155 protein-coding genes, 1 tRNA gene and 4 pseudogenes (1 of these 160 only partly in view) are annotated in these 184,980 nt (G+C 57.7%); 66 read left to right on the top strand and 94 right to left on the bottom strand.

The window, feature by feature from the left end; translation table 11 throughout:
- On the top strand, nt 1-879 hold an 879-nt coding region (locus tag KT71_RS06825), incomplete at its 5' end, for a rhomboid family intramembrane serine protease (protein ID WP_023660456.1).
- Between the two features lie 68 nt (nt 880-947).
- Here KT71_RS06825 and KT71_RS21330 read toward each other — a convergent pair.
- Nucleotides 948-1,097 (bottom strand): annotated as a pseudogene (locus tag KT71_RS21330) (hypothetical protein); the annotation flags it as partial.
- A gap of 145 nt (nt 1,098-1,242) precedes the next feature.
- Here KT71_RS21330 and KT71_RS06815 point away from each other — a divergent pair.
- On the top strand, nt 1,243-2,406 hold the full coding sequence (locus tag KT71_RS06815; RefSeq protein ID WP_023660454.1) for a helix-turn-helix domain-containing protein: 1,164 nt from the start codon (nt 1,243-1,245) through the stop codon (nt 2,404-2,406).
- A 405-nt stretch (nt 2,407-2,811) separates the two neighbouring features.
- On the opposite strand, the pseudogene KT71_RS20035 reads toward KT71_RS06815, so the two are convergent.
- A pseudogene (locus KT71_RS20035) lies at nt 2,812-2,988 on the bottom strand (IS3 family transposase); the annotation flags it as partial.
- A 60-nt stretch (nt 2,989-3,048) separates the two neighbouring features.
- Between KT71_RS20035 and KT71_RS06805 the strand changes: the two are divergent.
- A protein-coding gene (locus KT71_RS06805) for an IS3-like element ISGpr2 family transposase (RefSeq protein ID WP_169729177.1) occupies nt 3,049-4,196 on the top strand; the annotation gives its coding sequence in 2 pieces (ribosomal slippage) (nt 3,049-3,286 and nt 3,286-4,196; 1,149 coding nt in all).
- A gap of 15 nt (nt 4,197-4,211) precedes the next feature.
- On the opposite strand, the pseudogene KT71_RS06800 reads toward KT71_RS06805, so the two are convergent.
- The 10 genes and pseudogenes from KT71_RS06800 to KT71_RS21320 form a co-directional block, all read right to left on the bottom strand.
- Nucleotides 4,212-4,820: pseudogene (locus KT71_RS06800) on the bottom strand (IS3 family transposase); the annotation flags it as partial.
- Between the two features lie 105 nt (nt 4,821-4,925).
- Complete coding sequence (locus KT71_RS20030) at nt 4,926-5,072, bottom strand: transposase (protein ID WP_008296182.1); 147 nt, start codon at nt 5,070-5,072, stop codon at nt 4,926-4,928.
- A 327-nt stretch (nt 5,073-5,399) separates the two neighbouring features.
- On the bottom strand, nt 5,400-5,636 hold the full coding sequence (locus tag KT71_RS06790) for a hypothetical protein (RefSeq protein ID WP_023660452.1): 237 nt from the start codon (nt 5,634-5,636) through the stop codon (nt 5,400-5,402).
- Nucleotides 5,630-6,640: an RHS repeat domain-containing protein gene (locus KT71_RS19665; protein WP_008296183.1), complete on the bottom strand. Its 1,011-nt coding sequence runs from the start codon at nt 6,638-6,640 to the stop codon at nt 5,630-5,632. Before KT71_RS19665 ends, KT71_RS06790 begins: the two co-directional genes overlap by 7 nt.
- 14 nt (nt 6,641-6,654) lie before the next feature.
- Nucleotides 6,655-6,915, bottom strand: a complete 261-nt coding sequence (locus KT71_RS06780) for a hypothetical protein (RefSeq protein WP_008296184.1) — start codon at nt 6,913-6,915, stop codon at nt 6,655-6,657.
- A gap of 535 nt (nt 6,916-7,450) precedes the next feature.
- Nucleotides 7,451-8,401, bottom strand: coding sequence for an RHS repeat-associated core domain-containing protein (locus KT71_RS19660; protein ID WP_008296186.1), 951 nt, complete (start codon nt 8,399-8,401; stop codon nt 7,451-7,453).
- Between the two features lie 14 nt (nt 8,402-8,415).
- A complete protein-coding gene (locus KT71_RS06765; RefSeq protein WP_008296188.1) occupies nt 8,416-18,819 on the bottom strand; it encodes an Ig-like domain-containing protein in 10,404 nt (3,467 codons plus the stop codon).
- A gap of 273 nt (nt 18,820-19,092) precedes the next feature.
- The gene (locus KT71_RS21325) at nt 19,093-19,401 is read right to left on the bottom strand and encodes an IS3 family transposase (RefSeq protein WP_152025182.1); all 309 of its coding nucleotides are present in this window, start codon (nt 19,399-19,401) and stop codon (nt 19,093-19,095) included.
- A 153-nt stretch (nt 19,402-19,554) separates the two neighbouring features.
- Nucleotides 19,555-20,525, bottom strand: a pseudogene (locus KT71_RS06760) (IS5 family transposase).
- Nucleotides 20,526-20,558: 33 nt separating this feature from the next.
- Nucleotides 20,559-20,846, bottom strand: coding sequence for a DDE-type integrase/transposase/recombinase (locus KT71_RS21320; RefSeq protein WP_353511632.1), 288 nt, complete (start codon nt 20,844-20,846; stop codon nt 20,559-20,561).
- A gap of 751 nt (nt 20,847-21,597) precedes the next feature.
- Here KT71_RS21320 and KT71_RS20825 point away from each other — a divergent pair.
- Nucleotides 21,598-22,422 (top strand): hypothetical protein, encoded by an 825-nt coding sequence (locus KT71_RS20825; protein ID WP_154662954.1) that lies wholly within the window; start codon nt 21,598-21,600, stop codon nt 22,420-22,422.
- A 771-nt stretch (nt 22,423-23,193) separates the two neighbouring features.
- Here the strand turns inward: KT71_RS20825 and KT71_RS20425 are convergent.
- Complete coding sequence (locus tag KT71_RS20425) at nt 23,194-23,466, bottom strand: hypothetical protein (RefSeq protein WP_152025181.1); 273 nt, start codon at nt 23,464-23,466, stop codon at nt 23,194-23,196.
- A 567-nt stretch (nt 23,467-24,033) separates the two neighbouring features.
- Here KT71_RS20425 and KT71_RS06745 point away from each other — a divergent pair.
- The 6 genes from KT71_RS06745 to terL all read left to right on the top strand — a co-directional run bounded on the left by KT71_RS06745 (nt 24,034) and on the right by terL (nt 30,574).
- The gene (locus KT71_RS06745; protein WP_008296195.1) at nt 24,034-24,537 is read left to right on the top strand and encodes a hypothetical protein; all 504 of its coding nucleotides are present in this window, start codon (nt 24,034-24,036) and stop codon (nt 24,535-24,537) included.
- A gap of 261 nt (nt 24,538-24,798) precedes the next feature.
- On the top strand, nt 24,799-25,242 hold the full coding sequence (locus KT71_RS19650) for a DUF2924 domain-containing protein (protein ID WP_169729143.1): 444 nt from the start codon (nt 24,799-24,801) through the stop codon (nt 25,240-25,242).
- Entirely contained in the window at nt 25,229-26,956 is a 1,728-nt protein-coding gene (locus KT71_RS06735) for a recombinase family protein (RefSeq protein WP_008296197.1), read from the top strand. Before KT71_RS19650 ends, KT71_RS06735 begins: the two co-directional genes overlap by 14 nt.
- Nucleotides 26,957-27,321: 365 nt before the next feature.
- Nucleotides 27,322-28,638 (top strand): site-specific DNA-methyltransferase, encoded by a 1,317-nt coding sequence (locus tag KT71_RS06730; RefSeq protein ID WP_008296198.1) that lies wholly within the window; start codon nt 27,322-27,324, stop codon nt 28,636-28,638.
- Entirely contained in the window at nt 28,635-29,030 is a 396-nt protein-coding gene (locus tag KT71_RS06725; protein WP_008296199.1) for a DUF5681 domain-containing protein, read from the top strand. The genes KT71_RS06730 and KT71_RS06725 overlap by 4 nt, the downstream gene beginning before the upstream one ends.
- Nucleotides 29,030-30,574 (top strand): phage terminase large subunit, encoded by a 1,545-nt coding sequence (gene terL / locus KT71_RS06720; protein ID WP_008296200.1) that lies wholly within the window; start codon nt 29,030-29,032, stop codon nt 30,572-30,574. Before KT71_RS06725 ends, terL begins: the two co-directional genes overlap by 1 nt.
- A gap of 22 nt (nt 30,575-30,596) precedes the next feature.
- Here terL and KT71_RS06715 read toward each other — a convergent pair whose 3' ends face one another.
- Nucleotides 30,597-31,463 carry a hypothetical protein gene (locus KT71_RS06715; RefSeq protein WP_008296201.1) on the bottom strand — a complete coding sequence of 289 codons (867 nt, stop codon included), beginning with the start codon at nt 31,461-31,463 and terminating at the stop codon, nt 30,597-30,599.
- A 553-nt stretch (nt 31,464-32,016) separates the two neighbouring features.
- Between KT71_RS06715 and KT71_RS21315 the strand changes: the two genes are divergently transcribed.
- From KT71_RS21315 to KT71_RS20420, 4 genes are all read left to right on the top strand, one after another.
- Nucleotides 32,017-32,274 (top strand): helix-turn-helix domain-containing protein, encoded by a 258-nt coding sequence (locus KT71_RS21315; RefSeq protein WP_023660447.1) that lies wholly within the window; start codon nt 32,017-32,019, stop codon nt 32,272-32,274.
- A 450-nt stretch (nt 32,275-32,724) separates the two neighbouring features.
- Complete coding sequence (locus KT71_RS06710) at nt 32,725-33,534, top strand: hypothetical protein (protein ID WP_152025180.1); 810 nt, start codon at nt 32,725-32,727, stop codon at nt 33,532-33,534.
- A gap of 252 nt (nt 33,535-33,786) precedes the next feature.
- Nucleotides 33,787-34,686 (top strand): phosphoribosyltransferase-like protein, encoded by a 900-nt coding sequence (locus KT71_RS06705; RefSeq protein ID WP_023660445.1) that lies wholly within the window; start codon nt 33,787-33,789, stop codon nt 34,684-34,686.
- Nucleotides 34,687-34,688: 2 nt separating this feature from the next.
- Entirely contained in the window at nt 34,689-36,782 is a 2,094-nt protein-coding gene (locus tag KT71_RS20420) for an ATP-binding protein (protein WP_023660444.1), read from the top strand.
- Here KT71_RS20420 and KT71_RS20015 read toward each other — a convergent pair.
- A protein-coding gene (locus tag KT71_RS20015; protein WP_152025179.1) for an IS3 family transposase occupies nt 36,664-37,820 on the bottom strand; the annotation gives its coding sequence in 2 pieces (ribosomal slippage) (nt 36,664-37,580 and nt 37,580-37,820; 1,158 coding nt in all). The genes KT71_RS20420 and KT71_RS20015 overlap by 119 nt on opposite strands.
- 105 nt (nt 37,821-37,925) lie before the next feature.
- On the opposite strand from KT71_RS20015, the gene KT71_RS06685 reads away from it, so the two are divergent.
- The gene (locus tag KT71_RS06685) at nt 37,926-38,846 is read left to right on the top strand and encodes a hypothetical protein (RefSeq protein WP_152025178.1); all 921 of its coding nucleotides are present in this window, start codon (nt 37,926-37,928) and stop codon (nt 38,844-38,846) included.
- Here the strand turns inward: KT71_RS06685 and KT71_RS06680 are convergent.
- A complete protein-coding gene (locus KT71_RS06680) occupies nt 38,843-40,051 on the bottom strand; it encodes an N-6 DNA methylase (RefSeq protein ID WP_008296209.1) in 1,209 nt (402 codons plus the stop codon). The two genes, KT71_RS06685 and KT71_RS06680, sit on opposite strands and share 4 nt — an antisense overlap.
- A gap of 227 nt (nt 40,052-40,278) precedes the next feature.
- On the opposite strand from KT71_RS06680, the gene KT71_RS06675 reads away from it, so the two are divergent.
- The gene (locus KT71_RS06675) at nt 40,279-41,469 is read left to right on the top strand and encodes an ISL3 family transposase (protein ID WP_023660006.1); all 1,191 of its coding nucleotides are present in this window, start codon (nt 40,279-40,281) and stop codon (nt 41,467-41,469) included.
- A gap of 88 nt (nt 41,470-41,557) precedes the next feature.
- Here KT71_RS06675 and KT71_RS06670 read toward each other — a convergent pair.
- From KT71_RS06670 to KT71_RS06640, 7 genes are all read right to left on the bottom strand, one after another.
- A tRNA-Ser gene (locus KT71_RS06670) sits at nt 41,558-41,648 on the bottom strand.
- Nucleotides 41,649-41,722: 74 nt separating this feature from the next.
- Nucleotides 41,723-42,415: a nitroreductase family protein gene (locus KT71_RS06665; RefSeq protein WP_008296210.1), complete on the bottom strand. Its 693-nt coding sequence runs from the start codon at nt 42,413-42,415 to the stop codon at nt 41,723-41,725.
- Between the two features lie 23 nt (nt 42,416-42,438).
- Nucleotides 42,439-42,630 (bottom strand): carbon storage regulator CsrA, encoded by a 192-nt coding sequence (gene csrA / locus KT71_RS06660; protein WP_008296211.1) that lies wholly within the window; start codon nt 42,628-42,630, stop codon nt 42,439-42,441.
- A 47-nt stretch (nt 42,631-42,677) separates the two neighbouring features.
- On the bottom strand, nt 42,678-43,922 hold the full coding sequence (locus KT71_RS06655) for an aspartate kinase (RefSeq protein ID WP_008296212.1): 1,245 nt from the start codon (nt 43,920-43,922) through the stop codon (nt 42,678-42,680).
- A 1-nt stretch (nt 43,923) separates the two neighbouring features.
- Nucleotides 43,924-46,527, bottom strand: coding sequence for an alanine--tRNA ligase (gene alaS, locus KT71_RS06650; protein WP_008296213.1), 2,604 nt, complete (start codon nt 46,525-46,527; stop codon nt 43,924-43,926).
- A 104-nt stretch (nt 46,528-46,631) separates the two neighbouring features.
- A complete protein-coding gene (locus KT71_RS06645; protein ID WP_008296214.1) occupies nt 46,632-46,979 on the bottom strand; it encodes a histidine triad nucleotide-binding protein in 348 nt (115 codons plus the stop codon).
- Between the two features lie 100 nt (nt 46,980-47,079).
- A complete protein-coding gene (locus KT71_RS06640) occupies nt 47,080-47,265 on the bottom strand; it encodes a Trm112 family protein (RefSeq protein WP_008296215.1) in 186 nt (61 codons plus the stop codon).
- 149 nt (nt 47,266-47,414) lie between these two features.
- Between KT71_RS06640 and KT71_RS06635 the strand changes: the two genes are divergently transcribed.
- Complete coding sequence (locus tag KT71_RS06635) at nt 47,415-48,008, top strand: hypothetical protein (protein ID WP_008296216.1); 594 nt, start codon at nt 47,415-47,417, stop codon at nt 48,006-48,008.
- Nucleotides 48,009-48,134: 126 nt separating this feature from the next.
- On the opposite strand, the gene KT71_RS06630 is transcribed toward KT71_RS06635, so the two are convergent.
- Entirely contained in the window at nt 48,135-49,007 is an 873-nt protein-coding gene (locus KT71_RS06630) for a M23 family metallopeptidase (RefSeq protein ID WP_008296217.1), read from the bottom strand.
- Between the two features lie 182 nt (nt 49,008-49,189).
- Here KT71_RS06630 and greB point away from each other — a divergent pair, with 182 nt between their 5' ends.
- Nucleotides 49,190-49,747 carry a transcription elongation factor GreB gene (greB, locus tag KT71_RS06625; RefSeq protein ID WP_008296218.1) on the top strand — a complete coding sequence of 186 codons (558 nt, stop codon included), beginning with the start codon at nt 49,190-49,192 and terminating at the stop codon, nt 49,745-49,747.
- Here the strand turns inward: greB and KT71_RS06620 are convergent.
- Entirely contained in the window at nt 49,744-50,967 is a 1,224-nt protein-coding gene (locus KT71_RS06620) for a serine hydrolase domain-containing protein (protein ID WP_023660441.1), read from the bottom strand. The two genes, greB and KT71_RS06620, sit on opposite strands and share 4 nt — an antisense overlap.
- 161 nt (nt 50,968-51,128) lie before the next feature.
- Between KT71_RS06620 and gcvP the strand changes: the two genes are divergently transcribed.
- Together gcvP and KT71_RS06610 are read left to right on the top strand one after the other, a co-directional pair.
- Complete coding sequence (gene gcvP, locus KT71_RS06615) at nt 51,129-54,026, top strand: aminomethyl-transferring glycine dehydrogenase (protein ID WP_008296220.1); 2,898 nt, start codon at nt 51,129-51,131, stop codon at nt 54,024-54,026.
- Between the two features lie 143 nt (nt 54,027-54,169).
- Nucleotides 54,170-56,569 carry a bifunctional diguanylate cyclase/phosphodiesterase gene (locus KT71_RS06610; RefSeq protein WP_023660440.1) on the top strand — a complete coding sequence of 800 codons (2,400 nt, stop codon included), beginning with the start codon at nt 54,170-54,172 and terminating at the stop codon, nt 56,567-56,569.
- A gap of 115 nt (nt 56,570-56,684) precedes the next feature.
- On the opposite strand, the gene KT71_RS06605 is transcribed toward KT71_RS06610, so the two are convergent.
- The 7 genes from KT71_RS06605 to KT71_RS06575 form a co-directional block, all read right to left on the bottom strand.
- Nucleotides 56,685-59,207 (bottom strand): TonB-dependent receptor, encoded by a 2,523-nt coding sequence (locus KT71_RS06605; protein ID WP_023660438.1) that lies wholly within the window; start codon nt 59,205-59,207, stop codon nt 56,685-56,687.
- Between the two features lie 10 nt (nt 59,208-59,217).
- Nucleotides 59,218-60,819, bottom strand: coding sequence for a sigma-54-dependent Fis family transcriptional regulator (locus KT71_RS06600; RefSeq protein ID WP_008296223.1), 1,602 nt, complete (start codon nt 60,817-60,819; stop codon nt 59,218-59,220).
- Nucleotides 60,820-60,838: 19 nt separating this feature from the next.
- Nucleotides 60,839-61,438, bottom strand: coding sequence for an isochorismatase family protein (locus KT71_RS06595; RefSeq protein ID WP_008296224.1), 600 nt, complete (start codon nt 61,436-61,438; stop codon nt 60,839-60,841).
- Between the two features lie 3 nt (nt 61,439-61,441).
- Nucleotides 61,442-63,331: a hydantoinase B/oxoprolinase family protein gene (locus KT71_RS06590; protein ID WP_023660437.1), complete on the bottom strand. Its 1,890-nt coding sequence runs from the start codon at nt 63,329-63,331 to the stop codon at nt 61,442-61,444.
- A 1-nt stretch (nt 63,332) separates the two neighbouring features.
- A complete protein-coding gene (locus tag KT71_RS06585) occupies nt 63,333-65,432 on the bottom strand; it encodes a hydantoinase/oxoprolinase family protein (RefSeq protein WP_008296226.1) in 2,100 nt (699 codons plus the stop codon).
- 98 nt (nt 65,433-65,530) lie between these two features.
- Nucleotides 65,531-66,430, bottom strand: a complete 900-nt coding sequence (locus KT71_RS06580; protein ID WP_008296227.1) for a hydroxymethylglutaryl-CoA lyase — start codon at nt 66,428-66,430, stop codon at nt 65,531-65,533.
- Nucleotides 66,427-67,626 (bottom strand): CaiB/BaiF CoA transferase family protein, encoded by a 1,200-nt coding sequence (locus KT71_RS06575; protein WP_008296228.1) that lies wholly within the window; start codon nt 67,624-67,626, stop codon nt 66,427-66,429. The genes KT71_RS06580 and KT71_RS06575 overlap by 4 nt, the downstream gene beginning before the upstream one ends.
- Before the next feature lie 423 nt (nt 67,627-68,049).
- Here KT71_RS06575 and KT71_RS06570 point away from each other — a divergent pair, with 423 nt between their 5' ends.
- On the top strand, nt 68,050-69,228 hold the full coding sequence (locus KT71_RS06570; RefSeq protein ID WP_008296230.1) for an efflux RND transporter periplasmic adaptor subunit: 1,179 nt from the start codon (nt 68,050-68,052) through the stop codon (nt 69,226-69,228).
- Between the two features lie 2 nt (nt 69,229-69,230).
- Entirely contained in the window at nt 69,231-72,362 is a 3,132-nt protein-coding gene (locus tag KT71_RS06565; protein WP_008296231.1) for an efflux RND transporter permease subunit, read from the top strand.
- A gap of 58 nt (nt 72,363-72,420) precedes the next feature.
- Here KT71_RS06565 and KT71_RS06560 read toward each other — a convergent pair whose 3' ends face one another.
- From KT71_RS06560 to rpsB, 18 genes are all read right to left on the bottom strand, one after another.
- Nucleotides 72,421-73,977 carry an arylsulfatase gene (locus KT71_RS06560; RefSeq protein WP_008296232.1) on the bottom strand — a complete coding sequence of 519 codons (1,557 nt, stop codon included), beginning with the start codon at nt 73,975-73,977 and terminating at the stop codon, nt 72,421-72,423.
- An 80-nt stretch (nt 73,978-74,057) separates the two neighbouring features.
- The gene (locus KT71_RS06555) at nt 74,058-74,378 is read right to left on the bottom strand and encodes a DUF1244 domain-containing protein (RefSeq protein WP_008296233.1); all 321 of its coding nucleotides are present in this window, start codon (nt 74,376-74,378) and stop codon (nt 74,058-74,060) included.
- Complete coding sequence (gene dnaE / locus KT71_RS06550) at nt 74,375-77,881, bottom strand: DNA polymerase III subunit alpha (RefSeq protein ID WP_008296234.1); 3,507 nt, start codon at nt 77,879-77,881, stop codon at nt 74,375-74,377. The genes KT71_RS06555 and dnaE overlap by 4 nt, the downstream gene beginning before the upstream one ends.
- A 3-nt stretch (nt 77,882-77,884) precedes the next feature.
- Nucleotides 77,885-78,499, bottom strand: a complete 615-nt coding sequence (rnhB, locus tag KT71_RS06545) for a ribonuclease HII (protein ID WP_008296235.1) — start codon at nt 78,497-78,499, stop codon at nt 77,885-77,887.
- Entirely contained in the window at nt 78,499-79,662 is a 1,164-nt protein-coding gene (gene lpxB, locus KT71_RS06540) for a lipid-A-disaccharide synthase (protein ID WP_274518443.1), read from the bottom strand. The genes rnhB and lpxB overlap by 1 nt, the downstream gene beginning before the upstream one ends.
- Nucleotides 79,663-79,717: 55 nt before the next feature.
- Entirely contained in the window at nt 79,718-80,488 is a 771-nt protein-coding gene (gene lpxA, locus KT71_RS06535) for an acyl-ACP--UDP-N-acetylglucosamine O-acyltransferase (RefSeq protein WP_008296237.1), read from the bottom strand.
- Nucleotides 80,485-80,922: a 3-hydroxyacyl-ACP dehydratase FabZ gene (gene fabZ / locus KT71_RS06530; RefSeq protein ID WP_152025343.1), complete on the bottom strand. Its 438-nt coding sequence runs from the start codon at nt 80,920-80,922 to the stop codon at nt 80,485-80,487. Before fabZ ends, lpxA begins: the two co-directional genes overlap by 4 nt.
- Nucleotides 80,923-80,965: 43 nt before the next feature.
- Nucleotides 80,966-82,009, bottom strand: coding sequence for a UDP-3-O-(3-hydroxymyristoyl)glucosamine N-acyltransferase (gene lpxD, locus KT71_RS06525; protein WP_008296239.1), 1,044 nt, complete (start codon nt 82,007-82,009; stop codon nt 80,966-80,968).
- A gap of 9 nt (nt 82,010-82,018) precedes the next feature.
- Nucleotides 82,019-82,537: an OmpH/Skp family outer membrane protein gene (locus KT71_RS06520; protein ID WP_040362202.1), complete on the bottom strand. Its 519-nt coding sequence runs from the start codon at nt 82,535-82,537 to the stop codon at nt 82,019-82,021.
- A 46-nt stretch (nt 82,538-82,583) separates the two neighbouring features.
- Complete coding sequence (gene bamA / locus KT71_RS06515; RefSeq protein ID WP_040362921.1) at nt 82,584-85,166, bottom strand: outer membrane protein assembly factor BamA; 2,583 nt, start codon at nt 85,164-85,166, stop codon at nt 82,584-82,586.
- Nucleotides 85,167-85,366: 200 nt separating this feature from the next.
- Complete coding sequence (gene rseP, locus KT71_RS06510; protein WP_040362920.1) at nt 85,367-86,725, bottom strand: RIP metalloprotease RseP; 1,359 nt, start codon at nt 86,723-86,725, stop codon at nt 85,367-85,369.
- Nucleotides 86,726-86,733: 8 nt separating this feature from the next.
- Nucleotides 86,734-87,996: a 1-deoxy-D-xylulose-5-phosphate reductoisomerase gene (ispC, locus tag KT71_RS06505; RefSeq protein WP_023660433.1), complete on the bottom strand. Its 1,263-nt coding sequence runs from the start codon at nt 87,994-87,996 to the stop codon at nt 86,734-86,736.
- A complete protein-coding gene (locus KT71_RS06500; protein WP_008296245.1) occupies nt 87,996-88,832 on the bottom strand; it encodes a phosphatidate cytidylyltransferase in 837 nt (278 codons plus the stop codon). Before KT71_RS06500 ends, ispC begins: the two co-directional genes overlap by 1 nt.
- Nucleotides 88,825-89,574 carry a polyprenyl diphosphate synthase gene (uppS, locus tag KT71_RS06495; RefSeq protein ID WP_274518435.1) on the bottom strand — a complete coding sequence of 250 codons (750 nt, stop codon included), beginning with the start codon at nt 89,572-89,574 and terminating at the stop codon, nt 88,825-88,827. The genes KT71_RS06500 and uppS overlap by 8 nt, the downstream gene beginning before the upstream one ends.
- A gap of 45 nt (nt 89,575-89,619) precedes the next feature.
- Nucleotides 89,620-90,177, bottom strand: a complete 558-nt coding sequence (gene frr, locus KT71_RS06490) for a ribosome recycling factor (RefSeq protein WP_008296247.1) — start codon at nt 90,175-90,177, stop codon at nt 89,620-89,622.
- Nucleotides 90,178-90,203: 26 nt separating this feature from the next.
- Nucleotides 90,204-90,929, bottom strand: a complete 726-nt coding sequence (gene pyrH, locus KT71_RS06485; protein ID WP_008296248.1) for a UMP kinase — start codon at nt 90,927-90,929, stop codon at nt 90,204-90,206.
- A gap of 115 nt (nt 90,930-91,044) precedes the next feature.
- Nucleotides 91,045-91,902, bottom strand: a complete 858-nt coding sequence (tsf, locus tag KT71_RS06480; RefSeq protein WP_008296249.1) for a translation elongation factor Ts — start codon at nt 91,900-91,902, stop codon at nt 91,045-91,047.
- 100 nt (nt 91,903-92,002) lie between these two features.
- A complete protein-coding gene (rpsB, locus tag KT71_RS06475) occupies nt 92,003-92,815 on the bottom strand; it encodes a 30S ribosomal protein S2 (protein ID WP_023660431.1) in 813 nt (270 codons plus the stop codon).
- Nucleotides 92,816-93,248: 433 nt separating this feature from the next.
- On the opposite strand from rpsB, the gene map reads away from it, so the two are divergent.
- The 7 genes from map to dapE all read left to right on the top strand — a co-directional run bounded on the left by map (nt 93,249) and on the right by dapE (nt 101,326).
- Nucleotides 93,249-94,022, top strand: a complete 774-nt coding sequence (map, locus tag KT71_RS06470) for a type I methionyl aminopeptidase (RefSeq protein ID WP_008296251.1) — start codon at nt 93,249-93,251, stop codon at nt 94,020-94,022.
- Between the two features lie 6 nt (nt 94,023-94,028).
- Complete coding sequence (gene glnD, locus KT71_RS06465; protein ID WP_008296252.1) at nt 94,029-96,707, top strand: [protein-PII] uridylyltransferase; 2,679 nt, start codon at nt 94,029-94,031, stop codon at nt 96,705-96,707.
- A gap of 1 nt (nt 96,708) precedes the next feature.
- Nucleotides 96,709-97,899, top strand: coding sequence for a succinyldiaminopimelate transaminase (dapC, locus tag KT71_RS06460; protein ID WP_008296253.1), 1,191 nt, complete (start codon nt 96,709-96,711; stop codon nt 97,897-97,899).
- A gap of 49 nt (nt 97,900-97,948) precedes the next feature.
- A complete protein-coding gene (gene nth, locus KT71_RS06455; RefSeq protein ID WP_008296254.1) occupies nt 97,949-98,602 on the top strand; it encodes an endonuclease III in 654 nt (217 codons plus the stop codon).
- Between the two features lie 43 nt (nt 98,603-98,645).
- A complete protein-coding gene (locus tag KT71_RS06450; protein WP_008296255.1) occupies nt 98,646-98,993 on the top strand; it encodes an ArsC family reductase in 348 nt (115 codons plus the stop codon).
- Nucleotides 98,994-99,125: 132 nt separating this feature from the next.
- A complete protein-coding gene (dapD, locus tag KT71_RS06445) occupies nt 99,126-100,139 on the top strand; it encodes a 2,3,4,5-tetrahydropyridine-2,6-dicarboxylate N-succinyltransferase (RefSeq protein WP_023660430.1) in 1,014 nt (337 codons plus the stop codon).
- A gap of 14 nt (nt 100,140-100,153) precedes the next feature.
- Nucleotides 100,154-101,326 (top strand): succinyl-diaminopimelate desuccinylase, encoded by a 1,173-nt coding sequence (gene dapE, locus KT71_RS06440; protein ID WP_008296257.1) that lies wholly within the window; start codon nt 100,154-100,156, stop codon nt 101,324-101,326.
- An 18-nt stretch (nt 101,327-101,344) separates the two neighbouring features.
- On the opposite strand, the gene KT71_RS06435 is transcribed toward dapE, so the two are convergent.
- From KT71_RS06435 to dapA, 6 genes are read right to left on the bottom strand one after another with little or no spacing between them, the layout of a single operon-like run.
- Nucleotides 101,345-102,112 carry an SDR family NAD(P)-dependent oxidoreductase gene (locus KT71_RS06435; protein WP_008296258.1) on the bottom strand — a complete coding sequence of 256 codons (768 nt, stop codon included), beginning with the start codon at nt 102,110-102,112 and terminating at the stop codon, nt 101,345-101,347.
- Between the two features lie 25 nt (nt 102,113-102,137).
- Nucleotides 102,138-103,013 (bottom strand): class I SAM-dependent methyltransferase, encoded by an 876-nt coding sequence (locus KT71_RS06430; RefSeq protein ID WP_008296259.1) that lies wholly within the window; start codon nt 103,011-103,013, stop codon nt 102,138-102,140.
- Nucleotides 103,004-104,173: a hypothetical protein gene (locus KT71_RS06425; RefSeq protein WP_008296260.1), complete on the bottom strand. Its 1,170-nt coding sequence runs from the start codon at nt 104,171-104,173 to the stop codon at nt 103,004-103,006. The genes KT71_RS06430 and KT71_RS06425 overlap by 10 nt, the downstream gene beginning before the upstream one ends.
- 59 nt (nt 104,174-104,232) lie before the next feature.
- Complete coding sequence (locus KT71_RS06420) at nt 104,233-105,036, bottom strand: MBL fold metallo-hydrolase (protein WP_008296261.1); 804 nt, start codon at nt 105,034-105,036, stop codon at nt 104,233-104,235.
- 5 nt (nt 105,037-105,041) lie between these two features.
- Nucleotides 105,042-106,079, bottom strand: coding sequence for an NlpB/DapX family lipoprotein (gene bamC / locus KT71_RS06415; protein WP_023660429.1), 1,038 nt, complete (start codon nt 106,077-106,079; stop codon nt 105,042-105,044).
- Nucleotides 106,076-106,948, bottom strand: coding sequence for a 4-hydroxy-tetrahydrodipicolinate synthase (gene dapA, locus KT71_RS06410; protein ID WP_008296263.1), 873 nt, complete (start codon nt 106,946-106,948; stop codon nt 106,076-106,078). The genes bamC and dapA overlap by 4 nt, the downstream gene beginning before the upstream one ends.
- Before the next feature lie 238 nt (nt 106,949-107,186).
- Between dapA and KT71_RS06405 the strand changes: the two genes are divergently transcribed.
- Genes KT71_RS06405 through KT71_RS06380 form a run of 6 tightly spaced genes read left to right on the top strand, consistent with a single transcriptional unit; the run spans nt 107,187 to nt 112,066 of the window.
- Nucleotides 107,187-107,654 carry a DUF3806 domain-containing protein gene (locus KT71_RS06405; RefSeq protein WP_008296264.1) on the top strand — a complete coding sequence of 156 codons (468 nt, stop codon included), beginning with the start codon at nt 107,187-107,189 and terminating at the stop codon, nt 107,652-107,654.
- A 47-nt stretch (nt 107,655-107,701) separates the two neighbouring features.
- Nucleotides 107,702-108,814, top strand: coding sequence for an ABC transporter permease (locus KT71_RS06400; protein WP_008296265.1), 1,113 nt, complete (start codon nt 107,702-107,704; stop codon nt 108,812-108,814).
- A 1-nt stretch (nt 108,815) separates the two neighbouring features.
- Nucleotides 108,816-109,592: an ABC transporter ATP-binding protein gene (locus KT71_RS06395; protein ID WP_008296266.1), complete on the top strand. Its 777-nt coding sequence runs from the start codon at nt 108,816-108,818 to the stop codon at nt 109,590-109,592.
- Nucleotides 109,585-110,553 carry an MlaD family protein gene (locus tag KT71_RS06390; RefSeq protein WP_008296267.1) on the top strand — a complete coding sequence of 323 codons (969 nt, stop codon included), beginning with the start codon at nt 109,585-109,587 and terminating at the stop codon, nt 110,551-110,553. Before KT71_RS06395 ends, KT71_RS06390 begins: the two co-directional genes overlap by 8 nt.
- The gene (locus tag KT71_RS06385; RefSeq protein WP_008296268.1) at nt 110,553-111,209 is read left to right on the top strand and encodes a PqiC family protein; all 657 of its coding nucleotides are present in this window, start codon (nt 110,553-110,555) and stop codon (nt 111,207-111,209) included. The genes KT71_RS06390 and KT71_RS06385 overlap by 1 nt, the downstream gene beginning before the upstream one ends.
- Before the next feature lie 11 nt (nt 111,210-111,220).
- Entirely contained in the window at nt 111,221-112,066 is an 846-nt protein-coding gene (locus tag KT71_RS06380) for a mechanosensitive ion channel family protein (protein WP_023660428.1), read from the top strand.
- 73 nt (nt 112,067-112,139) lie between these two features.
- Here the strand turns inward: KT71_RS06380 and sppA are convergent, their stop codons facing one another.
- From sppA to wrbA, 3 genes are read right to left on the bottom strand one after another with little or no spacing between them, the layout of a single operon-like run.
- Nucleotides 112,140-113,960 carry a signal peptide peptidase SppA gene (sppA, locus tag KT71_RS06375; RefSeq protein WP_023660427.1) on the bottom strand — a complete coding sequence of 607 codons (1,821 nt, stop codon included), beginning with the start codon at nt 113,958-113,960 and terminating at the stop codon, nt 112,140-112,142.
- 6 nt (nt 113,961-113,966) lie between these two features.
- Nucleotides 113,967-114,359: a DUF2069 domain-containing protein gene (locus KT71_RS06370; RefSeq protein ID WP_008296271.1), complete on the bottom strand. Its 393-nt coding sequence runs from the start codon at nt 114,357-114,359 to the stop codon at nt 113,967-113,969.
- On the bottom strand, nt 114,356-114,955 hold the full coding sequence (wrbA, locus tag KT71_RS06365) for an NAD(P)H:quinone oxidoreductase (RefSeq protein ID WP_008296272.1): 600 nt from the start codon (nt 114,953-114,955) through the stop codon (nt 114,356-114,358). The genes KT71_RS06370 and wrbA overlap by 4 nt, the downstream gene beginning before the upstream one ends.
- A 115-nt stretch (nt 114,956-115,070) precedes the next feature.
- Between wrbA and KT71_RS06360 the strand changes: the two genes are divergently transcribed.
- Nucleotides 115,071-116,279 carry a YihY family inner membrane protein gene (locus KT71_RS06360; protein WP_238549459.1) on the top strand — a complete coding sequence of 403 codons (1,209 nt, stop codon included), beginning with the start codon at nt 115,071-115,073 and terminating at the stop codon, nt 116,277-116,279.
- A 4-nt stretch (nt 116,280-116,283) separates the two neighbouring features.
- The gene (locus KT71_RS06355) at nt 116,284-116,778 is read left to right on the top strand and encodes a TlpA family protein disulfide reductase (protein ID WP_023660425.1); all 495 of its coding nucleotides are present in this window, start codon (nt 116,284-116,286) and stop codon (nt 116,776-116,778) included.
- On the opposite strand, the gene KT71_RS06350 is transcribed toward KT71_RS06355, so the two are convergent.
- Nucleotides 116,764-117,732 carry a quinone oxidoreductase family protein gene (locus tag KT71_RS06350; protein ID WP_008296275.1) on the bottom strand — a complete coding sequence of 323 codons (969 nt, stop codon included), beginning with the start codon at nt 117,730-117,732 and terminating at the stop codon, nt 116,764-116,766. The genes KT71_RS06355 and KT71_RS06350 overlap by 15 nt on opposite strands.
- A 31-nt stretch (nt 117,733-117,763) precedes the next feature.
- On the bottom strand, nt 117,764-118,261 hold the full coding sequence (locus tag KT71_RS06345; RefSeq protein ID WP_008296276.1) for a 6-pyruvoyl trahydropterin synthase family protein: 498 nt from the start codon (nt 118,259-118,261) through the stop codon (nt 117,764-117,766).
- Between the two features lie 85 nt (nt 118,262-118,346).
- Here KT71_RS06345 and KT71_RS06340 point away from each other — a divergent pair, with 85 nt between their 5' ends.
- On the top strand, nt 118,347-119,048 hold the full coding sequence (locus KT71_RS06340) for an SDR family NAD(P)-dependent oxidoreductase (protein WP_008296277.1): 702 nt from the start codon (nt 118,347-118,349) through the stop codon (nt 119,046-119,048).
- Nucleotides 119,048-119,842 (top strand): queuosine precursor transporter, encoded by a 795-nt coding sequence (locus KT71_RS06335; protein WP_008296278.1) that lies wholly within the window; start codon nt 119,048-119,050, stop codon nt 119,840-119,842. Before KT71_RS06340 ends, KT71_RS06335 begins: the two co-directional genes overlap by 1 nt.
- A gap of 9 nt (nt 119,843-119,851) precedes the next feature.
- Here the strand turns inward: KT71_RS06335 and KT71_RS06330 are convergent, their stop codons facing one another.
- Entirely contained in the window at nt 119,852-120,922 is a 1,071-nt protein-coding gene (locus KT71_RS06330; protein WP_008296279.1) for a Glu/Leu/Phe/Val family dehydrogenase, read from the bottom strand.
- Nucleotides 120,923-120,969: 47 nt separating this feature from the next.
- A complete protein-coding gene (locus KT71_RS06325; protein WP_008296280.1) occupies nt 120,970-124,482 on the bottom strand; it encodes an indolepyruvate ferredoxin oxidoreductase family protein in 3,513 nt (1,170 codons plus the stop codon).
- A gap of 126 nt (nt 124,483-124,608) precedes the next feature.
- Between KT71_RS06325 and KT71_RS06320 the strand changes: the two genes are divergently transcribed.
- Nucleotides 124,609-125,085, top strand: coding sequence for an Lrp/AsnC family transcriptional regulator (locus KT71_RS06320; protein ID WP_008296281.1), 477 nt, complete (start codon nt 124,609-124,611; stop codon nt 125,083-125,085).
- Nucleotides 125,086-125,098: 13 nt separating this feature from the next.
- Here the strand turns inward: KT71_RS06320 and hda are convergent, their stop codons facing one another.
- From hda to KT71_RS06305, 3 genes are read right to left on the bottom strand one after another with little or no spacing between them, the layout of a single operon-like run.
- On the bottom strand, nt 125,099-125,803 hold the full coding sequence (gene hda / locus KT71_RS06315) for a DnaA regulatory inactivator Hda (RefSeq protein ID WP_008296282.1): 705 nt from the start codon (nt 125,801-125,803) through the stop codon (nt 125,099-125,101).
- Nucleotides 125,796-126,947 (bottom strand): AI-2E family transporter, encoded by a 1,152-nt coding sequence (locus tag KT71_RS06310; RefSeq protein WP_008296283.1) that lies wholly within the window; start codon nt 126,945-126,947, stop codon nt 125,796-125,798. The genes hda and KT71_RS06310 overlap by 8 nt, the downstream gene beginning before the upstream one ends.
- Nucleotides 126,944-128,023, bottom strand: a complete 1,080-nt coding sequence (locus KT71_RS06305; RefSeq protein ID WP_008296284.1) for a DUF2066 domain-containing protein — start codon at nt 128,021-128,023, stop codon at nt 126,944-126,946. The genes KT71_RS06310 and KT71_RS06305 overlap by 4 nt, the downstream gene beginning before the upstream one ends.
- A gap of 95 nt (nt 128,024-128,118) precedes the next feature.
- On the opposite strand from KT71_RS06305, the gene purM reads away from it, so the two are divergent.
- From purM to KT71_RS06290, 3 genes are read left to right on the top strand one after another with little or no spacing between them, the layout of a single operon-like run.
- A complete protein-coding gene (gene purM, locus KT71_RS06300; RefSeq protein WP_008296285.1) occupies nt 128,119-129,165 on the top strand; it encodes a phosphoribosylformylglycinamidine cyclo-ligase in 1,047 nt (348 codons plus the stop codon).
- The gene (gene purN, locus KT71_RS06295; RefSeq protein WP_008296286.1) at nt 129,162-129,803 is read left to right on the top strand and encodes a phosphoribosylglycinamide formyltransferase; all 642 of its coding nucleotides are present in this window, start codon (nt 129,162-129,164) and stop codon (nt 129,801-129,803) included. Before purM ends, purN begins: the two co-directional genes overlap by 4 nt.
- A complete protein-coding gene (locus KT71_RS06290; RefSeq protein ID WP_023660424.1) occupies nt 129,800-130,642 on the top strand; it encodes a DUF3108 domain-containing protein in 843 nt (280 codons plus the stop codon). Before purN ends, KT71_RS06290 begins: the two co-directional genes overlap by 4 nt.
- On the opposite strand, the gene dcd is transcribed toward KT71_RS06290, so the two are convergent.
- The gene (dcd, locus tag KT71_RS06285; RefSeq protein WP_008296288.1) at nt 130,643-131,212 is read right to left on the bottom strand and encodes a dCTP deaminase; all 570 of its coding nucleotides are present in this window, start codon (nt 131,210-131,212) and stop codon (nt 130,643-130,645) included.
- A gap of 11 nt (nt 131,213-131,223) precedes the next feature.
- Nucleotides 131,224-132,033, bottom strand: coding sequence for an iron-sulfur cluster carrier protein ApbC (apbC, locus tag KT71_RS06280; RefSeq protein ID WP_008296289.1), 810 nt, complete (start codon nt 132,031-132,033; stop codon nt 131,224-131,226).
- A 129-nt stretch (nt 132,034-132,162) separates the two neighbouring features.
- On the opposite strand from apbC, the gene metG reads away from it, so the two are divergent.
- The 7 genes from metG (at nt 132,163) to KT71_RS06245 (ending at nt 139,852) form a co-directional block, all read left to right on the top strand.
- The gene (gene metG, locus KT71_RS06275; protein WP_040362902.1) at nt 132,163-134,238 is read left to right on the top strand and encodes a methionine--tRNA ligase; all 2,076 of its coding nucleotides are present in this window, start codon (nt 132,163-132,165) and stop codon (nt 134,236-134,238) included.
- A gap of 220 nt (nt 134,239-134,458) precedes the next feature.
- Complete coding sequence (gene rsxA, locus KT71_RS06270) at nt 134,459-135,037, top strand: electron transport complex subunit RsxA (protein WP_023660422.1); 579 nt, start codon at nt 134,459-134,461, stop codon at nt 135,035-135,037.
- Nucleotides 135,038-135,041: 4 nt separating this feature from the next.
- Entirely contained in the window at nt 135,042-135,650 is a 609-nt protein-coding gene (gene rsxB / locus KT71_RS06265) for an electron transport complex subunit RsxB (RefSeq protein ID WP_008296293.1), read from the top strand.
- Nucleotides 135,647-137,410: an electron transport complex subunit RsxC gene (gene rsxC, locus KT71_RS06260; protein ID WP_008296294.1), complete on the top strand. Its 1,764-nt coding sequence runs from the start codon at nt 135,647-135,649 to the stop codon at nt 137,408-137,410. The genes rsxB and rsxC overlap by 4 nt, the downstream gene beginning before the upstream one ends.
- On the top strand, nt 137,407-138,453 hold the full coding sequence (gene rsxD / locus KT71_RS06255; RefSeq protein WP_008296295.1) for an electron transport complex subunit RsxD: 1,047 nt from the start codon (nt 137,407-137,409) through the stop codon (nt 138,451-138,453). The genes rsxC and rsxD overlap by 4 nt, the downstream gene beginning before the upstream one ends.
- Nucleotides 138,450-139,100: an electron transport complex subunit RsxG gene (gene rsxG / locus KT71_RS06250; RefSeq protein WP_008296296.1), complete on the top strand. Its 651-nt coding sequence runs from the start codon at nt 138,450-138,452 to the stop codon at nt 139,098-139,100. The genes rsxD and rsxG overlap by 4 nt, the downstream gene beginning before the upstream one ends.
- Entirely contained in the window at nt 139,097-139,852 is a 756-nt protein-coding gene (locus KT71_RS06245; RefSeq protein WP_008296297.1) for an electron transport complex subunit E, read from the top strand. The genes rsxG and KT71_RS06245 overlap by 4 nt, the downstream gene beginning before the upstream one ends.
- 104 nt (nt 139,853-139,956) lie before the next feature.
- On the opposite strand, the gene KT71_RS06240 is transcribed toward KT71_RS06245, so the two are convergent.
- The 4 genes from KT71_RS06240 to KT71_RS06225 are packed head-to-tail and all read right to left on the bottom strand — an operon-like array spanning nt 139,957 to nt 142,439.
- Nucleotides 139,957-140,343, bottom strand: coding sequence for a hypothetical protein (locus tag KT71_RS06240; protein WP_008296298.1), 387 nt, complete (start codon nt 140,341-140,343; stop codon nt 139,957-139,959).
- Nucleotides 140,330-140,824 carry a GNAT family N-acetyltransferase gene (locus tag KT71_RS06235; RefSeq protein ID WP_008296299.1) on the bottom strand — a complete coding sequence of 165 codons (495 nt, stop codon included), beginning with the start codon at nt 140,822-140,824 and terminating at the stop codon, nt 140,330-140,332. The genes KT71_RS06240 and KT71_RS06235 overlap by 14 nt, the downstream gene beginning before the upstream one ends.
- The gene (locus KT71_RS06230) at nt 140,821-141,561 is read right to left on the bottom strand and encodes a hypothetical protein (protein ID WP_008296300.1); all 741 of its coding nucleotides are present in this window, start codon (nt 141,559-141,561) and stop codon (nt 140,821-140,823) included. Before KT71_RS06230 ends, KT71_RS06235 begins: the two co-directional genes overlap by 4 nt.
- A 29-nt stretch (nt 141,562-141,590) precedes the next feature.
- Nucleotides 141,591-142,439 carry a glycosyltransferase family 2 protein gene (locus KT71_RS06225; protein ID WP_008296301.1) on the bottom strand — a complete coding sequence of 283 codons (849 nt, stop codon included), beginning with the start codon at nt 142,437-142,439 and terminating at the stop codon, nt 141,591-141,593.
- 77 nt (nt 142,440-142,516) lie between these two features.
- On the opposite strand from KT71_RS06225, the gene KT71_RS06220 reads away from it, so the two are divergent.
- Complete coding sequence (locus KT71_RS06220) at nt 142,517-143,746, top strand: Nramp family divalent metal transporter (protein ID WP_008296302.1); 1,230 nt, start codon at nt 142,517-142,519, stop codon at nt 143,744-143,746.
- A 278-nt stretch (nt 143,747-144,024) separates the two neighbouring features.
- Nucleotides 144,025-146,508, top strand: coding sequence for a hypothetical protein (locus KT71_RS06215; RefSeq protein ID WP_008296303.1), 2,484 nt, complete (start codon nt 144,025-144,027; stop codon nt 146,506-146,508).
- 125 nt (nt 146,509-146,633) lie between these two features.
- Here the strand turns inward: KT71_RS06215 and KT71_RS06210 are convergent, their stop codons facing one another.
- Entirely contained in the window at nt 146,634-147,119 is a 486-nt protein-coding gene (locus KT71_RS06210) for a BLUF domain-containing protein (protein WP_023660419.1), read from the bottom strand.
- A 201-nt stretch (nt 147,120-147,320) separates the two neighbouring features.
- On the opposite strand from KT71_RS06210, the gene acsF reads away from it, so the two are divergent.
- Nucleotides 147,321-148,385: a magnesium-protoporphyrin IX monomethyl ester (oxidative) cyclase gene (acsF, locus tag KT71_RS06205; RefSeq protein ID WP_008296305.1), complete on the top strand. Its 1,065-nt coding sequence runs from the start codon at nt 147,321-147,323 to the stop codon at nt 148,383-148,385.
- A 95-nt stretch (nt 148,386-148,480) separates the two neighbouring features.
- Here acsF and KT71_RS06200 read toward each other — a convergent pair whose 3' ends face one another.
- The 5 genes from KT71_RS06200 to ppsR all read right to left on the bottom strand — a co-directional run bounded on the left by KT71_RS06200 (nt 148,481) and on the right by ppsR (nt 153,780).
- Entirely contained in the window at nt 148,481-148,756 is a 276-nt protein-coding gene (locus KT71_RS06200; protein WP_008296306.1) for a hypothetical protein, read from the bottom strand.
- A gap of 54 nt (nt 148,757-148,810) precedes the next feature.
- On the bottom strand, nt 148,811-150,007 hold the full coding sequence (locus KT71_RS06195) for a geranylgeranyl diphosphate reductase (RefSeq protein ID WP_040362893.1): 1,197 nt from the start codon (nt 150,005-150,007) through the stop codon (nt 148,811-148,813).
- 7 nt (nt 150,008-150,014) lie between these two features.
- Nucleotides 150,015-151,373, bottom strand: coding sequence for a BCD family MFS transporter (locus KT71_RS06190; RefSeq protein ID WP_008296308.1), 1,359 nt, complete (start codon nt 151,371-151,373; stop codon nt 150,015-150,017).
- Nucleotides 151,370-152,284, bottom strand: coding sequence for a chlorophyll synthase ChlG (gene chlG, locus KT71_RS06185; protein WP_008296309.1), 915 nt, complete (start codon nt 152,282-152,284; stop codon nt 151,370-151,372). Before chlG ends, KT71_RS06190 begins: the two co-directional genes overlap by 4 nt.
- Nucleotides 152,285-152,415: 131 nt before the next feature.
- On the bottom strand, nt 152,416-153,780 hold the full coding sequence (gene ppsR, locus KT71_RS06180; RefSeq protein ID WP_008296310.1) for a transcriptional regulator PpsR: 1,365 nt from the start codon (nt 153,778-153,780) through the stop codon (nt 152,416-152,418).
- 281 nt (nt 153,781-154,061) lie between these two features.
- On the opposite strand from ppsR, the gene bchF reads away from it, so the two are divergent.
- The 12 genes from bchF (at nt 154,062) to KT71_RS06120 (ending at nt 168,616) form a co-directional block, all read left to right on the top strand.
- Nucleotides 154,062-154,580 (top strand): 2-vinyl bacteriochlorophyllide hydratase, encoded by a 519-nt coding sequence (gene bchF / locus KT71_RS06175; protein ID WP_023660417.1) that lies wholly within the window; start codon nt 154,062-154,064, stop codon nt 154,578-154,580.
- Nucleotides 154,577-155,872: a ferredoxin:protochlorophyllide reductase (ATP-dependent) subunit N gene (locus KT71_RS06170; RefSeq protein ID WP_008296312.1), complete on the top strand. Its 1,296-nt coding sequence runs from the start codon at nt 154,577-154,579 to the stop codon at nt 155,870-155,872. The genes bchF and KT71_RS06170 overlap by 4 nt, the downstream gene beginning before the upstream one ends.
- 3 nt (nt 155,873-155,875) lie before the next feature.
- On the top strand, nt 155,876-157,450 hold the full coding sequence (gene bchB, locus KT71_RS06165; RefSeq protein WP_008296313.1) for a ferredoxin:protochlorophyllide reductase (ATP-dependent) subunit B: 1,575 nt from the start codon (nt 155,876-155,878) through the stop codon (nt 157,448-157,450).
- The gene (locus KT71_RS06160) at nt 157,422-161,180 is read left to right on the top strand and encodes a magnesium chelatase subunit H (RefSeq protein ID WP_008296314.1); all 3,759 of its coding nucleotides are present in this window, start codon (nt 157,422-157,424) and stop codon (nt 161,178-161,180) included. Before bchB ends, KT71_RS06160 begins: the two co-directional genes overlap by 29 nt.
- Nucleotides 161,177-162,094, top strand: a complete 918-nt coding sequence (gene bchL / locus KT71_RS06155) for a ferredoxin:protochlorophyllide reductase (ATP-dependent) iron-sulfur ATP-binding protein (RefSeq protein ID WP_008296315.1) — start codon at nt 161,177-161,179, stop codon at nt 162,092-162,094. The genes KT71_RS06160 and bchL overlap by 4 nt, the downstream gene beginning before the upstream one ends.
- Nucleotides 162,094-162,795 carry a magnesium protoporphyrin IX methyltransferase gene (bchM, locus tag KT71_RS06150; RefSeq protein ID WP_008296316.1) on the top strand — a complete coding sequence of 234 codons (702 nt, stop codon included), beginning with the start codon at nt 162,094-162,096 and terminating at the stop codon, nt 162,793-162,795. The genes bchL and bchM overlap by 1 nt, the downstream gene beginning before the upstream one ends.
- Nucleotides 162,792-164,219 (top strand): BCD family MFS transporter, encoded by a 1,428-nt coding sequence (locus KT71_RS06145; RefSeq protein WP_008296317.1) that lies wholly within the window; start codon nt 162,792-162,794, stop codon nt 164,217-164,219. Before bchM ends, KT71_RS06145 begins: the two co-directional genes overlap by 4 nt.
- A gap of 27 nt (nt 164,220-164,246) precedes the next feature.
- Nucleotides 164,247-165,014, top strand: a complete 768-nt coding sequence (gene puhA, locus KT71_RS06140) for a photosynthetic reaction center subunit H (protein ID WP_023660416.1) — start codon at nt 164,247-164,249, stop codon at nt 165,012-165,014.
- On the top strand, nt 165,011-165,670 hold the full coding sequence (gene puhB, locus KT71_RS06135; RefSeq protein WP_008296319.1) for a photosynthetic complex putative assembly protein PuhB: 660 nt from the start codon (nt 165,011-165,013) through the stop codon (nt 165,668-165,670). Before puhA ends, puhB begins: the two co-directional genes overlap by 4 nt.
- A gap of 21 nt (nt 165,671-165,691) precedes the next feature.
- Nucleotides 165,692-166,201 (top strand): photosynthetic complex assembly protein PuhC, encoded by a 510-nt coding sequence (gene puhC, locus KT71_RS06130; RefSeq protein WP_023660415.1) that lies wholly within the window; start codon nt 165,692-165,694, stop codon nt 166,199-166,201.
- A complete protein-coding gene (puhE, locus tag KT71_RS06125) occupies nt 166,198-167,025 on the top strand; it encodes a putative photosynthetic complex assembly protein PuhE (RefSeq protein WP_008296321.1) in 828 nt (275 codons plus the stop codon). Before puhC ends, puhE begins: the two co-directional genes overlap by 4 nt.
- Nucleotides 167,026-167,272: 247 nt before the next feature.
- A complete protein-coding gene (locus KT71_RS06120) occupies nt 167,273-168,616 on the top strand; it encodes a radical SAM protein (protein ID WP_008296322.1) in 1,344 nt (447 codons plus the stop codon).
- 106 nt (nt 168,617-168,722) lie between these two features.
- On the opposite strand, the gene idi is transcribed toward KT71_RS06120, so the two are convergent.
- The 13 genes from idi to KT71_RS06060 form a co-directional block, all read right to left on the bottom strand.
- Nucleotides 168,723-169,373 (bottom strand): isopentenyl-diphosphate Delta-isomerase, encoded by a 651-nt coding sequence (idi, locus tag KT71_RS06115; RefSeq protein ID WP_008296323.1) that lies wholly within the window; start codon nt 169,371-169,373, stop codon nt 168,723-168,725.
- 159 nt (nt 169,374-169,532) lie between these two features.
- Entirely contained in the window at nt 169,533-169,724 is a 192-nt protein-coding gene (gene pufA, locus KT71_RS06110; protein WP_023660414.1) for a light-harvesting antenna LH1, alpha subunit, read from the bottom strand.
- A gap of 70 nt (nt 169,725-169,794) precedes the next feature.
- Complete coding sequence (gene pufB / locus KT71_RS20010; protein ID WP_008296325.1) at nt 169,795-169,938, bottom strand: light-harvesting antenna LH1, beta subunit; 144 nt, start codon at nt 169,936-169,938, stop codon at nt 169,795-169,797.
- 146 nt (nt 169,939-170,084) lie between these two features.
- Nucleotides 170,085-171,176 (bottom strand): photosynthetic reaction center cytochrome PufC, encoded by a 1,092-nt coding sequence (gene pufC / locus KT71_RS06105; protein WP_238549457.1) that lies wholly within the window; start codon nt 171,174-171,176, stop codon nt 170,085-170,087.
- Entirely contained in the window at nt 171,173-172,150 is a 978-nt protein-coding gene (pufM, locus tag KT71_RS06100) for a photosynthetic reaction center subunit M (protein WP_008296327.1), read from the bottom strand. Before pufM ends, pufC begins: the two co-directional genes overlap by 4 nt.
- Nucleotides 172,151-172,163: 13 nt before the next feature.
- Complete coding sequence (pufL, locus tag KT71_RS06095; protein ID WP_023660413.1) at nt 172,164-172,991, bottom strand: photosynthetic reaction center subunit L; 828 nt, start codon at nt 172,989-172,991, stop codon at nt 172,164-172,166.
- Nucleotides 172,992-173,078: 87 nt separating this feature from the next.
- On the bottom strand, nt 173,079-173,315 hold the full coding sequence (locus KT71_RS06090) for a hypothetical protein (RefSeq protein ID WP_023660412.1): 237 nt from the start codon (nt 173,313-173,315) through the stop codon (nt 173,079-173,081).
- Between the two features lie 55 nt (nt 173,316-173,370).
- Complete coding sequence (bchZ, locus tag KT71_RS06085; RefSeq protein ID WP_008296330.1) at nt 173,371-174,846, bottom strand: chlorophyllide a reductase subunit Z; 1,476 nt, start codon at nt 174,844-174,846, stop codon at nt 173,371-173,373.
- The gene (bchY, locus tag KT71_RS06080) at nt 174,846-176,315 is read right to left on the bottom strand and encodes a chlorophyllide a reductase subunit Y (protein WP_008296331.1); all 1,470 of its coding nucleotides are present in this window, start codon (nt 176,313-176,315) and stop codon (nt 174,846-174,848) included. Before bchY ends, bchZ begins: the two co-directional genes overlap by 1 nt.
- On the bottom strand, nt 176,308-177,288 hold the full coding sequence (locus KT71_RS06075; protein WP_008296332.1) for a chlorophyllide a reductase iron protein subunit X: 981 nt from the start codon (nt 177,286-177,288) through the stop codon (nt 176,308-176,310). The genes bchY and KT71_RS06075 overlap by 8 nt, the downstream gene beginning before the upstream one ends.
- Nucleotides 177,288-178,241, bottom strand: coding sequence for a chlorophyll synthesis pathway protein BchC (bchC, locus tag KT71_RS06070; protein ID WP_008296333.1), 954 nt, complete (start codon nt 178,239-178,241; stop codon nt 177,288-177,290). Before bchC ends, KT71_RS06075 begins: the two co-directional genes overlap by 1 nt.
- Nucleotides 178,242-178,354: 113 nt before the next feature.
- Nucleotides 178,355-179,464, bottom strand: coding sequence for a methyltransferase (locus tag KT71_RS06065; protein WP_008296334.1), 1,110 nt, complete (start codon nt 179,462-179,464; stop codon nt 178,355-178,357).
- Nucleotides 179,465-179,520: 56 nt separating this feature from the next.
- Nucleotides 179,521-180,393 (bottom strand): polyprenyl synthetase family protein, encoded by an 873-nt coding sequence (locus KT71_RS06060; protein ID WP_008296335.1) that lies wholly within the window; start codon nt 180,391-180,393, stop codon nt 179,521-179,523.
- Nucleotides 180,394-180,496: 103 nt separating this feature from the next.
- Between KT71_RS06060 and KT71_RS06055 the strand changes: the two genes are divergently transcribed.
- A complete protein-coding gene (locus tag KT71_RS06055; protein WP_008296336.1) occupies nt 180,497-181,519 on the top strand; it encodes a carotenoid 1,2-hydratase in 1,023 nt (340 codons plus the stop codon).
- On the opposite strand, the gene KT71_RS06050 is transcribed toward KT71_RS06055, so the two are convergent.
- The 3 genes from KT71_RS06050 to bchO form a co-directional block, all read right to left on the bottom strand.
- Nucleotides 181,497-182,624, bottom strand: a complete 1,128-nt coding sequence (locus KT71_RS06050) for a phytoene/squalene synthase family protein (RefSeq protein ID WP_023660411.1) — start codon at nt 182,622-182,624, stop codon at nt 181,497-181,499. The genes KT71_RS06055 and KT71_RS06050 overlap by 23 nt on opposite strands.
- The gene (locus KT71_RS06045; RefSeq protein ID WP_008296338.1) at nt 182,605-184,131 is read right to left on the bottom strand and encodes a phytoene desaturase; all 1,527 of its coding nucleotides are present in this window, start codon (nt 184,129-184,131) and stop codon (nt 182,605-182,607) included. The genes KT71_RS06050 and KT71_RS06045 overlap by 20 nt, the downstream gene beginning before the upstream one ends.
- A gap of 89 nt (nt 184,132-184,220) precedes the next feature.
- A protein-coding gene (gene bchO / locus KT71_RS06040; RefSeq protein WP_008296339.1) for an alpha/beta fold hydrolase BchO crosses the window boundary here: on the bottom strand, nt 184,221-184,980 show its 3' portion. The gene runs 101 nt beyond the window's last position; 760 of the gene's 861 nt are visible here — the last part of the coding sequence; its start codon lies beyond the right edge, outside the window; its stop codon occupies nt 184,221-184,223.

The following is a 184,980-nucleotide window of genomic DNA, read 5'->3' as shown; positions in this document are numbered from 1 at the left end:
TGCGCCCCAAACACTGACAAATTTGTCTCGGTAATGGATAGCCCGCTTACGCGTGATCTCGCGATACTCTCTGACCGTCGATCCCGTAAAATCATGATTTGGTATTTCACAATCGTTGGCTTTTTCTTTACGTCTATCGCGGGATTTGTGAGCTTAAAATTGCTTATCCCGGTCCTGATCATGTATCTCACCGTGATCGGCTACCTTGTGTTCTCCGACATTCTGGCGCAAAGGCAAGAAAATTGGTTAACCAATAGAGCCAGATTCGTGAACTGGATTTCGATAGAGGCTACCCGTTTTTTATTAGAGAGCGCGCTCTTGATCACTCTCCTCGTATTGTTCCAAGGATGGGCGTCGGCACATTTTGGATCTATTGATGACGCTGTTTTGAACATTGGTTTGGTCTTTGCCTCCATCGACTTGAGCTTTGAAGGTCTATTCCGTTTGCTCATTGGTCCGTTTTTGCACAGTGGGCCTGCACACTCGATTGGCAATTTTATAGGGATCATCCTGGTCTTACCTATAGCCATGGTCTATTCGAGCGGTTGGGCTCTTTGTGTTTTTGTGGCGGGGACTTTGGTTGGCGGCGTGGTTTCTTACTACTTCTGGTCCATAGGGTCAATCGATCTGGACGGGTTTGTTGGCGTATCCGGGGGCATCTTTGCGTTGCTGGGATGGTTAGGCGCAATCCTGCATAAAAACGTCAGATTGGCGCCACTCGATATCTCTCCAGCGTTAGTCTCTATGGCTTTTTTCCTGATTTTAGTTTCCGAAGTGATCAATCCGAGTGCAGGTCTAGCGGCACACCTAGGCACGCTTATTTTTGGTGGTTTTTTGGGCGCGATTGCCCGCTCAGTACGCCCATTTAGACAGACTTGAATAAATGGAGGTTGGAGCAACGCCATCGTTGCCCCACTGTCGAGGTGATGCGCCATATGCTGCACGAAGGTAAAATCGGCTTTGGTCTTCGGCGCGAGTTTGCCGTAAGCGCTGAAGCGATCGTCGTTTTCATGAATAGCGCTGGCAGTGAACGCGGAGAACTTAAACAGGAGTTCGGTAGTATAAGTATTGTTTTTCCCGACCCGAACTTTGAGCAATGGGTGGACACGCCAGTCTGTCTAACTGAGATAAGAGATCTACAGGAAATAGGAGCACGATCCGCAATTGATCAAACTCAGGCAAGTCACCAACAAGTAGAGCCAACCCTGAAGCCAGGAGTAAAACAGGCGCGTCGGCTAGAAGATGCCAGCTAAAGGCGTCGACAACTTTGTTGGACAGAGGCTCGTCCAAGCAAAGAACGTACGAGGCCTATCTTCGCTAGCGCTGTCAGAGCTAATCGAGGTTTCGCAGAGCTCCATTTCGCTCTATGAGTCAGGAAAACAGAAACCTCGCCAAGAAGTCGTTGAGTCCCTTGCAACCGCTTTGCGTGTCCCAGTCAGTTATTTCTTCAAGCCAGCATCCGATTCCGAAACTAAAACACTTTTCTATCGATCAATGGCTGCAGCTACTAAAGCTTCTCGTGTTTTAGTAGAGGCTAAGTACTCTTGGGCGAGAGACCTGACTGAGTATGTCTTGGAATTCATTGATTTCCCCCCTGTAAACCTCCCTAGCTTCGACATTCCTGCCGATTTTAGGCAACTGGAGGTAAACCAAATTGAGTCGATCGCAAACGAGTTGAGAACCCACTGGAATTTGGGCAGCGCTCCCATTGCGGACGTGATTCGAACCCTTGAATCGAACGGAGTAATTGTCTGGAGAACATGCTTCGAATCCGAGAAGCTAGACGCTTTCTCAGAGAGCTGGAAGCCTCATCCTTTCGTGGTTCTCTCCACCGACAAAGACAACTATTTCCGATCGAGGTTTGATGCCGCTCATGAGTTGGGGCACCTCGTTTTGCATCAACAGGTCCAGAGGAAGCACCTAACTGATGCGTCTGACTACAAGCTACTCGAGAGCCAAGCTCATCGTTTTGCCGGGGCATTTCTGACGCCAGCGATAGCATATAGCAATGACCTGTACGACCTTAGCGTGGACGTTTTCCGTGCTCTAAAACCACGTTGGAATGTGACTATCGCGATGCAAATTATGCGTGCTCATCAGCTGGGACTGATAGATGAGGAGCAGAAACGCCGCCTTTATGTTGGCCTTTCGCGGCGGAAATGGAGAAAAAGAGAGCCTCTTGACGACACTGTCGAACCTGAGAAACCTAGCTTGTTAAAGAAGAGTGTCAAACTGCTTCTTGACGAAGAAGTCAAAACCAAGGAGCAGCTTATGGCAGAGATCAGCCTAAGCGGCGTCGATCTGGACATCCTCATCGATGAACCTGGTCTTTTCAGTGTTCAGGACGGACCAAGCCCAAAACTCCGCAACATTCAATCCAATATCATTCCTTTTCGCCGACAATGACTATCCTTGCCTTCTATGCCCGCAATACAAATATGGGCCTAGAGATGACTTACGTCTCCGATAAGTCTCGACAATGCGCCGCCGCTAACTCGATTTTCGACGCTCTTCGCCACCGATACAGGGATTCATACTAAATTAGTAGCTTGGCCGAAACACGATAGTCACCTTGGGCCCATTCCCATTTAGTACTAATTGATTCGTGGAACCCAGCGGTTCCGCTGCTAGAAGAGAAAACGCTCAGGAGTACGGTGGAAATCATGCATCAAAGCCGCCGGCCTTAGCGCCCTGTGCCGAGCAGAAGACAAATGGAGGCCCAACGGAGGTAAGCCTTTGTATATTAGACGGAAAATTGATCTGTACATATTGTCGCTGGGGCTACTCTTCCTATTCTTCTTCATCCTAACGGTCTTCTCGCGTCCGGTATCTCTTTCGGCGGATCTTTTCCTTTTTTAGGTTAGCAAAGAAGCTCTCAGCCACCGCATTGTCATGACAGTTACCCCGGCGACTCATACTCGGCTCGATGTTCAACGTCTTCAATAATCGTTGGCAGCGATGACCCGTATACTGGGACCCTTGGTCTGAATCGCCACCAGTTTGCTAGACACCTTTCAGCCATACAAAATGGCTATCAGAGAGGTGTTTATGAGCAACAAGCGTTACCCCGAAGAATTCAAGAGAGAAGCCGTTCGCCAGATCACGGATCGCGGCTACAGCGTGGCGGACGTGGCCAGTCGGCTGGGCGTGACGACGCACAGTCTGTATGCCTGGGTGAAGAAGTACGGGCCGGCTGCTGAGCAACATCGAGTGGAGGCTGATGATCAGGCCGAGATTCGTCGGCTACAAAAAGAGCTTAAGCGTGTCACGGAGGAGCGTGACATTCTAAAAAAAGCCGCGGCGTACTTCGCGAGCCAATCCGAGTGAGGTACGCTTTTATTCAATCCCATCGCCACCAGTTGCCGGTGCGGCATCTGTGTTCTTTGCTTAACGTTCACCCCAGCGGTTTCTATGCGTGGCGTCGACAGCCGCTATCGGCTCGCGGTTGTGAGGACAAGCGGCTCTCTGGCCTGATCAAGCAGTTCTGGCTCGAGTCCGGTGCTGTGTATGGCTATCGGAAGATCCATCGTGATTTGCATGAAATAGGCGAGTGTTGCGGCCCCAACCGTGTCCACCGTCTCATGAAAGACGCTGGAATCAGGGCGCAGGTTGGATATCGCAAGCCACGGCATAAGGTTGGCAAAGCGCATGATGTGACGCCTAACGTACTGCAGAGACAGTTTAATCCGGCTGCGCCGAACGAGCGATGGGCGACCGACATCACCCATATTCGGACCCACGAAGGCTGGTTGTACCTGGCCGTGGTCATCGACTTATTCTCGCGCCGGGTGATTGGCTGGTCGATGCAATCACGGATCACGAGCGATCTGGTTCTAGATGCCTTGTTGATGTCGGTGTGGCGTCGCAAGCCGGTGAGCAAGGTACTTGTTCATTCGGACCAGGGCAGTCAATACACAAGCTATGACTGGAGCGCGTTTCTACGCGCAAACGGCCTTGAGGGCAGTATGAGCAGACGCGGCAACTGCCATGACAACGCAGTCGCTGAAAGCTTCTTCCAGCTACTGAAACGCGAGCGCGTGAAGCGCAAGATATATCCGACCCGGCAGGATGCCCGGGCCGATATCTTTGACTATATCGAGATGTTCTACAACGTCAGACGCCGGCATGGCTCGAACAGCCTGCTGTCACCTGTAGACTACGAACAGCATCACGAAAAACAGCTGGAAAGTGTCTAGAGAACTGGTGGCGATTCAGTCTGAATGCAAACTCACCTTATCGCTTGGCCGTCGGCGCCAGTAGGCCATCGTTAACGCGTCAAGCACTAAGTCGTCAGTGATTCGGTTGGCCATCGACCAACCGACAATATTGCGTGCGAATAGCTCTATGACTACGGCTAGAAACAAAAAGCCCTCGTGCGTATGGATGTAGGTGATGTCGCTGACCCACCATTGATTGGGCCGCTCCACGTTGAATTGCCGATCGAGCGTATTCGGCGCGAGCGTGCTTGGCGTTCCGCTGTAGTAGCCTCTAGGCCGCTTGTATCCTCGCTCTGACCGTAAGCCTGCAGCGCGCATAAGGCGCAAAACACGGTCGCGGCCACAGATGATTTGAGCTTCTGTCATATCCAAGTGAGTATTGCGGTAACCCGAGTGACCACCGCTCTCCAGCCAGAACTGCTTGATATGACCGGTTAGGCTTCGATCTGTTTCAGCGCGCTCACTCACCGGTGCTGCCAGCCAACTGTAATAGCTGCTGGGATGCACTTCCAAAGCTCGACACAGTACCCGCACGGGATACGTCTCACTACGAGATTTTATGGACGTGTAGTTTTCTTTGACTCGCCGGCAAAGAACACGGCAGCTTCCTTTAAAATGTTTCTCTCTTGTTCGGCGCGTCGTAGATCACGTTTGAGACGAGCAACTTCTGCACGTAGGTCCGCTTCTTCTTCACGCTGAGCGGTGGGTTTACTGAACCTTTTTTATCCAGTCGTAAAGACTCTTGTTCGAGATACCCAGCCACTGGCTGACATCGAGCACTGTGTAGCCGTGCACGACGACCTGGTTTACGGCTTCTTGCTTGAACTCATCCGTGTATCGAATCCCTTTAGACATTGTCTACCTCTTGTGATCATCTATGATTTTTACCACAAAAAGTGTCGGGAAAACTCAGGCCGTATCAGATCAATGAGATCGGGGTATCGAGGATGTTGGCCACGATTAACCGATAATGACCAAGTGAATTTGTGTCGAAAAGAAAAAACCCAGCTGAATCCAACCGGGTTTTTTGTTTGAGCTCTACGGCGTAGTTTTTACACACCCTCAATCGTCGCCCTTTCATGTCTTTGAGACAAAAAGCGATAGAAATTGACGCACTTCAGAACGACATATCCGGATGATAAAACGGGCGGCGAAAAACCAAGACCATCACTTTGTCTCAAGCTAAGAATCCCCTCGACCTCTCTTCCAGAAAAACACTACCACGTTCCATGTGAGTAATATGCAGAACAATCCCAAACCTGCGCCCAAGCTAAAGAATTCCATACCACCTGAAAGCAAATCGAAACGCACGAATATTCGATACACGCCCTCCATCAGAGCACCAAGCAACAGTGCAGCCAAGCTCTCTGGCGCGACCAATAGTACAAAGAACATCAGGCCTTTTAGACGTATCAGCACGAATCTACTCCTGATTTGCAAGCTGCAGCTTGCGCTGCTCCTCCTGCGCCACTCACTGCGTTTCCGATCGCCTCACCTATGCCCACGGCTTTCGGTGCGGCCGAAGAGGTGTGTGCCGGACGAGTGGCTTCGTCTATGTGTTGGTAGAGGTTCTTGGTGCTTATAGGGATCTTACTCAGAGCTCTTGAGCGAGCAAGACTAATCGAAGCATCAAGGCCATCGCCGATAAGCGAACCTCCAAACCCACCGATAGCCCCCGTGGCAGCACCAATGCCAACACCAGCCGTCATCTCTCGACCATCGACGGCATTGTTTGCAGCCGTTACGGATGCCCCTAGAACGGCTCCCGCGGATGCATTGGCTCCCGCTCTTACCAGAACGTTACCAGTCAGGTTTGCGACTCCTCTTCCCAGACCAACACCCGTTGTGCCAGAAACACCAGAGATGGAAATTTTTCCCGCGCTCGACCAAGACAAAGATAGCTCACCGGTAATCGCCTGTCTTGCCGCCTCCAAACCAGCACCGACGAGGAACCCGAAGAGCGCAAAACGACCATCGGGATCGACGTACAAGTAAGGATTATTATTCGCATACGAATACCGATTAAATGAGAAGACACTACCTTCCTGAAACTCAACCGGATCAACGCTCAGAAATCGCCCCAAACTTGGGTCGTACCACCGCGCTCCAAAGTATGTAAGACCAGTATCAGCCTCATCGTACTTACCCGTGTAGAACTGCCGATTCTCCCAAGGTGAATTCGTCGACTCACAGGGGTTCACCGAGCAGTCCTGCTCACGACTTTCTTCTAATAAGCGTCCGCCGTAGGGCGCATAGGCCTCACGCCACTTCACCGCTCCCGTCTCATCCGTAGCCACCACCGGAGAACCGAGGGCGTCGTAGTGGTAATACGTGACCTCCTCTTGCTGAGCGGTGACCGCACCCGTCACAAAGAAAAGAGCTGGTCCCAGAACATGCAGGAGCGATTGGCTAAGAAGTCTCATCAAATTACTCCTATCTAGTCGGCCAGCGTGTAGTTGATGGTGAAGACCGGATGCCTCGACGCATTACCGTTGTTGCTGGAATAGTAGCCCAGGTAATCGTTAACGGCGTTGATTAGCTTTTGATCGTAGATCCAATTGATTCGGATTAGAGCTGTTGTGATCGCATTCCGCGCCAGCGGGAATTCTTCTTCCTCCCCGCTAGTGCTGGTTCGATCAAAAGCATCATTACCGAACTTTTTCTCTATGTTGGCGCGGAGTTGCGGATCGCTGGACATAGCATCGTGCAACTTGTTTCCAGCATTTCGATGGCCGGACCTAGACTTAGCGGCAGACTTCGTAAGGTCAGCAGAAAATCCGCCATCGAGGCCAGCAATTCTCTTTGTAACATCAGAGCACTCTGACGCTTACATTCCACTAACCCGCCGATTTCCTCAATATATTCAATACGTACACTTGCCATCTTCTCTGGTGTCCATTCATTCTACCGACCAAAACGCCTAGAGGCACGTTACACTACTTTAAGCTATCGATTAGTTTTCCTAACCCAGGAATCGCAGAGTCGATAACCGCTTTCGTTATCTCATCGGGCCTTTCGAGTTCTTTGTCAATAAGGTATGAATTTGCCGACTCTAAATCTGTGAGTTTGTCAGTGAACTTGCGATCCCATTCATCAGAGCATGACTCGAGCGAGTTTCTTAAAAATATAAGGTCTTCGATCAACTCACCCAACTCAAGACTGCCATTGAGGTATGACTTCAGTTGCCTTTGCATTTTTGCAATCTGCCTTGAGTCATATTTGCTACAGGCCATCTACCTCTTGCCCCTCATAACGGTAACGACTTTTTTAGCTTGAGAGACAACAGTTACATTGTTATCGGAATCAAAATGTCTGGTTCGGCCTGGTATCGGATCTGGAGATGACTTTCCTTGCTTGATAGCATTCTCTACCGACGATGGCATCACGCCTCGATTTTGCATTTGATCGAAGGCATGGCCCGAGTACTGTCGCCCAGCAACTTCTCCATCGGCGTTTCGTACTTTTTGGTAAGGCGCATTTTTGAGCTCGTAACCTTTACTGCCCTTGAAGCCTGTCGCAAGTCGCTCTCCGCCCTTTGTCACGTCACGTGCGCCGCGGATGGCTGAGCTTGCTCCAGCTGGCACAAACGGAAAAGCAGCCGCCACGCCGTCAACTAATACTCCGACGCCATCGAGCGCTGCTGCTCCGTAGTTCCCCGCCACTAAATTCGATGCGAGCGACCGCACGCCCAAAGCGACATTGAAAATATCCCAGGCTGTTTCTACAGCGCGGCCATCAGGGTCTACATACTTATACGGATTTCCGTTCGCGTAGGCATACCGGTTAAACGAGAAGACGCTGCTCTCCTGAAACTCAACCGGATCAACACTCAGAAATCGACCCAGACTCGGGTCGTACCAGCGCGCTCCAAAGTATGTAAGACCAGTATCAGCCTCATCGTACTTACCTGTGTAGAACTGCCGATTCTCCCAAGGTGAATTGGTCGACTCACAGGGGTTTACGGAGCAGTCCTGCTCACGACTTTCTTCCAATAAACGTCCGCCGTAGGGCGCATAGGCCTCACGCCACTTCACCGCTCCCGTCTCATCCGTAGCCAGCACCGGGGAACCGAGGGCGTCGTAGTGGTAATACGTGACCTCCTCTTGCTGAGCGGTGACCGCACCCGTCACAAAGAGAAGAGCTGACCCCAAAACATGCAGGAGCGATTGGCCAATAAATCTCATCAAATTACTCCTGCCTAGTCAGCTAGCGTGTAGTTGATAGTGAGGACCGGATGCCGGGACGCATCACCGTTGTTGCTGGAGTAGTAGCCCAGGTAATCGTTAGCGGCGTTGTCGTTGTCATCTTCGGCAAAAGCAAACCGCACTTGCAGTCGAGTCGCGCTCGACACGACGGCGCTTTCAATGACGCTTACACCGGTGGGCGTCAGCGTGACCACCGCAGGGTTGCCTTCCACAAAGGCGCCGGCGTCGACCACCGTTGCCGAGGATTGAAAGTCCTCACTCTCAAGTGCAGCACTACTGCCAAACACACCGCTGGTGACATCGACTTCGACAGTGCCGAGGGTACTCACATCTCCAATGTTCGAAGAGCCTGTGCGCACTAGCTGAAGCACCGCGTCTGAGATCAATACATCCACCGGAATCGATGAGGGATCGAAGCTAAGGAGCATTTTTAGCTGTCGGTCGCTGGAGTCGTCCCCAAAGCGCAAGGAGCGCTGGCCAGAGGCGCCGGCTGTGACCGCACCACCGACGTTCGACGTCTCGTTAGTTTCCCGCACATAACCATCCTCGGCAGCAATGCTGGTCAGCACAAGCTGCTCGATATCGCAGACGTTTCCAACACCATCGTTGTCGATATCAGTCTGGTTCGGATTGGGTATGCTCGGGCAGTTATCGGTGGCGTCGGTAATCCCATCGCTGTCTGTGTCAGCAACACTTTCGATGGTGATACTTGCGGTGTCGCTAGCGGCGTTGCTACCTGAGTCAGTGACCGAAGCCGTGAGGGTATGATTACCCACAGTCAGCGAACTGATGGACAAAGACGGTCCGCTGCCTAGCGGTCCATCAATATCTGAGCTCCAGCTAACACTGGAAGAAAGGTCTCCGTCTTCGGTATCCGTGGCTGATGCGACCAACGATACAGAAGACCCAAAGCTGACGGTGGGCGATCCAGCAGGGCTAGAAACAGACACAACCGGCGGCAGATCAGCTGGGGAGGTATCGTCAAGAATATACCGAACCGTCATCGTCGGTCGAAGCGAGGCATTACCCACATTACTGGCGTAAAAGCCCAATGAGTCTTGCGTGCTGTTGTCGTTGTCATCGACCGTGAAACCGAGCCTGACTTGCACCCGGCTCTCGCTGTTCAACAACGCAGCAACGACTGAACTGATCCCAGCAGTGTCAATCGAAACCGACGCAGGGTTGGCTGCGACAAATACGCCCACATCGGACGAGCTTGCGACCGCCTCGAAGTCTGAGATCTCGAGCGCCTCAGAGCCACCGAAAGATCCAGATTGCACATCGACTTGAACTATGCCGAGCGCACTCACGTCACCTCGATTAGAAGATGGATCGTCGCTGCCAATCAATTCAAGGCTCACCTCATTGATGATCGCATCGACAGGTATTGTCGCTATATCGAAGCTTAGGATGCTCTTGAACTGACGGTCAGAACCATCGTCGCCAATTCGAAGCGACTGACGCCCTGAACTCGTCGCCCATACACGGCCGCCCGTATTGGAACTTTCATTCTGCTCGCGAATGTACCCGTCGTCGGCTGCTACGCTCGTGAGAGTGATTTCCTCAATATCGCAGACGTTACCGACTCCGTCGGTGTCGCTATCGATCTGGTTGGGATTGGCAACCGCTGGGCAATTATCGACTCCATCTTCGATACCATCAGCGTCAGCGTCGGAACTGCCTGAATCAGGGACATTGGGATTGGTGCCACCTGCATACTCTTGGGCATTTGTCAGTCCGTCACTATCTGGATCGTCATTCCCGCCATAGCTGGCAATTCCTCCAAAGTTGTCGTACTCCCAGCCGTCTGGAAGGCCATCGGAATCGTCGTCGTCGGAATACAAGTAGATCGTGATAGAAACAACGTCGTTGCCCGACAAGCCGCCGCCATCAATCACGGCGCCGGTAATCGTGTGCACCCCGGTTGAAAGAGTGGAGGTTGCCAAGCTAGCCGCTGCTCCCAGGAATCCATCTCGGTTTGACGTCCAGCTGATGGAGGCCGAAAGATCACCTTCTTCGGAGTCAGTCGCCGTTCCTGTCAAGATCACAGAAGTACCGGCAAGCGCGGCATCTCCGTTAGCCGGTGATGTAACTAGAAGGCTGGGTGCGGTGTTGGGCACCCCTTCAATGTCAATCAGGATCGACTCCACGACCACGTTAGTGCCACTGTCAGTAACAGATGCCGTAATCGTGTGGACACCTTCGCCTAAAGACGACAAGCTCAAGGGACTGCCAGAGCCCAGTTCGCCGTCGACACTTGAAGACCAAGCGATCGATCCACTGAGCGGTCCATCCTCCGGATCTGACGCCGTGCCGGTGAAGGCGATGCTCGTCCCAACAATGAATGATGCGTCATTAAGCGGAGAGTCAATGCTGACACTTGGTGGCTGATCGGCAGCCGCGACGGTAAAGCTCACCGTGTCAGACTCAATGTTCGAACCGGAATCGGTCACTGACGCCGTAAGCGTATGATCACCCTCCGTGAGTGAACTCACAGAAAGCGAGCCGCCCACACCAATCACCCCATTGATAGACGACGTCCACTCAACGTCGGAAGCCAAGTCCCCGTCCTCAGGATCCGTAGCAATAACCGCCAGACCTATAGCTATTCCTGCGACAAAGGGTTCTCCCTCTACTGGCGAAGTGATTTGGATCGTCGGCGGTTGGTCTACGGCAGGGTCAATCGTGATGGAAACATTAGCCAACGCGCTATTACTTCCACTGTCTGTCACCGTAGCGGTGATGCCGTGCGCTCCCTCACTCATCGAAGAAACAGTGACCGAACCGCCAGCACCCAAGGGGCCGTCGAGACTCGATGACCATGTCACGCCACTCGACAGGTCTCCATCCTCAGGGTCGGTTGCGCTGGCCGTCAACGTGACGTCGTTGCCAGCAGTAAAGGTGGCCCCATCGACGGGAGATGAGATGCTAACTTGAGGACTTGCATCAACCGTGTTCATCACCTGAACGTGGGAGACAGTCGCTACGCGATTCGAATTGCTGTCGATTGACTCTGCATAAATCACGTGCGATCCGAGGCTCAAACTCGGCACTACGATTGACGAGCCCTGACCGAAATAGCCGTCGATGTTGGAGGACCAGTAGACAGTTGAGGAAATGTCACCATCCTCAGCATCAATCGACGTAGCTGCCAGCGTGACTGGAGTACCCGCTGCCACGGAGGACCCACTCGCCGGAGAAGTTATCGAAACCACTGGTAGAGACTGGTTTGCGCCCATAACAGTCACACGAACCGTTCGACTGTCTGTATTTCCGTCGCTGTCCGTAATCGTTGCCACCAGCGTATACAACGCAGGGAACGCGGTTGAAGTGTCGAAGATCACTTCTGACCCGGTTCCGAAAGACTGACCAAATGTGGACGTCCACACGATGTCGGACGAGATGTCACCGTCCTCTAGATCGGTCGCGGTACCGACCAGTGAGAGGGAGGAACCCAGGGTGACCCGGAAATTGTTCAGCGGGAAGTTGATTACAACGTCAGGGGCTTCATTCGTCGCATTGACCGTGAGCTGCACCAACTCGTCTACGGTGTTCGTGTCAGAATCTGTCACGCTCGCAGCGAGGGTATGAACACCGGCGGAGAGACTGGTCACTGACAAGCTAGCGCCTGTACCGAGCGGTCCATCAAGATCAGAAGACCAACTCAACCCGCCAGAAATGTCGCCATCCTCAGCGTCTGTGGCAGAAGCCGCTAACGTCGCTTGTGAACCAAACTGAATGGAAGAACCGTCCACGGGGCTTGAGATTGCGACCACCGGCAATTCGTTTGTGCCGGGGCTTACCGTCACGGTGACCGTTTGCATCGCTTCGTTGGCAGCACTATCTACTACGGTGGCGACGATCACGTGACTGCCTTCGGTCAGCGTCGAAACGCTAAGCGATGAGCCGACGCCTAAATCGCCATCCAGACTGGATATCCAAGCAACATTGCTCGAAACATCGCCATCCTCAGTATCTGTCGCAGTCGCCGCGAGCGTGATGGGGGAGCCTAGTATGGTGGTGCTGCTCTCCAGCGGCGAAGTAATGCTGAGAGTCAGTGACCCATCACTAATCGGGGAGTCCACAGCAATCGTCAGAAGACGTGAAGTGCTTTTGCCAGAGTCGTCCGTAGCCGCAAGCACAAACTGAAGGTCGGTTGGCGTATCAGGCGCCAGGAAGCTGGTCTGGGCGCTCAGCGGATCATCGACGTTTACTTCAACAGTAAAGTCTGGCCCATAAAGCAGTTGAGTCCATTCATGGCTGACGATACTCCCTGAAAGCGCATATGATGACGCGCCATCAAGACTAACCGTTGTGTATGGGAGTACACGTGAAGGGCTGCTGATAACAGGCACCGGTCCATCTCTCGTCGTCCTAGACTCGACGATATCGCCCGTGTCGAGAGCCCAGAATACGGTTGTCTCTCCTGCGAGCGAAGAAAACACTGACGTCGGCGCTTTACTGGTAGACCCACTTTGTGCATCGACTAGTACGCGACGCCAAGCGCCATCGTGGGGATCGAGGCGAGAGTCTGTTCTTACCATGAGCGGCGCATCTGCGGAATCTGCGGGTACACTGAAGGCCGCACCGGCTAACGAGATGCCTGCAATCTCACCATTGATAGCGGCAGCGCTAGAAAATGGCAGCTGCTGAGACACAGACCAATTCGCATCACCTGAGTTACGAGTGACATAGTCATCACCCCACGACATGAGCCACCGCCCGTCATAGGAAACGCTAATTTGCGCACCATCGCCAAGATCATCAAAATTCTTATCTGCTGCGTACCACCAGATGGGCCCGGTTAACAGCTGTGATGCACCTGATCCAAAATTGTAGGACAAGCTCTGCAACGACGTGCTATCTCCGTCCAGCCACAGCACAACCACTTCACCATCGTTATCGATCGCAACACCTCGGGCTGCTGTATAGTGATCGTTTCCGCCTGTGTCATGGCTCCCGTATTTAATTTCTTCAACGGTCGTCGCCGCAGACCATCCTGAGACTGGGTCCCAGAATGCTAGCCATGTGTCAAAAGTGTCTGTCGCGCTGTCGTATCCGGGCGCGTGATTCTGCTTGCGCGTCCATGCCACAGCGAGTTGGCCGGCGTCGTTAACGGCGCAAAACTGCCCCAAAACCTCGCCGTACGCTTCGTTGGGATCAAGCTCTTCCTGCTCGAAGAGCCATCCTGAGGAGGATTCAAATACGTTGTACCGTGCTTGGGGCACCGCACTCAGCGGAGAACTTGGCGTCAACCTGAGGTTGGAGTCTTGCATGGAACACAGGTGCGCTCTTCCTTGGCCGTCAAACATCACGTCCGTAATCGAATCAAAGCCAAAGTTACCGTTTGCCTGGTTGGCCTCCGGTGAAACCGTAAGCCGTGGACCAAAGGACCCGCCAGCTGATCTGAACCTAGAGAAAGCCGGTTCAAAGCCACCCAAAAGCGCATTTGTGCTATCAATCCATGTAACAATCACATCGCCCGCGCCAGAGATAGCCGCATTGAGGTCGGGATAGTAGTTGCTACTGGTATCGATGACTTCACCCGCGTCCCAACCAGTACTAGGCGCATATTGGTGGACCACGATGTTGTAGCTACCGGCACCCCCGGTGACGGTGGCGAGCACTTTCTCGCCAGCCGCATTCGCTTTGATGGTGGTGCGGCCGAGCTGAAAAATGCTTCTTGGAATCGGAAGGGGAGAAGGGAGGCCGAAAGCCGTGTCCGCCGGTGCAAGCACCAATTCACCGGAACTATCCAACAAGCCCGATGCGCCATGCTGCTCCACCCGGTAACCGTAGTCCGTTTGGTTCGCCAGCCCATCGTGGAGGAAAAATGTCGTCGTGACGTCGTCGATCAGCGGCCACGTTGTTGAGCTGGAGGACGTATCCGTAGAACCGAAGATGCGGAAAGACGTAGCGTCAATATGAGGCTGCCATGTCAGTCCAATTCGCCCGTCACCGGGATGAGCACTGTACTCAAGTGGTGGATTCGCGACATTAGGGTCGGTGCCCGCACGAAGCTCATCAGCGTTACTGACCCCATCAGAGTCTGGGTCGCCAGCGGGAGACGCAGCGGTGTTTGAGGAAAAGTTGGAAAACTCCCAAGCATCGCTCAGCCCATCACCGTCTTCATCATCTCGGAACGAGTACCAAGTTACAGAAACAGTATCAGACGCAGACAAGCCGCCCTCATCGGTAACCGTCAGTGTGAAGACCCTGGCTTCAGTGTCGTTGTCGCCGGCGATGGGGCTGTTATTCCATGGCGTGTGCGCCGTGAGCACAGAACTATCAGCGCTCGGAGTTGCGCCAGACAATGCATCCCAAGAGTAGGAGACAGATCCTTCTGCATCCGACGAGCCCGTGCCATCAGCTAAGAGATCCTCACCGAATACGCCGAAAAGATCGGGGCCTGCGTTTGCGACGGGCGGCGAGTTCGCAGCAACAATTTGAACCGTTAGCTCACCGACAGTTGATGTACCTCGGTCATCCGTTGCCGTGATCCTAAAGACGACACTCGCGCCGCCTGAGCTCGCCGGTGCAGTAAAAGAAATGGTTCCGGCAGAATCATCGTCTATGATGCCCACTGGGCCGCTAATCTGCTCCCAGTCCCAGTTCACCAACTCTCCGTCTGAGTCGCTCAATGGGGCCGTGATAGCCAACGAGGTGCCCTCAAGGATCGAAAGGTTCGTTGAAGTATCAAACACAGGGGGTGCATTCAACTTAGACGAGGCGATCATCTGCCGCCCGACATAGAAATACTCGTGACCGTAGTCTGGGCCGTCCTGTGAGTATTCGCCAATCAGCAATCCCTGCTGCGAATAAGCAAAGTCGACGTAGTCAGTTGGATCATTGATCGCGCTTCTTCTGGCGCGATGACCTGCACCGTCATAATCAGCGGTGAAGCTCCCGGGGCCAACAAGGCCTGTTGCACCGCCAGTATTGCTACGACCAATCGTCGCAGTGATCAATTGGTTCGCATCGTTGAACGTATACCGGTCGTCTTTGAAAACGTTGAGCGGCTGACCTTGGGTATCGAATGTCGCCTCAGTGAGCCCCGATAGATTACCCAGAGTATCGTACGAATAGATTTGCTTCTTCGCATCTACGCTGTTAACCGTCTCAAACAGCCGCTGCGCCGAGTTCGTGTGCGTGAGTGAGCGGCCGTTCTTCGGGTCAGCCTTACTAACAAGATTGTTTAAGGCGTCGTAGCTATATGAGGCTCCACCCCAAGACCCGCTCGTAAAAAGAAGCCGGTTGAGCCCGTCATACGTCATTACACGATCATTGGCAGACGAGACAAGGTCGGAAATTGCCGTAACATTGCCTGCGTTGTCATAAACATAGTTAAGCGACGACAACGCCCCCGTGATTATGGAGTCCACGCGAAGCCGGTTGTCGAGCGTGAAGACAGTTTCTAAGCCGTTCTGGTAGGTGAGGCGCTCAGGCGCACCACTCGGAAAGTAATCCACGGCCGTCACATAAGGGGTGGCTTCAGAAGGGCGACCTAGAGCATCGGGAGAATAGGTGACGGTGCGACCCGATGGATAGTCGGTCCGGAGTAAGTGATCCAGACTGTTATGCACATAGTCAATCGGGTAGGCCGTTGAACCGACCGTCACAGTCTCTGAGGTTAGATTCCCATTGGCGTCGTACCCGTAAGATCGCGTCGTCAACGCATTGGTAACACTGGTTACGTTCCCGTCGGCGTCGTACAGGTAACCAACGTCTATTGTGTCATCGACATAGTCGACATTGGAGAGACGATTCAGCTCGTCGTATGAGTACCCAACCGCGATGCCACCCACTGTTTTAGAAGTCATGTTCCCGATTGCGTCACGACCGTAAGTCGTCAGGCCAACGCCGAACGGCCGATCAATGCTGACGAGGAATTCGCGAGAATCGTAGCTGTAGATTTCGGAAAAACCGGAGATAGGGCCATAGTTCACGGAGCTACCCTGCGAAACGGAAATGATTTTTCCGTTGACATCTCGTCTAACCTGAACCGCGACTTCCTCGGGGTAATAGATCTCGAGCGGGTAGCTTATGCTGTTGCCCAAGTACATCATCCGCGTCAGCGTCAGCTTGTTGTTTTCATCCCTCGTTTCCACGGAGTGGCCACCGTCCGGGGTGAAAGCTTGGTAGCTATATGACGTAGAGGTGCTATCAGCATTGACCTGTGAGGTCACGCGACCGAGCGTGTCGAAAGCCCATGTGGTCCCCGCTACTGAGTTAGGGTTAGATTGAGACACTTGGCGGCCAAACACGTCATACCCGCTTGTGACATCAATCTGGTCACCACTAACGGTGTCCTCTCGACGAACCAAGGTCTGCTGACCAAAACCATCCCAGGTCACCCTTTCTCGGAACGCACCACGCGAAAGCGTTTTGCTTGTTGCGGTGTACGTAACGGTGACATCGTCGCCGATAGGGAAGTCGATCCCCGTCACCCGGTTCAGGTCGTCATAAAAAAAGGACGTCGTGTAGCCGCGCGCGGAGGTTTCAGAGGCAGTCGTACCTGTGGGATTGACCACTCGAGTCATAGACGTGAGATCTGGGTAGGCCTCCGCTTGGGGCGAGCCACGATAGTAGTTCGCCAGCGTCGTCGTGTGATTACGGGCATTCGTGATCGTTGCGACATCACCTGACCCTGTGTAGCTATAAGACGTCGCCACCCCGTAGCGCGTCTCGGTCAAAACGCGTCCTTGTGGATTGTAGCTCCAGCTAAGCGTGCCCCGATTATTTGCCCCCTCAACAGATGATTCCTGCGTCGGCAGCCCGATCAGCCAATTTGTCGTGTCGTTAAGGTACGAGTGTGTCGTGACCTTATGATCGTCATCCGTATTTTCTACACCCAGGGTGCGAAATAGCATCGTCTGTCCAACATTTCCATAAATGTCGTAACCGGTGAATGTCTCCGTAGACTGAACTCCGTCCGTAAGCACTTGCACCTCCGAAGTCACAGGCACTCGAACCTCGGAGTCGGACAGTGCGGTGAGCAGCCCAGACTTGAAGACCTGATCAGAGATAACACGCCAGCTCAGACCATATTCAACTGCCCTCATCGCCGACAAATCGGATCCGTTGAAGAATTCATGTTTCAAGCGGTGTCCAATTTGATAAAGGACGTCATTTAGGCCCACTACGGACCAATAACCATAGTGATAGGCCTTCTCCGAGCCGTCCGGCGTCACAATGACAGTCTCATCGACCATTCGTCCAGCATTGCCAGACCACCGCGGACCTAAGGATGATGCATCGACCGAACCGTAGTTGAATTGATAACTCCAAGTTCCCGTCGCTCCGCCAGGAGTCGACTTTGTTTTTGAGTCGATTGCAACGACGCGAAAATCAGGGTTCGGCTGATAGGGCTGAACCTCTTGGTAGGTGTATGTGGTTTCGCCGCCTGCTGGCGTAGTCGCTTTTGTGAGTCTGTCGGCGCTCGCATTGCCCGATGCACCGTACTCATAGACCCAATCTTCGCCGTCGGGTCTAACCACACTCGTCAACAAGTAATTCTGGGCGAATCCCCACCCCGTTTCGGGTGCGCTACCGACGAGCTGATGGTTGTATTGCCAAACCTGGCCGTTGGCAGTGATTAGTGCCAGACGAGCACTTACGTCAGCACTTGATACGGGTGCATCCGATGGGTTTTCGTATGAGTAAACAACCTGCCTGCCATCTGACGCATCGATTTGAGTCAGTAGCTTCATCCCGTTTTGGATTTCGAGATAGGTGAAATCCAAAGTGTTGCCATAGGTGTCCTCAATGCGATCCGTAAAGAACGTCTCTACAAACGGTGCAGGCTCACCCTGAGGGCCGTCCTCGCCCTGTATGTAGGCCCGTTCTCGCATGTAGTACTGCGTGCCATCTGGTGCCGTGGCAACAAACCCCAGCAAATAGTTGTTCGGATCAACGCAGTCGACCCGCCAGTTGGATTTGGTAATGAATGTCCCATCAGCCAACGCTTTGCTGTGTACCAAGAGTTCACGACCTCCTGTCGCGAATTCGATTGCCGGATTGTTAGAAGTGTTACCGGTAGGTATAGGGCCCGCTGTACACAGCATGCTGGCGCCTGATGAAGCGGTGATGCGACCAAAGTGCATAGTCCATCCGTATCCATACGGGTTTTGATAGGACGGCGCACTTTGCGGGAGGTTATAAAAGCGGGTGATGTCGATGTTGAGACCACCATTTCCAGGAATCGAGATGTCAACATATTGACGCTGCACATTCCCGCTGAACAGATTGATACTCTCATTGGGTTCAGGCGATGGGGACAGGTTTGTTCGGTCGAGCCCAGACTCCTTGTAAAAATCTCTAAACCCCTCTTCGCCAATCACCTGTTGAGCGAAAACCAAAAAAGCAAGTGCTGTAAGTGCGACGCGTGCTGTAAGCATTGCGGATGACCCCAGGTAACGGTATCAATAAGCGACAGCGATAAGGGTCGCTTACCCAGGGTGTAAGAGCGGTGGAAATTACTCCAACATCACCTAACGTTTAGCCGTCTATCGTTCGTTTGTTTCGCTCAATCCTAGCAGGGACTGGTCACACTAAAGCAAATTTTTTGTTATTTTTTTTAATTTTTTAATGCCCGCTGCAAAGAGCCGAGCGACGCTACCTTGCCTCAGCGTAGCTCTGCATGAACTGCCGACAACATGGTGAATACGGCCTCAGGTTTGTAGGAGGCCTTTCAGGCTAAGTAATGCTGCATGACCTGGCTGGTTTAGTTGGTCATAAATTCCCACCTTGAGCTTGACAGGCGGAACATATTGGCTTGTGGTACGCGAGCGTTGGTTGTTGTACCAATAGAGCCAAAAAAGCGTTGCATTTTCGAGAGTTTTACAGATTTTGCAGTGACAATAGTGGTTGACAACCTCTATTTTGAAAAGGCGGAAGACGCTTTTCGGCCATGGCGTGTTAGCGCGAATCGCCCTCAATTCCACGGAAGGCGCAAAGCCCGCCTCAGCAGGTGGCCCCATAATATCGAATTGCTAGGGACCATCTGATTTGAAGGGAGAAGCAGACAGCGGCAGACGCGCCGAGCGATCGGGAGGCCGGCAAGTCGAGTCCGTTTGTCGTCCGATGGCTGTTATCAACGCCGTTTCCGGCGTTTTCCCAAATTCCACGCGCACCTATCCTGCGGCTACCAGCAATTGCCGGCGCGCCATCCAAAGATTCGACAGCGCGAACAAGACATGCAGGCGAGCCGTGTTCTTGGCCAGGCCGCGATACCGCACCTTGGTGAAGCCGAACTGCCGCTTCACGACGCGGAAGGGATGTTCAACCTTGGCGCGCAGGCTGGCGAGCTCGCGGTTGAGCTCGCGCTCTTCCTCGGTCCGCGGCCGGTGCTTCGTGTTGCGGTACGGCGTAACGATGTATGGGCCTGATTCGGGCTCTGGCGAATCCAGTGTCCGATTTTTCTTGTGGTACCCGGCATCGCCGAGAACAACCTGTTCATCACCATGCAGCAAGTTGTCGAGCTGCGTGATGTCGGCGACCTTCGCGGCGGTGCCGATTACCGTATGAACCAGGCCGCTCGAACCGTCGACACCGATATGGGCCTTCATGCCGAAGTACCACTGGTTGCCCTTTCTGGTTTGGCTCATCTCGGGATCGCGCTAGCCTTTCTTGTTCTTCGTGGAGCTCGGCGCGTGAATGATCGTGGCATCAACCAGCGTGCCTTGCCGCAGCAGCAGACCCCGGTCTGTCAGGTATTGATTGATGGTCTCAAATAGGGCCGCCGTGAGGTTGTGGCGCTCCAGAAGACGCCGAAACTGCAGGATCGTACTCTCGTCCGGGACGGCGTCTTCGCCCAGTTCAATGCCGGCGAAGCGGCGCATCGACTCCGATCGTAGAGAGCTTCTTCAGCACCGGGATCCGACAGATCGTAGAACTGTTGCAGGCAGTAGATGCGAAGCTTGGTCATCAGGGGCAGCGGCACGCGCCCCCCACGGGTCTTCGTCGGCTTGGGGTAATGCGGCTCAATCAGCGCGCAAAGATCGTCCCAGGGAATCACCTGGTTCATCTCTGTCAGGAACTTCTCGCGACGGGTCTGCTTCTTCTTCTGCGAGTACGCGAGGCCGGCGAACGTTGTCTGTTTCATTGGCGGCAACCACTCATCCCATGCTCGGTAGTACTATCGCCGATCACGGTTTCCAAATCTGAGTTTCCCTACGTAATGACTACCCATTTCTTCACCATGCACCACGCCGTTCGGTGCTCCTCTGGCACAGATCGCCCGATCCAAAGTCGTGAGCACCAACCCTGTTCGCATGTTCGTCGAGACGCGCAAGCCGATCAGGTGGCGTGCACAAGTATCGAGAATGAAACCAACGAAGCCCATGCCTCTCCAATTCGGCACATAGCTGAAATCTGCAACCCAACGCTCGCTTGGTCGAATCAGCCGCAAACTATTTGGACACACGATCCTGCGGCGTGACAGCTGTCAAATAAGGCTCCGTCGCTTTCCAAGACCCACCACGGCGCACGCCATTCACCCCTAGCTCACATATGAAACATTGTAAAGCCACAACCGGGTGCATGATGCCCTTCACGACCCGACCGCCTCCAGATCTTGTGCACATCGTAGACTTCATCGCTCTGAGCGAAGATGCGCTCCAGCTCGCCCTTGAGTTGCCGATTGCGTAACTCACGACGCGGTCGACGCTAAGGCTTACGGACGGGACGTAACTGGCTAAGAGCCAGTTGTGCTCATTCCTCGAACGCGCAGTAATGCATGGGTTTTTACGAACCCGCTTGTTCCAATCGTTCAAAGTCCCATCGCGAAATACACTGATTCCACAGTGCCGAGGCAAGCGGATTGGGACACCACCTGAGGCGCTAGACCGATGTTGCGTCAGAAACGCCCCGCGATAGCAAGCTTGCGACTTTACTGGCAGTATTTGTGCATAGTTGAAATCAATATGCACATCAGGAGCTAAAGCGTGAACAGAATCCTAATAATTGTACTCTTAGCAACCACATCTGCCTGCTCAAATGTCACAAGTCGGACACCTAACGAAACGACGATTTCGGGCGCAGGAGGCTTGGTAAAAGAAACTAGAGCATTCAACCCTATGCTTACGGGCTCATCTGCTTCGTTCTCCACGATCGACATGTGCGGCCTTTTAAGCGCACACGACCTAGTCACATCCTCGACCAAAGACTCTTGCACCTTGAACACAACAAATTTCAAAGCCGCGACAAAGCGCACCAGGAACGAAATACAAGACACATTGATCGCAGCTTCGAACCAAAAATGTGGAGAGTACTTTGGGCTTCTCTACTCGATGAAAGCTGATGCAGATGTTTTTTGGGGTAGCCTCGCTACATTGTTTTCCGGCGCAGCGGCAGTGGTTACTCACGGGCAAACAGCATCTGCTCTCGCCGCAGCTGGTGCGGTGAGCTCAGGTATAGGCGCCGAGGTACAGCAAGCGTATTTTGCAAATTTAGCGATTGAGGTAATCACGGCGGGCATAAACAGTCGACGTAACGAACAACTCGCTGCAATTGATGAAAAACGAACGCAACTCTTACAGACCTACACAATAAATCGGGCAATTTCTGATTCACTTCAGTATCACGCATCATGCACGGCGATTACCGGTTTTGAAGTTGCAGCGGAGTCCATTTCGAGAGCTGACAACCCTGGAGCACGAGAACTTGAGCGCTTTCTTACCGACCTTAAGGGTATCGGAGTAAGCATCCCGGTGAACGATACAGCACAGGACCCATCTACGACTGGTGACGGCGCAGGTGACGGTGACGGTGATGCCGACGGCGCGGGCGATGGTGATGGCAACGGTGTAGGCGACAGCTCAGGCGACGGTGGTGGCGACGGAGCAGGTGAAGGTGAAGGTGAAGGTGAAGGTGAAGGTGAAGGTGAAGGTGAAGGTGATGATGACGTCGCTGGTGACGGTGTTGAAGTGGGCCGCGCCACCCGATCGTTTCCCTCTCGAGAAATTATCTTTTCGATACCCACTGGCACTGATAGCTATTAGCGTTGCTACCGAACCGCAGATTGTCTAGAGATTTGCGAACAAGTTTCAGTTCCCGGGAAAAGCTAGGCATGCCAGGCTCTAACGGGCGTCTAGCGATACTGGTTGAGAATGGTGACCTTCTAGCGAGTCAAATTCAAATACATAGCCGCAGTATTTGAACCTGCTGAGGTGGGATTTCAAGGGAATCCATCAGGCTCAGGGGGCATAGCCTTGAGAGTTAGGGCTAGAGAGTAGCCCGCTAGTGCAAGTATTGGGATAAAACTGGGGAGATTTGAGGTCTAAATGTCTTGGTTGTTTAGTACCGTCTGTCAAATGCGATCATGCTTGATGACAGAATCAAAGTTGATGCCAAGATCTAGCCAGGTCGCACCACCACTACGTTACGGGTAGATCCCTTTGTGGCTACCCAAGGTCGCCGTAGCGGGAACTTCTGACGCAGAGACCGTTGATGATGTGTCATCGTTCACGTGGCAGTTGCAGATGTAATCGAAGTTCGTCCCACTGTAAGCAGGTGCCGGGAAGAACACGGAGAGCACAAGAACGGTCTTGGTGTTGTCGTAAGAGACAGTTGTGGAGACGCTTCCTCCGCTTACGGCGCCCGCAAACGTGACTTCTCCCTCCGAATGATTTAAGGACACTCCGACCCGTGGGTGTTTAGATCGCGATGGCTTTCGCTTGGACTGAAAGCAAAGTCCCAGTCCTGACTGATATTGATCGTATAGGCATGATCTGATTCAAAATGTTGTAGCGGGCGCTGCTGGCACGTGGACCTCAGTCGCTCGCACCGACCATTTTGAATGTGTCGACGAAAACGGTAGAAAAACCGTCAGTCAGCGGCCATCCGTTAAAGACGCGGGAAAGATAGACATCACAAACGAAAGCGTTGGCTTGTCCGTTGGGCCGCCACGCGACTTCTCTTGAATGCGGGGCGGCAATGCTGCTCGAAAAATGGCTCGCCGAATTGAAAATTTTCGATCCGAAGTAAAGCGGCTTCAGAGGGCGCGTGCCGCCGAAATGAGCCGACTGAAAAAACAGAAGACTCACTCAATGAATGATTTAGCGGCGACCACATGACCGATCAATTCGCCAGTCAACGCGACATCACTGGCAATGTATGCCTTCTTCAAAAGGCTGCTAGAGACAATCTAGTACCAATCGCCGTAGACCTTCAAGTTCTTCGCAATTTGCGAGATATTTTCTGCGGATATGGGACCGCTGGACCTGTGATTTGGCTCAGTGAGCATTGCTGCACACCATCCGAATGTGCGGGCCGCTCTGTGATTGGCAAAGAATACAGGCCGCTGGACGCAAGTAATACCGTAACGGCGATGATGATCGCAACAGTTCGAAAGGCCAATACTAAGTCGACATGACTTTTAAGCGTTCGACTAACATAATCAAAAAGTCCACGGTACGCGGAAGAGTCGAATGATTGCGCTAGAAAAGCTCAGCATCCCTATAGATTTTTCAGTAGCCTTGTGGGTTTAAACGAGGCGAGGTCAATGCCAAGAAATAGTAAAGAGAATTCTGCGATCGCGGGCGTAGCTGGTGCCTGATTGGGCAAAGCAATTAGTTGTGGGCTGCACCGGAGCCGTAGCTGGGGCTCTGTTGATGAGTTTTATTGACAGTCGCGTGCGGGGTGAATTGTTTGCTGAGATGGTCTCCGATGTCTCTGATGTATCTACCGATATGGAGCAGTTTCAAGCGCAGATGGGTGAGATTCTATCGGCCCAGGTAGAGTTAAGGACTGCTATTCGTATTCTACATCCAGGCACCGTCAACATTAATCCTTTTCCCGGCAACGACCTTGACTTGCAAGGACCATCGATGGGCCCGATGATGAGTTTAGGAGACAAGGGTACAAACAGTGCGAACGAGACCGATGGGTTGATTTGGTTTGGTCGTGCGGGGAACACAAGCGTACCTTTTGAAGACATCCTTTTGCTCAACGGTCTCCACATCGATGTCGCCGATCCGAACCAGCCAGCTCTGCGATTCCTCGCCGACCCGCAAAAGTGCGATGAGTACTCTGGATACCCATTACTCGGTTGCCCTAGTGGCGATTTAACAGCTGGCGAGTTGCCAACGGAAAGACAAGAAGGCGGTGGAAGTTAAGCAGCAGCGCTTTTAAGGATTGAAATCCTACCGTTACGTGTTTGAGCGTCCCAGTCTTTGGGGCTATCGATTGCTAGCTTTGAGCCTTGCGGCCTTATCACAAAGATACTCCATCGGACTGCCAGGCGCAGCAGTTAGTGGCGATTCCAACCAGTTCGCGTAGTGACCCTCAATGATCGCTTCTGGTGTGTCTAAAAAGCGCCGGACAACGGCCTGTATCCTAGAGTTGATTCGGTGCCCAGAGCATGGATCAATAGCACCGTGGCAGCAATAAACAAACAGGATACTCCGAAGCCTACTTTGAGAACCGATAGACGCGAAGTTTTAAGCGCGTACGCAACTCTCTACAAAAATTCGCCTACTAAGCGCATGAGCTTAGAGTTAGCCCTCCAAAACGTCACCTGGGCGGAACAGGCCACAAAGGCAGGGCACGATCACCATAAGCTTCGGGCAAAATTGATCAAGAAACTAAAGGTCGTCGCCCAAGACTCGACCAACAAGAGCGCCAAATCCATACAATCGGGCACGCGCTTCGTGCGAGAATGGCGGGGTAAAACCTACGACGTGATCTTTATAGATGGACAATACGCGTACGATGGAAAACATTATCGAAGCTTAACGGAAGTCGCGACATTGATTACCGGTACCCGCTGGTCCGGCCCGCGGTTTTTTGGGCTGACCCAGAAGAATCGTGACAAGCAGTAATGCCAAACAAGTCCGCTGCGCAATCTACACCCGAAAAAGCTCTGAAGAAGGCCTCGATCAAAGCTTCAATTCTTTAGACGCCCAACGCGAGGCCTGCGAGGCTTACGTCGCCAGTCAGGCGCATGAAGGGTGGAAGGCGCTCTCACAGCCCTTCGATGACGGCGGCTTCTCTGGGGGCAACGTCACCCGCCCTGCCCTCACCCAATTGCTCGAGTTGGTCCGCGAACGAAAGATCGATGTAATCGTTGTATATAAGCTTGATCGGCTGTCACGCTCACTCGCGGACTTTGTCAGGCTGGTTGAGCTTTTCGATGAGCACGACGTCTCGTTCGTCTCGATTACGCAGCATTTCAATACGTCCACGTCTATGGGGCGCCTTACGCTTAATGTGCTGCTCTCTTTCGCGCAATTTGAGCGCGAAGTAACGGGCGAGCGTATACGCGACAAAATCGCAGCCTCCAAGAAAAGAGGTATGTGGATGGGAGGCCGTGTGCCTTTGGGATACGACCTCGCTGAACGGCAACTTCATATCAACGAAAACGAAGCCCACACCGTTCGCCACATTTTCAATCGTTACCTCGCGGTCGGGTGCGTACGGAGACTCAAAGCAGAACTCGATGCTGACGGCTACAAAAGCAAACCTAGACCCGCGCATCACAAAATCGACGGTGACAAGCCGTTCTCGCGTGGCAACCTGTATGCGCTGCTAAAAAGCCCCCTCTACATCGGCAAGCTGCATCACGACGGCAGACTCTACGAGGCAGATCACCAGGCGATTGTTGACCCCGATGTGTGGCGCGCAGTGCAGGCTCGACTCACCAAAAACCGCGCACAGCACCAGCAAGGGCACAATGCGAAGCACCCCAGCTTACTCGCTGGCCGGGTTTGGGATACCGAAGGCAACCGTTTGTCGCCAACGTACACACAAAAAAAAGCCAGACGTTACAGCTACTACATCAATCAAGCGCTACTGCAGTTTAAGGATGCTGGCGTTGATGGTGTCACACGCATACCCGCCGGTGAACTCGATTCCGCGGTAGAAAGACTACTCATCGATCTACTAGAGAATGACGAACAACTTCTGGCTCACGCGAGCCCCCACATCAACCAAGCGCCTGATATAGAGCGTCTACTATCGCGAGCGGGATCGATCGCCACTGAATGGCCCAGCTACGCGACGACCGATAAGACGAAGGTACTTGATGCAGTCAGCGCTAGCGTTATCGTTGCCGAAAAGCATCTCACGCTCACGATGAACGCACTCGGCTTATGCAACTTACTGCTCAACAAGAAACCGTACCCCAGCGATAACTCAGGCAAGTCAGAGCATGAATCCAGTGACATCACCCTGAAAACCCCCGTCAGCTTGCGCCGTAGTGGCATCGGCAAAAGGCTGATCATTGGCAACAATCCAAAAACGCCTGTCAAAGCACATCCGCGTTCCGTGATGGCGCTGCAACGCAACGTATTAGACGCGATGCGTTGGAACGAGGAGCTCATCACGGGCCGCGTCAGTTCCATTGATGCCTTGGTCAAGCGTGACGGTCTGAACCGGCGGCAAGTCTACCGAATCCGTCAACTGGCCTTTTTAGCACCCGATATCATTGACCGTATCGCGGATGGTGATATACCCGAGACACTTACCTTAGAAAAGCTCAAGCAAGGTTTCCCGATGATTTGGAAAGAGCAGCGGGCGTTGTTTGGCATCGGATAGCAGTCGTCCAATACGCCGAATAAAGAACCCCACGGAGCGTAATACCCAACCACGGACTCTACCCGTATCAAAAAAATTCCCTGTTATTTGTTAGAACAGGGAATGCGTATTTGACAATCAAACGGCTCTTCATTTTTTTTTCGTTTCCGCGCAAAAAAAACCTGGTACGGAGGTTCGCAGAGGTCTACATTCCGGCCTTATGTCGCAACGACACCCACTGAGATAACGGCTCGCAGCCTCGTCTCAGCATTTTTTCTAAACTAACTAAACAGTAGCTGCGCCCTCCCTTAGGCGCCGCAGTACTCGAAGGAGCGAGTTGGCCCGTCCTTGATTGGACAGAGTCACGCGCAGCTTCGAGGAAGTACATGAAACAATTGCAGATGCAGTACCGGGAAATAGCGTCCCTACACGTTCGCGATGCACATCCACGCAAACATCCCGAAAAACAACTCAAAAAGCTTACTCAAGCGATCAGCGCCTCGGGCATCGTAATGCCGCTCGTCATAGATGGTGAAGGCACCGTTTTCGCAGGCGCCGCACGGCTAGAGGCGCTAAAGCGCTTAGGCATCACCACAGCTCCCGTTCTTTTAGTAGAACACCTTTGCGAAGCCGAACTGCGAGCCTACGCGCTGGCGGACAACCGGATCGCGGAGGACGGTGACTGGGACGAAGCACTACTCAAAGTAGAACTGACTTATCTGATTGAGTCCGATGTCGATATTGATCTTGAGGTGACCGGCTTTGGCGGCGCCGAGATCGACAACCTCCTCATCATCGAAAACATTCCACCCGAACCTGCTGAGCCTGCACTAGCGCCCGAAGAGATCGTGATCTCTCAGCCGGGCGATGTCTGGTTGGCCGGTTCACACCGGGTTATGTGCGGTAGCAGCTTGTGCCCAGAGCAAATTGCGGTGCTGATGTCCGGTGCAACCGCCACGCTCCATATCTCTGACCCGCCCTATAACGTCCCAACGCAGGGCCACATCTCGGTGGGCGATGATGCCGGGCATGGCGATTTTGCGATGGCTGCTGGCGAAATGACGCCGGAAGAGTTCACGGACTTTTTGAGGCAGTCCTTGCTCGGCTTGTCGAGTGTGTGCGGCAACGGATCACTCCACTATATCTTCATGGACTGGCGCCACATCCGTGAACTACTGGAAGCCGTCGACACCGTTTATGCACACCTGATCAACCTCTGCGTGTGGGCCAAAACCAACGGCGGCATGGGGTCATTTTACCGCTCACAGCACGAACTCATCGCCGTTGCCAAGAAAGGCAGCGAACCACATATCAACAACGTGCAACTGGGTGCTAACGGTCGCTACCGCACTAACGTCTGGCGCTACGCCGGCATGAACACCTTTAGCGTCGACCGCGAGGAAACACTCGCCGTGCACCCCACCGTAAAACCGACGGCCATGATTATCGATGCGATTCTGGATGCTTCCAACCTTGGCGATATTGTATTGGATGGGTTTTTGGGGTCGGGTACCACGCTGCTCGCCGCCGAACAAACCGGTCGTGTCTGTCGTGGCATGGAGCTGGACCCACGCTATGCCGATGTCGCCATTCGACGATGGGAAGCATTAACAGGCAACCATGCCATTCACGAAGCATCGGGGAAAACGTTTTCCGAAGTCTCAGCCAATACCGAAGTCGACCTGGAGGAGGTCCTGTCATGAGTGACAAAGACTACGAGGTGGGGTTCGGAAAGCCCCCCAAACATACACAGTTCAAAAAGGGCCAATCAGGCAACCCGAAGGGACGCCCTAAGGGCATTAAGAACCTCAACACGGACCTCGAGGAGGAGTTGAATCAGAAAATCATCATCACTGAGGGGGGAATAAGCCAAGAGATCACCAAGCAACGCGCAATGATCAAGACGCTCTTTGTTAAGGCCATGAAAGGTGACACCCGGGCGGCAGGCGTTCTCATCAACCTTACGTTGGGGTTGGAAAACTCACGGATCGCGAACGACGCAGTTGAGAAGCTCACGCCCGACGATATCGCCATTCTGGACGCATTCAAGCAGAAAGTTATCAACGACACCATCGACTCACAGGAGAACGAATAATGGGACATCAATCCGAAATCAATGCCATTTTAAGAACCAATTTCGATTTATTCTTTCAACGTGGTTTTGCCGAGTTGCATCCCGGCGACAAGTATCAAGACAACTGGCACATGCAGGCAATCACGCATGCACTCAACGGCGTTGTGCAGGGAAAGACCAATCGCCTGATCATCACCCTGCCACCGCGCTATGGGAAGTCATTGGCCGCCAGCATCGCTTTACCCGCCTATGTGCTCGGCCGTGATCCGACAAAGCGCATTATCACGGCCAGCTATGGGCAGGTACTTGCCGAAAAGCTCGCCATGGATTGCAAACGCGTCATGGAAGCACCTTTTTACCGCAAAGCTTTTCCTGAGACGAAAATCGGCAATGGCAAGAATGCAATGAGCAACTTCTCCACAACCGCGGGGGGGTCTCGCTACGCGACCTCAGAGGGAGGTTCGGTCACAGGGATGGGGGCCGACCTAATCATCGTTGATGACCTCATGAAGGCGAGTGAGATACCCACAGCGACGACGCTCGATAATGCCATTGAGTACCTTAGGTCCACCCTATTCTCTCGCCTCAACGACAAGGTTAATGGCCAGATCGTGATCGTGATGCAACGCCTGCATGAGGACGATCCCGTAGGTCAACTGACCCGTCTAGAGGGTTGGGACGTGCTGAACCTGCCGGCGATCGCCGAGCACGACGAGGACGTTGAGATTGGACCTGGTCGATTCTATCACCGTAGGAAAGGTGAGGCGCTGCACGAGGCGCGCGAGCCGCTCAAAACGCTGCTGCAAATTAAGGAGGAAATTGGCCCGCGCAACTTCGGTGCGCAGTATCAGCAGCAACCCGTTCCCGCCGGCGGCGGCATCGTCGAATGGGATTGGTTTCGACCCTATGAGGAGCTACCCAACAACGGTAAAGGCGGGTTTATCGTGCAAAGCTGGGACACGGCGATGGTGATCTCCGACAGCAGCAGCTATACCGTCTGCACGACCTGGTTCTGCGATGCACTGGGTAACTACTACCTTATTCATGTCTGGCGCCACCGACGCTCCAGCAGTGACCTACCGGCCATTGTGCATCGCCACGCGATTGAGCACGAAGCGGACCTTGTCATTATCGAAATGAATAATGGCAGCCGTGCACTCATCGAGACGCTCTTCATACACACCAAGCTCACCGTAACCACCGGAGAACCTCGCGGCTCGAAGGCTGAACGCATGGAAGCCGAAAGTCCGGTCGTCGCGGCTGGCAGAGTGTTTGTACCGATCAGTGCCCCGTGGCTAGAAGCATTTCGTGCAGAAATCGTTAAGTTTCCCGAGGCACGCCATGACGACCAGGTCGATAGCCTGTCCCAGTTCCTGTACTGGGCACGCAAGCACGGACCCGATTATCCAGGCGGAAAACCGGGACTCGGTAGACCCGACGGCCCCGTAGGCGAACCGCCGCAAAAGGTCGGTAATGCCAGCTCAGGTAGCCGCTTTATTGGTTGCGGCACGAGGCATCGTTCCATCAGCCTGCGTGGCATTGATATCGATAATTTCCGGCTCTGAGAGGCTATTCCTCGCACGGGCACTAAAAGTCGAGGCTCACTATGTTCCAGTCTCCATTACGATATTCAATACTGCAGATGTACTGGGTACGAATCTGTGCCCCAAACCCATTCTGAGCATCTACATGACTAAGCACCCGATACACGCCGTTTCCGGCGTGTTGAACATTTGAGGCTGACATACTGGCAAAGTCTGCTGTGGCAGGCGTCCTTAGCGAGGCTTTCATAGCCCTCTCGCAAAGGGTGAATGCCATAGAACCGCTATGAGGACTGTCATTACCTGAATCAGGCATCGTTGCATAAGCCGACACCACGATGAACGCCAGTGTTCCTAGGGTGCTAGCCTTTTCTTTGCCTGACAGCTCTTTCCAATCTTTGGCTTTGGATTTCGTTACCTTATCCTTGCCGTTCTGATCAGTTGCGCGTTTCAGGGTCTCTTCTAATGTTGCCTCCTCGGTACGCCGTTTGGCTGTCATTTGACTGAGGATGCGCTGACTCCGCTCGTCTAGGGACTTACCGGGTGAATCACTGGCTTTGAAAGCAGGTAACACATCAGAACCGATCGCAGAGACGTCAGAGGCCTGCGGCTGAATAATCAGAATCTCAAGCTTTTGCCCACCATCCTTAGCAAGTTGACTTTGCACTGTGAAACGTAAACCACGCCCGGGCATCAAGAGATCGATCACCGCCCCCAGTCTCATGACGCGCACATCAACCAAATCAGTCACATCGTCGGCTTGTGCCGCAATCACGAGCTTTTCTGCACAATCCACGCCCAAAAGCGACACGCCCGCATACTCAAACAACAGGTCTCCTACTTGAATCACGTCACCGCCATGCATCTTTTCCGCGCCATGCACTTTGATAACCTTTAATGATGGCTTAGCCATTCAGAGTGTGCCTCCGATCCGTCGAGTGATGACTCACGCAGTAAAAGAAATACATCCACACAACAGCACTACCGCTTGCTATAGCTAGCAAGTCAAGCCCATCAAAGGTGCCGGGGATCCAGGTAGATACCTGTCCTATCTCAAGACCTAAGGCGCACACTGGAATTGCGAACAGTCCCATTCGATGGACCGCGATAGATGATGGTGCTGCGGCCATTAGCAACACCGAGGACCCTGCCACCCACAGACCATTAGGGGCCGAGTAGACCACCCATGATGGTGGATCACGCACAATCTGCTGAATCACGAAACGAGGAGCCACATAAACGTCTTGCAACCCCGCTGAGTCGATCCACCTGAACATAATCAAATTCGTAGGGCGCCAGATGAGATAAGAGCAAAAACCAAGGAATACAGTGGTAAACCCAAGGATCCGCTGCAGAATTTGCGTACCGGAGTCAGTCACTAGCGAGGGTTGGGGCTGAAAGAACTAAAATCATATGAAGACTATAGTCCGTAGACCATATGTCTCTCAAGTCCAACTATCTGGTCCATGGTTGAACCTGAGCAAATCAAAAAGGCATTCGGAGAGGTCTTGCGAGAAGAACGACTCAAAGCGGGACTATCGCAGGAGCGTCTCGCTCTTCAGTGCGGCATTGATCGAACGTTTGTTTCGATGCTTGAGCGTGGGCTGCGGCAACCTAGCTTGGTTACGCTTTTTGTCGTGAGTAAGGAATTAAGTCTGTCACCTTCCGAATTACTAGACCAAGTACTCGCTGACCTAGTAAACCGGAAAGCGTTGCCCCCCTAGATTGAACTCACGTCTGCAGCCGTTTAGTTTATGCGGCTACGTGATTGGCATTCAAAGCTCTGACCTTGTGCGCAACCAATGATTATTGAGTTTACTTGAAGTGGCTGTTCGCAGCGCAGATGTTGGCCAGGAGGCAATTGTCAGCGACTAGTTCCGCAGACAAAGGCTTGATTCCCCAAGTAGGTAGTAACTATGCCTCTCCCTCGCCTGAGAGATTCTAATCAGAGACCAACTTTAGGAAAACATGCCAGCCACTCATCATTAGAGGCCAGCCTTGCAACCAAATCCCCGCGTAAAAGTTGTGTCAGACCGTCGCCAAGCGTTGGCGTAACTATGTGATACCTTTGTTTGCAGAACTTGAAACCGCAGGTCGAGACTATGCGCTCGAAATTATGGCTAATTGCAAGCGCGCTGGTGGTTAGTGCGTCCACCTCTGCGGAGGCCTCAACGATGGAACCATTCGAAGCATCCGAATACTGCTCAGCAAGCAATGTGCAGGTATCTACATCATCCATTGCATATAGCAGAGGTGAATACGGAATAAGATGGAATCTTGACGGCCATATTTACACCACACTATTGATAGCTGACTTAACAAATTACGACGTGTCCAGACAACTAGCGCTAGCGTACTACTCCCAGTATCCCGACGAAAACGCAGATTACGAAGCCACTCCTGTCGCGATTAAGTACTTGCTGATACCTTGGCACTGGAGGTGGCGGAATGATGTGACTGGCGTACTGCACTCATTACATGGTGGGGACAATACGGCTGTCGCTGAAAGACGCGACGCCATAAGCAAAGCACTTTCAACTTCGATCAAAAATCCTAAACAGGATTGGCTGAGCGGACTTCTGATTCATGCGCTGGGTGACGCGTACGCTCACACAGCGAACGCGTACGGATCGATCACGGAGAACGCCTACGGACCATGGATAGGTCATGCGATCCCGTCCTTGTTACACAGAAACCCTGACGCCATTCGCCGGCCACTAGCTCGAAAAAAATACTTAGGATACGTTACTAATCTCTACGATGTGCTGAGACAAGACTCGTCAAGTGATACGGAGTTTGCAAAGATTCTAGACTTTCTGGCTGGCTTTGAGTGTAAGAGTGACAACTGCGGAAACTTCCACGCCGCGTATAACGACTCGCAATCGGATGATGCTATGGAGGATTTTTCAAAGTGTATGGAACTAAATTCGAGAGACCTCAAAAGAGATGAAGTTCAAAGCGCAATCGATTCAATCCCCCGCTGAGGCTGACCTAATGTACCGTCTCACATCATGCTTTGTCACTTATTGACGCTACAACGATCTGGAGTGTTGACGACCATCGTTGTGAATAATTTCCAGACAGAGTTTTAGGCACTAGTATCGCTATAGAAAGCACGAGAATTTGTCATCGGGATGGAGGGGTTACTCGCCGGAATCAATTGTTCTGCAGTGAGAGCCAACAGTAGGCAGTGCAACTGAAATCATAGCGATGCTTTACCCTCGCGAGGAGACAGAATGAATGTACCTGAAAATGCGTCTTACTTTACCGCAAGCACGCTGAGAACCGCGAATTCAATGATCGATCAAGGGTTTCTTGGCATTGAATCAATCCGCCTAGATGCTTGGTGGCAGCAGTTCATCGGAGACGAAGAAAAGTACTTCGCCGCCTGCCTCTTAGAGCGCCTCATCTTCAGATCTCGACGGCAGGTTGACTCCGCGCTACGCGCGGTGTTTCGCGGCAATCTCAATGGGGCAGTTACGGGCAAACAATGGGATGGAACACTAGTGAGTAACCTCCGTCTGCGCGACGATCCGAAAATAAGGTTAGTGCCAGTGATACGTGATCATGATCCACCAACGAAATCCGGACCATACATATTAAGACAACTCGCGCGCACACTGAGGGTCGAGCAAGGCTGGATGTGCTGGCCGTGGCAGGTGGAGCAACATCTAAGAGAGTCCGCGACTGAAACCATCATTTTCGTCGATGATTTCCTTGGAACAGGATCGCAGTTTGAAAAATTCTACAAACGGTGGCAGCTAGAAAAACTTCTCTCCTCAGGCATTGACTTGCACTATGTGCCGATTGTTGCCTGCTCCACCGGTATCGAATACCTGAAAAAGCAATTCGCGAATTTGTCGATCACACCAGCTGAACTTCTAGACGATAGTCACAGGTTCTTCCAAAGCCAGTATTGGGACGAGAAGACTCGTGGATCCATCGATGCTACGCAAGCAAAAAATTGGTACTTAGATTTCTGTGCAAAAAATAGCATTGGCCCGAGGAAGGGTAAGAACGCGCTCGGGTTCGGAGAGTTAGAACTAACATTTGGTTTCTACCATTCTACCCCTAACAACTCGCTACCAATACTTTGGTTTCAATCGGATAACTGGAAACCTCTACTACGGAGATAAACATGAGTACAGATCTCCATGAGCTCTTCTCAAAGAATCGAAGTGAGGAGAGCAACGACGATAACTGGGCTGAATTCATAGTTCCACCATATTTTGATGGCCTGGACATCAAAAACCAGAGTAAGTCTCTGGCAGTTGTTGGTGGGCGCGGATGCGGAAAAACAACAATACTAAGATATTTTTGTCATGCATCTCAATTTTCTGCGAGTCGAGGTTCACTCCCTGATGATGCTTTAAGTCACATTGGTCTTTACTGGCGGGCCGACACCAACTTTTTGAACGGATTTGTGGGCTGCGGACAAGAAGACAACGTTTGGCGCAGTGCATTTGAGCACGTTCTGGCGTGCGATCTTGGAGTGGAGTTCCTAGATAGCATTTTGAATTTGAACTGCAATGATGAACGCAAGCGACACTATGGAAACCTAGACGCTTTGGATTTCGATGAAGTCAGAGACTACGATCCAAGTTTGAGCCGTGACATTGACTCACTCAGGAAAGACTTGCGATCTCGCAGCCGAAGGCTCTCAGCATGGGTCAACAATCTTGAATCAGTCTCCAAGCCTGTATTCCTGCCTTTTCCAGGATTTCTTGCTACTCTCATAGAGTGTGTCAAAGCGAACCTTCCCTATCTTTCACAGGCAAGTTATGCGGTTTTCATTGATGAGTATGAGAACACTCGGACTGAACAACAGGAATTGATTAACGGCCTGTTAAAGCACAGCAAGAAACCATTACTGTTTAACATAGCCATGAAGCGGAATGGGTTGCACACGACTGAAACAATTGGACCCGAGTCAATCCAACAAATTTCAGACTACCGGATAATTGATCTAGAGCTAGAACTTGATGATCAGAAATTTGAGCTTTTTGCCGCGGAGCTTCTTTTTTTCCGTCTGTCCGAGAAGCTAGAGTCCACTTTCCCCAACATGCCTATAGATCCATCCGCGTTACGTGATGTAACCAGGGTAGAAGAAAGGTACGGGGATAGTAACTATCGGAGACAGGTGATACACGTGGCTGAGCAGCTACTACCTAGGGTTCCAGCTGTACAGGCAGCTACAGAGATTCTGAGGGACGAACCACTGCGAAAAAGACTCGAGATTCGTATTGACAAAGCGCTTAAAAAGCGCGGGTCAGAACTAACATCCGATTGCTTCATCTTCGAGGATCTACCTGGGCCCTCCGTTATCACATGGGCCCTGTTGAACAGAGACAGCGAAAACCCAGACCAACTTCTTCAGGAGCTCAAAAATGAAAAACAGGGCAAATCTACTCGATTTTCTTCAAATGGCAACTTGATAAACAACAATCTATTCGGTTGCGTCAACGCTATTTACATTGATGCACAAAGAGACTCGATTCTTTTCTCTGGGTTCAAAACACTTACTCTGGTGTCTAGGCACAATATTCGGCACACGCTTGAGCTCATTCATCGCATTTTCAAGGAACATGAGTTGAACCGACAGAGCCAGTCGGAGATAACTGTCAGTCCCACGACACAGGCAAGTGCTATGCGTTTGGCAAGCGAAAAAATTCTTGACGATGTTAGTGGCGGCTGCGGAAAACTCGGCCCGCAGCTACAGAATCTAGCAAAAAGTCTAGGATCTCTATTTCGAGCCCTTCACCGCTCTGACCGACAAAGTGAACCCGAAACAAACCACTTTACGTTGTCGCACGGCGACAGCAACAGTGAACTAGCACCAGTTATAAGGGAAGCTGAGAAATGGTCAATCTTGTATCAACAGAAAGAAACAAAGATGAAGTCGGTGGGTGCGACTGATTCAGATTATGTGTTAAATCCAATTTTCTCGCCTTTTTACCAGGTTTCATACCGTAAGAAGAGAAGCACTCAGCTGTCCGCTAGAGATATCTTGATCATGTCAAGCGGTGACCAAGCAACTCGCGATGCATTGATTAGAGACCTGAGCACAAAAAGCAGTGCGTTGCAGCCGACAGCTGATCTATTTGGAGAGGGTTCTACCCCGATTCCACGGACGGTTTTAAAACGCCTGAAAACTTCAGGTCTTGCCTTGCCACTCTTCGTCTCATGCGAGGATTATGGAATCGCTCGATGTAGTCAAATATATCTGCTTTAGCGATATCCAAAGTCCGATATTTTGTATGGTGAGTGCGCTCCCGTTTCAGAAGACCAAAGAAGCCTTCGCAAGCCGCGTTGTCACCGCAATGACCCACGGCGCTCATTGAGCAGACCAGTGCATTTTGCTTGAGAAACCGCTGGTAATCGCCGCTGCGAAATTGCGTACCGCGATCAGAATGCAGAATGACAGACCACCCGCCTTGGCGTTGCCATAAGGCCATCTCAATCGCTCTAAGAACCATTTGGCGATCCTGACGATGATGCATCGACCAACCCACTACGATCTTGTTAAAGAGGTCGACGACAACGCACAAAAACAGCTTGCCCTCATCCGTCTTGAACTCGGTAATGTCGGTGACCCACTTGGTCTCCGGTTCCAATGCGTTGAAATCTCGCTCCAAAAGATTACGCACGCCTGGCGGCGGTAAGCCCGGTCTGCCGCGCTGACCTCGCTTCTTCTTACGAGGCCAGCCTTGTAGGCCATCGCGTGCCATAAGGCGAGCAATGCGATTCTTGCTGGCAGTCTCACCGGCATCGCTTAGGTCCTCATGCATGCGCGGGGCGCCAATGGCACCTCGACTGTCTTCGTGGATCTCGCGGATACGCCTAAGCAACCGCTCGTTGTCGACATGCCGATCACTGGGTAAACGCCTCTCCCAGTCGTAATAGCCGCTAGGCGACACCTTTAGGCACCGGCACATCATGCGGAGGGGGAATTCACTGCGACAACGCTGAATCGCCTGGTACCTCAGGACGATCCCTTTGCAAAGAACGTTGCCGCTTCGCGCAAAAAATCGCGTTCCTTCTTCACCCGGGCCAGCTCGCGCCTCAGTTGTGCAACTTCTTCATCGCGCGCATTGCCCGTGCCACCGAAGGCCCTGGCACCCTCCAATTCGGCCTCACGCTTCCAGCGGGTCAGCAAGTTGGGCCCGATGCCCAACTCCCGAGCCACCTGTGCGCAGCTTACGCCAGGCTGTTGAACTTGCTGCACAGCACCGCGCTTAAACTCTGGGCTGTACTTCCTTCTCTTGGACATAAACACTCCTTTTGCCCATTATCGGGCTTCTTTGAAGTGTCCGTAAAATCGGGGTAGAACCCAGATGATTAAGTGATGCCGTCTGCCGGACCCGGGTTCGAGTTCTTGTCCGCGAGTTCAGAAAACTCACCTCCCGATCTTGGCAGACCTGATGTCGCTTTCGTAGGTAAAGCAGTCGATAAACGCGGTGCATCTGCAATAGCGCTTGTTTCAGACGCAGCGAAACAAACTGGCACAGTGAGTTTCGAACCAGAAAAGCAGCGACTTTTGATTGACAATCAAGAGGTATCGCCGATAAGAATTGCCAAAGATTTGGTGGGAAGCAACCGCATAGTACTCGAGGCCACGACCTTAGGGTTGGGAGAGATACTTATGCTACTTCGTGCACTAGAGGCAGCGTCGATCACCCAAGTAGACTTCCTTTACGCCGAGCCCGAGGGTTACACCAAAAAGCCCCCACTGTCACAAAGCGACTCGGCTCAAGACAGCTACGAGCTCACCACAAATCGCAATTTTTGTGGCATAAATGGATTTAACCATCAGCTGGATTCTCAGTCCGACGCGACACACATTTTTTTTCTTGGCTTTGAGGCTGACCGGGTCAAAAATGCCTTAGCGCATCGCGAGGACGCGCTATCAGAAAAATACAGACTGTTACCGATTGTTGGAATTCCCGCGTTCCGAACCGGGTGGGAGAGCAAGAGTATAAAGCCGCACCTGAACCTCTTCGAATCGCATGGAATTACGCAATCACGCATTCATTATTGTGCGGCTGATTCAGTCCGCGAAGCATTTCTTACGCTGTGGGATATCTTTGAGCCTCTCAACACCACACCTCAACAACAAGTGTTTGTATCGCCCCTCGGAACGAAGCCTCACACTATTGCCACTGCACTCTTTCTGATTGACACAAAAAAAGCGCATGCGCCAGTTTCTTTGTTTTATGACCACCCAGTCCGAATGAACAAGCGTTCATTCGGCGAAACGCTATGGCATCACATTCAGGTGCAAAGATCCGGCAGCTAAAACAGCAAAGGCATTGATCGAAGCGTCGCAAGTGGTAAGTGTTTTGCGCAGCTACCGGACGCAACAGCCATCCTCCACTCGCTACCAAACGCGCTACTAAGGGTCTTCCAAACTACTTTTTGTATCGACGCCTCGGCAGAGATGCGGTAAACACAATCAGTAAATACTCCTGCACCTGCACTGACTCGAGCCTGTTTATCGAGACACCGTGTCCCTACACGGGGGATAAGTATGTCGCCCGACTTCGCATCTCGGTATCCAGAGCTGTTATTGGTCCCTAAAACCACCTCGTCGCTATGCTCAGGAAAATCGGTAGTATGAAAAGCGCTTATACCCAGATCAAGAAATTGCTTACGCGAGCGGCTGCCTCTATTTATAGACACATTCAAGTCATAAAGACGAGACGACGTCTCGGAGACAGAAAGCGACAATCTCTTTAGAGCCGCGTGATAGTCTAAATCCAATGAAAGCACAGCGTCAGAATGGGAAACATGCAGTTCTTCTGTAACCTGGCCAGCTGAGTCAGCTCTTTGCAGAACGACGTTACGACGCCTCGATACTGCTCGGGTACCAACTATCATATATGCACTAACCTCAGCACGCGCAAAAATGGTAGGTTCGAGCTTAATCACCTCAAGACTACTCAATTTATTGACCAGAACCGACCGAAACTTCGCAAAGGAGGGGTGAGTAATCATCGCCTCCGATACGATAAAGCCTATGCGCGTGCCTAACTCCATGAATGACCAAGCCCTTACAAGAAAGGCGGCATCGGTTCTCATCCACTCACCTTTAACGGGTGTCTGAAACCCCAAATCTCGACTCAGCTTCTGTAAACGTTGACTTGCTTTGAAAGATCCATAGGGAGGGTTGCTGAGAACAACGTTGGGGGACTGTGTTGGGAGCCACTCGTCACCAAGGAAATCTGACCTCACGACCTTCACCTCGCCTTGGATAGGAAGGCACGCCAACTGCTCCGTGTAGGCACAATCGACCTCCAACAGAGCCGAGCTGCCAAGGTCAATACAACGGTCCAAAGCCTTCGCTAAGGGTCCTCCACCGGCACCCAAATCTAGCAAACTTACCGGCTCGTTAATTCCATTTGCCACTAATCCAGCTAACAGATTCGCAATCGCCGGAGGCGTGGAGAACTGCCCCAACCGATCTTCTTCGTTTTTAGCTTGGCGATAGCAAAGATTGCCCATCAGGCTTCTCTCAAAATCAATTAGGATCTGCCTAAAGAACTAAGCGAACCTGTGAGCTACAGAAATCTATGCAAAACTCATCAGGGTTTCAAGCAGGCTTCAAAAACAAACAAGCGCGCCAACAGTGACTGCGTTAACGAGCCACAGAGAGGCTCTTCATCATTAACGGGGGACACCGGGGATCATTAAACTGAATTTGCGAAGTTCGTTTAATGGAGAGAACACCGATGTCCCACGCAGGAAATATATTAGGCCTTCCCGAGCTGGAGGTCGAACGTGTTGATCGCAACGATTCGATCGAGGTCTATGCCAGGCCAAAGCGCCGCCCATCGTGCATCCACTGCCAGCATCCCAAAGTCAGGATTAAAGCGACCCACGAGCGCACGTTAAAACACACACGCCAGGGCAACCAGGTGATGACGCTGCACCTGAAGACGCCTAAGTATCACTGCCCACAATGTGGTCGCTACTTTCGTCACCGGTTCCAGGGCGTCAGGCCCCGCTATCGATCGTCGGACGCCTTCCGTCTTGAAGTATTCGAGGCCCATGACGGCGGCGTGACGCAGCGTAAGCTCGCGAGAACACACGACATGAGCCCGGCAACCGTCGAGCGCTGGTATCAAGGTCAGTGCCGACTGCGACTATCTGAGATGTCTAATCGGCCCTGCCCCCGTGTGCTGGGTATCGACGAGCACTTCTTTAGCCGCAAGCGCGGCTACGCCACCACGATGGTGGATCTAAAGAACCACAAGGTCTTCGATGTGGTGCTGGGACGCTCAGAACTGAGTTTGAGACGTTATTTAAGGGCATTACCGGGTAAAGAGAACGTCCAGGTTGTCGTCATGGACTTGTCGGAAACCTACCGCAGCATTGTGCGCCGGTACTTTCCTAACGCCACGATTGTTGCCGATCGATTCCACGTCATTCGACTGGTTAATCAGCATCTGCTCAAAGCCTGGCAGGGCTACGATCCCGAGGGGCGCAAGCATCGCGGGCTGGTCAGCCTGATGCGACGCCACCAATGGCGTCTTACGGATGAGCAAAGAGAGAACCTTGGCCGATATCTGGATGACTATCCCGTGCTCAAGGCGCTGTATGCGGCCAAGCAGCAGCTCAATCGACTGCTGCTACTCAGATCTCTGAATCGTAAAAAAGCCAAGCAGCTGCTGCCGCAACTGCTCTCGTTGATTGAAGACTTGGCGGCGAGCCCCCTTCATCGATTGGCCAGAACACTGAAGTCTTGGCTGGAACCCATCGTTAGCATGTGGCGGTTTACCAAGACGAACGGCATCACCGAGGGCTTCCATAACAAGATGGAAATGATGTCCAGGCGAGCCTATGGATTCAGAAACTTTGAAAACTATCGACTGCGGGTCTTAACCCACTGTGGATGGGATGGCATTATCAACCGAGTTTAATGAAAACCGGTGTATCCCCCGTTAAGTGGGTAGAGCCAGCGGCTTTAGCCGCTACTTGTAGGTCAAGTGAAGTTGGCACCAGACTATATGGCGGAGAAGGAGGGATTCGAACCCTCGATACGCTATTAACGTATACGCCCTTAGCAGGGGCGCGCCTTCAGCCACTCGGCCACTTCTCCGTAAGGCGCGGGATGATACCACCGTCCTCTAGTGGGTCAAACCCGTTTTACCTGATTCAGACTTTTCCTTCTCTTCAATCCTTCTCGGCAACAAAGAAACTGGCGATCTCCTCCAGGGACTTCCTTTGGAGCGCCGCCGCCGGGACCGTGGCATCCTCCGCGGGGTGACCCACCACAATCAACATGTAGGGACGCTCGGTTGCGGGTCGCTCCAGAATCCGGCTGAGAAACTTCATGGGGTTGGGCGTATGGGTCAGGGTGGCTAAACCCGCGCTATGCAGGGCGTTCAACAAAAACCCCGTGGCGATACCGACAGACTCGGACATGTAGTAGTTTTTACGTTTCTTCCCCGCCTCGTCCTTGCCCTGACGTTCCACAAAAACAGCAATAAGCCAGGGGGCCGATTCCAAAAAAGGTTTGAACTGGTCCGTGCCCAGTTTGCTGAGGTTCTTAAGCCACTCATCGCCGCCGCGACCGCCGTAGAACTCCGCCTCCTCGACTTCCGCCGCCTCACGAATCGCACGCTTGACCTCGGGATCACTGATACAGGCAAAGTGCCAGGGTTGATGGTTAGCACCGCTCGGGGCCGTGCCCGCCGCGCGAACGCAGGCCTCTATGGTGTCTGCGGGAACCTGTGTAGTGGCAAAGTCACGTACGGAATGTCGCTTGCGGACGTGCTCCAGATACGCGAGGGCATGCTCCCGCGACTCCTCATCTGACAGCGTCTGGACATGGGGCAAAGGTACCGCTTCGTATTCATCGCTCATGGGAGATACCGGCCCATGACAGGCTAGCCATCATCGCTGACGGAGTTACCATCACCTTCGGCGATTTTTTCGTAGATCTCCTCGCGATGCACCGCCAGATCGCGGGGCGCGTTGATACCCAGACGCACGTTACCGCCCTTTACGCTGACCACGGTGACCGTGATGTCATCACCCAGTCTCAGCGATTCGCCCTCTTTCCGTGTCAGGATTAGCATGTGTTCGGTCCTATGTTGGCGCCGGCCTTACGCTGCGCTCCCACAGATTAGGCAGCAGACTCTTCCTGAGGTTCCGCATCCAGTCCAAAGGATGAATGGAGGGCGCGCACAGCCAGTTCCAGAAACTTCTCTTCGATGATTACCGAGATTTTAATCTCCGAGGTGGTAATCATCTGAATGTTAATCCCCACGTCGGCCAGGGCCTCAAACATCTGACTCGCCACACCGGCGTGGGAGCGCATGCCCACACCCACGACAGAAATCTTGGCGATGCGACTGTCCGAGCGGACCTCCCGGGCACCCAGCTCCGTGGCAATCTGCTTGAGGATTGCCTCACCCCGTGCCAACTCACTGCGCGACACCGTGAAGGTAAAGTCGGTGCTGTTGTCCTCGGCCACGTTCTGCACAATGACGTCGACCTCGATGTTGGCCTGACCGATGGGGCCCAGAATCTTAAAGGCGACCCCGGGCATATCCGGTACGCCAAGGATGGTGAGCTTGGCCTCATCGCGATTAAAGGCAATACCGGCGATTGTCGGGGTTTCCATAGGATCTTCCTCTTCCTCAAGGCTGATGAGGGTGCCCGGCCCGTCCTGAAAACTGTGGAGCACCCGCAGAGGCACGTTGTACTTGCCTGCGAATTCCACTGCTCGAATCTGCAACACCTTGGACCCCATGCTGGCCATTTCCAGCATTTCTTCGAAGGTGATTTTGTCGAGACGTTTGGCGCCGTCAACGACTCGTGGATCCGTGGTGTACACCCCGTCGACGTCGGTGTAGATCTGGCATTCATCGGCTTTTAGCGCTGCCGCCAGCGCCACGGCCGTCGTGTCGGAGCCACCGCGACCCAGGGTCGTAATGTTGCCGTGCTCATCCACACCCTGAAATCCTGCGACCACAACGACGTTACCGGCATCGAGATCGGCATGGAGTCGGGCATCGTCAATCTCGCGGATCCGCGCCTTGGTGTGGGCATCATCCGTAAGGATACGCACCTGAGATCCGTTATAGCTTTTTGCCGCCTTACCGCGCTTTTGCAGCGCCATGGCCAGGAGGGCCGTAGTCACCTGCTCTCCCGTGGAGACCAGAACATCCATCTCCCGGGGCACGGGCTGATCCTGAATCTGCTGCGCCAGATCTATGAGTCGATTGGTCTCGCCACTCATCGCTGAGACCACCACAACGATGTCATGGCCCCGATCCCGGAAGCCGGCGACTTTGTCCGCTACCTGCTCGATGCGCTCCACACTGCCTACAGAAGTGCCGCCAAATTTTTGAACGATCAGCGCCATCTCAAGCCTTCAGGTTCTCAGCGACCCATGCGGGTACGGCTTCCAAAGCGGCGGGCAATAAGGCAGGCTCAGTACCGCCGCCCTGGGCCATATCGGGCCGACCACCACCCTTTCCTCCCAGACGACCCGCGAACTCCCGCATGAGATCGCCGGCGCGTACACGCTCCGTGAGGTCTTTTGTAACCCCCGCCACGAGGGCGACCTTGTCGTCATTCACGGCAGCCAGCAAGATCACGCCGCTGCCCAGCTTGTTCTTGCACTGATCCATAATGCCGCGCAAAGCGCCGGGATCTGCGCCATCTACGGCGGCGGCAAGGACTTTCACACCGTCCACATCGATCGCAGAGGCGGTGATATCGCTGCCCGCGGAGGAGGCAAGTTTCTGCTTCAGGCGTGCGAGCTCTTTTTCCAGATCGCGATTTTGACTCCGAAGCGCTGCCACCTTGTCCCTGACATTGTCCGTCGTCGCGCGAAGCAGCTCACACACCTCCCCAAGGGCATGGTCCACGGTACGCATTTCGCGAAGGGCATGCTCTCCCGTCACGGCTTCGATACGCCGGACACCCGAGGCAAGACCGCCCTCGGACAGAATCCGGAACATGCCGATGTCACCGGTGCGCTCCACGTGAGTCCCTCCACAGAGCTCCACGGAAAAGCCGTTCTCTCCCATGGTCAGCACCCGGACCTCGTCACCGTATTTTTCACCAAACAGTGCCATAGCACCGGCCTCGCGGGCCTCATCCATGGACATAATCTGGGTAGTGACTTCGACGTTGGCGCGAATCTGGGCATTGACACTGTCTTCCACGGCTCGCAGTTGTTCCGGGGTCATCGCCTCAGGGTTGGAGAAATCGAAACGCAGGCGCTGCCCGTCCACCAGGGACCCCTTCTGGGCCACATGATCGCCCAGCTCGTAGCGCAAAGCGGCGTGGAGTAAATGCGTCGCCGAGTGATTCAAGCGCGTCTTCTGGCGAATCGCGTTGTCGATTTCACACTCCACGGTATCACCCAGGGCGATGGAGCCCTCGAGCACCTTACCGTGATGCAGATGATGCCCCCGGGCCTTCGTGGTATCGCTGATTTCAAGACGCAACCCATTGCTGCGGAGATATCCACTGTCCCCGGCCTGTCCGCCGGACTCGCCGTAAAAGGGCGTGCGATCCAGAATGACGATGCCGTTATCACCGGCTGTGAGGGCATTGACCTCTTCCCCATCGCGCAACAGCGCGACAACGGTGCCGCTTCCCGTGCTCTCGTCATAGCCCGTAAACAGGGTTTCTCCGTCCAGGGTCAGAGTCCTGTTGTAGTCGACGGCAAAAGCACCCCCCTCCTTGGAGCGCTCGCGCTGTGCCTGCATGGCGGCCTCGTAGCCCTCCATGTCCAGACTGAAATCACGCTCCCGGGCGATATCATTGGTGAGATCTACGGGGAAGCCAAAGGTGTCGTAGAGCTTGAACACCACATCGCCGGGGATCACGGTACCGCTCATCTCAGCGAGGGCCTCATTCAGAATGACCATGCCCTGCTCAAGGGTTCGGGCAAACTGCTCCTCCTCACCACGGATGACATCCTCGATGCGCGTCTGCTGCTCACGGAGCTCAGGATAGAAGTCACCCATTTCCGCCACCAGGGATGGCACGAGCTTGTGAAAAAACAGAGCGTCGGCGCCCAGCTTATTACCGTGGCGGATCGCCCGACGCATAATGCGGCGGAGCACGTAGGAGCGACCCTCATTACCGGGGAGCACACCATCAATAATGAGAAAGGCACTGGAACGGATGTGGTCTGCAATCACCCTCAGGGAAGAGGCTTTGAGGTCATCCGTGCCCACCATCTCAGCGGCGGATTGAATAAGCGCCTGAAAAAGATCGATGTCGTAGTTGCTGTGCACGCCCTGGAGAATCGCTGCGATACGCTCCAACCCCATGCCCGTATCCACGGAGGGCTTGGGCAGGGGCGCCATCTCGCCATCGGCACTGCGGTTGTACTGCATGAAGACGAGATTCCAGATCTCAATGTAACGATCGAGATCGTCGTCGGGGCTCCCGGGAGGACCGCCGGGCACATCCTCGCCATGGTCATAAAACACCTCGGAACTCGGCCCGCAGGGTCCCGTATCACCCATCTGCCAGAAATTATCCTCATCAAGGCGGGAAATACGCTCCGCGGGAAATCCGATGTCTTCTATCCAGATTTTCTCTGCTTCGTCATCGGTGATATGCACCGTGACCCACAGCTTTTCCCTGGGTAAGCCCAGCTCAACGGTAAGAAAATCCCAGGCAAAACGAATGGCTTCGCGCTTGAAGTAATCGCCAAAACTGAAATTACCCAGCATCTCAAAAAAGGTATGGTGCCGCGCCGTGTAACCGACGTTTTCCAGGTCGTTATGCTTTCCTCCGGCACGAACGCAACGCTGGGCACTCACCGCTCGACTGTAGGACCGGGTCTCAGCGCCAAGGAACACATCCTTGAACTGATTCATACCCGCATTGGTGAACAGCAGCGTCGGATCGTCAGCAGGCACCAGGGAGCTACTGGGTACACGCTGGTGTCCATGGGATTCAAAGTGGGCGAGAAACGCCTCGCGGATTTCTCCGGTTTTCATGCCTTGCTCTCTCTGCTAGCACTCCGGGCCTGCCGGATCGCGAATGTAAGATAGGTGGACGGTGTCGTTGTTTGCACCGTCCGGGGAATTCAGCTGTGAAGGACTCAGCCCACCATTTTACCTTCACTGAGGGTGCCGCCTGCAATAATGTGCATATGCAGGTGGTGAACGGTCATCCCCGCGCCCTCACCGTTATTGATGATAAGCCGGAAGGCGTCAGCGACACCCAACTGCCGGGCAACCCTCCCTGCAGCCAGCATCAGGTGCCCCAGGAGCGCCTGATCGCCATCCTCGGCATCGGACAGCTTTTCGATGGCTTTTTTGGGGATGAGCAGCACGTGCACCGGCGCCTGGGGGCTGATGTCATTGATGGCGATACAGTGCTCGTCCTCGTAGATTTTCTCTGCGGGAATCTCACCGTTGATAATCTTTGTAAAAATACTGTCCGCCATGTCTGATCCCTAGCTCCTGTGATGCGCTGCTGTTATGACGATCTGCTACCTGAGTGATTCTCCGCTCGGGGGCCGCGTTACTACCGTCTGACCCGCGATGTCAGCCGAGTTTTTCGTCAGCGGTGAGTTGCCGAGCTTCTTCTTCGAGCATGACAGGTATGCCATCACGCACGGGATAGGCCAGGCCGCTGGCTTTACAGAACAGCTCCTCGCTTGCCTCGTGATACTCCAGGGGAGCCTTGCTCACGGGACACACCAGAATGCTTAAAAGCTTCTTGTCGAGCACCGATGCTTTTCCTTTTTTTGCAAAAACGGGAGTATACGATTTTTTAGCCCTATACTGGAGTGCAGGGGCGTGTTTCTCTTGTGCTTCCCGCTTCGTTACACGACACTTTTCATCTTTCTTATCTTTCAAGCCCTCAACGAGACAAGACTATGTCAATCAACAAAACACTCTCCGCCCTGTTCCTGGCAGCGAACCTGGCCGCAGCGCCCTTCGCCGGCGCCGCTCATCACGAAGAAGCCATGTCCGATCACGCCGAGCGAGCCATGGCCATTGAGATTGATGCCGAAGTGATCGCCGTGGACACGGAGACCCGCGAGCTGGTTCTGGAGCTTCCCACCGGTGAGCAGATGACGACCATTGTCGATCCCCAGGTAACACGACTCTCCGAGGTCGCCCCCGGGGATTTCCTTGTGGTGACCTATATCGCCGCCATTGCCGCCGATCTGCGAGAGCCCACGGAAGAAGAGCTGGCCAATCCCTGGGTAGAGGGCGCTGATGCCGGCGTCTCCGGTGCAGAACAGTCCCCGGGCGGCGCCATGATTTCTGCCGTACGCGCCGTGTGCACCATCGAGGGCATGAACCGTTTGCTGGGCACCGTGACGATCATGGATTCCCGGGGCAAAGCCCATGTCATTGGTGATGTGCCGGCGCAGCGTATCGAACAGCTCAGCATCGGGCAGTCCGTCGTCATTACCTTTACCCAGGCCCTTGCCGTGGGTATTGAAAAAGCGGATGCCATGTAAGCGGCTTTTCATACAAGCCGCTATCTAAGCAGCTAGCCAAGCGGCCGTAATAGGCCGCTCGGACGAGGCGGCCGGCGCGCAAAAACCGATGCTACGCTCTCCTGGTGAACTTTCCCTGGGAGCGTACTACCTGGCCGCCGGGACTTTTTTGTCTGTATTCTCTGTATTGTCTGTGGCCATGGGCGGCACCAGCCGCTGCGGGTCCACGCGCCGGTCCTGCCAGCTCATGCGCCAGTCCAGGTGCGGCCCCGTTGCCCTGCCTGTAGCACCCACCTCTCCGATCTTTTCGCCCTGAGTAAGCTCGTCCCCCACCTTTGCGGTCACGGCGCTCATGTGCAGAAAAGAAGAGGAAAGCCCATAACCGTGATCCAGAATCACCGTGCCCCCTGAATAAAAGAGGTCGGGCTCGGCAAGGGTCACCCGTCCCGCGGCCGGCGCATACACCGGCGTACCCGTGGGCACGGCAATATCCACCCCGTAATGCGGGTTTCCCGGCTTGCCGTTGTAAACACGCTGGCTTCCATAGACGCCGGAGATCGGCCCCTTGACCGGCCACACAAACCCCCCGTCAATCTGCATCAGCCAATCGGGACGCTCTACCACCTCGGCTTTTGCGGCGGCCACCAGCTGACGCTCCCGTCGAATACGCTCCAGCTGCTCTTTGGGGGGTGTCACCGTTCTCTGAGGCACACCCTCTACTCTCTGTATCCGATACTCGCGCTGTGCAACGCGCAGCTCCACTTCGCAGTCTTTGCCTACTTTGAGAATGCTGCTCGCTGATGCATCCCGATGAAACCCGGCGACAACATAGCCATTGGGAAGCACCGCTAGCGACCGATCATCAAGCCAGACTTCCTCCCCCTGGCCCACCTTTGCCCAGATCAGCCCGCCTTCTACGGGGTCTCCCTGAACCGTGACGCATTGCCCCCAGGCCCCTGCGTTGAAGGTGAAAGCTGCCGCGACTGCGATGGCCCCTGATAGTGTTCTTAGCTGTTTCATACGCGAAGTGTAGTGCGCTCCCAATACTGCGGGCAAATGTTGCACTCGCTGTGCCGCTCCCCACCACCCTTTCCTCGTACCCCGCTCTCGGCTCGTCATCGTCCGTCCTCCGCCGTCCGCCTGTCAGCGCGGTGCGGCTGCAGATAAGCGCCGGGGACTTGTGACGGGCTAGAATAGGGCCTATGGGACGCTATCGAGCACCACGTCCGAAAGGGACGCCACTGATCACCGCTGCGGGTGAGGCGCGGCTGCGCGCTGAACTCGATCGCCTATGGCGCCAGGAGCGTCCCGTAGTCGCTCTGGCGGTGCAGGATGCCGCCAAGAACGGCGACCGCTCAGAAAACGGCGACTATATCTACGGCAAGAAGCGACTTCGAGAGATCGATAGCCGCGTGCGATTTATCAGTAAGCGACTGGAGGTGCTTCAGGTGGTGCGCGAGCCTCCGACGGACAGGACACGCATTTTCTTTGGGGCCACCGTAGAGGTGGAAGACCAACATGCTGTCTCCCGGACCATCAGGATCCTGGGGCCCGACGAGTTTGAATCTTCCCGCGGCGAAGTGTCCATCGATGCGCCTATTGCTCGGGCGCTACTGGGAAAGAGCGTCGGTGACTGCGTTAACCTCGAGAGTCCCGGCGGCCTGAGAGAGCTCGAGGTTCTTGCTGTGAGCTACCTCCCGACCACCCCTGACACGCAGGCTGAAAAGACTCCGGATGAAACGAAGCCGGGTGAAGATTAGTCCAGCGCCGCGTATACCAGTGCCTCGAGCTGCCCCCGAAAGTTAAATGTGCTCGAGGGTATGAGCTGCGTCATAAACACCACGGCAAGATCCTCCGCCGGATCCACCCAGAAGAGCGTGCTGGCCATACCCCCCCAATAGTAAGACCCCCGGGTGGCGGGGTAACCATTCTTTACGGGGTCAATCTTGGACGCAAAACCCAGCCCAAAGCCGACGCCTTCATGGTCTGTCTCCGTAAAGCCCGCCATGGCAACGCTGGCCAGATCGGCACCCCCCGGCAGATGGTTAGCCACCATCAGGTCCAGGGTTTTTCGACCGATGATTGTCTCGCCGTTTGCGGTACCGCCGCCAAGAAGCATCTGACAAAAACGCAGGTAGTCCTCGACGGTAGAAAGCAGCCCACCCCCGCCGGAAAAAAAGCTTCTGTCCACGTAACGGGACGCCTGGGCATCGTCCTGAAGCACCACACGCTTCCGGGCATCGCGTACGTAGCAGGATGCAAAACGGGGGAGCTGATCTTCCCGGGGACTGAAAGTGGTGTCACGCATTCCCAGAGGCTCAAAGATTACCGCGCGAAGATAATCCGGCAGACTGTGTCCGCTGATGCGCTCAATGAGGTAGCCCAACACATCGGTAGCAACAGAATAGTTCCAGCGCTCGCCCGGCGAAAACTCCAGGGGCAGGGTCGCCAGCTGCTCGATCATGTCATCGAGGGTGTAGCCCTTGCTCGGCCAGGCAAGCTTGAGCTTTCGATAGGCGCGATCGATCTCCGTCGTCTGCATAAAGTCATAGGTGAGACCCGACTGGTGGGTGAGGAGGTCCCGGATGCGCATGGGGCGCTCTGCCTGCCGGGTTTGAAACTCCGGCCAGGCGCCCCCTTCCCGGACCCGAAGATCCTTCCACTGCGGAATAAAGCGGTGGACGGGATCATCGAGGGTAAACAGTCCTCGCTCCCACAGGGTCATCAGCGCAATGGAAACCACGGGCTTGGTCATGGAGTAAATCCGGAACAAGGTGTCATCCGTTATGGGAAGCTGACGCTCCCGGTCGCGATCACCGGCTCCCTGGAGGTAGGCGAGCTGTCCTCCCCGGAGCACCGCCGTGAGGCAGCCGGCGATTTTTTGCGGCTGAACATAGCTTTGATCAAGGTGTTCGCCGATGCGCGCCAGGCGTTTTTCACTGAATCCTGCCGCGGCGGCGTCAATGTTCCTAAGGTCCATCCGATGGCCCTCCAAGGCCACTCCGTTGGGGAGCTCGAGAGTGTAAAGGAGGCGCGGCATAAGATATACAAAACCGCCACGCGAATTGCTGCTGCCTCGGCGACGCTGCTAGAATCGCCGGCTTTCCCGAGACGCTTTGTCCCTACAGTCGGAACCCCCCTATGAGCATGGAACGCCTGACAAACCTTGAAGGTCATGATGAGTTTATCGCGCGGCACATAGGCCCCAGCGAAGCGCAACAGAGCGAAATGGCCCTGGCGGTGGGCTACGCCAGCGTGGATGCGCTTATCGATGCAACGGTTCCCGCCAACATCCGCCTGGGCGCCGCCATGAATCTGGATGATCCCCAACGGGAGGTGGATGTCATCGCCCGGCTGAAGGCCATGGCGGAGCAAAATCATCTCTGTAAAAACTTTATCGGTATGGGTTACTACGGCACCCATACACCGGCGGTGATACAGCGAAATGTGCTGGAAAATCCGGGCTGGTACACCGCCTATACGCCCTATCAGGCAGAAATCTCTCAGGGCCGTCTCGAGGCGCTGCTGAGTTACCAGCAGGTCATCATGGATCTCACGGGCATGGAGCTGGCGAACGCATCCATGCTGGATGAGGCGAGCGCTGCCGCCGAGGCCATGACGCTTACCCAGCGGGTGAACAAAAAAAATAAGAGCACGCGCTTTATTGTCGATAGCGATTGTCACCCCCAGACCCTGGCGGTACTGCAGACCCGCGCGGAACCCCTGGGCATCGACATTGTGTACGGCGACGCGGCGACGGAATTGCAAAACGGCGAGGCCTTCGGACTATTTTTGCAGTACCCCGGCAGCAGTGGCGAGATTTCCGATCCCAGCGCTCTGATTGAAAGCGCCCATGCCAAGAACACCCTCGTTGTCGTCGCCAGTGATCTTCTGGCTTTGCTGTTACTCAAGGCGCCGGGAGATCTGGGAGCCGATGTGGTCGTCGGCAACAGCCAGCGCTTTGGCGTGCCCATGGGCTTTGGTGGTCCCCACGCGGCATTTTTTGCCACCCGGGATGCCTACAAGCGCTCCACTCCCGGTCGCATCATCGGTGTCTCCGTAGATCGCGATGGTCGCCCTGCCCTGCGCATGGCCATGCAGACCCGGGAACAACATATCCGCCGGGAAAAGGCCACCAGCAATATCTGCACCGCGCAGGCTCTGCTGGCGGTGATGGCGGCGTTTTACGCCATGTACCACGGCCCCGAAGGTCTCCGTCGCATCGCGGAGCGCGTGCAACTGTTAACCGCAGGCCTTGCGACGGCCCTGCGCAGCAGCGGCATTGCTATCGAGAACCAGCATTTCGTTGACACCCTCACCATTGATCCCAAGGGGCAGCGGGACGCCATTCTCGCACGCGCCAAAGAGCACAACATCAATCTCCGTTGTGACAAAGAAGACACCCTGGGTATTTCCCTTGACGAAACGACCACACGCGCGGACCTCGCATTACTGATTGAGGTGATCACCGGCGAAGCCGTGAACGTCGACGCGCTCAGCGCCGAGAGCGGTATTCCTGACGCTTTGCAGCGGGATGTGGATTATCTTCAGCATCCCCTGTTTAACGAATACCACTCAGAGACCGAAATGCTGCGCTACATGCGGCGTCTGGAGAGCAAGGACATCGCCCTCAACCGCTCCATGATTGCCCTGGGCAGCTGCACCATGAAACTCAACGCCACAACGGAAATGCTGCCCGTCACCTGGGAAGGCTTTGGCGCTCTGCATCCCTTTGCTCCCGCTGATCAGACCAGGGGTTACAGTGAATTACTGACGGATCTGGAGCGTATGCTCACGGAATGCACGGGCTACGATGCCGTGTCCCTGCAGCCGAACGCCGGGTCTCAGGGTGAATACGCGGGTCTCCTGGTGATCAAGCGCTATCATGAAAGCCGTGGCGATCACGATCGCAATATCTGCCTTATTCCCTCCTCGGCCCACGGCACCAATCCCGCGAGTGCCGTCCTCGCGGGCATGCGCGTGGTCATCGTTGAGTGCGATGCCCTGGGTAACGTGGACATTGGCGACCTCCGCCAAAAAGCCGAAAAGCACAGCGCCGAATTGGCGGCCATCATGGTCACCTACCCCTCCACGCACGGCGTGTTTGAAGAGGGTATCGTCGAGGTCTGCGCCATTGTCCACGAGCATGGCGGGCAGGTTTATGTCGACGGCGCCAACCTCAATGCTCTGGTGGGGCTGGCCGCTCCCGGTAAATTCGGTGCTGATGTCTCCCACCTGAACCTGCACAAAACCTTCTGCATTCCTCACGGCGGTGGCGGGCCCGGCATGGGTCCCATTGGTGTAGGCGCCCATCTCCAGCCCTTCCTGCCCTCTCACCCGGTCAGACCCGTGCCGGGCCTGTCGGATGACAACGATGTGGTCTGTGCCACGCCCTACGGCAGCGCATCCATCCTGCCCATTTCCTGGGCCTACATCGCGCTCATGGGAGCCTCCGGACTGACCCACGCCAGCAAGGTGGCCATTGTTTCCGCCAACTACATTGCCCATCGCCTGCGCGATCATTTTGCCGTGCTCTACACCGGCAGCAGCGGCACCGTGGCTCATGAGTGCATTATCGATATCAGGCCCATCAAGGAAGCCAGCGGTATCGGCGAAGAGGACATCGCCAAGCGTCTTATGGATTTTGGCTTTCATGCGCCCACCATGTCCTTCCCCGTTGCGGGCACCCTGATGATTGAGCCCACGGAGTCGGAATCCCTTGCCGAGATCGATCGCTTCTGTGATGCCCTGATCACAATCCGGGAGGAAATCCGCGAAGTCGAAAACGGCCGCTGGTCCCTCGAAGACAATCCTCTGGTAAACGCGCCGCACACCCTGCAAGATCTCACTGCCGAGGAGTGGACTCACGCTTACAGCCGCAAGCAGGCCGCATTTGCCATGGACTCCCTGCAGCAGGACAAATACTGGCCACCCGTCAGTCGCATCGACAATGTCTACGGCGACCGCAATTTGTTTTGTGCCTGTCCATCAATAGACAGCTTCCGCGAGAGCAGCGAGGATGAAACTACCGTCGGATAGCTTTTGGCCGGAAGGCCATGGACGATCAATCGTTGCTCCAGCACCCTGAGTCGTGTAACAAAACCGTCTTACAGCCCAATGGCGCTCTTCTTGAAAGGTCTCTAGACTCGAGGGTGCAGGTTCTGAAGAGGCGGTAGCGAAGAGTGAGCACGACAAACTTATTGCCCCAGAGCGAGGCGGTGTTTCTGGAGGCCGGCATTGGCACCTGGCGCTGGGATGCGAGCAGTGGCGAGTTTCAGCTATCGGACGATGGCATCGCCATGTTGCAGGTGCGGGCTGATGAGCTACCCCTGGGCGTCGACACCATCATCGGGCAGATTCTTGACGAAGACGTTGCTGGGTTTCAGTCGGCAATGGCTGAACTTATCACTGCGCCGGGACTCATCGAGGTGGATTTTCGAGCCCTCTTGGACGATGGTGATATCCGTTGGTACCGGGCCATTGGCCGCAGCTATGCATCTCCCGACGCTTCAGTTACCCACGCCGCGGGCGTGTTACTCGATGTCACCACCCAGCGCAGCGCCGAGCAGTACTACGATGCTTTTTTTCAACAGCCCAATGGCATGCATCTGGTGGCCTCCATTGACGGAGAAATACGCCTCACCAACAGCGCCTGGCAGTTGGTGCTTGGCCATGGCGACGCGGAACTTCAGGGGCAAAACCTTCTTGACCTCGTGCACCCTGAGGACCGGGAAGCCACCCTCGCGGAAATGGGCAAGCTTTCTCAGGGTATGTACACCCTGTATTTTGAAAACCGCTATCGGCACAGAGATGGCAGCTATCGCGTTATCGCCTGGTCGGCGGCAACGGCTGAACGCGAATCTGTTATCTGCGCCGTGGGCCGGGATATTTCCCAGGAGCATGCCGCCCGGCGCGGACTTTTTCAGGCCGCGGCGGTATTTAAGAACAGCGGCGAAGGCATTCTTATATCCGACAAGGACGGTCGCATCCGTGACGTCAATGCCGCCTTCTCCCGCATTACCGGCTATAGCCGGGAAGACGCCATAGGGCAGCCGACAAGCTTGCTTCGGTCCGGTCGCCATGATGGGGACTTTTACGCCGACATGTGGCAGACCTTGCAAAGGGATGGTGTGTGGCGCGGCGAGATCTGGAACCGCCGAAAATCCGGCACCGTTTTTCCGGAGCTCCTCACCATCAGTAAAATTGATGGGCCCGATGGGGGCTTCATGGCGATTTTTACCGATATCAGTCAGCTCAAGGAAACGGAAGAGCAGCTGCAGAAACTCGCGCACTACGACCCCCTCACCAATTTGCCCAATCGTTTTCTCGTAAACGAATGCCTGGAACACAGTATCCGACGAGCGCAGAGACGCTCAGACCATCTGGCGGTGTTTTTCCTGGATATCGACAGTTTCAAAAACATCAACGACAGTCTCGGTCATTTCGCCGGGGATAAACTGCTCAAGACAACAGCGAATCGTCTTAAAGCATTGCTGCGGGATGACGACAGCGTGGGACGTATCGGCGGCGATGAGTTCCTCATGGTGCTGGACGACATAAGCACGCCGGACGATGCCACGCATATCGCAGAGAAAATTATCGGGGCTCTGCGCAAACCCATGATTCTGGAAGGCCGCAGTATCTCCGTGAGTGCCAGCATCGGCATCAGCATTTATCCTGAGGACGGGCAAACCGCTGAAACGCTGATGAGTAATGCCGACGCGGCCATGTACAACGCCAAAGACCAGGGTCGGGACACCTTTCGTTTCTACTCCGAGCACCTCACCCGTCAGGCTTTTCAGAACGTGCTTATTGATTCCGCTCTGCGGGAGGCAGTTTCGCGCCAGGAGTTCCGCCTCGCCTTTCAGCCCCAGGTGAACACGGACAATGGCTCTCTCCTGGGTCTGGAAGTGCTTTTGCGCTGGCACCACCTTACGCTGGGCACGGTCTCACCATCGCAGTTCATCCCCCAGGCCGAGCGTACGGGGCTCATCCGGGATATAGGCCACTGGGTGCTTGAACAATCCTGTCTTCAGGGCAGCCGATGGATTGCCGAGGGCCTACAGTTCGGTCACCTCGCGGTTAATGTCTCGGCACCGCAGTTTCGTGCCGAGGACTTTGTGGCCCAGGTCCGCAAGGTGCTCGCAGACACGGAATTCCCCCCGGAGAAACTCGAGCTTGAGCTGACGGAAAGTGTGTTGGTGCACGATACGGAAAAACTCATCGAGAACATGCACGAATTGCGCGCGCTCGGCGTTATGTTTGCCATCGATGATTTTGGTACGGGCTATTCCTCCCTGTCCTACCTCAAGCGCATGCCCATCGATCGCCTCAAGCTGGATAAATCCTTTGTAGATCACATTGTCAGCGACGACAGTGATCGCATTATCGCCGGTGCGGTTCTGGCTTTGGGGAAGGCCATGGGCCTGCCCGTGATCGCGGAAGGTATTGAGCAGGAAGCACAGGCCCGTGTTCTCCAGAGCCTTGGCTGCAAGCACTTTCAGGGTTATCTCTACGGCAGGCCCATGTATGGTCCCCGCATCGAAGTCGTGCTTCGCGCCCATCTGGAGAAAAAAACCTGATACCCGGGAAAAGGGCGCCCACAAAAAAGGCGCCCGGAGGCGCCTGGTTTTCATATACTTGCATGCAAGCTATACCGATTGCATCCTAGCTCTGCAAAAGAGCTCAGCCCCGGACTTAGAAGCTATAGCGGAAGTCTACGCCGTAGCTTCGCAGCGCTGAGGGATGCAAGAAGCTGCCTCCGAACTCCGGCGTAGGAATAACTTCCTGAAGATACTCCTCGTCCGTAATGTTGCGCCCCCAGGCGGTGATAGCCCAGTTGTCACCCTCGAGTCCCACACGCAAATCTACAGTGCTGAACGCATCACGGGAGGACTTTGAAAAGTTCTGGTTGAACCCGGGTCCGAAGAAGGCATTCCAGATCGTTGGCGTTTCCTCACCCTGAAGCGTGTGGAACCACATCTCGCCCGTGTACTGCCAGTCAACACGACTCACCAACTGCATGTTGCCACCCACGGGGAAGCTCAACTCTGCACCCAGATTACCTGTGGTCTCCGGCGCCTGAGGCACATCGTTGCCCTCAGACAGAGGGCGGTGTTCGTTCTTCTCGATCTCGGAGTCCATCAGTCCGAGGCCGCCATACACGGTGAGGTACTCCGTGGCCACAAATGTGAAGTCTGCCTCGATGCCCTGAATATACAGATCATCGATGGTAGTGACCGTTCGCAGAATACCGAAGGGACCGGCGTAGAATTCGAAGAACTGGTTATCTTCCACATCGGTGCGGAAGGCCGCCGCATTCAAACGAAGACGTCGATCCATCCACTCGGACTTAAAGCCCACTTCGAAGGCCGTGGAGACTTCCTTGTCATAGTCGTCGGTAACCTGAAGCTGCGCATCGACCACCTCACCGGGACCGCCGAAGCCGGCGTTAAACCAGAAATTGAGGAGGTCCTCGGTACCGATGGCATTGAAACCACCGCTACGAAATCCCAGGCCGTAGCTCGCGTAGACATTCACCGCATCCGTCGCGGCCCAGTTCCACGTTGCCTTGGGCTGAAACTGACTGAAGTCCCGGGCGCGGTCGGGAATACCATTGGGGTTGTTGCCAAAGGCAGGGTTGATCGGCAGGGGGGCACCGGTTGCGGGATCCAGGAGATTGACGTTCAGGCCGGAGTTGAGAACATTGGGCACCTTGTTGCTGACTTCCCGCTCTTCCCGATCGTAACGCAGAGCGAAGGCCAGCTCCATGGTGTCCGAGAGATCGAACTCCAACTGACCATAGATGGCATAGACTTCCGTGTTGAATTCATCCCAGAACAGCAGATCCGTGGGGTTGGGGCCCGTGGGATCCACGTAGGGCTGCTTGAGAAAGCCCTCCCCCTGATCCGCGCCGTAGGCAACCAGGGATTCCCGCTCGATATCCGCGTAATACACACCGGCAATCCAGCGAATCGCATCATCCTCGGGACCCACGAGGCGGGCATCGATGCTGATGTCTTCCTGATTACGCTCCTGGTACTGATAGCCATCGCAGGTAAGCGGGTTATAGGGGCCGTAGACGCCCTGAAAATCAGCACCCGGGGGCAACACGCCGAAAGGGTTGAAGGGCTCGCCAAAGAGATCGGGACGCGTGAAGCTGTTCAGCTCTCCACGACCCGCCTGACAGGAGGGTGTCAGTTCGTAGCCATAGAAGGTCGCAGCGGTACCGTCAGAAAGCAGGGACTCTTCAAGATCGCTGTATGCCACATTGGCCACGAGATCCGCAAAGTCCAGCGCCCAATCGAGCTTAACGGCAAAGTCGGTGGTGGTCTGTTCGTTCTCGCCGGGGGTGTTGAAGATGAAACGAAAATCAACGTCGTTCACATCCTGGTTGTAGTTCGGCGCACCGAAAGCTTCTACAAAGGCAGGAATCGCGAAACCCGCATTGAAGTTAATCGCTCCGGCAGAGACATCGGAGTAGCCACCCCGGAAATCGAGACTCAGATTGTCCGTCACGTTCCACTTGAGCCGGCCACGGATACTGGTGTCTTCGAGATAATCCACCACGTCATCCTGGTTGGTGAATATATTCTCGTAGAAACCGTCGGTTTCGCTGGTGCTGATGGCAATACGTCCCAGCAGTTTGTCTTTGACGATGGGACCACTGAACATGGCGTTGCCACGCAGGGTGCCGACGTTACCGACGGTACCGCCTACCCGGGCCTCAAACTCATTGGTGGGTTCTTTCGTGGTTACCAGGATCGCGCCGGCCACTGCGTTACGGCCATAGAGCGCCCCCTGGGGGCCTTTCAGTACTTCAATCTGCTGCACGTCAAACAGCTCTTCGTTGAAGCTGTTGGGGTTGGTGCTGAGAACGCCGTCAACGACATAGGCGAAAGTCGACTCCGCATCGCGCGTTGAAATAATGCCCCGGATGCTCAGCTGGGTATCGCCGACGTTCGCGGAGTCCACCAGGGTCACGTTGGGCACCAGTCCTACGTAATCGCCAGCGCGCTGAATACCCGCTCGCTGGATCGTGTCCTCGTCGATGGCGGAAATCGCAATGGGCACTTCCTGAAGATTCTCAGAACGTTTCCGCGCGGTTACCACGACCTCTTCAATGGACAGGTTGTTGCCCTGAGCCATCACCCATTGCGTCCCTGGTAGCAACAGAGTCGCTGCCAGCGCCTGCACTAGCGGTTTCGTCATGCTTTGCATTGCCGTTCTCCTACCCTCGTGAGTATTGTTTACTTTTTTTACCGCCGACGCCGTTGGCGCCTTGTCCTTCATTCCAGCCCATTTCTTTGAGGCGGCGCCACAAGGTTGTGGGACTGATACCTAACTCTTTACTGACCGCCGTCTTGTCGCCGCCAAGACGGCGCATGGCATCGGCGATCGCCCGACATTCCTGTTCCTTCAGCAACCCTGCGGGCGTAGCCTCCCCGCGGGGCACAGACAGCTCCGGCAGTAATTCTTCAAGGCGAAGTTCCTCAATGGACGCGCCGTGGGCTGCATTAACTGCAAGACGCTCGGCAAAATTCTGCAACTCACGAACATTGCCCGGCCACCGGTATTGTTCGAAGGGCGCTTTCAGCCTCGCCATCAACGTCGGGACATCCAGCTCCACGTCGTATTGTCGTGCGTACTCCGCCAGATAATGCTCAGCAATGGCAGACACATCCTCGGGTCGCTCGCGCAGGGGAGGAAGTCGTAAGGTAAATACGTTTAGACGGTAATAAAGATCATCGCGAAACTGCCCGGCCTCAACGGCCTCCTGTAGATCGCAGTTGGTGGCTGCTATTACCTTAAAGTCCAGAGACAGTTCCCGGGTACCTCCCACGGGTCGCACGCTGCGCTCCTGGAGCACCCGCAGGAGTTTCACCTGTTGGGCCAGGGGCATTTCCCCTACCTCATCCAGATACAGCACCCCGCCGTTAGCCTGCTCCACAAGACCGACGCGCCCGCCACGCCTGGAGCTGGTGAAAGCGCCATCGACGTAGCCAAAGAGTTCGCTCTCAAAAAGCTCGTTGGGAATACTCCCGCAGTTGATGGCCACCAGCGCGCCATCGCGGTAATCCGAGGCCTGGTGGATTTCCCGGGCGATGTGTTCTTTACCCGTACCGCTTTCTCCCTGAAGGAGGACCGCCGCACTCCCGAGGGCGTAGGTGCGTGCCAGCTCAGCCACTCTGGACATCTGGGGGGAATCGATCACAAAACGACCGGGCGATCCCCCGGAGTCTCTCCCCGGGTCGCGCGCCCGCGCCTGGCGCAGGGCTTCGTCGAGCATCGCTCTGGCCGACTCCCGGCTGTAAATCAACACGGCAGGAAGGCCGCGACGAGCGGCGAGTTCGCAGATATAACTTGGCCCCACCACAACGTCTGTATTCCCGGCCGCGGCCATGGCCAGGAGCTTCTCCGAGGCCTCATCGGTCGTTGTGTAGCTGTCGTGCGCCAGGCTCTCACCCAGTAATGACGGCAGCGCCTGAAAGAGGCGCCCCTCGGATTCCGCTTTCGCGGCGTAGGTAAAGACGTGGACACGCTGGCCAATGCGTCGGGCCCGGGCGACGGCATCAACAATGTCCGTATCGGTGACGGGCTGGGCGATAACCGGAAGCTTGAGGGCGTTTTGCAAAAATGCGGCGTTGGAGCCCGCGCTGGCCACAACGTCTGGCTTATGCTCCTTCACAAGGGCGTGGTAATCCACGCTGCCCGAGGCCACGGATTCCACAATGATTACTTCAGCCTCATCGCGATAGTCCGGCAGTACCGCGTTGATCAGCTCACTGAACTTACGATAACCGATGAGCAGAATGCGGGCCCGATTGCTCATGAGAAGCCGTTCAGCGTTTTCATAAAGAGCCCTGCAGCGTTCGGATCACATCATCTACCGACAGCACCTCGGCATACTTTGCGTGCATGTCGTGCAGATTTGCGATGTGGGCATCGCTATTGCGATCACCCACGGCTTCCCGGGGAACGCACACCACATAATCGTGCTGCAATCCATCAACTACGGAGGCGCGCACACAGCCGCTGGTGGTTAATCCTACAACCACCAGGGAATCAACGGATTGATCCTTCAGCCATTGATCCAGCCCCGTGGCGAAAAAAGCGCTGGCATATTGCTTGGCAAAGACCGGCTCCGATGCCCTGGGACGGAGTCGCTCATCCACCGCCGTGGCAGCGCTTCCCTCGATGAGCATATTCAGCGCCGGCAGGCGCGCCCGGAAGACCTTCGCCTGCCCATCGTTTGAATACACCACCGAAGTAAAACACAGGGGTAAGTCACGCGCTCGAAAAGCTTCCTGCAGCCTTACGCAGGCCTGTACCACCGCGTCGCTCTCCGATCCCAGGGGACTGTCAGCATCGGTAAATGCGTTGATCATATCGATCAACAACAAGGCCGGACGCGTTCCCAGGGATTGGGATTGACGGGCGAGGTCAGCCATGCGTCAGCCGCGGAACTGCGAGGGAAACTGCGGTGCGACAGGCGGTGGCAGATGTGTCTCCGCCTCGCAACGGGCTTTGATTTCCTCAATTGTGCCGCCGCGGTTGAACAGGGGCTGATCATCGCCTCGCGCGGACCGAAGCTCCTCGCGCAGCGCCTCTGTTGCCTCCATATTCACACTGCCGTCGGCAGCGATCACTACGCCGTAGCGCCTGGCTCCCTCGACGCTGACCAGACGCCGCGCCACATCGACGCGCACCAGTTCAGGATCCCGGGCAAAGGGGTCACCCCAACCACCGCCGCCCCAGGTGTTGAAGTACAGCAAGTCTCCAGCCTTCACCTTGATGCCCTCAACCTTGGCTGGCAGCCACTCTTCGCTGCCGTCGCCGCGCACCAGACGCTTGGTAGAGCGCTGCCCCGTGTCGCCTCCGAGTACCCCCCAGGGGTGGGTTAACCAGCGCTCATCGTGAATACCGATCTCGCCATCGGCGAGAAAGCGGTAGGCCACGGAGAGACCGTTGCCGCCACGGTGCAGTCCCGCACCACCGGAATCCCTGATGGTTTCGTAGCGCTCGATGCGCAGGGGAAAGTAAGACTCGATGAACTCATTGGGCACATTGGTAAAGCCGGGCCACAGGGAGTGGCCGTCGGGACCGTCGCCAACGGGACGGCCGGGAATGCCCCCAAAGCCGATCTGGAACAGCTGGAACCATTCGCCGTCCTTGCCCGGTCGGTGATCGTAGCCCGAGTAAAACAGGTGCGGCGAGTCTGAAAAACCCGCGGCGTTAAGCATTTGTTCCGGCGCCCCCATGCCCAGCAGGGCACCGAGCAGATCAAAAATGCGACCCAGGGCGTGAGTTCGCCCGGACAGCGCCGCGGGGAACCTGGGCTTTAACAGCGTGCCCTCGGGAATACGCACGTCCACCAGATCGTAAAAACCGTCGTTGAACACGATCTGAGGATCCACGACGTTGATGGTGAAGGAGCCAAAAAACATCTTGAACATATCTTCGTTGAGGAAGAAGTTCACGGAGCTCTGAGCCTGGGGATCGGTCCCTTCAAAATCGAAGATGGCCGTGGATCCCTCACGCCACATGCGACACTTGATGCGGTAGGGCCCCATACCCATGCCGTCATCACAAAGATAATCCTCGAATTCCCGAGGCTCCTCGGGAACGAACATTTCGATGATGTGCTTCATCGCCGCGTGATTGCGATCCAGCATCACATCCATGGTGGACTTAAGCACGTCGTCCCCAAAGCGCTCCGCCAGTTCGACACAACGCTTTGCAGCGGTGTTACAGGCGGCGACGAGGGCATTCAGGTCAAAGCGATTCCACTGCGGCGTTCGAACGTTATGCAGGATCAGCTCGAGGAGATCCGTCTGCAGTTCACCGCGCTTGTACAACTTGGTCGGGGGTATGCGAATACCTTCCTGATAGATGGTGGTGGCCTCAATGGGGATAGAGCCCGGCACCATGCCGCCGTTGTCGGACATATGACCGAACATGGCGGACCAGGCAATGTGACGACCGCCCTTGAAGACCGGCACCAGCACAACCCAGTCCGGTAAATGCGATACCGCCGCATTACACATGTAGGGATCATTCGTGAGAATGATGTCGCCTTCCTCAATTTCGACGTCATAGGCTTCGAGGAAGGGACCGATGAAGGAGCCGAACTGCCCCACCACCATCTTGCCCTCGCGATTGGCGATCATGGGGAAGCAGTCGCCCTGCTCCCGGATACCCGGTGACATGGCGGTTCGAAACAGCACAGCGTCCATTTCTTCCCGGGCGTTGCGCAGGGCGTTTTCGATGATGTCGACGGTAACGCCATCGACCTCGACACTCTGAAGTGCCGCGGTGTTGCTCTCAATAATTGTCGCGGGCATCTCAGGCACCTCCCTTACTGGCGTTAACGTGATTTGAACTAGCCGGGCCGGGGTTGATCAACAGGTTGCCCACGGCATCGACCCTGGCACCGTAGCCGGGAAGCACCACCGTCGTAGAGTCCATCTCGGCCACAACGCAGGGCCCCGCTACCTCCAGGTTTTCGTGGAGGCCTCCACGATCGTAGATGGGCGCCTCATGCCAGGCGCCTTCAAAATAGAAGCGACTGTCGTGGATCTTGCACTGCTCCAGAGAGTTTTCGCTCACACCGATGCGCTTGTCCGCAATCTTGCGCGCCGCCGCTTTTACCACGGCGCGAATCATGAGTATTTCGTGGCCGTCCCCCAGCTTAAAGGTGAACAGCTGTTCATGCTCCGCATCAAAAGCTTCCGTGAGCAGCGCGACGCCCTTCTCCACAAGCTCCTTCTCGTCGAAGTCCACGGTGATCTGGAACGCCTGACCCGCGTAGCGCAAATCCGCCTGGTAGGACACTTCCTGCTCGTCATCGGGTATGCCATCGGCACGCAGGGATTCCCCGGCGCGATCACGCAGCTCGTGGAGATCCGTCAGCATCTGCTCGTCGCTGAGATCGCCGGCCATCATGAGATAGGTCCGCGCCGCCTCGTCCTGTACCTGGGTGGTTGCATCACCATAAGCACAGAGCACACCGGGACCGGGAGGGACGATCACCGGCCAGGCATCCGTGAGTATCCCCAGGGCATTGGCATGGAGGGGTCCCGCACCACCAAAGCCTACGAGGGCAAAATCCCGGGGGTCGTAGCCCTGTTCCACGGATACCAGTCGGAGGGCGCCGAACATGGATTCATTGACGATCTTGATGATGCCCTCTGCCGCTTCCATGATACCGATACCCATGGCATCGGCGACTTTCTGCACGGCTTTTTCCGAGGCATCGCGATTAATATTCATCTTCCCGCCGAGTTGGACATCCGATGGAAGATAACCCAACACGACGTTGGCATCGCAGACCGTCGGCTCCTCACCACCCTTCATGTAGCAGGCGGGGCCGGGTACGGCACCGGCGGACTCCGGCCCCACGCGCAGGGCCTTGGTCAACTCCGGTACGAAGGCGATGGATCCACCACCGGCACCCACGGTGCGCACATCCACCGAAGGCGCCCGGACACGCACGTCTCCAACAATGGTTTCCCGGCGGACCCGCGCCCGGGCGTCCTGAATCAATGCCACGTCCGTGGAGGTGCCGCCCATATCGAAGGTAAGAATGTCGCGGTAGCCCGCCCGCTCGCAAAAGTAGATGGCGCCCGCCACACCGCCGGCAGGGCCGCTCATCAGAAGATTCACCGGCGAATCCGCAGCGGCACGGGCTGACGCCAGACCGCCATCGGAGCGCAGAATAGACAGCTGGGCACCATCGCCCAGGCGCTCATCGAGGGCGCCCTGGAGATTGTTGACGTAGCGCGCGACCTCCGGACGCACGTAGGAGTTTACGACGGTGGTTTCCGTACGCTCATACTCCTGCATTTCCGGCACCACATCGCTGGATACGGAAATGGGCGTGTCACCAAAGATCTCCGCCGCTATCGCGGCCACCTGACGCTCGTGCTCGGAATTGATGTAGGCGTTGATGAGACAGATAGTGAGCGCCTCCACCTCACCGCGGTCACGGAGGGTCTGAAGGTCTCGCCGCAGCGTATCTTCATCCAGGGGTTCTACCACCTCGCCATCGGCGCTGATGCGGCCCCGGGCACCAATCGTCAGCTCCAGGGGGGCCAGGAGCGGATCCTTTACAAAGCTGACCCAACCACCAAGACCACCGGGGCAATAGGATCTCGCTACCTGCAAAGTGTCTTCAAAGCCGGCGGTGGTCACCAGGCCCACGCGGGCACCGCGCCCGGTCAGCACGGCATTGGTCGCAACGGTGGTTCCATGCATCACCAGCTCGATTTCCCCGGGATCAACGCCGGACTCATCGCAGATTCGCGCAATGCCGTTGAGCACACCGATGGAGGAATCTTCCGGCGTTGATGGAACTTTGGCCGTGAAGGTTTCTCCGTTCTCTTCGTTAAGCAGCAGAAAATCCGTGAAGGTTCCGCCTACATCTACGCCTAATCGGTAACTCATTCCTCGTCCTTCTCCCCTGTGTGCTTATCAATGATCTTTCTTGCGCCCGCCCACCCGAGTCGCGCTTCCAAAAAAATGTCCTACGGTGTTTTTTGCACTCAGGCGGCGTTACGTGTGAGCCAGTAATGCGCTCTTCCGCCCTGGGGACGGCCGAGCATTTCGCTCATCAGGTTCACCACGCCCAAGAGCGCCGGCATGTCTACGCCCGTCGTAAACCCCATCTGCTCCGCCATCATCACCACATCTTCCGTCGCCACATTGCCCTTGGCGCCTGGCGCAAAAGGACAGCCGCCAAGGCCTCCGACGGAGGCATCAAAACGTCGAATACCACTCTCCATCGCGGCGAAGATATTTGCCAGACCCAGGGCCCGGGTGTCGTGAAAATGACAGGCGAGCTGTGCGCTGTCGTGCTCGTCGCCCAGGGCCGACATCAGCGACTTGACCTGCGCGGGATTGGCCGCGCCGATGGTGTCGGCGATAACCAGTTCCGACGCGCCCGCCTCCAGAAGCTGTGCCGCGAGGCTGCGGACATATCCGGGATCTACGGACCCTTCAAAGGGACACTCAAAGGCTACGGCCAGGTAGGCCTGTACCCGGTTGCCATCACCGTGGCCACGCTCGATAACGGCCCGGGCCACCTCGAGGGTCTGCTCCATGCTCAGATTGATGTTCTTCTGATTCATGGTCTCCGTGGCCGACACCACCACGGCCATGGTGTTAACGCCGGCATCTCGGGCCAGCTCATAACCCTTCATATTCGGTACGAGGGCACTGAGCTCGACGCCTTCTCGGTGTCCGAGGCGGCGCGCGAGATCACCGGTGCCGGCCATCTGGGGCACCGCTTTGGGCGATACAAAGCTGCCCATCTCGCAGTGCCGGATGCCGGCATCGAGCACCGCCTCGACAAAGGCAAACCGCTGATCCAGGGTCAGAGCGCCGTCCTGACTCTGAAGCCCGTCGCGGGGTCCTACCTCGTTGATGATGATGCGGTCTTTCATGCCACGGCTCCTGTCTGGCGCAGACTTGCCAGCTGACCGTCGCTGTAGCCAAGGAGCTCTTTCAAAACAGTCTCCGTATGCTGTCCGAGGAGGGGCGCCGGAGAGAAGCTCTCTTCATCCGTGCGCGACAATTTGATGGGATTACCCGGACCGCGGGTGCTGCCACCTTCGGGATGCTTGAGTTCCACCACCATATTTCGAGACAGCACCTGCTCGTCTGCCAGAGCTTCTTCGAGAGTGTTTACCCGGGCACAGGGGATGCGCTTTTCCGTGAGCCTCTCCAGCCAATACTCGGAATCCCGGGTGCTGAGAATCTCGCCGAGGCGCCGGTCAATAAACGCCTTGTCCGCCAGGCGCGCGGGCTGCGTTCGGTACTTCTCTTCCCGAAACGCCGGCTCATCAATGACCTCCAACAGGTTGTCCCAGAAACTGTCGAAGATCACCGCGATAATGATGTGACCGTTGGCCGTGGGATAGCTGTTGTAGGGCACATGGACAAAGTGGCTGTTCCCGATGGGGTGGGGAACGTCTCCCGAGAGAAAATACATGGTGGCCATGTAATTGAGCATAGATATCTGGCAGTCGAGCATGGAGATGTCGACATGCTGGCCCAGGCCACTCTGCTCCCGCTCGTAAAGCGCAGCCAGAACGCCCATGACACCAAACATGCCGCCCCCGAGGTCACCGATGGGAATGCCGGCCCGGGTTGGCTGACCGGCGTCCTGCCCGGTGATGGACATGCCGCCGCCAATGGCCTGCACGACCTGGTCAAAGGCCGGTCGCTGATAGTTGGGTCCTCCGGAGCCGAAGCCGGAGATGGAGCAGGTAATGATGCGTGGGTTGACCTCTTTGAGATGGGTGAAATCAATTTTTAACTTAGCCGCCACACCGGCGCTGAAGTTTTCCACGACGATGTCGCTGTTGCGCACCAGGTCGTAAAACACTTCCAGGCCCGCCTCGCTCTTGAGATCCAGGGCAACGCTCTGTTTGTTTCGGTTCAGGGTGACGTAATAGGCGCCCTGCCCTTTGAGTGAATTTTTGGGATCGTTCGCGAGAAGCTTGCGCGTCCCCTCACCCTTCAGGGGCTCGACCTTGATCGTTTCCGCACCCAGGTCGGCGAGAATCATCGCGCCATAGGGCCCCGAAAGCATGTGCGTAAGATCCAGAACTCTCACGCCGCGAAGGGGTTTTGCCATACGGTCGCTCCTATTGCTTTTCTAATGCGCTCCTTTATCGAAGCAGCCACGCCGGACAGCATGCACTGATCGCTGCGGGGCGCCCCAAGGCTTCGGCTTTGTCACCGCTTGCCACGCTGTGCGGTTTGAGATCGCAAGAATCAGTCCAACAGCGTTCAAAACGGCAAAGTTCTTCAAAAATTACTGATTTTTCAGCCATTTAAGCAAGCTAGCGCCATCCCCTTGATGTAAGCTCAGCGTCTATCGACCGGTGATTTTCATTTAAAACGAAACAGTATTTCATTTTGAAAAATAAAGCGAGGGCGCGCGGTGGCCGCGCATTGCGACCAAGCGACGCCATGCAGCGATAAACAGCGTTGCCGCCGCCGCGCTAGCGCAAGATACTGTCGACGCTTTTTCTAACTACTGCATCAGGGGAATTGAATGAGGTCAAAACTGCTGAAGTTGAGCGGACCCGTACTGGTACTCGCAGGCGCCGTCGGTGTCGTTTTCCTCCTCAAAGCCACCGCTCCGGAGCCTCAAACCGACGAGGCGCCCCCCCGCCCTGTCACGGTGTACACACACCTCGCGGAGCGCAGTGATGCAGTGTTAAACGTGCAGACCCAGGGCGAGGTGCGCGCCCGCACGATGATCAATCTTACGGCGCAGGTAGGCGGCCGCGTGGTATCTGTGTCACCGGAATACGTGGAAGGAGGGCGCTTCAATCCCGACACCGTCCTCCTGAAAATCGATGACAGCGACTATCGTCTGGCCCTGCGGGAGGCCGAGGCGGCGGTGGCTGCGGCGGAACTCTCCGTAGAGCAGGCCCTCGCTGACGCCGACGTGGCGCGAAAGCAACTGCGGGATATTCCCAACGCCTCCAGCCTGTCCCTTAAAAAGCCGCAAATTGCCGAGGCGAAAGCCCGCCGGGAGGCTGCCCTTGCCGCTCTGGATCTCGCCCGACTGAATCTTGAACGCACGAACATCCGCCTGCCCTTCGAGGGCCGCGTAGCAAGCACCAGTGTCCACATTGGCGAGGTAATCAACACCGGATCCATGCTCGGCGAAGTGTTTTCCACGGATCGCGTCGAAGTTCGCCTGCCTCTTAACAACCGTCAGCTCTCTGCCCTGGGCCTGCCCATCGGTTTTGCCGCCGACGGGAATACCGCACCGGAGGTCGCCTTCACCGCGGACGTCGCTGGCATCACTCAACACTGGACCGGCCACCTGGTGCGCATCGACGCTGCCGTCGATGCGAGCACGCGCCTGATCTACGCGACGGCGGAAGTGGAGGATCCCTATGGCCTCGGGCGGTCCGAGGAGGGCATGCCCCTCGCCGTGGGACTGTTTGTGGAGGCCGAGGTCGTGGGCAGAAGCCTCGAAAACACCGTGCGCATACCCAGCAAGGGCCTCCGTCCCGGTAACCAGCTATTCGTTGTGGATTCCAGCGGACTCCTTGATATCCGCACGGCGGAAGTTGCCCACACCAGCGCGGAGCACGCAATTATCAGTAAAGGGCTCCGCCCCGGCGAGCGCCTCGTCGTCTCTGCACTGCGCAACCCCATTTCGGGTATGGCCCTATCGACCATCGATGAGCGTCGCTTTGCGGCTCGGGAAAACTGATTATGAAGCGCCTGATCTCCTGGTGGGTACATAACCCCGTCGCGTCGAACCTCCTTATGGTGGGCATCTTGCTGGCAGGCCTCGTGGGTTTTCTGTCCATGGAGCGGGAAGCCTTTCCCCAGGTAAAACCCTACCAGGCCAACATCGAGGTCATCTGGCCCGGTGCAGCTCCCCAGGAAGTGGAAGAGCAAATCATCTCGCGCATCGAGGATCGGCTTAAGGACCTCGATCAAATCAATCACATCTACTCTACCGCCGTGGAAAGCATGGCTGAGATTACCGTCTCTACCTTCCCCGGCGTCGACATTAACGGCTTTCTCAACGACGTGAAGAATGCCGTGGACTCCGTCACTTCTCTGCCCCGGGATATCGAAAACCCGCGCGTGAGGCGCAGCCAGTTCAAGCAGGAGATGCTCCGGGTTGCGGTCCATGGTGACGTCAGTGAACGGGAGCTGACCCGCCTTTCTGAGGATCTGCGTCGCGAGGTCGCCACCCTCCCCTGGGTTTCGACCATCGAGCTCTTCGGCACCCGTCGGGAAGAGGTCACCATAGAATTGTCCGAAGCCAGTCTGCGGCAATATGCCCTGTCCTTTGCTGAGGTTGCCGATGCAATCCGCGCCAGCTCCATCAACCTCTCCTCGGGACAGGTGCGCACCGCCACGGGTGACGTGCAGATTCGCGCTCGCAATCTTGCGGACACGGAGCAGGACTTTTCGCGAATCATCATTCGCCAGAGTGCCGACGGCGGCACGATCAGGGTCGGTGATGTCGCACGGGTCATTGATGGCTTCGAGGACAATGAAATCCTCGCCACGATGAACGGGCAGCCAGCGGTGCTCCTGCAGGTCCAGAGCAGCGACAATATGCAGGTCGTAAAAGCCAGTGAAGCGGTGCATGCCTGGATGGAAGAGCGTCGCAGCAGCCTTCCCGAGGGGATTGAGCTGTCCATGTGGTTTGATACGGCAGACATTTACAGCGAGCGCATGGAGCTCATCGGCAAGTCCTCCTATCTCGGCCTGGCACTGGTTTTTCTGGTCCTGATCCTGACCTTGCGACCCCGGGTTGCGCTCTGGGTGACCGCGGGCATCGGTGTCGCGTTTCTTGGTACTTTTTCCATACTCCCCGTCAACGATGTTTCTCTGAACGTGATGTCTACCTTTGCCTTCTTGCTGGTCCTTGGCATCGTGGTGGATGACGCCATTGTCGTGGGCGAGAGCATTCATCACCATGCCCATGAGATGGGTGGCGGCAGTGAAGCCGCCGTCCAGGGTGCCTTCGCGGTGTCCAGACCCGTCATCTTTGCCGTCCTCACCACCATGATCGCCTTCGCACCCTGGCTGTTCGTATCCGGCGAGGCCGCCCAGGTCACCCGCCAGCTATCCATCGTCATTACCGCAGCACTGACCATCTCTCTTATCGAGGCTTTTTTCATCCTCCCCTCCCACCTTCGGGACCTGTCACACCGCAAAGATCTCAAGGGTCTGGCGCTGCGCCAGCAAAAGATTGAGCACAGCATCTCGAACTTTGCGAAGGGGGTATATCAGCCCCTGCTCCGTTGGGCGGTGGAGCGCCGCTACCTCACGGCCAGTGCCTTTGTAGGCGCCTTCATGATCGCCATCGGACTGTTCAGCACCGGCTGGGTGAAGTTTTACTTCATGCCCCAGGTGGAGAGCTCGCAAATCGTTGTCGACGTGAAACTGCCCCCGGGCACCTCCTATGACCGCGCCCTCAGTGTTCTTGATCAATTACAGGCCGCGGAGCGCGCCCTGGTGGAAGAGGTGGACGAAGCGGCGCGCACCACCGGCGAGGGCACGGGGCAGCTTATTGAGGGCTGGTATACCCGCTCGCGGCGTGACAGCGTGATCGCCATCGTCAAACTCGCGCCACCGGAAGTTCGGGATCTCTCTGCCCGGGATGCCGCCGAGCGCTTGCGCGCCCTGGTCGGCGACATCCCCGATGCCGACGAAATACAGGTGAATTACACCCTTAACGACAACGGGGCGGACATCACCTATCTCCTGCGACATCGCGACGGAGACGCTCTCACCGCGGCATCCAAGGAACTCCAGACAAAGATCGGCAGCTACAACGGGGTACTGGATGTCCGGGATAGCCAACAGGGAGAGACCGACGAGATTGTCCTGAGCCTCAAGCCCGGTGCAGAGACCCTGGGCATTCGCCTCGCCGATGTGTCCCGACAGGTACGCCAGGCCTATTTTGGTGAAGAGGTTCAGCGTCTTCCCCGGGCGAATGGCGATGTCAAAGTGATGGTTCGCTATCCCACGGAAGCGCGACGCACGCTGTCCAGTCTGAATGACTTCAGAGTTCGCACCGCCGACGGTCGCGAAGTAGCGCTTTTCGCCATCGCCGATGTCGAGCTACAGGGCGGCGTTCAGCGGATCCAGCGGCGTGACGGGAACCGCGTGGTGTATGTACGGGCGGATCTGGAGCAGGATCTCATCAGCGATATCAAACGGGATATCGACGATAACTATCTTGATGAGCTTCAGGCGCAATATCCGGGACTGGTCATTCTCAAGGGCGGCGCCCAGGAAGAAGAGGACCAGTTCATTAATGAAATTGTCTCGCTCTATTCCATCGCGCTATTTGCCATGTACGCGCTCATTGCCATCGCCTTCCGCTCCTACTGGCTGCCCCTGCTTATCATGACCGCCATACCCTTTGGCTTTATGGGCGCGATCTTCGGTCACCTGATCTTTGCGACACCCCTGGCCCTGTTTTCCTACTTTGGCATCGGTGCCGCGGCGGGCGTCGTCGTCAATGACAACCTGGTACTGGTGGACTACATCGGTCGCTTGCGGGAAAGAGGCCTGGATACCTTCGAGGCCGTTATCGAAGCCGGGATCAACCGCTTCCGTCCGATCCTGTTGACCACGGTGACCACCTTCGTCGGTCTGATACCCATCATGGCGGAGCGCAGCACCAACGCGCAGTTTCTCAAACCTGCGGTGCTGTCCCTGTCCTTCGGCGTCCTGTTTGCGCTGTTCGTCACCCTGCTCCTGGTGCCGTCGCTATATCTCATCGGCGAAGACGTGGCAAAGACACTGCGTATCGCCCGTCAGCGTTTCTGGCCCGGCGGCCATACCCCGGCGGTCAGCGACAGTTCTTCCTGACTCGGGCAAAAAAAACCGCGCTCCAGGGCGCGGTTTTTAGCTGAGCCACTAGAACACCTTACTCGAACTTGAGATAGGCCTCCGTAAGCTTGTCGATGGACCAGGAGTCCGGACGCTGACTCGGCGGATACTTCTCAAAGGTCATGAGAAACTGCTGCATCACAGCGCCGCCCCTATACATCTGTGCAGCTTTATCAACGTACCAGTCCCAATAGGTATTGGAATTGTGATCTGCGCGCTCAAAGGGGTCCCGACGCAGATGAAACAGTTTCGGTAGTCGCAGGGTCACAAAGGGCTCCGCCCACAGCGCCAGCGTTTTCGCCCTATTCTCAGCGTAAACGGACTTCCAGTCGCCAAAGCGCACGGCAACGGGAGCGCCGATATCGTTGATATACACAAAGCTCTTGCGGGGACCGCTCTCGGCTTCACCCGTGAGATAAGGCAGGAAGTTGTAGCCATCGAGATGGAGAGTCGCGTCTTTGTTGCCTACGCGCTTACCCTCCAGAAGCTCTTCCTTGAGCCCGGGCTCACCGGCGGCGGCTGCCAGGGTGGGCATCCAGTCCAGATGGGACATGATCTCTGTGGCTACCTGGCCCGGAGGAATTTTTGCCGGCCAACGAACCATCGCCGGAACCCGGTAGGCGCCCTCCCAGTTAGAGTTCTTTTCACTGCGAAAAGGCGTGATTCCCGCATCGGGCCAGGTGTTGTAGTGAACACCGTTATCCGTGGAGTAAAAAACAATGGTGTTTTCAGCGATACCCAGGGCGTCGAGCTGGTCCAGGAGGGACCCCACCAACTCGTCGTGGGCCACCATGACATCATTGTAAAAGCCCTGCCCGGACTTGCCTTTATGCTTATCCGCGCGGTGGGTCCTGAAATGCATACCCGTGGTATTGACCCAGACAAAGAAGGGTTTTTCCTCCGCGACACTTTTATCGATAAATGACCTGGCAGCGTCGACAAACTCCTCGTCAGCCGTCTCCATACGCTTACGCGTGAGGGGCCCGGTGTCTTCGATGCGACCGTCGGCGTAGGAGCGAATCACTCCCCGGGGACTGAAGCGCTGCTGGAACCAGGCCTCCTGAGGATAGTCCTCATCCTCGGGCTCCTCTTCCGCATTCAGGTGATACAGGTTGCCATAAAACTCGTCGAAGCCATGGTTCGTGGGCAGAAACTTGTCCTTGTCTCCCAGATGGTTTTTACCGAACTGCCCCGTGGCATAACCCCTGGTTTTTAGCACCTCGGCGATGGTGATATCCCGATCCTGAAGCCCGAGCTCGGCACCGGGCTGACCGACCTTGGACAGGCCCGTACGAAGGGGCGACTGCCCGGTGATAAAACTGGAGCGTCCCGCGGTGCAGCTCTGATCGCCGTAGTAATCGGTAAAGCGCACACCCTCATCGGCGATGCGGTCGATGTTCGGCGTGCGGTAACCCATGATGCCGTCACCGTAGGCGCTGATATTGGTGATGCCGATATCGTCACCCCAGATCACCAGGATGTTTGGTTCATCCGCTGCCTGACTGCTGATGGCAAGGCCAGCGAAAGCCGCAGCACCCAGAAGGGTGCGGAATCGCGCGGTGAGCCCCGCCCCCCGTCTCGTCGTTGTTTTCATAACACCTTCCTTTTTTTATATTTAGATGGCCCTGGCGGCTGACGTCGTGGCCGCCCCCATCGGGCCCAGGGACAATCCCCTTACTGCTGCTGTGCCTGAAACTGCGCAAGCTGCTCCGGGCTGGCTTCCTTCTGATGCTGGCTCTTCCAATCGCCGTAGGGCATCCCGTAAACCCGCTCCCGCGCCGCCTCGTAGTCGACGCTGACACCGCGTTCTTCTGCGGCGGCAACGTACCACTTGGATAAGCAGTTCCGACAGAAACCAGCGAGGTTCATAAGATCGATGTTCTGCACCTCTTTATGGTCATCCAGATGCTTGAGGAGTCGACGGAACACCGCGGCCTCGACGTCGTTTCCCAAGCTTTCATCGTCGTGTAATGCCTGATTTTGTGTATCACTCAATGCTGTTCTCCTGCGGTTAGCTGTTGATCAAAGGCGAGCTTCACCCTATCCCCTCCGAGTTCCCTGCGCAATTCCTCCAGGAGTTCTTCACTGGGAGATACCCTCCACTGCTGCCCCAACATCAGTGACGCGCTCTGGCGGCCCTGATGATAGCGAAGCCTCACGGGGCATTCTCCCGGAGCGGTGGCCAAGAGCTCGCGCAGAAACTCCCGGAATTTATCCGTCACTTCGGCAGCGTCCACATGCAGGGTCAGCCCTGAAGCCAGACGGGCACGCTCGTCGGCCAGGCTGTGGAGTGCTGACACGCGCATCACCGTAGCTCCACTGCGATCATCCTGGGACAGACGTCCCTCGGCGATGACAATCTGATCTTTTACCAGCAGCTCCCGGTACTGCTGATACACCTCGGAGTAGGCGGTAGCCTCGAGACGCGCGCTGCGATCATCGAGTACGAACACCGCCATGGCACCCCGGGCACTCTTCATGGCCCGCATGCTGAGAATCAAACCCGCAACGCGGCAGTTTCCACGACTATCCGTGCGCAGATCCGCAAGGCGTTGGGGCGCAAAGCGACGCAGCTCATCCTCACAAGCGTCGATGGGATGACCCGTCACATAGAGGCCGAGGGTGTCACGCTCTCCCTGAAGACGCTCGCGATCAGTCCAGGGACGAACGTGACGCAGGGACCCGTAGGGGTCACCCTGTTCCTGGCTTGCCTCCACGGTTTCGCCGAAGAGATCCACCATGCCCGCATCACGGTTTGCCGCATTTTGCTCGGCAGCGCGCAGGGCATCGTCTATGCCCGCGAGGAGAACCCATCGCTCCGTACCCAGAGAATCAAAGGCGCCACTGCGCACCAAGGCCTCCAGAGCCTTGCGATTGAGCTTTCGCGGGTCCGTCCGGGCACAGAAATCAAAGAGATCGCGGAAGGGGCCATCGGCCTCGCGACTCTCGAGGAGCCCCGACACGGGCCCCTCCCCCAGGCCCTTGATGGCCCCCAGTCCGTAAACGATCTCTCCCGCCTCGCTGACGGTAAACATGTAGCGGCCCTCGTTGACGTCGGGAAGACGCACCGTGAGACCCATGCGTCGGCACTCCTCGATAAACACCACGATCTTGTCGGTGTTATCCAGTTCCGAACTCATCACCGCCGCCATAAACGCCGCGGGATAATGGGCCTTCAACCATGCCGTCTGATAGGACACCAGCGCATACGCGGCAGAGTGAGATTTGTTAAATCCATAACCGGCGAACTTTTCCACGAGATCAAAGAGCTTGGTCGCCAGGTCGGCATCAACGCCCTTGGATGCAGCACCCGCAGCAAACACTGAACGCTGCTTGGCCATTTCCTCGGGTTTCTTTTTTCCCATGGCGCGACGTAAAAGATCCGCCCCGCCCAGGGTATAGCCCGCCAGAATCTGGGCAATCTGCATCACCTGCTCCTGATACAGGATGATGCCGTAGGTAGGCTCAAGCACGGGTTTCAATAGCTCGTGCTGATAATCCGCATCAGGATAGGAAACTTTCTCACGGCCGTGCTTGCGATCGATAAAGTTATCCACCATGCCGGACTGCAGCGGGCCCGGACGATAGAGGGCGACGAGGGCAATAATGTCCTCAAAGCAGTCGGGTCTTAAGCGGGCTATCAGTTCCTTCATGCCGCGGGATTCCAGCTGGAACACCGCGGTGGTTTCCGCCGATCGCAGGAGGTCGAAGGACGCCGGGTCATCGAGGGGAATCTGATTGATATCCAGGGGCGGCTCGTCGTTGCGGGCGCGGATTTCGTTGATCATCCCCTGGGCCCAGTCGATGATCGTAAGCGTGCGCAGACCCAGAAAGTCGAACTTTACGAGACCCGCGTCTTCCACATCATTTTTATCGAACTGGGTGACCAGACCCGCGCCTTCGCCGTCGCAATACAGGGCCGAAAAATCCGTGAGCTCCGATGGTGCGATAACCACGCCGCCCGCGTGCTTACCGACGTTTCGCGTTACACCCTCGAGCTGTACTGCCATGTCCCAGATTTCCTGGGCTTCGCTGTCATCACGAAGAAACTGCTGGAGGCTTTCTTCCTGCTCCAAGGCTTTTTCCAGGGTCATCCCCACCTCAAAGGGAATCATTTTGGACAAGCGATCGCCGAGTCCGTAGGACTTGCCCTGGACCCGCGCCACATCGCGCACCACCGCTTTCGCCGCCAGGGTGCCGAAGGTAATGATCTGGGAGACGGCCTCGCGGCCATAGGTTTCGGCGACGTAGTCGATGACCTCGTCGCGTCGCTCCATGCAAAAATCAACATCGAAGTCCGGCATGGACACCCGCTCGGGATTGAGAAATCGCTCGAAGAGCAATTCATACTCCATGGGATCGAGGTCCGTAATGGACAGGCAGTAGGCAACCAGAGAGCCTGCACCGGAACCCCGGCCCGGACCTACGGGAATGCCCCGTTCCTTGGCCCAGCGGATAAAATCCATAACGATCAGGAAGTAACCGGGAAATCCCATATCGATAATCGTGTCCAGCTCGAAGTCCAGGCGGGCACGGTAGTCTCTCTCGAGATCCTCGGCGTTTTCACGCTGATGAATCTGCAGCGTTTTCAGGCGCTCATCCAGCCCCCGGTGGGACAGCTCCCGAAAATAGGCATCCATGGTCATGCCCTCGGGCACGGGATAGTCCGGTAAGCACACGCGGCCCAGCTCGATTTCCATGGAGCAGCGACGGGCAATGGCGACGGTGTTTTCCAGGGCCTCGGGAATGTCTTCGAAGAGTTCCTGCATTTCTTCAACGCTGCGCAAATACTGCTCTTCGCTGTATCGCCGCTGTCGGCGAGGGTCATCGAGGACGCGACTCTCGGCAATGCAGACCCGGGCCTCATGGGCCTCAAATTCACTGGCATCGATAAAGCGCACGTCATTGGTAGCCACCACGGGACATGCGTACTGCTCTGCGAGGGCAACCGCAGCGTGGACGTGCTCCTCGTCACCGACACGCCCCGTGCGATGCAATTCGAGATAGAAGCGGCCCGGAAAAATCTCCAGGCATCGTTCCAGCCGCTGCCTGGCGACGGCTGGCTTGTCGTTCACCAGCGCCTGCCCCACTTCCCCGGCGGCGCCACAGGACAAAGCCAACAGTCCCTCAGCGCTCTCGGCCACCCAGTCCCAGAGTACCCGGGGGCCCTCATGGGTCTGCCCCTCCCGATAGGCCCTGGACAGCAGACGCGTGAGATTGAGGTAGCCCGTCGCATTCATCACCAACAAACACAGGGGATGGGCCTCATCGTCTTTCAGGGATTCCGTCACCCAGACATCAGCCCCAAAAATAGGCTTGATACCCGCATTGACGGCCGCTTTGTGAAACTTGATAAGCCCGTAAAAGTTGCAGACGTCGGTAACGGCAATCGCCGGCATGCCCAGTTCCGCCGTGCGTGCCGCGAGGGCCTTGATTCTGACAAGACCATCGCTGAGGGAATACTCGCTATGTACCCGTAAATGAACAAAATCCGACAAGGATCAGTCTCCTTCGATAACGGCGCGCACCGGTGCAAAGCTGCGACGGTGCAGGGGGCTTACCCCATAAGTTTTCAGTGCGGCCATGTGGGCGGCGGTGGGATAGCCCTTATGCCTGTCAAAGCCGTAATGGGGCCACAGCGCATGCTGCTCGCACATGTATTGATCCCGGGCCACCTTGGCAACAATCGATGCCGCGGCTATTGCAGGCACGCGGGCATCGCCCTTGACCACCGCAATACTGGCATAGTCCCAGGAGGGCAGCTGTCTACCGTCGACGAGCACCAGATCCGGCTCGAGGCCGAGGGCGTCCACGGCCCGCCACATCGCCAGCAGGCTGGCCTGCAGTATGTTCAGGGTATCAATTTCTACCGGTGAAGCTCGCCCCAGGGCAATCCCCCGGGCGCGAGTAAGCAGCTCTTCCCTGAGCACCTCGCGACGCTTTGCCGTGAGTTTTTTGGAATCGGTCAAACCCACTATGGGATTCGCAGGATCAAGCACCGCGGCGGCGGCAACCACATCTCCGGCCAGGGGACCACGACCCACCTCATCGACCCCGACGATACAGGCATCGTCCGGTAACTCTGCGATCGCCGCTTCCCAGTCGCTCAACGCCATCAGCGAGGCGTCCCCGGTGCCTTGTCTACCGTGTCGCGCGCCTCCCTCAGCAAGGCCTCCATGGCGGGCCCCAGGGCGGCATCAAAATCACGCTCCATGGCCACAACGCAGGGCCGCAGGGCCTTTACCTGGGCATCCCCGTGGGCGAGGAGTATCTCCGCTTCCAGCGCAAGGGCCGAAGGCGTGAGATTATCCTGCAAGAGTTCGGGCACCACGGAGCCCTTCGCCAGAATGTTAGGCAGGGCCACGAAAGGCGTCACTGCCAAACGGGACATAAGCGCCCAGGAAGTTTTGGCGACGCGATAGGCCACCACCATGGGACGCTGAAGGAGCATCGCCTCCAAGGTCGCGGTTCCCGATGCGAGCACCACCACGTCGGCAGCAATCATCGCATCCCGGGACTGTCCCTCGAGAAGACGCACCTCGCCTTCGGCGTTGGCATTCCTCAACAGCTCCCGGCATTGCAGCAAACGCTCTCCGTTTGCTGCGGGCATGAGCAGCTGCCGACGAGCATCCCGGGAACGCAGCATGCGGCCCGCGTCGATGAGGCACTGGCCCAGCTGTGCAACCTCGCTCCCACGACTCCCCGGCAGCAGCGCTACCACCGGCGCCTGGGGATCAATACCCAACTCCCGACGCACCGCCTCCCGCGACGGTACATTCTGGAGCTCCGCAACCAGCGGATGTCCCACGAAGGTGGTGGAGAGGGCGACCTCGCTGTAGAGCGGAGGCTCAAAGGGAAAAAGACACAGGAGACTGTCGACGGACTTTGCAACGGTATGCACCCGACCCTGGCGCCAGGCCCACACCGTGGGACTCACCAACTGGGCCGTGCGCAGACCGCCTTTGCGGAGTCGTCGCGCCAGGGCAAGGTTAAAGTCCGGGGCATCAATCCCTAAAAAGAAGGCCGGCGGCGACGCGCTCCACCGCGTGTAGAGTTCACGACGGATGCGCAAAAGCTCCGGCAAACGGCCGAGGGGCTCGATGAGTCCCATCACCGCCAAACGCTCCATGGGATACAGGCTCTGGAAACCCTCCGCCTCCATGGTCTGGCCTCCCACACCTTCGAGATGCAGGCTGCGACCGGGGAACTGTCTTCGGAGCGCTCGAATAACCCGGCTCCCCAGCACATCACCGGAGCTCTCCCCGGCGATCATGGCGATACGCAGGCTGTTTCCCGGGTCCTGGAGGGGGTCTGAACGGGGACCGTTCAGGGCTTCAGCGAACGATGCCGCGCTCGGACGCGCGAATCGAGTCGATGAGGACCTTCACCTCGGGGGTATCGCTCAGCATGGTTTCGAGACGCTGAATAGCAATATCCAAGGTCAGGTTCTGACGATAGAGAATCTTGAATGCCCGGCGCAGCTGACTCACGGCAGAGTCCGAAAAGCCCCGCCGGCGCAAACCCTCGGTATTGATGGTCTTTGCCTCCGCAGGAGAGCCGGAGACGGTCACGTAGGCGGGCACATCCTTGCCGATGGCCGTCTGCATGCCACTGAAGCTGTGCTGCCCGATGCGGCAAAACTGATGGACCAGGGTATAACCGCTGAGGATCGCCCAGTCATCAACGTAGACGTGCCCCGCCAGGGCCACATTATTAACCAGGATCGTATGATTCCCGATGACGCTGTCGTGGCCAATGTGTGCATAGGCCATGATCAGATTGTCGTTGCCGATTATGGTTTCGCCGCGATCCTGCACGGTCCCACGATGAATGGTTACCCCCTCGCGGATCGTATTGCGATCACCGATGGTGAGGCGCGTAGGCTCATCCCGGTATTTGAGATCCGGCGTCGCTTCGCCCACGGAGGCGAACTGGTAGATATGATTGCCCGCACCGATGCTCGTAGGGCCTTTGATGACGACATGGGATTCGATCACGGAATCACGCTCGATCTCCACCCCGTCACCGATATAGGACCAGGGGCCAATACAGACACCTTCGGCGATCTTCGCCCCAGGCTCAACAATGGCCTGCGGATGAATCATGCGGGACGGTCAGCACAAAGTATGGTGGCGGAGGCGCAGCGCTGACCATCCACCTCGGACTGCACGGCGAACTTCCAGATACCGCGTTTTTCTCCGAGAATCTGCGCCTTGAGATGCACGCAGTCTCCGGGGACGCAGGGGCGCTTGAAGCGCAGATTGTCCGCGCCGACGAACATGTAGATAGAGCCGTCTGCCGGCGTTTTTTCCATGGTTTTGAAACCCAGAATCCCAGCTGCCTGGGCCATGGCCTCCACGAGGAGCACGCCGGGAAATACCGGATTGCCGGGAAAATGCCCGTCAAAAAAGGGCTCGTTGATACTCAGGTTCTTGTAGGCGTGAATCGATTCTCCCGGGACGAGGTCCACGACACGATCCACCAGCAGAAAGGGATAACGGTGAGGAAGGTGTTCACGGATCTCCGATATGTCCATCAGACAGCTGTTATTCAAGTCCGCTATTCCTTGTTCAAATTAAGCGTTATACGTCGTCGCCGGCTGCCTCATCCAGCGCTTTCAGCCGGGCTTCCATCTTCACCAGGCGACGCTGGAGACCGTCGAGCTGAGTGAAGCGCACCGCGTTTTTTCGCCACTGTCGCGTGGGTTCCAGAGCGGTTCCCGATGTGTAGCTACCCGGCTCGTCAATTTTTCCGGACACCCTCGACTGCCCCGCGAAGTGCGCATTGTCGCAAATCTTCAGGTGACCGGATACTCCGACCTGTCCGGCAAATGTACAATCTTCACCCACCTCTGTGCTTCCTGCCATGCCGACACAGCCAGCAATCGCCGTCCGGCGACCGATGACGCAGTTATGGGCGATGTGCACCTGATCGTCGATGATCACGTCATCTGCAATCACGGTATCGTCGAGGGCGCCGCGGTCGATGGTCACACCCGCACCAATGTCGACACGGTTACCAATGCGTACGCTGCCAAGCTGAGAGATTTTTTCCCAGCCTTCGTCACGTCGCGCAAAACCGAAGCCGTCGGCGCCAATGATGGTATTGGCGTGAACGACACAATCATCACCCAACTCCACGTCGTGATAGAGCACGGCACCCGGCCATAGACGGCAGTTATTGCCAAGGCGCGCGCCGTGACCCACATAAACACCGTGCCCCAGAACAACGCTCTCTCCCAGCACCGCGCCCGCCTCTACGCAGGCACCGGCAGCGACACTTGCCGACGCCGGCACGGTAGCGCTGGCGTCAACAAAGGCACCGGCGTGGACCCCGGCCTCGGGTCGTGGCAGGGTTTCAAAGAGCCGCGACACCCGGGCATAGGCCAGATAGGGGTCGGGCACACAAAGACTGGGCACGGGACAATCATCCTGCCACTCGGCCTTGAGGATGACGCATCCGGCACGACAGCTCTTGAGTGCTTCCAAGTAACGAGCCTCAGACACAAAAGCCAGATCCCGCGGGCCGGCGCGTCCCAGAGGCGCAATGCTATCCAGCTCGATACTTACATCGACAGCACCGGGTTCACACGCCAGCTGTGCCACCAAGTCGCCGAGGATCACCATCGCCGTGGCTTAGTTGGCGGCGGATAGCTGGTTGAGCTTGTCGGTGACTTTCGCGGTAATGCTGTAACCCGGGTCCGCATGGATAACCGAGGTGCGCTGAAGCAACAGACCAATGCCTTCGGTGGTGATGAGTTCACTCAGCACTTCCTGCACCATGGGCGACATTTCCTGAAGGAGCGCCTGCCCCGTGGCCTGCTCTGCCTGCTGAAGTTTGCCGCCGACGTGCTCCAGATCCGCCTGCTTGCTTGCCAGACGCTTACGCGCCGCAATCTGCTGCTCCTGGCTCATCACCGCCGCATCTTTCTGAAATTCCCGCACGAGCTTGTCCAGCTCTTCCCGGAGACGATCAAACTCATCTTTATCCGCTTTGTAGCCCTCTTCGCTGCGCACACTGTCAAGGCGCTGCTGTGCCGCATCGGACTGCAGGATAGCCGCCTGAAGGTCGACGACGGCGACTTTACCCTGGGCAAAAGCGCCGAGAGGCGCCATCGCAAGACCGAGGGCAACCATGGCTAAAAACTTCTTCATCACAACAAATACTCCTTGGAGAAAAAAACTGAAAAACAATAAAAATTTAGAAGCTTTGTCCCAGGGTGAACTGGAACACTTCTTCACGATCAATCTCTGACGCGTTCAAGGGCTTGGCGATCGCGAAGGTAAGAGGGCCGAATCCGCTCAGCCATGTCACACCCACCCCTGCAGAGTAACGCAATTCCGAGGCATCGAAATCAAAGCAGTTGGGCTGATTAATGCCGCAGCGGTTGTTGAACACATTACCCACATCGACAAAGAAGGCCGAACGAACCCGACTGCGATCCTTGAGGAACGGCAGAGGGAACAGCAGCTCGGCGCTGCCTTCAACCAGCACGTTGCCGCCAAAGGGCGCTGCCCGACGCTGCTGCTGAAAGGTTTCAAAATCGAGTTTGCCCGTGTCGGGGTTCAGCTGATAACCGAATTGGCGGCCATCGGGGCCACCGATTTCCGTAGGCTGACCATTCTCATCGATGCCCGTAGTGGGCTGATCGACGGTGTAAATACTCGGTGGCGTGCTGCGGGGCCCCAGGGTATTCACTTCAAAACCCCGTACCGAGCCGAATCCGCCGGCAAAGAAATGCTCGTAGAACGGCAGCTCCGTGGTTTTGCCATAGCCATCGCCGTAACCCAGCTCCGATCGGAAGTGGAGAATCCAGTCATTCTTGATGGGATAGAAAACCTCACCGCGGTAGGTGAGCTTGTAAAACTCCAAATCGGATCCCGGCATGGACACTTCCAGAGCGACGGACTGCGCCGCGCCCCGGGTAGCCATCTGACCACGGTTTAAGGTGGACTGACTCCAGCTGCTGGTGATCGTCCAATTGAGATAGGAATCGCCGTTCTCATCGAGGAAGCCAAGCTCCGGCGGTATGGTCAGCGCGTCCAGGGGAAGCTCAGAGATGGGCTGGATAACCTCCGGCGCGCCGAAACTGCCGTCATCAAGACGGGTGCTTTCATAGAAGTTCTCGACGCCTTCCAACAAACGGGGACTGGCCTTGATTTCCTGCACGGCGAAGCGACCCGCGGTGATGTCCGTCTTGGCCAGACCAAAGCTGAAACCCAGACGGGCGGTCTCCTTGATGGGATAACCGAAGTTGATCGCGCCGCCCCAGGTATCCGTGGTGTAGCTCGCCACGTTCACTTCCGCCAGATCCGTGGAACGGAAGAACACGTTGAAACCCCGGCTTACGCCATCCTCGGTAAAATAGGGATTGGTATAGCTGAAATTGTAGAGGTCCTGAAACTGGGACGAGGAGAGATTGATCCCCACACGCTTGCCCGTGCCCATGAAGTTATTCTGCTGCAGATTCAGACTCAGGATCAGACCCGCCTGCTGGGCAAAACCCAGGCTCGCGCCGATGCTTCCCGAGGTCTGCTCCTCCACGGTGAACTCAACGTCGATGAGGTCGTCGTGTCCCGGGACTTCCGGTGTCTCCACCTCGGCTTTGCTAAAGAATCCCAGACGCTGAAGACGGATGCGTGACTGCTCGATAGCTGCCGCAGATGCCGGTGCGCTCTCCATCTGACGCATCTCCCGACGGAGGACGTTGTCCGCGGTCCGTGTGTTGCCCTTGAAACTGATGCGCCGCACATAGGTACGCTTGCCGGGATCCACGAAAAACTTGATGGCGACGGTATTGTCTTCTTCGTTCATCTCGGGAATGCCGGTGACCTTGGCGAAGTTGTAACCCTCGTTCCCCAGACGCCGGGTGAGATAGTCCTCGGACGATGTCACGAGTTGCTGGGAAAAGGTCTGACCATCCCGTACCAGGACAAAGCGGCGGAGGTCGGCCTCGGGGAGCACCAGATCACCGGAAAGATCCACGTCGCTGACGGTGAATTTCTCGCCCTCAATCACGTTCGCGGTGATGTAGACCTCCTCCTTATTCGGGGAGACGGACACCTGGGTTGAGTCAATGGCGAATTGCAGATACCCCCGGTCCATGTAGTAGGAGGTCAGCTTTTCCAGATCCCCCGTCAGCTTCTCCCGGGAGTACTTGTCATCATTGGTGAAAAAGGACAGAAGGCCCGTAGTTTTGAGCTCGAAAAGATCCTTGAGCTCATCATCGCTAAACACCTTGTTGCCCACAACGTTGACGTGTTTGATGGCGGCAACGGTACCCTCATCGACATCGATGTTGATCGCAACGCGGTTTCGAGGTTCGGGAATCACCTCGGCATCAATGGCCGCATCGTAGCGCCCCTGGATCACATACTGTCTCTGCAGTTCCAGCTGCATCCCTTCGAGCGTTGAGCGCTGAAACACCTGCCCTACGGACAGACCCGCGCCCTTCAATCCTTCGAGAAGAGCTTCCGTTTCAATGGCCTTGTTTCCATCGATGGTGATCTCGCTGATGCTGGGACGCTCGGCAACAACGACCACCAGCACGGTGCCGTCGCGGCCGATACGGATATCATCAAAATTTCCCGTGGCGAAGAGCGAACGCGCTGCCCGGCGGATGCTCGCCGTGTCGGCGACATCACCGACACCGATGGGCATGGAGGCAAACACCGACCCCGCAGCGATACGCTGGAGCCCCTCAACCCGGATATCGGAGACCACAAAGGCCTGGGAAACGGCCGCCGGTGTTGCGGCGCCCGGCTCCTGCGCAGACGATGGCATGGGGGCCAGGGCCGCGCAAAAACAGGTGAAAAACACCGCAGCGCGTCGCATGGAAACCACCCGGAATGGGGACCACAGGGCGGCGAGCACCACGGCAAAACCCCCGCCGACTGATAGCGCTTTCACGGTATTGTTCATTCTGTTCGTCAAAGTTGTATCCGCCACGCGCCGCAGCGCTCGGCTAAGCTCCCTGAGCACCTCTAGGAGAGGCGCGAAAAATCGTTGTAAAGCGCAAACACCATGAGGCTGACCACCATCAGGAGGCCAATCTGGTACCCCACCATCTGCACGCGCTCCGGCACCGGCTTACCCACCACAAGCTCGATGCTGTAATACAGCAAATGGCCGCCATCCAGCACAGGTATGGGTAAAAGATTCAGGACGCCGAGACTCACACTGAGCAGCGCTAGAAAACCGATGTAGGACTCCAGGCCGGACTTGGCCGAAGTGGTCGCCACTTTAGCAATGGTAATGGGGCCACTCAAGTTTTTCGGCGAGATGAGCCCCTGCACCATTTTGACCATGGAATTCACGGTGAAACCAATCATGTCAGCGGTGCGCTCGGCACCGGCACCAAGGGCCTCCAGAGGCCCGCGATGAAACTCGCGACGCTGACTTTCGGGCATTTCGGGAAGCACCACACCGACACCGACGCGACCGATGACCTCTCCCGACTCCGTGGTGGTGGCCTCAGGCGTCAAAGTAAGCTCCAGAGGAGTCCCGTCGCGTTCAAGACTCACGCGCATCGCCTCACCGGGACGGGCGCGGACATAGTCGACCCAGTCCTCCCAGAGCTCCATGGCGACACCGTCCGTGGACAGAATCCGGTCCCCCGGCTGCAAACCGGCGCGTTCCGCGGGACTACCCGCAACCACCTCGTGTAGCAGGGGAACCACCGGGGGCATGTACAGCGTCAGTCCGAGACCCCCGAGGAGGTCGGGCTCTTCGTCACCGGCAAGCCAGCGATTGAGTTCCCCCTGAGAATCATAGATGACGTCGGATTCGGGATAGCGCACAGAAAAGCGAATGGCACCGGTGTCCCCAATGCGATCCAGCAGACGAAAGGAGACCGCCTGCCAGGTGGGCGTCTTGCGGCCGTCGATGGCGACGATTTCCTGCCCAGGCTCCAGCCCGGCCACTTCAGCGACGGATCCCGTCTCCACAGCACCAATCACCGGGGCGTAACCGCTCTCTCCGGCAATAAACAGCGCCCAGTAGGCGACGATTGCGAGAAGAAAGTTGGCCAGGGGACCAGCGACCACCACGGCGATCCGGGACAGCACCGGTTTGCGGTTAAAGGCCAGATGCTGCTCGGCAGGGTCGACCTCCCCTTCCCGTTCATCCAGCATCTTGACGTAGCCACCGAGGGGAATCGCTGCCACGGCATACTCCGTGTCCAGGGAGTCTCTCCAGCGCAGCAACGGCTTACCGAAGCCAATGGAAAAACGCAGCACCTTGATGCCACAGCGGCGGGCTACCCAGAAGTGCCCGAACTCATGCACGGCAACCAGCACCGCCAGCGTCGCCAGGGTGATACCAATGCTGTAAAGAATATCGATCAAAGCTATCAAGCTCCCTTGCTTCCGACGCTTGCCCTGTTTGACCTGCCGCCCGTGCTCACGGCAGCGCCTTTTTGCAATCCCTGATGGACGAACTGCTTAGCGAAGGCCCTCGCCTGACTGTCCACATCTTCGACCTCGGCAAGGCTCCCGGGTTCAATCAGGGGAATTCCCGCCAGCGCGGCCTCGATGACTACGGCAATATCGAGAAAACCGATCTGTCCCTCAAGAAATGCCCCTACGGCAATCTCGTTAGCGGCATTGCACACGGCCATAGCACTGCCACCGCTCGCGATGCACTCCCGCGCGATGCGCAGACAGGGAAAAGCCGCCATGTCCGGAGGCTCAAAATCCAGCCTCGCCGCTTCGATAAGATCCAGCGCTTTCACTCCGCCATCAATGCGTTCGGGCCAGGCCAGACAACAGGCGATGGGGGTGCGCATATCCGGCTCACCCAACTGCGCCAGCACCGAGCCATCGGCGTAGCGCACCAGGGAATGGATAATGCTCTGAGGGTGCACCACAACCTCCACCTGATCCTCAGCCACATCGAACAACCAGCACGCTTCTGCCAACTCCAGCCCCTTGTTCATAAGACTGGCTGAATCGACGGATATCTTGCGCCCCATGTCCCAGTTAGGGTGGGCGCAGGCCTGTTCCGGCGTTACCTGGCTCAGGAATTCGCGATCCTTCCCGCGAAAAGGCCCTCCCGAGGCGGTGAGAATCAATCCGGCAACGCCGTCACTCTGGGGCCTCGCCCGGGCATCGACGGGCAGACACTGGAAAATAGCATTGTGCTCGGAGTCCACGGGTAGCAGGATCGCGCCGCCCTCTTCCACCGCGCGCATGAGCAAGCCGCCCGCCGTCACCAGCGCTTCCTTGTTCGCCAGGAGCAGTCGCTTTCCCGCCCGGGCCGCCGCCAGGGCCGAGGCCATCCCCGCCGATCCCACGATCGCCGCCATCACCGTGTCGACCTCGTCATGGGCCGCGATCGCCTCGAGGGCACCGGGCCCTGCCAGCACCTCGGTCTTCATTCCCCCTTCCGCCGCGACGCGCCGGGCCAGCTCCGCGGCTGCTGTCTCGTCCGTGAGTACCGCATAGCGCGGCTGACATTGACGGCATTGCTCGAACACGGCATCCACGGAGCGCCGTGCCCCCAGGGCAAACACCTCAAAGCGATCCGGGTGCTTTTGCAGCACGTCCAGCGTGTTTACACCGATGGAGCCGTTGGAACCGAGCACGGCGACCCGTTGCACACCCGCAGCGCTCATCAGAATCCCACCATGACCAGCCCCAGGGCAAAGGTCGGCGCTGCGGCGCACAGGCTGTCCAGGCGATCCAACAGACCCCCGTGTCCCGGCAGCATGCTGCTGGAGTCCTTTACGCCCCCTACCCGCTTTACCATGCTGACGGTCAGATCACCGAGCACCGACGCGAAGGCCGTCGCCAACACCACCACCAACACGGCAACAAGGCTGAGATGATCGAAGCGCTCGGGCAGGAGGCTCCAGATGGCCACGGCGAGGACCGCCACCGCCAGGACTCCCCCCCAGAACCCCTCCCAGGTTTTGCCCGGGCTCACCTGGGGCGACAGCGCGTGGCGCCCGAAGGCCTTGCCCGTGAAGTAGGCGCCGATATCTGCAGTAGCCACAATAAGCACCAGGGCGACCATAACCGCGCCCCGGGCCTCGATATTCAATAGGTACAGCGCCGCAAACCAGGCGGGCACAAGAATCAGAACGCCTATGAGGGAGCGACCGAGGCGGCTATCCCAGAGACCCGCACTCGCAGGGAAAGACCTCACCCACAGCAGTGCAAAGCACCACCACAGGCAGGTGAGCCCGAGTACGGGCTGCACAAGCTCCCGGGTAAAACTCTGGCCGTCACCCGCATAGCGGTACAGGGCACCGGCACAGGCAATAACCAGCAACACGTAGAGAACTTTGGACCGCAGGGGGGTAAGTCCCGCCAGGAGGGACCATTCCCAGGCACCCAGGGCAATAATCACCAGGAAGATGGCCGCCAGCACCGGCGTTGGAAGCCAGTAGGCGCCCGCCAGGAAAGCCCCCGCCATGGGAATAGCGGTCAGGACCCGCTGCTTAAGCATCCAGGGACCCGCCGGAAACGATGCCGTCGGGCTCACCACGACCCCCGAAGCGTCGCTCGCGCTTGCCGTAATCCGCCAGGGCCCGGGCGAACTCCAGCTCACCAAAATCGGGCCAGAGCACCGGGGTAAAATAGAACTCGCTGTAGGCAAAGTCCCAGAGTAGAAAGTTACTGATACGCGCATCGCCGCCGGTGCGAATACATAAGTCCGGGCTGGGGAAGTCACCAAGGGAAAGCGCGCTTTGCAGTACCTCCGGGGTGATATCACCGGGATCCAGCTCACCCGCCTGACAACGCTGCGCCAGGGTCTGCGCCGCCTGGGTGATGTCCCACTGACCGCCGTAATCCACGGCAATGACAACGGTAGCTGCAGTGTTATTCGCCGTTACGGTCTCCGCGTGATTGATAAGCCGCTGGAGTCCCGGCCTGAAACGACTTCGCTTACCAATAAAACGCAGGCGAACGTTATCTTCATGGAGCTGCTTGACCTCGGTACGCAGGTAGCGGGAAAACAGGGCCAGCAGTGACCGGACTTCAGGGAGGGGCCTGGACCAGTTCTCGGAACTGAAAGCAAACAGCGTCAGAACCTCGATGCCGTGCTCACGGCAGGCCCGCATAATGCCGCGGACCGCTTCCACACCGGCGCGATGTCCCGCTACACCGGGCAGGGAACGTTGGCGAGCCCAGCGGTTATTGCCGTCCATAATGATGGCGACATGCCGGGGTGTCTGGGCCTCAGACAACCGCGTAGGGGGCTCACTTGTTCCACTGGTAGCGCCCATCGATAGTCAGATTTCGAGGAGATCCGCTTCTTTTGCCGTGAGCATCTCTTCCACGCGCGCAACAAAGCTGTCCGTGAGCTTCTGGATCTGGTCCTGCCCCCGGCGCTCATCGTCTTCGCTGATTTCCTTGTCCTTGACCATATCCTTGAGCATGCCCATAGCGTCCCTTCGGGCATTGCGGATAGACACGCGGGCCGCTTCCGCCTCGCTGCGGGCCTGCTTGATATACCCCTTGCGGGTCTCTTCCGTGAGCGCGGGCATGGGGATGCGAATCACCTCCCCTGCCGTCGCGGGGTTCAGACCCAGATCTGACTTCATGATGGCGCGCTCGATGTCTGGAATCATGGATCGGTCCCATGCCGTCAGGGACAGGGTGCGAGCATCTTCCACATTGACATTGGCGACTTGATTGAGCGGTGTATCCGCACCGTAGTAGGACACCTTGATGCCATCGAGAAGACTCGGGTGAGCTCTGCCCGTGCGTATTTTGTTAAAATTTGTGCCAAGCGCTTCCAGGCTGTTCTGCATCCGGGAATCGGCGTCTTTCTGAATATCTTCAAGCACTTTTGCGTCTCCAAAAAACCAACGGTCTATTCTATCAGCGTTCCGTCATCGCCTCCCCGGACGATGTTGAGTAAGGCGCCGGCTTTTTCCATCTCAAACACACGCAGGGGAATCCTGTGGTCGCGGCAGAGACAGATAGCCGTGAGATCCATGACCTCCAACTTCCGGTCGAGCACTTCGTCATAGCTCAGGCGGTCGTAGCGCACAGCGTCGGGATCCTTCATGGGATCCGCGGAATACACACCGTCCACCTTCGTTGCCTTAAGGACAACATCTGCTTCAACTTCGATACCCCGCAGACAGGCGGCGGAATCCGTGGTGAACATGGGATTGCCCGTGCCGGCGCAGAAAATCACCACGTCGCCATTGGACAGGGCGCGGATCGCCTTGCGACGATCGTAATGATCTACCACGCCGCTCATGGGGATAGAGGACATGACCTGGGTGGCGATATTGGAGCGCTCGAGAGCGTCCCGGAGGGCCAGGGCATTCATCACCGTCGCCAGCATCCCCATGTGATCGCCGGTAACACGGTCCAGTCCCGCCGACTGCAAGGCGGCGCCCCGAAACAGGTTTCCTCCTCCGACCACGAGGCCAACCTGCACGCCAATACCCACCAGCTGCCCGATCTCCAAGGCCATCTGGTCGAGTATCTTGGGGTCTATGCCAAAGCGCTCACTGCCGGTTAATGCCTCGCCGCTGAGCTTCAGCAATATCCGTTTATATTTTTTCTCGACACTTGCCTTGTTCATGGATGTTCCTCCCAGCGCGCAAGTCTACTAAAAATACGGAGCTGCGCGGCGCAGAATCCTGTTTATGGGTACAAAAAACGGGGCCTGAGCCCCGTTTCGATGTTCCTTGTTGGCATCAGCTGTTGAGCTGTGCTGCCACCTCGGCCGCAAAGTCCACCGTTTCCACCTCAATACCCTCGCCTACTTCAAAGCGAGAGAAAGATTTCACCGTTGCACCGGCACCGCTGACAAGCTTGCCCACGGTGGTGTCGGGGTCCTTAACAAAGGCCTGATCAACCAGGCTGTTCTCCGCAAGAAACTTCTTGATGCGGCCACCGATCATCTTTTCGACGATTTCCGGGGGTTTGCCGGACTCCAGCGCCTGAGCGGTGTAGATTTCCTTTTCCTTCTCAACCAGTTCGGCGGGCATGTCCGAGGGGTTCACCACCTGGGGGTTGACCGCCGCGACGTGCATGGCGACATCCCGAGCCAGATCCTGATCGCCGGACTGCAACTCAACCAACACGGCGATACGGTTATTGCCGTGAACATAGGCACCCACGACGCCGTCGTCTGCGTTGGTGAGAGCCACACGGCGCACACCAATGTTCTCGCCGATCTTTTGCACCAGCGCTTCCCGAGCCTGCTCAAGACCGTCCGCCATCAGGGCAGCAACGTCCGTCTCGCGGGTTTCAAAGGCGCGATCCACGACCTGCGCTACAAACGCAAGAAAACTGTCGTCGCGAGCAACGAAGTCCGTCTCGCTGTTGACCTCCACGAGAACGCCGTAGCTGCCATCATCTGCAACGCGTGCAGACACGATACCGTCGGCAGCGGTGCGACCCGCTTTTTTAGCGGCTTTCATACCACTGGACTTGCGCAACTCTTCAATGGCCGCGTCAATGTCGCCATTCGCTGCGCTCAGCGCTTTTTTGCACTCCAAAAGTCCGAGACCTGTGCGCTCCCGAAGCTCTTTTACCTGTGAAGCTGACATGCAATAACCTCCCGTCGGGGCGCCACTTGCCGGCGCCCAATTGGATTTTCAATAGTGTGGGTCTTCAAATCACCTGAAGTGATCTGACGGACGCGCCTGCTCAGGCGTCCGTAGGGGCTCCAGCCTCTGCCGCAGCAGCGGGCTCGGCCGCTGCGCCCGTTTCAACTGCAGGCTCCGCGGCAGCCGCCGCTTCCTCAACAAACTCGTCTTTCGCGGGGACGGCGCCACCGGCTTCTACCTTGCCGGCGATACAGGCATCGGCGACGGCGGTAACGTAGAGCTTGATGGCACGGATAGCATCATCATTGCCCGGAATCACATAATCGACGCCATCGGGATCGCTGTTGGTATCGACGACACCAATGACGGGGATGCCCAGCTTGTTCGCTTCGGTGATCGCGATGCGCTCATGGTCCACATCGACCACAAACAGTGCGTCAGGAAGTCCACCCATGTCCTTGATACCGCCAATGCTGCGCTCCAGCTTTTCCATCTGGCGGGCACGCATCAGTGCTTCTTTCTTGGTCAACGCGGCAAAGGTGCCGTCAGACTGCTGGGCTTCGAGCTCGCGCAAACGCTTAATGGAAGCACGGATCGTCTTGTAGTTGGTCAGCATTCCGCCCAGCCAGCGATGGCTGACGTAAGGCATACCTGCGCGCTCTGCCTGCTCTTTCATGATCTTCCCCGCAGCACGCTTGGTGCCAACGAAAAGAATCTTGTTTTTGGATCCGGAGAGTCGCTTGACCATATCCAGCGCTTCGTTGAAGGCAGGTACGGTGTACTCGAGATTGATAATGTGAATCTTGTTGCGGTCGCCGAAAATGTACTGGTCCATTTTGGGATTCCAGTAACGGGTCTGGTGACCAAAGTGTGCTCCGGCCTGGAGCAGGTCTCGCATGCTTACCTGTGACATAAAATTACCTGATTTTTTAACGGGTTAGTCTTCCACACACCCCGACTGCAAACTCCCTGAGCTGATCAATGACACGAATCAGGACCTGTTCAGAGAGCACCCTGCAGAAGGTTGTGGCATGCGGGCGTCGTTGGCCGCTCGGAGACACCCCGATTACGGCGGCGCGCTTTATAGCACATGGAAGACCACAACTCCAGAAAAACCCTCAATATCGTGCCTGAACATCCGAGTTAGGCTACAATACGCCCCGTTTCAACGTAGCGTTCGTCCTGTCGAGACCTGGTGTGCCCTCCAAGACTCACTTCAGACGCCTCCGAGTGAGCCCAGCAAACGAGTCTCCCAAACGGGCCGCCTCATTGGAGCCATCTGAAAAGAGCCATCTGAGAACGCTAGCTAACAGAGCTGCCAAAAAAGCCATCTGAAAGAGTCAAGAATGTCTGTATCGATCAAAAGCGAAGAAGAGTTCGCAAAAATGCGTGTTGCCGGAGCCATGGCGGCCGAAGTGCTCGAAATGATCCGTCCCAGGGTTGTCCCCGGCGTCACCACGGGAGAGCTGGATCAGCTATGCCATGACTACATCACCGACACCCTGGACGCCATACCTGCGCCCCTGAATTACAACGGATTTCCGAAGTCCATCTGCACCTCGGTTAATGAAGTGGTATGTCACGGCATCCCCTCGGATAGCAAAAAGCTCCGCAACGGCGACATCATCAACATCGACGTCACCGTGATCAAAGATGGCTACCACGGCGATACCAGCATCATGGTCGGTGTAGGTGATGTACCGCCCCATGCACAGCGCCTCATGGAGATCACCCAGGAGTGTCTCTACAAAGCCATCGCCCTGGTAAAGCCCGGCGCACGCCTGGGAGACATTGGCAGCGTTATCCAGCAGTACGCCGAGAGCAACTACTACTCGGTGGTTCGCGAGTACTGTGGTCATGGTATCGGCAAGGTATTCCACGAAGATCCTCAGGTCCTTCATTACGGTCGACCCAACACTGGGCTGGTGCTACAGCCCGGTATGACCTTCACTATCGAACCCATGATTAACGCGGGCAAACGACACACCAAGCTGAATGCCCGGGACGGCTGGACCGTCACCACCCGGGACGGGCGCCTGTCCGCGCAGTGGGAGCACACCCTGGGCGTCACCGACGATGGCTGCGAGATTTTCACGAGACGCAGCGAAGAGACCCTTTGATCGAACATGGATACCGCCGTCACCGAATCCCCTGCTGACTTTGACCTGGAAGCCATCCTCCGGGAAAGTGATGACGCAGCTCTGATTCCCGGACTGCGGGACGTACTCCAGCGAGCCTCGACGCAGTTGGACGAGGATTTCCGCCAGGGACGCAGTGCCGGCGAGTTGCTTCGTGCCCGGGCAACCCTCATCGATGACGTGCTGCGCCATGCCTGGAACAGCCTCGAACTTCCTTTAAACGGTATCGCCCTGGTCGCGGTGGGTGGCTATGGCCGCGGCGAACTCCATCCCCACTCGGATATCGACCTCCTGATCCTCCGCGACGACGATAACGGGGATAACCAGGGGGACAGTCAACGCCTTGAAAACTTCCTGACGCTCCTTTGGGATCTGGGGCTCCAGATCGGTCACAGCGTTCGCAGCGTTGATGAGTGCATTACCCAGGCCCGGGATGACGTCACGGTACTCACCAATCTTATTGAAGCCCGACTCCTTTTAGGCGAAGAGGGACTGCTGGACGCCGTTGCCAAGGGCACCCAGGACAGCAGGATGTGGGCTCCGGATGATTTCTTTAAAGCCAAGCTGAAGGAACAGGAGGGGCGTCACGCCAAGTTCGGCGATACGGAGTACAGCCTCGAACCCAACGTTAAGGGATCTCCCGGAGGTTTGCGGGATTTGCAGTTGATCGGCTGGCTCGCGCAGCGTCATTTTGGCTGGCGCTCGGTTGCCGAGCTCACGGATAACGAATTCCTCACGGAAGCCGAGGCGACCACGGTTATTCACGGCCAGGAGTTTCTCTGGCGTGTTCGCTATGCCCTGCACATGATCACCGGTCGTGAAGAAGACCGTCTCCTGTTTGACCACCAGCGGGAGCTGGCGCGCCTCTGGGGCTTTGTGGACAGCGATAAGCTGGCGGTGGAGCAGTTCATGCAGCTCTACTATCGCTGGGCGCTGGCACTCTCGCAGCTAAATGAAGTGCTCATGCTGAGTTTTGATCAGGCGGTACTACAGGCGGGGACTCCCGACACCGTGCTTGATATCAATGACTGGTTTGAGCTGCGCAATGGCTACATCTGCGCCAAACGCGAGTCTGTTTTTGAGGAGTACCCCGGCGCCCTGCTGGAGGTGTTTCTCCACGCAGGGAACAATCCCCAGGCATCCGGTATTGCCGCGGAAACCATTCGCCTCATCCGCGAGAACCGTCATCTCATTGATGACGACTTCCGACAAAACCCGAATCACAAACAACTGTTCCTCGAGGTGTTGCGGTCCAACAACCGTCTCACGCGGCAGCTACGACGCATGTCGCGCTACGGCATTCTGGGACGCTACCTCCCCGCCTACGGACAAATCGTCGGTCAGATGCAACACGATCTGTTCCACAGTTACACCGTGGATGCCCACACGCTGCAGGTGATTGAAAACATCCGTCGTTTTCTCAAGCCCGAGAACGATGAGCGGTTTCCCGTTACCAGCCGCGTGGCCCGACGTTTACCCAAAATCGAGCTTCTATACATAGCAGGCCTTTTCCATGACATCGGCAAGGGCCGCGGGGGCGATCATTCGGAGCTCGGGGCGGTGGATGCCCGAAACTTCTGTGAAGAGCACGGCCTGGGGCGCCGGGACACCAACCTTGTGGAATGGCTGGTGCGCAACCACCTGTTCATGTCAGCGGTTTCCCAGCGCAAGGACATTTCTGATCCGGACGTCGTTCAGGAATTTGCCCAGCACGTGGGCGACCAGAATCGTCTCGACTACCTCTTTGCCCTCACCGTTGCCGACATCAACGGCACTAACCCCAAGCTGTGGAACGCCTGGCGGGGAAGCCTCTTGCGACAGCTGTACACCGAGAGTAAACGCGCTCTGCGCCGGGGCCTCGAAAACCCCGTGGACAAGCAGGAGTGGATCCAGGAGACCCGGGATGCCGCAGCGAAAATCCTCGAGTATCGCGGTTTCACAGAGAGCGAGCTTTCGGCGCTTTGGCAGGAACGAGGGGAGGATTATTTCCTACGGGAAAAAGCCGAGGACATCGCCTGGCACACGGAGGCCATTGCTGACCATCAGGAGCGGGTACAACCCCTGGTCCTGGTACGCAACGGCGTTGAATCCAGTGTTGCCAACACCACGCAGATCTTTATCTATGCCCGCTTTGATATCGGCGCCTTCTCCCGCACCTGCTCGCGCCTGGAACAATTGGATCTGAGCATTCACGATGCGCGGATTTACCACGGCAGTGATGGCATGAGCCTCGACACCTACTTTGTGCTGGATTCCAGCGGCAATGCCGTGGAGGATGTGGAGCGACTCCGGCATATCACGAGTTACCTGAGTGACAAACTGTCACCCACGACTAATGCCAACTTCATCCCCTCCAGGCTCACACCCCGGCGCGTGCGCTCTTTCTGCCTCGCGACGGAAACGAATATGCGTATCGATCCTGTGCGCGAGGTATCGGTCCTGGAAGTTATCTCCCTGGACCGACCGGGTCTTCTCGCGCGTATCGGCGAGGTCTTCGTTGAATTTGGTGTCATCTGCGAAGCGGCAAAAATCCAGACCCTGGGCGAGCGGGTAGAAGACGTCTTCTTCGTCACGGACACGGAGCAACAGCCCATCCGCGATGAGGCCCTTGCAGAAAAAATCCAGGCAGCGATACGGGATACTCTCGACGCCCAGGAGTCGCACTGACGTGAATCCGGATCTGGCCCTCCTCAAGCCCTACCCGTTCGAACGACTGGCAAAGCTCCTCGAAGGCGCCTCCCCTCCCGATGACCGCCCGTTGCTCCGCCTATCCATCGGAGAACCACAGCATGCACCGCCGGCTATCGTTCTCACGGCCCTGAGAAATAATCTGGATCTCCTCGCGAAATATCCCACAACACGGGGAGACTTAGCCCTGAGAGAGGCACAGGCCAGCTGGATGTGCAGACGTCATGGATTGCAGTCCCTGGACCCCGACAGCGAGGTGCTGCCTGTCAATGGTACCCGGGAGGCGCTCTTTGCCATCGCCCAGGCCTGTGTAGGACAGGGGAGTAAGACATTAGTGGGCTCGCCAAATCCTTTCTACCAGATCTACGAGGGGGCCGCTCTTCTCGCCGGCGCCCGCTGTGTGTTTCTCAATACCGTAGAAGCGAAGGGTTTTCTCCCCGATCCCGATGCCCTCTCCCGGGCTGAGTGGGAGGCCATGGAACTCCTGTATCTCTGTACCCCGGGAAATCCCGCCGGCGCGGTGATGGATACAGCGCTGCTCCAACGTTTTATCCACAAAGCCATCGAGCACAACGTAGTGCTGGTATCTGACGAGTGCTACTCCGAGATTTACCCCGACGAATCTGCCCCGCCCACGGGACTCCTTGCGGCCTGCACCGCCATGGGCCTTGATGACTTTCAGAACTGCATCAGCATGCATTCCCTGTCAAAGCGCTCAAACCTTCCGGGCCTGCGCTCGGGATTTGCCGCGGGGGACAAAAGAATACTCGCCGAGTTTCTGCGCTACCGGGGCTATCACGGTTCCGCCATGCCGCCCCACCACCAGCTTGCGAGCACCGTTGCCTGGAGTGATGAAGAGCACGTCAGGGAGAACCGTGACCGCTACCGGGAAAAATTTGCTGCCGTGGGAGACATTCTTGCGCCCGTGCTATCCCTGAATGATCCCGGCGGCGGCTTCTATCTCTGGCCCACGGTACCCCTGGATGACGAGAGCTTTACACGCCGCCTCTACGACGAGACCGGGGTCTTAGTCCTCCCCGGCAGCTACCTGAGCCACGAGGTGGCGGGGCTCAATCCCGGGAGCGGCCGCGTCCGCATGGCGCTGGTAGCAGAACTCTCCGATTGCATCGATGCGGCGCAGCGCATCGCCGCCTTTGTGCGCGGCCTGTGAACGGAGGCAGTCTTCAAGACTCGGGCACACATCGGCATAGGGTCACAGCATGCTGAAAGCGGAACGAGCGGCCTACATTCTCCATCGGCTTCAGGAACTGTATCCCGAGACACCACCGCCCCTGGATCACAGCGACCCCTTTACCCTGCTCATTGCGGTGCTCCTCAGTGCGCAATGCACGGACGAGCGCGTGAACCAGGTCACCCCCGCCCTGTTTGCCCGGGCGTCCACGCCCCAGCAAATGATCACACTGACCGTGGACGAGATTCGCGAGATCATCCGTCCCTGCGGATTATCGCCGCAAAAAGCCAAAGCTATTGCAGGTTTGTCGCGCATATTGCTGGAGGAACATGAGGGCCTGGTACCGGCCGATATGGAGGCCCTGGAGCGTCTGCCCGGTGTCGGCCATAAGACGGCCGGCGTGGTGATGTCCCAGGCCTTTGGCGTACCGGCGTTCCCCGTAGACACACACATTCACAGGCTTGCCCAGCGCTGGGGCTTGAGTTCGGGGAAAAACGTCACGCAAACGGAGCGGGATCTCAAAAAGCTGTTTCCCCGGGAATACTGGAACCGTCTTCACTTACAGATTATTTTTTACGGGCGGGAGTTTTGCAGTGCCCGGGGCTGCGATGGGCGGGTTTGCGAAATCTGTCGCCATTGCTATCCCAAGCGCAAAAATCCCAAGCTTACGCTCAAAGCCTAGGATGTTTGCTATATTCCCCGCCCTTTGATCGGGGAACAGCCCAATGACAATTACGCTCTATGGCATCAGCAACTGCGACACCGTGCGCAAGGCCCGGCGATGGCTGGATGACGAAGGCATCGACTATCGCTTCCATGACTTTCGCCAGGATGGCCTGGAGGAAGCGTTGGTGAAGAAATGGCTGAGTTCCCAGGATTGGGACAAAGTCATTAACCGGCGCAGCACCAGCTGGAAAGCGCTATCCGTGCAGGAACGGGAGTCCATGGATGCCCAAAAGGCAGCGGCGGCGGCCCTGGCCTCGCCCACGCTGATCAAACGTCCGGTGTTGGAAAGCGAGGGTGTACTGGCGTTCGGATTCAGCGAATCCCGCTACGCGGCACTACTCAAGTAAGTCCTGGCAGCGCATCTTCGTCGACCAAAACAAAAGAGACCGCAGCAGGCAAGTAAGACCACCGCAGCAATCACGCAGCAACGACACAACAGCAAAAGCAAAAGCAAAGCAGCAATCAAGAGGAGTGAAAGGATGGACGCATACGCATTGGGGCTAGGTCTGGGAACGCAGGACCGCGACGGCAACTGGCTCGACGTGTTCTTCCCCGCTCCCATGCTCCGGCCTCCTTCCTCCCTCGCCAGCTGCATGGCGGGTCACCCGTCGGATCAGGTGCTGAGTCCTGAGGATCTCCAGTCTATCGCCCGGGACTGGGATGCCGCCGGACACGATGACATGGCTGCCCTGGCGCGAAAGATGGCGGAGAGCGGTCGTCCCGCGGTGGCCGTTTGCCTGGCGGAGAACAGCGCACCGGAGACCGTGCCCGCGGCCTATCTGAAGTTGCACCTATTGTCCCACCGTCTCGTTAAGCCCCAGGAAACCGCACTCGAGGGTGTGTTCGGGGTGCTCCCCAATGTTGCCTGGACTGACCAGGGCGCCATCGCCCTCAATGAACTGGCCGACCGGCAGCTGGACGCGCGACTTCGCGGCGGCGTTCTGGAGGTGAGCTGTGTCGACAAATTCCCCAAGATGACGAATTACGTCGTACCCTCAGGGGTGCGCATTGCCCACACCGCCCGAGTGCGCCTGGGTGCCTATGTCGGTGAGGGTACAACAGTCATGCACGAAGGCTTTATCAACTTCAATGCAGGCACCGTGGGTCCGGGCATGATCGAGGGCCGTGTGTCTGCCGGCGTCATCGTCGGTGCGGACTCTGACCTCGGTGGCGGCAGCTCCACCATGGGCACGCTGTCCGGCGGTGGCAATATTGTTATTTCTGTCGGTGAGAAATGTCTTATTGGCGCGAATGCGGGCATCGGTATACCCCTGGGTGATCGCTGCATTGTCGAGTCAGGGCTGTATGTCACCGCAGGTACCAAGGTCACCATGCTGGATAGCAAGGGCGCCGTTACGGAAACCCTCGCTGCGCGCCAGCTTCAGGGCATGTCGGATCTCCTCTTTCGGCGCAACAGTCTCAATGGCGCCGTCGAATGCCTCACCCACAAAACGGCGGTAGAGCTCAACGCCGAGCTCCACGCCAACGACTGAGAGACCCAGCCTTCATGACGCCCACACCGTCCTCGCCCAACGACGACAGCACCCTGGATCTCGCCTGCGAACTTATTCGCCGCGCCTCCGTGACCCCCGAAGATGCGGGCTGCCAGGCCCTGATGATGGAACGTCTTAAGGCCCTGGGGTTCCATTGCACGCCGCTGCCCTTTGGTGACACGGAAAACTTCTGGGCCCAGTGGGGCAGCAGTGGCCCCCTGCTGGCGTTTGCGGGACACACGGATGTGGTGCCCCCGGGGCCCCTCGAAAAATGGGATAGCGACCCCTTCACGCCCTCGCTTCGCGATGGCATGCTCTACGGGCGCGGGGCCGCCGATATGAAAGGCAGCCTCGCCGCCATGATCACGGCCTGCGAGAGTTTTTTGAGGACCTGTGAGGCTGCGGGTAACACGCCCCGGGGTCGCATCGGCTTTCTTATCACCTCCGATGAAGAGGGACCCGCAACCCACGGCACCGTGCGTGTCATGGAGTGGTTAGCGGAGCAGAAGATCAGTATCGATTACTGTGTGGTTGGTGAGCCCTCAAGCGCCGACGTCCTGGGCGACACCATAAAAAACGGTCGCCGGGGTTCCCTGAACGCTGCGGTGAAGATCCTCGGGCGTCAGGGTCACGTCGCCTACCCGCAACACGCGGATAATCCCCTCCACCGCGCTCTTCCTGCCCTCCAGGCACTGGCAACGCGGCAGTGGGATATGGGCAACGAGTATTTCCCCGCCACCAGCTTTCAGATTACCAATGTGCACAGCGGGACCGGCGTCACCAATGTCATTCCCGGTCATGCGGATGTATTGATCAACTTTCGTTTTTCCACGGAACAAACCGCAGAGCGATTGCAGGAGGCCGTGGAGCAAACCTTTGCCGAGCACGAAGTGCACGCTGAGATTCAATGGACCCTGAGTGGCAAGCCCTTTATCACCGCCGAGGGCGCTCTCACGGACGCCTGCCGAGAAGCAGTTAAGGACGTTGCAGACCTGGCAACCACGCTGTCCACCAGCGGCGGCACATCAGACGGCCGTTTTATCGCACCCTATGGCGCGCAACTGGTGGAGCTGGGCCCCGTTAATGCCAGCATCCACCGCGTCAACGAGCACGTGAAAGCGGACGATCTGGCCAGGCTGTCAAAAATGTACGAGGGCATTCTCACGCGCTTGCTGAACGCCCCCTGACCATCAGACCTGCGACGGTCAGCTCGGGTAATGGAGGTCCGCACGGAGGGCGTCCATTTCCCTGGCCACTACCTTGCGGTTGTGATCCCCGGATACCAACAGCCATTGATCGGCATCGTCGCTGATCGCGGCAAGACTCTGGGCAACGACATCGTCTGCCTCCATCCAAAGCTTTTCCGGGACGATATTCACGTCAAAGTTCGCCATGGTTTCACGGCTGTGGATTTCTGAACGCGTGTAGCCCGGGCACAGGCACTGTACCCGCACGCCCTGCTCTTTCAGCTCCTGACGCAAAGCGCGGGTAAAACTCACCAGAAAAGCCTTCGTAGCACCGTAGACAGCCACATTGGGCGTACTTACCAATCCCGCAACAGAGGCCACATTGATAACCGCCCCGCTGCCCTGCTCAATCATCGCAGGCAACGCCGCGCGGGTGAGTACCATAGTCGCCTCGTTGTGGAGACGCAGCATGCCAAGCTCATCATCGAGGTCACTCGTCGCGTAGGGACCGATGGTGGAGTAGCCAGCGTTATTCACCAGAAGATCAATCGCGGGGCCCTGGCGAATCGCTTCGACAACCCGTGCCTGTCCCTCCACCGTCGCCAGATCCGCCTCCAGGATTTCGACCTTGCATTGTCCTTCCAATGCCCCGGCCAAGGCTTCGAGACGCTCCCCGCGACGGGCCACCACCGTCATACTGTCACAGCGACTCGCGAGCTGACGCGCGTAGGCATCGCCGAGACCGGCGGACGCACCGGTAATCAAAGCATGAATTTTTTTACTCACTGTTAGGGTTCCTTATCGATTGCTTTTAAGTTTGTGCTTCCCGGGATACGGGATACACATCAAAACGAACGGCCTTCCCGGTGAGGCTGTGCCCCGGCGGCGGGCCGTCGATCGCTGGCGCGCGTCGCGGTCGCTTGACCACTACCCGCTTTACATTCTGTGCTCTTGCCCACGCGAGGAACACCGCGTCTTCCGCGTCCTGCGAAGGGGAATCATCGAGCCGCCCGGGGCTGTCCGGTCCCGCACTATCCTGATGCTGTGCCCGAGGACTCAGTAATTCATGGAGAATCTGCATTTCTTTGGCGGGTGCTGCCCTGCGATCCAGGGGGAACATGGGATCCAGATAAATAACCTCCACCCCCTCCAACAGCGACGGAGTGAGTGACCGGGCATCTTGATGATGGACGGTCATGCGAGCCACCACCGAGGCCAGCCAACCATCCCCGGACCCCGCGGCGCGCGAGAGAGCGGCGTCGAGCAAGGCCGCCATGACCGGGTTGCGCTCACAAACCGTGATCTCACACCCCAGATCCGCCAGCAGAAATGCATCCCGGCCAAAACCGCCGGTGCCATCCAGCACACGGGGCGCATGGGCCTGCTTCCAGCCCACGGCTTTACCCAGGAGCTCGTTGTGACCGGCGCGCCGCCGCTGCGCCATGCTCTTGTCCCCAAAGTCGACGGTAACGGGGCCCGCTACCCCCCGACCCGTCAACTGGATCATGGGAACGCCGTCGATCATTGCAATTACTGCCTGCCCCGGGGGGAGGTCCCGGGCCCCCTGCGAAAGCGGCAGCAGCGGAAGATCGAGGCGTCGAGCGAGCTCATGGGCAGCCTCGGCCTGCTGGACCTTGGGAACCCCATCAGCTTCCCGGACCTCTTCGGCCTCAGGAATTACACCCACCAGGAATCGGATTTGCCGTTTCCTCTTGGCAGGCTTTTCTCCCGCGCTTCGCTGAACTCTTCGGGGGTCATACCGAGGGTCAGGGTGGAATCATCGAACTCAATTTCACCCTGAAGATTAAAAGCATGGTGCTTGATCCCATGCTTGTCCGTAATGCTGACATCCAGCGGTTCGGAGTCATCGCCCCCCGATGCCTCTCGGGACAACCAGGTTCGGAGCGCTCTCAGGGGTTTCCCCATGAGCGTCAGGCCTTCCAGGGTTTTCGCCACTTCTTCGCAGCCCTGGACGAATTCTGCGCTGCCATGTTCCTCCCCTGCACAGGCGCCAAAGTCGCCGAGCATCACCTGGCCCGGCAGGGTTTTTTCAAGAATCCGCGCCAGTTCGATGGTTACGTCACCGACGATGTAACTGAATACCGTGGGGTTGACCCCCTCTGCCTGATAGAGCTCGTAGTGACTGCCGATATGGAAGGCCGCTCGCACCACAGGCACGGTGTTCCCCCGGGACGCCGCGCGCGCCATAGTGTTGTCCGCCAGCACCAGCTGGAGGAAAAGAAACAGCTCCTGGTCGGACTGGGGATAATTATCACGATTCCACACGTAATAGCCGTCACCGGTGGTCGTGCGGGCAAAGTTGATCTCCATGCCCCGAGCTGCGAGCTTGTTGTACACCGAGTTCATGGAGTAGGACAGGCTGTTTAGCTGACTTGCCTGTTCAAAGGAACTGAACAGGGAAAAGTCGGCAATATCGAAGAGCAGGACGCCCCGTCGCTCGACAAAACTCAGGCCGTAGCGCCGAATAATCTCTTCCACACCGCGCATCACCGCGATGGACTCGTCGAGGGGAGTTTCAAGTTTGATAAACGTGGGGGATACGCTGAGCCTCACCGCCACGGCAAATAGTTCCTCGCGGCTTTTACGGCGACGTCCGCTAATCAGGGCGCGGATGTAATTTTCGTTTTCCGTGGCAATTTCCGGATCATCCCGGTGCGCGCAGTAGTTCCCCAGAAAGTAATGGGGTACAAAAATGACCAGGAGGCCACGCTCGTCCCAACACCAGCAAAGCACAATGCTTTGGCCAAGACGCCATTGCTTGCGCAGGGTCTTCTCCAGGTTCTGCAGGTTCCCCCGCTGTACGATACTAATGGGATCTTTAGCCACGACTGCCTCGCGAAAAGTAAGCGGTATTAGTATGCACTCTCGGCCCCGCGCGGTTCCAGTTACGGCGCCTGAACCGGTTCACGCTGGCTCTTCGAAGCTGTTGTGTCCCGCGCTGCCTCAATCCAATCAAAACCCGCTCCCTGACACGCCCACACCGCCTTCTCCAGCAGTACCGGGTCAAGGTCGCGCAGCTGCGCCTCGACACAGTCGCGACTGTTGTTTTTCTCACTGATGTGCGCAATCGCGAGGTGCTCCAGGCGCTGAAGGTTCAGCTGTCCGAGAAGTTCCGTGGCCTGGCTGTTGGAGAGATGACCCCAGTCACCCCCCACGCGGCGTTTCAGCGCCGGGGGATAGGGCCCATCGGCCAGAAGCCGGCGATCGTGATTAAACTCCAGCAACAAAAGATTGCAGTCGTTAAACGCGCTGCGCACGTGACTGGTGACGGATCCCAGGTCCGTCAACACCCCCGCTCGCTGCCCCCCATACTCAAAGCAATACTGGACGGGCTCTCGGGCATCATGGGGGACCGTAACAGCCTGTACTGTGAAAGCACCGATATGCAGCTGGGTGTCTGCGTTGAACGCACGGACATCCGGGCAATTCGCCACGCGGCCACTGGCGAGAGTGCCGTGAGTGAGATAAACGGGGATACCGTAATGTCTGGCGAGTGTCGCTACACCGCTGGCGTGATCACTGTGTTCGTGAGTCACCAGAATGGCATCGAGATCACCGAGATCGATACCCCGTAGGGCTGCGCGGCGCTGAATGTCCCTCAGAGAGAATCCGCAGTCGACCAGTATGCAAGTCTCGGCGGCCTGAAGCAGGGTCGCGTTGCCGCGGCTGCCGCTACCCAGAGACGCCATTCTCACTAGTTGATATTGCCCTTGATCAATACCAGCAGCGCATCGATCTGCTCGCGGCTGAGAGACTCGCCACCCTCTTCAAAGGACATGCGTATCACCATTGTTTCCGGGTCCCGGGACTTTACATCCAGAATCAGCGGTACACCTTCAGCCGGATGCTCATCGTCGTCTCCCAACCAGGCAAACCAGCTTGAACCTTCCTCTTCCTCGTCACCGACGTAGCGCAGGTAATAGCGGCCCTCACTCCGGTTGCGATCCGTGATTTCAAAACCGGACAACTCCAGGGAACGCGCCACGGAGGCCCAGGCCCGATCAAAAGGCAGTTCGAGGAGAATAAAAGCGCCCTGATCATCATCGTCGAGGGACACTTTGCCGCCGGCGCTGATGGACTGCTCCGCCATCATGGACACGGGTGCGGTATCGGCGCTGTTCGCAACGTATTGAGCTACGCCGCGGAGCATTTCGGACTCAAGGAAAAAATCATCGGACTGTGCAGGCCACGCGGTATTTTCACTGGACTGGTACATCTGCAGAATATGCAGCTCGCTGTTCCCCCGCTGGACACCGCGCTCAACGCGGAACTGAAAGCGGGTGGGTCGGGGATCTTCTTCAAGCTTGAGGTAGGTGGATTCGATAATGCCCGCACGAGCATCCATGCGTGCAATGTCTATGTTGGCAGCGGATAAAAAGCTCCTTAACTGAGGCCATAGCTGGCCCGGAGCAATCGCGACGAGGGCCCAGGTATCCTCGCCGAGCTTCTGGATGCGCACGAGCTGATCCGCACTTGCCGCCACCAGGGGCGCCGGACGGGGCACTTTGTCACTGTCTACAAACTGGGGCTCACTCTCTATGGGTGGAATGGGATAGATATCCACCAGCTCGTCCGCCTGGGTGCCCTCGGGAAGATCCAGGGGCGGCATCTCCCGCGCCTCGCGATAATCTCCCGCGGAGTCCCGAAACAGGCCCTCATCGCCGAACAGGTACCCGCAGGCCGTGACCGGCGTCAGAAGCAACATCAGAGCGCAAAGCTTGAGAGCCTTCATAGACCCAGGCTCTGTAGCGCAGCGGCGATGCGTTCGGCATTCTCACCTTCAGGAAGCGTCAGGGGTAGGCGGATACCCTTCTCCATCCGCCCCATCTTCGCCAGAGCATATTTTACGGGCATGGGGTTGGCCTCGATAAAAAGCGCGCTGTTGATATCCGCGAGCTCATGATCCATGCGCCTGACGGTTTCTTCATCACCGGCCAGGGCCGCCGCGCAAAGAGCAGCGACCTTAGCGGGCACCACATTCGCCGTGACAGAAATATTACCCACAGCCCCCGCAAGGATGTACTGGGCAGCGGTGCCGTCATCACCGGAGTACACCGCAAAGGAATCGGGCACCATGGAGAGAAGCTCCTTACCGCGACTGACGTCGCCCGTGGCGTCCTTGATGCCGACGATGTTTTCCAGCGACGCCAGGCGACTGGCGGTCTCGTTACTGAGATCCACGGCGGTTCGCGAGGGCACGTTGTAGAGAATCTGTGGCACGGCAACTGCCTCCGCCACTGCGCTAAAATGCGCGTATAGCCCCCGTTGGGACGGTCGGTTGTAGTAGGGAGTTACCAGCAGGCAGGCGTCGACACCTGCCGTCGCTGCACCGCGGGTAAGCTCCACGGCCTCTCGCGTGGAGTTCGCGCCGGTGCCGGCAATCACGGGGATGCGACCCGCCAGGTATTTCACACAGTGCTGGATCATCGCCAGGTGCTCGTGAACATCCAGGGTGGCGCTCTCTCCGGTTGTTCCCACGGCCACAATGGCCGCTGTTCCCGATTCCACATGCCAGTCGAGAAGGCCCTCGAGGGCGCGATAATCAATCTCACCATCGGCGTGCATGGGGGTGACGAGGGCGACAATACTTCCTTTAATCATAGTCTTGCGAGTACCGCTGGATTTTTGTGGCGATTGCGCCATTGAAGGCCCGCAATTATCCATGACAATATGCTGAACACAAGCAAAGGGATGGGGATTAGGTATCTTGATTTCGTTTAGGAAGTACTTTGGCGATGCCGGAACACGCCGTTCGATCCCGTGGAGCGGGCCTTCATTCGCTTCAGCGCTCCGAAGAGCGGGCCTCGGGATCATTCTGGGGAGCTTGTTTTGCGCCCCCATGGCGTCTGCGCAGCTCATCGACAAGCGGGTGACGGCGCTCAACCCTCTGGATCGACAATACATGGATGTACAGCGCCAGGCCCTCAATGAACTTACGCTTCGCTACTACGGGGGCCGCTGTTGTCGTAGTGAGGCTGAGCTGGACTATCTTCAGCGTTTACTGGATGACGGTCACGTGACGCCGGATCAGACGCGGGAGCTCCAGGCCATGGGCGTTGCCCTGGGGGATCTCCTGGCCACAGAGTTGGACATGCACTGGGTGGTGTATGAAGACATCAAAGGGCGTAGCCGCGCCCTTCGTCTGGGAGAGACGGAGAACTATCTCTTTCCCGTCACCATGATAGCCCGGCGTCACGAGGGCGGGGATAGGACGCCAGTGATTAACATCTACCAACAGGCCTTTGCGGCGATCGAAGCGGCGCGTCCACCCCTGCCCTTTGAAGAACCCCCGAAGGACGCCCGATGACGCCAGAAGAAAAGCACTGAGATCATGAATAGCCAAGAGTCTTGTCCATGAGCCGCCCGCCCCTCGCGCAGCTCAGCGCTGACGGTGATCAATTGCAGATCAGCGGTGACTGGACATCGGCAGAGCTCCCCGCCCTCGTGCCCCTCTTCACTACATTGCTGGAGACCCGGGACTCTCCTGCCGTTGACGTATCCGAGGTGAGCGACTGGGACCCGCGACTGGAAGCCGGATTGCTGCGTCTTCAACGGCTTGCTCAGGCAAAGGCGCGTGACATCCGATACCTGGGCGCTCCGGACAGTCAGACCCAGCTCATGAACCTCGCGACAGCCGTTGCCCCCTATGAGGCTCCGGCGGCAAGCGCCACTGGCTTTTTTTCCACAAAGCAACTCCGTCGCAGCCTGGCCGATATCGGCGACGATTTGCTGGATTCTCTGGAGTTTCTGGGGGGCGTCGGCATCGCCCTGTGGCGAACGCTCACGGGCCGCTCGGGGATGCGGCGACGGGAATTCGTCGAGAGTCTCGCCCAGGCGGGCCCTCAGGCCATCGGCATCATTACCCTCACGAGCATTCTCGTGGGTATGATTCTGGCCTACCTGGGCGCTGCCCAGCTCCAGCAGTTTGGCGCCGCCGTGTTTGTTGCGGACCTGGTGGCCATCGGCATGCTTCGGGAGATGGGCGCTCTTATGACCGCGGTGGTCATGGCCGGACGCACGGGCGCCGCCTACGCTGCGCAGCTGAGCACCATGCAGACAAATGAAGAGATCGATGCCATCAGCACCCTCGGCATTGACCCCATGGAATTTCTCGTGGCGCCCCGCGTGCTCGCGCTTTTTCTAATGATGCCTCTGCTGGTGGTCTACGCAGACGCCCTCGGGGTGCTCGGCGGCGCCGTCGTTGCCGGGGGCATGGGGGTAACCCCCCTGCAGTACATCAGCCAACTCAGTGCAGCCATCACGCCCACGCATTTTTTTGTGGGCATCTTCAAGGGCTTCGTTTTCGCTGCCCTCATAGCCACGGCGGGCTGTCGTGCGGGCATGAACGCAGGGCGGAACTCCGAAGCCGTAGGACAGGCCACCACCGAGGCGGTAGTCACCGCGGTGGTCTATCTCATTGTTGCGGACGCGGGCATCAACATTCTCTGTCAGTTGCTGGACATCTAGCATGAGTGAGGCCGTGATCAGCATCCGTGACCTCACCATGGCCTATGGCAGTCGTCTCATACAGCAGGACGTCAATTTCGATGTCATGCGCGGCGACATTTTTGTCATTATGGGCGGCTCGGGCTGCGGTAAGAGCACCCTTTTGAAGCATCTGCTGGGGCTCATAGAACCGGCACGGGGAACCATTTCCTACGGCAGCCAGAACTTTACCCGGGCCGGGCCCGCGGAACGTCAGGCGCTGCGACAGAACTGGGGTATTACCTATCAGTCCGGAGGATTGATCAGCGCCATGACCCTGGCGGACAACGTCGCCCTGCCCCTGGAGCAGTACAGCAACTACAGCGCCAGCGACATCCGCGACATTGTGGCCCTCAAACTGGCCCTCGTGGGCCTTGATGGCTACCAGGACTTTCTGCCAGCGGAAATTTCCGGCGGCATGCGCAAACGCGCTGCCCTCGCGCGTGCAATTGCGCTGGACCCTGATATTCTCTTCTTTGATGAGCCGTCTGCGGGCCTCGATCCCATCAGCTCCCGCCGGCTTGATGACCTGATTTTGCAGCTTAAGGAATCCACCGGAGCGTCGGTTGTGATGGTGACTCACGAGCTACCCAGCATATTTGCCATCGCCAACAATGCTATTTATCTCGATGCGGACAGCAAACGAATGATTGACTCGGGAAATCCCGCCTGGATGCGCGAGCACAGCGAGCACGCGGTGGTGCGACAGTTTTTAAACCGGGCGGCGGATCACGCCTCGGGAGAGACAAGCCATGAGTGAGCGCAAAAGCAGTATCTTCGTCGGTGCTTTTGTCGTGGGCGCTCTCATCATCGCGGCCGCCGGGGCCCTGTTTTTTGCCGGCGGCGGCCTCGGGTCCGAAAAAAGCAAGGTGGTCATGGTGTTTGATGGCTCCCTTCGCGGGCTCACCATCGGTGCACCCGTGGCCCTGCGAGGCGTTACCATCGGACAGGTCACCGATATCGATCTGATCCTCGATGCTGACCACGGCGAGGTCACCATGATCGTTGAAGCGGATATCAGCGGGGACTCCATGCAACTGGTGGGCAGTGTCACGGAGACCATCCTCGAGGAGCTCGTTGAGCGGGGGCTTTCCGCACAGCTCAATACCCAGAGCCTCCTCACGGGCCTTCTATACATTCAACTGGATTTTCAGCCGGACAAAGAGGCCTCTTTCAGTACCATCGCCTCACCACACCCCCAGATTCCAACGATCCCAACGGAGTTGGAACAGCTGCGTCGTTCCCTGGAAACCATTGATTATGCGGCGATAGCGGAGAATGTGGATCGCATTGCCAGCGGTTTGGACGAACTCCTCAACAGCAGCGACATGCAGTCCCTGCCGGGCTCCATGCGCAGCACCCTCGAAGCCCTGGAAGCTGCCAGCACCAGTCTCACGACAACGCTGGAGGAGAACTCTTCGGGTTTGAAAGCCTTTCTTGATGAGGGCACCCGCACCGTTGCAACACTCAATGCGGAGTTGCCGGACATCACTGATGCTATTGAGGGTTCCCTCCAGCGTCTCGATGAGGCGCTGGTGTCTGCCAACGCCAGCCTTGGGGGACTGGAACGCGCCGCCGCGCCGGACTCCCCGCCCCGCCGTCAGCTGAGCCAGGCGATGCAGGAGGTGACCCTGGCTGCGAGAGCCCTCAGGTCCCTTGCGCGAAGCCTTGAGGAACACCCGGAATCCCTGCTCCGCGGCCGCCCGGGGGATGAATCCTGATGCGCTCCCTCATTGTCGTTTTAGTCATTCTCACGCTGCAGGGATGCGCGCCCACGTCCTTGAACATACAGCATCTCCAGCTCTCCGCCGGCAATGCGCCGATGGCCGTGGGAGAAAGCCCCGTCATTGTCCTCGACGGTATCGATATCCCCGATTACCTTCTCAGAGATGAGCTGCTGTACCGGGAAAGCGAATTTACCGTGCGCTACGACGCGGCGCGACGCTGGGCTGAGCCCCTGGATCTGGGTATCCAGCGCGTCCTGGGGCGCCGCCTGGAAAGCATCCTTGATACCCAAAGGGTCATTCTTTTTCCCGATGCGACGGCGAGACCGGCGGACTGGCAACTGCGGGTCACCATCGAGGAGTTTGAAGCCGTTAACGGTGTCGTCAGGATTGCGGCCGAGGGTCGCTGGGAACAGGAAAACGGGGATAGCATTATCCGGGAGTCCGTGGTCTATGAGGATACCCTGCCCCTGGACTCAACTAGCGGTGACGACATCGCAAAAGCCATGAGCAAGCTCCTCTGGACCTTCGCTGAGGAGCTCGCCGCCGGCATCGCCGAGGTCGCACCGGCAGCGACGGTCGGCGCCCAAACAGGTCGCAACACAAACGTCGAAACCGTTATAGAAACCGTTTCAGAAACCCCTCCCCAATGAAGGACAGGATCATGGAAATGCTAAAAGACCCCAGCCAGTGGCTACCCCTGGCGATTGAGTACGGCACTGCGCTGGCGCTCGCCATTGTGATTTTTTACGTCGGCCGCCTGGTTGTGGGACGCATTGTCAGTGTCTGCCACAAGGTCATGCTGAGCAGGGGCACGGACGAGACCCTGGTGAATTTTGTGTGCTCCATTCTCCGCTGGGTGGGTCTTCTCTTCGTTACCATCGCGGCGCTCAGCAGACTGGGCGTGGACACCACATCCCTTGTTGCCCTTCTCGGCGCAGCGGGTTTGGCTATCGGTCTTTCCCTGCAAAGCTCTCTGGGCAATTTCGCCGCGGGGGTCATGCTGATTGTCTTCAAGCCTTTCAAGAAAGGCGATTTTATTGAGGCTGCCGGCACCATGGGCACCGTCGATACCATCGGTATTTTCACTACAACCATGACCACGCCCGACAACAAGGAAATCATTGTTCCCAATGGCGGCATTATTGGTGGCAATATCACGAATTTCTCCGCCCGGGCCACTCGCCGCGTCGATATGGTGTTCGGTATTTCCTACGGAGATAACCTCCACGATGCGAAAACCATTCTTGAGGACATTATTAAGTCCGATAGCCGCGTTCTTGCGGAACCCGAAGCGGTGGTTACCGTGGGCGCCCTGGCGGACTCCAGCGTGAACTTCCTCGTGCGCCCCTGGGTGAATGCGGCAGATTACTGGGGTGTTCTATGGGATACCACGGAAGCTGTAAAACTGCGCTTTGACGAGGCGGGCATTTCTATTCCCTTCCCGCAAATGGAGCTGCATATGCAGCGTCCCGAAGATGCCAAGGCAGAGGAAGCCAAGGCAGAGTAAGTGCGGAAGTGATGCTGATGCAGCTTAATTCAGATCGCAGCTGACACAGCGCATAGGACCGCGGCTTTCTTCATTACAAATCGCAGCTGAAACAGCGCATATAGAGATGGCCGGGATCGGCAAAGCTGTCGACCATATCGACGCTTCGCCGCACCGGCTCCAGTAAGGCACTGAGCCCCGATGCAAGACCCGGCATTGTCATGAGGCGGCCAGCCCCCATGCGATCGCTCAGCTGTTGTAATAGCAACTCACTGGAGGAAAACTCGGGCAGTATGCTGATCACGGCATAGTCGTCGTCCAGACCCGCGAGGGCAGCCGCCTCCTTTGCGGCGTCATCCAGACTCCCTAAGCCATCGATGAGTCCAGCCTCCAGGGCATCCCTGGCGCTCAGCACCCTGCCCTGAGCCAAAGCATCCAGCGTCACCAGATCGATAGAGCGACTCTCGGAAACCAAGCCAAGAAACTGCCGGTAAATATGATCCACGGACTGCTGCAGCGTATCGGCGAGAGCCGGGTTGAGGGCCCGGTCGGGACGAAGAGCGCCCGCCAGTTCGGTGGTGCCCAGACCGTCCGTTTGCACTCCCCCCTTTGCCAGAAGACGTTCAACGGTGGGAAACGCGGCAAAGACACCGATGCTCCCCGTGAGGCTGGTAGGCGTTGCGAAAATGCGATCTGCCGCGGTGGCGATGTAATACCCCCCCGACGCCGCAACACTGCCCATGCTCACCACAACAGGCATACCGGTTTTTCGAATCCGCTCTATCTCGGCCCGGATGATTTCCGAGGCGAAGACACTCCCGCCGCCCGTGGTTACCCTGAGAACTATCGCCTCAACGCCCTTGCGCTCCGCGGTTTTTCTCAGAAGCCGGGAGAGGCTGCCCGAGCCAATGGTGCCCGGCGGCTGATCCCCCGGCAGCATGTTTCCCTGGGCTGTCACTACCGCCACCTTGGGTAGATCCGACGCCGCCCGTGAAGGTCGCATCCGCGTCACGTAGCGCGAGAAGGACACGCCCTGAAAGCTGCCATCCTCGTCCGTTGCCCCCACCAGGGAAACGAGATGACTGTTTTGTTGGGAGCGATCCAGCAGTTCATCCACCAGCCCCGCCTCCAGGGCAAGGCGCGCGCCGTCGCCGTCGACGGCCCGCAGTCGCGCCGGAAAATCATTCAATAGCGCATTAACTGCTCCCGGCTCCAGGCCGCGGCGGGATTCCACCGCGCTGCTGTAGGCATCCCATAGATCGTCCAGCCACTCCCGGGTGATCTGGCGCTCACCGGGCGACATGTCATTGCGTAACAGAGGCTCCGCAATGGATTTGTAATCCCCGGCGCGAAACACGTGCATGGTCACGGAGAGCTTGTCCAATGCGTCGGCAAAATAGTTGGTGTAAAAACTGAAGCCCTCCAGAGCTACCGCACCGAAGGGATGCATGAGCAACGTATCGGCTTCCACGGCGAGGCGATATTGATCCTGGGTAAAGTAATCGCCTACTGCAATCACCGGCTTGCCCGTCTCCCGAAAACGGGCGATGGCCTCTGCCAGCTCCGTCGTCTTACTCTGCCCGATGGATACCAAGCCCCCCAGCTTGAGCACCAGGGCCGCGATGCGATCATCCGATCTGGCCAGTTCAACGCTGTCGATGAGATCCGTGAGCAGCGTTTCCCGGCTCGCCGCGGGCTGCTCAAAAAGCAGACTGGCCGCTTCAATCTGGCTGCGCTCGTCTACCACACGCCCCGTGGGATCCAGCACCAGGGCGGCCCGCTGGGGCAGGGGTTCAGGGGAGCCACTGAAGCTCATCCACAGCACCACCAGCAAGACGATGAAAATCAGATTGGCCAGAGCCAGGCGGAGTATCGTGAGACCCCGCCACAAAGCGAGAAAAATTCGTTTAATCAAGAGACGCTAAACCTCGGAGTCGGAGCCCGCATCCCGTGACGCCTGGAGCTCCCGGGAACGTTGGCGCACATAAAACATAGAGCACAGGAACAGCAAAATAACGGCAAAGAGTTCCGCCTGGGCCCGCCCACTGTCAGGCTCGGCAAAGATCCGCAGGGTCGCGAAGACGAAATACATGAGGCTGATAAACGCCAGCCAGGTGTAGCTCCGCATGCCATCGCGCACCATGCCGGGAATGAGTATCAGCAGCGGCGCAAACCAGAAAAATAACAGAAAAGCCGGTACGGATCGCTGCCAGGCATCGACAACCTGGGTGCTTAACAGCAGCAACAGAGCAGCCCAGGTACCCAACCAGATCCATTGCACCACGGTCCCGCGGGAAGGAGGGTTCGCACTCATGAGAGACGCGCGCAGGTTTGAGCCACTCGTCGTCCCAGAGCACGGCAGAGCTGGAGCTCGGTATCATCTATGGCCCGACTGCCATCAGCGCCGGACCAGTGCGTTGCACCATAGGGTGTTCCACCGGAATCAGTGGTCATCAGGCCCGCCTCGCTGTAGGGCAGTCCCATGACCAACATGCCGTGATGAAGCAGTGGCAACTGCATGGATAACAAGGTGCTCTCCTGTCCGCCGTGAAGACTGGCGGTGGAAGTAAACACCGCCGCCGGCTTATCAATCATCGCACCGCTGAGCCAGAGATCCGATGTCTGATCCACAAAATACTTCAGGGGCGCCGCCATGTTCCCGAACCGCGTGGGAGAGCCCATCACCAGCCCCGCGCAGTGGCGGAGGTCATCAATGCTGCAATACAAGGGTCCGTCCTCAGGCACGGGATCTGCGCTCTGCTCCGTCTCGGCGGACACGGGTGGCACCGTGCGCAGTCTCGCTTCAAAACCCGTCACGCTACTCACCCCGCGGGCCACCATGCGGGCCATCGCCTCCGTGCTGCCCTGGCGGCTGTAAAAAAGAACTAAAACGTAGGGAGATTGGGACATGGGTGGCGTCGTACTGCAGATTTATACGGCCACCGAGTATAGCAAAGTGAGGGTGAGGACCCCGCCCATACTTCCCCGCAGCGCTTTCTGCGATAATCCAGCCATGGAAAACCTCATGAACAAACTGCCCAAATTGCAGCGCCGGGCGCTCTATCTGGCCAGCCGCTATAAATCAGACCGCTGCCGTGACACCTCCGCGGCGCTGACCTATATGTCGCTCTTTGCCCTCGTGCCTCTGATGACCGTGCTCTACACCATGGCCTCGGCGGTCCCGGCGTTTCAGGGACTGGAGTCGAACATTCAGAGTTTACTGTTCGACAACCTGGTACCCGAGACATCGGCAGGCATTGAGGAATACCTGTCGGATTTTTCCCGCCAGGCCAAGAACCTCACGGGCTTCGGTATTGCGTTTCTGATCGTTACCGCTGTCCTGATGCTGCGGAACATCGAGCAGGCCTTCAATCTGATCTGGCGCACCCGGGACAACCGCGGCACCGTGTCCAGCTTTTTACTGTACTGGGCCATTCTTTCCCTCGCTCCTGTGACCATCGGTTTGGGGCTTGGCGTCAGCACGTTTCTGACCTCCTTTGCGGGTCGTCTGGAGGAGTGGGACATCATCGGGATCGGCGGCCTGCTTCTGCGGATGCTGCCCTATTTCCTTCAAATTCTCGGATTCACCCTGATTTACGCAGCGGTACCCAACTGCCGCGTCCCGGTAAAACATGCTTTTGTGGGCGGCGTCATTGCGGCGACAAGCTTTAACATCGCCCGGGCACTGTTTACAAAGCTGGTCGCGGGCTCAAGCATCACCTTCATTTATGGCGCCTTTGCCGCTGTTCCGCTGTTTCTCCTGTGGATCTACATCTCCTGGAACATCGTTCTAATTGCCGCAATCGTCGTGCATAGCCTGTCGGCCTATCAGAGCGAGGCGCAATCACGGCGCCCCCTGCTAATGAAAGGGCTTGAAGTTCTGGAAACCCTCTGGCGACGGCAATCCGAGGGCCTGCCCCTCCGAGAGCTGGAGCTCCTGAAGGGGCGGAAGTTGTCCGTGGATGCGGAAAGCTGGCAACAGCTCCGAGACTGCTTTCTCAATCACCGCGTCATCGCCAAAGACGAACGGGGTCACTTCCTTCTCGCAAGAGACCTCCACACGGTGCCCCTCTGGCAACTTCAGGAATGGCTGGATAGCGAAGGCGAGCTTGCCATTGAATCCCGGGATAGCATGCCCAGCTGGGAGCAACGGGCCCTTGGCCTTCTTCAGGAGCAGCAGCAGGGCATCCGAGAACACATGGACATCCCCTTGGCGACACTATTTGAGCAATAACACCATGAAGCAAAGTAAAAAACCGTCCCCGCAGCGCATGACGCTCATCGCGCTCCTGGCCTGCACCGCGCTTACCTGCCTTAGCGCCTGCGAACAAACCGTCGACCCCCGCAGTCTGGACAGCAAGGGCGAGTGGACCTTCATCAACTACTGGGCAAAGTGGTGCAAGCCCTGCATCAAGGAAGTGCCGGAACTCAATCTTCTCCATAGCAGGGAAGGTATCCGCGTATTGGGCGTTAATTACGACGGTGCTGTGGGCGAGGACCTTCAGACGCAACTCGAAAGCCTTAACGTGCAGTTTCCCACCCTGGATGCTGACCCCGCCGCACGCTTCGGCGTTGAACGACCGCAGGTTCTGCCCACGACCCTGGTGATTGATCCCCAGGGGACGCTAACCACAGTGCTTGTAGGCCCTCAGACCGAGGCGTCCCTGCTGGCCGCAGCGGGCATCGCGGACACCGAAGCGATGAGTACCGGGCAGGACTCAGGGCAAGAGTAGCGAGGACCCCACGGTGCGACGCGCTTCCAGTTCCGCGTGGGCGCGCTGTACCTCTGCCAGGGGGTAACGCTGGGCGATGGTCACCTTGATACGCCCGTCCAGGACCCGATCAAAAACCGCCGCCGCGCTGGCACGCATTTCCTCTTTGCTTGCCACATAGGCCATGAGACTCGGCCGGGTGATGTACAGGGAACCGCGCGCAGCAAGCTGCTGCAAATCAAAAGGCGGCGGACTCCCCGAGGCGTTACCGAAACTCACCATCAGACCCCGGGGCGCGAGACAGTCCAGGGAGTCGGTGAACGTGGCAGCACCCACACCGTCATAGACGACAGGGAGCATTTTACCGCCGGTGATTTCCCGCACTTTGGCGACGAGATCCGGCTCATCACTCAAAAAACAGTGCGTATAGCCATTCGCCAGAGCCAGCTCGCGCTTAGCCTCGCTACTGACGGTGCCGATAAGCTCGGCACCCAGGGCCGCAGCCCATTGACCAAAAATCAAACCCACACCGCCCGCCGCCGCGGGGAAAAGAGTCTGCTCACCGGCCGTCAAGGCATAGGTGCGCTGAATCAGATACTCCACCGTCGCGCCTTTTAAAAGCACCGCAGCGGCGGTATCAAAATCGATACCCTCGGGTATCGCCACCAGGCGCTCCGCCGGAAGATTGATCGCCTCGCTGTAGGCGCCAAAACCTGCGGCGCAATAGGCAACGCGATCGCCCACGGCCAGGTCCACACCGTCGCCAATGGCCTCCACGACGCCCGCGCCCTCAAGACCGATGCCCGTAGGAAGTGGTAAGGGGTAAAGACCACTGCGATGATAGGTATCGATGTAATTCAGGCCGATGGCGCGATTCGCGACCCGCACCATGCCGGGTCCCGGCGCCTCCAGCTCCGCATCGACGAGGCGGAGTACCTCGGGACCACCCACTGACTGTATTTCTACTTTTTTCATTGCTTCACCATTTTGTTACCCATGCTATCGCTCAGGCGATGCCCTCATCCATTGCCGACCAGCGGGCACTGCCTTTCTGACCCGGACCCGAGGCTACGCAGATTTCCAACTCCGCCAGGGCCTCTCCCGCAGACTCTTCCAGCATCCGGCGCAAGAGGTAATGCGCGAACTCCTCCACGGTGGAGTTAACGATGGGTAGCACAAGGGTGTCGGAGCGCAGGAACCACATGTCTTCGCCATTGAAACTCACCCGGTAGTTATCGCCGTCTTCCACAACGGACTGATAAGGAGAATGCCCGGGCAGCACCATGTATTCATCGAGTTCGTCGCAGAGCCCTTTTATGCGGCGTTTGTAAACGTTGTAATCGGCGGCAAAGCCGTTATCTCCCATGGGAGCAGCAATCATGGCAGACACTGAGAAGTTGTGCCCATGGAGCCTTTCTCGTTCCGTTGCCGAAAAAATCGTGTAATGCGCTGCAGAAAACTTATGGCTTTCTTTGTCGATATAAAGTGTTGCAAGGCGTTCCATCCAAACTCTCTCTTATCACGTATTCTTCGCGTATTCTGTCGTTTTTCCGTCAACGCACCAACAACACATTCCTAGGGAGAATAGCATGACCATTGCGATCATAACCGGGGCGAGCGTCGGCATCGGCGAAGCCACCGCCCGGACATTTCAGGACGGTGGTTATGAAGTCGTGAATCTGTCCCGCCGCGCATGCAAGGTCCCCGGCGTGCACAATATGCCCTGTGATCTGGCGGATCCTGACAGCATTGGCGATGTCATCGATGCACTCCTGAGCCGTATCTCCGGGCTGTCCGAAATCAGTCTCATCCACAACGCCAGTCAAATGCGCAAGGACAGCGCGGACAACTGCGCGGACGACAGTCTTCGAGCAGTCATGGAGACCAACGTCATCGCCGTTAACCGACTTACCCGCGCCCTCCTCCCCGGCATGGGCCCCGGGAGCAGTGTTCTGTATGTGGGATCCACCCTCGCCGAGAAAGCCGTGCCCAATACCTTTAGCTACGTCGTCTCCAAGCACGCCCAACTGGGTATGATGCGGTCCACCTGCCAGGATCTCATGGGTTCGGGCATACACACGGCCATGGTCTGCCCGGGCTTCACGGACACGGAAATGCTTCGCAACCATCTAGGCAATGACGAGGCTCTGCTTCAGCAGATCGGGGGCATGAACAGCTTCGGGCGGCTCATTGAGCCCGAGGAAATATCGGCGGTCCTCCTTTGGGCGCACCGAAACCCTGTGATCAACGGCTCCGTGCTGCACGCGAATCTGGGGCAGCGGGAAAACTGATGAGTCCACCCCAGCTCCAGGAGCGCCGCGAGCGGGTATTTCTGGTCTTGGCCGGTACCTTTCTCTGCGCCATGACGCTTTTGAATGTCATTGGCATCACGCGCTTTGTACAGCTCGGCCCCATGGCCCTGGCCGTGGGCGTGCTGCCCTACCCCCTGACCTTTCTGTGCACCGACCTGATCTGCGAGCTCTACGGCAAGGCCCGGGCAAACTTTCTCGTCAGCGTCGGCCTGGGCCTGAACTTTCTGATTCTCTTTGTACTGTTCCTCGGCAACAGCATTCCCTCGGTACCCGCAGATGCCATGCCCCCGTGGCAGATCATCCATTTGGCAGCGCCGGTCGCCCTGCCCAACGGCGATGTGGTGGAAAGCAGCATCGGCCTCTACCAGCTGATTTACGCCACAACCTCCGGAGCCGTTTTTGCATCGATGCTCGCCTACATTGCGGCGCAGTACTGCGATGTGCAGCTCTTTCATTTCTGGAAGCGTGTCACGAAAGGGAAGCATCTTTGGATTCGTAACAACTTCAGCACATTAATGAGCCAGATGGTCGACTCCGTGATGGTGGTTACGGTCACCTTTGGCGCGGCATTTCTTCGCGGGGATGTCACCACGAAAGCCCTGGCGATATTGGTGGGCAGCAATTATCTGTTCAAAGCCTGCGTGGCGCTCCTCGATACCGGCCCCTTCTACGTTGCCGTGCACTACCTGCGCCGGTATCTGCACCTCGAGGAGGGTAGCTATGCCGCGGCGGAGCATGCCCAGGCGGCACCCGCAGGAACGTCGCCAAACTGAATAGCCAGATCAGGCGACGTTAAGCAGCCCCTCCCCCCGAGGGTTAACGCAGTCCAGAAGTTCCTCGGCAAGCGTTTCAGCGATATCTACCGTGGGCTGATGACATTGATCTGCCCGCTCGAGAACTTCCCCGAGGCGATCGCCGATGCTTTCGATATGGGATGGCAAGGCACTTCTGTCCAGGCCACTTCGCTGGTAGTGCACATCGATGATGCCACCGGCGTTAATGAGAAAATCCGGACAGTAGAGAATCCCGCGGTCCGCGAGCCGGGCACCGTCCGCCCGGTCTCGAAGCTGATTGTTTGCAGCACCGGCAACGATACCTGCGCGCAATTTTGCGATGCTATCCACGTTGAGGGCACCCCCAAGGGCACAGGGCGCAACAACGTCAACGTCTGCAAACAGAATGTCATCGGCTGCCACCGCGGTCACGCCAAGTTCTGACTCCGCGCGGGCGATGTTTGCCCCGTTGATGTCCGAAGCCAGCACCCGGGCACCGGCTTTAACCAGCAGCTCCGCCAGGGCGTAACCCACATGGCCCAAGCCCTGCACCGCAACGCGCACGCCCTGGAGATCGCTGGCGCCCAGGCGGTGGGCAAGGGCCCGACGAATAGCTACATAAACCCCCAGAGCCGTGCTGGGCGATGGATCGCCCCCATGCTCAGTCGCCGCAAAGCCACTGACAAAACTCGTGTGTTGACTCATGGCGCGAAGATCGGCCACGGCCGTGCCCGAGTCCTCCGCCGCCACGTAGCGCCCCCCCAGACTTTCGATGAACTCTGCCATGGCGCGCCACAGGGCCGGCGTTTTGTCCTGTGCGGGATCGCCAATGATCACGGACTTGCCGCCACCCAGGGGCAAGCCCGCCAGCGCCGACTTGTAGGTCATGCCCCGGGATAGACGCAAGACATCATCGAGGGCTTCATCGTCGGACCCGTAGGGAAACATTCGACAACCGCCCACGGCGGCGCCCAGACGGGTGTCGTGCACAGCGATAATTGCCCGGAGACCGCTTGCGCGATCTGCAGCGAACACAACCTTCTCATGGTCATCAAACGAGGGAGCTGTAAATACGGTCATTTCATTAATCTCTGTTATTAGAATCCATGCGTATCACGGGGCGGCCTTCAAGCCGCCTCGACGATCTGAACGACCTCTTCCTTTCCTTCAAGGCGCGCCAGCAGACTGGACTGCCGTACCGCAAGCTGATCGCGATTGCGGTCTTTTACATGGCCAAAACCTCGAAGTTGCTGGGGTAGCGCGAGGAGTTCTCGCAACAGCGCGTACTCGGTATCGGAGCTTGCAGCGGATACATGTGAATGCAGCTTTGCGAGAAGGGATTGGTAGTCTTCGATGTCCTGGCGCTCCTGACGACGCTCTGCGGTGTAGGCAAAGAGGTCAAACGCGGTGCCCCGAAGGCGTCGCAGGGGTGCCAGCAAGCGGAATGCATTGAGCATCCAGGAACCAAATTCCTTTTTCTTGAGCTCTCCCGTATGGGGATCGCGCTTGCTGAACAGCGGAGGCGCCAGATTGAAAGTCAGCTCGTAATCCCCTTCGAAGCGGGCTTCTATCTTCTTCAGGAACGCAGGGTCGCTGTAAAGGCGCGCCACTTCGTACTCATCCTTGTAGGCCATAAGCTTAAACAGCGATCGCGCGGCGGTTGCGGTGAGGGAGTCGGATTCCCCGGAGCGCTCATCGACGACCTCCAGGGCAGCGATGATTTCGCGGTAGCGCCGGGCGTAGGGCTCGTCCTGATACGCCACGAGACGGGTCGCGCGATCTTCAATGAGTTCCGCAGTGGACAGGGGAGCGACGGACTTTGCCTCAGGTAAGAGGGCAAGCACCTGATCGGGGCGGTTGGCATAGCGACGCCCATAGAGGAAAGCCTGCTTGTTAAAGTCGACGGCCACGCCATTGAGCTCAATGGCTTTTTCCAGAGACGCCGCGGACACCGGCACCAAACCCCGCTGCCAGGCATAGCCCAGAAGAAACAGATTGCTTGCAATCGTGTCGCCCATGAGTGTGGTGGCAATGCGACTGGAGTCGAGAAAATGGCAATCGCTGTCGCCCACTTCCTCCAGCACGCGCTGCTTCATGGTGTCCGTCGGGAAGCGGGCGTCAGGATTGAGAATAAAGCTGGCGGTGGGCACCTCGGCGTCGTTAACCACCGCATGGGTGCGCCCGTGCGCGGCTTTGCCCAGGGCCTCATAGGTTGTGGTTACCACCAGATCGCAACCCAGGAGCAAATCCGCTTCGCCGGCAGGGATCCGCACCGCCATGATGTCATCCTGGGCATTGGAGACCCGCACGTGGGACACCACGGCGCCAAACTTCTGGGCCAGGCCTGTCTGGTTGAGGGTGGCGCAGCCTTTACCTTCAATGTGTGCGGCCATGGCCACAAGAGAGGTAATCGTCAGTACGCCGGTGCCACCGACGCCGGTCACAACGGTGTTCCAGGGCCGCTCATCCAGATTGGGAAGCTGGGGCTCAGGCAGGGGGTCAAAGATGGTCTGCGCGGTGTCCACACGTCGGGGTTTGCGCAACCCGCCGCCGGTCACCGTTACAAAACTGGGGCAGAACCCCCGGTTGCAGCTGTAATCTTTGTTGCAGGCACTCTGATCGATCTGACGCTTGCGCCCCAGCTCCGTTTCCTTGGGAACGATGGACAGACAATTGGATTTGACGGAGCAGTCACCGCAGCCCTCGCACACGGCATCGTTGATAAACAAACGCTTTGCCGGGTCCACGGCACTGCCTTTCTTGCGACGACGGCGCTTCTCCGCTGCACAGGTTTGCTGATACACGATCACGGAGGTGCCTTTCGTCTCGCGCAATTCGCGCTGCAAGGCGTCCATGTCGTCACGGTGATGAAGGCTCAGGCCTCCCACGGAGGGCAGGTGACCCCGCCACTGATCCGGCTCGTCGCTCACAAGAGCAATACGCCGCACTCCCTCGCCCTGAAGCTGCTTCAGGAGATCGGGAATGGACAGGGAGCCATCGATGGGCTGGCCACCGGTCATCGCTACGGCGTCGTTGTAAAGAATCTTGTAGGTGATATTGACCTTGGAAGCGACGGCGGCGCGCACGGCCAGAATACCTGAATGGAAGTAGGTGCCATCCCCCAGATTCTGGAAAACGTGTTCCGTTTCCGTGAAGGGCGCCTGGCCAATCCACGTCACGCCTTCGCCCCCCATTTGCGTAAAGGTCAGCGTCGGGCGGTCAGGCATCCAGGTGGCCATGTAGTGACACCCGATGCCTCCCATGGCGCGGCTGCCATCCGGCAGTTTCGTCGAGGTGTTGTGGGGACAGCCGGAGCAAAAATGGGGAACGCGCTCTGCCACTTCCGCGGGCCGTGCCAGGGACAGCTCCTTACTCTCGATCCAGCGGATCCGTTCATCCATCAGTTCAGACTGGTAAAAACGGCGGATGCGCGCGGCGATGGCCAGGGCGACCTTTGCCGGCGTGAGCTCGCCGAGATTCGGCAATAGATCCCTGCCGGTCTCATCAAATTCACCAATCACCCGGGGCCTGGCGGCCACGGGGTAATTGTAAAGCTGCCCCGTCAACTGATCTTCGATAATCGACCGCTTCTCCTCGACCACCAGAATTTCTTCGAGCCCGTCGGCGAACTCATGGGTCGTCTGAGGCTCCAGCGGCCAGGGCATACCGACCTTGTAAACACGCAAACCGATCTCGGCTGCGACGCCCGCACTGATACCCATATCATCAAGGGCCTGCATCACATCGAGATAGGCTTTTCCGGAGGTAATAATGCCGAAGCGGGCCTTGGGGCTATCGAGGACGACCTTGTTCAAACCATTGACACGGGCAAATTCCCGCGCCGCGTAGATTTTGTAACGGTTAAGACGCTCCTCCTGCTCCATGGGCTGATCTGGCCACCGGGCGTGCACGCCTCCCTCGGGCAGCTGAAAACCCTCGGGGATGGCGACCTGAATGCGCGAGGCGTCGAGGTCTGCCGAGATCGCAGAATCCATGTTCTCAGTGATCGCTTTGAGGGCCACCCAGCACCCGGAATAACGGGACAGTTCCCAGCCGTAGACGCCGAGATCCAGCACCTCCTGCACGTTCGATGGGCTCAGCACGGGAATAGAAGCGGCGATGAAATCGTGCTCGGACTGATGGGGCAGCGTGGAGGATTTGCAGGCGTGATCGTCTCCCGCTACCGCCAGAACCCCACCAAATTCCGAGGTGCCCGCCGCGTTGGCGTGTTTGAACACATCCATGCTGCGGTCAACGCCCGGCCCCTTGCCGTACCACATGGAGAACACGCCATCGTAGCGAGCGCCCGAAAACAGATTGGTCTGCTGGCTTCCCCATACGGCAGTGGCTGCCAGTTCTTCGTTGATGCCCGGCTGAAAGTGCACGTTATGAGGTTCCAGCCATTTGCGGGCCTTCCAGAACGCCTGGTCTACACCCCCCAGGGGCGAGCCGCGATAACCGGAAACAAAGGCTGCCGTGTTCAGGCCCCGCTGCTGGTCGCGCTGATGCTGGAGCATGGGTAGACGAACAAGGGCTTCGATGCCCGTCATGTAGGCACGATCAATCTCCAGGGAGTATTTGTCGTCCAGACTGACCTCAGCTCTGCCGCGTACGACGCGTCCACCGACTTCATCCGCCATGTTATTTCCCTTTTATGAAGGCAGGAAAATTTTAAAGCAGACAGAAGAATTTACTATGCTATTTACCTGTAACCTCACCCTAAAAATAGATAAAATATACACTTCTAACGTCACTCACGCATAACCATGTCAGAAAAGCTCGACAGCACAGACTTAGCGATTCTCGACCTCCTTCAGGGCGACTGCAGTTTGAGCACCGCCGCCATCGCGGAGCGGGTCAACCTCTCCCAGTCACCCTGCTGGCGGCGCATCAGCCGCCTGGAGGAGCGGGGTTTAATCCGCGAACGCGTGGCACTCCTGGATCGTCAGGCCCTGGGCATGGACGTCGTGGTATTTGCCACGGTAAACCTCACGGCAACAGGGCGACAGAATCTCATCAGCTTTGAGGAAGACATCATCCGCTATCCCGAAGTGATCGAGTGCTACACCATGACGGGGATTTGGGACTATCTGCTGAAAATCGTTACCCGGGACGTGCGCCACTACGAGCAGTTCGTCCGGGAGACCCTGAGTACGAATCCGGATCTTCGGGAGCTTCACTCGCATATGGCGGTGACGGAAATCAAGAACAGCACCTCCCTGCCCCTGCAAACCCAGGGCTAGGAACAAAGCCGGGCTACCAGCCCATGACCTCCCTGACCAGGGGTACCGTCAGAGGGCGCTGTCGCTGCAGAGACGCGTTGTCCAGGCGATTGAGGGTGTCCATAAGATCACCCAGAGCACGCGTTTCCCGCGCGCAGAGATAGCTGGCCACAGCATCGGGCATCGCCAACCCTCGGCGCTCAGCGCGAAACTGTAGAATCCGCCGCATTTCCTCATCATTGGCAGGTGTCATCGCCCAGGTGACGCCCCCGCCCAAACGGGAACGGAGATCTGGTAGCTCAATCCCCAGATCCATCGCCGGGCTTCGCGCAGCCACCCAAAGGGGACATTGCGCGGCCCGGGCGCGATTCATGAGGTGAAACAGGGCCTCCTCCCACTCGCCATCACCGGCAATATGTTCAAGGTTATCCAGCGCCAGAAGCGCCGCCGTCTCCAGATTCTCCAAAAGCGCCCCGGGATGGGCACCGCGCAGCTCAGCGAGGGGCAAATACAGCGCCCCCGCCGTCGCGTGGCAAAGGGCCTGCAGAAGATGACTTTTGCCCTCTCCCGCGGCCCCGTGCAAAAACTGCAGGGGCTCTGCAGCAGGTCGCGTCATGCTGTCGAGCACGGCGGCGAGGGATGGCCGGGGGCAGAAATTCTCAAAGGTCGCCTCGTCCCGAAGACCGATTTTCAATGCCAGCTGAGGGGACTGCTCCTCGGCAGCGATAAGCTCAGGCATCCCCGTCGAACTCCCGATCGCCGTGATTGCTGTCTTGGCCGCTATCCTCATCAGGATCCGTATAAAGGGAGCTATTGCGGTAGTGCACCAGTGCATGACTTGCAAAAACCTTGATGACCGCTGCCACCGGTAAAGCGACAACCACACCGACAAAGCCCGCGAGCTGACCACCGGCCATCAAGGCAAAAATCACCATCACCGGATGGAGTCCGATACGATCCCCCACGAGAACAGGCGTGAGCACCATGCTCTCGATGAGCTGCCCGACACCGAAAACCGCCGCCACATAGAGCAAAGGCAGGGGCTCGTGAAACTGTAGCCAGGCCGCAATGAGGGACGCGGTAATGCCTACGATAAAACCGAGGTACGGCACGATGCTTGCCAAACCGGCAATCAGACCCAGGAGCAAGGCAAGCTCGATCCCCGCGAGATAAAGACCTGCGGCGTAGAGGGCACCGAGGGCGCACATGACAATAAACTGACCCCGAAGAAAAGCGCCCACCACCTCATCGGCTTCCCGGACCATTTGCTGGGTTCCCGCCTGCCAGGCTTTGGGCATGAGATGCAGAATCCGCTCTGCGATATCGTCCCAATCCCGCATCAGATAAAAGGCCACCACGGGCACGAGAGCGATGTTCGCCATACCCAGAAGCAGCCCCAGGCCCGAACCGGTGATGCGGGAAATCGTGGTGGCCGTCACTTTACCCAGGGACTGCCAGTTCTCGAGCAACTGAGCAGACCAGTCAATCTGGGGAAGGTTGGCCCCCGTGACCAGCGTCCGCGACTGAAGCCAGGGCACGGCAACGTCCCGGAGCCAGGCGTAGAGCACGGGGATGCGTCCGATAAGCCCATCGAGTTGCTGCAGCAGTACCGGCACGGCGAAAAACAAGGCGACCAGAGACAGCGTTGTAAAGAACAGGAACACTAAAATCACGCCGAAGGTCCGACTGCCACCGCGCTCCTCAACCCGATCAACCAGGGGATCTCCCAGATAGCCCGTCAATGCGCCGAGCACAAAGGGCAGCAGAATCGGCTCGAGAATGTAAAAGAGCACCGCCATCGCCGCAAACACAGCGAACACCAGGGGCCAGCGGTTGACGGGGATTTCGGCTTTGACCTCTAGATCAGGGCCGGAGTCACTCATGGAATCCACTCATAAAAAAGCGCGTCCTGCCCCGGCTCTCGTGGCAGGGCAACAAAACGTGCGTCCAGTTCAATAATTTTTGCCAGCTGCTGCACATCGGTTTCTGCTTCAACCCGGACGCTCACCTGATCTCCCAGGAGACTCTCGGGCACCACCGCCCGCACCGCCTCAAGATTGCCGAGGCTCTCCTGCACGACCTTGTAATCCGCAAAAGAACGGATCCCCCGAAGCACAATCCTGTACCGGTCATCCCGGTCAGCACCGATCTTCACGCCGTATTGTTCTGCCAGAGTCGCCGCTACCAGCTCTGCCCCGGCATTGGTGAAAGCCTCCAGATTAGCCGCGACGGTGGAACGACTCGTCCAGCGACCGTTATCGAGATAGCGCCAGTCACCGACCCAACTGCCATCGGACAACCGGGCCACGCGACCCGCCAACAATTCGGCGTCCCCATAGCGGTCCGATGCATCAATGAGGGCCACGGAGGACTGACGCCAGGCCTCGCCCAGGGTAATCGTCGACGTATCCGAAAGATCGTATAGAGGCGTCTGCAATGGCACACCGCGACGCGCGAAGCTCTCTTTGAGCATCGCGTCTACGGACGGCGCAGCCTCCAGGGACGCGAAACGACGCCCCCGCTCATCGCTAATCACCAGCCAGGTCAGCACCAGGGGCCGGTTTGCGGTCCACAAACGCAGGTCTGCCTCGGCAAGCAGCCTCTGCACCGCCTGTTCGTCGTACTCGAGGCGAAGAACCAGGGCGTTATCGACGCCCTCCTCATAGCTATAGCCGAGGAGATATCCCTGGGCATCGTCCAGCGCCTGAACTACCGGCGTCCGCTCGACAGCCTGAGGGTTTCCTGACGCTTTGATGATGACCTCGGCCAGTCCCGCTTTGCGCGCCGCCGCAAGGGACCGGGCATCGCGACCCTCCACCGTGAGCCGCGCGCTATAGATGTTCTCTACGATTTCTGCCTGTACAGACACGCTGCCCAGGAGCGCACCCGCGCAAAGCAGCGCCGTTGCCAGAAACCGTTGGAAGAAAAACCCGTACATGGGGGCCATTGTACCGCGCATGGGAACCTCGTGGCATGGCGCATGGCGCTTCCCACCCTTTACTGGCGGGCCCGGGACGCTACACTGCGCGCTCACCAACACGCCGGCCAGGTCCCATGTCAGAAAAGCAGCAGAAAACACCCCTCACCTACCGCGATGCGGGCGTGGATATCGATAAAGGCAACGCGCTCGTGGGACGGATCCGTGATGCCGTGGAGCGCACGCGACGGCCAGAAGTCATGAGTGGCCTGGGCGGCTTCGGGGCGCTCTGTGCACTCCCCACCGGATACCGGGAGCCTCTCCTGGTCTCTGGCACCGATGGCGTGGGCACCAAGCTACGCCTCGCCATCGAACTCAATCACCACGAACATATTGGTATTGATCTGGTCGCCATGTGCGCCAACGACATCGCCGTGAGCGGTGCAGAACCCCTGTTTTTTCTCGACTATTACGCCACGGGGAAGCTCGATCTGGATGTTGCCACGGACGTGGTGCGTGGTATCGCAGCGGGTTGCGAGCTCGCCGGCTGTGCACTCGTGGGAGGCGAAACGGCAGAAATGCCGGGCATGTACAGCGAAGGCGACTACGATCTCGCTGGCTTCTGTGTGGGCGTCGTGGAGCGGGACAGGGTGATCGACGGGAGTGGCGTCGCTGCCGGAGACGCTCTCGTGGCCATCGCCAGCAGCGGCCCCCATGCCAACGGCTATTCACTCATCCGCAAGGTGCTGGAGCACAGCCAGGTGGACCTCGATGCAAGCCTTGAAACCGGAGGAAAACCCCTGGGCGAACTTTTGCTGGAACCCACGACACTGTATTGCAAAGCCTTGCTGGCCCTGCGCCAGAACATAGAAATACATGCCATGGCGCATATCACCGGAGGCGGGCTTCTGGAGAACCTTCCCCGCGTCCTCCCCGACACGGTGATGGCGCACATAGACACCGGGAGCTGGAAGTGGCCCGCGGTGTTCCAGTGGCTGCAGGACGCGGGAAACATTGAGCGCATGGAGATGTTTCGCACTTTTAACTGCGGTGTGGGCATGGTGTTGTGCATCCCCCGGACGCAGGTGGCCCCCGCTATCGACACCCTGGCAAATCACGGCCTCGCCGCCTGGCAGATCGGTGAGACCGTTCCCGGAGACGCAGGCATCCGCTTCAGCGAATGAGCACCCCCGGGCGCATCGCGATAATCGCGTCTGGCTCAGGCTCGAATATGGCCGCTATCGCCAGCGCCTGTGACCAGGGAGACATTCCCGCAACGATCAGTCTGGTCATCAGTAACGTCCCCGGTGCCCGGGTACTCGCCCGCGCGGAAGAAAAACAACTTCCTCACTGCTGCATCAATCATCGCGATTATGAGAGCCGGGACGCTTTTGAGGAGGCGATGCTGCAGGCGCTGCGGGACAAAGCCATCGATCTCGTGGTGCTCGCCGGTTTCATGCGCATACTCACGGATCGCTTTATTCGGGAATATTACGGGTCTCTATTGAACATTCACCCGTCTTTGTTGCCTAAATACCCGGGATTGAACACGCACCAGCGCGCCCTTGATGCGGGCGACAAGGAAAGCGGCGCCACGGTGCATTTTGTGATTCCGGAGCTGGACGCGGGCCCCGGCATCATCCAGGCGCGCGTGCCGATTCTGCCGGGCGATGACGCGAGCAGTCTTTCCGCACGGGTGCAGGCCCAGGAACACCGCATTTACCCCCAGGCTGTGCGCTGGTGTATCGAAGGAAAGGTTGAGCTGCGCAACGGCAAGGTCTGGAAAGACCCATCACTCACAGGCAATGGAGTAAACGCATGACAGTGATATCAGCCAGACGATGGACCACAGGAACTACGCGTTTACCGACCGGGTTGCTGACCGTGGTCGCATCGACCCTTATCACCGCACTGCCTCTCACTACATTGGGCATCACCGCGCAGAGCCTCGTCAGCACCGCGGCGCAGGCGCAAACGCCCGGTGCCCAGGAGGCGCCGAAGGAGCTGCGCGCGCTGACGCCCTATGATGCGGTCTACAAGACCTCGACCTCCGGTCTCAGCATCAAGCTTCGCCGCAGTCTGACCATGGATGCAAACGGCGATTGCAAACTGACCAGTGAGGGCAAACTGCTTGTTGCGGGGATAAGCGAAGTCAGCTTGTTCACCCTCGACGGCGAAAATATCCAGCCCCGCTCCTATGTCTACCAGCTCAGCGGCCCCGTGAGCCGGCGGCGGGAAGTCCATTTTGACAACGACTCCCAGGTCATCAGAAGCCTGTACAAAAAAGAGTGGTATGAACTCCCGAAAACCGGCGACACCCTGGACCGCATGAGCCAGCAGGAGCAGTTACGCCTGTCATTGCTCAATGACCCCACGCCGAAGGATGACATCCTGTTCCACGTAGCCGACGGCCGGAAAGTCAAGGAGTACCGCCTGCTTTACGCCGGGGAAGAGCGCCTCGAAACGCCCATGGGCTGGGTAAATACCCTGCATTTTGAAAGGGACCACGACGACCCCGATCGCCAGTCCGGCGTATGGATAGCCCCCGAGTGGGACTACCTCATGGTGCGCACGGTACACATCGAAGACGGCAAGACCATCGAAGCCAACCTCATCAGCGCCGAGATAGCCGGCACTGCCGTCGCCGGCGCCAACAGCTGATCAGGCTCGGGGAAGGGTGACCCCCGTCTGACCCTGATACTTGCCACCGCGATCCTTGTAGCTGGTTTCACAGACTTCGTCAGACTCAAAAAACAGCATTTGGGCCACGCCTTCGTTGGCGTAAATTTTCGCCGGCAGAGTTGTGGTGTTGGAGAACTCCAGGGTCACGTGGCCTTCCCACTCGGGTTCGAGGGGCGTGACATTTACGATGATGCCGCAACGGGCATAGGTGGATTTACCCAGGCATATGGTGAGCACGTTGCGGGGGATGCGGAAATACTCCACGGTGCGCGCCAGCGCAAAGGAGTTGGGGGGAATCACACAGACATCGCTGCTGATGTTCACAAAGCTGTCATCGTCAAAGGCTTTGGGATCGACGGTAGCCGAATTGATGTTCGTAAATACGCGAAACTCGTCGGCGCAGCGCACATCATAGCCATAGCTTGAGGTGCCGTAGGAGATTACCTTTCCGCCGTCACTATCGCTGCGCACCTGACCGGCCTCGAAAGGCTCGATCATGCCGTGCTCTGTCGCCATGCGACGAATCCACTTGTCAGATTTAATACTCATAGCTTCTCTCGTCAGTCGTCGCTGATAGTGATGGTCGGAAAATCGTCTCCGGCGGGCTGTTCACCCAATGCCCGCATCAATGCCCGGGCCGCGGTCATGTAGGCCTGTCCCGCGGCGCTTTCGGGTTCGCGGATAACGATGGGGGTTCCCGCGTCGGTGTACTCGCGGATCGTGCGCTCCAGGGGTAGACTGGCCAGCAGGGCAACGCCGTATTCGGCCGCGATGCGCTGCCCACCATCCAGGCCAAAAACCGACTCTGTATGGCCACACTGGCTGCAGGTATGCAGCCCCATATTTTCAATGATTCCAAGGACGGGAACACTGACCTTGCGAAACATCTCAATGCCTTTACGGGCATCCAGGAGCGCAATATCCTGAGGCGTCGTCACGATGACAGCGCCCGATACCGTCGCTTTCTGCGACAGCGTCAGTTGAATATCGCCAGTCCCCGGCGGCATATCAATGATCAGGTAATCCAGATCACCCCAGCGGGTCTGCTCCAGCATCTGGATCAGCGCGCCACCGGCCATCGGTCCCCGCCACACCATGGGCGTGCGATCACTGGCCAGGTAGGCCATGGACATACTCGCCAGGCCATGGGCCTCCACGGGACTCATGGTTTTGCCGTCGCTACTCTCGGGACGGGTACCCTCCGCTACACCCAGCATCAGGGCCACACTGGGGCCGTAGATATCGGCATCCAGGAGGCCCACCCGCGCGCCGGTAGCGCTCAGGGCCAAGGCGAGATTGACCGCCGTGGTAGATTTACCAACGCCTCCTTTACCCGAGGCAACGGCGATTATGTGCTTGGCCACTTGCATGCAAAACAGGTCCCGCGGTGATAAAGGCGCCAAGTATAGGTATTGCCTCCCATGCACTCAATGAATGCAGATGAAATCGGCGGGGGCACTCGCTATGATAGCGCGCCTTTTCCCGCGGACAGTTTCGCAATGACTCAAGCCAAGCGGCGTATTCTGGTTACCAGCGCCCTACCCTATGCCAACGGGCCCCTCCACCTGGGCCATATCCTTGAGCAGGTGCAGACGGACATCTGGGTGCGCTTTCAGCGCTCCCGGGGACACGAGTGTCACTATGTCTGCGCCGATGACGCCCATGGCACCGCCATCATGCTGAGCGCGGAGCGCCAGGGCATCACCGCAGAACAGCAGATTGATGCGGTGCACAAGGATCATCTGGCCGCCTCCCGGGCCTTTGCCATCAGCTTTGACAATTTCTACAGCACCCACTCCGAAGAAACCCGCCATTGGTCTGAGACGATCTACGAGCGCCTGAAGGCGGCGGGAGCGATTAACGAAAGAGAAATCACTCAGGCCTACGATCCGGAGAAGGGGTTGTTCCTCGCTGACCGTTTCATCAAAGGTACCTGTCCGAGGTGCAAAACACCTGATCAATACGGTGATAACTGCGAAGCCTGTGGCGCCACCTATTCGCCGGCGGAGCTTATCGATCCCTTGTCGGCACTTTCCGGTGCCACACCGGTGGATCGCGAGTCGCGGCATTTTTTCTTTCGCCTGCCCCTGTTTGCCGACATGCTGCGAACCTGGATTGACTCGGGAACGCTCCAGGATGCGGTAGCGAACAAACTTCGGGAGTGGACCGATAGCGGCCTTCAGGAATGGGACATCAGCCGGGACGCTCCCTATTTCGGCTTTCAGATTCCCGGAGAGACCGACAAATACTTTTATGTCTGGCTCGATGCTCCCATTGGTTACATGGGAAGCTTCCAGAATTACTGCGCGCAAAGGGACATCGCCTTTGACGACTTCTGGCAGCCCGGTGGCGACACGGAGCTCTACCACTTTGTGGGCAAGGACATCATTAATTTTCATGGCCTGTTCTGGCCGGCGATGCTTCATGCAGCCGAACTTCGCACCCCCACGGGCGTCTTTGTTCACGGCTTTCTCACGGTTGATGGCACCAAGATGTCCAAGAGCCGGGGCACCTTCATCAATGCCCATCACTATCTCCAGCATCTCGATGCCGAGTACCTGCGCTATTACTTCGCCGCCAAGCTCAGTGCGGGTGTCGATGATATCGATCTCAATCTCGAGGACTTCGTACAGCGGGTCAATTCCGATGTCGTTGGCAAGGTCGTGAACATCGCCAGTCGCTGTGCGGGCTTCCTGCGTAAGGGTTTTGAGAATCGCACATCCGAACGCTGCAGTGAGCCGGAACTCCTCGCGTCCTTTGGGGAAGCCGGCACAGAGATTGCGCAGGCCTACGAGGACCGGGAATTCAGCAAGGCGATCCGCCTGATTATGGAACTGGCGGATCGAGCCAATCAGTACATTGACCAGCACAAACCCTGGGTGATGGCAAAGGAACCGGGACAGGCTGCGGATGTGCAGCTGGTGTGCTCCACGGGGATCAACTGTTTTCGCCTCCTGATGATCTACCTTCAGCCTGTTTTGCCGACGATGGCAGAGCGGGCCGCGGCATATCTGCGCTGCAGCCTTGATTGGGATCAGCGGGAAGCGCTCCTCCTGAATCACGAACTGGCGACCTTCGAGCCGCTGATGCAACGCGTGGATCCCAAACTGGTCAGTAAAATGGTGGAGAGCAATCGCGAGGAAACCCCCGGCGAAGCCTCTGAACAAGCCAAGTCTGAGAAAACGCCCGGAAAACCCGCTGACAAGAAGACAGGGCAGAAAAACGCCGCAGCGTCACCAGACAGTGAATACCTCGATATTCGGGATTTTCAGAAAGTGGATTTACGCGTGGCCCGCATTGAGGCGGCAGAGGCCGTGGAGGGCGCCGACAAGCTCCTGGCACTGCATCTTGATCTTGGAGAACTGGGCAAACGACAGGTATTTTCCGGCATCAAGGGGGCCTACGACCCGGCAACGCTGGTGGGTCGACTGACCGTGGTGGTAGCCAACCTGGCTCCCCGGAAAATGCGCTTTGGCGTGTCCGAGGGTATGGTGCTGGCCGCCGGTGAAGGAGACACCGATGTTTTCCTCCTGTCGCCGGACAGTGGTGCAACCCCGGGCATGCGGGTTACGTGAGGAGCCGACGGCCCCCTCGGAGCGGCGCTCAACACGCCAACGCATTGTTTATTAAGGAAAGTCTGCCTACCATGGCTGCTGTTGGGGGACCGGGTTGGATTGAGCGGGACCCAGGGAGGCGGAAGAGGCTGGAAAAGGCTTTTCGAGGCTGCGGCGCGTTTTTATCCTGGCCCTCTCGGACAATTTCTAGAGTGCATCCCCGGATGCTGTGGGTGAGAAAATGCTGGCAGATTATTCGCTGCTGCTGATAGGCGCCATTCTGGTGAACAACTTTGTGCTGGTGCAGTTTTTAGGACTGTGCCCCTTCATGGGCGTCTCCAACAAACTGGAAACGGCCATGGGGATGTCCATGGCCACGACCTTTGTCCTCACCCTGGCTTCGGCCTGCAGCCACCTGACCTACCACTACCTGCTCCTCCCCCTGGGGCTGGGGTATCTGAAAACCATCGCATTTATTCTGGTGATTGCCGTCGTGGTGCAATTCACGGAAATGGTCGTGCGCAAGTCCAGCCCTCTCCTGCACCGGGTGCTGGGCGTGTACCTGCCTCTCATCACCACCAACTGCGCGGTTCTCGGGGTCGCTCTGATCAACACCAACAAGAGCCACAGCTTTATCGAAGCCCTGCTCTATGGTTTTGGCGCCGCCCTGGGCTTCTCGCTGGTACTGGTTCTGTTTGCCGCCATGCGCGAGCGCATTGCCGTCGCCGATGTGCCCGCGCCGTTCTCCGGTGCCGCTATCGGCATGGTGACCGCGGGTCTCATGTCCCTGGCTTTTATGGGATTTGCCGGGCTGGTATAGCGTAATGTCTGAACTCATTGGCAACTATCCCTTCGTCGCGGCGCTTCTGGCAATGCTGGGCCTGGGACTGATTTTCGGCTCGATCCTGGGTTTTGCCTCGATTCGATTCCGCGCGGAAGGCAACCCCATCGCCGACCAGATAAACGCCATTCTTCCACAAACCCAGTGCGGTCAGTGCGGCTATCCCGGCTGCCGTCCCTATGCGGAGGCTATCGTTGCGGGCGAGGGCATTAACAAATGTCCTCCCGGCGGCGAGGCCGGTATTCAGGCGCTGGCGGACTTGCTGGATGTGGAGCCAACGCCCCTGGATGCAGAACACGGCGCCGAGACGGAGACCACCGTCGCCTTCATCATTGAGGAGGACTGCATAGGCTGCACCAAATGCATTCAGGCCTGCCCCGTGGACGCGATCCTGGGTGCGGCCAAGCAAATGCATACGGTGATTGCTTCGGAATGTACCGGCTGTGATCTGTGCGTAGATCCCTGCCCCGTGGATTGCATTGAGATGCTGCCCCTGCCCAAGACGCTGACGAACTGGCACTGGGAACTGCCCACGGCAGATGTCGGCCCCATGATTATTGCCACGGATGCAAATCAGGAGCGCGCGGCATGAGGCGTATCTATGACTTCCATGGGGGCATCTACCCTGCCGAGCGTAAGACGCTGTCCAACGAAGGGAGCATTCGCAAAGCTGCAATCCCGTCACAGTTAGTGCTGCCCCTGGCGCAACATATCGGCCCCACGGCGGCGCCGGCGGTAGCCGTCGGTCAGGAAGTCCGCGGTGGAGAGCGCCTGACGGACCTCAGCGGCCTCCCCCTTCACGCGCCCACCTCGGGTGTTATCGGCGCCATTGAGGAACGCCCCATACCCCATGCATCGGGCATGATGGCGCCTTGCATCGTCATCAACTGCGACAAGGAGGATCGTTGGATCGAGCTCACGCCCGTGGAGGACTTTCGCCGTCTCTCCCCGGATCAGCTAGGCCGGCAACTGTTTGAGGCTGGTATTGCCGGACTGGGTGGTGCCGGGTTTCCCACGGCGCGTAAATTGCCGGGGGACAGCAACGACGCTATCAAGACCCTGATTATCAACGGTACGGAATGCGAACCCTATATCACCTCCGATGACGCTCTGATGCGCGAGAGGGCCGACCGCATTATCGCCGGCGTGGAGATTCTGGCGCATATCGCTCGCCCTAAAGAGATCCTTATCGGGATTGAGGATAACAAGCCAGAAGCCATCGCCGCCTTCGAAACGGCCCTTGCCCGCCGCGAGGACATGGAGTTGGTTACCTTCCCTACCAAGTATCCCTCGGGGGGTGAAAAACAGCTCATTGAAATACTCACGGGCAAGGAAGTTCCCAGCGGCGGCTTGCCCGCAAGTATCGGCATACTCTGTCAGAACGTCGGCACCGCCGCCGCGGTCCACGATGCCATTGTCCTGGGACGGCCCTTGGTCAGCCGCGTGACAACGGTCACCGGGGAGTCCGCGCGCAATCGCGGCAATTTCGATGTACTCCTCGGCACCCCCATGGAAGACCTCCTGGCCCAGGCGGACTACCAGCCCACAGTACGACAGCGACTCATCATGGGCGGCCCCATGATGGGGGTGACCCTGGCGGATCACCGCTGCCCCGTCATCAAAACCACCAACTGCCTGCTGGTGCCAGGCCCCGGGGAGCTTCCCGAACCTGAGCCTGCCCAGGCCTGTATCCGCTGCGGACTCTGTGCCGAGGCCTGCCCCGCGCGCCTTCTGCCGCAACAGCTTTACTGGTTTGCCCGCGCCCAAAACCATGAGCAGTTGGAGGAGCATCACCTTTTTGATTGCATCGAGTGTGGCGCCTGCTCCTACGTCTGCCCCAGCCATATTCCCCTGGTGCAGTACTACCGCGCCTCCAAGGCGGCGGTGCGGGAGCAAAAGGCCGATAACGCGCGGGCAGACCATGCCCGGGAGCGCTTTGAGGCGCGACAGGAACGCATGGCCCGGGAAGCGGCAGAAAAAGAAGCCAAGCGTGCGGCACGCAAACGCGCGGCCCTTGCCAAGGCGGCGGATCAGGCGGCGGACGGTGATCCCATTCAGGCCGCGATCGAGAGAGCACAGGCCCGCAAGGCAGCCCTGGCAAAGACACCCGGCGACGAGCAGGCGATACAGCGGGAAAAGCTTGCGCGCATCGAGACGCGCCTTGCCAAGGCGCGGGAGAAGCTTGCCGCCGACGATGGCAGCGACCCCGCGATTACTTCAGCCCTGGAGAAGGCCGTTGCCACGACAGAAAGTAAACTCGCTGATCTTCAGACCACAATAGCCGGTGCGGGCGGTACGCCGGCGCGGACCGATAGTGATAGCGAGACCACGAGCGAGACCGAAAACGCATGAGTCTGTTGGTCGTCACCTCGCCCCACGCCCACGGCCCCATGAGCACCAGCCGCGTTATGGGGACTGTGCTTATGGCAACCCTGCCGGGCGTCGTCGCCCTGACTTACTATTTTGGTGCGGGTGTGATCGTCAATATTGTCTTCGGTGGTCTGGTTGCCCTGTTGTGCGAAAGCCTCGCTTTGCTCCTGCGCAAGCAGGCGGTCAAACCTTTTTTGAAAGACTACAGCGCCCTCGTGACCTCCACCCTGCTGTGTATTGCCCTGCCGCCCTACGCGCCCTGGTGGCTATTGCTTGTCGGTGTCAGCTTTTCCATTCTCATCGCCAAACATCTTTATGGCGGCTTGGGTTACAACCCCTTCAACCCCGCCATGGTGGGTTATGTGGTCCTGCTCATTTCCTTTCCCCTGCAGATGAGCACCTGGATGCCGCCCCTGGGCGTGGGAGAGTCTGTGCCGGGCTTGCTGGCAGCGCTCCAGGCCTGCTTTAACCCCGAGAGCTTTGATGCCCAGACCATGGCTACACCGTTGGATCTTATGCGACAGAACAAGGGCCTGCTGCTCTCCGATCTCTATGCCGCCAACCCGCAATTCGGTGCCTTCCAGGGCGTGGGCTGGTTTGCCGTCAACGCGGCTTTCTTACTGGGAGGTCTGTATTTGCTCTACAAGGGGATATTCACCTGGCATGCCCCTGTCTCCATGTTGCTGGCCCTGAGCCTCTGTGCCCTGATATTTTATGACGAGGGCAGTTCCGCCAGTGGCGGATCTCCCCTCTTTCATCTGTTCAGCGGTGCCACGATGTTCGGCGCGTTTTTTATCATCACGGACCCCGTGTCGTCGGCGGTGAGTAATCGGGGGCGCCTGGTGTTCGGTGCCATGATCGGCTTGCTGGTTTACACCATCCGCGTGCGGGGTAATTATCCCGACGCGGTGGCGTTTGCCGTTCTCATCGCCAATTTTGCCGCACCGTTTATCGACAACTACACCCAACCCAAGGTCTACGGCCACGGCAAAGGCAAAGGCGGTAGCAAGGGGTCCGAGGCGTGAACGAACTGCGCCAGGCAATCACCCGCAACAGCCTGTTACTGGCGGGGTTTGCGGTACTGACCGCCCTGCTGGTGGCGACGACCTTTCTGGGCACCAAGGACCGCATCAGCGCCGCCCAGCGAGCGGCGGAAGAAAAAGCACTGCTGCAGATCATTCCCCGAGCCAGTCACGATAACGCCATGCTCGACGATCGTCTGGACGCCCCGGTAAATGATCCTTTTCTGCAGCTGCGGGAGAGCAAAGCCATTTACATCGCCAAACGCCAGGGCGAGGCAACGGCAGCGCTGATTCCAGCGACGGCACCGGACGGCTACAGCGGCGAAATCGAGCTCATCGTCGGCGTTAATCGGGACGGCACCGTCGCGGGGGTTCGGGTGCTCCAGCATCGCGAAACGCCGGGGCTGGGCGATGCCGTCGATCATCGAAAATCAGACTGGATTGAGAGCTTCCGGGGACGCTCCCTGAACGATCCGGAACTGGAGGAATGGACCGTACGAAAAGATGGCGGCGCCTTTGATCAGTTCACCGGCGCCACCATCACTCCCCGCGCTGTCGTTCAGGCAACCGCTCGGGTGCTGCAATACGCAGAACAAAACCGGCGAATGCTGTTCGGCGAGCGTCCCACTGATAAGGAACCCACATCATGAGTCCGGACTCAGACACGACCGACGCCGGCCAGACCAAGGCAAACAGGACAGATTACGGGGAACTTTCCATTAATGGCCTGTGGAAAAACAACCCTGCGATCGTACAGCTTCTGGGACTCTGCCCCCTCCTTGCGGTCACCGGTAGCGTGGTGAATGCCCTGGGCCTGGGTATTGCCACCTGTTTTGTGTTGGTCACCTCTAACACGGCGGTATCCCTCATCCGCAACGTCACGTCCGACGCGGTTCGTCTGCCGACCTTTGTAATGATCATTGCGGCAGCGGTGACCTGTATCGAGCTCCTGATGCAGGCCTACAGCTACGAGCTCTACGAAATACTGGGTATTTTTCTGCCCCTGATTACCACCAACTGCGTCATTCTCGGGAGAGCCGACGGCTTTGCCCGCAAAAACCCGGTGCTGCCCGCGCTCTACGATGGATTCATCATGGGCATCGGTTTCACCCTGATTCTGATTTTGCTTGGCGCCCTGAGGGAACTCTCGGGGACCGGAGCGATTTTTGCCAATATGGACCTGCTCTTCGGTCCCGACGCAGCGAGCTGGAAAATTATCGCCTTTGAGGATTATCAGCCGTTTCTGCTGGCAATCCTGCCGCCGGGCGCTTTCATATTTACCGGGCTGATTATTGCTCTGAAAAATGTGATCGACAGCGGCATCCAGCGGCGGGCGGCGGCAAAAGCGGCACCAGTGGAAACGGGAAGCAAGCGCGTACGCGTGACCGGCACCGTCAGCTAAGCAGCGCCTCCGGCCCGGCGAACGTGATCAGTGATGGGGCGCCATCCCCGCGGCTTGTGTTGTGGCTTGTGTTGTGGCTTGTGTTGCTGCCATGGGACCCTTTCTTATGGCGTGGCCATGCGAAGGGTGTCGAGAATGTCATCCACGGCGGCATCGTCCAAGCCCTGGTTGTCCTCATCACAGCTATAGGTAATGTACAAAAGCAGCGCCCCCGCAAAGAGATACCATTCGCGGATGGCCGCGCCGTCCTCGAGCACCGCTGAAGTCAGACCTTCAAAACTGCCCTTGCGCGCAGGGGTCCACTTTGAGGCATCGGTAACAAATTGACCGAGATCGTCACTGCAGAAATCGCCGGATTCCTTGTGGAGTTCACTGATTTCGATGCAGCCCACGCCATCACGATCTCCAATGACGATCGCGTCCTCTTCCTGTTCTGCCTGCCACTCATCGGGAATCAGCATTCCCCAGTCTCCGGCTTCAAGTACCCGCATTTACATCCCCCAACTGTCGGCTCATCAAAATGGCGGTCTCGGCAGCGCCGCGGCGGTTTCCAGAGTCAGCGCCGCGGCGGTTCGCAGCATAATAACCTGCCCGCTCACCGTCGCAGCGAAAACCGGCAGCGGCGTAGAGAGATCGCGCCCGGTGGTTGCTCTCCCGCACCTCCAGAAATAGCTGCCCTGTGCCAGTTTGAGCCAGACGCTGCATCACCTCCTCCAGGAGCAGCTTCGCCACGCCGCGGCCTCGGACCCGGGGCAGCACCGCGATGTTCAAAAGCGTAGCCTCATCGAGCACCCGTGAACACGCCGCGAAAGCGATCAAAGCCTGCGCTTCCTCCGCCACGATCATCAATCCGCCTTTGCCCAACAGTCGTTCATAGCTCTCGGCTTGAGCAAAGACCGGGGAGTATTCCTGATCCAGAGTCAGAATCGCATCGATATCACCGGGTCGCCCCGCGCGGAGTGTAAAGCTCACGCGCGCAAAGCTTTCCAGACGTCGCCCTTGATCGAAGGGTTTTCAAGCATGTCGCGAGTTGAGGAAATCGCGCGCCGGGCACAGGGAATAGCCAGATCCGCAATGAGCTTTCTGCTGGCATTGCCCAGACAGATCAGCTCCACGCAGGCGTTCTCGTCCAGCTGACGAGAGAGAAAGCCCTGCAGCGCCGCCGTCGCGTCATCAGCACTCAGACCGAGCTGGGCGTTATCGTGGAGGGGCCACCGGAACTCCGTTACCGCGACGGCAGCTTCATCTTTTACAGGGTGCTCCAGGGCCCGGGCCATCGCCGCGACGAGCTGGAGCTGATCCTGAGCCAGCGCCTCATCGCCCAATTCTTCCAGCCATAAACGCCCTTTGGTGATCAGGGCCGCGAGGCGAAACCGTGGAGCGGAATCTTGACGGGCGGCTCCCTTTGTCTCCCGGGCTGACGCCGTGTCGGTCGCAGCCCCGGGCGCGGGCTTCTGGCGATCAATATCCTGACGAAGGAATTCCCGTAGCGCCTGCGCGGCGGGTGACGAGGTTTTTTGCGGGGCTGTTATCGGCGCTATCGGCGCGGCCTGTTCCTGCGGCTCGGCGGCCCCTGCCATCCTGACGGATTCTTTTAAAGTGATCTTTGACGTCACCGCGGCACCGGGCAATACGCGACGGGTCACGTAGACGGGCACTCCCATAGCCTGAAGGTAGCGAAGTCGACGGATTTCCTGAGATGCGTCCATGGCGTCAGTTTACCACCGGCGGGTAAGCATCAGAGCAGCCGCCAGCCGTGGAGGTTAAAAAAACGGACCGCGGAGCGGGCAAACCAGCGAATGTGCTGGCTCCCCTTTCGGGCGGCGAAGCCTCCGTGATGAACGATCCGCATCCCCGGCAGGAACACGAGTTCTCCACGGCTCTTGAGTCGTCGGGAAAGATCGAAGTCCTCAAAGTACATAAAAAAGCGCTCGTCAAAGCGCCCCACCGCCGTAAAGGCCTCGCTGCGACACAACAGGCAGGCACCGCTGAGCAAGGTCACGGGCCGGGGATCCTCAGCCACCGCGTCGCGATACTCATAATAGGCCAGACGGCGGGAAAACAGCTGTCGAAGACCGGCGAGGGGCAGGCCCCGGAGCAGCAAATCCAGCACCGAGGGATAGCGTTTACAAAGATATTCGCGGCTGCCGTCACCACGCTCGCAGTAGGGATTCAGCGCAACCACCTCATCGTGAGACTCCAGATAGCCCAGCGCCTCTCTGAGGGCGTCGGCCGCGAGCTCGACATCGGGATTGAGAATCAGAAAATAACGCCCGGGCTGCAGGCGGGAAAGCTGATTGTGCCCCCCACCAAAGCCGCTGTTTTTATCTGAACGGTGCAAGGCAAAACATAGAGAGGGGCTCTCAGCGATGGCCATATCGGACAGCAGCGCTTGGAGTTTCTCGTAATAATCAGGCGCGGAGCAGTTGTCGAGAAGGGTGATGGCAACGGGTTCTGGTAAAAACTCTTCCAGGGCAGCCACACTCACGAGGAGGCTGTTGAGCGTGATACGTAACTGATCGAGGCAGCTGTTATGGACCACGATGGAGACACTCAGTGTCGGTGCATTGCTGGCCTCGGTTATCATCGGGCGGATACTAGCAGCTGCCTTGCACCCCTGCACCGGGTCCGGGACCACGTACCGTCACGAAAGAGAAAAAAACATTGAACGATGAGCTGAAAACACCGCAACGCCGAAAGTGGGGCTTTGGCCCCGGGCTTCTCGTCGCTGCGGCCTTCGTAGGTCCGGGAACCATCGCCACAGCAAGCGCCGCCGGCGCGGGCTATGGCTACGCTCTGTTGTGGGCACTGCTGTTCTCGGTGCTGGCCACCATGGCGCTCCAGGAAATGAGTGTCCGGCAGGCCATCATCACGGGCAAGGGCCTGGCAACAACACTGCGGGAGGCTTTAGCAGGGCACTGGCTCGGCCGCGGCGCCATCCTCCTGGTGGTTGCCGCGATCGGATTGGGAAACGCAGCTTACGAGTCCGGCAACATTGCCGGCGCCGCCATCGCCCTGGAGAGCGTCTCGACTATCGGGACCCCGGTCTGGGCTCTGGGCATCGGTGGCGCCTCCGCAGCCCTGCTGTTCCTCCCGGCCTACCAACAGCTGGAGCGGGTGCTGATTGCCCTGGTGCTCTTGATGAGCATCATTTTTGTCGCCAGCGCGGTGCTTCTTCGCCCGGACTGGTCCGCCCTGTTTCAGGGCTTCACCCCGCGGCTCCCCGAAGGCTCCCTGACGACGGTGATCGCGCTCATTGGAACCACGGTTGTGCCCTACAATCTTTTCTTACAGGCAAACGCGGCCCGGGAGCACTGGGCAGACGAGCCAGACCGCGATCTCGCCCTATCCTCGGCCCGCCTCGATACCGTGCTTTCGGTGTCCCTGGGTGGCCTCGTTACCCTGGCGATTGTCAGTGCCGCCGCCATGACGTTTTTCGCTCAGGGTCTGGCATTTGAGCCCGATAAAATCACTACGCAGCTGGAGCCGGTCCTCGGCTCAGCCGGGCGCTACGTATTTGCGGCGGGACTGTGCGCAGCGGGACTCACCAGCGCCATAACCGCCCCCCTTGCCGCAGCCTACGCCGTCTGTGGCGCCCTGGGTCTTACGGACACCCTGCGCGGCGGTGCTTTTCGTGTGATTGCCCTGGCGGTTGTGTTCACCGGTACTGTGTTTGCGGCAACGGGGGCGCGACCCCTCAGCCTCATCGTTTTTGCCCAGGCAGCCAATGGCCTGCTCCTGCCGATCATCGCTGTGATCCTCGTGTGGCTGATGAACAATCGCAGGCTCCTTGGCGACGCCACCAATGGCTGGCGAAGCAACCTCCTGGGGGTGATCGTTATCGGCGTAACCCTGGGTCTGGGTGCGAACAAGTTGGCGGGTCTAATTGGTTGATAGGTCACCGCAGGACAAAAAGTTTGTGTAAAAAATTACAAAAACGCGCTATCGCCATGTTATTTATCATTTTTTCTATGATTAGCCATGGATTGTGGTAGCCTGTCTAGCGTAGCTGAACCCTGTCGGTATAGAGTAGGCAGGCATCAGGTAGCCAACCAGCGGGAGTGGGAGCGGTCCGGTACCGCCGAAGAGCGGCTCGGCCATCCCCAGAGGGGACGATAATGATTAAGGGCCTTCGCACACTGTGCAGCCGAAGGGGCGCCGTAGGCGTCGTCATGAGCGCTATGCTCGCAGTTTTGAGCGCCTGCGGAGGCGGTGGCGGCAGCGGCGGCGGTGGGGGTTTCCTTCCCGGCGACGGTGACAGCGATCTCACTTCTTACACCATCACTCTTACGACCGTTGATGCCAGTGGTAATCCTACTACCGAAGTCAGCGAAACCTTTCCGGTAACACTTCGTGTGGAAGTGAAAGAAGACACCTTTGACGCTCCAGCAGTCAGCGGACTGGTAGTCCTCGCGACTGCTGACTTTGCAGTTGTGTCGCCTGCAAACGGCCAGGCTCTTACGAATTCTGAGGGCATCGCAGAATTAGAGATTCAAGCAGGCCCGACTCTTGGGGCAGATACAATAACCGTGACGGCTGAAAGTCCAGCAGAAACTGTAACTGCGACTATTGGCATTGAGATTACTCGGACCGGACTAACCTTAGGCCATTTTAGTGGTACCAGCTTTATCGCCAATCAGATTGGCTTAAGCAATACAGATTTGGCGTTTAGAGGCACCGCCGAAGTTCGTCTTGCAGTCGTGGACGAAGAAGGTCAGGCAGTAACAGGCATCCAGCAAATTAGACTCTCAAGTGCTTGCTCGTTAAGTGGGCAGGCCAGATTTAGACCTCTGGGAGACACGAGCGACGGAACGACTACCCTCACTGTCGAAACCACAGACGGACTCGCTCAGGCAGAGTATGTATCGGGCAGTTGTGAGGCTGGCGACGAATTGAGCGCAGAACTCATTGGCGGTGACTCATCGGCCAGCGGGACAGTCACAATTGCCTCGAGAGACGCAAACTACATTGGATTTTTCTCCTCTGACCCCTCTGAGGGCCAGGAAGGTACGGACCGAACGATACTGGCGCTGCGCGGCACGGGTGGACCGGGTCGACCTGAGGTTGCGACGGTCACATTCGAAGTTTTAGAGTCGGCGGTAGTACTTGCTACGGGAGATCCTCAACCCGGTGAACCTGGCTATATCGACCTTGATGGCCGCGCACCGCTCTCGGGCATCAATGTTAACTTCGAGCTCACAAATGAGCTTGGAGGCGTAACTTTGCTTAACTCCTCCGCCGTCACAGACTCGCAAGGTCTTGCGGTAGTCGAAGTTCTAGCAGGCAGCGTACCCTCCTCCACTCTAGTTATCGCTAGTTTTGAAGCACAATTGGAGTCAGGAGCGTCGGCACCCCAATCGGCAACATCCAACCAAATAGTTGTCAGTACCGGAATCGCGGACCAGAATTCTTTAAGCCTCAAGGCGGAGGAATACTACGTTCCTTATGCGGCTGACGTTGATGGCATATCCGTAGTAATCACAGCGCAGGTCGCGGATAAGTTCAACAACCCTGTCCCAGATGGAACCAGTGCGGTTTTCACTACCGAGTACGGAGATATCGACGCATCCTGCCTAACCGGCGAGAGCAATGGCGCTCGATATCAAAGCTTAATAGACACAAGTCCTCCGCCCAGAGGTACTTGCCGTGTTTTGTGGGTAAGCCAAAATCCGCGGTTCCCCACGCTTAACGCCTCGGCACTACAGACAATCGAAGACGATGGCAGCTATTCCTGCGCCAGTTTCATAGGCGTCGATGGCCCATGCCCAGACGATCTTGGTGCAGGCAGAGGACTTCGTTCGACGGTATCCGTTACCGTCCTAGGAGAGGAGTTTTTCGTTGATGCCAACGGCAACGGGCAGTACGACGAGTTCGAGTCGTTTGAAAATCTGCCGGAAGCATTTAACGACCACAACGAGGATGGCGTTTATACCCCTGAGCTGGGCCCCAATTGTCCACCACCGAGCACCTCGGAAAACTGCGCAGCGGCTGGTGCTGAAGAGGAGTTTGTAGACCTCAACGGAGACGGCATCTACAGCTTGAACGTTGATCCAAGCACAGGGGAAGGTGTCTACAACGGGAGCCTCTGCCCCGAGAGTGGGGACGGAGTCTTTTGTAGTCGATCTCTGGTGAATACCCGGCGCGACCTCGTGCTGACCTTAACCTCCCGTGCCTTTAATTTGTTTGTTGGAATCGTTGACGCTACGCCTCCGGCCAGCCAGGACGATAGTTTCAGTGAAGGCAACCAATACAGGCTTTACATCTCCGATCTTTACAACAACAGCCCTGCAGCAGGGGTCTCAAGTCCAAACACTCCAGCTGCCAACGGCACGATTATCGAGTTGTCAGCGTTAGGAGATTGTCAATTCACTGAGTTCACTGACGGATACGTGAGCGGTTCACAAGCAAGCGTGACCGTCACCGAGAAAAATGGTGAGGTCGGTGCATTTGAGATGAGCTTGGCAGTGACGGGAGAGCCCACGGGCCAAGGCGGGCAAGTTGTCGTGACCGCGCAGGGCCCCGGCATCAAAGCGCGGGATGCTGCAAACGCCACTCCCCCGCAACCAGCAGCCACTACTCGACAGGAAGAGGTAGAAATTGCGCGTTTTCCCTGCAGAGTGTTCGTGGGAGATAACGATCTGGTACCGGGGGGCTAAAAACTGCTCTGAGGGGCTTTGCCGAAACCCCAAAACGATAATGGGGCTTAAATTTTACTTTAAGCCCCATTCTTAATCACTTAATGTCGCTGAACCATCCCGTTTCAACCAGTTCGCGCTTCCGGTCACTCCATCACGCTGAACAACAGCGCCAGCTTCTTGGTTCTTGATAAGGTCTGAAGAAACTCCCGGGCGGCGGGCGTATTACGCATTAAATCCGAAAAGCCCGGCATCGCGCTGAAGTCCTGGCCATCCAGCTCGATAAAGGCCATGCGCCAGTCGTTGTACTCGCGGTTCTGTATGGGCCCCTCTGTCACCACCTCTACTCTCTCGTGCCGAAAATCCTTGCTGATCTTCTCAAAAAGGGCCTTCACTTCCTCTTTGGCGCCCTCCAGAACCTGAAAAAAAGAGTCCTGTCGGTGCAGCAGCACGCCGGTAACGCCCAGTTGCGCGTTCTTCTCCCGCGCGACCTCAAGGATATCGAGCATCTGCGCATTGTCCAAAGGCCTCGTTTGGGTACTAACATAGCCAAGGCTGTACAAGGCGGGCTCCTTAAGCGACTCAACGTCGCTGTCTGATTGTCTGTCGGGCTTGCCGGATTGCTTCGCCACTGGCCCTCCCCGGCACACGTGGTTACGCCTGGTGGACAGCTGCGCATACGATCATACAGCAAAACTGCAATTAGGCCTTGAGAATTTCAGTATAGTTAACTATTCTTGACAATATAATAGTCAAGTTTAGTTGACACTTTTTGAGCGAAGGCGCCGCGACAGGCTGCCTGTACAAATTAAGCCAAGCTGAGAGAACTGCCCATGAACGCACCGATGCAAACCGCCAAGATCAACGACACTACCGAACAGGCTGTGCGCAGCGAGTTGCTCGCTCCCCGATTTTACCGCACCGACTACAACTCCGTGGGTAAGATCGATGTGGAGCCCGTGCGTCAGCAATGGGACGCCATGATGGAGGAATACAAGGAAGACCGGAACCGCGGCCATTTCCGCCAGGAGTTCGAGTACGATGCCACCACCCTCACCAGCGATCCGGAACTTCACGAGGAGTTCATCGACTTTCTTACCAGCTCCATTACCGCCGAATACTCGGGCTGCGTGCTCTACCAGGAAATCAAGAAGAACATTGATAACCCCGAGATCGCCGACCTCATGGGCTACATGGCGCGCGATGAGTCCCGCCACGCGGGTTTCATTAACAAGGCACTGAAGCAACTGGGCGTTGCGGTGGATCTGGGCTTTCTGAAGCGACAAAAGGAATACACCTACTTCAGACCCAAATTCATTTACTACGCCACCTATCTTTCAGAAAAAATTGGCTACGCGCGTTACATCACCATCTATCGCCACCTTGAGAAGCATCCCGAGCAGCGTTTTCATCCGATCTTTAACTGGTTCATGGAATGGTGCAACGACGAATTCCGCCACGGGGAATCCTTTGCCCTCATGATGCGCGCGCAGCCCGAGCTCCTTAGGGGCCACAACAAGCTGTGGATTCGCTTCTTTATTCTGGCAGTCTATTCCACAATGTATGTTAGGGATCACAATCGACCCAAGCTCTACGAAGCCCTGGGCATGGATCCCACGGAATTTGATTTTCGGGTCTTTGACATCACTACGGCCATCACCCAGCAGGTATTCCCCCTGTCCCTGAATACCGACGACCCACGCTTCCGCCGGGGACTGGAGCGACTCCGGGATATCAGTGCGAAAGTTTCGGCTACCAAAGAGCGCGGCGGGGTAATGGGCCGCATCAAGGCTGCCGGTCTGTCTCTGTCAGCGGGACTGGTCTTTGCGCGGCTCTACTGCCTTCCTGCCAAGCACCACGAACTGCCCGAAGACTTCCGCATGGAACCGAGCTGGTAACAGGCTGACGGCGCACAACATTTGCGGCAGAGCTTCTCTGCCCGAATTTCCACACATTCCCACAGGATTCCCACAGAAATAACGTGGGTAGCCTCTCAGCCATGCCAGCGGCTGCCATATCCCATGAGATGAGCTATACCCGCGGCCGCCAGGGCCAAGCCCAGAAACTCCTCGGGCGCGTCTGATTGTGCCAGTCGCAGGGCGATGACAAGAAAGGCGCCCGCCATCAGCGGCGACAACCAGGCTCGCGGCGGCGAACCCACCCCGCGCCAATAACGGACACTCAGGAACAGAAATTCACAGCAGACCAGTACCAGAATCAATTCGGCGGCATGACCGCTGGCTAGAAAGTCCTTGATTACAGGTAACATACCCGGACCATCCTTAGAGCCGTCAGGTGCAAGGAGGCTGCGTCAGCCCGGGGGTCAGGCGCGCGCCAGCCCCAGTAACTCCGCAAGATCCTTGAAGAAGATTTTTACATGGGCCGTGGGGCGCTCTCGGACGAGTTCCTTTTGCGTATAGGACTGCCAGGTGAGGTATTGGATATCCGGGTCGCGGCACATTTTCACGAACTTCTCCCGGCGCTTGTCGCTGCCATACCAGAAGCGCTGGAGCAGCCCCAATACAAAAAACACCTTCCCGTGAAGTTTCATAAAACGCTTTCGCGCGGTTTTCAGGGCGGCGGGATCGTGACTGAGAAGAAAGGCCTCTACGGCGTCAGCGGCGAGACGCCCTCCCAGAAGCGCATAGTAAATGCCCTCTCCCGACGCCGGCGCCACCACGCCGGCGGAATCGCCCGCCAGAAGCACGGCTCGGCCGTCATCCCAGCGCTTCAGGGGTTTCATGGGAATAGGCGCACCCTCCCGGCGCACGGTTTTGGCCGTGTCGAGACCCACGTCTTTACGCAGCATCTCCACCGCCGCCGTGGCGGAATAATTCTTCTGGGCACTGCCTGTACCAATGCTGGCATGCTTGCCGTGGGGAAACACCCAGGCATAAAAATCCGGGGACAAACGCCCCTGGTACCAGACGTCACAGCGGGTTTCCTGATAGTCCGCTCCCTGCTCCGGCGTGGGTGCCTCTACGATCTCGTGATAAGCGAACACACACTTGAGCTTGTCGCCGCCGGGAATGCATTGAGCGCCCACCCGGGACTTGGCACCGTCGGCGCCGATAACGGCCCGTGCAATCACCTCGTGCTCTCCGCCACTGCCGGACTTATCGAGATAGCGCAGGCGCACGCGCCCGTCATCCTGATAGAAAAGCGATTTGTAGGCACCGATTTGCAGGGTCGCCCCCGCCTCGACGGCGCGCTCCCGAAGAAAGGGATCAAACTTATCGCGATCCACCATGGCCACATAGGTATCGCCCACGGGCATATCTACCCGCTGATCCGCAGGCGAAATCATCCGCGCGGAGCGGATCCTGGCGACAATCTGCTCCGCCGGAATATTGAATTGCTCCACCGCGCGCGGGGGAATGGCGCCACCGCAGGGCTTGATGCGAAAGCCACGCTCGATAAGCAGGACTTTCTTTCCCGACTTACTCAGGTCATAGGCAGCGGTCGCACCCGCGGGGCCACCGCCGACAACGACCACGTCGTATTCGGGCAAACTATTCATCGAAGACTCATCGTGCATCAAGCACCTCCACCATCGCGATCTCACCAAAGCTCGGCACCGGGCGCTGAGCGCCTGACTCCGCCGGTCGCAATCGCATACCGATTCCCGCGGCGACGACGAACATCACCGCCTCGAGACTGAAAACCAGGCCATAGGCCATAACAGGATCGCCAATAAAAATGCGACTCACATCAATGGCGACCGTTCCAAGAAAACCACCCAGGGCAAATGCAATCGCCTGCGACGCCCCCCAGAGCCCCATGCGCAAACCCTCGGCGCCGGCTTTTCCGGCACTTGCGAGACTCATCATGGAAGCGATGGCAGCAACGGCGAAAGCACCGTTAGCGACACCTAAGAGAAAGACATTTCCACCGAGAGGCCAGGTGCCGGGGAAGCCTCCGCCTACGGCAATTGCCGCCAGAAACACAGCGGATGCGAGACAACCGCCGATAGTCCAGTGCCGCAAAACCGCGGTATCGGCGTTCTTGCGGATCATCGTTGCCGCCGCCACGAGAATCATCCCCAGCAATACCCCGCCGTGCTGCAATCCCGACAGGGATGTGGACTCTCCCGGCGTCATAGAGAAAACCGTGCCCGCAAAGGGCTCAAGAATCAGGTCCTGGGCGCTGTAAGCGAGCATGGAGACAAACACAAAAATCGTGAAACGCCGGGCTTCGGGCTCCTGCCAGACCTCCCGGAGCGCCCTGGAGAAACTGCCGTGACGCGCGCTGAGCGCCTCGCGATCCTGATGACTCAGGGCCGTTTTCGGCTCCAGTCGAAATACCGACACAAGGGTCAGCAACAGAGCAATCGCTGATACCGTCGCCGTAACCGCGAGTAAGCGCATAGGTGTAAAGGGATCAAGGTACTGCCCCGCCACGCCGGCGGTCACAGCAAAGCCTGCAATCATCATGATCCAGACAATGGTCGCGGCGGCCGCTTTGCGATGGGGTGCTACATGCTTTGCCAGGGTTACGAGGGTCGATGTTCCTGCGGCGCTGGCTCCCAGACCAATAGCAACAAAGGCCAGCGTTGAGACCACCAGCCCCCAGAACAGGTCCGTGGCTATCAACACGGTGCCCGCAGCAGCCGCAACACCTCCGAAAGCAAGCACAGCCATGCCGCCGATAATCCATCCCGTTGTTCGGCCACCCACATCCGAGCCGTGACCAAAGCGGGGGCGGGACATCTGCACCGCGTGGTGAATCCCTACGAGAATGCCCGGGAGCATGGCAGGGAGCGCCAGCTCCACGACCATCACACGATTAATCACCGTCGTTGTTAAAACAATAATGGCACCCAGACTGGTTTGCACCAGACCCAGGCGAACAATCCCCGCCCAGCTCAGCCCGAGCGACGTCGTCATAGCCAGGACACCGTGCCACGGAGCGCGAAAGCGCTGAGCATCATGCCCAGAACATAAAGCGTCACACCCGTACCGTTGTACCAGGGGGCCAGACCGAGGGGATCTTTAAGCATCTTGATCATCGCAAGACCCTGTGAAACCAGGGAACAGGCAATACCCGCCGCGGCGACCACGTGACCCCACTGAAAGAGCAAGGCGATAACCACCACCTGCGGAACGGCCATCACCACGCAGGCGAGGCGGGCAGCGCGGTCTGCACCGAGACTTGCGGGAAGGGACTTGATCCCGATACGGCGATCCCCCTCGATGGATTTGAAGTCGTTAAGAGTCATGATGCCGTGGGCGCCCAGACTATAGAGACCCGCCAGCATGAGAATCTGGGGCGACGGCATGACACCGCCGAGCATCACCGCAGCGCCGGTTATCCAGGCAAGCCCCTCGTAGCTGACGCCCACCGCCAGATTGCCATACCAGCCATTCAGCTTGAGTCGCAGGGGTGGGGCACTGTAGGCCCAGGCCAGGAAAAGCCCCACCAGGGTCGCTCCAAACACCCAGGTTCCCAGAAGGGCGCTGAAACCCAGAGCCAGTATCGACCAGGCAATGGCGTAGTAAAGCCCCCACTCCCCCGGCACTCTGCCCGAGGGGATAGGGCGGTTTGGCTCGTTGATGGCATCGACATGACGGTCGAACCAGTCGTTGACGATTTGACTGCCGCCGCACACCAGGGGTCCCGCCAGGATCACACCCGCGACGACCAGCGCCGGATTCTCACCAAGAGACTGCCCTGAAGAAACTGCACCACACACAAACGCCCACATGGGTGGGAACCAGGTAATGGGCTTTAACAGTTCAATAAGCGCTTTGGGCTCGGGAAAAGCGCGGGGAGGCGTCGTAAGGTCGGCAGGCTGCATGAGGTGTAATATAGAACCGACACTTTATAGTGTCAATTTTAATTGACGCTTTTATACTACTTTAATCTGTACACCTGAATAAGGCTCCTACGAGGTCATCAGATGATAAGTGCCGCCGATCGCCAAACTCCTCACCGAGGATCGTCATCGCCACCGATATTGAAGCGACGCAGCTTTGCGTACAGGGATTGACGGGAGAGACCCAGCAACTCCGCGGCCGACGCACGATTATCCTGGGTGACCTCCAGTGCCGTCTCGATACAAAGCGCTTCGATGAGATCAGTGGACTCACGAACAAGATCCTTGAGAGGAACCCGCCCTACCCGCTGGGTCACCTGCTCGATCGAGCCGGGCAACTTCGCCGATACGGGGTGATCCCGCGCCACACGACGCTCAACATCGCGAATAAAGAGGGCATAGTCCGCACCATCGGGCTCATCCAGGCGACAGGCAGAAATCTCCACCTCGGCGGGGCTACCGGCCTGGGGCATGAGCGTAGAAGAGAAGAGCTTAACGACGGACTTATCGCGCAGGTTGGACAGCAGCACACTGAGGTCCACACCGCTGCGTCCGAGCCAGCGGTCGGCGGAATGGCCGATGGCCTGCTCCTCAGCCACCAGTTGCGCAAGCTCCAGAAAACTATTGTTGACGGCCATGATCCGGCCCTCGGTATCCGTCAGCACCACCGCATCCGGCGCGTTACGCACCATCTCCTGAAGGTGGACGCCGCTGACCGCACCGGGGCTATGCACCGCGGCATCCCGGGTGCCCAGACGGAGAAGGAAGCGCTCCTCCCCTGCCTGGCGCAAAAAGCTCGCAGACACATCAACGCGGGTCTCGCCATCCTCCAACAACAGATTATGCAGCTGAGAGCGACCCACGGTGCGTGTTTCAGCCATCATGTCCTGGAGCGCGCGAGCGGAATCTCCATCGAGACCTCGAGGGAACACCTTACCCACCAGCCCCTTATCGCCCTCGGAGAGAAGCTCCACCGCGCGGGGATTGGCTTCCAGCACCCGAGAACTCAGGGCGTCGAGGACAAGCACCGCATCTCCCACCATGTCGAACAGGCGTCGGTAACGGGTTTCCACCTGACGCAAACGCCAATAATCCTGCTCCAGGGCCTGCTGGGCATTCACCAACTGCTGACGCAGACTGACGTCGGAGCGGAGGTCCTGCCCCACGAAAAAGATTTGTTCCGCCTCGCCAGCCATAACCTGATACTGCACAGGCAGGCCGTCGGGCACACCCTCAAGACGATGGACAAGATCCACACGACCATCGCGACCCTGCATTGCCTGCACCAGGGCGTTGTCTACCCGATCGATGCGATCCTCACTGCCATCAAGGAGCGTGTCGGACAGCGATGAACCCACCCACAGATCCGCAAGATCTTCGGGCAGCTCGGCACTCCAGGATTCGACCCCCAGAATAACGCCGCCCTTATCCAGCGTGAGCGCAAGATCCGCGACGCGCGAGAGGAGACCGGCCAACACAGGCTTAGGTTGCTTGGCTAGCAAAAACGCTCATCCAAAAAGTAGACAAAAATACGACAAGAGACGCCGTACACCCAGAAAAGGTAGGCGGCGGGCGTAATTATGGCACGCGTAAAGCATGGTTAACACCGTTGCCAAGACCCATAGATTTACAGTAAAGACCAGCGACCAGGAAGTGTCAATTCTTTTACACGCATCAATGTGTAAATTATAATTGACATAGAGGGCTGCCAGCACTACATTCATCCATGAATAGGCAAGCAAAGGCAGAGGTCTGCTTAATGGCTTCACAAAACAAGCAGGGAAGGCAAAACGCGCCGCTATATACGCCGGAACAACGGCAGCGCCGCGACGCCACTCGCTGGACGTTGATACAGGGATTACTCGCACCCCTGCAGTTTTTAGTTTTTCTTATCAGCCTGATATTGGTGATCAACTACCTGATCAACGGCTCAGGTCTCGAAGCCGCCGCAACATCCGTGGTCATCAAAACGATCGTGCTTCTGACCATCATGGTGACCGGCGCGATCTGGGAAAAAGTTGTCTTCGGACAATACCTGTTTGCCCCGGCGTTTTTCTGGGAGGACGTGGTCAGCTTTGGCGTCATCGCGCTTCATGTGGCCTATGTGCTGTGCTGGCTTGCGGGCTACGGAACGCCCCAGCAACAGATGTGGATTGCCCTTGCGGCCTACGCCACCTACGTCGTTAATGCTGCACAGTTCCTGCTGAAACTGCAGGCTGCGCGCCGGGACGAGCCCACCGTCGACATGCAACTGGAACTACAAGGCGCGCTTAAATGACCGAGGCGGTACTCGCGACGGACAACAGGGCGGCTTCCACCGCACCGGCCATCACCGTTGAACGCGGCCAACGCGCCGTTTTCTGCGGCCTCACTTCTATTGTGTGGCTCCATCGCAAAATTCAGGATGCGTTCTTCCTGGTGGTGGGCTCCAGAACCTGCGCTCACCTCCTCCAATCCGCAGCGGGCGTCATGATTTTCGCCGAGCCACGCTTTGCGACGGCGATTCTCCAGGATCGCGATCTTGCGGGGATGGCCGACTGTCATGAAGAGCTGGATCGCGTGGTGGAAGAGCTCCTGTCTCGCCGCCCCGAAATAAAAACACTTTTTCTGGTGGGCTCCTGTCCGTCGGAAGTCATCAAGCTGGACCTCAATAACGCCGCCAGTCGCCTTCAAAGCCGTCATAGCGGGCGGGTACGCATGGTGGCCTACAGCGGCAGCGGCATCGAAACCACCTTCACCCAGGGCGAGGACAAGTGCCTCACGGAGTTGGTTGAGTCGGCCAGGGCACCCGTAAACGGAAGCCAGAAGGAAAGTCCCGCTCTGATTATTGCGGGCACGCTTTCAGACATTGTGGAAGACCAGTTTCAGCGTCTTTTTGACGAACTGGGTATCGGCCCCATCGCCTTTTTACCGGCCCGAAGCGGCGACGCCATGCCCCGCGCCGGATCCAATACGCGGGTTTTGCTGGCTCAGCCCTATCTCACAGAAACCGCGCAGGCTCTCAGAGGCCAGGGTGCCAAGGTGCTCAATGCGCCCTTCCCCCTTGGCGCCGAGGGTAGCCTGCTGTGGCTAAAGGCGGCAGCGGACGAATTCGGTGTGAGCGATGAACGCTTCGAAGAAGTCACCGCTGCACCTCTGGCCCGTGCCCGTCAGGCCGTCGGTTATCAGCGGGAGAAACTCCGGGGCAAACGCATCGCTTTTTTGCCGGACTCCCAACTCGAGTTATCCCTCGCACGCTTTCTCGCGCGGGAATGCGATATGAACGTTGAATCCATTACCACGCCGTTTCACGACCCGCAGATTATGGCGAGTGAACTCGCCCTCTTCGGCGAGCATCCCGACATGATTGAGGGCGGCGACCTTGAGTCGCGCCTGGACCATGTGCGCGCACTGCGACCGGATCTCACGGTCTGCGGCATGGGCATTGCCAATCCCCTGGAAGCCGAGGGTTTGCGCAGCAAGTGGTCCATCGAACTGATCTTCAGTCCCATACAGGGCTTTGACCAGGCGGGTGACCTCGCCGGCCTGTTCTCCCGCCCCCTGGCGCGCGCAGCGCAGTTGGAGGTTTAGAGCATGGAACTGTCCCTCTGGACCTACGAAGGCCCACCCCACGTCGGGGCCATCCGCATTGCAAACTCCATGCGCGGCGTTCACCTGCTCCTCCACGCCCCCCAGGGGGATAGCTACGCCGATCTTTTATTTACCATGATCGAGCGGGATAACCACCGCCCCCCGGTCACCTACACAACGTTTCAGGCACGGGATCTTGGCAGCGACACCGCTGAACTGGTGCTGCGCAGCATTCATGCGGCGGTGGAAAAACACAAACCCCAGGTTTTGCTTGTGGGCGATTCCTGTACCGCCGAGCTGATTCAGGATCAACCGGGGTCCCTGGCGAGCAGCAGCGGCTTATCGGTGCCGGTAGTTCCCGTTGAGATGCTGGCCTATTCCCGCAAAGAAAACTGGGGTGCCGGTGAGACTTTTTACAGCCTGGTGAGGGGACTTTTGCAAAATCGCGTGCCCGCACCAGGTAGCGAAGCACCGCCTCGCACGAACGAACAACCCAGCGTCAATCTTCTGGGACCGAGCTCTCTGGGCTTTCGCTGTCGCGACGACGTACGTGAAGTCACCCAGCTGCTCAACGATATGGGCGTTCGCGTCAACGTCTGTGCGCCCCTTAATGCCTCGCCGCACGACTTGCTGCGCCTTCCCGAGGCCGATGCCAACGTCTGCCTTTACCCGGAGATCGCGGGACCGGCCTGCGACTGGCTCCACCGCAATTTCAAGCAACCCACGATCAAAACCGTACCTATTGGTGTCGGGGCCACGCGGGAATTTGTTGCGGAAGTGGCAAAGACCCTGGGCATAGACCACACGCCGGATAGCGAGGCGTCACGCCTGCCCTGGTACTCACGCTCCGTGGACTCGACCTACCTTACGGGCAAACGAGTGTTTGTCTTTGGCGATGCCACGCATACGGTGGCGGCCGCCCGCATTGCCCACGAAGAGCTGGCATTTGAAGTGGTCGGCATGGGTACCTACTCCCGCGAGCAGGCACGATCCGTGCGCGAAGCCGCCAAGGAACTGGGTCTTGAGGCATTAATCAGCGACGACTATCTCGAGGTCGAACGCGTGATCAGCGAGCTGCAGCCGGAGTTGGTCCTCGGCACACAGATGGAGCGGCATATTGCCAAGCGTCTGGGCGTGCCCTGCGCGGTGATTTCTACACCGGCGCATGTTCAGGACTATCCCGCACGCTACTCCCCGCAAATGGGCTATGAAGGCGCCAACGTGATCTTCGATAGCTGGGTGCATCCCCTGATGATGGGCCTTGAAGAACACCTCCTAGCGATGTTCCGCGATGACTTTGAATTTAACGACGGCGCCCAGCCGTCCCATTTGGCTGCTGAGGGCGTTAGCACCCGCAGTGAAGCGCCCGCGGTAAACGATGCCAGCCACGGCGAAGACGACACAGGCGCCAGCGCTGAGCTGACCTGGGATCTCAACGCAGAGCGGGAACTCCGCAAAATTCCGTTTTTTGTGCGGGGTAAAGCCAAACGCAATACCGAAAGATTTGCCGCAGACAACGGCGTAAACGTGATCAAAGTGGATACGCTCTATGAAGCAAAAGCCCACTATAGCCGCTAAAACAGCTGTGACAGCGCCGGAAAAAGACGCGCTGAACTTTGTCGTCATTACCCTGGATAACCACGTCACCAGCAGTATTTCCCGTGCCGCAAAGGATCTCCAGAAAGACGCCCCGGGACTCAGGGTAAAGGTCCACGCCTCCGCCGACTGGAATGGGGAAAACGAAGCCTTAAAACGCTGCAAAGCCGACATTGCCACAGGTGACATTGTTCTGGTCACCATGATGTTCATGGAAGATCAGATCAATGCGGTGCTACCGGCGCTTCAGGAGCGCAGAGATCACTGCGATGCCATGATCTGCGCCATGTCCGGCGCCGAAATCATGAAGCTCACGCGCATGGGCAAGTTTTCCATGGACGGAGAAGCCACCGGCGCCGTGGCTCTCCTCAAGCGTCTGAGAGGCAACACCGGCAAGGCGAAAAAACCACCCGGTGCCCAGCAGCTTACGGTGCTCCGACAACTACCCAGAATTCTTCGCTTTATCCCGGGCACGTCCCAGGATGTCAGAGCCTATTTTCTGACCCTGCAATACTGGCTCGCGGGCTCGGAAGAAAACCTCCGTCGAATGATCGCCTACCTAACCGATCGCTATGCCAGCGACGAGCGCAGTGCTTTTAAGGGAACCCTCAAAGCCGGGAACCCTGTCGATTATCCCGACGTAGGACTCTACGACCCCCTCGCCAAGAAACCCATCTTCGAAAAACTTGGACGGCAGTCCTCCAGAAAAAACCAGATCGGTACCGTGGGCTTGCTGATCATGCGCTCCTATGCGCTGGCAGATAACACCGCCCATTACGATGCGGTGATTGCAGCTCTTCGGGCGCGCGGCCTGAAAGTCATCACCGCTTTTGCCAGCGGGCTGGATGCCCGCCCCGCTGTGGACGCCTATTTCATGAAAGATGGCGAGCCCAGCATCGACTTGCTGCTATCCCTGACGGGGTTTTCCCTGGTCGGCGGTCCCGCTTACAACGATTCCAAGGCAGCGGAAGCCATGCTCGCCTCCCTGGACGTGCCCTACATAGCGGCCCACGCCCTGGAGTTTCAAAGTATTGAGCAATGGGAAACATCGGGGCACGGCCTCATGCCCGTTGAGGCCACCATGATGGTGGCAATACCCGAACTCGACGGCGCCAGCGTGCCCTCCATCTTCGGTGGCCGCTCAGATCTCGCCTCCCAGACAACAGCCAATGGCGACACCCACGCCATGCAGCCCCATACGGAACGGGTTGATGCCCTGGCTGATCGCGCCCTCCGTCTGGTGGAACTGCGCAAGACACCGAAAGATGAGCGTCGCGTAGCCATGGTGATCTTTAACTTCCCGCCCAATGCAGGGAACACGGGGACCGCCGCGAATCTATCCGTCTTTCAGTCGCTCATGAACACCCTTCGGGCGCTCCGCGAGGACGGTTATCGCGTTGATCTCCCTGAATCTGTGGATGCCCTTCGCGAAGCCATTGTGGAAGGTAACGCCGCGCGCTACGGCGCCATGGCCAATGTCCACACCCTGATTTCCTCGGATGACCATGTCACCCGGGAACCGCATCTGGAAGAAATTGAAGCCCAGTGGGGTCCGGTGCCCGGCAAGCAGAATACCGACGGTCGCTCCCTGTTTGTGCTCGGCGCGCAATTCGGCAACGTGTTTATCGGCGTGCAACCGGGCTTCGGCTACGAGGGCGATCCCATGCGCCTGCTCTTCGAACGCGGGTTTTCTCCTACCCACGCCTTCTCAGCGTTTTACCGCTATATACGCGAAGACTTTGCCGCGCATTCGCTCCTGCACTTCGGTACCCACGGCGCCCTGGAGTTCATGCCGGGCAAGCAATCGGGCATGAGCGACAGCTGCTGGCCCCAGCGACTCATTGGCGACATTCCTCATTATTATCTTTACGCCGCGAACAATCCTTCGGAAGGCATGATTGCCAAGCGCCGGGCGGGCGCCACGCTCATCAGTTACCTGACGCCGCCGATTACCCGCGCAGATCTTTACAAAGGTCTGCAGGAACTGAAGGAAACCATCGAGCGCTGGCGCATGGGCGCCGACGACAGCGCCGATGTTCGCGCTGATCTCGCGGCGGTTATCCAGGCGCAGGGCGTTGAACTGGACCTTTGCAGTGAGACACCCGCCTGGACCGAGGCAAGCAGTACCGAGATCGAATCCCTTCGCTGTTCCCTCATCGAGCTCGAAGAAACGCTGATTCCCTATGGTCTCCATGTATTGGGGGAGACGGGTTCGGAAGAAGAGCGCAAGGATATGCTGACCGCCGTGGCTCAGGCGGGACACGAGCTGACTCTGGATACAGCGCAGGTTGACGCACTGGAGCATGGGGACACCGAGGTTTTCAGGAAACTCCTGGAGGCCGCCAACCCCGACCGGGAAGATCTGGCCGAGGCGATTCACTCCCTTACGCACACCGCAGAGCAACTCCACCGCAATCCGGAAATTAAAGCCATACTCCACGCCATGGACGGGCGCTTTATTGCCCCGGCGCCGGGCGGCGATCTTTTACGCACCACGGACATACTGCCGACGGGCCGGAACCTTCACGGTTTTGACCCCTACCGTTTGCCCAGCAAGTTTGCCATGCGCGAGGGTTTGCGACAGACCGCCAATCTTCTGAGTAAGCACGCGGAATCCGGTGGCGCTCTTCCGGAAACCGTTGCCCTGGTGTTGTGGGGCTCGGACAACATGAAGAACGAGGGCGGCCCCATCGCCCAGGCCCTGGCACTCATGGGTGCGGAGCCACGGATTGATGGTTACGGCAGGGTAAGCGGCGCCAAGCTCATATCGCTGGAAGAACTGGGTCGCCCCCGGGTGGACGTGATCATGACGCTTTCGGGCATCTTCCGGGACCTCTTACCCCTGCAGACGCGGATGCTCGCCGAGGCCAGCTTTCTTGCCGCTTCCGCGGATGAGCCCCTGGACATGAACTACGTGCGTAAGCACACCCTCGCCCAACAGGAAGAGCAGGGCTGCGACTTTGAAACCGCCGCCTTGCGGGTATTCAGCAATGCCGATGGCGCCTATGGCTCGAACGTGAACCTTCTTGTAGACGACAGTCGCTGGGAAGACGATGGCGAACTCGCGGACGCCTACACCTCCCGCAAGTGTTTTGCCTACGGTCGGGATGGCAATGTGGCACCCCACGCCGAACTTCTCAATAGCATGCTGTCTACCGTCGATCTGGCCTACCAGAACCTCGACTCCGTAGAGGTGGGCATCACGTCTCTGGACCAGTACTTCGATACCCTGGGCGGCATCAGCCGCGCCGTAAAACGCGCGCGCAACGGCCAGGACATCCCCGTTTACATTGCGGACCAGACTTCCAGCAGCGGCAAGGTCCGCACCCTGGAAGAGCAGGTCGCCCTGGAAACCCGTACCCGGGTGCTCAATCCGAAATGGTACGAAGGTATTCTCGAACATGGCTTTGAAGGTGTGAGGCAGATTGAAGCTCACATCACCAACACCCTGGGGTGGTCGGCCACCACCGGTCAGGTGGCCCCCTGGGTTTATCAAAGCATGTCCGAAACTTTTATTCTCGACGAATCGATGCGCGATCGCCTCGCGCAACTCAATCCTCATTCTGCCATCAAGGTCGTCAATCGCCTGCTTGAAGCCAGCGATCGTGACTATTGGCAACCAGACCAGGAGAGTCTCGACGCATTGCATCGTGCAAGCGAAGATCTTGAAGATTGGCTGGAAGGTATACCCAGTGGAGTAGTAGCGGCATGAACAAACCCATCAACATCCCCGTACAACAGGTCGATCCCAATGACAGTCGCGGACTGGACGGGGATGGAAGCCTGCAAGTACATCTGGACCCCGACGTCCAGATCGACAAGGCCAAGGTGTTCGCCATCTATGGCAAGGGGGGGATTGGCAAAAGCACGACGTCTTCCAATTTGTCTGTGGCCTTTTCGAAACTCGGAAAGCGCGTCATTCAGATCGGCTGCGATCCCAAGCATGACTCCACCTTCACCCTGACCAAGGCGCTCATGCCCACGGTGATCGATGTGCTGGAGTCCGTGGAGTTTCACTCCGAGGAGCTGACGCCCGCCGACTACATGTATGAGGGCTACAACGGCGTCATGTGTGTAGAAGCAGGCGGCCCACCGGCGGGCACGGGTTGTGGTGGTTACGTCGTTGGACAAACGGTCAAACTTCTAAAGCAGCATCACCTCCTCGATGATGCCGACGTCGTGATCTTTGACGTACTTGGCGATGTGGTCTGCGGTGGCTTTGCCTCGCCCCTGCAGCACGCGGAGCGGGCCCTGGTGGTCACCGCCAACGACTTCGACTCCATTTTTGCCATGAACCGCATTGCCGCGGCTATCAAGGCCAAATCCAAAAACTACCCCGTACGCCTCGGTGGCGTGATCGCCAACCGCAGTTCCGGCACCGATGAGATCGATCGCTTCAACGATGCCGTGGGACTCAAGCGTCTGGCCCACTTCCCGGATCTGGACGTTATCCGTCGCAGTCGCCTGAAGAAGTCCACGCTTTTCGAGATGGACGATACCCCCGAGCTCATCGCGGTGCAGCAGGAATACCTCAAACTCGCCACGGCGCTGTGGGACGGCACGGACGCCCTTGACGCCGAGCCCATGAAAGACCGCGACCTCTTTGACTTCCTGGGATTCGATTGATGAGCGATAACAGCTATGTTCAGCGTCGCTCCGAGATAGAAACCTATTTCGACCGAACGGCGTCCGATGCATGGACCAAATTGACCTCCAATGCCCCCGTGAGCCGCATCCGTCAAACAGTTCGGGCCGGCCGGGACGAGATGCGCAACACCCTGCTCTCCTGGTTACCCGATAACCTCGAGGGATGTCGCGTTCTGGATGCGGGGTGCGGCACGGGTGCGGTGGCTGTGGAGCTGGCCACCCGCGGTGCCCAGGTGTTAGCGGTGGATTTATCCGCCACGCTCATCGAGATCGCACGGGAGCGCCTCCCTTCCGACATCGGCAAGGGTCATATCGACTTTGAAGTCGGCGACATGGCGGCGCTGGCCACAGGCGAGTTTGACCATGTGCTGGCGATGGACTCCCTGATTCATTACGACGTCGCCGATGGCATTGAAGTGCTCAACAGTCTTGCTCCGCGGGTCAGCAAAAGCATGGTGTTTACCCATGCGCCCAGCACGCTACTGTTGGAGATCATGCACGCCACGGGAAAACTGTTCCCCCGGGGAGATCGCGCGCCGGCTATTCAGCCCGTGAGCCCCAAAAAGCTTGATCGCATGATCCAGACGCAGGAAGCCCTGAGCGCCTGGCAGCGCGGCCGCGTCTCCCGGGTCAACAGCGGTTTTTATATCTCTCAAGCCTGCGAGTTACGCCGCCAGTGAATTTGACCGCGATCACAGATCGTATTTTTCCATCGCAGGCGGTGCTTGCGCTGGTACCCTTTGCCGACGCCGTCAGCGGGGATCTTCCCCTGTCGCGATTGGCGCGCCTGTCCCTGTTTCAACTCAGCGTCGGCATGGCGCTGGTGCTTCTGAATGGCACCCTCAACCGGGTCATGGTTCTGGAGATGGGGCAGTCCGCGTGGCTGGTCTCCCTCATGGTGTCCCTGCCCCTGTTTTTTGCGCCCCTTCGCGCCCTGGTGGGTTTTCGCTCGGATCATCACAAATCCCTCCTGGGCTGGCGCCGAGTGCCCTATATCTGGGGCGGCAGCATGACCCAGTTCGGCGGCCTCGCCATCATGCCCTTTGCACTTATCGTCCTTGCGGACCCTGCCGCAGGGCCTCAGTGGCTCGGCCCCATGGCCGCAGCGCTGGCATTTTTGCTGGTAGGTGCCGGTCTTCACATTACCCAGACCGCGGGGCTTGCTCTCGCGACCGATCTTGCAACCGATAACACCCGGCCAAAGGTGGTGGCGCTGCTGTACGTGATGCTGCTGGTGGGAACCATCGTCAGCGCCCTGCTGTTCTCTGTGCTCCTTGATGACTTCTCGAATCTCAAACTCATCAAGGTGATCCAGGGCACGGCCATCGCCACCATCGTGCTCAACGCCATCGCGCTCTGGCGTCAGGAAAGCCTCATGCCCTCGCGCACGGACCCTGCACGCCCCCGTCCCAGCTTTTCTGCCAGTTGGGGTGCGTTTACCGAATCCACGCAGACCAAACGTTTACTCCTCGCCATCGGTCTCGGCACGGCGGCCTTCAGCATGCAGGACATTCTTCTCGAGCCCTATGGTGGAGAGATTCTCGGCATGTCCGTCAGCGCGACCACGGGCCTCTCGGCGATCTGGGGATTGGGCATGCTCATCGCATTTGCCCTGTCTTCGCGGCGTCTGAGCGGTGGTGCCGATCCCATACGATTGTCCGGCTACGGCGCTTCCATGGGCCTCTTTGCCTTTGCAGCCGTGATTCTTTCAGCGCCCCTGAACTCACCCTTTCTATTCAAGGTCGGCGCCGCCTTTATCGGTCTTGGCGGCGGTTTTTTTGCTGTGGGCACGCTCACGGCCGCCATGGCGCTAGGCAATGAAGAGGAAAAAGGACTGGCCCTTGGGGCCTGGGGCGCCGTGCAGGCTACGGCCGCAGGACTGGCAATCGCCCTGGGCGGTGCCCTGCGGGATTACGTCACCCATCTTGCCGTGAGCGGAAACCTCGGCAGCGCGCTGATGGATCCCGCGACCGGCTACAGCGCTGTTTACCATCTTGAAATACTGCTGCTGTTTGCAGCACTTATTGCACTGGGGCCGTTAGTACGCGGCTCCAGGCAAATCGGGCAAAAGAGCACTTTCGCTCTCCATGAATTCCCGAATTGACATAGACCCTGACAGGGAGGAACTGAAATGGGTACTGGAGCTATAACTGAGTACATTGATGTTGCACAGCTGACGCTATACGCGTTCTGGCTATTTTTCTTCGGACTCGTGGGGTATCTGCACCGCGAAAACAAACGCGAAGGCTATCCCCTGGTGGATTCTCACAACGAGAACTATCGCGGCGGTGACCTCTTTGGCATGCCCGAAGAGAAGACCTATATCCTGCCTCACGGACAGGGCACGCGCACGGCACCCAAGGAAGATCCACCGGAGTACGAACTCAAGGCAGAGCAAATTGTGCCGGCGCCGGGCTTCCCCCTCGAGCCCACGGGTAATGCCATGCTCGACGGCGTTGGACCTGCGGCCTGGGCGATTCGTCCGGAAGCCCCGGATCTCAACCATGACCATGGCACGCCCCGCATCATTCCCATGCGTATCGCCGAAGAGTGGACCGTCGAAAGCCGCGATCCCGATCCCCGCGGTCGACCCATTTATGGTGTTGATGACGTGCAGGGCGGCACGGTCACTGATCTCTGGATTGACCTCAGCGAGCCCTGCATCCGCTATCTGGAAGTCTCCGCCGGCGAACGTCGCGTGATGATTCCCATGACCTTCGCGCGCATCAAGTCCAACGGCGACGTCGTTGCCAAGTCAGTATGCGGCAGGCATTTTGCCGACGCTCCGACCACGGCCAACCCTGACTTTGTCACGCTGCAGGAAGAGGACAAGATCGGCGCCTACTACGGCGGCGGCTACCTCTATGCACTTCCGGAACGCATGGAGCCAGTGCTATGAGTGTGGGTGAATACGAAGATGAGCCCATCCGGGGTCTCCCGGACTACCTTCCGTCAGACGAGACCCTCGTCTGGCAGGGGGAACCCGACTTTAAAACCATGGCGCGGCGTGTTTTTCATGTGCGCAGTGTAGCCATCTACTTTGCAGTTCTCATTGTTGTGCACCTGGCCGTTCAGGCATCCGGTAATGCCTCCCTCGCGGAAGTCATACTGGGGAGCGCCTGGATGTTCGGGCTGGGTGTGTTGGCAGTAGGCATACTCTCCCTCCTGGCTTTTGCCTATGCTCGCACCACGATCTACACCCTCACGGACAAGCGTCTGGTGCTGCGTTTTGGCGTGGCGATGCCCATGATGGTGAACATCCCGCTGTCCATCGTCACGGCTGCAAACATGCGGCGTTACGATGACGGAAGTGGCGACGTTGTGTTGTCTCTACAGCAGAAGAAACGCCTCTCCTACATGATGCTCTGGCCCAATGTCCGCGGCTGGCGTATCAATCCCACGGAACCTGCGCTGCGCAGTATCGCGAATGTCGATGTCCTGGCGGAAAGCCTCGCAAGCGTTGTCAGCAGTGCAACATCCACGGATGGCCAGGAGAGCACCACGGTGTCGGGCCATGGGCAGGGTAATCACGGCGCTGCCCTCGGCGCGTCCTGATCCACGGGCAGAGGAAGACACGTGACTGAAGCCATGACACCCGAACAAAGGGTCACCCGAACCAACACCATGGATTCGGGCTCGCGTATTCTTCTTGCGGGCCTGGCGGTGTTCGTTATGGCCGTGCTTGCCGCTACGCTCATCGCGCGGCTTACGGGCTACTCCATGGATTCGGCCCCCGAGTCAGCGGTCATCGAGACGCGGGAGCTGGGGTTCCGGGATCTGCCCGACGGCGCCGTGGAAGTCTTCGAATGGCACAGCAAGAGTTCCCTCGCGACCATCCCCTCCGGCGAAGGTGCATTCCTCCGAGGCGTCGTGCGCAGCCTCGTGCGCCAGCGCCGGGGACTGGATTCCGGGATTGCCTCAATGTTCGAACTCAAGCGCTACGACGATGGACGACTGGTACTGGCAGACCCCGTTACCGCGGAAAGTATCGATCTCGTAGCCTTTGGTTCAACAAACATTGCGGTGTTCGCCGCTCTCATGGATGCCCCGCTGGACAGTAGCGCGGATTCTGTCGACAACTGGTGATTGATTATCTCCTAGCGCTGGGCACGGTCACCCTCGCATGGTGGATCAGTACGGGCCTGGTGCTTCTTCTCAACCGACTCGGGCCGCAATGGCAGCGCAGCAGTCTGTTATTGGTTACGGGCTTGGTGGTGCTGTCACTGGTGTATCTTCCGGGTCGCAGCGAAGACCGCACCGCCGCGGGTGCCCTCCTCGGCTTCGGGCAGGGGCTTGTCATCTGGGCGTGGCTGGAGATGACCTATCTCATGGGTGTCATCACGGGGCCGCGAAAAACCGCTTGCCCAGAAGGCGCGGGCACGGCTCGACGATTCTGGCTGGGATTGCAGACGAGCCTGTATCACGAGGTCTCCGTCATCGCGATGGTAGGACTGGTCGTGCTCCTTGCCGGTGACGGCCCCAATCAGGTTGCTGCCGCAACCTGCATCTCCCTCTGGCTGATGCGCTGGAGCGCGAAACTCAATCTGTTTCTCGGTGTGCGGAACTACAACAGCGACTGGTTCCCGGCGCATTTGCAGTATCTTGACAGCTATACTCGCCGCGCTTCAATGAACCTGCTTTTCCCCCTCTCGGTGACCATCGGGACCGCTACCGCCGTTGTGCTCCTCGCTCAGGCCATGGCCACGGTGGACCCCTTCCTTCGCAGCGCCAACCTTCTCGTCAGCGCTCTTTTAAGTCTTGCGGTTCTCGAGCACTGGTTTTTGATGTATCCCTTCGGCGAATCTGTGCTTTGGCGCTGGGCGCTTTCGCCCGCCTCTGAAACAGATCAGCACAAGCCCAGCACCGCTGTTAACGACGTTTCAGGGATGCCGTTAACCAAACACTCTTAGTCCAAATCGTTGCGAAAAACCACGATGCTCATGCATTTATATTTTCTGGCAGAACTTGAAAAAAATTACGCATGGCGCTATTTTTAGGCTCGCACGTTGATGAATGCCCCGATGCTTGGCATCCATCCTGCCGTAGGCAAGACCTGTCCCTCCTTGTATTGACCCGTCTTCTTCTCCGTCACGGATCTGATAATAAGCCAAGCACTCGACCGAAGACGTTCACGAGTTGTGCAGAGGACCAGTCGCCATGGTAAACCGCGACAGCAAGGAAGCCCGGATGATTATTACCTCCGGGGGTATCGAACCCAGCAACACCAAGGTGTTCGACAGCGGCCTGAGCTTCGACCCGGCCGTATCGCACAATGATTACATTGCTGCGCTGGAAGAAGAAAAGCGCAACATCGATGAAGCTCTGTCTGTCTATATTCATTTGCCCTTCTGCCCGTCGCGCTGTCTGAGCTGCGACCACCAGACCACCGTTAGCCACGATCACAAGCAAATCGATCACTATCTCGATACGCTGGAGATCGAGGTACAGCTTGTCACGGACCACCTGGGTAGAAACCGGCGTCTGCAGCAACTCCATCTCGGGGGAGGCACACCGAATTATTTGTCGGAACTGCAGCTCGTGCGACTTGTGGACATTCTCGACAAGTACTTCGTTATTGACGCGCAGACCGAGTCATCCCTGGAGGCCAACGCCCATCGCGCCTCCGTGTCCCAATTATCGCTGCTTCACGGCCTTGGCTTCAGAAACCTGAATCTCGAGCTGCGAGACCTGGACCCTACGGTGCAACAGGCCCTGGGCAGGCATCAATCCTTACCCGTGGTCCGTGATGTGGTGGAAACCGCCCGACAGATCGGCTTTACCACCGTGGCTACGGATCTTGTCTACGGTTTACCTATGCAGAGCGCATCGAGCGTGCAGAAGACCGTTGAGGAATTATTGGCGCTTGAGCCTGATCGCGTATCCTGCTTTACCTACTCCCGCCGGGCCAATCACTTCCAGCATCAGCGGGCGATTGACTCCCGACAAATGCCCTCTATTGCCGACAAAGTCGCGATTTTCAGCCGTATTGTCGAAAAATTCTGTCAATCGGACTACGAATGGATTGGCCTCGACTGTTTCGCCCGCTCGCAGGATCGTATCAGCGAGGCGCACAGAACCGGCGCTCTTCACAGAAACTGGATTGGCTACACGGAGCAGACGGGCCGCGGTGTCGTCGGACTGGGCAGCAGCTCCATGACGGACCTTTCCAGTATTTGCGTGCAGAATCATGCGGATATCGAGCAATGGCGCGAGAGCCTGGAGCGCGGCGAGCTGCCCATGAGTGCAGCCGCGCGACTCAGCCCGAATCTTCGTGCCCGTCGCCACGCGTTGTCAGATTTGATGTGCAACCTCCATCTTGATGACGATCAGCACACGCTCCTCGACCCCAAGCAGGAATATCCTGCCCTGCAGGCTCTGAAAGAGGATGGGCTTGTGGAAATTGAGGGAGACAAGCTGACCATGACAGAAGCCGGGCGCTTCACTCTGCACCAGGCCTGGGGCGACTCCTCGCCTGTGTACCGTTGGCGCTCCTTTGCCTAGTGCTCCTTTGCCTAGCGCTCCACGGGCCTAGGCGCCTTTCCCTAGCGCTGTCTCACCGATACATCGTCGTCAAAGCATTCCAAGCAACCGCTGTTTTGACGGGTCTTTATGCGGCGCCTCTCCGGCCCGCTTCGATGCAGTCGCTGACGAATCGTTCCAACTGGGGGCGGTAAAGACCTCGAAGCGCAGACCATTCCTGGCGAAACCAGGGAGTAAGATCCTCCGGCCGCTCCACCAGCCAGGCATCCACATCATCCATCGCCAGCCAGCACCACTCCATCACCTCTTCCGCGTGGGGTGACACCTCCACCTCATCGACAGAGCGCGCCAGATAAACGTGGCACAGTTCGTGTTCACTTCCCACGGCTTCAAAATGCGCGTGGTACTCAAACTTGTACACCGGCGTCGACACTGCGGTGACGCCCAACTCTTCCCTAAGCCGCCGCGTTACCGCGGCATCAATGCTCTCACCCCGACGGGGATGACTACAGCAGCTATTGGTCCAGAAACCGGGCCAGAGGGGTTTGTGCTCACTCCGGCGATGGACCAGAAGGTGGCCGTGATGATCAAAGAGAAAAGCCGAAAACGCCCGGTGCAGGACACCCGCCCCCTCGTGAGTATTAAATTTATCGCGATAGCCAACGACGGTATCGTCGCTATCGACAAGAATAAGTTCTTCACTGGCAAAGGACACGGGAGCACGCATGACGCTGACGCTCGCTTTGTTTGTGCCTGACTCGTTGTTAATGTCGGACAAGATCGGCGCTCCTTTGAAGGTGAAACACGTTGAGCGCGCAATAGAACGCGCAATAAATTACGCAATATCTGACGGTAGGTACCGCGCAGTTGTTATTCAAGAAACGGTGCCCACGACCGGGGGAGGCCGTGGACACACTAAGTTGCATTGCCCAATGCGCTAGCTGCGCGAGGGGGGCAGTGCTTCCATGTGCTGGGCCGTTGAAGCACCTGCCATCGAATCACCTTCGATCCAGTTGTACTTCGCAGTGCTCAGCAAAACAAAATGGATCAAGACCGCTAGCGTAAAAAGAAAGATAGCGTTAGCTACCAGTATTCTACGCGGATCAAAAATCATCCAAATTTTATGCATGCTGCATCTCCTTTGTTTAGAACGACGCACCGAGGTGCAATCGCCGGTTCAGTGCCTAAATGAAAACCTGTTAGAGCCAAGGTCTCCAGGACCACACCAGAAGGTGTGCCACAACCGCTACTGCGGTGAATCCCAGAAAGCTTTTCACATACAAGCTGTGAAACTCCCGGGCGGCACCATCTGAGAGCCCTGTAAGGCTGCTAGAATCGCTCATGGTTATCTCTCCCATGTCTACTTACGTTATCCCCGGACCTTTAATAAAGGCCTGGGGGGCCTTGACAGCGCTGTGGACACCTTTACAGGCACCTATAGCCACTGCACCTACAGCGGCCCACCGGAGTGGAGCCGCCCTAGATTCTTTTAACCTCCACCCACCATGGCGGCAGCCGGTGCCTTCTCAGACTCCGTCGCGACCTTGATGAGCTTCTTTGAACCGGCTGACTGTGTCGCCAGGTTCGGGAAATCCTTGAGCATCGGAGCGCCGTAGAGAGGCTTGTAGGCACCCTGGTGACAGGTGTTGCACGCGATTTTCTGCGGGTCACCCGACGGCCCCTGGCGGTGCTCGGGAAGCCAGTCGTTGGTCTCCCAGACATATTCGTTGTTCAGCTCTCGCACCATACGGATCGCATGCCAGGCCTTTACGCGGGTGGGAGGGCTTTGCTCCCAGTTGGCAAAGGCTCGGCTGTTGTGACAGTAGGTGCAATTCACGCCCAGGGACTGGGAGAAGTGCATCATCAGCGAGTAGGTCCACTCGGTCTGCTTGATAGACTTGCGATTACCTGTGGGCAGCGCTGTATCGCCCGCCATACGAATATCTGCATCGCCCTCAAGATAGGGCGTGAAGGGATCGTAAGGCAGGGACGCGTAACCGTTCGCCGCCACATCGGCAACATTCTGACCCGTGGGCGCCGTGGCAAAGGAACCGGGCATCATCGGCGCTTCTTCGGTTACCCAGACGTACTCGGGCACGTTGTTGCCGCGGTGACAGGTGTAGCAGGTCACACCCGTGGGAGCCGTGTGAGTAGCGCCCCAGGTTTCGTTGGCCCGCTGGGTCATGGCGATCATGACCCGTGCGACTTTTTTGGTGTACTTGTCATCCGCCGCAAAACCTTCGTTGCCGTGACAATAGGTACAACCTTCCTCAGGAGAGACCCACTCGGTAATGGAGGCCATGAGGCGCGTGAATTCACCCACACTCAGATCGCCCAGTACCTGCACGTTTTCGTAGATGTCCCCGGCCTTCGGACCCGTTGCCGGTACCGCGGGGGCAGCCTCGGGCGCCTGATTCCTGGCGATCATATCGTCAAGGGTGCCCGGATTGATCACCTGCTCCATACCCGTGCCGCGATAGCCTCGCTGCACCACCTCCTGGGGAGGCTTCTCACAGCCCGCCAGGCCGACCGTCGTGAGCAATATGCCGACGCCGAGCATTCGCATTGAAGTTTTCATCATTGACCTCCCGTCATCATGGGATCGACTGTGGGAGTTGCTTCAAGTACCGGATAGGACGGTGCTACTCCGTGTTTCACAGCCCAGAGGTACCAGTTGTCCACCACGGTACCTGTTAAGAGGATGCCGATACCGCCGGTGACAACGGTTAATACAGCGAACCACCAGGCCCAGCGGTGAATGGATTCCATGGAGGCGTTAAAGCCCATGGTCCAGCGCCAGAACAGTGCTGCGCGCTCCGATGCCGTGCCTCGATCGGTAATCTGATCAATCTCGCGATCGCCGCCGTAGCGCGTTACCGCCAGGATGGTGGCACCGTGCATGGCGAACAGCAGGGTGGAGCCGTACAGGAAGGCAATGGACAGCATATGGAACGGGTTATAGAAGAGATTGCCGTAGCGCAGGGAAAAAGCAGCGGTCCAGTCCAGATGGGGGAAGATGCCAAAGGGCACCGCCTCACTCCAGCTACCCATGAGTACCGGGCGGATGAATCCGAGCACCAGATAGAGCCAGATTGCACCTGCAAAAGCCCAGGTAAGATGCTGCCCCATACCCAAAGCCTTGGAGCGTCGGTAGGTTCTCGCCCACCAGAGGAAGATCGATAAGGTCAAGAAGAAGCCTGCGATCAACCACCAGCCGCCATCATTGAGAGGCGGCAGGCTCAAACCGTACTGCGGGGGTGGCGGCTCCAGGGCCAGCCAGAACAACTGCCTGACAAACTGTACCGGGTCCCAGTTAACCGAGGCCCACATGTTGAGACCGATGATCTCAAAGGCGATAAGGCCGCACACGATCGATGCCAGGCCCAGGGTACCCAGGTAGAAAGGTCCGATCTGCGCATCGCCAATCTTACCCATCCAGTAATTATCGACGGGGGTTCCGACGCGGTTCTCGTTTTCAGCACCGATGGATACCCCCGGATAATGGGGACCTCGCACCTGCACTCGCGTAAATATGTTTTGGTATTCAAGTTTCATCGCAATATCCCCCTCAAGACCAGACCGGTAGATTGAGCCACCAGTTCCACCATTCGGGCCAACCGCGGGTCCAGAAAGGTCCACTTAAAACAATACACACCGCGCTCCAGAAGCCGGCAGACAGTGCCAGGAACAATCCAAGACGGTGAATACCCAGGGCGCCGATGGAGTAACCGACGTCGTCACGGAAAAAGGTGTTCTCATGCTCACCGGTCTTCACCACCGGGTCATCTTCACCGGGGTTGGTCACCGCCAGAATCAGAGAGCCGTGCATCGATAATGCGAGGGTCGTTGTGAAGAAGAAGGTCACCGCCAGCATGTGCGCAGGGTTGTAGTGAAAGTGCAGATACTGGTAACCAACGTTCGACACCCAATCGAGGTGGCTGAGGATGCCGTAGGGAAATCCATGCCCCCAGGCGCCGAGCAAGAAGGGCCGGATCACTACCAGCGTAACGTAGGCGAAGATCGCCACGGCAAAGGCAAAGGGCACGTGAAGGCCCATGCCGAGCTTTCTCGATATCTCCACCTCCCGTAAGGCCCAGGAGCTGAAGGCACCGATGGCACATAAGGTGATGATCTGCCACAGTCCCCCATCCATCAGGGGCGCCAGGCCAAGACCGTAGCTCAGGTCCGGGGGCGCAATGCTGATCTGCCACACATTCCATGTGGGCCCCATGGCCGCGCCATAGAGTATTAACGCGGTGCCCACCACGCTGAAAAAGATCGTCGTGACACCAAAGAAGCCGACGTAAAACGGCCCCACCCAGAAATCAAAGAGATCGCCACCGAGCAACGTGCCTCCACGTACCCGGTACTTTCTCTCAAAGCTCAACATGGACATGCCGTAACCTCCAAACCCGTCACTGACGGTGAATTTCGATAGTTCTTCCGCAGCAAACAATCACCACGGTTTAGTTTTATTAACGCCCTACCACTCAAAGGCATAGGGAATCACCGCCAAAGCAACGCGCCTTGCTTCTTCAAAGCAGGATTCGCGCTTCCGGGCACTGGCCGCGAAGGGCCGCAGGGCTCGGGGTAGCAAACGCGTCAACACGCTCACTACAAAAAAACAGCTCACCGCCATCGCCAATAACAATCGATAGCTTCGTTTATCCGTTTGTCGCACTTGCTGTGCTCCTACGTTGAGTTCCCCAGCTTTCAGCATGCCTCCGCCCTCCCCGGTTTTGGCTCGCAACTTCTACAATGTCTTCTACAAACACCTAGGCGGTCTCCGGCTCGTCGAGCGGCTCGGATTTCGCACTTGCCTGTATGTTCTTATCGAGATGCTCAACGCCGACCTGATCTGCGCCCGCCGCTCTCGCCCGTTGCTCAGCCGCATCGCGAAGACGCTTGGCAACGGAAATTCTCAGTAACACCGGTTCCCGCTCGAGTTGCTTCTCGAGGAGGGTTTCCGCTTCCTGTTTCCAGGCCAGTTCCTCATTGAGGCGAGACGGTGTCGCGTCAATCTGATCCAACTCTGTGCCCAGTGGCAGAATGTGGAACAGCGCATCGAACAGGGCGTTACACACCTCCTGAAGCACGTAGCAGGCGCCGGCGTAGCCCATAAACGGCGTACCCGTGTGGCGACGCACAATAGAGCCTGGCAGGGAAGCCGGGATATACATGGTGCGTGCCTGCGTCTCGGCGATATACATGCGCTCGTTGTAGCTCCCGAACACAATCAGGGGCGCGCTGTCTGCAATCGCGGCGCGCACGGCTTCGTTATCGGTTTTCGCGCCGGCACATCGGGAGAAGGAAAAGCTGCAGGGCATGCCCATCTCATCTTCCAGAAAATTGCGCAGTCCGCGGGAGTAGGTCTCGCTGGCGGCAACACCAAAGTTTGCCGTGCCGAAAAAATCCTGTGTTACCGAACGCCAGAGATCCCACATAGGCTTGATGGTGGTGTGCTTCTCTTGTTCGATAAAAGGCTGGGGATCGAGACCCAGGAGTTCGCCTAAGGACTCGAGAAACGCCGTTGTGGAGTGCAAACCGATAGGCGCCTGCAGATAAGGCTTGTCCAGGGCTTCGCAAAGCTTTCGACCGAACTCTCGATACATACACACGTTGACGTCGGCGTCGGCGAGTTTGGGGACATCGTCCAACTGGACGCCCATGGGGAACGTCAGATTGATTTCTGCGCCAATTCCCTCGACGAGGCGTTGAATTTCAGCGACGTCTGACCAGGTGTTAAAGCAACCATAGATCGGACCGATGATATTGACCCGGGGCTTCGCACCCTCTGTCCGCGGCGTTTCCTTTGCCTTCTTCCGCTTTGCCTTGCCATAGCGGTCCCAGAGCCAGAACATCGCTCTATCGGCGCTTTGCCACTGATCTTCATCAATGGTGCGCGGCAGGAAGCGCTCAATATTTGTGTCGCGCGGCGTCACACCACCGCCAATCATTTCGGCGATAGAGCCGGTCACAACCACCGAAGGACGTTTGGGATCCAGCGACTTGTGAGCCCGCCGGAGAGCGCCCTCGGTACCTTTCTGGCCCAGTTCTTCTTCCGCCAGCCCCGTTACCACGATGGGCAATTCGTGGGGTGGCAGTGCGTCGGTGTAGTGAAGTACGGAGGTCACGGGTAGGTTTTCGCAGCCCACGGGGCCGTCAATAATGACCTGAAGCCCTTTGATGGCCGTGAAAACGTAAACGCTGCCCCAGTACCCGCCGGCGCGGTCATGATCGAGGACTAACATTACGCGGCCCTCCCCGAGGCACTCGGCCAGATGCCGGCGGTCTCGCCGACGCCTACACCGTTAAAGAAGGATTCCATGCGGGCAAATCGTTCCTTGTTGCCCACGGCGGTGTTAATCACCTGCGCCAGGGACCCGGGACCCGCAGGCCCCATGAGGGGGCGAGCCGAAATCAGATTCGTAAAGTAAAGACCGGGAATACCCTGCTCTTTGGCATGCTGCACCACCGGTGTGGTACCCACGGCGAGATCGGGCTGAAACTCTTCAACCGCTGCAATATCGTCTTCCAGAGACGCCCGGTAATTCACCTGAACACCTTTGGACTCCAACCAGTTCCGATCATCGTCAGACCAGGGTGTTCTCGGGCAAGCGGTACCTACGTAGCGCAGATCCGCGCCAGCTTCCACGAGAAGCCTCGCTACCAGAAGCTCTGAACCTTCATAGCCCGACAGGGTGATGCGCGCATCGATAGGTGCGGCGGCCAGAGCGCCCTTGATAGCAGGAAGAAGGGCATTACTGGTTTTGGCAAGGATCTCGTCTTTGACACCGGCGCTTTCAGCAATCGCCGCCAGCCAGGCCGCCGTGCCGTCGTGACCGACGGGAGCAGAACCCACCAGGGACCGTCCCGCGGAGGTAAATTCACGGGCCGTTGCTTTGTAAAAGGGATGAAGCATGGCAGCGATAGGGCTTGCCAGCGCCGCATAGAGCTCCCGCCATTCCCGGGTGGGAACAATGGGGCCCGCCGCAAGCCCCATGGGCTCCAGCATTCGACCAATCATGATGGCATCGACGGGGAATATCTCACCCACCAGGGCAACCGTGGGTCGACCGGCGTTCTCTGCGTCGGGTCTCGCAACAGGACCCTGCTCTGCCTCACTGCGCGCATAGGACAGCATCGCGCCAGCAAGAATATCTTTCGCTTCCGCGTGGGTCGGTACGCCAAAGCCCGGAACATCAATGCCCACGATGCGGACACCGTTGATTTCCTTGGGCAACAAATCCAGAGGAACACCGGAGGCCGTGGGCACGCATAAGTTGATGAGGACGATGGCGTCGTATTTGTCCGGATCAGCCAGCTTGTAAGTCGCTTCCCGCAAGTCTTCAAAAAGCTTGCCGGTCACCAGTGTCTCGGAATCGAAGGGCACGTATCCGACGGTTCGACGGGCGCCGTAAAAATGAGAGGTAAAGGTCAGGCCATAGACGCAGCAGGCCGAACCACAAAGTACCGTGGCGGTGCGTCGCATGCGCAAGCCCACGCGGAGTGACCCAAAGGCCGGACACATACTCTGGGGCTGATCATGGGGACCCGTGGGATAGTCCTTGGCATACTGCTCAAGAACTTCGCTCTTACCGGCTTCCGCTGCCGCTTTTTTCATCGTGTCGGCGCCGGCGTGACAGCCCGACACCGTATCTTTGGCATCGGAACTGGCAATCACATCTGCGGGTTTCACGGTGGTCAGCGAATCAGACATCGTCGTAAATCACCTCCAGCGAAGGACGATTCAAGGCTTCAAGGTTGCAAAGCTCTTCAACGCTTGCCGGCTCGAGAACGACGTTGCGCCCAACGGCATCTCCGTCGAACAGGGCCAGAAGATCATCCTGGGAAAGCGCCGTAGGCTGCTGTGGCGGTGCATCCGCCACTTGCTGGGCAAGCCCTTCAAACAGCGACCCCCACTGGCTCTCGGGTCGTCCGATAATTTCGTAATTTGCACTCTTTTTGCGAATGTCATCGTCCGCAGGAATCGCGGCTAACTGGGGAATCCCCACTGCCTCGCAAAAGGCCTGAGCTTCGCCGGATCCGTCATCTTTGTTGGTCACCATGCCCGCTACGCCGACGTTACCGCCGAGGCGACGGAAGTACTCCACCGCCGAACACACGTTATTAGCCACGTAGAGCGACTGAAGGTCGTTGGATGCGACCACGATCACCTTCTGACACATGTCTCTGGCGATGGGTAAGCCAAAGCCGCCGCACACCACGTCACCCAGAAAATCCAGGAGCACGTAGTCAAAATCCCAGTCGTGAAAGCCCAGCTTTTCCAGGGTCTCAAAGCCGTGAATGATGCCGCGACCGCCACAACCGCGGCCCACTTCGGGACCACCGAGTTCCATGGCGAAGACACCGTCACGTTTAAAACAGACATCACCGACCACCAGCTCTTCGCCAGCGGCTTTTTTCTTGGATGCGGTTTCGATAATGGTGGGACAGGCTTTACCGCCAAACAGCAAAGAGGTTGTGTCACTCTTTGGATCGCAGCCAATGAGCAATACCTTTTTGCCCTGCTGCGCCATCATGTAAGACAGGTTGGCGAGGGTGAAGCTCTTGCCGATACCGCCTTTTCCATAGATTGCGATGATCTGTGTTTTTGAGCCGCCATCATCAGAGCTGGCAAGAAGCGAGCCCTCATCATTACCGGGAGTGTATTGAGTTACTGCCTTATTCATCAGTGCATGCACCTCCAGTCGAGGACCATTTTCAGACAGTCCGGATCGCCGAAGGCCATGCGGTATGCAGGGGCGGCGGTGCGTACTGACTGATGGTGAGTGATTAAACCGTCAAGGGAGAGAGACTTATCCCGAACCAGGCCAAGGGCCGATTCAAGATCAGGTTTCTGCCACTCTGCGGCGATGGAAAATGACACTTCGCGTTGAAACGCCGGTGGAAAACTAAAATTCAGGGGGGCGTGATAAAAGCCCGCAAGAATCACCTGGCCGCCCGGCGAAAGCCGCGCAATCAGGCTGTCGAGAATATGGGCATCGCCACTGACATCGGCGATGACTCGGTAATCTTTGCGCGGGTCAGAGTCGGGGGTAATGACCTTGTACCCGGCAGCGCCGCTGTGGCGACTCACATTGGTTTCCCAGACTGTAGGGGCGTCGCCGCCCAGCGCTATGACAATGCGCGCCAACAGACGTCCGAGAACGCCGTGGCCAATGATCAGGTCCGGGAGCGCGTGGTGACCAATGCGCAGTGCCGCGTGATGTGCCGTTGCCGCCAGGGCCAGCAAGATGCCCTGGTCGCCCAGAGACTCATCGATGGGAATCAGTCGATCGGCGCCAACCACCAAGCTTTCCGCAGATGCGCCAAAAAGCCCACGAACGTTGGTGTAGCCCGCAGAACCTGGCACGAATACCAGATCGCCTGCTTGATGCAGGCCTGAAGAACCCGCCTCGACCACCCGTCCGACGGATTCGTAACCGGGGACCAGGGGGTATTCGAGACCGGGAAACGCCGGCATTCGACCATCCCAGAGGAGACGCTCGGTCCCCGTGCTGATGCCGCTCCAGAGGACTTCCACAACGCAGTCATTGTCCGTGGGTTCCGCAAGACCAACACTGCGCAGGGACATGACACCCGGCTTCTCGAAAACGACGGCAGTCGCGGTGCGATCCACCACTAGCTTTCTCCCCTGTACGTCGAATACTTCAATTTACTCATAGTGTCAGTTTATATGGACAGCAACTGCTGTCAAGCAAAAATGACATATTGATGCTCAAGTTTCCTGAACACTCAGGGCGTCGCCGCCGGTCGGGCCGTCAAAACGCGTACGAGAAGAGGCTGATAACTGCCCCGCTCGCGCACGTCGGCAAAACCTGCGGCTTCGAGCATCTCGCGAATCCGGGCGAGGCTGCGCGGCTGACCACTCCCCATAGCCCAGAGATACAGATGAAAATAGGCGCCGACACCGGGAGCAGCGGCCGTTTCGGACAGGGGCTCCGCAATCAGCAACAAGCCATCGGGCTCCATGGCGCGACGCGCAGCCTTGAGGAGCCCCATGACCCGATCATCATCGTGATCGTGGAGGATCCGAATGAGGCTGATGACATCGGCGCCGCGAGGGAGGGCATCAAGGAACATGTCGCCTCCGAGGGCACTCCCCCGCTCCTCCAGGCCCTCCTGAGCAAAGCGCTCATCCGCCAGGACAGCAACATCCGGGAGGTCAAACACCCGGGCCCGAAGACCTGCAAACCGCCGCAGGGCCTCGGCAGCAAACACACCGCTGCCACCTCCCACATCAAGAAGCTCCCGCCGCCCCTCCAGGGAGCAGTGCGCCAGGACATCGTCGGCAACAAAAGACTGTGACTGCGCCATCAGCTCGCTGTAGCGCTGCGCATTCTCAGCCTCACTAAGACCAGGCCGTGATGCGTAGGCCCAGTACTGACTCAAAGCGCTTTGAGAGCGATCCCGCAAAAGCGACAAAGGCTCGGCGAGATCTGAATAAAGCAGGTGGTGATGACGGACCATGGCGGCTATACCGGGGCTGCCGCGACTGGCTGCGCCCAGGTCACCGAGGCGCCAACTGTCGGCACCCCAGCGCTGCAGAAGTCGCAGCTCCGCCGCAGCCCGCAGAAGGCGCTCCAGGCCATCCACGGGTAGATCGCAGGCAGCGGCAAGCTGTGCTGAGGTGCGCGGACCTTCCGCGAGACGCTCAAACAGATCCAGCTCTACGCAGGCGGCCAGCACCTGGGAGTAAACAAAGCCCGCGGTAATATCAAAGAGCTCCCGGGCTCGCCGACGGGCAATCCAGCGAAACAGGGGAAAGCGAAGCACGGACTGATGGAAGACAGGACTACCCAGCAGGCGATCCCGCCGCGTGAGCAGCCAGTTTTTCAGGAGCATGCGGTCACGCCTGTCATAAGGTCACACTGTGAGAAGCGCGGGTCGAACGCTATCAATCAGGCAGCGACCGGCGCACAGACTTTTGGCAAGAAGCGCTGCGCCTGCTGACGAACCACTTCCTGGAGCTCTGCGCGACCCGCGCAGGGAGGAACCGCTGCCACACCCTCTTCCACAAGCTCGCGCAAGCGGTGTGTCGCACCCTCAAGACCCAGCTCTGAGACGGCGCTGGGACGATTGAGGGCCACATCAACGCCGCAGGGTTTGCCGAGTTGCTCGGGTGTCGAGGTGGCATCCTGAATATCGTCTGCGACCTGATAGGCCTCACCGATCTTCGCGCCCAGCAGTTTCCAGGGCGCAACATCTACGCCCGCAGCCGCGGCACCCGCGGCCGTTGCCGCAATAAACAGAGCACCGGTTTTTGCCCGGTGATAAAGAGACACATCGACAACGGGCTCCGACTCCCAGGCCTGACCCGCCGCAATACCGCAGGGCGCGCCAACGCCCTCGGCGACGACCCGCATCAATTGCGACAGGCGGTTTTTCGCCGGCAATTGCGGTCTTGCAAGGAGCGCGAAGGCCGACACAATCAGGGCATCCCCGGCCAATAGCGCTATGGGCTCACCGTAGGCGGTGTGCACTGACTGCCGGCCTCGTCGCTCATCAGCATTATCAAAACAGGGCATATCATCGTGAACCAGGGATGCGCAGTGGAGCAGCTCGACGGACGCCGCCGCGGCGGCAGCGAGGGCCGGCGCATCGCAATGATTGGCAAGCGCCACGGCCAGGCAGAGCTTGGGCCGCACCCGGGCACCGCCGGGAAACACCGAATGATGGAGAGCAGCCGCCAACAACTTGGGACAGCGCGCATCGGCCGCCTCTTCAACCGCCGACCGCAAAACTTGCTCGAAATCACTGTCACCTATCGGCATTAGGGAACCCCACACTGTTAATATTAGTTTACACTTAATGGTGTAAGGTAGATTAGACGAATCAAGAATACAAGTAGCAAAACAAGAAGGAACACCCGCCGCAATGGAAGGTTTACCGCCCCGGAGTTCAGACACAGAGCCCACCGTCTCGCAAAGCGAGGCCTTACCGTCTGGCTACAGCACCCGCGAGCCCGGGATCAATTTTGCCGAAGCTGTGGCCGACAACGGCTATCTCTGGTGGTATGTCGACGCCATCAGCGATGACGGCAGACAGGCCATCACCATGATTATTTTTGTAGGGAGCGTGTTCTCTCCCTACTATGCCCGCGCGCGCCGCAAGGCCGTGACCGCAGCGGAAAACCACTGCGCCTTCAATACTATTCTCTATGGACCCGGCGGCAAAAAACGCTGGAGCATGACCGAGCGAGGCTCCGCCCGCCTCAAACGCCGTGCCGACAGTTACGCCCTGGGCCCGAGCCGAATCGATTGGGACGGAGAGAGCTTTCTGGCCCGGGTAAACGAGCGGTGCACACCGTTTGCACAGCGCATGCAGGGAACGATCCGAATCACCCCCTCCACGCTCACCGCACACAGCCTGCAGCTGGATGAGGACGCCCGGCACCACTGGAACCCCATCGCTCCCATTGCCCGGGTTGATGTCGATCTCCCCTCCCTGGGCACCGCCTGGTCCGGGGACGGCTACCTCGACAGCAACCGGGGAACAGAACCTTTGGCGGATGGATTCTCGGGCTGGGACTGGACCCGTGCGAGACTGAGCAATGGTGACTGTGCTGTGCGCTACGAAGCTCGACACGGCGCCCGAAAGCCGCATCGGCTGGCGTTGCGTTTTAAGAAGGACGGTTCTATCGCCAGCGAGGAGACCCGGGACGCGGCGGCGCTACCGCGCACGGGCATATGGCGCGTCCATCGACGCATGCCCGGCGCAGAAGCGAGGCCAACGCGATTACAGACTCTGGAAGACACGCCGTTTTATGCGCGCTCACTCATTAAGACAGAATTTGGCGGCGAAACGGGGACGGGCATCCATGAAAGCCTGTCCATGGAGCGATTTGAGCAGCGCTGGGTACAGACTCTGCTGCCCTTCAGGATGCCGCGCCGGACCTGAGGCTGGACCCCGAGCTGTGGACTTCGCGATCACGCTTTTCCAACTCGGCAAACACATTGAGAACCCAATCCACATCACCGGCGAAGCCATCCCGAGGCCCCTCAGCGACCTCCGGTGTCGGCAGTTCGTCCACCGCGCGAATGAGATAGCGCACCTGAGGGAGCGGATCCGCGTGAAGGTGCGCGAGATTGACTCTCGGCGGCAAAAGAGACGCGGCGGCCAACAGGAACTTGCGATGGGAGGACAATACCGTGCGTTGAGACACGCTGTCCCCACCGCGGCGCAGGAGCTCGTGACCAATGCCCGCATAGAGTTTTCTCGCAGCATAGATACCCGGCCTGCAGCGGGCGGGAAGCCCGGCAATACCGCTGTCCGCCCTGGCATACAAACACTCCGCGGCGCTCAGGAGGCGAGCCACCACCGAAGCCAGCTCCGGCGAGAACCTTGGATTTTCTATGAGCGCCTGGGGAGTCAGACCCACCTCCCGAAGCCAGCGCTTGGGCAGGTACACCCGCCCCGCCCGGGCATCTTCACCGACATCCCGGGCGATATTGGTCAGTTGCATAGCAACACCGAGATCCGCCGCGCGGGCCAGCATACCCGGATCCCTGACACCCATAAGCAAGGCCATCATGACGCCCACGGAGCCCGCCACGCGCACACCGTAGCCGTAAACACTACCCAAATCCTTGTAAGCCCGGGACTGCACATCCCAGGCAAAGCCCTGAAGCAGCGCCTCAAGGAGCTCCCGGGGCAGCGCATAGTCATGCACTACCCGGGCAAGCGCACGATCAACCGTGTTATCCGGGACACCCTCGCCATAAACCGCGCTCAGGCGCTCCCGGAATATCGCCAGCTCCGCCATGGGGTCATCCCCATCATCAATGGCATCATCAGCTTCCCGACAGAATGCATAGAGAGCAAAGACCGCACCCCGCAAGCCCGAGGGCAGTAAATGGGAAGCCAGAAAAAATGACTTGGATCCCGTGCGGATCATGCCCCGGCAATGCGCGGTATCGGAGCGCGCATCCGGCGGTATCGCTACCCGTGAACGCAGCAAAATGCCCTGCACCTCAGCAGCAGCCTCAGGCATAGCTGTGCGCATGGGGAACCACCTGATCCAGCACCTTGGCTGACGTTATCACGCCGGGGATGCCTGCGCCGGGATGCGTACCTGCGCCCACCAGGAAGAGACCTTTCACGTCCTCACTGACATTGTGGGGGCGGAACCAGGCGCTTTGCATGAGCTTTGGCTCGAAGCTGAAAGCACATCCGCGAAAGGCAAGAAGCCGGCTTTGAAAATCCAGAGGCGTCATCACCCGGGAGGTTTTCACATGCTCAGAGAATCCGGGAAGCACCGTTTCCTCAAGCCGCTTCTGGATAGCAAGACGGAAAGGCTCCGCCTGCGCCTCCCAGTCCGTACCGCTCTCCAGGTGAGGCACAGGCGCCAGAACGTAAAAGGTGTCACAGCCCTCGGGGGCAAGGCTTGGATCCAGCTCCGTAGGACGATGGAGGTAAAGACTGAAATCATCGGCGAGGTGGTGGTGCTTGAAGATATCATCCAAAAGCCCCTTGTACCGCGGACCAAGGAGCACCGAATGCTGAGGAACGTCCTCATAGCGCTTGTCCGTACCGAAGTACCAGACGAACAGCCCTGAAGAAAAACTCGAGCGCTCAATTTTGCGATCGGTCCAGTGCCTGCGGTGCTCGGGCTTCACAAGATGGCGGTAGGTCCATGCCGCATCGGCATTGGACACCACCACATTGGCGGAAAGCACTTCTCCCGACGCCAGGCGAACACCCTTCGCCTCCCCCCCTTCCACGAGGATTTCTTCCACCTCGGCATTACAGCGCAACACCGCACCCTGGGATTGCATCAGAGACACCATGGCATCGACCAGCGCTCCGGTCCCGCCCATGGCTGAATGGACGCCATGCTGCTGCTCCAGGTAGGAAATCAATGCATAGACGGCGGTGACCGAATAGGGATTCCCGCCGATGAGCAAGGGATGGAAACTCAGCACGGTTTGCAGCTTGGGGTTCTTTACATGAGCGCGCACCAGGGAATGGAGACTCCGTAGACCCTGCATTTTCAGCATCTCGGGAATCACCTTGAGCATATCGGTGATCTTGGTGAAGGGCATGTCGCCCATCTGCTCATAGCCAAGGCGATAAGCCGTGGCACTAACCTTTAAGAATTGCTCGTAGCCATCCAGATCCTCGGGCGCTATGCGGCGTATCTCCGCCCGCATCTGCTCGGGATCACCGGTGTAATCGAAGGTATCGCCATCATCAAAACGGAGGCGGAAAAAGGGCTTCATGGCGCGAAGCTCGACATCGTCACTGAAGCTTCTGCCACAGAGCGTCCACAACTCCTCAAGCAAAAACGGCGCCGTGATAATCGTGGGACCCGCGTCAAAGGTAAATCCGTCCTGCCGGAAAACGTAGGCCCGCCCACCGGGAGCATCAAGCTTTTCGAGCACGGTAACGCGGTAACCGCGCACGGAAAGACGAATTGCGGCAGCAAGTCCGCCAAAACCACTGCCAATGACGATGGCGTGGGGAGCAGCACCCGATTGCAGCTCAGAACCCGGGGTCACGATACTGTTCACTATAAATTACACTTTTAGTGTCAAACTTGCTTTACAGCATAGCAGCAAGTACAGGCCTTGCACAGATCCACCAAAGGCTTTCTTGAACCTCAGCTCCGGGCAGCCGCCCTACGAACCTGTTCAGCGAACCACTCGGGACTCTCTTCGTGACCCAGATGCCCCAAATCGGCAATGCGATGAAGCTCTGAGCCGGGGAGACGACGCGCCAACTCCTCACCCTGAGCCGGCAGCACCACCGAATCCCTGTCACAGACCAGAAGCGATAAGGCGGGATTCAGCCGATCCAGATTGGCCTCCAACTGCTCCAGATTCCAGTTCGCCATCATGCGTAGTGTGGCCGCGACATGGCGGGGTTTACCCAGCAGATCCCGATAGCAGCGCACCATCTCGGGCGGCGTGCGGGAACCGGTCTGACGCAACATCCGCTCCACGGGTTTTCGCGGCACGGCGTGAAGCGCCACCAGCTGAGTGAACACAGGAGAGGCTGCAAGCAGCTGCGCCGCCTTACTGAACACCGGCGCAGCCGCACGACCGAAGGGCAACATGGCACCGTTAATACTGACCACGGACCGGGGATTCAAGGAACCTCGCAAGCACAGGCATGCGGCGATGGCAGCGCCGGCAGAATGGCCCGCGATCACCACGGGCTTTGCATCCAGGGTCTGAAGAAGATGAGCGATGGCACGGGACATGCCCGTCAGGGAACACTGCGCTGCGGGCGCCAGCTCCGTAAAGCCCTGCCCGGGGAGATCCGGGGCGATGACACGGAAGTCCGACTCCAGGAGACGCGCCATAGGCACCCAGGAATGGGAGGACGCCCCCGTGCCATGGAGCAAGAGTAAATCGGGG

Origin of the sequence: Congregibacter litoralis KT71 (assembly GCF_000153125.2) — a bacterium.
Classification (GTDB): domain Bacteria; phylum Pseudomonadota; class Gammaproteobacteria; order Pseudomonadales; family Halieaceae; genus Congregibacter; species Congregibacter litoralis.
This window is presented reverse-complemented; position numbering and strand designations above follow the sequence as displayed.

What these genes read in the sequence shown, in the direction of transcription:
- KT71_RS06765 (WP_008296188.1), bottom strand. Translation starts at nt 18,819, where the DNA reads ATGCTTACAGCACGCGTCGCACTTACAGCACTTGCTTTTTTGGTTTTC.
- KT71_RS06075 (WP_008296332.1), bottom strand. Translation starts at nt 177,288, where the DNA reads ATGAATAAGGCAGTAACTCAATACACTCCCGGTAATGATGAGGGCTCG.
- rnhB (WP_008296235.1), bottom strand. Translation starts at nt 78,499, where the DNA reads ATGGCGTTGAGCGACTGGGAAGCGGCGATCGCAGAGTTACCGGACGAT.
- purM (WP_008296285.1), top strand. Translation starts at nt 128,119, where the DNA reads ATGTCAGAAAAGCAGCAGAAAACACCCCTCACCTACCGCGATGCGGGC.
- bchB (WP_008296313.1), top strand. Translation starts at nt 155,876, where the DNA reads ATGGAACTGTCCCTCTGGACCTACGAAGGCCCACCCCACGTCGGGGCC.
- hda (WP_008296282.1), bottom strand. Translation starts at nt 125,803, where the DNA reads ATGCCTGAGCTTATCGCTGCCGAGGAGCAGTCCCCTCAGCTGGCATTG.
- pufB (WP_008296325.1), bottom strand. Translation starts at nt 169,938, where the DNA reads ATGAGCGATTCTAGCAGCCTTACAGGGCTCTCAGATGGTGCCGCCCGG.
- bamC (WP_023660429.1), bottom strand. Translation starts at nt 106,079, where the DNA reads ATGAAGGCTCTCAAGCTTTGCGCTCTGATGTTGCTTCTGACGCCGGTC.
- KT71_RS06360 (WP_238549459.1), top strand. Translation starts at nt 115,071, where the DNA reads ATGAACAAACTGCCCAAATTGCAGCGCCGGGCGCTCTATCTGGCCAGC.
- apbC (WP_008296289.1), bottom strand. Translation starts at nt 132,033, where the DNA reads ATGCAAGTGGCCAAGCACATAATCGCCGTTGCCTCGGGTAAAGGAGGC.
- bchL (WP_008296315.1), top strand. Translation starts at nt 161,177, where the DNA reads ATGAACAAACCCATCAACATCCCCGTACAACAGGTCGATCCCAATGAC.
- KT71_RS06230 (WP_008296300.1), bottom strand. Translation starts at nt 141,561, where the DNA reads ATGGACGCATCTCAGGAAATCCGTCGACTTCGCTACCTTCAGGCTATG.
- KT71_RS06605 (WP_023660438.1), bottom strand. Translation starts at nt 59,207, where the DNA reads ATGCAAAGCATGACGAAACCGCTAGTGCAGGCGCTGGCAGCGACTCTG.
- KT71_RS06715 (WP_008296201.1), bottom strand. Translation starts at nt 31,463, where the DNA reads ATGGCTAAGCCATCATTAAAGGTTATCAAAGTGCATGGCGCGGAAAAG.
- KT71_RS20030 (WP_008296182.1), bottom strand. Translation starts at nt 5,072, where the DNA reads ATGTCTAAAGGGATTCGATACACGGATGAGTTCAAGCAAGAAGCCGTA.
- purN (WP_008296286.1), top strand. Translation starts at nt 129,162, where the DNA reads ATGAGCACCCCCGGGCGCATCGCGATAATCGCGTCTGGCTCAGGCTCG.
- KT71_RS06675 (WP_023660006.1), top strand. Translation starts at nt 40,279, where the DNA reads ATGTCCCACGCAGGAAATATATTAGGCCTTCCCGAGCTGGAGGTCGAA.
- pufL (WP_023660413.1), bottom strand. Translation starts at nt 172,991, where the DNA reads ATGTCCATGTTGAGCTTTGAGAGAAAGTACCGGGTACGTGGAGGCACG.
- KT71_RS06325 (WP_008296280.1), bottom strand. Translation starts at nt 124,482, where the DNA reads ATGGCGGATGAAGTCGGTGGACGCGTCGTACGCGGCAGAGCTGAGGTC.
- KT71_RS06705 (WP_023660445.1), top strand. Translation starts at nt 33,787, where the DNA reads ATGAATGTACCTGAAAATGCGTCTTACTTTACCGCAAGCACGCTGAGA.
- KT71_RS06345 (WP_008296276.1), bottom strand. Translation starts at nt 118,261, where the DNA reads ATGGAACGCCTTGCAACACTTTATATCGACAAAGAAAGCCATAAGTTT.
- KT71_RS06710 (WP_152025180.1), top strand. Translation starts at nt 32,725, where the DNA reads ATGGAACCATTCGAAGCATCCGAATACTGCTCAGCAAGCAATGTGCAG.
- KT71_RS06170 (WP_008296312.1), top strand. Translation starts at nt 154,577, where the DNA reads ATGACCGAGGCGGTACTCGCGACGGACAACAGGGCGGCTTCCACCGCA.
- dapE (WP_008296257.1), top strand. Translation starts at nt 100,154, where the DNA reads ATGACGCCCACACCGTCCTCGCCCAACGACGACAGCACCCTGGATCTC.
- chlG (WP_008296309.1), bottom strand. Translation starts at nt 152,284, where the DNA reads ATGCAGCCTGCCGACCTTACGACGCCTCCCCGCGCTTTTCCCGAGCCC.
- KT71_RS06290 (WP_023660424.1), top strand. Translation starts at nt 129,800, where the DNA reads ATGACAGTGATATCAGCCAGACGATGGACCACAGGAACTACGCGTTTA.
- KT71_RS06320 (WP_008296281.1), top strand. Translation starts at nt 124,609, where the DNA reads ATGTCAGAAAAGCTCGACAGCACAGACTTAGCGATTCTCGACCTCCTT.
- KT71_RS06330 (WP_008296279.1), bottom strand. Translation starts at nt 120,922, where the DNA reads ATGACCGTATTTACAGCTCCCTCGTTTGATGACCATGAGAAGGTTGTG.
- KT71_RS06635 (WP_008296216.1), top strand. Translation starts at nt 47,415, where the DNA reads ATGTCAATCAACAAAACACTCTCCGCCCTGTTCCTGGCAGCGAACCTG.
- dapD (WP_023660430.1), top strand. Translation starts at nt 99,126, where the DNA reads ATGGACGCATACGCATTGGGGCTAGGTCTGGGAACGCAGGACCGCGAC.
- pufA (WP_023660414.1), bottom strand. Translation starts at nt 169,724, where the DNA reads ATGCATAAAATTTGGATGATTTTTGATCCGCGTAGAATACTGGTAGCT.
- KT71_RS06380 (WP_023660428.1), top strand. Translation starts at nt 111,221, where the DNA reads ATGGAAATGCTAAAAGACCCCAGCCAGTGGCTACCCCTGGCGATTGAG.
- KT71_RS06680 (WP_008296209.1), bottom strand. Translation starts at nt 40,051, where the DNA reads ATGGGCAATCTTTGCTATCGCCAAGCTAAAAACGAAGAAGATCGGTTG.
- KT71_RS06065 (WP_008296334.1), bottom strand. Translation starts at nt 179,464, where the DNA reads ATGCTCCTGAAAAACTGGCTGCTCACGCGGCGGGATCGCCTGCTGGGT.
- rpsB (WP_023660431.1), bottom strand. Translation starts at nt 92,815, where the DNA reads ATGTCACAGGTAAGCATGCGAGACCTGCTCCAGGCCGGAGCACACTTT.
- KT71_RS06200 (WP_008296306.1), bottom strand. Translation starts at nt 148,756, where the DNA reads ATGTTACCTGTAATCAAGGACTTTCTAGCCAGCGGTCATGCCGCCGAA.
- KT71_RS06420 (WP_008296261.1), bottom strand. Translation starts at nt 105,036, where the DNA reads ATGGCGTCTCTGGGTAGCGGCAGCCGCGGCAACGCGACCCTGCTTCAG.
- wrbA (WP_008296272.1), bottom strand. Translation starts at nt 114,955, where the DNA reads ATGTCCCAATCTCCCTACGTTTTAGTTCTTTTTTACAGCCGCCAGGGC.
- pufC (WP_238549457.1), bottom strand. Translation starts at nt 171,176, where the DNA reads ATGATGAAAACTTCAATGCGAATGCTCGGCGTCGGCATATTGCTCACG.
- KT71_RS06310 (WP_008296283.1), bottom strand. Translation starts at nt 126,947, where the DNA reads ATGAGTGACTCCGGCCCTGATCTAGAGGTCAAAGCCGAAATCCCCGTC.
- KT71_RS06190 (WP_008296308.1), bottom strand. Translation starts at nt 151,373, where the DNA reads ATGACGACGTCGCTCGGGCTGAGCTGGGCGGGGATTGTTCGCCTGGGT.
- rsxB (WP_008296293.1), top strand. Translation starts at nt 135,042, where the DNA reads ATGTCTGAACTCATTGGCAACTATCCCTTCGTCGCGGCGCTTCTGGCA.
- puhB (WP_008296319.1), top strand. Translation starts at nt 165,011, where the DNA reads ATGAGTGTGGGTGAATACGAAGATGAGCCCATCCGGGGTCTCCCGGAC.
- KT71_RS06405 (WP_008296264.1), top strand. Translation starts at nt 107,187, where the DNA reads ATGGCGTCTGCGCAGCTCATCGACAAGCGGGTGACGGCGCTCAACCCT.
- KT71_RS06305 (WP_008296284.1), bottom strand. Translation starts at nt 128,023, where the DNA reads ATGCGCGGTACAATGGCCCCCATGTACGGGTTTTTCTTCCAACGGTTT.
- KT71_RS06520 (WP_040362202.1), bottom strand. Translation starts at nt 82,537, where the DNA reads ATGAAGAAGTTTTTAGCCATGGTTGCCCTCGGTCTTGCGATGGCGCCT.
- glnD (WP_008296252.1), top strand. Translation starts at nt 94,029, where the DNA reads ATGGATACCGCCGTCACCGAATCCCCTGCTGACTTTGACCTGGAAGCC.
- pufM (WP_008296327.1), bottom strand. Translation starts at nt 172,150, where the DNA reads ATGAAACTTGAATACCAAAACATATTTACGCGAGTGCAGGTGCGAGGT.
- bchZ (WP_008296330.1), bottom strand. Translation starts at nt 174,846, where the DNA reads ATGTTAGTCCTCGATCATGACCGCGCCGGCGGGTACTGGGGCAGCGTT.
- KT71_RS06240 (WP_008296298.1), bottom strand. Translation starts at nt 140,343, where the DNA reads ATGCGGGTACTTGAAGCCGGAGACTGGGGAATGCTGATTCCCGATGAG.
- KT71_RS06060 (WP_008296335.1), bottom strand. Translation starts at nt 180,393, where the DNA reads ATGCCGATAGGTGACAGTGATTTCGAGCAAGTTTTGCGGTCGGCGGTT.
- dcd (WP_008296288.1), bottom strand. Translation starts at nt 131,212, where the DNA reads ATGAGTATTAAATCTGACAAGTGGATTCGTCGCATGGCGACAGAGCAC.
- bamA (WP_040362921.1), bottom strand. Translation starts at nt 85,166, where the DNA reads ATGCCATCGTCTGCGCAGGAGCCGGGCGCCGCAACACCGGCGGCCGTT.
- KT71_RS06730 (WP_008296198.1), top strand. Translation starts at nt 27,322, where the DNA reads ATGAAACAATTGCAGATGCAGTACCGGGAAATAGCGTCCCTACACGTT.
- rsxD (WP_008296295.1), top strand. Translation starts at nt 137,407, where the DNA reads ATGAGTCTGTTGGTCGTCACCTCGCCCCACGCCCACGGCCCCATGAGC.
- KT71_RS06245 (WP_008296297.1), top strand. Translation starts at nt 139,097, where the DNA reads ATGAGTCCGGACTCAGACACGACCGACGCCGGCCAGACCAAGGCAAAC.
- dapA (WP_008296263.1), bottom strand. Translation starts at nt 106,948, where the DNA reads ATGATTAAAGGAAGTATTGTCGCCCTCGTCACCCCCATGCACGCCGAT.
- lpxA (WP_008296237.1), bottom strand. Translation starts at nt 80,488, where the DNA reads ATGATTCATCCGCAGGCCATTGTTGAGCCTGGGGCGAAGATCGCCGAA.
- map (WP_008296251.1), top strand. Translation starts at nt 93,249, where the DNA reads ATGTCTGTATCGATCAAAAGCGAAGAAGAGTTCGCAAAAATGCGTGTT.
- KT71_RS06780 (WP_008296184.1), bottom strand. Translation starts at nt 6,915, where the DNA reads ATGTCCAGCGATCCGCAACTCCGCGCCAACATAGAGAAAAAGTTCGGT.
- csrA (WP_008296211.1), bottom strand. Translation starts at nt 42,630, where the DNA reads ATGCTAATCCTGACACGGAAAGAGGGCGAATCGCTGAGACTGGGTGAT.
- KT71_RS06500 (WP_008296245.1), bottom strand. Translation starts at nt 88,832, where the DNA reads ATGCTTAAGCAGCGGGTCCTGACCGCTATTCCCATGGCGGGGGCTTTC.
- greB (WP_008296218.1), top strand. Translation starts at nt 49,190, where the DNA reads ATGGGACGCTATCGAGCACCACGTCCGAAAGGGACGCCACTGATCACC.
- terL (WP_008296200.1), top strand. Translation starts at nt 29,030, where the DNA reads ATGGGACATCAATCCGAAATCAATGCCATTTTAAGAACCAATTTCGAT.
- KT71_RS06585 (WP_008296226.1), bottom strand. Translation starts at nt 65,432, where the DNA reads ATGAGTTACCGATTAGGCGTAGATGTAGGCGGAACCTTCACGGATTTT.
- KT71_RS06655 (WP_008296212.1), bottom strand. Translation starts at nt 43,922, where the DNA reads ATGGCGCTGATCGTTCAAAAATTTGGCGGCACTTCTGTAGGCAGTGTG.
- KT71_RS06340 (WP_008296277.1), top strand. Translation starts at nt 118,347, where the DNA reads ATGACCATTGCGATCATAACCGGGGCGAGCGTCGGCATCGGCGAAGCC.
- KT71_RS06350 (WP_008296275.1), bottom strand. Translation starts at nt 117,732, where the DNA reads ATGAAAAAAGTAGAAATACAGTCAGTGGGTGGTCCCGAGGTACTCCGC.
- KT71_RS06400 (WP_008296265.1), top strand. Translation starts at nt 107,702, where the DNA reads ATGAGCCGCCCGCCCCTCGCGCAGCTCAGCGCTGACGGTGATCAATTG.
- KT71_RS06560 (WP_008296232.1), bottom strand. Translation starts at nt 73,977, where the DNA reads ATGAAAACAACGACGAGACGGGGGGCGGGGCTCACCGCGCGATTCCGC.
- KT71_RS06195 (WP_040362893.1), bottom strand. Translation starts at nt 150,007, where the DNA reads ATGAATAGTTTGCCCGAATACGACGTGGTCGTTGTCGGCGGTGGCCCC.
- KT71_RS06055 (WP_008296336.1), top strand. Translation starts at nt 180,497, where the DNA reads ATGGAAGGTTTACCGCCCCGGAGTTCAGACACAGAGCCCACCGTCTCG.
- metG (WP_040362902.1), top strand. Translation starts at nt 132,163, where the DNA reads ATGACTCAAGCCAAGCGGCGTATTCTGGTTACCAGCGCCCTACCCTAT.
- KT71_RS06225 (WP_008296301.1), bottom strand. Translation starts at nt 142,439, where the DNA reads ATGATAACCGAGGCCAGCAATGCACCGACACTGAGTGTCTCCATCGTG.
- tsf (WP_008296249.1), bottom strand. Translation starts at nt 91,902, where the DNA reads ATGTCAGCTTCACAGGTAAAAGAGCTTCGGGAGCGCACAGGTCTCGGA.
- gcvP (WP_008296220.1), top strand. Translation starts at nt 51,129, where the DNA reads ATGAGCATGGAACGCCTGACAAACCTTGAAGGTCATGATGAGTTTATC.
- acsF (WP_008296305.1), top strand. Translation starts at nt 147,321, where the DNA reads ATGAACGCACCGATGCAAACCGCCAAGATCAACGACACTACCGAACAG.
- ispC (WP_023660433.1), bottom strand. Translation starts at nt 87,996, where the DNA reads ATGAGCGCTGCGGGTGTGCAACGGGTCGCCGTGCTCGGTTCCAACGGC.
- lpxD (WP_008296239.1), bottom strand. Translation starts at nt 82,009, where the DNA reads ATGGTGATCCTCGGCGACTTGGTGGCACAGCTGGCGTGTGAACCCGGT.
- bchF (WP_023660417.1), top strand. Translation starts at nt 154,062, where the DNA reads ATGGCTTCACAAAACAAGCAGGGAAGGCAAAACGCGCCGCTATATACG.
- KT71_RS20420 (WP_023660444.1), top strand. Translation starts at nt 34,689, where the DNA reads ATGAGTACAGATCTCCATGAGCTCTTCTCAAAGAATCGAAGTGAGGAG.
- KT71_RS06645 (WP_008296214.1), bottom strand. Translation starts at nt 46,979, where the DNA reads ATGGCGGACAGTATTTTTACAAAGATTATCAACGGTGAGATTCCCGCA.
- KT71_RS06665 (WP_008296210.1), bottom strand. Translation starts at nt 42,415, where the DNA reads ATGAGCGATGAATACGAAGCGGTACCTTTGCCCCATGTCCAGACGCTG.
- nth (WP_008296254.1), top strand. Translation starts at nt 97,949, where the DNA reads ATGCTGAAAGCGGAACGAGCGGCCTACATTCTCCATCGGCTTCAGGAA.
- KT71_RS06580 (WP_008296227.1), bottom strand. Translation starts at nt 66,430, where the DNA reads ATGAAAGACCGCATCATCATCAACGAGGTAGGACCCCGCGACGGGCTT.
- KT71_RS21325 (WP_152025182.1), bottom strand. Translation starts at nt 19,401, where the DNA reads ATGGGGCCACCTGCTGAGGCGGGCTTTGCGCCTTCCGTGGAATTGAGG.
- KT71_RS19660 (WP_008296186.1), bottom strand. Translation starts at nt 8,401, where the DNA reads ATGAGATTTATTGGCCAATCGCTCCTGCATGTTTTGGGGTCAGCTCTT.
- KT71_RS19665 (WP_008296183.1), bottom strand. Translation starts at nt 6,640, where the DNA reads ATGAGACTTCTTAGCCAATCGCTCCTGCATGTTCTGGGACCAGCTCTT.
- KT71_RS06725 (WP_008296199.1), top strand. Translation starts at nt 28,635, where the DNA reads ATGAGTGACAAAGACTACGAGGTGGGGTTCGGAAAGCCCCCCAAACAT.
- KT71_RS06815 (WP_023660454.1), top strand. Translation starts at nt 1,243, where the DNA reads ATGCCAGCTAAAGGCGTCGACAACTTTGTTGGACAGAGGCTCGTCCAA.
- KT71_RS06050 (WP_023660411.1), bottom strand. Translation starts at nt 182,624, where the DNA reads ATGCGCACAGCTATGCCTGAGGCTGCTGCTGAGGTGCAGGGCATTTTG.
- KT71_RS06090 (WP_023660412.1), bottom strand. Translation starts at nt 173,315, where the DNA reads ATGCTGAAAGCTGGGGAACTCAACGTAGGAGCACAGCAAGTGCGACAA.
- KT71_RS06595 (WP_008296224.1), bottom strand. Translation starts at nt 61,438, where the DNA reads ATGGCTGACCTCGCCCGTCAATCCCAATCCCTGGGAACGCGTCCGGCC.
- alaS (WP_008296213.1), bottom strand. Translation starts at nt 46,527, where the DNA reads ATGAAAACCGGAGAAATCCGCGAGGCGTTTCTCGCCCACTTTGAATCC.
- KT71_RS06745 (WP_008296195.1), top strand. Translation starts at nt 24,034, where the DNA reads ATGAGTTTTATTGACAGTCGCGTGCGGGGTGAATTGTTTGCTGAGATG.
- rsxA (WP_023660422.1), top strand. Translation starts at nt 134,459, where the DNA reads ATGCTGGCAGATTATTCGCTGCTGCTGATAGGCGCCATTCTGGTGAAC.
- KT71_RS06215 (WP_008296303.1), top strand. Translation starts at nt 144,025, where the DNA reads ATGAGCGCTATGCTCGCAGTTTTGAGCGCCTGCGGAGGCGGTGGCGGC.
- bchY (WP_008296331.1), bottom strand. Translation starts at nt 176,315, where the DNA reads ATGTCTGATTCGCTGACCACCGTGAAACCCGCAGATGTGATTGCCAGT.
- KT71_RS06575 (WP_008296228.1), bottom strand. Translation starts at nt 67,626, where the DNA reads ATGGCAAAACCCCTTCGCGGCGTGAGAGTTCTGGATCTTACGCACATG.
- KT71_RS06630 (WP_008296217.1), bottom strand. Translation starts at nt 49,007, where the DNA reads ATGAAACAGCTAAGAACACTATCAGGGGCCATCGCAGTCGCGGCAGCT.
- KT71_RS06385 (WP_008296268.1), top strand. Translation starts at nt 110,553, where the DNA reads ATGCGCTCCCTCATTGTCGTTTTAGTCATTCTCACGCTGCAGGGATGC.
- KT71_RS06120 (WP_008296322.1), top strand. Translation starts at nt 167,273, where the DNA reads ATGGTAAACCGCGACAGCAAGGAAGCCCGGATGATTATTACCTCCGGG.
- bchM (WP_008296316.1), top strand. Translation starts at nt 162,094, where the DNA reads ATGAGCGATAACAGCTATGTTCAGCGTCGCTCCGAGATAGAAACCTAT.
- KT71_RS06450 (WP_008296255.1), top strand. Translation starts at nt 98,646, where the DNA reads ATGACAATTACGCTCTATGGCATCAGCAACTGCGACACCGTGCGCAAG.
- KT71_RS06590 (WP_023660437.1), bottom strand. Translation starts at nt 63,331, where the DNA reads ATGCCCGCGACAATTATTGAGAGCAACACCGCGGCACTTCAGAGTGTC.
- KT71_RS21315 (WP_023660447.1), top strand. Translation starts at nt 32,017, where the DNA reads ATGGTTGAACCTGAGCAAATCAAAAAGGCATTCGGAGAGGTCTTGCGA.
- KT71_RS06355 (WP_023660425.1), top strand. Translation starts at nt 116,284, where the DNA reads ATGAAGCAAAGTAAAAAACCGTCCCCGCAGCGCATGACGCTCATCGCG.
- KT71_RS06335 (WP_008296278.1), top strand. Translation starts at nt 119,048, where the DNA reads ATGAGTCCACCCCAGCTCCAGGAGCGCCGCGAGCGGGTATTTCTGGTC.
- puhA (WP_023660416.1), top strand. Translation starts at nt 164,247, where the DNA reads ATGGGTACTGGAGCTATAACTGAGTACATTGATGTTGCACAGCTGACG.
- KT71_RS06600 (WP_008296223.1), bottom strand. Translation starts at nt 60,819, where the DNA reads ATGAGCAATCGGGCCCGCATTCTGCTCATCGGTTATCGTAAGTTCAGT.
- KT71_RS06390 (WP_008296267.1), top strand. Translation starts at nt 109,585, where the DNA reads ATGAGTGAGCGCAAAAGCAGTATCTTCGTCGGTGCTTTTGTCGTGGGC.
- KT71_RS06570 (WP_008296230.1), top strand. Translation starts at nt 68,050, where the DNA reads ATGAGGTCAAAACTGCTGAAGTTGAGCGGACCCGTACTGGTACTCGCA.
- KT71_RS06620 (WP_023660441.1), bottom strand. Translation starts at nt 50,967, where the DNA reads ATGGACCTTAGGAACATTGACGCCGCCGCGGCAGGATTCAGTGAAAAA.
- KT71_RS06370 (WP_008296271.1), bottom strand. Translation starts at nt 114,359, where the DNA reads ATGAGTGCGAACCCTCCTTCCCGCGGGACCGTGGTGCAATGGATCTGG.
- KT71_RS06565 (WP_008296231.1), top strand. Translation starts at nt 69,231, where the DNA reads ATGAAGCGCCTGATCTCCTGGTGGGTACATAACCCCGTCGCGTCGAAC.
- KT71_RS06160 (WP_008296314.1), top strand. Translation starts at nt 157,422, where the DNA reads ATGAAGCAAAAGCCCACTATAGCCGCTAAAACAGCTGTGACAGCGCCG.
- rsxC (WP_008296294.1), top strand. Translation starts at nt 135,647, where the DNA reads ATGAGGCGTATCTATGACTTCCATGGGGGCATCTACCCTGCCGAGCGT.
- KT71_RS06395 (WP_008296266.1), top strand. Translation starts at nt 108,816, where the DNA reads ATGAGTGAGGCCGTGATCAGCATCCGTGACCTCACCATGGCCTATGGC.
- pyrH (WP_008296248.1), bottom strand. Translation starts at nt 90,929, where the DNA reads ATGAACAAGGCAAGTGTCGAGAAAAAATATAAACGGATATTGCTGAAG.